The sequence below is a fragment of the Lutispora sp. QWL-02 genome, from assembly GCF_058315355.1.
The window spans coordinates 3,805,868-4,036,553 of sequence record NZ_CM177762.1 but is presented as its reverse complement, the minus strand read 5'-3'; the positions used below and the strand labels follow the sequence as shown (position 1 = coordinate 4,036,553).

The 230,686-nt window shown below is 40.6% G+C and carries 222 protein-coding genes, 3 pseudogenes and 6 riboswitches (2 of these 231 cut by a window edge); of the genes and pseudogenes, 184 read left to right on the top strand and 41 right to left on the bottom strand.

Going from position 1 to position 230,686, the window contains the following annotated elements; translation table 11 throughout:
• The 57 genes from AC4HCY_RS19250 to AC4HCY_RS18970 form a co-directional block, all read left to right on the top strand.
• A protein-coding gene (locus tag AC4HCY_RS19250; RefSeq protein WP_491094924.1) for a GAP1-N2 domain-containing protein crosses the window boundary here: on the top strand, positions 1-2,588 show its 3' portion. Its footprint begins 145 nt before the window's first position; only the last 2,588 of its 2,733 coding nucleotides appear in the window; its start codon lies beyond the left edge, outside the window; its stop codon occupies positions 2,586-2,588.
• A gap of 120 nt (positions 2,589-2,708) precedes the next feature.
• Positions 2,709-2,981: a type II toxin-antitoxin system Phd/YefM family antitoxin gene (locus AC4HCY_RS19245; RefSeq protein ID WP_491094923.1), complete on the top strand. Its 273-nt coding sequence runs from the start codon at positions 2,709-2,711 to the stop codon at positions 2,979-2,981.
• Positions 2,982-3,255: 274 nt separating this feature from the next.
• Positions 3,256-3,477: a DUF1659 domain-containing protein gene (locus AC4HCY_RS19240; protein WP_491094922.1), complete on the top strand. Its 222-nt coding sequence runs from the start codon at positions 3,256-3,258 to the stop codon at positions 3,475-3,477.
• 37 nt (positions 3,478-3,514) lie between these two features.
• Positions 3,515-3,733, top strand: a complete 219-nt coding sequence (locus AC4HCY_RS19235) for a DUF2922 domain-containing protein (RefSeq protein WP_323432850.1) — start codon at positions 3,515-3,517, stop codon at positions 3,731-3,733.
• Between the two features lie 17 nt (positions 3,734-3,750).
• Positions 3,751-3,897 (top strand): YvrJ family protein, encoded by a 147-nt coding sequence (locus tag AC4HCY_RS19230; protein WP_323432851.1) that lies wholly within the window; start codon positions 3,751-3,753, stop codon positions 3,895-3,897.
• A 163-nt stretch (positions 3,898-4,060) separates the two neighbouring features.
• Positions 4,061-4,549 carry a hypothetical protein gene (locus tag AC4HCY_RS19225; protein WP_323432852.1) on the top strand — a complete coding sequence of 163 codons (489 nt, stop codon included), beginning with the start codon at positions 4,061-4,063 and terminating at the stop codon, positions 4,547-4,549.
• Entirely contained in the window at positions 4,546-5,880 is a 1,335-nt protein-coding gene (locus tag AC4HCY_RS19220) for a TrkH family potassium uptake protein (RefSeq protein WP_323432853.1), read from the top strand. The genes AC4HCY_RS19225 and AC4HCY_RS19220 overlap by 4 nt, the downstream gene beginning before the upstream one ends.
• Before the next feature lie 7 nt (positions 5,881-5,887).
• On the top strand, positions 5,888-6,538 hold the full coding sequence (locus AC4HCY_RS19215) for a potassium channel family protein (RefSeq protein WP_323432854.1): 651 nt from the start codon (positions 5,888-5,890) through the stop codon (positions 6,536-6,538).
• A 65-nt stretch (positions 6,539-6,603) separates the two neighbouring features.
• Positions 6,604-8,058 carry a sensor histidine kinase gene (locus tag AC4HCY_RS19210; protein ID WP_491094921.1) on the top strand — a complete coding sequence of 485 codons (1,455 nt, stop codon included), beginning with the start codon at positions 6,604-6,606 and terminating at the stop codon, positions 8,056-8,058.
• The gene (locus AC4HCY_RS19205) at positions 8,048-8,743 is read left to right on the top strand and encodes a response regulator transcription factor (RefSeq protein ID WP_323432856.1); all 696 of its coding nucleotides are present in this window, start codon (positions 8,048-8,050) and stop codon (positions 8,741-8,743) included. The genes AC4HCY_RS19210 and AC4HCY_RS19205 overlap by 11 nt, the downstream gene beginning before the upstream one ends.
• Before the next feature lie 101 nt (positions 8,744-8,844).
• The gene (locus AC4HCY_RS19200; RefSeq protein WP_323432857.1) at positions 8,845-9,456 is read left to right on the top strand and encodes a hypothetical protein; all 612 of its coding nucleotides are present in this window, start codon (positions 8,845-8,847) and stop codon (positions 9,454-9,456) included.
• Positions 9,457-9,504: 48 nt separating this feature from the next.
• Complete coding sequence (gene recD2 / locus AC4HCY_RS19195) at positions 9,505-11,751, top strand: SF1B family DNA helicase RecD2 (protein ID WP_323432858.1); 2,247 nt, start codon at positions 9,505-9,507, stop codon at positions 11,749-11,751.
• On the top strand, positions 11,714-12,409 hold the full coding sequence (locus AC4HCY_RS19190; RefSeq protein WP_323432859.1) for a ComF family protein: 696 nt from the start codon (positions 11,714-11,716) through the stop codon (positions 12,407-12,409). Before recD2 ends, AC4HCY_RS19190 begins: the two co-directional genes overlap by 38 nt.
• 17 nt (positions 12,410-12,426) lie before the next feature.
• Positions 12,427-12,846, top strand: coding sequence for a TIGR03826 family flagellar region protein (locus AC4HCY_RS19185; protein WP_491094920.1), 420 nt, complete (start codon positions 12,427-12,429; stop codon positions 12,844-12,846).
• A 95-nt stretch (positions 12,847-12,941) separates the two neighbouring features.
• Positions 12,942-13,247, top strand: a complete 306-nt coding sequence (locus AC4HCY_RS19180; protein WP_323432861.1) for a flagellar biosynthesis anti-sigma factor FlgM — start codon at positions 12,942-12,944, stop codon at positions 13,245-13,247.
• A gap of 18 nt (positions 13,248-13,265) precedes the next feature.
• On the top strand, positions 13,266-13,763 hold the full coding sequence (locus AC4HCY_RS19175) for a flagellar protein FlgN (RefSeq protein ID WP_323432862.1): 498 nt from the start codon (positions 13,266-13,268) through the stop codon (positions 13,761-13,763).
• Between the two features lie 11 nt (positions 13,764-13,774).
• Entirely contained in the window at positions 13,775-15,220 is a 1,446-nt protein-coding gene (gene flgK / locus AC4HCY_RS19170) for a flagellar hook-associated protein FlgK (RefSeq protein WP_491094919.1), read from the top strand.
• Positions 15,221-15,231: 11 nt separating this feature from the next.
• Positions 15,232-16,707 (top strand): flagellar hook-associated protein FlgK, encoded by a 1,476-nt coding sequence (gene flgK / locus AC4HCY_RS19165; RefSeq protein ID WP_491094918.1) that lies wholly within the window; start codon positions 15,232-15,234, stop codon positions 16,705-16,707.
• Positions 16,708-16,777: 70 nt separating this feature from the next.
• On the top strand, positions 16,778-18,784 hold the full coding sequence (flgL, locus tag AC4HCY_RS19160; protein WP_491094917.1) for a flagellar hook-associated protein FlgL: 2,007 nt from the start codon (positions 16,778-16,780) through the stop codon (positions 18,782-18,784).
• Between the two features lie 220 nt (positions 18,785-19,004).
• Positions 19,005-19,433: a flagellar assembly protein FliW gene (fliW, locus tag AC4HCY_RS19155; RefSeq protein WP_491094916.1), complete on the top strand. Its 429-nt coding sequence runs from the start codon at positions 19,005-19,007 to the stop codon at positions 19,431-19,433.
• Positions 19,433-19,657, top strand: a complete 225-nt coding sequence (gene csrA, locus AC4HCY_RS19150) for a carbon storage regulator CsrA (RefSeq protein WP_255226114.1) — start codon at positions 19,433-19,435, stop codon at positions 19,655-19,657. The genes fliW and csrA overlap by 1 nt, the downstream gene beginning before the upstream one ends.
• Positions 19,658-20,080: 423 nt before the next feature.
• A complete protein-coding gene (hag, locus tag AC4HCY_RS19145; RefSeq protein WP_323432867.1) occupies positions 20,081-20,911 on the top strand; it encodes a flagellin Hag in 831 nt (276 codons plus the stop codon).
• A 165-nt stretch (positions 20,912-21,076) separates the two neighbouring features.
• Complete coding sequence (locus AC4HCY_RS19140) at positions 21,077-24,340, top strand: glycosyltransferase (RefSeq protein WP_491094915.1); 3,264 nt, start codon at positions 21,077-21,079, stop codon at positions 24,338-24,340.
• Positions 24,337-27,897, top strand: coding sequence for a glycosyltransferase (locus AC4HCY_RS19135; RefSeq protein ID WP_491094914.1), 3,561 nt, complete (start codon positions 24,337-24,339; stop codon positions 27,895-27,897). The genes AC4HCY_RS19140 and AC4HCY_RS19135 overlap by 4 nt, the downstream gene beginning before the upstream one ends.
• Before the next feature lie 120 nt (positions 27,898-28,017).
• Positions 28,018-29,802 carry a DUF6564 domain-containing protein gene (locus AC4HCY_RS19130; RefSeq protein WP_491094913.1) on the top strand — a complete coding sequence of 595 codons (1,785 nt, stop codon included), beginning with the start codon at positions 28,018-28,020 and terminating at the stop codon, positions 29,800-29,802.
• A 3-nt stretch (positions 29,803-29,805) separates the two neighbouring features.
• Positions 29,806-30,546: an NTP transferase domain-containing protein gene (locus AC4HCY_RS19125; protein ID WP_491094912.1), complete on the top strand. Its 741-nt coding sequence runs from the start codon at positions 29,806-29,808 to the stop codon at positions 30,544-30,546.
• Positions 30,543-31,412: an SDR family oxidoreductase gene (locus AC4HCY_RS19120; RefSeq protein WP_491094911.1), complete on the top strand. Its 870-nt coding sequence runs from the start codon at positions 30,543-30,545 to the stop codon at positions 31,410-31,412. The genes AC4HCY_RS19125 and AC4HCY_RS19120 overlap by 4 nt, the downstream gene beginning before the upstream one ends.
• Position 31,413: 1 nt before the next feature.
• Positions 31,414-31,764: a cupin domain-containing protein gene (locus tag AC4HCY_RS19115; RefSeq protein ID WP_491094910.1), complete on the top strand. Its 351-nt coding sequence runs from the start codon at positions 31,414-31,416 to the stop codon at positions 31,762-31,764.
• 2 nt (positions 31,765-31,766) lie between these two features.
• Positions 31,767-32,375, top strand: a complete 609-nt coding sequence (locus tag AC4HCY_RS19110; protein ID WP_491094909.1) for a P-loop nucleotide/nucleoside kinase family protein — start codon at positions 31,767-31,769, stop codon at positions 32,373-32,375.
• Positions 32,376-32,407: 32 nt separating this feature from the next.
• Entirely contained in the window at positions 32,408-32,995 is a 588-nt protein-coding gene (locus AC4HCY_RS19105) for a hypothetical protein (protein ID WP_491094908.1), read from the top strand.
• Positions 32,996-33,128: 133 nt separating this feature from the next.
• Positions 33,129-33,941, top strand: coding sequence for an N-acetyltransferase (locus tag AC4HCY_RS19100; RefSeq protein ID WP_491094907.1), 813 nt, complete (start codon positions 33,129-33,131; stop codon positions 33,939-33,941).
• A gap of 2 nt (positions 33,942-33,943) precedes the next feature.
• Complete coding sequence (locus AC4HCY_RS19095; RefSeq protein WP_491094906.1) at positions 33,944-34,351, top strand: sugar 3,4-ketoisomerase; 408 nt, start codon at positions 33,944-33,946, stop codon at positions 34,349-34,351.
• A 14-nt stretch (positions 34,352-34,365) separates the two neighbouring features.
• Positions 34,366-35,463, top strand: a complete 1,098-nt coding sequence (locus tag AC4HCY_RS19090; protein WP_491094905.1) for a DegT/DnrJ/EryC1/StrS family aminotransferase — start codon at positions 34,366-34,368, stop codon at positions 35,461-35,463.
• A gap of 18 nt (positions 35,464-35,481) precedes the next feature.
• On the top strand, positions 35,482-36,384 hold the full coding sequence (rfbD, locus tag AC4HCY_RS19085) for a dTDP-4-dehydrorhamnose reductase (protein ID WP_491094904.1): 903 nt from the start codon (positions 35,482-35,484) through the stop codon (positions 36,382-36,384).
• Positions 36,385-36,395: 11 nt separating this feature from the next.
• Positions 36,396-36,959, top strand: a complete 564-nt coding sequence (gene rfbC, locus AC4HCY_RS19080; protein WP_491094903.1) for a dTDP-4-dehydrorhamnose 3,5-epimerase — start codon at positions 36,396-36,398, stop codon at positions 36,957-36,959.
• A 22-nt stretch (positions 36,960-36,981) separates the two neighbouring features.
• The gene (rfbB, locus tag AC4HCY_RS19075) at positions 36,982-38,061 is read left to right on the top strand and encodes a dTDP-glucose 4,6-dehydratase (RefSeq protein WP_491094902.1); all 1,080 of its coding nucleotides are present in this window, start codon (positions 36,982-36,984) and stop codon (positions 38,059-38,061) included.
• Positions 38,062-38,066: 5 nt separating this feature from the next.
• Entirely contained in the window at positions 38,067-38,924 is an 858-nt protein-coding gene (gene rfbA, locus AC4HCY_RS19070; RefSeq protein ID WP_491094901.1) for a glucose-1-phosphate thymidylyltransferase RfbA, read from the top strand.
• Between the two features lie 38 nt (positions 38,925-38,962).
• Positions 38,963-39,331, top strand: a complete 369-nt coding sequence (locus tag AC4HCY_RS19065) for a DUF8042 domain-containing protein (protein WP_491094900.1) — start codon at positions 38,963-38,965, stop codon at positions 39,329-39,331.
• A gap of 71 nt (positions 39,332-39,402) precedes the next feature.
• Positions 39,403-39,600 carry a YjfB family protein gene (locus tag AC4HCY_RS19060; RefSeq protein ID WP_491094899.1) on the top strand — a complete coding sequence of 66 codons (198 nt, stop codon included), beginning with the start codon at positions 39,403-39,405 and terminating at the stop codon, positions 39,598-39,600.
• 50 nt (positions 39,601-39,650) lie between these two features.
• On the top strand, positions 39,651-40,052 hold the full coding sequence (locus AC4HCY_RS19055) for a CBS domain-containing protein (protein WP_323433316.1): 402 nt from the start codon (positions 39,651-39,653) through the stop codon (positions 40,050-40,052).
• A gap of 258 nt (positions 40,053-40,310) precedes the next feature.
• Positions 40,311-40,526: a hypothetical protein gene (locus tag AC4HCY_RS19050; RefSeq protein ID WP_323433317.1), complete on the top strand. Its 216-nt coding sequence runs from the start codon at positions 40,311-40,313 to the stop codon at positions 40,524-40,526.
• Positions 40,526-40,771 carry a type II toxin-antitoxin system RelE family toxin gene (locus AC4HCY_RS19045; protein ID WP_491094898.1) on the top strand — a complete coding sequence of 82 codons (246 nt, stop codon included), beginning with the start codon at positions 40,526-40,528 and terminating at the stop codon, positions 40,769-40,771. Before AC4HCY_RS19050 ends, AC4HCY_RS19045 begins: the two co-directional genes overlap by 1 nt.
• A 15-nt stretch (positions 40,772-40,786) precedes the next feature.
• Positions 40,787-42,190 carry an AmmeMemoRadiSam system protein A gene (gene amrA / locus AC4HCY_RS19040; protein ID WP_491094897.1) on the top strand — a complete coding sequence of 468 codons (1,404 nt, stop codon included), beginning with the start codon at positions 40,787-40,789 and terminating at the stop codon, positions 42,188-42,190.
• A 224-nt stretch (positions 42,191-42,414) separates the two neighbouring features.
• Complete coding sequence (locus tag AC4HCY_RS19035) at positions 42,415-44,979, top strand: sensor domain-containing protein (protein ID WP_491094896.1); 2,565 nt, start codon at positions 42,415-42,417, stop codon at positions 44,977-44,979.
• Between the two features lie 40 nt (positions 44,980-45,019).
• Positions 45,020-45,874 (top strand): AmmeMemoRadiSam system radical SAM enzyme, encoded by an 855-nt coding sequence (amrS, locus tag AC4HCY_RS19030; RefSeq protein WP_491094895.1) that lies wholly within the window; start codon positions 45,020-45,022, stop codon positions 45,872-45,874.
• A 79-nt stretch (positions 45,875-45,953) separates the two neighbouring features.
• On the top strand, positions 45,954-46,346 hold the full coding sequence (locus AC4HCY_RS19025; RefSeq protein ID WP_323433322.1) for a flagellar protein FlaG: 393 nt from the start codon (positions 45,954-45,956) through the stop codon (positions 46,344-46,346).
• Between the two features lie 5 nt (positions 46,347-46,351).
• Entirely contained in the window at positions 46,352-47,989 is a 1,638-nt protein-coding gene (gene fliD / locus AC4HCY_RS19020) for a flagellar filament capping protein FliD (protein ID WP_491094894.1), read from the top strand.
• Between the two features lie 32 nt (positions 47,990-48,021).
• A complete protein-coding gene (gene fliS, locus AC4HCY_RS19015; protein WP_255226421.1) occupies positions 48,022-48,414 on the top strand; it encodes a flagellar export chaperone FliS in 393 nt (130 codons plus the stop codon).
• Positions 48,415-48,453: 39 nt separating this feature from the next.
• Positions 48,454-48,939, top strand: coding sequence for a flagellar export chaperone FlgN (flgN, locus tag AC4HCY_RS19010; protein WP_491094893.1), 486 nt, complete (start codon positions 48,454-48,456; stop codon positions 48,937-48,939).
• 409 nt (positions 48,940-49,348) lie between these two features.
• Complete coding sequence (locus AC4HCY_RS19005; RefSeq protein WP_323433324.1) at positions 49,349-49,630, top strand: zinc-ribbon domain containing protein; 282 nt, start codon at positions 49,349-49,351, stop codon at positions 49,628-49,630.
• Positions 49,631-50,156: 526 nt separating this feature from the next.
• Positions 50,157-50,687: a ribosome hibernation-promoting factor, HPF/YfiA family gene (gene hpf, locus AC4HCY_RS19000; RefSeq protein ID WP_323433325.1), complete on the top strand. Its 531-nt coding sequence runs from the start codon at positions 50,157-50,159 to the stop codon at positions 50,685-50,687.
• Positions 50,688-50,889: 202 nt separating this feature from the next.
• Complete coding sequence (locus AC4HCY_RS18995) at positions 50,890-51,522, top strand: hypothetical protein (RefSeq protein ID WP_323433326.1); 633 nt, start codon at positions 50,890-50,892, stop codon at positions 51,520-51,522.
• 205 nt (positions 51,523-51,727) lie between these two features.
• Positions 51,728-52,993 carry an HD-GYP domain-containing protein gene (locus AC4HCY_RS18990; RefSeq protein WP_491094892.1) on the top strand — a complete coding sequence of 422 codons (1,266 nt, stop codon included), beginning with the start codon at positions 51,728-51,730 and terminating at the stop codon, positions 52,991-52,993.
• Entirely contained in the window at positions 52,983-53,552 is a 570-nt protein-coding gene (locus AC4HCY_RS18985) for a DUF5317 domain-containing protein (protein WP_323433328.1), read from the top strand. Before AC4HCY_RS18990 ends, AC4HCY_RS18985 begins: the two co-directional genes overlap by 11 nt.
• Before the next feature lie 459 nt (positions 53,553-54,011).
• Positions 54,012-56,603, top strand: a complete 2,592-nt coding sequence (gene secA / locus AC4HCY_RS18980; RefSeq protein WP_491094891.1) for a preprotein translocase subunit SecA — start codon at positions 54,012-54,014, stop codon at positions 56,601-56,603.
• A 13-nt stretch (positions 56,604-56,616) separates the two neighbouring features.
• A protein-coding gene (prfB, locus tag AC4HCY_RS18975; RefSeq protein WP_491094890.1) for a peptide chain release factor 2 occupies positions 56,617-57,724 on the top strand; the annotation gives its coding sequence in 2 pieces (ribosomal slippage) (positions 56,617-56,691 and positions 56,693-57,724; 1,107 coding nt in all).
• Positions 57,725-57,984: 260 nt separating this feature from the next.
• The gene (locus tag AC4HCY_RS18970; protein ID WP_491094889.1) at positions 57,985-59,964 is read left to right on the top strand and encodes a methyl-accepting chemotaxis protein; all 1,980 of its coding nucleotides are present in this window, start codon (positions 57,985-57,987) and stop codon (positions 59,962-59,964) included.
• A gap of 32 nt (positions 59,965-59,996) precedes the next feature.
• Here the strand turns inward: AC4HCY_RS18970 and thrB are convergent, their stop codons facing one another.
• Genes thrB through AC4HCY_RS18955 form a run of 3 tightly spaced genes read right to left on the bottom strand, consistent with a single transcriptional unit; the run spans position 59,997 to position 62,360 of the window.
• A complete protein-coding gene (gene thrB / locus AC4HCY_RS18965) occupies positions 59,997-60,851 on the bottom strand; it encodes a homoserine kinase (RefSeq protein WP_323433332.1) in 855 nt (284 codons plus the stop codon).
• 12 nt (positions 60,852-60,863) lie between these two features.
• Complete coding sequence (gene thrC / locus AC4HCY_RS18960; RefSeq protein WP_491094888.1) at positions 60,864-61,907, bottom strand: threonine synthase; 1,044 nt, start codon at positions 61,905-61,907, stop codon at positions 60,864-60,866.
• A 12-nt stretch (positions 61,908-61,919) separates the two neighbouring features.
• Entirely contained in the window at positions 61,920-62,360 is a 441-nt protein-coding gene (locus tag AC4HCY_RS18955; RefSeq protein WP_323433334.1) for an ACT domain-containing protein, read from the bottom strand.
• 334 nt (positions 62,361-62,694) lie between these two features.
• On the opposite strand from AC4HCY_RS18955, the gene AC4HCY_RS18950 reads away from it, so the two are divergent.
• The 17 genes from AC4HCY_RS18950 to tsaD all read left to right on the top strand — a co-directional run bounded on the left by AC4HCY_RS18950 (position 62,695) and on the right by tsaD (position 80,792).
• Positions 62,695-63,702, top strand: a complete 1,008-nt coding sequence (locus AC4HCY_RS18950; protein ID WP_491094887.1) for an asparaginase — start codon at positions 62,695-62,697, stop codon at positions 63,700-63,702.
• Positions 63,703-63,740: 38 nt separating this feature from the next.
• Positions 63,741-65,885 carry a Tex family protein gene (locus AC4HCY_RS18945; RefSeq protein ID WP_491094886.1) on the top strand — a complete coding sequence of 715 codons (2,145 nt, stop codon included), beginning with the start codon at positions 63,741-63,743 and terminating at the stop codon, positions 65,883-65,885.
• Positions 65,886-66,059: 174 nt separating this feature from the next.
• Positions 66,060-66,143, top strand: a riboswitch (cyclic di-GMP riboswitch).
• Positions 66,144-66,405: 262 nt separating this feature from the next.
• The gene (locus tag AC4HCY_RS18940; RefSeq protein ID WP_491094885.1) at positions 66,406-66,972 is read left to right on the top strand and encodes a signal peptidase I; all 567 of its coding nucleotides are present in this window, start codon (positions 66,406-66,408) and stop codon (positions 66,970-66,972) included.
• A 154-nt stretch (positions 66,973-67,126) separates the two neighbouring features.
• Positions 67,127-67,657, top strand: a complete 531-nt coding sequence (locus AC4HCY_RS18935) for a TasA family protein (RefSeq protein WP_323433338.1) — start codon at positions 67,127-67,129, stop codon at positions 67,655-67,657.
• 38 nt (positions 67,658-67,695) lie between these two features.
• A complete protein-coding gene (locus AC4HCY_RS18930; RefSeq protein WP_491094884.1) occupies positions 67,696-68,778 on the top strand; it encodes a TasA family protein in 1,083 nt (360 codons plus the stop codon).
• A gap of 95 nt (positions 68,779-68,873) precedes the next feature.
• Positions 68,874-69,944 (top strand): hypothetical protein, encoded by a 1,071-nt coding sequence (locus AC4HCY_RS18925; RefSeq protein ID WP_491094883.1) that lies wholly within the window; start codon positions 68,874-68,876, stop codon positions 69,942-69,944.
• A 22-nt stretch (positions 69,945-69,966) separates the two neighbouring features.
• Positions 69,967-71,172, top strand: coding sequence for an S-layer homology domain-containing protein (locus AC4HCY_RS18920; protein WP_491094882.1), 1,206 nt, complete (start codon positions 69,967-69,969; stop codon positions 71,170-71,172).
• Between the two features lie 18 nt (positions 71,173-71,190).
• Entirely contained in the window at positions 71,191-72,594 is a 1,404-nt protein-coding gene (locus tag AC4HCY_RS18915) for a hypothetical protein (RefSeq protein WP_491094881.1), read from the top strand.
• Positions 72,595-72,748: 154 nt separating this feature from the next.
• Positions 72,749-73,906, top strand: coding sequence for an amidohydrolase (locus AC4HCY_RS18910; RefSeq protein WP_491094880.1), 1,158 nt, complete (start codon positions 72,749-72,751; stop codon positions 73,904-73,906).
• Between the two features lie 147 nt (positions 73,907-74,053).
• Positions 74,054-74,167, top strand: a riboswitch (FMN riboswitch).
• A 431-nt stretch (positions 74,168-74,598) separates the two neighbouring features.
• Complete coding sequence (locus AC4HCY_RS18905) at positions 74,599-75,174, top strand: ECF transporter S component (RefSeq protein WP_323433344.1); 576 nt, start codon at positions 74,599-74,601, stop codon at positions 75,172-75,174.
• Between the two features lie 100 nt (positions 75,175-75,274).
• A complete protein-coding gene (gene tsaE, locus AC4HCY_RS18900; protein ID WP_323433345.1) occupies positions 75,275-75,754 on the top strand; it encodes a tRNA (adenosine(37)-N6)-threonylcarbamoyltransferase complex ATPase subunit type 1 TsaE in 480 nt (159 codons plus the stop codon).
• Positions 75,735-76,871, top strand: a complete 1,137-nt coding sequence (gene tsaB / locus AC4HCY_RS18895; protein ID WP_323433346.1) for a tRNA (adenosine(37)-N6)-threonylcarbamoyltransferase complex dimerization subunit type 1 TsaB — start codon at positions 75,735-75,737, stop codon at positions 76,869-76,871. Before tsaE ends, tsaB begins: the two co-directional genes overlap by 20 nt.
• A gap of 500 nt (positions 76,872-77,371) precedes the next feature.
• Positions 77,372-77,944: an RNA polymerase sigma factor gene (locus AC4HCY_RS18890; protein ID WP_491094879.1), complete on the top strand. Its 573-nt coding sequence runs from the start codon at positions 77,372-77,374 to the stop codon at positions 77,942-77,944.
• The gene (locus AC4HCY_RS18885; protein WP_323434100.1) at positions 77,926-78,471 is read left to right on the top strand and encodes an anti-sigma factor family protein; all 546 of its coding nucleotides are present in this window, start codon (positions 77,926-77,928) and stop codon (positions 78,469-78,471) included. Before AC4HCY_RS18890 ends, AC4HCY_RS18885 begins: the two co-directional genes overlap by 19 nt.
• A gap of 13 nt (positions 78,472-78,484) precedes the next feature.
• The gene (locus AC4HCY_RS18880; RefSeq protein WP_323434099.1) at positions 78,485-79,366 is read left to right on the top strand and encodes a polymer-forming cytoskeletal protein; all 882 of its coding nucleotides are present in this window, start codon (positions 78,485-78,487) and stop codon (positions 79,364-79,366) included.
• A 95-nt stretch (positions 79,367-79,461) separates the two neighbouring features.
• Positions 79,462-79,686, top strand: a complete 225-nt coding sequence (locus tag AC4HCY_RS18875) for a hypothetical protein (RefSeq protein WP_323434098.1) — start codon at positions 79,462-79,464, stop codon at positions 79,684-79,686.
• 92 nt (positions 79,687-79,778) lie between these two features.
• Positions 79,779-80,792 (top strand): tRNA (adenosine(37)-N6)-threonylcarbamoyltransferase complex transferase subunit TsaD, encoded by a 1,014-nt coding sequence (gene tsaD, locus AC4HCY_RS18870; protein WP_323434097.1) that lies wholly within the window; start codon positions 79,779-79,781, stop codon positions 80,790-80,792.
• A 159-nt stretch (positions 80,793-80,951) separates the two neighbouring features.
• Here tsaD and AC4HCY_RS18865 read toward each other — a convergent pair whose 3' ends face one another.
• Positions 80,952-81,014 carry a hypothetical protein gene (locus AC4HCY_RS18865; protein ID WP_491096155.1) on the bottom strand — a complete coding sequence of 21 codons (63 nt, stop codon included), beginning with the start codon at positions 81,012-81,014 and terminating at the stop codon, positions 80,952-80,954.
• Between the two features lie 365 nt (positions 81,015-81,379).
• Here AC4HCY_RS18865 and AC4HCY_RS18860 point away from each other — a divergent pair, with 365 nt between their 5' ends.
• Entirely contained in the window at positions 81,380-82,384 is a 1,005-nt protein-coding gene (locus tag AC4HCY_RS18860; RefSeq protein WP_323434096.1) for an isocitrate/isopropylmalate dehydrogenase family protein, read from the top strand.
• Positions 82,385-82,399: 15 nt separating this feature from the next.
• Entirely contained in the window at positions 82,400-83,032 is a 633-nt protein-coding gene (locus AC4HCY_RS18855) for a GntR family transcriptional regulator (RefSeq protein WP_323434095.1), read from the top strand.
• A 12-nt stretch (positions 83,033-83,044) separates the two neighbouring features.
• Here the strand turns inward: AC4HCY_RS18855 and abc-f are convergent, their stop codons facing one another.
• Positions 83,045-84,952 carry a ribosomal protection-like ABC-F family protein gene (gene abc-f / locus AC4HCY_RS18850; RefSeq protein ID WP_491094878.1) on the bottom strand — a complete coding sequence of 636 codons (1,908 nt, stop codon included), beginning with the start codon at positions 84,950-84,952 and terminating at the stop codon, positions 83,045-83,047.
• A gap of 253 nt (positions 84,953-85,205) precedes the next feature.
• Between abc-f and AC4HCY_RS18845 the strand changes: the two genes are divergently transcribed.
• The 6 genes from AC4HCY_RS18845 (at position 85,206) to AC4HCY_RS18820 (ending at position 90,003) form a co-directional block, all read left to right on the top strand.
• Positions 85,206-85,862: a redox-sensing transcriptional repressor Rex gene (locus AC4HCY_RS18845; RefSeq protein WP_323434093.1), complete on the top strand. Its 657-nt coding sequence runs from the start codon at positions 85,206-85,208 to the stop codon at positions 85,860-85,862.
• A gap of 333 nt (positions 85,863-86,195) precedes the next feature.
• Complete coding sequence (locus tag AC4HCY_RS18840; protein ID WP_323434092.1) at positions 86,196-87,296, top strand: sodium ion-translocating decarboxylase subunit beta; 1,101 nt, start codon at positions 86,196-86,198, stop codon at positions 87,294-87,296.
• Positions 87,297-87,308: 12 nt separating this feature from the next.
• The gene (locus tag AC4HCY_RS18835; RefSeq protein WP_323434091.1) at positions 87,309-87,437 is read left to right on the top strand and encodes an OadG-related small transporter subunit; all 129 of its coding nucleotides are present in this window, start codon (positions 87,309-87,311) and stop codon (positions 87,435-87,437) included.
• 125 nt (positions 87,438-87,562) lie between these two features.
• The gene (locus AC4HCY_RS18830; protein WP_323434090.1) at positions 87,563-88,399 is read left to right on the top strand and encodes an Asp23/Gls24 family envelope stress response protein; all 837 of its coding nucleotides are present in this window, start codon (positions 87,563-87,565) and stop codon (positions 88,397-88,399) included.
• 15 nt (positions 88,400-88,414) lie between these two features.
• Entirely contained in the window at positions 88,415-89,320 is a 906-nt protein-coding gene (locus tag AC4HCY_RS18825) for a DNA-3-methyladenine glycosylase family protein (RefSeq protein ID WP_491094877.1), read from the top strand.
• Positions 89,320-90,003, top strand: a complete 684-nt coding sequence (locus AC4HCY_RS18820) for a DUF554 domain-containing protein (protein ID WP_323434088.1) — start codon at positions 89,320-89,322, stop codon at positions 90,001-90,003. The genes AC4HCY_RS18825 and AC4HCY_RS18820 overlap by 1 nt, the downstream gene beginning before the upstream one ends.
• Positions 90,004-90,139: 136 nt before the next feature.
• On the opposite strand, the gene AC4HCY_RS18815 is transcribed toward AC4HCY_RS18820, so the two are convergent.
• A complete protein-coding gene (locus AC4HCY_RS18815) occupies positions 90,140-92,386 on the bottom strand; it encodes a M56 family metallopeptidase (protein WP_491094876.1) in 2,247 nt (748 codons plus the stop codon).
• 1 nt (position 92,387) lies between these two features.
• The gene (locus tag AC4HCY_RS18810; RefSeq protein WP_323434086.1) at positions 92,388-92,771 is read right to left on the bottom strand and encodes a BlaI/MecI/CopY family transcriptional regulator; all 384 of its coding nucleotides are present in this window, start codon (positions 92,769-92,771) and stop codon (positions 92,388-92,390) included.
• Positions 92,772-92,952: 181 nt separating this feature from the next.
• Between AC4HCY_RS18810 and AC4HCY_RS18805 the strand changes: the two genes are divergently transcribed.
• The 9 genes from AC4HCY_RS18805 to AC4HCY_RS18765 all read left to right on the top strand — a co-directional run bounded on the left by AC4HCY_RS18805 (position 92,953) and on the right by AC4HCY_RS18765 (position 99,213).
• Positions 92,953-93,291 carry a DUF134 domain-containing protein gene (locus tag AC4HCY_RS18805; RefSeq protein ID WP_323434085.1) on the top strand — a complete coding sequence of 113 codons (339 nt, stop codon included), beginning with the start codon at positions 92,953-92,955 and terminating at the stop codon, positions 93,289-93,291.
• Between the two features lie 42 nt (positions 93,292-93,333).
• A complete protein-coding gene (locus AC4HCY_RS18800) occupies positions 93,334-93,555 on the top strand; it encodes a DUF5320 domain-containing protein (RefSeq protein ID WP_323434084.1) in 222 nt (73 codons plus the stop codon).
• 169 nt (positions 93,556-93,724) lie between these two features.
• Positions 93,725-95,278: a glutamate synthase-related protein gene (locus tag AC4HCY_RS18795; RefSeq protein WP_491094875.1), complete on the top strand. Its 1,554-nt coding sequence runs from the start codon at positions 93,725-93,727 to the stop codon at positions 95,276-95,278.
• Between the two features lie 74 nt (positions 95,279-95,352).
• Positions 95,353-95,772: a MerR family transcriptional regulator gene (locus AC4HCY_RS18790; protein WP_323434082.1), complete on the top strand. Its 420-nt coding sequence runs from the start codon at positions 95,353-95,355 to the stop codon at positions 95,770-95,772.
• Between the two features lie 71 nt (positions 95,773-95,843).
• Positions 95,844-96,701: a P-loop NTPase gene (locus AC4HCY_RS18785; RefSeq protein ID WP_491094874.1), complete on the top strand. Its 858-nt coding sequence runs from the start codon at positions 95,844-95,846 to the stop codon at positions 96,699-96,701.
• A 35-nt stretch (positions 96,702-96,736) separates the two neighbouring features.
• Positions 96,737-97,105 (top strand): NifB/NifX family molybdenum-iron cluster-binding protein, encoded by a 369-nt coding sequence (locus AC4HCY_RS18780; protein ID WP_323434080.1) that lies wholly within the window; start codon positions 96,737-96,739, stop codon positions 97,103-97,105.
• A gap of 2 nt (positions 97,106-97,107) precedes the next feature.
• Positions 97,108-97,968, top strand: coding sequence for a nucleotide-binding protein (locus tag AC4HCY_RS18775; RefSeq protein ID WP_491094873.1), 861 nt, complete (start codon positions 97,108-97,110; stop codon positions 97,966-97,968).
• Positions 97,940-98,815 (top strand): ATP-binding protein, encoded by an 876-nt coding sequence (locus tag AC4HCY_RS18770; RefSeq protein ID WP_491094872.1) that lies wholly within the window; start codon positions 97,940-97,942, stop codon positions 98,813-98,815. Before AC4HCY_RS18775 ends, AC4HCY_RS18770 begins: the two co-directional genes overlap by 29 nt.
• A 38-nt stretch (positions 98,816-98,853) precedes the next feature.
• Complete coding sequence (locus tag AC4HCY_RS18765) at positions 98,854-99,213, top strand: NifB/NifX family molybdenum-iron cluster-binding protein (protein ID WP_323433434.1); 360 nt, start codon at positions 98,854-98,856, stop codon at positions 99,211-99,213.
• A 23-nt stretch (positions 99,214-99,236) separates the two neighbouring features.
• Here AC4HCY_RS18765 and AC4HCY_RS18760 read toward each other — a convergent pair whose 3' ends face one another.
• On the bottom strand, positions 99,237-99,605 hold the full coding sequence (locus AC4HCY_RS18760) for a hypothetical protein (protein WP_323433435.1): 369 nt from the start codon (positions 99,603-99,605) through the stop codon (positions 99,237-99,239).
• Between the two features lie 23 nt (positions 99,606-99,628).
• Entirely contained in the window at positions 99,629-100,033 is a 405-nt protein-coding gene (locus AC4HCY_RS18755) for a YtxH domain-containing protein (protein ID WP_323433436.1), read from the bottom strand.
• A 352-nt stretch (positions 100,034-100,385) separates the two neighbouring features.
• On the opposite strand from AC4HCY_RS18755, the gene groES reads away from it, so the two are divergent.
• The 25 genes and pseudogenes from groES to guaA all read left to right on the top strand — a co-directional run bounded on the left by groES (position 100,386) and on the right by guaA (position 127,729).
• Positions 100,386-100,670, top strand: coding sequence for a co-chaperone GroES (gene groES, locus AC4HCY_RS18750; RefSeq protein ID WP_255226201.1), 285 nt, complete (start codon positions 100,386-100,388; stop codon positions 100,668-100,670).
• Between the two features lie 18 nt (positions 100,671-100,688).
• Positions 100,689-102,320 carry a chaperonin GroEL gene (groL, locus tag AC4HCY_RS18745; protein ID WP_323433437.1) on the top strand — a complete coding sequence of 544 codons (1,632 nt, stop codon included), beginning with the start codon at positions 100,689-100,691 and terminating at the stop codon, positions 102,318-102,320.
• Positions 102,321-102,535: 215 nt separating this feature from the next.
• Positions 102,536-102,988: a cyclic pyranopterin monophosphate synthase MoaC gene (gene moaC / locus AC4HCY_RS18740; protein WP_491096153.1), complete on the top strand. Its 453-nt coding sequence runs from the start codon at positions 102,536-102,538 to the stop codon at positions 102,986-102,988.
• 344 nt (positions 102,989-103,332) lie between these two features.
• Positions 103,333-103,842 carry a MogA/MoaB family molybdenum cofactor biosynthesis protein gene (locus tag AC4HCY_RS18735; protein ID WP_491094871.1) on the top strand — a complete coding sequence of 170 codons (510 nt, stop codon included), beginning with the start codon at positions 103,333-103,335 and terminating at the stop codon, positions 103,840-103,842.
• A 93-nt stretch (positions 103,843-103,935) separates the two neighbouring features.
• Positions 103,936-104,055, top strand: a riboswitch (molybdenum cofactor riboswitch).
• Positions 104,056-104,163: 108 nt separating this feature from the next.
• The gene (locus AC4HCY_RS18730; protein ID WP_491094870.1) at positions 104,164-105,900 is read left to right on the top strand and encodes an NADH-dependent [FeFe] hydrogenase, group A6; all 1,737 of its coding nucleotides are present in this window, start codon (positions 104,164-104,166) and stop codon (positions 105,898-105,900) included.
• A gap of 3 nt (positions 105,901-105,903) precedes the next feature.
• Positions 105,904-106,392 carry an ECF transporter S component gene (locus AC4HCY_RS18725; protein ID WP_323433441.1) on the top strand — a complete coding sequence of 163 codons (489 nt, stop codon included), beginning with the start codon at positions 105,904-105,906 and terminating at the stop codon, positions 106,390-106,392.
• A gap of 176 nt (positions 106,393-106,568) precedes the next feature.
• Entirely contained in the window at positions 106,569-107,195 is a 627-nt protein-coding gene (locus tag AC4HCY_RS18720; protein WP_491094869.1) for a GntR family transcriptional regulator, read from the top strand.
• 153 nt (positions 107,196-107,348) lie between these two features.
• Entirely contained in the window at positions 107,349-108,347 is a 999-nt protein-coding gene (locus AC4HCY_RS18715; protein ID WP_491094868.1) for a glycine betaine ABC transporter substrate-binding protein, read from the top strand.
• Between the two features lie 25 nt (positions 108,348-108,372).
• Entirely contained in the window at positions 108,373-109,236 is an 864-nt protein-coding gene (locus AC4HCY_RS18710; RefSeq protein ID WP_491094867.1) for an ABC transporter permease, read from the top strand.
• Between the two features lie 20 nt (positions 109,237-109,256).
• A complete protein-coding gene (locus AC4HCY_RS18705) occupies positions 109,257-110,414 on the top strand; it encodes a quaternary amine ABC transporter ATP-binding protein (protein WP_491096152.1) in 1,158 nt (385 codons plus the stop codon).
• A 414-nt stretch (positions 110,415-110,828) separates the two neighbouring features.
• Positions 110,829-111,641, top strand: a complete 813-nt coding sequence (locus tag AC4HCY_RS18700; protein WP_491096150.1) for a formate/nitrite transporter family protein — start codon at positions 110,829-110,831, stop codon at positions 111,639-111,641.
• A gap of 37 nt (positions 111,642-111,678) precedes the next feature.
• Positions 111,679-111,798: riboswitch (molybdenum cofactor riboswitch) on the top strand.
• A gap of 114 nt (positions 111,799-111,912) precedes the next feature.
• Positions 111,913-112,608: an ABC transporter permease gene (locus AC4HCY_RS18695; protein ID WP_491094866.1), complete on the top strand. Its 696-nt coding sequence runs from the start codon at positions 111,913-111,915 to the stop codon at positions 112,606-112,608.
• Between the two features lies 1 nt (position 112,609).
• Positions 112,610-113,344, top strand: coding sequence for an ABC transporter ATP-binding protein (locus AC4HCY_RS18690; RefSeq protein ID WP_323433444.1), 735 nt, complete (start codon positions 112,610-112,612; stop codon positions 113,342-113,344).
• Between the two features lie 13 nt (positions 113,345-113,357).
• Positions 113,358-114,479, top strand: a complete 1,122-nt coding sequence (locus AC4HCY_RS18685) for a substrate-binding domain-containing protein (RefSeq protein WP_323433445.1) — start codon at positions 113,358-113,360, stop codon at positions 114,477-114,479.
• Between the two features lie 184 nt (positions 114,480-114,663).
• Positions 114,664-115,893, top strand: coding sequence for a molybdopterin molybdotransferase MoeA (locus tag AC4HCY_RS18680; protein WP_491094865.1), 1,230 nt, complete (start codon positions 114,664-114,666; stop codon positions 115,891-115,893).
• Positions 115,894-115,984: 91 nt separating this feature from the next.
• Positions 115,985-117,883: a molybdopterin biosynthesis protein gene (locus AC4HCY_RS18675; protein WP_491094864.1), complete on the top strand. Its 1,899-nt coding sequence runs from the start codon at positions 115,985-115,987 to the stop codon at positions 117,881-117,883.
• Positions 117,884-118,339: 456 nt separating this feature from the next.
• Positions 118,340-119,299 carry a GTP 3',8-cyclase MoaA gene (moaA, locus tag AC4HCY_RS18670; protein WP_323433153.1) on the top strand — a complete coding sequence of 320 codons (960 nt, stop codon included), beginning with the start codon at positions 118,340-118,342 and terminating at the stop codon, positions 119,297-119,299.
• Positions 119,300-119,365: 66 nt separating this feature from the next.
• Positions 119,366-119,803: an MOSC domain-containing protein gene (locus AC4HCY_RS18665; protein WP_491094863.1), complete on the top strand. Its 438-nt coding sequence runs from the start codon at positions 119,366-119,368 to the stop codon at positions 119,801-119,803.
• 289 nt (positions 119,804-120,092) lie between these two features.
• Positions 120,093-120,219, top strand: a riboswitch (cyclic di-AMP (ydaO/yuaA leader).
• 2 nt (positions 120,220-120,221) lie between these two features.
• Complete coding sequence (locus AC4HCY_RS18660) at positions 120,222-121,286, top strand: peptidoglycan-binding domain-containing protein (RefSeq protein WP_491094862.1); 1,065 nt, start codon at positions 120,222-120,224, stop codon at positions 121,284-121,286.
• A gap of 105 nt (positions 121,287-121,391) precedes the next feature.
• The gene (locus AC4HCY_RS18655; protein ID WP_323433150.1) at positions 121,392-121,514 is read left to right on the top strand and encodes a hypothetical protein; all 123 of its coding nucleotides are present in this window, start codon (positions 121,392-121,394) and stop codon (positions 121,512-121,514) included.
• Between the two features lie 123 nt (positions 121,515-121,637).
• Positions 121,638-122,447, top strand: coding sequence for an ATP-dependent sacrificial sulfur transferase LarE (larE, locus tag AC4HCY_RS18650; protein WP_323433149.1), 810 nt, complete (start codon positions 121,638-121,640; stop codon positions 122,445-122,447).
• Entirely contained in the window at positions 122,440-123,192 is a 753-nt protein-coding gene (larB, locus tag AC4HCY_RS18645) for a nickel pincer cofactor biosynthesis protein LarB (protein WP_323433148.1), read from the top strand. Before larE ends, larB begins: the two co-directional genes overlap by 8 nt.
• A 22-nt stretch (positions 123,193-123,214) precedes the next feature.
• Positions 123,215-124,467, top strand: a pseudogene (larC, locus tag AC4HCY_RS18640) (nickel pincer cofactor biosynthesis protein LarC).
• Positions 124,468-124,545: 78 nt separating this feature from the next.
• Positions 124,546-126,000, top strand: coding sequence for an IMP dehydrogenase (guaB, locus tag AC4HCY_RS18635; RefSeq protein WP_491096148.1), 1,455 nt, complete (start codon positions 124,546-124,548; stop codon positions 125,998-126,000).
• A 199-nt stretch (positions 126,001-126,199) separates the two neighbouring features.
• The gene (guaA, locus tag AC4HCY_RS18630; RefSeq protein ID WP_323433146.1) at positions 126,200-127,729 is read left to right on the top strand and encodes a glutamine-hydrolyzing GMP synthase; all 1,530 of its coding nucleotides are present in this window, start codon (positions 126,200-126,202) and stop codon (positions 127,727-127,729) included.
• A 94-nt stretch (positions 127,730-127,823) separates the two neighbouring features.
• On the opposite strand, the gene AC4HCY_RS18625 is transcribed toward guaA, so the two are convergent.
• Positions 127,824-128,573, bottom strand: a complete 750-nt coding sequence (locus AC4HCY_RS18625; RefSeq protein WP_491094861.1) for a Fic family protein — start codon at positions 128,571-128,573, stop codon at positions 127,824-127,826.
• A gap of 17 nt (positions 128,574-128,590) precedes the next feature.
• Complete coding sequence (locus AC4HCY_RS18620; protein WP_323433144.1) at positions 128,591-128,806, bottom strand: helix-turn-helix domain-containing protein; 216 nt, start codon at positions 128,804-128,806, stop codon at positions 128,591-128,593.
• Between the two features lie 365 nt (positions 128,807-129,171).
• Between AC4HCY_RS18620 and AC4HCY_RS18615 the strand changes: the two genes are divergently transcribed.
• Together AC4HCY_RS18615 and AC4HCY_RS18610 are read left to right on the top strand one after the other, a co-directional pair.
• The gene (locus AC4HCY_RS18615; protein WP_491094860.1) at positions 129,172-129,294 is read left to right on the top strand and encodes a hypothetical protein; all 123 of its coding nucleotides are present in this window, start codon (positions 129,172-129,174) and stop codon (positions 129,292-129,294) included.
• The gene (locus AC4HCY_RS18610; protein ID WP_491094859.1) at positions 129,291-129,614 is read left to right on the top strand and encodes a hypothetical protein; all 324 of its coding nucleotides are present in this window, start codon (positions 129,291-129,293) and stop codon (positions 129,612-129,614) included. The genes AC4HCY_RS18615 and AC4HCY_RS18610 overlap by 4 nt, the downstream gene beginning before the upstream one ends.
• Before the next feature lie 152 nt (positions 129,615-129,766).
• On the opposite strand, the gene AC4HCY_RS18605 is transcribed toward AC4HCY_RS18610, so the two are convergent.
• The 5 genes from AC4HCY_RS18605 to AC4HCY_RS18585 form a co-directional block, all read right to left on the bottom strand.
• Positions 129,767-131,215, bottom strand: coding sequence for an aminoacyl-histidine dipeptidase (locus AC4HCY_RS18605; RefSeq protein ID WP_491094858.1), 1,449 nt, complete (start codon positions 131,213-131,215; stop codon positions 129,767-129,769).
• A 19-nt stretch (positions 131,216-131,234) separates the two neighbouring features.
• On the bottom strand, positions 131,235-132,548 hold the full coding sequence (locus tag AC4HCY_RS18600) for a cytosine permease (RefSeq protein WP_491094857.1): 1,314 nt from the start codon (positions 132,546-132,548) through the stop codon (positions 131,235-131,237).
• Between the two features lie 153 nt (positions 132,549-132,701).
• Positions 132,702-133,811, bottom strand: a complete 1,110-nt coding sequence (locus AC4HCY_RS18595) for an S-methyl thiohydantoin desulfurase domain-containing protein (protein ID WP_323433140.1) — start codon at positions 133,809-133,811, stop codon at positions 132,702-132,704.
• Positions 133,812-133,993: 182 nt separating this feature from the next.
• Positions 133,994-135,595, bottom strand: coding sequence for a PucR family transcriptional regulator (locus AC4HCY_RS18590; RefSeq protein ID WP_323433139.1), 1,602 nt, complete (start codon positions 135,593-135,595; stop codon positions 133,994-133,996).
• A 202-nt stretch (positions 135,596-135,797) separates the two neighbouring features.
• A complete protein-coding gene (locus AC4HCY_RS18585; protein WP_491094856.1) occupies positions 135,798-136,949 on the bottom strand; it encodes an S-methyl thiohydantoin desulfurase domain-containing protein in 1,152 nt (383 codons plus the stop codon).
• Positions 136,950-137,736: 787 nt separating this feature from the next.
• Between AC4HCY_RS18585 and AC4HCY_RS18580 the strand changes: the two genes are divergently transcribed.
• From AC4HCY_RS18580 to AC4HCY_RS18560, 5 genes are all read left to right on the top strand, one after another.
• Positions 137,737-138,438 carry a DUF5058 family protein gene (locus tag AC4HCY_RS18580; RefSeq protein ID WP_491094855.1) on the top strand — a complete coding sequence of 234 codons (702 nt, stop codon included), beginning with the start codon at positions 137,737-137,739 and terminating at the stop codon, positions 138,436-138,438.
• Between the two features lie 17 nt (positions 138,439-138,455).
• The gene (locus AC4HCY_RS18575) at positions 138,456-139,151 is read left to right on the top strand and encodes a hypothetical protein (protein ID WP_491094854.1); all 696 of its coding nucleotides are present in this window, start codon (positions 138,456-138,458) and stop codon (positions 139,149-139,151) included.
• A 3-nt stretch (positions 139,152-139,154) separates the two neighbouring features.
• Complete coding sequence (locus AC4HCY_RS18570; protein WP_323432042.1) at positions 139,155-140,330, top strand: M20 family metallopeptidase; 1,176 nt, start codon at positions 139,155-139,157, stop codon at positions 140,328-140,330.
• 152 nt (positions 140,331-140,482) lie between these two features.
• Complete coding sequence (locus tag AC4HCY_RS18565) at positions 140,483-140,719, top strand: PucR family transcriptional regulator ligand-binding domain-containing protein (protein WP_491094853.1); 237 nt, start codon at positions 140,483-140,485, stop codon at positions 140,717-140,719.
• A complete protein-coding gene (locus AC4HCY_RS18560; RefSeq protein ID WP_491094852.1) occupies positions 140,716-141,195 on the top strand; it encodes a PucR family transcriptional regulator in 480 nt (159 codons plus the stop codon). Before AC4HCY_RS18565 ends, AC4HCY_RS18560 begins: the two co-directional genes overlap by 4 nt.
• A 43-nt stretch (positions 141,196-141,238) precedes the next feature.
• Here AC4HCY_RS18560 and AC4HCY_RS18555 read toward each other — a convergent pair whose 3' ends face one another.
• The 3 genes from AC4HCY_RS18555 to AC4HCY_RS18545 all read right to left on the bottom strand — a co-directional run bounded on the left by AC4HCY_RS18555 (position 141,239) and on the right by AC4HCY_RS18545 (position 142,739).
• The gene (locus AC4HCY_RS18555; RefSeq protein WP_323432040.1) at positions 141,239-141,502 is read right to left on the bottom strand and encodes a Txe/YoeB family addiction module toxin; all 264 of its coding nucleotides are present in this window, start codon (positions 141,500-141,502) and stop codon (positions 141,239-141,241) included.
• Positions 141,502-141,750 (bottom strand): type II toxin-antitoxin system Phd/YefM family antitoxin, encoded by a 249-nt coding sequence (locus tag AC4HCY_RS18550; RefSeq protein ID WP_255226239.1) that lies wholly within the window; start codon positions 141,748-141,750, stop codon positions 141,502-141,504. The genes AC4HCY_RS18555 and AC4HCY_RS18550 overlap by 1 nt, the downstream gene beginning before the upstream one ends.
• 104 nt (positions 141,751-141,854) lie before the next feature.
• Positions 141,855-142,739 (bottom strand): LysR family transcriptional regulator, encoded by an 885-nt coding sequence (locus AC4HCY_RS18545; RefSeq protein ID WP_323432039.1) that lies wholly within the window; start codon positions 142,737-142,739, stop codon positions 141,855-141,857.
• A gap of 185 nt (positions 142,740-142,924) precedes the next feature.
• Between AC4HCY_RS18545 and AC4HCY_RS18540 the strand changes: the two genes are divergently transcribed.
• The 16 genes from AC4HCY_RS18540 (at position 142,925) to AC4HCY_RS18465 (ending at position 164,389) form a co-directional block, all read left to right on the top strand.
• Positions 142,925-146,686: a phosphoribosylformylglycinamidine synthase gene (locus AC4HCY_RS18540; protein ID WP_491094851.1), complete on the top strand. Its 3,762-nt coding sequence runs from the start codon at positions 142,925-142,927 to the stop codon at positions 146,684-146,686.
• Positions 146,687-146,819: 133 nt separating this feature from the next.
• Positions 146,820-146,921: riboswitch (purine riboswitch) on the top strand.
• Positions 146,921-148,384 (top strand): NCS2 family permease, encoded by a 1,464-nt coding sequence (locus tag AC4HCY_RS18535; RefSeq protein WP_442916686.1) that lies wholly within the window; start codon positions 146,921-146,923, stop codon positions 148,382-148,384. (Overlaps the previous riboswitch by 1 nt.)
• Positions 148,385-148,468: 84 nt before the next feature.
• The gene (purE, locus tag AC4HCY_RS18530) at positions 148,469-148,969 is read left to right on the top strand and encodes a 5-(carboxyamino)imidazole ribonucleotide mutase (protein ID WP_491094850.1); all 501 of its coding nucleotides are present in this window, start codon (positions 148,469-148,471) and stop codon (positions 148,967-148,969) included.
• A 109-nt stretch (positions 148,970-149,078) separates the two neighbouring features.
• Positions 149,079-150,434 carry an amidophosphoribosyltransferase gene (gene purF, locus AC4HCY_RS18525; RefSeq protein WP_323432035.1) on the top strand — a complete coding sequence of 452 codons (1,356 nt, stop codon included), beginning with the start codon at positions 149,079-149,081 and terminating at the stop codon, positions 150,432-150,434.
• Between the two features lie 225 nt (positions 150,435-150,659).
• Positions 150,660-151,700, top strand: coding sequence for a phosphoribosylformylglycinamidine cyclo-ligase (purM, locus tag AC4HCY_RS18520; RefSeq protein WP_491094849.1), 1,041 nt, complete (start codon positions 150,660-150,662; stop codon positions 151,698-151,700).
• Positions 151,688-152,320, top strand: a complete 633-nt coding sequence (gene purN / locus AC4HCY_RS18515; RefSeq protein WP_323432033.1) for a phosphoribosylglycinamide formyltransferase — start codon at positions 151,688-151,690, stop codon at positions 152,318-152,320. The genes purM and purN overlap by 13 nt, the downstream gene beginning before the upstream one ends.
• Before the next feature lie 328 nt (positions 152,321-152,648).
• The gene (gene purH, locus AC4HCY_RS18510) at positions 152,649-154,190 is read left to right on the top strand and encodes a bifunctional phosphoribosylaminoimidazolecarboxamide formyltransferase/IMP cyclohydrolase (protein WP_491094848.1); all 1,542 of its coding nucleotides are present in this window, start codon (positions 152,649-152,651) and stop codon (positions 154,188-154,190) included.
• A 14-nt stretch (positions 154,191-154,204) separates the two neighbouring features.
• A complete protein-coding gene (purD, locus tag AC4HCY_RS18505; protein ID WP_323432031.1) occupies positions 154,205-155,458 on the top strand; it encodes a phosphoribosylamine--glycine ligase in 1,254 nt (417 codons plus the stop codon).
• A gap of 349 nt (positions 155,459-155,807) precedes the next feature.
• Entirely contained in the window at positions 155,808-156,686 is an 879-nt protein-coding gene (locus AC4HCY_RS18500) for a DMT family transporter (protein ID WP_323432030.1), read from the top strand.
• Positions 156,687-156,978: 292 nt separating this feature from the next.
• The gene (locus tag AC4HCY_RS18495) at positions 156,979-158,118 is read left to right on the top strand and encodes an acyl-CoA dehydrogenase (protein ID WP_491094847.1); all 1,140 of its coding nucleotides are present in this window, start codon (positions 156,979-156,981) and stop codon (positions 158,116-158,118) included.
• Between the two features lie 16 nt (positions 158,119-158,134).
• On the top strand, positions 158,135-158,923 hold the full coding sequence (locus AC4HCY_RS18490) for an electron transfer flavoprotein subunit beta/FixA family protein (RefSeq protein WP_255226257.1): 789 nt from the start codon (positions 158,135-158,137) through the stop codon (positions 158,921-158,923).
• 14 nt (positions 158,924-158,937) lie between these two features.
• Entirely contained in the window at positions 158,938-160,140 is a 1,203-nt protein-coding gene (locus AC4HCY_RS18485; RefSeq protein WP_323432028.1) for an electron transfer flavoprotein subunit alpha, read from the top strand.
• A gap of 13 nt (positions 160,141-160,153) precedes the next feature.
• Positions 160,154-160,930, top strand: a complete 777-nt coding sequence (locus tag AC4HCY_RS18480; RefSeq protein WP_491094846.1) for a short-chain-enoyl-CoA hydratase — start codon at positions 160,154-160,156, stop codon at positions 160,928-160,930.
• Positions 160,931-160,944: 14 nt separating this feature from the next.
• On the top strand, positions 160,945-161,781 hold the full coding sequence (locus AC4HCY_RS18475) for a 3-hydroxybutyryl-CoA dehydrogenase (RefSeq protein ID WP_323432027.1): 837 nt from the start codon (positions 160,945-160,947) through the stop codon (positions 161,779-161,781).
• A 247-nt stretch (positions 161,782-162,028) separates the two neighbouring features.
• Positions 162,029-163,324 carry a homoserine dehydrogenase gene (locus AC4HCY_RS18470; protein ID WP_323432026.1) on the top strand — a complete coding sequence of 432 codons (1,296 nt, stop codon included), beginning with the start codon at positions 162,029-162,031 and terminating at the stop codon, positions 163,322-163,324.
• 186 nt (positions 163,325-163,510) lie between these two features.
• Positions 163,511-164,389: a DMT family transporter gene (locus AC4HCY_RS18465; protein ID WP_323432025.1), complete on the top strand. Its 879-nt coding sequence runs from the start codon at positions 163,511-163,513 to the stop codon at positions 164,387-164,389.
• Positions 164,390-164,405: 16 nt separating this feature from the next.
• Here the strand turns inward: AC4HCY_RS18465 and AC4HCY_RS18460 are convergent, their stop codons facing one another.
• Entirely contained in the window at positions 164,406-164,630 is a 225-nt protein-coding gene (locus AC4HCY_RS18460) for a hypothetical protein (RefSeq protein WP_491094845.1), read from the bottom strand.
• Positions 164,631-164,906: 276 nt separating this feature from the next.
• Between AC4HCY_RS18460 and AC4HCY_RS18455 the strand changes: the two genes are divergently transcribed.
• On the top strand, positions 164,907-165,044 hold the full coding sequence (locus tag AC4HCY_RS18455) for a hypothetical protein (RefSeq protein WP_491094844.1): 138 nt from the start codon (positions 164,907-164,909) through the stop codon (positions 165,042-165,044).
• 195 nt (positions 165,045-165,239) lie between these two features.
• Here the strand turns inward: AC4HCY_RS18455 and AC4HCY_RS18450 are convergent.
• Positions 165,240-166,547 (bottom strand): annotated as a pseudogene (locus AC4HCY_RS18450) (transposase); the annotation flags it as partial.
• 135 nt (positions 166,548-166,682) lie between these two features.
• On the opposite strand from AC4HCY_RS18450, the gene AC4HCY_RS18445 reads away from it, so the two are divergent.
• Entirely contained in the window at positions 166,683-167,627 is a 945-nt protein-coding gene (locus AC4HCY_RS18445; RefSeq protein ID WP_491094843.1) for an IS982 family transposase, read from the top strand.
• 230 nt (positions 167,628-167,857) lie between these two features.
• Here the strand turns inward: AC4HCY_RS18445 and AC4HCY_RS18440 are convergent, their stop codons facing one another.
• Complete coding sequence (locus AC4HCY_RS18440; protein WP_491094842.1) at positions 167,858-168,121, bottom strand: hypothetical protein; 264 nt, start codon at positions 168,119-168,121, stop codon at positions 167,858-167,860.
• A 149-nt stretch (positions 168,122-168,270) separates the two neighbouring features.
• Between AC4HCY_RS18440 and AC4HCY_RS18435 the strand changes: the two genes are divergently transcribed.
• The 3 genes from AC4HCY_RS18435 (at position 168,271) to AC4HCY_RS18425 (ending at position 170,649) form a co-directional block, all read left to right on the top strand.
• The gene (locus AC4HCY_RS18435) at positions 168,271-168,534 is read left to right on the top strand and encodes a hypothetical protein (RefSeq protein ID WP_491094841.1); all 264 of its coding nucleotides are present in this window, start codon (positions 168,271-168,273) and stop codon (positions 168,532-168,534) included.
• A gap of 19 nt (positions 168,535-168,553) precedes the next feature.
• Positions 168,554-169,474 (top strand): hypothetical protein, encoded by a 921-nt coding sequence (locus AC4HCY_RS18430; protein WP_491094840.1) that lies wholly within the window; start codon positions 168,554-168,556, stop codon positions 169,472-169,474.
• A gap of 83 nt (positions 169,475-169,557) precedes the next feature.
• The gene (locus AC4HCY_RS18425) at positions 169,558-170,649 is read left to right on the top strand and encodes a hypothetical protein (RefSeq protein WP_491094839.1); all 1,092 of its coding nucleotides are present in this window, start codon (positions 169,558-169,560) and stop codon (positions 170,647-170,649) included.
• A gap of 186 nt (positions 170,650-170,835) precedes the next feature.
• On the opposite strand, the gene AC4HCY_RS18420 is transcribed toward AC4HCY_RS18425, so the two are convergent.
• On the bottom strand, positions 170,836-171,783 hold the full coding sequence (locus AC4HCY_RS18420; RefSeq protein ID WP_323433793.1) for an IS982 family transposase: 948 nt from the start codon (positions 171,781-171,783) through the stop codon (positions 170,836-170,838).
• Positions 171,784-171,833: 50 nt separating this feature from the next.
• Here AC4HCY_RS18420 and AC4HCY_RS18415 point away from each other — a divergent pair, with 50 nt between their 5' ends.
• The 14 genes and pseudogenes from AC4HCY_RS18415 (at position 171,834) to AC4HCY_RS18350 (ending at position 188,796) form a co-directional block, all read left to right on the top strand.
• The gene (locus AC4HCY_RS18415) at positions 171,834-172,052 is read left to right on the top strand and encodes a hypothetical protein (protein ID WP_491094838.1); all 219 of its coding nucleotides are present in this window, start codon (positions 171,834-171,836) and stop codon (positions 172,050-172,052) included.
• A 9-nt stretch (positions 172,053-172,061) separates the two neighbouring features.
• A complete protein-coding gene (locus AC4HCY_RS18410) occupies positions 172,062-172,367 on the top strand; it encodes a hypothetical protein (protein WP_491094837.1) in 306 nt (101 codons plus the stop codon).
• Positions 172,368-172,483: 116 nt separating this feature from the next.
• A pseudogene (locus AC4HCY_RS18405) lies at positions 172,484-172,977 on the top strand (BRO-N domain-containing protein); the annotation flags it as partial.
• 429 nt (positions 172,978-173,406) lie between these two features.
• Complete coding sequence (gene pcrA / locus AC4HCY_RS18400) at positions 173,407-175,335, top strand: DNA helicase PcrA (protein WP_491094836.1); 1,929 nt, start codon at positions 173,407-173,409, stop codon at positions 175,333-175,335.
• A 396-nt stretch (positions 175,336-175,731) separates the two neighbouring features.
• A complete protein-coding gene (gene ligA, locus AC4HCY_RS18395; protein ID WP_491094835.1) occupies positions 175,732-177,735 on the top strand; it encodes an NAD-dependent DNA ligase LigA in 2,004 nt (667 codons plus the stop codon).
• A gap of 1 nt (position 177,736) precedes the next feature.
• Positions 177,737-178,021 carry an Asp-tRNA(Asn)/Glu-tRNA(Gln) amidotransferase subunit GatC gene (gene gatC / locus AC4HCY_RS18390; protein ID WP_323432021.1) on the top strand — a complete coding sequence of 95 codons (285 nt, stop codon included), beginning with the start codon at positions 177,737-177,739 and terminating at the stop codon, positions 178,019-178,021.
• A 21-nt stretch (positions 178,022-178,042) separates the two neighbouring features.
• Positions 178,043-179,500 (top strand): Asp-tRNA(Asn)/Glu-tRNA(Gln) amidotransferase subunit GatA, encoded by a 1,458-nt coding sequence (gatA, locus tag AC4HCY_RS18385; RefSeq protein ID WP_323432046.1) that lies wholly within the window; start codon positions 178,043-178,045, stop codon positions 179,498-179,500.
• Positions 179,501-179,513: 13 nt separating this feature from the next.
• Positions 179,514-180,944, top strand: coding sequence for an Asp-tRNA(Asn)/Glu-tRNA(Gln) amidotransferase subunit GatB (gene gatB, locus AC4HCY_RS18380; RefSeq protein ID WP_323432020.1), 1,431 nt, complete (start codon positions 179,514-179,516; stop codon positions 180,942-180,944).
• Positions 180,945-181,336: 392 nt separating this feature from the next.
• Entirely contained in the window at positions 181,337-183,001 is a 1,665-nt protein-coding gene (locus AC4HCY_RS18375; protein ID WP_491094834.1) for a peptide ABC transporter substrate-binding protein, read from the top strand.
• A gap of 152 nt (positions 183,002-183,153) precedes the next feature.
• Positions 183,154-184,071 carry an ABC transporter permease gene (locus AC4HCY_RS18370; RefSeq protein ID WP_323432018.1) on the top strand — a complete coding sequence of 306 codons (918 nt, stop codon included), beginning with the start codon at positions 183,154-183,156 and terminating at the stop codon, positions 184,069-184,071.
• Positions 184,072-184,086: 15 nt separating this feature from the next.
• Positions 184,087-185,001 carry an ABC transporter permease gene (locus AC4HCY_RS18365; protein ID WP_323432017.1) on the top strand — a complete coding sequence of 305 codons (915 nt, stop codon included), beginning with the start codon at positions 184,087-184,089 and terminating at the stop codon, positions 184,999-185,001.
• Between the two features lie 12 nt (positions 185,002-185,013).
• A complete protein-coding gene (locus tag AC4HCY_RS18360; RefSeq protein ID WP_323432016.1) occupies positions 185,014-186,036 on the top strand; it encodes an ABC transporter ATP-binding protein in 1,023 nt (340 codons plus the stop codon).
• Positions 186,036-186,992: an ABC transporter ATP-binding protein gene (locus AC4HCY_RS18355; protein WP_323432015.1), complete on the top strand. Its 957-nt coding sequence runs from the start codon at positions 186,036-186,038 to the stop codon at positions 186,990-186,992. Before AC4HCY_RS18360 ends, AC4HCY_RS18355 begins: the two co-directional genes overlap by 1 nt.
• 172 nt (positions 186,993-187,164) lie before the next feature.
• Positions 187,165-188,796 (top strand): hypothetical protein, encoded by a 1,632-nt coding sequence (locus AC4HCY_RS18350; protein WP_323432014.1) that lies wholly within the window; start codon positions 187,165-187,167, stop codon positions 188,794-188,796.
• A 99-nt stretch (positions 188,797-188,895) separates the two neighbouring features.
• On the opposite strand, the gene AC4HCY_RS18345 is transcribed toward AC4HCY_RS18350, so the two are convergent.
• Complete coding sequence (locus AC4HCY_RS18345; RefSeq protein WP_323432013.1) at positions 188,896-189,465, bottom strand: DarT ssDNA thymidine ADP-ribosyltransferase family protein; 570 nt, start codon at positions 189,463-189,465, stop codon at positions 188,896-188,898.
• A gap of 198 nt (positions 189,466-189,663) precedes the next feature.
• Here AC4HCY_RS18345 and AC4HCY_RS18340 point away from each other — a divergent pair, with 198 nt between their 5' ends.
• The gene (locus tag AC4HCY_RS18340; RefSeq protein ID WP_323432012.1) at positions 189,664-189,849 is read left to right on the top strand and encodes a hypothetical protein; all 186 of its coding nucleotides are present in this window, start codon (positions 189,664-189,666) and stop codon (positions 189,847-189,849) included.
• Positions 189,850-189,861: 12 nt separating this feature from the next.
• Here the strand turns inward: AC4HCY_RS18340 and AC4HCY_RS18335 are convergent, their stop codons facing one another.
• Complete coding sequence (locus AC4HCY_RS18335) at positions 189,862-191,178, bottom strand: hypothetical protein (RefSeq protein WP_491094833.1); 1,317 nt, start codon at positions 191,176-191,178, stop codon at positions 189,862-189,864.
• A 331-nt stretch (positions 191,179-191,509) separates the two neighbouring features.
• Here AC4HCY_RS18335 and AC4HCY_RS18330 point away from each other — a divergent pair, with 331 nt between their 5' ends.
• On the top strand, positions 191,510-193,957 hold the full coding sequence (locus AC4HCY_RS18330) for an N-acetylmuramoyl-L-alanine amidase family protein (RefSeq protein WP_323432010.1): 2,448 nt from the start codon (positions 191,510-191,512) through the stop codon (positions 193,955-193,957).
• Between the two features lie 223 nt (positions 193,958-194,180).
• On the opposite strand, the gene AC4HCY_RS18325 is transcribed toward AC4HCY_RS18330, so the two are convergent.
• Positions 194,181-194,642, bottom strand: coding sequence for a DUF2935 domain-containing protein (locus AC4HCY_RS18325; protein ID WP_323432009.1), 462 nt, complete (start codon positions 194,640-194,642; stop codon positions 194,181-194,183).
• Positions 194,643-194,859: 217 nt separating this feature from the next.
• Here AC4HCY_RS18325 and AC4HCY_RS18320 point away from each other — a divergent pair, with 217 nt between their 5' ends.
• The 7 genes from AC4HCY_RS18320 (at position 194,860) to AC4HCY_RS18290 (ending at position 202,089) form a co-directional block, all read left to right on the top strand.
• Complete coding sequence (locus AC4HCY_RS18320) at positions 194,860-196,521, top strand: nucleoside kinase (RefSeq protein WP_323432008.1); 1,662 nt, start codon at positions 194,860-194,862, stop codon at positions 196,519-196,521.
• 113 nt (positions 196,522-196,634) lie between these two features.
• A complete protein-coding gene (locus tag AC4HCY_RS18315; RefSeq protein ID WP_323432007.1) occupies positions 196,635-196,889 on the top strand; it encodes a putative signal transducing protein in 255 nt (84 codons plus the stop codon).
• A 44-nt stretch (positions 196,890-196,933) separates the two neighbouring features.
• Complete coding sequence (gene tyrS, locus AC4HCY_RS18310; protein ID WP_323432006.1) at positions 196,934-198,190, top strand: tyrosine--tRNA ligase; 1,257 nt, start codon at positions 196,934-196,936, stop codon at positions 198,188-198,190.
• 100 nt (positions 198,191-198,290) lie between these two features.
• Entirely contained in the window at positions 198,291-198,782 is a 492-nt protein-coding gene (locus AC4HCY_RS18305; protein ID WP_323432005.1) for a YhcN/YlaJ family sporulation lipoprotein, read from the top strand.
• A 204-nt stretch (positions 198,783-198,986) separates the two neighbouring features.
• On the top strand, positions 198,987-199,529 hold the full coding sequence (locus tag AC4HCY_RS18300) for a MarR family winged helix-turn-helix transcriptional regulator (RefSeq protein WP_323432004.1): 543 nt from the start codon (positions 198,987-198,989) through the stop codon (positions 199,527-199,529).
• A gap of 2 nt (positions 199,530-199,531) precedes the next feature.
• On the top strand, positions 199,532-200,458 hold the full coding sequence (locus AC4HCY_RS18295) for a S66 peptidase family protein (protein ID WP_323432003.1): 927 nt from the start codon (positions 199,532-199,534) through the stop codon (positions 200,456-200,458).
• A gap of 89 nt (positions 200,459-200,547) precedes the next feature.
• Entirely contained in the window at positions 200,548-202,089 is a 1,542-nt protein-coding gene (locus AC4HCY_RS18290; RefSeq protein WP_491094832.1) for a diguanylate cyclase, read from the top strand.
• A gap of 9 nt (positions 202,090-202,098) precedes the next feature.
• Here AC4HCY_RS18290 and AC4HCY_RS18285 read toward each other — a convergent pair whose 3' ends face one another.
• The gene (locus AC4HCY_RS18285; protein WP_491094831.1) at positions 202,099-203,229 is read right to left on the bottom strand and encodes a rhomboid family intramembrane serine protease; all 1,131 of its coding nucleotides are present in this window, start codon (positions 203,227-203,229) and stop codon (positions 202,099-202,101) included.
• 493 nt (positions 203,230-203,722) lie between these two features.
• On the opposite strand from AC4HCY_RS18285, the gene tig reads away from it, so the two are divergent.
• The 7 genes from tig to AC4HCY_RS18250 all read left to right on the top strand — a co-directional run bounded on the left by tig (position 203,723) and on the right by AC4HCY_RS18250 (position 212,690).
• Positions 203,723-205,009 carry a trigger factor gene (gene tig / locus AC4HCY_RS18280; RefSeq protein ID WP_491094830.1) on the top strand — a complete coding sequence of 429 codons (1,287 nt, stop codon included), beginning with the start codon at positions 203,723-203,725 and terminating at the stop codon, positions 205,007-205,009.
• Positions 205,010-205,036: 27 nt separating this feature from the next.
• Positions 205,037-205,621: an ATP-dependent Clp endopeptidase proteolytic subunit ClpP gene (gene clpP, locus AC4HCY_RS18275; protein WP_491094829.1), complete on the top strand. Its 585-nt coding sequence runs from the start codon at positions 205,037-205,039 to the stop codon at positions 205,619-205,621.
• A 14-nt stretch (positions 205,622-205,635) separates the two neighbouring features.
• Positions 205,636-206,934: an ATP-dependent protease ATP-binding subunit ClpX gene (gene clpX, locus AC4HCY_RS18270; protein ID WP_323431998.1), complete on the top strand. Its 1,299-nt coding sequence runs from the start codon at positions 205,636-205,638 to the stop codon at positions 206,932-206,934.
• Positions 206,935-207,080: 146 nt separating this feature from the next.
• The gene (lonB, locus tag AC4HCY_RS18265) at positions 207,081-208,793 is read left to right on the top strand and encodes an ATP-dependent protease LonB (RefSeq protein ID WP_323431997.1); all 1,713 of its coding nucleotides are present in this window, start codon (positions 207,081-207,083) and stop codon (positions 208,791-208,793) included.
• A 205-nt stretch (positions 208,794-208,998) separates the two neighbouring features.
• Positions 208,999-211,332 (top strand): endopeptidase La, encoded by a 2,334-nt coding sequence (lon, locus tag AC4HCY_RS18260; RefSeq protein ID WP_491094828.1) that lies wholly within the window; start codon positions 208,999-209,001, stop codon positions 211,330-211,332.
• On the top strand, positions 211,322-211,903 hold the full coding sequence (gene yihA / locus AC4HCY_RS18255) for a ribosome biogenesis GTP-binding protein YihA/YsxC (RefSeq protein WP_323431995.1): 582 nt from the start codon (positions 211,322-211,324) through the stop codon (positions 211,901-211,903). The genes lon and yihA overlap by 11 nt, the downstream gene beginning before the upstream one ends.
• A gap of 25 nt (positions 211,904-211,928) precedes the next feature.
• Complete coding sequence (locus AC4HCY_RS18250) at positions 211,929-212,690, top strand: CPBP family intramembrane glutamic endopeptidase (protein ID WP_323431994.1); 762 nt, start codon at positions 211,929-211,931, stop codon at positions 212,688-212,690.
• A gap of 163 nt (positions 212,691-212,853) precedes the next feature.
• Here the strand turns inward: AC4HCY_RS18250 and AC4HCY_RS18245 are convergent, their stop codons facing one another.
• Positions 212,854-213,351: an MBL fold metallo-hydrolase gene (locus tag AC4HCY_RS18245; RefSeq protein WP_491094827.1), complete on the bottom strand. Its 498-nt coding sequence runs from the start codon at positions 213,349-213,351 to the stop codon at positions 212,854-212,856.
• Positions 213,352-213,712: 361 nt separating this feature from the next.
• Here AC4HCY_RS18245 and AC4HCY_RS18240 point away from each other — a divergent pair, with 361 nt between their 5' ends.
• The 7 genes from AC4HCY_RS18240 (at position 213,713) to AC4HCY_RS18210 (ending at position 217,839) form a co-directional block, all read left to right on the top strand.
• The gene (locus AC4HCY_RS18240; RefSeq protein ID WP_491094826.1) at positions 213,713-214,456 is read left to right on the top strand and encodes a GntR family transcriptional regulator; all 744 of its coding nucleotides are present in this window, start codon (positions 213,713-213,715) and stop codon (positions 214,454-214,456) included.
• Between the two features lie 128 nt (positions 214,457-214,584).
• Positions 214,585-215,208 (top strand): ABC transporter substrate-binding protein, encoded by a 624-nt coding sequence (locus tag AC4HCY_RS18235; protein ID WP_491094825.1) that lies wholly within the window; start codon positions 214,585-214,587, stop codon positions 215,206-215,208.
• A gap of 96 nt (positions 215,209-215,304) precedes the next feature.
• Complete coding sequence (locus AC4HCY_RS18230; RefSeq protein ID WP_491094824.1) at positions 215,305-216,270, top strand: ABC transporter ATP-binding protein; 966 nt, start codon at positions 215,305-215,307, stop codon at positions 216,268-216,270.
• A 10-nt stretch (positions 216,271-216,280) separates the two neighbouring features.
• Entirely contained in the window at positions 216,281-216,475 is a 195-nt protein-coding gene (locus AC4HCY_RS18225) for a hypothetical protein (protein WP_323431992.1), read from the top strand.
• 141 nt (positions 216,476-216,616) lie between these two features.
• Complete coding sequence (locus AC4HCY_RS18220; RefSeq protein ID WP_323431991.1) at positions 216,617-217,006, top strand: amidohydrolase family protein; 390 nt, start codon at positions 216,617-216,619, stop codon at positions 217,004-217,006.
• A gap of 183 nt (positions 217,007-217,189) precedes the next feature.
• Complete coding sequence (locus AC4HCY_RS18215) at positions 217,190-217,525, top strand: type II toxin-antitoxin system Phd/YefM family antitoxin (RefSeq protein WP_323431990.1); 336 nt, start codon at positions 217,190-217,192, stop codon at positions 217,523-217,525.
• Positions 217,522-217,839: a type II toxin-antitoxin system RelE family toxin gene (locus AC4HCY_RS18210; RefSeq protein WP_323431989.1), complete on the top strand. Its 318-nt coding sequence runs from the start codon at positions 217,522-217,524 to the stop codon at positions 217,837-217,839. The genes AC4HCY_RS18215 and AC4HCY_RS18210 overlap by 4 nt, the downstream gene beginning before the upstream one ends.
• A gap of 70 nt (positions 217,840-217,909) precedes the next feature.
• On the opposite strand, the gene AC4HCY_RS18205 is transcribed toward AC4HCY_RS18210, so the two are convergent.
• The 4 genes from AC4HCY_RS18205 to AC4HCY_RS18190 all read right to left on the bottom strand — a co-directional run bounded on the left by AC4HCY_RS18205 (position 217,910) and on the right by AC4HCY_RS18190 (position 220,717).
• Entirely contained in the window at positions 217,910-218,236 is a 327-nt protein-coding gene (locus tag AC4HCY_RS18205; protein WP_323431988.1) for a hypothetical protein, read from the bottom strand.
• A 103-nt stretch (positions 218,237-218,339) separates the two neighbouring features.
• Complete coding sequence (locus AC4HCY_RS18200; protein WP_323431987.1) at positions 218,340-219,032, bottom strand: hypothetical protein; 693 nt, start codon at positions 219,030-219,032, stop codon at positions 218,340-218,342.
• Between the two features lie 55 nt (positions 219,033-219,087).
• The gene (locus tag AC4HCY_RS18195) at positions 219,088-219,369 is read right to left on the bottom strand and encodes a hypothetical protein (RefSeq protein WP_323431986.1); all 282 of its coding nucleotides are present in this window, start codon (positions 219,367-219,369) and stop codon (positions 219,088-219,090) included.
• 352 nt (positions 219,370-219,721) lie between these two features.
• Entirely contained in the window at positions 219,722-220,717 is a 996-nt protein-coding gene (locus tag AC4HCY_RS18190) for a hypothetical protein (protein ID WP_491094823.1), read from the bottom strand.
• A gap of 121 nt (positions 220,718-220,838) precedes the next feature.
• On the opposite strand from AC4HCY_RS18190, the gene AC4HCY_RS18185 reads away from it, so the two are divergent.
• On the top strand, positions 220,839-221,156 hold the full coding sequence (locus AC4HCY_RS18185) for a DUF4351 domain-containing protein (RefSeq protein ID WP_491094822.1): 318 nt from the start codon (positions 220,839-220,841) through the stop codon (positions 221,154-221,156).
• 902 nt (positions 221,157-222,058) lie between these two features.
• On the opposite strand, the gene AC4HCY_RS18180 is transcribed toward AC4HCY_RS18185, so the two are convergent.
• The 9 genes from AC4HCY_RS18180 to AC4HCY_RS18140 all read right to left on the bottom strand — a co-directional run bounded on the left by AC4HCY_RS18180 (position 222,059) and on the right by AC4HCY_RS18140 (position 227,692).
• On the bottom strand, positions 222,059-222,550 hold the full coding sequence (locus tag AC4HCY_RS18180; protein WP_491094821.1) for a hypothetical protein: 492 nt from the start codon (positions 222,548-222,550) through the stop codon (positions 222,059-222,061).
• A gap of 9 nt (positions 222,551-222,559) precedes the next feature.
• The gene (locus AC4HCY_RS18175) at positions 222,560-223,216 is read right to left on the bottom strand and encodes a hypothetical protein (protein ID WP_323430699.1); all 657 of its coding nucleotides are present in this window, start codon (positions 223,214-223,216) and stop codon (positions 222,560-222,562) included.
• A gap of 56 nt (positions 223,217-223,272) precedes the next feature.
• Positions 223,273-224,388: a hypothetical protein gene (locus AC4HCY_RS18170; RefSeq protein ID WP_491094820.1), complete on the bottom strand. Its 1,116-nt coding sequence runs from the start codon at positions 224,386-224,388 to the stop codon at positions 223,273-223,275.
• A gap of 72 nt (positions 224,389-224,460) precedes the next feature.
• On the bottom strand, positions 224,461-224,781 hold the full coding sequence (locus tag AC4HCY_RS18165; protein WP_323430701.1) for a hypothetical protein: 321 nt from the start codon (positions 224,779-224,781) through the stop codon (positions 224,461-224,463).
• Between the two features lie 195 nt (positions 224,782-224,976).
• Entirely contained in the window at positions 224,977-225,174 is a 198-nt protein-coding gene (locus AC4HCY_RS18160; RefSeq protein WP_323430702.1) for a hypothetical protein, read from the bottom strand.
• Positions 225,175-225,194: 20 nt separating this feature from the next.
• Positions 225,195-225,836 carry a hypothetical protein gene (locus AC4HCY_RS18155; RefSeq protein WP_491094819.1) on the bottom strand — a complete coding sequence of 214 codons (642 nt, stop codon included), beginning with the start codon at positions 225,834-225,836 and terminating at the stop codon, positions 225,195-225,197.
• A gap of 99 nt (positions 225,837-225,935) precedes the next feature.
• On the bottom strand, positions 225,936-226,376 hold the full coding sequence (locus AC4HCY_RS18150) for a hypothetical protein (protein WP_491094818.1): 441 nt from the start codon (positions 226,374-226,376) through the stop codon (positions 225,936-225,938).
• Between the two features lie 88 nt (positions 226,377-226,464).
• A complete protein-coding gene (locus tag AC4HCY_RS18145; RefSeq protein WP_491094817.1) occupies positions 226,465-227,145 on the bottom strand; it encodes a DUF4367 domain-containing protein in 681 nt (226 codons plus the stop codon).
• Positions 227,138-227,692 (bottom strand): RNA polymerase sigma factor, encoded by a 555-nt coding sequence (locus tag AC4HCY_RS18140; protein ID WP_323430560.1) that lies wholly within the window; start codon positions 227,690-227,692, stop codon positions 227,138-227,140. Before AC4HCY_RS18140 ends, AC4HCY_RS18145 begins: the two co-directional genes overlap by 8 nt.
• A gap of 300 nt (positions 227,693-227,992) precedes the next feature.
• Between AC4HCY_RS18140 and AC4HCY_RS18135 the strand changes: the two genes are divergently transcribed.
• Together AC4HCY_RS18135 and pdxR are read left to right on the top strand one after the other, a co-directional pair.
• Positions 227,993-229,240, top strand: coding sequence for a glycosyltransferase family 2 protein (locus tag AC4HCY_RS18135; protein ID WP_323430561.1), 1,248 nt, complete (start codon positions 227,993-227,995; stop codon positions 229,238-229,240).
• A 142-nt stretch (positions 229,241-229,382) separates the two neighbouring features.
• Positions 229,383-230,686: the 5' portion of a MocR-like pyridoxine biosynthesis transcription factor PdxR gene (gene pdxR, locus AC4HCY_RS18130; protein ID WP_491094816.1), read on the top strand. 148 nt of this gene lie beyond the right edge of the window; the window shows 1,304 of its 1,452 coding nt (coding positions 1-1,304); the start codon lies at positions 229,383-229,385; its stop codon lies beyond the right edge, outside the window.

The following is a 230,686-nucleotide window of genomic DNA, read 5'->3' as shown; positions in this document are numbered from 1 at the left end:
AAAGCCTGGAAGAGATTGATGAAAGAGATATTAGCAAGTTTCCTCAATGCTTGACCTGCTTCCAGGTTGAAAGCGGCGAATTGATCATAGGGAATACTTCTTATGTGGGTGCCGACTTCACCGGACTGAGAAATACCTTTTTCACCCATAACTTTATAATACCGGCCAATGAGAAGGAAGGGTACCTGAAGGATTTCAACAGATTAATATTTGCTGAAGGCTTTGGTTCAAGTTATGACATAGAAAAAGGGAAGCTGATAGAACAGATCAGCCGTCTGCAGTATGATGATGCAGGAGACCTCAAGGCAGATAAGCGAGTGCTCATCGAAAAGCTTGGAATAACCAAAGAAATATTTAAGAAGATGCTGTATGCAGCATTTATGACTGCCGAGGGAAAGAAAAAACTGTATATATCCTTGAACGTGGATATAGGTGATATATCCCTGTATGCGAAAGTTTTATTGAAGCATATCTTTATGGGATTGCCCTATGACCTGAAGAGCAATATGGGATTCATGACCTACTCTAAAGAGGCAGAGGCGAGAAAATACATAAATATAACCTTTGTTGAAAAGGGCAGCATCAGGATGGGTGACAGCAGGTATGAAAGGGATTATGTATTCGATCTGTCCCAAAACAGAATTCCATATAATGATTTTAATATAGAGCATAATGATTATTTGGATTTTATATGGGAAAGCATAATGAGCGGTAAAAGCCCGGATGAGTTTTATAGATTCTGTCAGCCTATTTTAGCAGATATGAAGCAGGATAAACGTATTCAGTTGGAAACCTATGATGAACTGAGCAGGATTTTTCAGATCAGAAACGGAGATGAACAGCTGTTCGTCAATAATAGAGAAGAGATACTGGATAGCTTTTTTAAGTATTTAAACAAAACCAACAGGATTGATAAAGAAGAGCTGGACAGTGTTTTCCTTGAGCTGCTGGATAAGGAAAAGAAGGATTTGATGGAGGCAAGCCGGTATATACCGACAAATAATACCATTCTGTCCTATATGAGATATTACGGATTTGGCGACAGCAGCGTCAATGTAAAAATAGCTTTTATAATACTGCTGGCTATAAAAAATAGCAAGGCTTTCAAAGAAGCAAGCTATGCCTCCCAGGTATTTAAGACCATATCCAAGGACGGAGATCTCCTTAAAGAATTGATAGATATGACCTTCAAATATAATGCACTATTTATCATAGAGGATTATTTCAATGAAAGGCTGAATAGCATAACCGGCCTGAAGGAGCTTTTCAATGAGATCAAATTTTGGGCTGATACATCCTATAAGATTGTTTCAGAGGGATTTTTCATAAATGGAACCCTGGATAAGCTGCTGGGTTTTTTAGAAAAGTCAAGGGACAAGATCTATATGGGAAAGGAGATACATCAGTTTATCCCCGGGCTTTGCAATAACTCTGGGTCTCCCCAGGCCGGCAAAGCGTGCAAGGAGTATGGAGAATACATTCTGAAGAGAGTAAAGGAATATATATATAGAAACATAGAATTAGGCCAATTAGAGAGCAAAGACATAATAAATCTGGGTTATCTGAAGCTCGGCACAGATGAAGAGAAATATTTAATTCTGGAGGATATCAGGGATCTGATGGCGGAAGACGGCGAAAAAGCCAGGAGCAGCATCAGAGAAAGAATGCTTGATAAGAGATATGGCATATATGCAGATAATATGAAATCCCTGATAAAGAAAATCTATAAGGACAATATCAGCCCCTCAAGCTTAGAGAATATTTCAATGGCGTTTATCCAAGGGGGAACTGTGAGGGAGCCGAAGTATGATGCGGAGCAAATGCTGGGCTATATTTATTCAAATGGAGGGAAAGCTTCGGTTTACGATTATATAATATGGTCCTTTGAAAACAATGTTTTCACCAATACTCTCAATTATGAAAGCCATAAAGATGCAGTGAAGAATTATTTCATAAATGATGACAGAGAAGCCATTAAGGATAAAGCCATAAGGAAAAGACTATATGGCTGCAATAACAAACTGTTGGATATGATGATAAAGGATATAGACTATGAGGTTTCCAGCCCTTTTATGAAATTTATGGAGAAAAATAAGAATAAAATAATGGGGACTGCAGGAATAGCTTTAGCATCCATTTTATTGATATTTGCCTCTCTATTTTTCCTGGAATATGTACACAGGGGAGAAAATGAGCCCGGTGAAAATCCTGCAAGGATTCAAATAGCTGATATGAAGATCCGGATTAAATCGGAGATAGATAATATAGCAGGAGAGGATTTTAATTATAAAATTTTTGCAGGAATCGAAGACATAGGAGAAGCTGATATTGAAACCGGGATCACCTATAAAAATATCATGATTGACAATGATGGTAATTTCTCTGCAGAAGAAGAGGATGTAGAAGAGTTCGAAAGGAAAGGAAGAAGCAAGATAAAGGATGATATTATCCTGAAGTACTCCGTCCGTTTAAGCACACGAAAAGATTTGAAAGCTGAAAATGTTGACAGCCAAGAAAAACTAGAAAAAGCTTATAAAGCTATAGAAAAGATTTTGGTTGACAATTACCGCATATGGGAAGGGCTGTAAGACCTGCTTACTAAGCCTTTTAATTATATCTTGGCAAAAACAGGATTGATGTTCGGGAAGGATTATAATATAATAATAGCAGAATAATGGTAGAATAATTCCTTTGAGGAGGTGGACTTTTTGATTATCAAATCTTCAACCACTTTGCGAAATGACTACGGCAGCATCTCCGAGCTTGCCCATAAGGAGCAGGAGCCCATATATATCACGAAAAATGGCGAAGGCGACCTTGTAGTTATGAGCATAGAAGCTTTTGAAAAGCGGGAGGAGTTAATCCGGCTGCGGGCGAAACTGGAATTGGCAGAACAATCGCGCCTTGCCGGGGGACCGGCCTTTACACTGAATGAATCACGTCAGCGTTTGGACGAAATCTATGGATGCACAAAGGTATAAGCTCCATATACTTGCGCCCGCCCAGCGTGAACTGCAGGGATAAATTGCTGAAAATGCAGAATTATCGGATGCTCATATGCGGGCATTACCTTTGTATTTACAGGTTGCTTGGTGATACCGTATTTGTTTACCATATTGCGGATGGCCGGAGCAATTATCCCAAGACGATGAAAGACTTATGACCGCATTGCCGTCTCTTTTGGAGGCGGTTTATTTTTTTTTGGAAAATCACCTTCCTTAGAGTTACTTATATATCAGAAGGGAGGTGATATGAATGGCAGTAAACGCAATCGTAAAAAATGTGAAGCTCCAGATAAAATATCTGGGCGAGGTCAAAGACGGCAAGCAGGCATACATCTCAAAGACTTACAACAAGGTAAAGCCTGAAGCCGCAGACCAGGACATCTATGATGCCGCAGGGATCATAGCGGGGCTTCAGACCAAAGAAATATTCAGCATAGGCAAGGCTGAGGATTCTGAACTGGTAGAGGCTTAGCACAATAAGTGACAATGATTGAAGGGAGGTGTAAAGCATGGCAAAGAAGCTTGAAATGACATTTAAGGATGCTGCAGGAAAGACCATGAGGATAAGCGTGGACAATGCAGACGACAATCTTACTCCGGAAGCTGTAAAGACGGCAATGGAGGGCATAATAGCCAAAGATGTGTTTGCAACTGAGGCTGGAAGCCTGATTGCAATCCAGGGAGCAAGAATAGTTGATACCACTATTCAAGAGATGGATATGAAATAGAGCAGGAGGGAGATATCGTGGAAGAGATATTTAACGGAGTGGCAAATGTAGGTTTTCCTATAGCAGTATCCATCTATCTCCTGATAAGGATAGAGGGCAAAATGGAAAACCTCACCAGCTCCATAAACGAATTATCCAGAGTAATAGCATCAAAGCTGGATTAGAAGCAAATAAGGGGCCGGTATTTCTAAGGTAAAAGAAGTGCCGGCCCCGTTCAATTTGTTTCCTTATACTATCTTTATACTGCAAGTGCCAATCTTAATACAAAATTTATACCATGCGTGCTACACTTATTTCTATCGGATAGCTGCCTGGAAGGTGATGTTGATGGATGCGGCTCTTTGGATTATTTGTTTTTTATACATTGGGATATTGGGCTTTATTATGATGGGCAAGCTGGACTGCTTTATTGCTTCGGGGGGCTTTGCAAAAGAACCTACTGAAGCTTGCATGCAGCCGGCTGATGCTGATGCAGTAGTTTATATAGGCGGTGAGGCACATGCACCTGTCTGGTCCTATAAAAATGGTGAAAATTTGAATATAGTTTTTATTACCGAGGTGAGTGAAATCTTAGATGAAAGAAATTTTGCATATATTTTTGCTTTTTCTGAAAGCGATTTGGAAAACTTGATGGTTTCGTCAATGGCGAAGAAAAGGAATGAAAAAGTATATGCCGGAGCTGTTTGCAACGATCCGGGAAACAAAAAACTTTTTGATATGCTCAATATTGCTATATTGCAGCCGGAGCATTTCTCTCCGGAATGTATTGTCTCGATAATTAAATCAGATGTTGATAGAAGGGTTAATCTAATATGAAAAAATGGTATCTTTCATATATACAAATCATTGCTGTAGGATTTATGCTCATAATCTTGACGGGCGCTGTTCTCCTGAGTCTGCCTGCAGCTTCGCGGACAGGCAATTATACGCCGTTTATCGATTCGTTGTTTACGGCAGCATCGGCAACCTGTGTTACAGGGCTGGTCGTTTATGATACCTACACCCACTGGTCATTTTTTGGGCAGGCAGTCATACTTTTGCTGATCCAGACAGGCGGCCTGGGATTTATGAGCATGGCGACTCTCATATCCATGTTCCTGCGCAGAAAAATAGGCCTGAAGGAGCGTGAACTGATGAAGGAAGCAGTGAGCTCCATGTATCTCGGAGGAATCGTAAGGCTTACCCGGCATGTGCTCATCGGAACGCTTCTTTGTGAAAGCATCGGTGCTATACTCCTAGCCCTTCGATTCTGTCCTGAAATGGGGCTTTGGCAGGGTATATACTATGGAATTTTTCACTCGGTTTCAGCTTTTTGCAATGCCGGTTTTGATCTCATGGGGAGGTTCGGACAGTTTTCATCCTTGACCAGATACTCCGGAGATATTTTGGTCAATCTGGTCATCATGTCCCTTATCGTAATCGGCGGCATAGGATTTTTTGTTTGGGAAGATATCCATAAGCATAAATTGTCTTTCCACAGCTATCAGCTTCATACAAAGATCGTTCTTACCACCACTGCCGCTTTGATAATAGTTCCGTCCATATTGTTCTTCCTGATGGAGAGAGGTTATGCTCTCAAAGAGATGGATACTCTCCAGGCTGTCATAGCATCAGTCTTTCAATCCGTTACGCCCAGAACGGCAGGGTTTAATACTGTGGATATAGCTTCGCTCCGAAGCGGTACGCTGCTGTTGACCATAATCCTCATGATGATCGGAGGATCATCCGGCTCTACAGCCGGAGGTATCAAGACTACGACGCTTGCAGTGCTTATTATGTCGGCTATCTCAGTTATAAAGGGAAGGGATTTCTTACGGGCATATGAGCGGAAGCTGGAAGGAAACGCTCTAAGGCGGGCGTGTGCGGTATTTCTTACGTATCTTGCCGTAGCCATGTCAGCTACGCTAATACTAAGCATGCTGCAGGATTTTACCATGGAGCAGCTGCTCTTTGAGGTGTTTTCTGCAATGAGTACCGTAGGCCTGACTACGGGTATAACACCGGCTCTGAGTGCTGCATCAAAGCTGCAGATAGCTTTATTGATGTACTTCGGGCGCGTTGGAGTATTGTCTATTGCTTTGGCCTTTACGAAAACGCCTGAAAATATTCCGGTGGAGTATCCGTGTGAAAAAATAATGATAGGGTGAAGAAAAAATGAAATCTGTATTGGTAATAGGTATGGGTCGTTTTGGACAACATATAGCAATGAAATTTGAAGAGCTTGGCAACGAGGTCATGGCCGTCGATATTTCTGAAGAAAAGATCAACGAGATATTGCCCAAGGTAACCAGTGCCCAGATAGGGGATTGTACTAAAGAGCCGGTTTTACGTTCGATAGGTGTCGGCAACTTTGACATATGCATCGTTGCGGTAGGAAATAATTTTCAGTCATCCCTGGAAATCACGCTTTTGCTGAAGGAACTGGGCGCTCAGAAGATAATAGCGAAAGCCAGCCGGGATATACATGCAAAATTTCTCATGCGCAGCGGAGCCGATGAGGTCATATATCCGGAGAAAGAGATGGCTGAAAAGGCAGCGGTAAGGTATAACGCAAGAAATGTCTTCGATTATATCGAACTGACACCGGAGTATTCGGTATTTGAAATCACACCCATGGATTCATGGATAAACAAGACCATAGAACAGGTGGCCGTGAGAACCAAACATCACATATCCATCCTTGCGACAAAGATTGGAGATAACATCAGGCCCCTTCCTAAGCCGGATCATGTTTTTACACATGAAGAACATTTGATAGTTTTCGGCAGGAAGGAAGACGTATTTAAGTTCACAAAAAGGATATAGGGAAACTGTGATATAATGGTAATATGACGAGCTAATTCAACACTTTTCTAAAGGTGGATAAGTTTATGGGGAAAATAAGAGCAGTATCCTTTGTCAAACAAATGGCATATGTAGTCGTGATCACCGCCTTTGCTACGGGTGTATCCATATTGATCGGAAAATTGGGGATCAACAAGGAAAACGCATTAATGGTCTTTCTCGTTGGAGTCCTTGCAGTGACCGTTTTGACCAATGGATATATTTATAGTATGACAGCGGCATTTTTTAGTGTGCTGCTCTTCAACTTTTTCTTTACGCCGCCGCTAAAAACTCTGAGGATGAACAATTCCGGCGATGTGATACTCTTGTTCTTTTTTTTCAGCGTAGCGCTCATAGCGGGCTCATTGACTTCAAGATTTCAAAAACAAGCAGAGGCAGCGCGTAAAAGCGAGCGCATGACAAAGCTTTTATTTGAGGTCAACGAAGGCTTTCTGAATGTAACGGGAGAAAAAAATGCCATAGAGCTTGCTCTGTCATATGCTCACAAATACACGGGATGCCGCTGCTCTGTAATTATCAAAGGAAAGGAGCAGATTTTCAGCAGCTTGCAGCTTAACGAGCAGGAACAATCAGCTCCTCTTGCGGATTTTCAGGAGTTGCCCATAATAAGCTCCGGCAAGAATTTAGGCGTGATGAGAATATATGGAGACGGTTCACAGCTTACTACCGACGGCAGGCATATAGCTAAAAGCATAACCTCGCAACTTGCTCTCATACTTGACAGAGAATTTATATACAGGGAGCGGGAAAATATAAAAGTAGCAATGGAAAGAGAGCACATAAAGAGCAATCTGCTCCGCGCTATTTCCCATGATCTTCGAACACCATTAACCGCTATTGTGGGAGCAAGCGGCCTCCTTTCCGAAGACAGTGCGGACCTGGATTCCGAGTCGGTGAGAAAGCTGGCGGGAGATATAAATGAAGAGGCCCTTTGGCTTACGCAGCTTGTTGAAAACATTCTCAATATGACGCGCATTGACGAAGGAAAGCTTGCCATCAACAAAAGCATGGAAGTGGTAGATGATGTGATCAATGAAGCCCTCTCCCATATTCCCGGGCCGGCGTTTAGGGATAGGTTGACAGTATACCTGCCGGACAATTTGATTTCGCTCCCTATGGATGGAACGCTCATAGCACAGGTTCTTACAAATCTTCTTGACAATGCTGTAAAGCATACAGGCGATAAGACAAATATAACATTGAGGGTATATACTGAAAATGATAATACTGTGTTTGAAGTGCAGGACAATGGACCAGGTATTGACTACAGCATCAAAGACAGTTTGTTTGACGGTTTCGTTAAGGCTTCCTCAGGCAAATCAGCGGATTCAACCCGTGGAATAGGATTGGGCCTGGCCATCTGCAAAGCTATTGTTGATGCCCATGGGGGTAGGATATCGGCTGAGACTCCGGCTGATGGCGGGGCTCTGTTCCGATTTAGCCTTCCGATGAAAGCAGGTGATGATGAAAATGGAAAATAGCTTTAGCATACTTCTTATTGAGGATGATAAATATATAGTCAATTTCATATCCATGTCGCTTAAAGCCTATGGATATGCATTCGTTACAGCAGGCACAGGCAGAAGCGGAATTTCATTGTTTCATTCCAATAATCCGGATCTCATCTTGCTTGATCTTGGTCTTCCCGATATAGATGGTATAGATGTCATAAGGGAGATAAGGAAAGACTCGGATACACCTATTATGATAATTTCGGCCCGGGGTCAGGAGCATGAAAAGATAACAGCTCTTGATGCAGGGGCGGATGATTATATAACAAAGCCTTTTCATATGGGAGAGCTTTTAGCCAGGATACGCGTTGTTGAAAGAAAAGCTAAGAGGGAAATGATCCCTGTACAGTCTGAAGAATTTATCTGCGATTATCTCACTGTGAATTTTGAAAAAGGACGGGTATTTGCTGACGGTTCGGAGGTACATCTTACGCCTATAGAATTTAAGCTGCTTTCGCTGTTGATCGCAAACCGGGGCAAAGTTCTTACCCACAATTATATTTCAAAAGAAGTCTGGGGATATGGAGAGGCCGGAGATCCGCAATCTATCAGGGTTTTCATGGCAAGCCTCCGGAGAAAGATAGAGAAGGATTCGGCACAGCCCCGTTTTATCATTACTAAGGTAGGAGTAGGATATCGCTTTGCAGACGAATGAGGTCACTTTACTCAAGGGTACATTATACAGTTGACATCGAACATATGTTCGGTTATACTTTAAGAAAATAGTGGAATTTATCCGATGAGGAGGTGGCTTATGTGAATTTGGATTTTTTTCAACAATATGATATTTGTGCATTCACCCCGGAATATTTAAAGGATGTGGGAGAAGTGACCAAAGTCGTGGTGTCCGAAGGGGAGGACCATATGATATCCATGACCATGCGGGCATTCAGGTCTAATCTGTGCAAATTTTATTCGATAGACTACGGAAGCTTGAGGAAGAAGTACGGACAGATTATAGAGAGTGTGAATTGTATACCCTTGCCTATAAACGGCAATAAGATATTTTTGCAGCTGAAGGTTCGAACTCCTGAGTTCAGAAGCGATTGTGCTATGGGATATCTGGATCTTGGCTCGATCGCGGAGGTAAAGGAGCACAAGGATAGAAACAGGACGCAAATACGCCTTAGATGCGGGAGAAAGCTGGAGGCCCTATGCAGTATCGGTACGGTAAACAAGCATATAAAAAATGCAAAGCTGGTTCTGGAGCATTATAGAAATGAAAAAGGATGCGGCCCATATCCGGAGGTATTGGAGAAAATGTATTCCAACATGGATAAGCCGGCTACAAAGGCGGACATTCTAATTCTGGCCAGAGAGATACTCACCCTTAAAAATAGTTTGAAGGACTATGAAAATGGGGTATAATGAAAAATGAGGAATTAGGAATGAGAAATTAAGATCGAGGGTTTTAGCATGGATGAAGTTCAAGGCATGATAAATGAAGTAGTTTTCAGAAATGAAGTGAACGGATACTCAGTGATTGAGATTTGTGATGAGGGTGAAGAAACCACTGTAGTGGGGTACTTCCCCTATTTGAATATTGGGGAGACTATAAGGGTTGCAGGAGCATGGGTGGAGCATCCGGACTATGGAAAGCAGTTCAAGATGGAGGCCTATCATGTGGTGACCCCTGCTACCTTAAATGGGATAGAGAGATATTTGTGTTCGGGACTTATACCGGGTATAGGGCCGGCTACCGCTAAAAAGCTGGTGGAAAGGTTCGGCCTGGATACTCTGGATATAATCCAGTACAATCCGCAAAAGCTTACAGAGATAGAGGGCATAGGAGATAAAAAAGCACAGAAGATATATGATGCATTCATCGAGCAGAGGGAGCTCAAGGACATAATGCTTTTCCTAGAAGGCTACAAGATAAGCCCCGCTTATGCGGTGAGGATATATAAGACCTATGGGGCCGATACGATCAAGGTCATAAGGGAGAACCCGTATAACCTGGCCGAGGACGTATTCGGGATAGGCTTCAAAATGGCGGACAGGATAGCTCTCACAATGGGAATACCCCTTGATTCCGAATACAGGATAGCTTCCGGCACTAGGTATGTGTTGAATCAATTCCACAATAACGGTCATAGCTATGTTCCCCAGAAGCTGCTCATCAAGACTTCCGCCGAACTTCTCAATGTGAGGGAAGAAGTGATTGAAAATATATTGATCAGCCTTTTTATAGACAGAAAGATAGTAGTAGAAGATCTGGACGATGTAAAGGCTGTATACTCTATAGCTTTTCACAAGGCAGAGGTAGGAATAGTGAGGAGGCTCCTCACCTTGGCTCAATTTCCTATTTCTACAGTGCAATTTGATATAGATAATGAAATAAGAAAGCTGGAAGCAGAGGACGGCATTGCCCTGGCGGCAAATCAAAGAGAAGCGGTTCAGCAAGCTGCAACAAAAGGCTTGCTGGTGATCACCGGAGGCCCCGGAACGGGGAAAACCACAACCATAAAGACCATAATAAGACTTTTCGAGAGGATGGGTCTTGACGTCCTGCTTTGTGCGCCTACAGGAAGGGCAGCAAAGAGGATGCAGGAGGCTGCGGGCAGGGATTCCCGCACCATACATAGGCTTTTGGAATATGGCTTCGGCGACAAGGATGAGGATATGATTTTTCAGAAAAATGAAGACTCTCCCTTAGAGGCGGATGCCATCATAGTGGATGAGGTTTCCATGGTCGATATATTGCTGATGAACAGCCTGCTCAAGGCTATATGTGAAGGCACCAGGCTCATCTTGGTGGGTGATGTGGATCAATTGCCTTCGGTAGGCCCCGGCTGCGTGCTCAAGGATATCATAGACAGCAAGGCTGTTTCCGTGGTAAGACTGGATGAAATATTCAGACAAGCCCAGGAGAGCATGATCGTCGTCAATGCCCACAGGATAAACAAGGGAGAACCGCCTATTCTCAATATAAAGGATAAGGACTTTTTCTTCATCAGAGAGGAAAACCAGGCGGAAATCCTGGAAAAGATAAAGGCGCTTTGCAAGGAGAGGCTGCCCAAATATTCGGGGTATAACAGCCATGAAGGCATACAAATACTATCTCCTATGAAAAAAGGGATCTGCGGAGTGATAAATCTCAATACTGAGCTGCAGAAAGTGTTGAATCCACCGCATTTCAGCAAGACTGAAAGACAGTTCAGGGATGTGATCTTTCGTCAAGGGGATAAGGTAATGCAGATCCGCAATAACTACAAGATGAAATGGCAGAGCCTGTCAGACCCCGATTATGAGGGAGAAGGGGTCTTCAACGGAGATATGGGTATAATATCCAAGGTGGATAATGAGGAACAAACCATTGAGGTCATATATGACGGCGAGAGAGTAGTGAAGTATGAAGGCTCGGATCTGGATGAACTGGAGCTTTCCTATGCAGTGACAGTACATAAAAGCCAGGGATCGGAATTTCCTGTATTGGTTATGCCTGTCACATCAGGACCTCCGATGCTGCTGACCAGAAACCTTCTATATACTGCCTTGACAAGAGCAAAGCAGATGGTGGTTTTGGTAGGGCAGGAAAGGTGTATTTATTCCATGGTAAAAAACAATTATGTTACAAGGAGGTACTCAGGCCTGGAGTACAGGCTCCAAAGGCTTGGAAACTTGAATGAACATAATGAAGCTTCTATATCCTCCCAAGAATAGATGCATATTGTGCGGGGTCAAAACTCCGAAAGCACTCTGCAATATCTGCAGCGCTTCCATAGAGTTCATACATGAAAGAAAATGTTTAAAGTGCGGAAAGGGTTTAGCCGATAATTATAGTAAGAATATATGCCCGGACTGTATGGAAAGAAGTTACTCTTTTCATTCTGCCTATTCCTGCTTTTATTACAGAGGAACCGGCAGAGAGCTGATTCATGCATTTAAATATGAAGGCAGGCTGGATATAGCTAAAATATTGGCCAGGTATATGGCAGATGTGATATATGCTGAAAGCCTGGATGCCGATATGATCGTGCCGGTGCCTATTTTTCAAGCTAAGCTGCACAAGAGAGGCTTCAACCAGGCTGCAGTCATAGGAGAGCATCTTTCAAAGCTTTTGGGCATTCCCATGGGTGATTGCCTTATAAGAAATAGGGAAACAAAAGAGCAATATGGTCTGGACAAGCTGGAGAGAAGGTTAAATGTAAATGATGCATTTTCTCTAAATATGTTATATAATGTAAAGAACATGAAGATTTTGCTGATAGATGATATATATACCACGGGCAGCACTGTGCATGAATGCAGCAAAATACTTTTGTCCTCGGGGGCAAAGCAGATTTATGTTTTGACTGCAGCGGCTGGAACAAATACTTAGATTTGGAGGGTGGGTCAATGGCAGAATTAAGAAATTGTATAAGATGCGGCAAGATTTTTGCATATACCTATAGTCCCATATGCAAAAAATGCCTGGAAGAAGATGAAGATGAGTTTAAGCTTGTCAAGGAGTACCTCTACGACAACCCGGGCGCTATAATACCTGAGGTATCTGATGCTACGGGAGTATCGGTAGAAAAAATAATGAGATTTCTTAGAGACGAAAGACTGGAAATAAACTCGGATAACAGCAACTTGATTTTGGAATGTGAGTCCTGTGGCAGGCCTATCAGATCAGGAAGGTTCTGCGAGGAATGCAAAAACAATATTACCTATCAGATGAAGAAAGAGTTCGGCATAAGTCAAAAAAGGCATGATTATATCAAGACTTCAGGAAAAGAAAAAATGCATGTTATCAGAAGGAGAGAAGGCAGGTAGAAGAACTTAGCCTTCTTTTTTTTATTGCCCTATAAACTATATAGGTCTATATACCGATAGATAATATGAGTAGAAGATGTAGATGAGGTGATATTATGGGATTTAATATAGACAAAATTCCGGGTATAAACAAAATATACAAGAGCTTTTCTGTGGAAAGGAAAAATGAAACCCAAGAGGTATTTCCCTTAAACGGCAGGAAGGATGAATTGACCATTTCTCAGAAGGCAATAGACTATCAAATTGTTAATAAAGGCATGAAAGCCATAGATCAGATCCCGGATATACGGGAGGATAAGGTCAACGCCATAAAAGAGAAGATGGATAAGGGCCTGTACGACATAGACGGCAAGGATATTGCAGAAAAGATGATATCGGGCAAGTTTGATAAAAAGATATAATGTTGAGGTGCTATGGTCATGGATAATTTAGATAAGATAATACAGTGCCTGGAAAATCAAAGAAATATATATGAGAAGCTTTTATCCCTATCCATGGAAAAAAAAGATGCGATAATAGAGGGCAAAGTGAATGAACTTGACAACTTTATTAAGCTGGAAGGGAATCTCATACTTGAAATAGGAAAGTTGGAGAATGAAAGAGACAGTACCGCAGAGGCTTTGGCTAGGGAGCTGGGCTGCAGCCGGGAGAACTTGACCATAAGCTACATATGCAATGAGGTAAAGGACAAGCGCTGCACCAGTCTAAAGAAGGTCGCAGATTCAATAGGAAGCACGCTAAACAAGCTGAAGGAAATCAATGATTTAAACGGTGAGCTTATAGAGCAGTCTCTTGAATTTATAAATTTCTCCATAAACCTCATTTCAGACTCAATGGAGGGTCAAAACGTTATATACGAAGGGAAACCGGAAGAAAGCAAGGATAATAATGTAAGGCTCTTTGATGCCAAAATATAGGGGGTATTTTCATGAGTTCATTCGGCGGTTTGAGTATTGCAGTATCCGGTTTGTTTGCACAGCAGAGATCTCTGGATGTTACCGGTCATAATATAAGCAATGTCAATACGATAGGATATTCGAGGCAAAGCGTCATCCATGCATCCTCCAGTCCCCAGAATATAGGATGGACCAGAGCCGGGGTGAAGATGGGGAAAGGCACCGGAGTAGACGCAGTGCTCATAATGCAATACAGGGATGAATTTTTAGATAATAAAATAAGAAGGATCAATAAGGAGCTGGGTTATTGGACAGCCAAGCAAAGCGGCATAGAGGATATGGAAGGCATTTTCAATGATTTTTCCGATGAAGGCATACAATCTGCCATGAATAATTTTTGGAATGCATGGGATCAGCTGTCTAAGCCAACCGGCAGGCTTACTTCCAGAGCTCTGGTAAAAGAAAGCGCAATAGCTCTGGTAGAGTCTATCAAAAACACAGATCAGTTGCTTAAGGATTATAGAGCTGATAAAGATAGAGAAATCGTAGAGAATGTAGACAGGATAAATCAAATAACAAAGAGGGTAGCAGAGCTCAATGGGCTGGTGCAGAAGGTTGAAGCCAACGGGGCTATTGCCAATGATTTTCGGGATGAGAGAAACCTCCTCATTGATGAGCTTTCAACATTGGCCAATATACAAGTCAGCGGCAGCAAATCAGTTACCATATTGATAGAGGGCAGGGCTGTGGTGGACTACGGAATCACGGAGCAGCTTAAGGCAGTGCCGGATCCCTCGAAAGACGGTCTGGTCAAGCTTGTCTGGGAAGGGGACAATCAGGCTGCATCAATAGGAGGGGGCAAGATAAAGGCCCTCTTTGATACAAGGGATGAGCTGGTGGATAAATTCCGTACCAGATTGGATGAAATGATAAAAGGCCTGGCTGCAGAGATAAACAAGATTCACATTTCCGGTTATGGAGTGAGAGATGAGATTCAGAGAAAGTTTTTTATAAACGGAGGAGATCCTGACAGTGATGTCATAGATATGTCAAATATCGCCTTTAACCCGGAGCTAAATGAATATGACAATATCGCAGCGGCAATAACTCCGCCTCCATATAATGCGGAGGACAATAAGATAGCACTAAAAATTTTGGAACTGCGCAGCGGCAAGGTTTTCGGAGAAGAAGCTTATGATTCGGCAGGCGGCAAATATAATTTTGATGAATACTACAGGAATATTATATTGGATCTTGGCAAAGCCGGTATGGAAGCCGCCATCAATGCTGAGGCTCAAAGTTCTATGGTGAAAGAACTGGAAAATAAAAAAGGAGCCATGATGGGCGTCTCCATGGATGAGGAAATGGGCAATCTCATAAAGTTTGAACACTCCTATAACGCATCCGCCAGAATGGTCAATGTAATGGATGAGATGCTTGAAATCATAGTAAACAGACTTGGAATAGTCGGAAGGTAGGTATAAAGTGTATGAGAACTACATTCGGAAGCTTAAATATAGTGAATAGCGGTCTATTTGCCAGTCGCCGGGCTTTGGATGTGATAGGCCATAATATCGCCAATGTCAATACGGAAGGCTACTCAAGGCAGGTATTGATGCAGAAAGCCTCCATGCCTCTTTGGGGAGACCCTAAAGGTGTCATAGGCACCGGGGTAGATACCTACAATATATTAAGGATCAGAAATGAATATTTGGATAAGAAGTATTGGAACCAGAACAGAGCCGTAGGAGAATGGAAGATAAAGCAGCAGAATCTGGAGAATATGGAATCTATCTTTAACGAACCCACCGAGACAGGCATAAGAAAGGTTATTGATGAATTTTTTATAGCCTTGGATGAGCTTTCCAAAAAATCCGGCGATTCCACCAGGCGTGTAGCTGTTGTGGAAAATGCCAATATTTTGGCCAAATCCATAAACAGAAACGGAAATGAAATAATAAGCGCCATAAGAGAGACCAATGAAGAAGTGAAAACCAAAGTCGACGAGATAAACTCTCTGGCCTATCAAATATCGGTGTTGAACAATAATATATTCAACATGGAGCTGGGAGATTCTCAGGCCAATGACTTGAGAGATCAGAGAAATGTGCTGTTAGACAAGCTTTCCAAGATAATCGATATAGATGTAAGCACAAGGAAAGACAGCAACAAAAATGAATACATGAGCATAAAAATAGGCGGTATAACCTTAGTCGATCATACAAATTACGATGAACTAGCCTATGTCGAGGAAGATGTGGCAGGCATAACCGAGCTGGGTGCAGGCAAGATGGCTCAAGTGGTCTGGAAGGGCCTGGAGAGTCAGAAGGTGAGCATAAGAGGCGGTGAATTGAAGGGCCTGTTGGATATTAGGGATGGCAACGGGCAAGGCTTGAACTATAGAGGTTTGGTCTATTATCTCGATAAACTCAATGAGTTTGCCAGGGACTTTTCAAGCAAGATAAATGAGGTGCATCGCAAGGGTATTGACTTTAATGGTGAGGCCGGCGTTGATTTCTTTAATGTACCTGAGGGAGATTACAGCAAAATCAATTGCACTAATTTCGGAGTAACAGGAGCTTTGCTTGTGAATCCGGATTTGATAGCGGCTTCCTCTGACATAGGAGGAGAAAGCAATAATGATAATCTGAAGGAATTAATAAAGCTTAAGGACAAAGCGGATATGTTCAGCTCTACCACAGGTACCCCGGATGACTTTATCAAAGCCCTGCTTTCCTCACTGGCTGTGGATTCGCAGCAGGCAGGAAGAATGGCGATCAATTCGGAGATCCTCATCACCGATACGGATAACAGGAGAATATCCGCTTCCGGAGTCCTGATGGACGAAGAAATGGGAAACATGGTGAAATTCAGCCAAGCTTATAATGCGGCAGCAAGAGCCATAACCACTCTGGATGCCATTTTGGACACCACCATCAATAGGCTTGGGCTTGTAGGAAGATAGAACTCAGGATGAAGAACTCAGAGTGCATGTATTCCGTACTAACCCCATAGAAATACAAAGAGGTGATGAAATGCGAGTTACGAATAGTATGATGGTTAATAACCTGTTAAGGAATCTATATAAAAACTATACTAAAATGGACAAGTCTCAGCAGATGCTTTCTTCCCAAAAGAAATTTCTCAGGCCCTCTGATGACCCTATAGGTGTCACCAGAAGCCTTCGCTTGTCCACTGAAATACTAAATATGCAGCAATACAAGAGAAATGCTGAGGACAGCGACTCCTGGCTGCAGAGCAGTGAGCAGGCCGTCAATAACATAATATCTGTCATGCAGAGGATAAGGGAATTGACAGTCCAGGGCTCCAATACAGGCACCTATTCTCCTGATGATAGAAAAAAGATTGCAGACGAGATAAAAGAATTAAAGGAGCAATTGATAGGCATCGGCAATACTGCTTATGCCGGCAGCTATCTCTTCTCAGGCTTTAAAACCGACAAGCCCCTTCTCAATAAGGACGGCACCTATGATTTGGACGGAGGTATACTGAGAGCCGGGGAAACCATCGAAGTCAATGTAGGAATAAGCGATAGGATAGGTATGAATACTCTTGGCCAGAAAATCTTTGGCAGCATGGCCACCACCACCTATGATGAATATGTTTTGAAGGGCGTCGGTGAATTTAAAGGCGTAACTCTCGATGGAACCAATAATGATCTGGTTATCACATATGAGACTACACCGCCAGGGTCGGTTACAATATCTATGGATAATGGAACCTATAACTCTATAGACGGTCTAAGATTTGTAAAGGACTTAAATGAAAAAATTGATGCCACTCCGTTGAAGGGCCTGGTAAAAGCAGAACTGGAAGATGGAATCGTAGTATTCAAAGGAGCAAGAAATTTTAATATAGACACAACCGGTACTACCATGGATGTCAAGGATATCATGGGCATTGAAAAGGGCAAAAACGCTGATTTATCAAAGGTTGTAGTGTCGGATATTGACGATATTGACCGGGAAATATTTCATGGTTCTACAGAGTATTTGCTGAAAGCCGAAGGCGGCTTCAGCGGAACTGCAGCAGGCGACAGCTTCGTGATTTATTATGGAGACAATAAATATACGATCACTATGGATAGAGCTTACACTGCTGCAGAAGATAAAGAATTCATATATGATTTTAATAAGAAATTGGCGGAGACTTCCGGCTTGGCAGGACATGTGAAGTTGAGCATGAAAGATGGGCAATTTGCTATTTCAGCGGATAAGAATTTTAAATTAGATGCTGCAAATTTTAACAAACTGGGATTTGAAGATGCCACCAGCGGTTTAAAAGGGGCTAAAGCTGCCTATGCCATAGAAGGCGGCAAACTAGACTTGGTTTACGGCGATATCACAATACCTGCATCTCCAGATAATAAGCTTTATATAAAATATGGCGGTAATAATTATACAATAAACTTGACTTCAAAAACCTATGACAATACACCCGGCAATACATTTGATGATTTGATAAAAGATATTCAGCATCAAATTAATACTGACCCTGCTCTTAATGACCTTAAAGGATACGTGACCGTTACCGGCGTAGATGGAAGCATAAAATTCAACTCGGATTCTCCTTTTGATTTGGTATATGGGGGCACTCCTGTTACTAATGTTGCATTGATGGCTTCCCTAGGATTTACTACGGAAAAAGAAGGGCTCCTTATAGGAGACAGGGTAGAATCCGGAGGTGCCACCCAATTATTAGGGATGCTTGATAAACTGATTGAAGATTTGAATACAAACAATTCTGATGGAATCAGCAAAAATCTTGCAAGGCTGGACGCTCATATAGGAAACCTTAACTCTGTGAGAGCAGAGATGGGTGTAAAAGCCAATAGATTGGAGCTGACACTTAATAGGATAGAGGATGACAATGTAAACCTGAGGGGCCTGCTATCCAAAAATGAAGACATCGACATGGCAGAAACCATAATAAAGCTTCAAATGCAGGAAAATGTATATAATGCTGCTCTCTCGGTAGGCTCTAAGATAATAAGCCTTTCTCTGGTTGATTTTATCAGGTAAGGGAGACGCAAACCACTGAAAGTCTCGCTTTGTAGGGAACGCATTCTATGCGTTCCGCGACCCTAGAGGAATACATTCACCCTGAGCTCTGAATCCTGAGTTCTATCACCTATTTATAAAATTCCTATTGTAAAAATTGGTTGAAAAATGTAGAATTGAATTATAAAACTGGGTTCAAAAGGCACTCATTCGCCTATGGCCCTGATAGGAGGCCTCCAAATTGAAAGTCAAAACCAGATTTTTTGGCGAAGTAAATATAGACGAAGATCAAATAATCAGCTTTGTAGAGGGAATTCCAGGCTTCCCGGAACAAAAAAAATACATAATTCTTAATGACGATGATACAGACTTTACATTTTTGCAATCAACTGAGGAAGAAGGCCTATGCTTTATCACACTGCCTCCTGCTATGATAGTAGGAGACTATAGCTTTGACATCAGTGATGAGACTGTAGAAAAGCTGGAACTCAAAAGCCCGGAAGATGTCTTAACATTAGCCATACTGAATATTCCGGAGGACTTTAAAAAAATGACGGCCAATCTGAGAGCTCCTATAGTTATAAACACAAAGAACAAAATAGGGATTCAGGAGCTGTTGAATGACGACAATTACAGCATGAAGCATCAAGTCTTTAGGAGGGATGTCTAGTGCTGGTTTTGGCAAGAAAGAAAGATGAGGCCATAGTCATTGGTGACGATATTGAAATAATAATAACAGAGATATCCGAAGACAAAGTCAAGATAGGCATCAAAGCCCCAAAGCATATGAAAATCTTTAGAAAAGAGCTTCTGGCGCAAGTAAAAGAAGAAAATCTGGAATCTGCATCTGTCAAAGTAGACTTGGAAGCATTGGCAAAGGCTATGAAGAAATAGGACAGGAATCGCTAAAAGACACGTTTGTCATCCTGAGGGCTCTGCCCGAAGGATCTCAGATCCCAAAGGCCATAGGCAACCCTTACGGTTGTCCGCTGTAGGAAACGTTCATAATCGTTCCGCGACCCCAGAGGAATGCCATAGCATTCGTAACCCGTAACCAACCCAATAGGCATACCCTAATGCTAGAAGCCAGAAGCTAGCGGCCAGTGGCTAAAAAATTTCTACATAACAGTAAAATAAACTACAAATTTTTTATTTAAGGCCTAAAGTTTCATAAACCAATATCCGATATATAAATTAAGAAAGCAAAAGATAATATTTTCTATGAAGTAGGGCCCACGGATTAGGGGATGGAGTCTTTGCAAATAAATTCCGGAAAGGATTCCGGATAAAAAAACATAATTCAAGGAGGAAAAATGAATGAGAATTAACAACAATCTGATGGCAATGAACACTCACAGACAATTAGGCATCAATAATACAGCAGGTGCAAAATCCATAGAAAAATTATCATCTGGCTTCAGAATCAACAGAGCCGGTGACGATGCAGCAGGTTTGGCAATATCCGAGAAAATGAGATCACAGATCAGAGGTCTAAATATGGCTTCAAGAAATGCCCAGGACGGTATTTCCTTGATTCAGACAGCAGAAGGCGCATTGACAGAGACCCATGTAATGCTTCAGAGAATGAGAGAACTTGTTGTTCAGGCTGCTAACGATACAAACACTGATGAAGAAAGAGTTAGAATCAATGAAGAATTGGCTCAATTAGAAGAAGAAATAACTGCTATTACAGAAAAGACTGAATTCAATAAAAAGACATTGCTTGCCGGAAGCTTTGCTACTTCACAGATAAACCTTCAAGTTGGAGCAAACAGCGGACAATTTATTTCCTTTAATATAGGGAATATGGATGCATCTGCAATAGGAGTTAGCGGTATCGCTGCTGCAGTTTCAGGTGGAACTGCTACTACAATCACTGCCAAGATATCTGACGTTGATTCTGCAATAAAATTAGTTTCAGCTGAAAGATCCAAGCTAGGTGCTGTTCAGAACAGATTAGAGCATACTATCAAAAACGTGGATAATACTTCAGAAAACTTATCAGCTGCAGAAAGCAGAATAAGAGACGTAGACATGGCTAAGGAAATGATGGAATTCACTAAGCAGAACATATTGCAGCAGGCAGCAACAGCTATGCTGGCTCAGGCAAACCAGGCTCCTCAGACAGTATTACAATTATTGAGATAGTCATAATTAAAATAAAAACATTCGGAAGGATCCTTCCGAATGTTTTTATTTTAATTCAAGTATATTGAGGTATATGTCTTAAGCGAATCAAGAAAAATGTCGATATTAATAATATGGTGGTATATAATGAAATATATAGAATTGGAAGTATAAGGTGGGATATGCTTGAAAATAAGCCTTTGCATGATAGTAAAAAATGAAGAAAAAAATATATTAAATTGTTTGGATAGAGCCCTTGAGGTGGCGGATGAGGCAATAATTGTTGATACTGGCTCTACCGATAAAACAAAGGAGCTTTTAGGAGAAAAATATGCCCGGGATTCCAGGGTAAAGATAATAGAATATATCTGGGAAGATGACTTCAGCAAAGCAAGGAATAAATTCTTAGAATATGCTGACGGAGATTGGATACTGGTATTAGATGCGGATGAAAGACTTTTTTGTGATAGGAAAAGGTTAGAGGGATTTTTAAATAGCCGGGAGGATAAGGCATATATAATCCCTATTTATAATATCATGGACAGGGATAACATTACTATATCTTCTACAATGACAAGGCTTTACAGAAATGATAACCCAAGTTATAAGGGGGCTATTCATGAACAGATTCTTATAGATGGGAAGATTCTTGTTCCCGATATAGTGGACGGAGATATTTGTAAAATCTATCACTACGGTTATACAGGAGCTGTCTTTAAGGGAAAAGGGAAACAAGAAAGAAATATGGATATCATAAAGGCTCAGATAGAAGAAGAGCCGAATATACCTTTTCACTGGTACAACAAAGGCGTTATGGAAATGTGTCAGGAAAACTATGACACTGCAATCGATGATTTTATAAAATCCCATACACTGACTAATAAAACAAGGATGGCTTTCCACGATGATTTGGTAATCAGGCTTATACAATGTATGGTTATTGAAAAGCAAAATAAAATGGCAATTCAATTTATAAAGACCGTAGCTAATGACCCATATATAGGGAAAATACCTGATATATATTATTATTGTGGCATAGCTTATGCCAATATAAAGAAATATCCTTTAGCAATAAAGAATTTTAAAAAAGCTATAGAAACAGGAGAATATGAGAAAGGCACTTCAAAATACGGAGCAGGAAGCTTTTTGCCAAAACTTGAATGGGCTAAGGTATTGCTATTTCAGGAGATGAAAGAAGCAGCAATAGAAAAATATAAGGAAGCTGTTTTCGATAAGAATAATGTAAATAAACAGGGCTTGAATGAATTAAAGCATTTATTAAAAGAGGGAAATAGAATAGAGGAACTAAACCAGCTAGAAAAAAAAATATCTGACCATAAAACAAATCAATTAGATAATACGGATTTTGATAAATATAAAAGCGGAGTAAAAGAAAATATAAAAACCCTGGTTGAAAGCGGCATGTTAAAAGAAGCGAAAGAAGCTATTGAAGAGTATGAAAAGATAGTCAAGGATGATATAGATATCTATTCCATCAAAGGGGTCATAGCTACAATGGAAGGCGATATGGACGAAGCGGAAAAGGTGCTGAAAGAAGGACTTGATATAGATGGGACAAGCTTCGATTTATTATATAATCTTGCTTATTTACATCAATTGAATGGCCTCAATGAATTGGCAATATCATACTATAAGAAAGCGCTGCAAAATGCCAAAAAAGAGAGCGATGAAGATGAGATATATGAGATATTGCAAGAACTGGGGATTAAGGAGAGCAAGGAGGAGATATTAAAGTATGCGATACCTAAAACCAGCATTATCATATTGACTTATAATAATCTTCAATATAATAAGCTATGTATAGAAAGCATTAGAAAATACACGCCAAAAGATTCATATGAAATTATAGTAGTTGATAATAATTCTACTGATGGAACCGCAGAATGGGTTAAAGAGCAAAAAGACTTAAAATTAATTCTTAATGATGATAATCTGGGATTTCCCAAGGGCTGTAACCAAGGTATTAAAGCAGCAAAGAATAATAATGATATTTTGCTGCTTAACAATGATGTAGTAGTTACACCGAACTGGCTGACTAATTTAAAAAAATGCTTATATAGTAGTGATGATATAGGGGCAGCAGGATCAATTACAAATTCTTGTTCAAATTATCAGACTATATATGTTAACTATACTAATTTGGATGAGATGATTAACTTTGCAGAAATTAATAATATCAACAATGAGTCTCTATGGGAAGAAAGATTGAGGCTTGTTGGTTTTTGCATGTTGATCAAAAATGAAGTAGTTAAAAAAGTAGGTTTATTAGATGAAATATTTACACCGGGGAATTTTGAAGATGACGATTATTCATTTAGAATAAGACAAGCAGGGTATAGGCTGATGCTATGTAAAGATAGCTTTATTCACCATTTTGGAAGCGCATCCTTTGGAAAAGTATCTAAGGAATACAGCGAATTACTAATAAATAACAAAAGAAAATTCGCAGAGAAATGGGGGTTTGATCCTTATTATATTATAGAGATAAAAAAAGAAATAACAGAATTGATTATTAAAGAAAACAACAAACATGATATCAGCGTATTACATATTGGATGTGCCGGTGGCGGGACACTGCTTGATATAAAAAATGCAATTCCATCTGCCGAGCTATATGGAATAGAGGCTATAGAAGAAGTAATAGTAAATACAAATCATTTTGCCCATATTGAAGCAGGTAAACTGGAGGAAATAAAGACTTTCAAGAAGAGTGCTTTTGATTATATAATAATCACTGAACTTCAAGACAATGAAACAAGCATTTTAGAAATTTTAAGATACACAAAAAAGTACTTGAATGATGAGGGGAAAGTGTATATTTGCCTTTATAAAGATAAAGTAACGCTAAGCAATAAATTAATGGAGAAGTTATTAGATGAGATAGGGAACTATAAATTTGAATTAATTCAAGTCAATGGTCAGCAAATTTTTTGTATGAAAAAAGACTGTATAAAAGAACCTATAAAAAACATAAAACTAACTTTTTACAAGAAAGAAGATTTAGATAAAATTAATTATAGCTTAATAGATGGTAATGCTCACGACAACAAAACCATTGAAAAGCTTATCAGAAGATTAGATAACAATATAGATTTTGAGAACAATTTAGAAAAACTTAGAAATATGATTAGTGGCGGTAATATAGAAGCAGAAGATTTAAAATCGATTATTGTAAAGCATGGAATTGATAAAGCAAATCTGCTTAATATAGTTGGTATTGTATACTATCAATTTAATATTATTGACAAAAGCTTAATGTTTTTGGAAGAGGCATTTAAAATGAATAACAAAAATAGTGATACTATCTATAACATTGCTTATGTGCTTCATCAAATCAAAGAGAATAAACTTGCTTTAGAATTTTTAACTAATATTGATGGTGATTTTGAACTACAGCAGCTTAAACAGCAAATAGAGGAGGCAATATGATGAAGGAGAATAAGATTTGCTTTATAAGCTGTGTCAATGATCAACAGCTTTACAATGAAGCTCTTTATTACATTGATCAGCTAGAAGTGCCAAAAGGGTATGAAATAGAATGTATTTCAATAGAAAATGCTAATTCTATGACAGCAGGATATAACAAGGCGATGGGAGCTTCAGATGCAAAGTATAAGGTATATATGCATCAAGATGTTTATATACGAAATCGGTCCTTCATAAATATCATGCTAGATATCCTAACAAGCAATAGAAATATAGGAATAATAGGGCTAACAGGCACTAAGGTTATTCCTGCCAATGGGACCTGTAATGAATGCAGTCAAAAATATGGGCAGGCTTATAGTACCCAGACTGGAGTAATAAAGTTATTAGCATATAATGAAGTTGTAAGCGAATATGAAAAAGTTCAGGCAGTAGACGGATTCATTATGGTAACGCAGTATGACATTCCTTGGAGAGAAGATATTTTCGATGGATGGTCTTTTTATGATATATCGCAAAGTCTTGAGTTTATGAAAGCTGGTTATGAGGTAGTCATTCCAAAACAGGAAGAAACCTGGGTGATTCATGAGGCTAGTGGCTCTAATACCGGAGTTGAGTTCGAAGGTTATTGCAATATATTTATGGAAGAATATCCTAAAGATATTATTGAAACTTTTATATATGATATAGAAAAAGAAAATAATATTCTGAACGAAGCTGCTATAGTATGGAGAAATTATTATGTTACTAAAACTAATGATAAAGAATATGTAAAGCCTATTGATGATTATATAATTAATAAATTTAATCTTCATTCAGAAGAAACTAGCGATTTATTTGATTTTGATAAAATTTCAGCGTTGGAGATTGTAAACAATAATAAAAATGAATTTTTGAGGTATGTTAATAATGCAAAAAACAGTTTACATAATAGAAATTATGAGGAAGCATCAAAATGGTGTTTTGAAGGAGCAAGATATGCTTCAGAAAACCATCCGGGTTTTTATACATCACCAGAGCTGGAAAAAATATTGATAGAATGCGCAGGACATGTGCCACAAAGCAATTATAAGCTAGATATACCCCCAATTAATAGCAAGAGAAGAAAGGTCCTGCATGTCTTGAGTGAGGGGTATTCTACTGGCGGGCACACCAGATTAGTTAAGAATTGGATAGAAAAAGATTCTGATTCTATTCATTCTATCATAACTACCTGGCAAATTGATACAACTCCGATGTGGTTAACAAATGCAGCTAAAGAAAGTGGGGGATGGGCTTATTCATTACAGCAGCTTGCTAATTTTATAGACAGATCTTCCGTTTTAAGGGAAATAGCCTATGAATGGGCAGATATCGTTGTTCTTCATGTACATATGTTTGACCCTATTCCTATTATGGCGTTTGGCGTAGAAGGAGGACCACCGGTTTTATTTATGAATCATGGTGATCATGTTTTTTGGATAGGGACAAGCATAATTGACAACTTAGTAAACTTTAGAGAATCCGGAAGAGAATTATCAAAAATAAGAAGAAATATATGTAGAACTTCACTTCTACCTTTACCTCTTGAGTCGCCAGACATAAAACTTGAGTATAAAAATAGGATTAGGAATAAATTGGCTATTAAACAAAATGCCGTAGTTTTATTAACTATAGCGTCAGCTTATAAGTTTAAAACATTCGGCCAAATTCATTATATAGATATATTAAAAAGAGTTCTTGATAGACACAATGATGCTGTGGCTATTGTCATTGGGCCCGATAATATGGAATTATGGGGGAAAGCGAATAAAGAAACAAAAGGTAGAATTCTTCCTATAGGTATACAGCAAGATATAGAAAAATATTATGCCATAGCAGATATATATATAGACTCTTATATGTTTGGTTCCGTAACTTCGGCATTAGATGGCGGATTAAATGAATTGCCCGTTGCAGCATTACAGAACTATAACAATAGAACGCTTTCCTTTAATGACATATCATATAATATTGATGATATGGATTTTAATAATATGGAGGGTTTTGTTAATTATATAAGCAAGTTAATATCAAATAAAAACTACAGAGAAAAAAAAGGAAAAGAGTTATCCATACAAATTGAGAAGGATCACATTTACAAATGGTGTGACTATTTAAATGAAATATATAAAGGAGTAGAGAATAAAGTTCATAATATATATTTGAATCATAATGTTGAAAATTTATTAAGTAATGAAGATTTATCTCTTGCTTTATTTCAAAGAAAAGAAATTTGTAATGGAAATAAAGAACAGTTAATTTTTCCGGAAAGTGTTTCTCAATTGATAGTAGAGACCACATACGAAGATATAGAGATTGAAATACAACCACTACTCCATAAAGAAGCACTTGAAAGAGTGAGAAAGAAAGAAATTATTAAGGTAGCCTTTTTTGCAATTCATTCGTCAGTTTGGAAATATGATAAAATATATCAACTTATGGAGGAGGATCCAAGGTTTGATCCTGTTGTGGTAATATGCCCAGCAGTTAATTACGGTAAAGGAAATATGCTTGAAGAAATGGAAAAGTCATATAAACTCTTCAAAAATAAAGGATATAATGTGATTAAAACATATAGTGAAGAGGATGATACTTATCTAGATGTGAAGCATGAAATTGCTCCAGATATTATTTTTTATACTAATCCTTATGAAGGATTAATAATGGATAAGTATTATATTACAAATTTTAAAGATACACTAACTTGTTATACACAATATGGCTTTTATATAGGGAAAATACATGAAGTTATGTATAATCTTTTTTTTCATAATATTCTATGGAGGGCTTTTTATCAGACAAATATGCATAAAAAAATGGCAATAGAAACAGCAAAAAATAAGGGACGCAATGTAATTGTCATGGGATATCCGGGAGTCGATGATCTTGTATATGGGGCTAGAACATGTCATGATATTTGGAAAAACCCTGATGAAAACTTAAAACGAATCATATGGGCGCCGCATCATACAATTGATGATAGAGAAAATCTCAATCTTAATTTTTCAAATTTCATGAGGTATTATCAAACTATGATTGATATAGCGCAGAAATATAGCACTAAGATTCAGATTGCATTTAAACCTCATCCGCTTCTAAAGGTTAAACTATATAATCATAGTGATTGGGGCAAGGAACGCACGGACAACTATTACAAGCAATGGGAGCATTTAAATAATACTCAGATTGAGCTTGATCAGTATATTGATTTATTTAATTCATCTGACGCAATGATTTTAGATAGCGCTTCTTTTGTTGCTGAATATTTGTATTGTGGCAAACCTTCTTTGTATACGTTTGCAGACGATAACGTAAAAAATAGATTTAATGATTTTGGAAAACTTGCACTTGAGCAACATTACCATGCATATAATGAAACGCAAATAGTTGAATTTATTGAATTAGTATGTAATGGAGAGGATCCTAAAAAAGAAAGCAGACGAGAATTTTATAATAATTTTCTGATTCCCCCGAACAATAAATCGGCATCAGAGAATATTTATATTGAAATATGTAAAGAAATTTGGAATAGTCATTAGCCAGTAAAACTACTGGAATTGTAAATAGATTTTAAAGATACTCAAATAAATATTGTACATTAATTATAAAAAATAGGAGTGTAAACTTTACGCTACCTTTATTATACAAGGGGTGTATATATGAAAGCTATTATTTTAGCGGCTGATGGAAAAACATTTAATATAAAAGGAGAAGATGTGCCAAAATGTTTCCTCCCAATAAATAGAAATTTAACTATACTAGAAAGACAGATACGCATACTTAATTTTTATGGATTCTCTGATTCTGAAATTATAATAGTAATTGGCTCTAAGGGATCATGGAGCAAAGATAATATTTCAGAAAAAGTACATAACTTAAATACTAATATTTTAGTGAATGAAGAGAATTTAAAGCAAGGCAACAAATATAGCTTGTTAATAGCCCTTAATGCAATTGAGGATCAAGAAGTATTGATTATTGATGGTGACCTTGTGTTTGAAAGTATTATTATCGAAAAATTATTAAATAGTAGAAATGATAATATATTATTAACTCGTAATATGCTAAACCCCCAAGAAAGCGGGAGCAAAGTATTATGTCGAGATAATCGGGTAGTGGGGGTTGGAAAGGATATTGAAGGAGGTATGTTTCCTTGGGCAATATATTCCGGTATTGCCAAAATATCAAATAGGACTCTTGAAGATCTCAAATTAGCTTTATATAAAGAGACAAACTATGATATGGTTGATGGCATTAAGGATATTTTAAAAGATAATAATTTTATTGCTTTAGATTATTTGGATTTAGTTTACGGAAACGCAACCAAGGAACAGAATAATAAACTTGTTGGGGGTTCTTATGCAAACCTAAGATGTAAACTAATCGTGAAAAAAGAAGCAAGAAATGAGGGCAAGGAGAAGCTATCTAATGAGATAAAATGGTTATTAGATTTGCCTGCTGAGCTGAAAACATATTTCCCGGAAGTATTGAATTATAAGATATCTAATGAAGTAACGTGGTTTGAAATGCCATATTATAGCGGTAAAAATTTAAGGGAACTAATTATGCTGGGAGAGTTTGACGCTAAAAATACTGTTAATTTTTTGGAAAGATTACTGGATTGGATGTTTAAGAAAATATACTCAAGAAGAATGGGTAAAGCACCTAAAAATTGGGTTTACATAAAGCACATAGCTCGAGTTAACCAAAGGCTGATAGAGGCATGTCAAAAGTCCTCAACTATAGCTAGAATGATAAAATCTGATTATATTGTTTTGAATGGGACAAAGTATAGGAATATTCCGGAACTTTTCTTAAAAATAACAAAGAGACCTTCACTGATAGACGCTCTTACGCCAGAAGCTCTATCAATGGTTCATGGAGATTTGCATTTTCAAAACATACTTATAGAGCCGGGTAATAATCAAGAATTTTTATTAGCAGATCCAAGAGGAGAAATAGAAGGGTCAGATATTTATTATGATATGGGCAAATTATGGCACTCTTTTAATGGAAAGTACGATTTTTTGCATACAGATCAGTTTGTGGTTGATTTGAAATGGAGAGAAGATACAGATATCTTAGAGGCTAATTTAGAATTAACAAATAAGTCAGCAGTGTTGACGTATGATGAGATATCCAAAAGAATGGAAAAGCTTTTGACTAGATATGAGTATATCAAGAATGATCCATATTGGCATATGAAAACTCTATTTGCCGAAGTAAGTCATTTTAGCAGTGTTATGCCTTTTCATATAAAAGGAAATGGAGATGATAGGAGAGCGATTGCAATGTACTTAACTGCTGTAAAACTGATTAATCAATTTTATGACAATTTTCAAATAGAAAATTGGAAAGAAGAAATTACTTTTTATAATGTTAACTCTGTAGAAGACTATAATATGATGATGAATTCTATGGACATGGGAGGGGGGCTAGTTTAATATATGAATGCATTCATCTTGGCTGCAGGGCAAGGTAGTAGACTGAGAACAAGCATCCCTAAATGCTTACTGGAGGTTAATAATGAGCCTTTATTAGAAAGAAGTCTAAAATGCACAAAAGGTATTGATTCGATCATAAAAAGTGTTGTTATCATTGGAAATGGAGGAGTATGGACAAGAGATACTGAGGGACAAGCCTTAAAAATTGCCCATAAATACTCAGCGGAAATAATAGTTAATAAGAATTCAATGGAGACACATAGCACAGAGAGTTTGAAAATTGCTTTAGAAGAAATGAAACAATCAGATGATTTATTAATAATTGATGGAGATCTTGTCTATGACGAGCACATAGCTAAAGGGTTAGCACAACAAGAAGGAAGCGTACTTTTAGTTGGCGAGCAGCACAGTAGATCCGGAAGTAAAGTTAAATATGAAAAAAATAAATCTGGACAAATAATACTTCAAGAAATTTCTGAAAGCATTCAATCCGAATACGTATATTTAGGGATGATGAAATTAGGAAAAAACCATGTTCTTATTATTAAGGATTTAATAGAGGAGTCAAAGTATAAAAAGGATATTCTGGCTGTAATTTTAAATGATATATGCAAAGTGATTGAGTTAAGATGTCTTTTTCTTATAAACGATGTTGCTGAAAGAGTTCCGTACATTCAAGGAAACGTAATTAATATTAATACCAAGAATGATTTAGAAAATGCTGGGAGGATTTTTAATAAATGAAAATTCTTATAACCGGGGCAAATGGATTTTTAGGCAAAAATATTTATAATAAACTTTCTGAGAGATATGAAATTAAAGGTACATACAATCGTTACAAAATAAAAGATTTAGTTAAGTTAGACCTAAGCGATTCTAAAAGCATACTGGAACTTTTAAATAATTATAATCCTGATGTAATTGTTCATACTGCTGCTATAACAGACTTAAACCAATGCGAGAAACAACCATATATGGCGAAAATTGTAAATACTAATTCTACTAACACAATAGCAAAATGGTGTAGAGATAAAAATGCAAAGCTTATATATTTATCAACAGATTATGTGTTTGATGGAGAAAATGGACCTTATAGGGAAAAAAGTGAAACAGGACCTTTGCAAATATATGGTTATACTAAACTAATGAGTGAAATATTAATAGAAAACCAGGGAATTAATTATGCAATTGTTAGAATTGGAATATTGCACGGATTCAATGATAGATTCGATAAGAATACTGTTACTATGCAAGTAATCGATGGGCTAAAAAACGAGAAGGAAATAGTTTTAGATGACGGGCGTATCAAATATCCGACGTTAATTGATGATGTTTCAAGTGCGATAGAAAAAATTATTGAAGATGATTTAATAGGAACATTTCATGTATCAAGCCAAGAACCTGTCACAAGATATGAGTGGGGTTTAAGAATTTCAAGGATATTTGGCTTTAATGAATCCTTAATAATACCTGATAAAGAGTTAGATAAGATGAGTTTTCCGGCAAGACCTAAGGATATAAAGCTTTTGGACACAATGATAGGATTCAAAATAAGATGTTTGGATGATAGTTTGGAATATTTGAAATATCAATTACTAAGGAGGGATTAAGTTGAAAATTATTAGAAAAGATGTTGCGCATTGTTCAATACGTAAAGATGGCAGAAAAGTTACCAAATTACTGGAAATGAATATTGATTCATTTAGTTCCTCTATGGTTCTTTATCATTGTGATGTTCCAAAAGGAGAGTTTGCAGAGCACTATCATGCAAAGTCAACCGAGTTAATCTTTTTCCCAGAAGGAGGCAAAATCAAAGTCAATGGAAAGCTTTATGATATGAATCCTTGGGATGGAGTGCTATTGGAGCCTGGAGACAGACATGGCTATAATGAATCGGAGTGTAAAGATATTATCCATTTTGCAATTAGGATACCATCTGAGGATGATAAAGTCGAGGTGTAGGAATGTCCAAGCATATTATAATGATGAATGGTTTTACTGCAAGCGGAAAAAGTACAACAGCAATTAAAATCTTTAATAAGCTAGAAAATGTGCAAATATTGCATACGGCCTTTATACGTAAAGAATTAGGGCTTTATCCGAATCAGCAGGAATCTCTAAAGTACAAGTTTGAATTAGACGATGAAAGATTTATTGCAGTATCTAAAATAGTATATAACGAAGTTCTAAATAAAGCGGGTAAAATATTAGAAACCTTTGATAATGTGATTCTAGATGCGACATATAATTTTAAATGGCAAAGACAACAAGTTTATGAATTTGCAAAAAACGTGGATGCTCACATAACGATTATTAATTGTGTTTGCAATGATGAAGAAAAGATAATTAAACGGCTGCAAAAAAGGAAAATATCAAAAGATGATCTTTTATCGGAAGCAAGCGAGTATGAAACATATCTCAGCACAAAGAAGCTAGCAGAAAATGTTTTTTATGATAAGCTTTCTGATGGAGAAAGGCCACATATTTTAATATATGATAGTGGAAATGGGCAGATTAGGCAAAATGATATTATAAACTGTGAGTTCTGTAATAAAGTAAGAGATGTACTATGATATTATTATATATTATTTATAGGAGTAATTAAATGGATAGCATTAGTTCAACGATTGCACTAGACTTTGATGGTGTAATTACTAACCCTCATAATATGAAATCACAAGAGTTTACTAAAAGAGGTTATAATATCCCTGCACATCATACAGAAAGGGAATACTGTATAGAAAAATATGGAATACCTCTTGAAATATACAAAGAGGTATCTTTTGAAGTTAATTGCACTAGGCTTAAAGAAGTTCCGCTAGAAAAAGGAGTTATTAGGTCTTTAGATTATCTAATAAAGCATAATTTTAAAATAGTAATTGTTACATCCAGAATGAATAATGAAATTGAATATGTTAACAAGTATTTAAAAAGCCATAATATAAATATTTCACAGATTTTTAATACGAATCAAGAAACTAAAATGAATGTAATAGAGAATCTAAGACCAGTATTATTTGTAGATGATTCTTTTTACAAAGTTAGAGACATTTGCGGATCAAAAATAAAAACAAATATATTTCTATTTAGGAATATAGCAAACAGTCATTACATGGAAATAGTAAAGAATTATGAAATACATTATGGAAATTGGGATGATATAATTATTTTTATAGAAAGACTTTCAAAATAATATATGCAATATATGTTAGATTCTGAATAGCTAATAGAATTAATAATGGCTTTTTGCATTTTTAATATATAATTTCAAGATGTTACTATAAAGTGGAAAGCAAGTAAAGAATTAAGAGGGAGGATTTGAATAAATGATCCATCCAACAGCTCAAATAGGACAAGATGTAACTATAAAAGAAGGGGTTATAATTGGCGACAAAGTAATAATAGAAGATAATGTATATATAGACTATGGGTGTATAATAAGAGAAAATGTTCATATTAAAAAAGGCAGTTTTATAGGCGCAAGGTGTATACTTGGAGAATATTTAATGGATTTTTATAAGAACAAAGATAATAAAATTCACCCATTAGTTATAGGAGAAAATGCTTTAGTTAGGTCTGAAAATGTAATTTATGGAGATACTGTGATAGGTAATAATTTTCAAAGTGGACACAAAGTAACTATAAGAGAGAATTCTATCATTAGGAATGATGTTAGAATTGGAACATTATCAGATATACAACATCACTGTGATATAGGAAATTATGTTAATATACATAGTAATGTATTCATTGGAGAAATGAGTAGAATAAGTGATTTTGTATGGATATTTCCTCATGTCATTTTAACAAATGATCCGACTCCGCCTTCTAATACATTAAGAGGAGTTCAGATTGAGCCATATGCTGTAATTTCTGCTGGGAGCATTATATTACCAGGCAAAAATATTGGTAGAGATGTTTTAGTAGGAGCAGGCTCCATTGTCACTAAAGATGTACACAATGAAACTGTAGTTTTTGGAAATCCTGCAAATGAAATTTGTTCAATTAGAGAAATTAAAAATAAGACAACAGGAGAGCCAGTCTATCCTTGGAGATATACTTTTAAGAGGGGTATGCCATGGGAAGAATCTGATTATGAAACATGGTTTAATAATTTAAATTTACAAGAAGGTGATTAGCTATGTTAAACTGTGCATTAGTAAAATTTAAGGAAGTTAGAGATAAATATGGACATCTGACTCCAATTGAAGGAAAAGTAGATATACCTTTTGAAATAAAGAGAGTATATTATATCAGCAAAGTAGAGCAAGGAGTAACAAGAGGATTCCATTCTCATAGAAAACTTCATCAGGTTCTTATTTGTCTTAATGGGTCTGTAAAAATAAGACTTAAAAATCTTGATAGTGAGGAAGTAGTAGAATTAAATGAGCCATCTTTAGGATTATATATAGGCCCTTATATATGGCGTGAGATGTTTGATTTTACTGAAGGTAGCGTATTGTTGGTTCTTGCTTCAGAGTATTATGACGAGGATGACTATATTAGAAATTATGATTATTATTTAGAAGAAGCTAAAAAAAGATTTTAGGAGAAGTGAGTCATATGAACATTCCATTTGCAAGCTTTGAACCCATGCATAAAGAAATTGAAGATGAGCTATTAAATAAGTTTAAAGAAGTGTATAAAAAGAATTGGTTTATTCAAGGAGAAGAAGTAAAAAAATTTGAAGAAGAATTTGCAGCGTTTTGCGATTCAAAGTATTGTATAGGTTGCGGCAATGGGCTTGATGCGCTCTATCTGATTTTGCGGGGTTATGGTATAGGTGCTGGGGATGAAGTAGTAGTGCCATCTAATACATATATTGCTACTGCACTTGCAGTATCTTATACAGGAGCAAAACCTGTCTTTGTTGAGCCGAAGCCCCAAACATATAATATTGATCCGGATTTGATTGAAAATGCAATTACGGATAAAACAAGAGCAATAATAGCAGTTCACCTGTATGGACAAGCAGCCGATATGGATAAAATAAATAAGATTGCAAAGAAGTATAATTTAAAAGTTGTAGAGGATTCGGCCCAATCTCACGGAGCTTTGTATAAAAGTAGAAAAGCAGGGAGTTTAGGGGATGCGTCCGGTTTCAGCTTTTATCCGGGAAAAAATTTAGGGGCTTTAGGAGATGCAGGTGCAGTAGTCACAAATGATAAAGAATTAGCTGATAAGCTAAGAGCAATAGCAAACTATGGATCTGATAAAAAATACCATCATATATATAAAGGTATAAATTCAAGACTTGATGAAATTCAGGCAGCTTTTTTGAGAATAAAGTTGAAAAACCTGGACAGATGGAATGAGGATAGGGTAAGAATCGCGAGAAAATACATTGAAGGTATTAATAATCCCCAAATCATAAAACCGATAGAAGCTGTTTATGCAAAGCATGTATGGCATTTATTCGTTATAAGGACAAAGAAAAGAGACAATTTACAGGAATATTTGAAAAATAAAGGGATAGACACATTGATTCACTATCCGATACCAATGCATTTGCAGCAGGCTTATCAGGACTTAAATCTTAAGTTTGGCGACTTTCCGATTGCAGAAGAAATATCAAAAGAAGTTCTTAGCTTACCCATATGGTATGGAATGAAAGATAGTGAGATTGAATATGTTATTGACACGATTAATTCGTTTAAATAAATAGGATAATAGGTGGTAATGGTGAGAAAGCTCTTGATAGTAGGCTATAAGGGACAATTAGGTTCAGAGATCATAAAAAATTTAGAAGACAATATTGTTGACTTTGAATCTTTAGCCAAAGCTAATATTTTTTTGCTAAAAAGAAGTTCTAAAGAATTAAATATCTCAGATAGATCTTCTGTATTAAGCTTCATACAAGATATTAAGCCAAACATCATAATCAATTGTGCAGCTTATACCAATGTAGATAAAGCTGAAGAAGATTACGGAAAAGCTTTTCAGGTCAATGCGTTAGGCCCAAGAAATCTAGCGACCGCCGCTGAATCCGTCGGAGCCAAGCTTATTCATATTTCAACAGATTATGTGTTTGATGGAGAAGGGATTACTGCAAATGGTAAAAAAATGCCCTACAGAGAATACGATACACCAAATCCTATAAATGTATATGGCAAAACAAAGCTATTCGGTGAAAATTATGTACGAGATTTTTGCAGCAAATATTTCATAATAAGAACTTCTTGGCTTTATGGAGAAAATGGAAATAATTTTGTTAAAACAATTATAAGACTGGCAAGAGATAAAGGTAAATTGCAAGTCGTTAATGATCAGATTGGTAATCCAACCAATGCAGAAGATTTAGCAAGACACATACTAAAGTTAGTATTTACCGATGAATATGGCATTTATCATTGTACAGGGAATGGTATTACCAGCTGGTATGACTTTGCCTGCAAGATAATTGAGTATGCTGGAATTGATTGTATTGTTGAACCGGTTACTTCAGAGCAGTTTACAAGAAAAGCTAAACGACCTTCTTATTCCTGTTTAGACAATATGATGTTAAGAAGTACAATAGGAGACGGCATGAGGTATTGGGAAGAGGCCCTTTATGATTTTGTAAAAAACAAACTGCAGCTTTAGGAGATGAAGAAGTGAGCAATTTTTCATTTACAGGAACAAATATCAAAGGTCTTTATATTATAGAGCAAAAGATTTTTAACGATTCAAGAGGCTATTTTATGGAGACTTACAGTGAAAAAGCTTTTAAAGAAGCGGGATTAAACCTGAAATTTGTGCAAGATAATCAATCAAAATCAAAAAAAGGTGTGCTGCGGGGATTGCATTTTCAAAAGAGGCATCCCCAAGGAAAGTTAGTTCGAATCCTTAAAGGAGAAGTATTTGATGTTGCTGTTGATTTGAGAAAAAACTCCCCAACTTTTAAGCAGTGGTATGGGTGTATTATAAGTGAAGAAAATAGAAAGCAAATGTATATACCTGAAGGATTTGCCCATGGTTTTTTAGTGTTGTCGGATGAGGCTGAGTTTACATATAAATGTACGGACTTTTATCATCCGGAAGATGAAGGCGGTTATCCCTGGGATGATTCTTCTTTTAATATTGAATGGCCTCTGGATAGAGTTGAGAAATTACTGTTTTCGGAAAAGGACAAGAATTATCAATCGTTTAGAGAAACTGCCTTTGGCTATGATTTTTAGCAATATATAGGGGGTAATCAATTTGAAAACTTATCTGGTTACTGGGGGAGCAGGTTTTATTGGATCTAATTTCATTCACTATATGATTGAGAAATATGAAGATATCTTTATTATAAATCTGGACAAGCTTACATATGCAGGGAACCTAAATAATTTAGAAGATGTTGAAGAGAGTAAAAATTACATCTTTATTAAAGGTGATATTACAGATGCAGAATTAGTGCAGTTAATATTTAATAAATATTCCATTGACTATGTAATAAATTTTGCGGCAGAATCTCATGTGGATAGAAGCATAGAAAATCCTATGGAATTTATAAAGACAAATGTTGAGGGGACCTTCGTGTTATTGGAAGCAGCAAAAAGATCCTGGATGAAGGGAGACCAATGGGAAGAGGGTAAAAAATTTATCCAGGTTTCTACCGATGAGGTATATGGTTCTTTAGGAGAGACAGGATACTTCAGCGAAATAACTCCTCTTGATCCAAGGAGCCCTTATTCTGCTAGTAAAACTTCTGCAGATTTACTGGTAAAATCCTATCATGATACTTATAAAATGCCTGTGAATATAACGAGATGTTCAAATAATTACGGGCCATATCAGTTTCCCGAAAAATTGATTCCTTTGATAATTAATAATTGCCTAAATGGTAAGGATCTACCTATTTATGGAGATGGCAAAAATATCAGAGATTGGATATATGTAGACGATCATTGCTGCGCTATAGATCTAGTAGTAAATAGAGGAAGAGCTGGACAAGTCTATAACATAGGCGGAGAAAATGAAAAAACAAACATTGATATTGTAAAGACGATTATCAGGATACTAAAAAACTTACTAATAGATGATGCACGGAAAGAAGATATAAGCGAAAACCAGATTAAATATGTGAAGGATAGAAAGGGTCATGATAGAAGATACGCTATTGATCCGACTAAGACAAAGAATGAACTTGGATGGAGTGCCAAAACATCTTTTGATGAGGGAATCATAAAGACTGTAAAATGGTATTTAGATAATAGCAAATGGCTTGAAGAAATCACTTCCGGAGCTTATGAAGATTATTATAAAAAAATGTACATTGACAGAGAAAGAGGGTAGTAGTTTTGAAGGGAATTATATTAGCCGGAGGGAGCGGGACACGTTTGTACCCCATTACAAAATCTATTAGCAAACAGATTGTGCCAATATATGATAAACCCATGATCTACTATCCACTATCTGTATTGATGCTGGCCGGAATCAGAGAAGTGCTTATTATATCCACGCCCAGAGATTTGCCAATGTACAAAGAACTTTTAGGTGATGGAAATCAACTGGGCATGTGTTTTTCCTATGCGGTGCAGGCTAAACCCAATGGTATTGCAGAAGCCTTCATAATAGGGGAGAGATTTATTAACAATGAAGCGGTTGCTTTGATTTTGGGAGATAACGTTTTCTATGGATATGGTTTTTCTGCCATGCTGCATGAGGCTTCTAACTTAAAGGAAGGAGCATATATCTTTGGGTATTATGTAAATAATCCTGGAGCATATGGAGTAGTTGAGTTTGACGATCAATGGAATGTACTGTCTATAGAAGAAAAGCCTAAAATACCTAAATCAAACTATGCAGTTCCAGGACTATACTTTTATGATAAATATGTAGTGGAGATTGCCAAAAATCTAAAACCGTCAGCCAGAGGCGAACTAGAGATAACAGATTTAAACAGAGAATATCTGGATAATAAAAGCTTAAGGGTTAAACTTTTAGGTAGAGGGTTTGCATGGCTGGATACCGGTACCCATGATGCACTATTAGAAGCTAGCAATTTTGTTCAAACAGTCCAAAAAAGGCAAGGGCTTTATGTTGCATGTATTGAAGAAATTGCTTATCGCAATGGATTTATTTCAAAAGAACAATTGCAATCATTAGCAGAGCCTTTGGCAAAGACTGAATATGGCAAGTATTTAATGACAATATAAGATTTTTATAGTTAAAGATGAGTTCAAAGGAGGACAATATGGGAAAATACCATGAAGTAATAGAAAAGTCTTTACAACTGCTGGAAACAACAGAAGAAGGGCTTGTCTATATACAAAACCAATTGGAAGAGCTGCGCTATGAAGAAGCTTTCATCGTCTTAAAAGACGTAATGGAAGCCATAGCTAGTATTGAAGATGCCATATATCCCATGAAGGATGGACTGCCGGAAAATGATATAGACATTTTAGCAGCATCTTTGAGAGAAAGTATGAATAAGGCGGTAAGCAGTTATGAACAGGGCAAAGAGGTAGATTTGGAAAAGCAAATATCAGAAAATATTCTTACATCATTTAAGAATTGGAGAGAAGAAATCAAGAGAATATTTGCACCTTATGTCGTTTCATAATATATCTGCATGAGACAGGCCTTCAAATGGATAATAGAAGAGACTTTATTTAGTAAAAGGAGTGTGATCATATGGACATAGCTGCATTAGCGTCAGCAATGAATCATTCGGCCATAAAGCAGCAGGCCAGTATTTCAGTGCTGAAAATGACAATGGAGCAGGCCAAGGTGCAAGCTGCAGATTTAAATCAAATGCTGGAGCAGACTGTGAAAGCAATGGAATTGTCGGTGAATCCGCATTTAGGACAAAATGTAGATATAAGATTATGATATCTCTATAAGCTGCATAATAGGTTTATTGGAAAGGAGAAGTTATTTCAATGAAGATAAGAGAAATAATGAGAACACCTGTAATAGCTGTAAAGCCTAGTGATACTGTTGACAAGGTTTTAGAAATAATGAACAGGGAAAAAATCCATGGAACTCCTATTGTCAATGAAAATAATAATCTTCTGGGAATAATAGTAAAGGCGGATATCCATCGCTTCCTAATGGAGCCGGGGCATTATAAAAGCTGTCCTGTAGAATGGGTGATGACAAAAGAAGTGGTGAAGGCTCAGGCAGATGAAGAAATTATAGAGGTAGCCAAAAAATTAAGGAGCAAAGATGTTATCGCATTGCCTATAGTAGAGGGAAATGTTCTGGTGGGTCTTGTATCCATCGAGGATATTGTTGATTATTTTTTAGAATCCAATAAACAAAGATATCCTGCTGGATCGTAGCAGGATATCTTTGTCCCTTGTAAGGCATCAAAAGGATGATGCGGATTCTTACGCAAAAATACTACAATTATTAATATAATGATATAATAATAGCATAAATGTGTTTGTTTGATATAGTATAATATATGTAACTGGATAAAGCTTTTGATAAACTTGACAGAATAGAAACAGAAGTAACAAGGCATGAAGAGTTTATTTTGAAAAGGGTAAAATAGAAGCATTGGTACGATTCTTTGCTGAAATGAGAGGTGGTGGATTATGAGTATCCCGAAGAAAATGATTATGGATTTAGTTAAGGAGTTGCCAGAAGAAAAACTCGGCAAAGTTATCAGCTTTATTAAGTTTATAAAACAGGAAGAAGAGCCAATACTGGTTCTTGAGTCTGAAGATGAGGAAGAAATTGCTCAAATACTTGTAAACAACGAATGGTATTCTGACAGTGAAATAAGCAAAATGATAGAGGATATGGAATAATGAGCAATATAATATATTCTAAACAAGCGAAGAAGGCATTAGAAGTTTTCGATAAGAAAACAGCTATGAGAATAAAAAAAAGTATTGATAACATACCTGCAGGAGATATAAAACGACTTGAAGGCAACAATTTGCCGCCATTATTTAGATTGAGAGTGGGCAAATATAGAATAATTTATTTAATAGAAGATGAGAGACAAATAAAAATACTCAAGATAGATACGAAAGGCGACGTATATAAATAAAATCGAGGTGATCTTATGGGCAGCATATCTGCTTTTTACACTATGCCTCATCCACCCATCATAGTGCCTGAGGTAGGCAGAGGCGAGGAGAGAAAGATTAAGGCTACTTCCGATGCATTTGATAAAGCCGCAGCGGAGATAGCATCTATGAATGCAGATACAATAATTATAGTGACTCCTCATGGACCTGTGTTTAGTGATGCAGTGGCTTTGGCCTATGATAACAGCATAAAGGGAAACCTGGAGAAATTCGGTGCTCCTCAAGCAGCGTTTAAGGAAGAAATAGACATATCACTTACTGAGAAAATAATAGGGCTGGCTGAGGAAGAAGGCATTATGACGGCAGAGATAACCAAAAACTCTGCAAAGCGATACGGGATAGATTATGAGCTGGATCATGGCGCCATGGTGCCTCTATATTTTATTAACAAAAGGCTTTCCGCCTATAAGCTGGTGCATATAACCTATGGAATGCTCCCTAAGATGCAGCTGTATAAGTTTGGCATGTGCGTAAGAAAAGCTGTAGAGGAAAGCGATTCCAGGGCTGTATTTATCGCAAGCGGAGACTTGTCTCATAAGCTTAGTGCTGAAGGCCCATATGGCTATGCAGCGGAGGGCGAAGCCTTTGATAGGGAGATCATATCCCTGCTGGAGGAAGGGGATGTCCAGGGCGTATTCAATATGGACTGCAATATTGTAGAAAAAGCTGCTGAGTGCGGCCTTCGTTCCTATTATATAATGCTTGGTGCTATGAACGGCTATAATATCAAAGGTCATCTTTTATCCTATGAAGGCACCTTTGGAGTAGGCTATGGAGTCATGAGCTTTTCTCTTGAAGCCGGTACAGATATGTACAATGTCCTGCTTGAGTCGGGCAAAAAAAGGTTCAGCGAGAAAATAAACAATTCAGACCCATATGTAAGGCTTGCTCGTGAAAGCCTCACCAATTATTTGCTTTATGGCAAATATATTGATTATGAGCCTGCTTATGTGACAGAGGAGATGCTAAACACAAAAAGAGGGGTTTTTGTGTCTTTGAAAAAGGAGGGCCAGCTGAGAGGCTGTATAGGCACCATCTTTCCCGTGACAGAAAATATCGCTGAGGAAATCATAAGGAATGCTGTGGAGGCAGGAACCCAAGATCCGAGGTTCAGCCCTGTAGCGGAAGCCGAATTGGAGGAGATAGATTTTTCTGTGGATGTGCTCACTGAGGCCCGGAAGTCTTCAAAGGAAGAGCTGGATCCAGGAAAGTATGGCGTAATAGTCAGGTGGAGGGGAAAAACAGGGTTGCTGCTTCCTGATTTGGAAGGAGTAGATACTGTGGAGGAGCAGCTTGATATAGCCCTGCGCAAGGCAGGCATACCGAATGGAGCAGATTATTCTATCGAAAAATTCGAGGTTATAAGGCATAAGGAGTGATTTTTTCACTTCCTTATTTTTTTACCCCGATGACAGAGAATAAATAAAACCGGCGACAATTTTTTGAATTGATTTTAAATTACGATAATATAAACATTGTAGAAATTTAACGAATTTAGTAGAATAAATATAAGTCGAGTACAGGGTTAGCGATATTATAGCACATCGGCAAGTACTGATTTCATATTGATATATGGCATAAGAATAGGGAAGGGGAAGTCTTTATGAATATTGAGAAATTTTTTAAAAGAGTTATTGAGGTGCTGCCTGATCCTATTTTTGCTATAGATAAAGAGGGAAAGATAATATTATGGAATAGTGCGATGGAAAGTCTTACAAGGGTAAAGCGAGAAGGAGTATTGGGCAAAGGAGACTATGCACATTCAGAAATATTTTACGGATACAAAAGACCGACACTCATAGATCTGGTGCTAAAGCCGGATGAGGAAGCGGAGAAAAGGTATTATACAGGCTTCATGAGAAATGGAGAAGGTGCCGTAGAGGGTGAGACATTCAGTTCAAAATTGGATTACTATGACTGGGGAAAAGCGGTGCCTATTTTTAATGATGAGGGAGAAGTCGAAGCGGTAGTATCCATATCAAGAGATATAAGTGAGAATATAAAGTTTCAAAAACAGCAGGATATATTGCTTAAAAGATATGAGACTCTTTTTGTCAATAGCCCTGATGGGATTGCGTGTTTTGATAAGGACCATACCATATTTGATGTTAATGAAAGCTTTTTAAGGATTTTCGGATATACGAGAGAAGAGTGTATAGGAAGGAACCTTGATGACCTGGTGGTGCCGAGAAAGTTAAAAGAAAAAGCGGTGCAAATGACCGAAGAGCTGTTTGTGAAAGGCATAGTAGATTTTGAAGACGTAAGATATACAAAGATGGGGGTTCCTATAGTAGTAAATATCAGGGCTATTCTTATGAAGGTGGAAGATGAACTGCTGGGAGGCTATGGTATATATACGAATGTCACTGAAAGGGCAAGATATAAGGAAGATCTGGAGTCGACCAATGTGGAGTTGGAGGCCACCATAGAGCAGCTGGTATCCAACGAGGAAGAGCTGAGAGCTCAGTATGATGAGATACAGGAGTATTCGGAAAAGAATGAAGAGTTAAGGCAAAAATATGAAATAGCCATTGAAGCAACCGGCAGCTTCATATGGGAGATAAACACCAGGAAAAAAACAATAGAATTCTCAAAGAATTTTGTGGACTTAGTTGGTTATAAAGCTATTCAAAAGGAGAGCATCTATGAGATAATCAATGAAGTCGTTCATGAAGAGGATAAAAGCTTGCTGATCCATGAGATCGATAGATGTATTGATGGGACAGGAGAGGAGATCGATACACAGATTAGAATTATTGACAAAGATGATGAGATCCATTGGTATATGATAAGAGGCAAGGGGATCAAAGGCAAGAGAGATAGGATCAATGCCCTTCATGGAGTGATGATTGATATTACTGAGATGAAGCATAAGGAAGAGTATATCAAATTCTTGGCAGTTTATGATCCTTTAACGGGACTTTATAATAGAAGGAAGCTTACAGAAATATTGGTGAAGGAGCTGGGGAACGATAAAAAGGGAGCTCTGCTTTTGTTGGATATAGATGACTTCAAAAATATAAATGATGTTTTGGGGCATGTCTATGGAGATGAATTGCTGAAACGCTTTGCAGCATTGCTCAAGGATTGGGCCGCTGAAAACACAATTCCCTTTAGATTTGGGGGAGATGAATTCCTCATTCTTATTAAAGAAGAGGAGCCTCATAAGATAGCAGAGCATGCTCAAAATTTGAAAAATATTATTAGGAATAGAATCATTGTAGATAATATGGAAAACGGCATAACTGTGACTGCGGGCATAGTTCAATACCCCGGTGACGGAACCGGTATTGATGAGCTTCTGAGCAAAGCGGACATCGCAATGTATAGCGCTAAGAAATCCGGCAAGAACAGATACTTATTCTTTGATGAAAAGATGAAGGAGAAATTCAATGATAAGATCAATATAGAGAACACATTGCGAAAAGCTCTTAGGAATGAAAACTTTTTATTGCTTTACCAGCCTATAATAGAAACAAGGACAGGATATATTTCCTCTTTTGAAGCTCTTTTGAGAATAAGAGACAATAATATTCCTCCTGAGGAATTTATACCTATAGCGGAAGAAACAGGACTTATATTGCCCATAGGGAAATGGGTGATAGAAGAAGCGGTAAGACAGATAAGCATATGGGCTGGAAAAGGTTATAAGCCGGTGCCTGTATCTGTAAACTTATCTCCAAGACAGTTTTATGATGTCAGTCTGGTTGAATATATCAGCAAAATATTAGAGGATTATGGCGTAGACCCTTCGCTGCTGGAGATAGAAATAACGGAAAACATTTTTGCAGAGAAAAAACATGAAATAATAAATATTCTAAACAGGTTAAAAGCTTTGGGAGTAATAATTTCCCTGGATGATTTCGGGACAGGCTATTCTTCGTTGAATTATCTCACTTTTATGCCCATAGATAAAATAAAGCTGGATAAGAGCCTCAAGGATAAATTTATAGAATTGGAAAGCATAAAGATAATGGGCAGGTTGATAGCGCTCATACATGGCCTGAATATGAAGGTAGTGACTGAAGGCGTAGAGGAGATAGAGGAATTCAAAAGGATGAAAAGAGCCGGGAGCGATTACCTTCAGGGATACTTATTCAGCAAGCCTATAAAACAGGAAGAAGTGGAAAAGATTTTCAATAAGAACTATATGGATTTGCTGTCCTAGCTTCTCCTGTGAAATTTTAGATCATACGAGGAGTGGTTTTATGATAAAGGATGCGGAATTTTGGGAAAAGCATGATGATAAAATAAGATGCTTATTATGTCCTCACAGCTGCGTGATAGCACAGGGTAAATCCGGATTGTGCTCTGTTAGAACCAACATGAATGATGCTCTCAGTACTATGAACTATGGAGAGATAACAGCAATAGCCATGGACCCTATAGAAAAGAAGCCTTTGTATCGATTTGAGCCGGGAAGGAAAATATTATCTGTGGGCAGCTTCGGCTGCAACTTTTCTTGTGATTTTTGCCAAAATTATTCGATAGCTCATTACAGAGCCGAGAGCAGGTATATATCACCGGATGAGCTGGCAGAGCTTTGCAGATCTGCGGAGGACAATATAGGCCTTGCCTTTACCTACAATGAACCATCCATATGGTATGAATATGTGTATGATACCTCAAAGTTGCTGAAGGAAAGATATCCTGAGTTTAAGGCGGTTCTGGTTACCAATGGATATATCCAAAGGGAGCCTCTATTAAAGCTTCTCCCCTATGTGGATGCCATGAATATTGATTTAAAGGCCTTCCATAAGGATTATTACAGGAATGTATGCGGCGGAGATATAGAGCATGTGAAAAGAACCATAGAAGAGTCCTATGATAAATGTCATGTAGAAATAACTACGCTTTTGGTCAGCGGCCTCAATGATTCGCCAGAAGAAGTAGCAAGTATAGCTTCTTATTTAGCCAGTTTGGATAGGGATATTCCCCTTCATCTGTCCCGGTATTTCCCAACCTACAAGATGACCCTGCCCCCCACGGATATAGATGTGATGCTAAAAAGCAGGCATATTGCCCGGCAATATCTGAATCATGTATATTTGGGAAATATGTAAATAATGCTAAAGAAAATCCTTTATTATTACGATATATATTAATAAAGGATTTAATTTTTTTCCATGGAGGGAGATAATTGTGAGAATTGAGTCTGTAACGAATATTTCGCCTATGCAGAAAACTGCTAGTATCAGCAGCGAAGTGAGAAAAAATGCGAGCAATGTACAGCCAATAAGCAGCAATAGTCAGAAGGATAACTACAGCTATCAGGAGTTGTCTCAAAAAACAAAATATGAGCTTTCTATTGATGAATCCGTATGGATAAACATGATAGAGAGGGCTAACAAAGCCATTACCGGTGCCACCTGCAGCTTTGAGTATTCAATACATGAAAGCACAAAACAGATTATGGTGAAGGTTATCAATAGAGATACGAAAGAGATTATAAGGGAAATCCCACCGGAAAAGATACTTGATATGGTAGCCAAGATGTGGGAAATGGCAGGTATCTTGGTGGATGAAAGGAGGTAGATATTATGGTTAATAATATCTCAGGTATGTTAAATTCGAAGCTAAGATTTACCGGTATGGCTTCAGGACTTGATACCGACAGCATCATTCAGCAGATGATGCGCGTAGAGAGGATGAAGGTTGACAAGGTCAAACAGGACAAACAGCTGTTGGAGTGGAAAAGAGACGACTACAGATCCTTCAGCAGTATACTGAAAGGTTTTAAGGATGAGTTTTTTGATGCTATCAGGCCTGCCAGCAATATGAGGTCAGCAAACACCTATTATGCATATAAGAGCAAGTATTCGGTAGAGGGTGTTGTAACCGCATCGGCGAACTCCCAGGTTTCTATGATGGAGCACACGATTAAGGTCAATAAGATGGCTGATACGGCCAAAATTTCCGGAGCACAGAATATAGTGCCTGGTGATGATGAAAGTTTAAGCCTTAGCGATACAATAGAAACGGTAAGGGATAAATTAGGCGGAGATGCTAGTGGTATAACTTTTACAGCAGAAGGAAAGCTTAAGTTTGAAATAAATGATAAAACGATAGAAATTGATAAAGGTAAAAAACTTTCTGATCTTATGTCCGTCATAAACAATGGCGAAGCTGGTGTAAAGATTTCCTATAGCTCATTTTTAGATAAGTTTGAGATGGTCAGCAAGTCTACTGGGGCAAGTGCAAGGATTGAGATCAAGGATGACAGCGGCTTTTTCGATGCTATCGGCTTTAATAAAGACGGAGATGCTACGTATGTGGCCAAAGCTTATGGCGAAGATGCTGCGTTTGAGCTTGATGGCAAAGCTTCTACCAACGCTTCCAACATATTCACCATTGACGGAGTAACCTACACTCTGAATGGCCTAGGGGAAACCAAGGTAACCATTGCCCAGGATACGGATGCCATATTTGACAGGATAAAGACTTTTATAGACAAATACAATGAGATCGTAGACAAAATAACTGCTAAGACAAACGAATCAAGGCCCAAAAGCGGAGGGAGATACGGTTCATATTACCTGCCTCTCACAGATGACCAAAGGGATGCGATGAATGAAGATGAAATTAAAAAGTGGGAAGAAAACGCCAAAAAAGGTCTTGTCAGAAATGACGGTCTGTTGAGCAACGTATTATATAACTTGAGAAGAGCTATGGGAGACAATACGGGAGCAGGAACCCTTGCTTCCATAGGCATTTCTACAGGAGATTGGAGAGAAGGCGCCAGGCTCAATATTAATGATGAAAAGCTGAAAAAAGCTATTGCCGATAATCCGGACAAGGTAATGGAGATATTTGCGAAGCAGCCTGAGAAAAGATATGATCCAAATGCAACTGCAGCTGAAAGAAAAGAAAGATATGACGGAAGCGGCATAATAGAAAGGCTTTTTGATGTAATCGAGGATAATATAAGAACTACAAGGAATGCAGACGGCAAGAAGGGCTTGCTCTTAGAGAAAGCAGGAATAATCGGTGATTTGACAGAATTCGAAAGTACTATGGTCAAGCAGATTGGCGACAAGGAAAAGCTGATATATGATCTTACAGAGAAGCTTTACGATAAAGAGAATGCTCTTTATATGAAGTTTGCAGCATTAGAAACCGCCTTAAGCAGGATGAATTCTCAGTCTGCATGGTTGGCACAGAGCTTTGGAGGCAAGTAAGGATAAAGAATCGAAATGGGGGAGACAGATTTATGGTAACAGCAAATCCATATCAGCAATATCAGCAAAACGTGATCAATACATCCACGCCTCAAGAATTGACTCTGATGCTATATAACGGATTGGTGAAATTTCTGAAGCTTGGGATAGAAGCTATTGAGGAGAATAACCCTCAAAGCGCGCATAATAACATTATTAAAGCTCAAAATATAATAGAAGAATTTATGAGCACTTTGAATATGGATTATGATATTTCTAAAAATTTATACTCTATTTATGAATATATGAACTGGCAGCTGGTAAATGCAAATATTAAAAAGGATAAGGCTGCCATAGAAGAGGTAGTGGTTTTTGCAGAAGATTTGAGAAATACTTGGTCTCAGGCTATGAAATTGGCCAAAAACCGCCAGACAGTGAATAAATAAGGGCATGGTGATCATGCCCTGTTTTTTTGAGGTGATAATATGGATATGGATGTAATGGATATGATATCAAAGCTTCAGAGCTTGCTGGAGCAAAAGAAAACTTCTATGGAATCAATACATAAGCTGACTTTAGCTCAAAAAGCTGATATTGATAAAAACCAGGGAGAAAACTTGAGCAGATTTATAGATGAAAAGCAAAAAGAAATCGATATGATCGAAGGTATTGATCAAGCTTTTGCCGAAATCTATCAGCTTATGAAATCAAAGTTAAAGGTGGATACTTTGGATAGCATAGACGCTGAAAGCTATCCCCAGCTGAAAATTGTTAAAAAAATTACAGGTGAAATTCTGGATTTGGCTGGTGATATAATGAAGCTGGAGGAGGAAAACAAAGGCAGAGTTTCGGACTTGATCGATGGTATAAAAAGACAATTAAAGACAGTAAAGCTTGGGAAAAAATCATTAAAAGCATATGAAACACCTAATGTTAATGTAGGCGGAGTATATATTGATAGAAAAAAGTAGAATTCGTACAATTTGTACAAATATTTAATAAATACATACAAAAATCTTGTATATTCTAATAATAAAGTATATAATATAAAAGTAGTAAATTACCAGGTCTGTGGTTGAAAATCGATGCCAGTCGCAGGCAAAGCGATCCACGTAAACAAAGTAAATACTTTGCGAGCATGGTGCGGCTTAGGGGTAAGTCCGTCCAGGTTTTAACCTGAGAGGAGCTGTAGTGAGGGGCATAACTGCTTGAGCGAAACTTCCCGGCGGCGAGTGTGGGGGCAAAGACCAGGTCAGCTGGTAAATTTATATTATCGGGTATATGTGATTAGGTCAAGAACGTTTTTCTGGAAACTTAAATCCCAAAAAAAGTTCTGGAGACCGGCACTAGCCTAAAGTATTTAAGGAAAGAGGGATTTTCATGTTTCAGGACAAAACGTTAGTATGCAAGGATTGCGGTCAGGATTTCGTGTTCACCGTTGGAGAACAGGAATTCTACGCAGAAAAAGGTTTCCAGAACGAACCTGCAAGATGCAAAGATTGCAGGACTGCTAGAAAAGCAAGCAGCAATGGCGGTGCAAAAAGAGAAAGAGTAATGTATGATGCAGTATGCGCAGAATGCGGCAAAGAGACTCAGGTTCCTTTCAAACCAACAAATGATAGACCTGTATATTGCAAGGAATGCTTTGACGCTAGAAGATAAAAAGGTAAATAAAATAGCCACATTATGTGGCTTTTTTATTTATCTTTTTTAATGTATTTATATAAGCGAATAGCAAATTTTTATACATGCATGGTTTCTAGAGATTTCGACATTTTTTTCTTTCACAGGTAATCAACAATCTTTCAACAGTATTAACCTTGGAAACTCAAGTTATCAACAAAGTTATGCACATTATCCACAGGATGGGGTCAATTATATGTGGATAAGATTGTGATTTAGATAAATTCTCCTATTTTTTTACGAAAGCCTGAGCAAGGTTTGAGAATACACAGTTCTTTGTTCTATTATGTAACCTAATAAGTATTCATCACAAATTGACAATTTTTTATAGTTAACAGTAAGAATTGAATTACATAAATATTCCATAATATTATAGATATTTAGAAAATAATGAATGTGATAAATATAACTAAATAATGGATAAATAAATGAAGGATTATTTAACCTGATGTAGAATAAATTATATATAAACGGTAGCATAATAGTTGCGAAAGGAGATGTTTTTATGCGCATAAGAGTCAGTGGAAAGAATATTGAAGTAACAAATGCCTTGAAGGAGAGAGTAGAGAAGAAGCTATCTAAGTTTGAGAAGTATTTCAATCCTGATACTGAAGCAAACGCAACTTTGACAGTAGAAAAGAACAGACATATTATTGAGGTCACAATTCCCTTTAATGGTATTATTTTGAGGGGTGAAGAGGCTACCGAGGATATGTACTCATCCATTGACAACGTTGTGGAAAAGCTGGAAAGTCAGATTGCCAAATATAGAACAAAGCTTGAAAGAAAGATAAAAGACGGCAGTGTGAGATTCGAGAATTTCTCCTTTAATCAAGAGGATGACGACGATGAAGAGCCTAAAATAGTTAAGACTAAGAGATTTGCCATGAAACCGATGCCTGTAGAAGAAGCGGTTCTGCAAATGGAGCTTTTGGGGCACAGCTTCTTTATGTTTCATAATGCAGAGAGCGATGAAGTCAATGTGGTCTACAAGAGAAAAGACGGAGATTACGGTTTAATAGAACCGGAGTTTTAGCAAAAAGGCTTCTATATTTAGAAGCCTTTTTTTTACTCATTCGGCCTGCAAAGCCATTTGTCAGCCTTCTGTCTTATGGCAAATATAATAAACACCGGACGTTTATAGTCCGGCGTATTCATTTTTTTGCCAATAAAGAGGAGTTGACAAGTTTTGGTCGAATATAATAATAGATCGAGCATATCTATGGGGGGCGAATTTTGTGGATGATAATAAAATTGCGTTGGAGGAAGAGATAAAGTCTCTGGTTTGCAGGATTCCGGATGTCTTATCCTGTAAGGTCATACTGGGTGATAAGAATGAGGTTGAAGATATTCACGTTTTATGTTCTACCGGCAGGAATATCAAGCAATTGGTGCGGGACATACAATCAGCTGTCAGCGCAAGATTCAACATGGAGATCGATTATAAGGTGATCAGTGTTGCTCAAATAGAAGAAAATGAGTATAAGGATAACCGTTTGAAAATAGACAGCATATCCATGATGAATATGGATAACAGCCTCAAGGCTACTGTCGTTCTTGAGAATGAAGAAAAGACCTTTGAGGGTGTCAGCATTAAAGTAAAATCCACAACCAATAAATATAAGGCTGTAGCTGAGGCTACCATACTGGCCTTAGAGGCTTTTATCAATACCAACAGCATATTTTATCTCGAAGGCATCGAGAAGACAAAAATTGCCGGCAGGGATGCTTTTCTCTGTCTGGTTGGATATACATATAAAAATACTGAGAATCTCCTTATAGGCAGCAGTCTTATAAAGACTGATGAAAACGAAGCTGTAGTAAAATCCGCACTCAACGCTTTAAATAGAATGATAAGCAAAATAGTTTAAATTTTGACCGGCATTTTTTCTAGCGGAGTGAGTTTGCCTGTTCGATTAGCGGAAGGACAGAGCCTTAGAAAGAAGGAGGGCAAACCGTGAAAAAGATAGTTTCCATATTGATAACTATACTTTCTCTTATATTAGCTGGAGGAGCTTGGCAGAGCTGGTGGTAGGGCATTGAGAAATGCCGGTCAATTAATGAAGGAGTGTTTTTATGCCTAAAAACCTGAAGTTATATGTTACAGCAGTTATTTTACTAGGCGTTTCTTTTATAATATTTACTTTTGATAGAGCTAATTTTACTGATATATATGGATTAGTTTTTTTTACTTTACTTTCGGTGGCAGCAGAATCACTTGCAATTTCTACTCCGAATCAGAGAGGGATTTCTGTAGGCTTTGCTATAGGCCTTACTGCGTTGATCGTGTTTGGTATACCAGAAGCAAGCTGGATAGCAGGTATAGGTATTATGTTTAGGATATTGAATAAGGAAGGTAAATATGCACATATATTTAATACTCCTATATACAAGACTTTGTTCAACGGTGCCAATATAGTTCTCTCATCAGGCTTGGCAGGACTTTGTTATGAAGCCTTAGGGGGTATCACAGGCCAAATCGAATTTATCAACATATTACCTATAGTGACTAGTATAATGGTGAGCATCGTTGTTAATTCTATAATAATGTCGATATTAATGACTATATTGTCAGGTGATAATATATTTAAATTATTATATACAAATGTGTTTTGGGTAATAAAGGACTATTTGGCTCTTGCTCCTTTAGGCATAATTATGTCTTTAGCATATTTAAACTATGGCAAGCTGGGAGTCCTATTGTTTTTCGGGCCTTTGCTTCTGGCCAGATATTCTTTTAAGATGTATGTAGATATGAGAAATATGTATTTGGACACTGTAAAAGCATTATGCCAGGCTGTAGAAGCCAAGGACCCTTATACTCAAGGCCATTCCCAGAGGGTCAGCGAGCTGGCTTATAAGCTGGGACAGAGGATGAAACTTTCTCATAGAACCACAGAAAATCTTAAGCTGGCAGGAATGCTTCATGATATAGGCAAGATTGGTGTGGACGAGCATATTTTAAACAAGCCCGGCAGGCTCACCGATGACGAATACGGAAAGATAAAGCTTCATCCCGCCATAGGCTCCAAGATCATCCAGGAGATTGATTTTTTAAAAGCAACTGCAGATATTATCCTAAGCCACCATGAGCATTTCGATGGCTCGGGATATCCCAACGGTAAAAGGAAAAGCGAGATTTCCATAGAGTCATGTATTTTGTGTGTAGTAGATGTCTATGATGCCTTGACCTCCGACAGGCCCTATAGAAAGGCCATGACCGATGAGGAAGCTATAGAGATAATAAAGAGGGAGTCAGGGATTTTGTTCAATCCTATAGTAGCCCAGGAATTCATAGATATGATGGGATACAAAGGGGAGGTAGAGAAAGTTGCTGGTTGAAAGTCTGGGAGGAGGCCTGCTGGTAGGAAAGGCCAGGGGAGGGAAATTCTCAAATATATCCTCGGGAGAGATTAGAGGATGGTATTTTATAGGAGCTTCCTTCTTGGTGGAGTTTTCAGCAGTATATTTTGCTTCCAAAGGCGTGAAATTAGTGGTGGATGGAATACCATTCATCCATCTGTTGTCATATATATTATTATTCTTTGGATTATTTATGAATCTTGATAAATATCCGTTCTGGATCATCACTGCAGGAGTTTTGCTTAACTTTATAGTCATAATGGCAAACGGCGGACAAATGCCTATATCAAAGGAAGCCCTGATTTCTGTAGGATTGCTTGATAATGCCGCTGCCATAGAACAAGGCCGGATAATAACCCATACATTGATAAATGATGCTACAAAGCTTAGGTTTTTATCGGATATTTTGGCACTGCCCAAGTATTATCCGCGGCCCAAGGTATATAGCCTGGGAGATATATTCATGGCAGCAGGAGTATTTATATACGTACAGCATCTTATGCTGGGCAAAGGAGTTAATGGGCAAATAGGGAAATAGGGAAATAGAGGAACGGAGAACACGAATTTTCACGGAAGATAGTTTTTATATCTAACCGCGGATTTTCGTGCTTTTTTAATATTAACCGGTGTTTCTCTTTTGTCTGTTATATTAAATCGCAAACTATAATGATTTAGTGTGTAAAAATATTGGAATGCTTAAATTATGCAATAGTGTGGAATCATTAATATTATACTAAGTTGAATTTGATGAAGAATTATAGAGAATTTCCCAGTCTAAAAGGTATAGTTTAAGTATGGTTTGGCACACTGATGCTGTTCTTATAGATAAGGTAAAAAGGAAACAGTGTAATTCCGTAAAAAAATCTGTGTTAATCCATGTTCCCCGTTTTCCTAGACCTCAGAGGAATACCCTCCATTTTTATTGTTATAATAATTTTATTATGTTAAAATTAAATGAATGTTTATGGATATGGAGAATTAATAGGAGTGATGATATATGTCAATTTTGACAAAAATATTCGGCAGCCAGAATGATAGAGAAATAAAAAAGCTGGATAAGCTGGCAGATGAGATCGAAGCTCTTGAACCCAAAATGCAAGCTCTCAGCGATGAAGAGCTTAGAAGTAAGACTGATGAGTTCAAATCCAGGCTTGCCGGCGGTGAAACCTTGGATGATCTTTTGCCCGAAGCCTTTGCCGTAGTGAGGGAAGCCTCACGAAGAGTTTTGGGCATGAGGCATTTCAGAGTCCAGCTCATAGGCGGCCTGGTACTTCATCAGGGCAGGATTGCTGAGATGAAAACCGGTGAAGGTAAGACTTTAGTGGCTACTTTGCCGGTTTATCTCAATGCACTGGAAGGCAAGGGAGTCCATGTAGTGACGGTAAACGATTATCTGGCAACCCGTGACAGCCAATGGATGGGCAAGGTTTACAATTTCTTGGGATTATCCGTAGGCCTTATAGTCCATGGCCTGGATCACAGCGAAAGGCAGCAAGCCTACAATTCTGATATTACCTACGGCACCAATAATGAATTCGGCTTTGACTATCTGAGGGACAACATGGTTATATACAAAGAGCAGATGGTTCAAAGAGAGCTCAACTTTGCCATAGTGGATGAAGTGGACAGCATTTTGATAGACGAAGCCAGAACCCCTCTGATCATATCCGGTGTTGGGGAGAAATCCACCCACCTTTATTATGTGGCAGACAACTTTGTTAAGACATTAAAGAGAGGAGCCGATACCAAGGATGAGAGCAAGGCGGAGATGCTGAGCAAGTATTTTGAGGGTGAGGAAGAGGACGAAGAAACCATCAAGAATAAAGGGGATTATTCTGTCGATCCCAAGGCAAAGACGGTTATACTTACTGAAGCTGGAGTAGAAAAGGCAGAAAGATTCTTTGGCATAGAAAACTTAGCCGATCCGGAAAACATGGAGATACAGCATCATATCAATCAAGCCTTAAAAGCAAGGGCGCTGATGAACAATGATATCGATTATGTGGTTAAGGACGGAGAAGTAATAATAGTAGATGAATTCACCGGAAGGCTCATGTATGGAAGGCGGTACAGCGATGGCCTGCATCAGGCCATTGAGGCAAAGGAAGGGGTAAAGATAGAGAGAGAAAGCCAGACTTTGGCAACCATAACCTTCCAAAACTATTTCAGGATGTATCAAAAGCTTGCTGGCATGACGGGTACTGCAAAGACCGAGGAAGATGAATTCAGGGCCATATATAATCTGGATGTTGTAGAGATACCTACAAATAAGCCCATGATAAGAGAAGACTGCCCTGATGTTATATATAAAAATGAGAAAGGTAAATTCAATGCTGTGGTAAATGAGATCGGGGAGCTTCATGGCAAGGGCAGACCTATACTGGTCGGCACCATATCCATAGAAAAGTCGGAGCTTCTAAGCAGCATGCTTAAGAAAAGAGGAATACCTCACGAGGTGCTGAATGCCAAGTATCATGAGAAAGAAGCCGAAATAATAGCCAAAGCCGGACAAATGAATGCTCTCACAATTTCTACAAACATGGCCGGCCGAGGTACGGACATCGTGCTGGGCGAAGGAGTCAAGGAACTGGGAGGCCTTCATATAATAGGAACAGAGAGACACGAGTCCAGGCGTATAGACAATCAGCTGAGAGGGCGTTCAGGCAGGCAGGGAGATCCGGGCAGCAGCAGATTCTATATATCTTTGGAAGATGATCTTATGAAGCTTTTCGGCTCAGACAAGATAATGAACCTTATGGAGACAATCGGCATGGAGGAGGATATGCCTATAGAACATGGGCTCCTTACCAAAGCTATAGAAAATGCTCAGAAGAAGGTTGAATCGAGAAACTTTGATATAAGAAAGCATGTGCTCCAATATGACAATGTAATGAACAAGCAAAGAGAAGTCATATATGCTCAAAGGCGCCAGGTGCTGATGGGAGAAGATATTAAGGCTTCCATCATGGATATGCTGGAAGAAGTGGTTTCCGATGCGGTAAATAACTTTACGGTAGGAAGCCAATATCCCGAAGAGTGGGACATTGCAGGGCTTTTAGAATATCTCCAGTCGATCTTCCTACCTAAGAGAGCTTTGAAGGTTGAGGATATCAGCGGACTGACAAAGGAAGAACTGAATGATGCTCTAATGGATAGAGCCCTGAAGCTATATGAGGCCAAAGAGGCAGAGGTAGGTTCAGAGAACATGAGAGAGCTGGAGAGGGTTATACTGCTAAAGGTTGTGGACTCTAAGTGGATGGATCATCTGGATGCTATGGATCAGCTGAGAGACGGCATAAACCTCAGAGCCTTTGGGCAGCAAGACCCGGTTCAAGCTTATCAGATTGAAGGCTATGACATGTTCCTGGAGCTTATAAAGAATATAAGGCAGGAGACTATAAAATATATATATAGCGTGAATGTTAACAGAATACCGCAGAGAGAGCAGGTTGCGGAAGAAGTCAGCACGAATCAGGAACAAAGCGGCGGCTATAAGCCCGTTGTGAAGGAAGAAAAGATAGGCAGAAATGACCCATGCCCTTGCGGCAGCGGCAAGAAATATAAAAAATGCTGCGGGAAAGAGAATTAAGGAGGAAAAAGTTATGATTGAACTTGAACAATACAGATTTGAGCTGCCGGATTTGGAGGCGGCAATCAATGATATAGAGGTGTCACTTTGACCCGGGAAGACTGAAGGAGCAGCTCGAAGAAACACACAGCAAGATGGAGCAGCAGGACTTTTGGAATGACTCTGACAATGCTGCCAAAGTGCTGCAGGAATCAAAGAGGCTCAAGGAAAAATTAGAAAGAATAGAAGATTTAAAAAAAGCTTTCGAAGACTTGAAGGTTCTTATGGATCTTTGCGAGGAAGAGGAAGACTCCTCATTATTGGATGAAATACAGCATGAGCTTGAAGGATTGAAGAAGAATATAGAGCAGTTTACCATGGAAACACTTCTCACAGGAGAGTTTGACGGAAACAGCGCCATACTTACCATTCATGCCGGGGCAGGAGGCACAGAAGCCCAGGATTGGGCTGAAATGCTCCTCAGAATGTTTACCAGATGGGCAGAGGGCAAGGGATACAGCATTACGATTCTTGATATGCTGAAGGATACTGAAGCAGGTATCAAGAGTGCTGCTCTTTTGATAGAAGGAGAAAATGCTTACGGATACTTGAAATCAGAAAAGGGAGTACATCGCCTGGTGAGGATATCGCCCTTTGATACGGCAGGGAAGCGGCATACCTCTTTTGCATCTGTAGATATAATGCCTGAACTGGATGATAGTGTGAAAATTGATATAAATGCTGAGGATCTGAGGATTGACACCTACAGATCAGGGGGGGCCGGAGGCCAGCACGTGAACAAAACCGAATCGGCGGTGAGGATCACTCATATACCTACAGGAGTTGTTGTTCAATGCCAAAATGAGAGGTCTCAGCACAGCAACAGGGAAATGGCTATGAAGATGCTCTATGCCAAGCTCCTTGAAATAAAGGAGCAGGAGCAGAAGGACAAAATAGAAGACATTAAGGGAGAATATAGGGAAATAGCCTGGGGAAGCCAGATACGTTCCTACGTTTTTCACCCTTACAGCATGGTAAAGGATCATAGGACCGGCGAAGAGACAGGAAATGTGTACGCCGTGATGGACGGAGATATAGATAATTTTATTAATGCATATCTGAAATGGAGAAGACAGGCTTAGGCCTGTCTTTATGATATTTATGGCATCATATTCATAGGGATATAGGACAAAAGTCACAAAATGTACATGGGAGTGTTTTTGTGTTGAAAATGATGTCTTTTTGCAAAAAATTTGGTAAAATATAATCATTAAGCAATTATTGTTCTATTCTGTTAATTAACTCTAATTTTATCTGATGGTTAACCGCCGCTGATTTATATAAGCTGCGCTAAACCTTCGGACAGCATTCTTAATATTAAAAGGACAGGGGGAAGAAATCTTTGAAAATTTTTACTTTAAAATTCAGGATCTCTCTTGTGGTTATTATTTTTACCATCGCGCCCCTCTTCGTACAACTTTCTTTAAGCTTGAAATCATCTACAGAAAACATGACAGCAAGTATACAAGCTCTCAATGAATCGGTAAATAAGAGCTACTTGGAGAAGTTTGACAATTACATCACCCAGACGACAAAGATTATAGAAATCATACCTCAATCTGCGGATCTATTATCTCTTGACCCTATTGGAAAGGAACGGGCAATACGAAAGCTGGCTGCCTCCGATCAAAGCATAAAGCAAGCCACCTTAACTGATGAAAAGGGCAATATTCTCTTCTCCACAGACACATCCCTAAATGGAAGCGACGCAAGCCAAGAGGTTTGGTTTACAGAAGCTTTGGGAGGCAAACGCTACATTTCAAATTCGTTTTTCGACAAAAGGACAAAACTTCCGGTATTTATCATAGCTGTCCCTGTATTGGACCAGAGTCAAAAGCCTGCCGGAGTCATGAGCGCACATATCGGTTTTGACTACATACAAGGCATCTGTCAAAAGATACAAACAGGTGAGACAGGCTATACATATATAGTTGATAGAAATGGCGCAGTATTGGCCCACCCACAATACAAGGAAAAGGTCCTTAACGGCTATAATGCGGTAACCAACATGATACAAGGAGCCACGAAGGTCATAAAAGGAGAGCGCGGTACCGGGCAGTACGAGAACAGTGAAGGCGAGAAAGTAATGGGTACATATGATGTCATACCGTCAACGGGGTGGGGAGTGATCAGCGAGATAAAGCTTTGGGAAGTCTTACAGCCGGTGGAAAAGGAGAAAAACAGGTATGCAATTATCGCAATCATATCATTTATTATTGCTGCTGCAGCAAGCTACTGGTTGGCCTTGATGATAACAAAGCCGCTTTTGGCAATGACTAAAGTGGCCGAGGAATACCAAAATGGAATTCTTTCAAAGCGTATAACCGTCAAATCCAATGATGAAATCGGCAAGCTTCAAAGTTCTCTTAATTCTATGGCGGATTCCCTGGCGGGAATCCTGACAGAAGTAAATAAAGCGGTAGAAGAAGTAACTGCTTTTTCTCAGGGCTTGAGTGAAAATGCCAATATCAGCGCCGCTTCGATTCAGGAGATCTCCGCCATCGTTGATCATGTGGCAGACGGGGCATCTTCACAGATCGGCTCGCTGGGTGAGACCACAAACATTGCCAATGAAGTATCTTCTTCTGTTGAAAGGGTGTCCGGGGATTCCAAGGAAGTAGCTGATTATGCCAGAGAAGCAGCACAGAGAGCTCAGGAAGGAACCGATAATATTAAAGCGGTCAATGAGAGCATGGAGACAATAAAGACTAATGTAGAAAATTCAGCTGCTTTGGTGGAGAAGCTTGGAGTAAAATCCTCAGAGGTTACAGGCATAGTAAATATCATCAGGGATATTGCGGACAGAACCAATATGCTTGCCCTAAACGCCGCCATCGAAGCTGCCAGAGCAGGCGAAGCAGGGAGAGGCTTTGCTGTCGTGGCTGATGAAGTGAGGAACCTGGCGGATCAGACCAAGGGAGCCTCCATGGATATAGAGACGGTTATAAGTGAAATACAGAAGGAGACCCAGGATACTGTGGATGCCATGAATAAAGGATTGAATGATGTGGATCATAGTGCAGAAGCCATAAGAAAGGCTTATGGTGACTTTGATACCATAATTTCTATGATTCAATCCGTTTCGGAAAAAATTGTTGCCGTATCCGATTCTATCTATCATCTCAAGAATGATATGGACAGAATAATAGGATCATTGGATAATGTCAGCCAGATATCTGCTTCTACCTCTGAGGGGACTCAGAACATTTTGGCGGGCACCGAAGAACAAGCCTCTGCTTTGCAGCAGATAAATGAATCCGCATCCAAGCTGAGCGAGATGGCAGAGAGCCTTCAAAAGACTGTTGGAAGGTTTAAATTATAGGTTAAATTAAGGGAACGCATACAATGCGTTCCCTACACTATTTCCACTCCTATATTCGATGCACCGGCCGCCTTCAATGTCCAGCTGCCTGTCATGCCTTTCAAATACTCCTTCATGGCAGCCTCAAAGCCCATATCATCCGCCGGCAAAACCGCAATGATGGTGGGGCCGGCGCCGCTCAGGAATGCTGCCAGGGCACCCAGCGAATGAGCCCTGCCTGTTATTTCATCGAAGCCAGCTACTAAGCTCTTCCTATAGGGCTGATGAATGGCGTCCTTGCAGGCATATTTGAGCAGCTCTCCGTCACCTGTGATCATAGCAGCAGTTAAGAGGGATGATCTGCTGATATTGAATACTCCGTCACCGAAGGCTATTTCCTTCGGAAGCACCCCTCTGGACTGAGAGGTGGGAAGGGTAAATTCGGGATACATTACGGCATACTTAAAGCCCCCATAGGCCTCCTTGCGGAAATAAACTACCCTGTCTCCGTCTTGAGAAGACACAGTGAAGCCTCCTAAAAAGGCGGGAACAATGTTATCGGGATGGCCCTCTATTTCAGTGCCTATTTTTATCAGCTCATCTATGGACAAATTTGCAGCGGACAGGACATTGCCGGCTGTGCAGCCTGCGGCGATACAAGCGGCACTGCTTCCCAAACCCCTGCAAATGGGTATATTGATCTCCTGTTCTATATGTAAAAAAGGCATAGCTTTTCCTACATAATCAAATATTCTTTTGGCAGACATATATATCAGATTATTCTCATCTTGAAAATCCATATCCGCTTCAGCAAACCTTACCCTGTTCTCTATGTCCAAGGCCAGTCCCAGACAGTCAAAACCGGGCCCCAGATTAGCCGTTGTGGCTTTTACAGCAACTTCTATCATGCTCACACCGCCTCAGGACAGGATTTTCATCAAATCATCAATATTTGGGGATATCTTTTTAATATCGATTTCACAGTTCATGGCGGTATCAGGATCCTTGAGGCCATTCCCTGTCAGTATGCAAACAACGGTCTTGCCGGAGAGATCATGAGTTTTGACATACTTCATTAAACCTGCAAGACTTGCACAGGAAGCAGGCTCAGCGAATATGCCTTCACGGGAGGACAAAAGCCTGTATGCTTCCAGGATTTCCTCATCGGTTACTTTGTCTATGGCTCCTTGAGACTCTATGAGAGCAGCATTGGCTTTATCCCATGAAGCAGGGTTTCCTATCCTTATCGCCGTAGCGATGGTTTCAGGATTTTCAATCACTCTCCCTTCAACTATAGGCGCAGCTCCTGCGGCTTGCACGCCCATCATCTTGGGAAGATGGTCTATCACATTGTTTTCCCTATATTCCTTGTAGCCCTTCCAGTAGGCAGAGATGTTTCCTGCATTTCCTACAGGCATGAATTGATAGTCAGGGGCTTCGCTCAGATCATCACAGATTTCAAAAGCTCCGGTTTTTTGCCCTTCGAGTCTGTAGGGGTTTATCGAATTTACTATGGTCACGGGAAACCTCTCGGCAGCCTCCTTGACCAAAGTGAGAGCTTGATCGAAATTGCCCTTTATCTGAATTATATCCGCTCCGTATACTATAGCCTGCGCCAGCTTTCCTAAGGCTACCTTTCCCTCCGGTATAAGCACGATGCACTTTATTCCGGCTCTTGCCGCATAGGCAGCTGCCGAAGCTGAGGTGTTGCCGGTGGAGGCACATATAACGGTTTTGGAGCCTTCACTGACGGCTTTGGTGATCGCGGCGGTCATACCTCTGTCCTTGAAGGAACCCGTAGGATTGACCCCTTCATATTTGAAATAGAGATTGCAGTTTCCTACCGCATCATTCAAATTTCTTGAATGAATAAAGGGCGTATTTCCCTCATTAAGCGTAATTATATCCTCACAATAAATATCCTTTAAATAATCCTTGTATCTTTCTATTAAGCCCTTGTACAATCTGTATGCCTCCTATTCCATGGCGATTATTTCAATCTTATTGCAGCCTTTCTTATCAGAAAGCTTTTTTACCAATTGATCCGGAGTGACATCCATTGCTTTGGTGTCCACCGTAATTGTCAGCGATGCCACATCCATAACAGGTATGTTTTGATTTATAGTCAGTATATTTCCTTTTAGAGAAGCTATGACATTTATAATATCAGAAAGGACTCCCGGCTCATGCCTCAGAAGCATGAAAAGATTAACTATCCTGCCCCTCTCCTGAGTGGTGTAGTCAAATACCGTGTCCTTATATTTATAAAAAGTGCTGCGGCTCAGAGCTACCATCTCACAGGCCTGCTGTATGGTGACGGCATCTCCCCTTTTCAGCAGTCTTTTTGCATTTATTACCTTCTCAAAGACATCCGGCAGCACATTGGATTGAACTATAAGCATTCTATCCCCAGTCATTTTTACATCTCCCTTCTGTACGCTTCATAAATACACTTGTCTATCACATGAACATATATTAGCACAAATACGGTAAGTTGGCAAGAAAGAACTCAGGACTCAGAGCTCAGATCTCAGGAACTAGGGTATTCCTCATGGGCCTTTTTTAAGAACACGGATTTACACGGCAATTGATGTATTTATAACCACTGAAAGACGCTGGCTGTGTGCAGTCTGTCATTGTTCTCCGTTCCCCCATTTGCCTATTAGCCTATTTGCCCATTACCTGATATTGAAAAATCTTAAAAAGAAATGTATATTGGAAATGGATTATTTTTGTCGGGAGAGATGATATATGTCTGAAGTAGTGGTAAATGTCACCAGAGATCCTATAGTGGAGAATATCCACAGGGGTGATATCGTTGTTGTAAACGGGGAAGGCAGGACCGTCGCATATCTGGGAGATCCGGACAAATTTACCTGCATGCGCTCTGCTGCCAAGCCTTTTCAAGCCTGTGCAGTGCAAGAGAGCGGTGCCATTGACTATTTCGGTCTGACGGAGAGGGAACTGGCGGTAATGTGCGGTTCTCATTATGCAGAGGATTTCCATGTCATGGCGGTGCTTTCCATACTATTTAAAATTGGATTGGATGAGCGTTATCTGAAATGCGGCCTATCCTATTCTTTGAGTGAAAAGATTACTATGGAGTATGTTAAAAAAGGCATTGAAAAGAAAAGCGTATTTCATAGCTGCTCCGGCAAGCATGCCGGTATGCTTGCTATGGCAATGAAGGAGGGCTTTGATGCCAACACCTATTTGAGCCCTGACAATCCGGTGCAGCAGAGGATATTGGGGCTGATAGCCGATTTTGCCGATATAGACAAAGAAGAAATAGAAATAGCCATTGACGGCTGCGGCGCTCCTGTTCATGCGATGCCTATAAGCAATATGGCAAAGGCTTATATGAAGATGGCTAACCCTTCCCACCTTGAAGAAAAGCATGCTGCAGCCGCAAGAAAAATAGTTATGGCTATGACCGGCTATCCTGAAATGATTGCGGGCACAAGGGGCTTTGACAGCGAGCTTATGAGAATCACCCGAGGCAAGCTGGCAGCCAAGGTCGGATCGGATGGCGTATATTGTGTAGGTGCTGTTAGAAAGGATATCGGCATAGCCGTAAAAATAGAAGACGGCAATATGCAGATATTATCCTCAGTGGTCATGGAGACCTTAAAGCAGCTTGAATTGATAAGCGATGAAGAGTTGGCAGAGCTCAAGCATTTTCATATCAGAGATATAAAAAACAGTCAAGGAGATAAAATAGGAGAGATAAGGCCGATTTTTAGGTTGATAGGAAAATAGGGGGAGACGGAATACCCCATAGAGAGAGGAGCGATTTTATGAATATAGTAAACACCCTTAGCCTTGAATTAAATATCAAGCCATGGCAGATAGAGAATACCATAGAGCTTATAGATGCAGGCAATACCATACCTTTCATTGCAAGGTACAGGAAGGAGCAGACAGGAGAACTGTCGGATACGCAATTAAGAGAATTGGGTGAAAGGCTGGAATACCTTAGAAATCTGGAGAACAGAAAGGCTGAAGTCATAAGGCTCATAGACGAGCAGGGCAAGCTCACAGATGAGCTGAAAGCAAAGATAGAAGCGGTAAAGGTGCTTCAGGAGGTGGAGGATTTATACCGGCCCTATAGGCCCAAAAAGAGGACCAGGGCTTCCATTGCGAAGGAAAAGGGGCTGGAGCCTCTGGCTCAACTATTATGGGAGCAGAAAAAATCCAATGAGAGCCTGGAGGAAATCGCATCCCAATACATAAATCGGGAGCTTGGAGTAGAAACCTGGGAAGATGCTTTAAAAGGAGCTATGGATATAATTGCTGAGGATATCTCGGACAATGCGGATTACAGAAAATTTATCAGGGAATTGACCTTTAATCTCGGCACCATAAGCACCAAGGGCTTGACGGAGGAAAAGTCCGAATACCAGATGTATTATGATTTTGCAGAGCCTATAAAGAAAATACCGTCTCATAGAGTATTGGCCATAAACAGAGGAGAAAAGGAGAAGATGCTTTCAGTCAAGATCGACGCACCTAAAGACAGAATAATACCCAAGCTGGAGGCAAGCATAATAATAGAAAGATCCCCCTATGGAACGATACTCAGCGATACGGCGCTGGATTCCTATGACAGGCTCATTGCTCCTTCTATAGAAAGAGAAATAAGAAATGAGCTCACAGAAAAAGCTGAGGAGCAAGCAATAAAGGTATTTGGAACCAATTTAAAAAATTTACTGCTTCAGCCTCCCATAAAGGGAAAGAGTGTTATGGGCTTTGACCCTGCCTATAGGACCGGCTGCAAGATAGCCGTACTGGACGATACAGGCAAGCTTTTGGATACCACGACGGTTTATGCCACACCTCCGCAGAATAAAGTGGAGGAAGCCAAAGAGGAATTGAAAAAGCTTATCAAAAAGCATAATGTAGAGATAATTTCTCTGGGAAATGGTACGGCTTCAAGAGAATCTGAAAAAATATGCGCAGAGATCATAAAGGAAACGGATAAGCCACTGCACTATATTGTGGTCAATGAAGCAGGAGCTTCGGTGTACTCCGCATCTGAGCTGGCGGCAAAGGAATATCCGGATGTAAATGTTTCTTTAAGGGGTGCCATATCTATAGGAAGAAGGCTCCAGGATCCTCTGGCGGAGCTGGTCAAAATAGATCCGAAATCCATAGGAGTAGGCCAATATCAGCATGATGTGTCTCAGAAAAATTTATCGGGAGCCTTAAACGCTGTGGTGGAGGACTGCGTGAACTCTGTCGGGGTAGATCTGAATACTGCCACTCCGTCTCTTCTGCAATATGTATCCGGCATAAACTCTGCAGTGGCAAAAAATTTGGTGGCCTATAGGGAAGAAGTCGGCAAGTTCAAGAGCCGAAAGGAGCTTTTGAAGGTGAAAAAGCTTGGAGAAAAGGCCTTCGAACAGTGCGCGGGCTTCCTGAGGATACCCGAATCCCAAAACATACTGGATAATACGGCAGTGCATCCTGAATCCTATGAAGCAGCTACGATACTGCTTGAAAAGCTGGGATGTGATAAAAGCGAGCCCAAATTACTGGCAGAAGTCCTGCAGCAGGTCAACGGCCTTAATGTTGAAAAGCTTTCGGAGGAGATAGGTGTAGGAGTGCCTACATTGAGGGATATAATAAAGGAACTGCAGAAGCCGGGCAGAGACCCAAGAGATGAGATGCCTAAGCCCATTTTTCATACCGATGTGCTGGAAATGAAGGACCTGAAGCCGGGCATGATACTTACAGGGACCGTGAGGAATGTAATAGATTTTGGAGCCTTTGTGGATATTGGCGTCCATCAGGACGGTCTGGTCCATATATCGGAGCTGGCAGATAAATTTGTTAGGCGTCCCATGGAAGTTGTACAGGTTGGGGACATTGTAAAGGTCAAGGTGCTGGAGGTGGATCTGGAAAGAAGCCGGATAAGCCTGAGCATGAAGGGCTTGAACTGATCCGGTCCGCCGCCCTGAGCGGCAGCAAAGGAATGAAAAAAAAGGTATAATCGGAAGAAAAAGCAAAGAACCAATAAAACATTGTTTTAAAAAAAATATAAAACGACAACTGAATATAACAAAATTTGCCTTCCCACCTATAGTAATATAGTCCTGTAGAAAATAAGTCCTTTATACTATATGGGAGGCAATGAGATACACTTTCTAAATGGGCACCTGGAGTGTATTTAGCCAATGGTGCAACCGACCCATCTACTTACAAATGTAGGTGGGTTTTTCTATGTGTGCCAGGCATGGCTTTAAAATAATTATTTTTCTCCTTCGATGGCGCTTATCATTTATTTGGAGCAAATGCATAAAATATTTCCATAGAATAAAATTCTAAGGAATAAAAAAGATGGAAAAGTCAATACTATAGCTGCAAATATAGTAAAAAATTCCTATGTATATAGGAATAAAACCTTATTCATGTCCATATATTTAACTAAAAAAATCAGAGGGATACGGGGGGAAGGAACGATTGATAAAAAAGTATATCAAAATATTCTTTGATGTGGTCTGTGCAGCCTTGGTTTTGTGCCTTGCACTTTTTATTTTTTCCTCTTTCAAAGCGAAATCAGATCCAAAGCATGTTCCCGGTATCGGAAGCTTCAAATTTATGTATGTTCTGACGGGCAGCATGAGCCCTGCTATTAAGCCGGGAGATATGATAATAACAAAGGCTGTAAAGATGGAGGAACTGGATAAAGGGGATATCATAACCTTTAGAGCCTCCGGAAACACATTGGTGACTCACAGGATAACAGATAAAAATCCGGACGGAAGCTTTGTCACCAAAGGAGATGCTAATAACGTAGAGGATTTAGACCTTAAGGCCAATAGCGAAAACATCGTAGGCAAATACATTTTCAGGATACCCAAAGGGGGATATGTGACCAAATTCATCCAGACTCCCATCGGCATGGTGCTTTTTATATTGGTACCCGTAGGGGTGCTGGCTGGAGGAGAGATAAAGAATTTTCTAAAAGAGATGGATGAAGAAGAAAAGAGTAAGAAAGAAGAAAAAGCTGAGGATATAAGGGGCTAGCCCTTTATCAACATATATGCCCGTTAAGGATATGAAAAATACATGGGAAAGGAGTAATTTGGATAACAATGAATTTTTTCGTTAAAGATGGAGGATGACAGGGCTTAGGTTTCGGTATCAAAAAAAATAATTTAAAAATTGGGAGGAAGAAAAAATGAAAAAGAAAGCGATAATCAGTTTAGTATTGATAGCAATGCTGGCCTTTGGTATAGGTGCAGGATCCTTCGCGTGGTTCACAAGCCAGGCAACAAGTGCAGATAATGTGTTTACGGCAGGTACATTGGAGATTAAGGCTAATGAAACAGTTCAGTTTAGCAAAGATATTTCTAATATATATCCAGTTTGGTCCGATTCCAATACCATAAAAATTAGCAATACTGGCACATTGCCTTTGAAGTTTAGGGTAAGCATGACAACATCCAATGATACGGGGCTGTTCAGCGGCAATCATCCCCTTCAGATTAAAATAAATGACGGTGAGTGGGTCAATGTTGGAGCATTCCAGCCTGTAGAATTCAATACACCTTTAGCAGCCGCAGGAGAAACAGATTTAGTTATGAGTTACAGACTTCCTGAAGGAGCAGACAATAGCTATCAAGGTAAAGCAGGCACACTAAACTTTACTTTTGATGCAACCCAGACCGAAAATCCAGGATGGACTCAGCAATATACCCCAGCTAATTAATTGTGCAGCTTGCTAAAAAGTAAATAGGAGGAGATTGAATGAAAAAGAAATTTCTCGCTATGATGATAGCCGTAACTATACTCTTTAGCTTAGCTGGGGTCGGCACCATGGCATGGTTTACCAGCCAGGCAGCCAGCACAGCAGCGTTCCAAGCAGGCACATTGGAGATAGAAGCCGGTGGTGGAGAAGGCACTATAGCAAACTTTACAATACAGAATTTGCAGCCATCCTTTAATTACGAAGCTGAAAATGACAGAAACGAGCCGCCGCAATATGCCTATGATCCCGAAAAAGGATATTTTGACCTGATAAATAAAGGTTCATTGTCCTCAAAGGTTTATAGATTGACAGTAGAAAATGTAAGACAGAATAACCTGACGGGAGAGCCGGTTAGCGATGCGTTATTCAATGATTTCTTGAAAAAACTGTATGTAGCTGTAACCGCAAAGGCTTATGATGGCGTTGAAGATGATATCCTCTATGTAGGGAGCCTCTACAAAATGATATATGACAACGGAGGATATTTTGATCCCTTTATTTTTATGAATCAAGGAGATAATAGAAAGGTTGAATTTGCAGTAGCCCTTCATAAGAGTGCAGGCAACGAATTCCAGAAGCTAGGATTGAAGGCCGACTTCACTATACATGCAATGCAGGTAGAAGAGCCTCTGCCAGGTGAAGAGAATCCGACACAATATGCTGCATTATATAGCGGTCAGAACTTCTCGTTGAAAGCCAGAGAGGAATATCATACAGACGTTTATAATTCCCTGGATCCTGATGTAGGTTTTAATGGATACGGATATACCTTCCAGTTCAACGAAACCCAAAAGACATTTAAATCTATGGAATTAGAGCTCCGTCATGAGTCTGATAATAATCATGATGTGAAAGTAACAAGAGTCCTTCTGGTATTAGACAGATTGACTGAATTGGAAGGGTTGAATAGGAAGGATGTTGACTATAAAGAGGTATTGGGCTCCAACAATAAATATATATATATTAAGAAAGACGCTTTCTCATCTGATTGGAAATTGGTAAACGTAAGAGCCACATATACCAATGGTGATAATTCTGTTATAGATACAGAATGGGTGCCTTACTTTATAAATGCAGACTAAATAACTTCCCTATCCGCAGCCGGCATCATGGCCGGCTGCGGATAAATCCTAATAAGCGTTTAGCCCAAGGAGGTAGATAAAAGAGAGGTGTTTTCATGAAGAAAAGATTGATCTATATAATTCTTATACTATCCATAATGATGTACACATTAGGCCGCGGCTCCATATCATGGTTTATGAGCACTGCTTCCAGCGAAGCCAATGCCTTTACCGCAGGCACCCTCAATATGGCTATAGGAGAGGGGGAGAACGGTTCAGGGCAGATCGACCTTGGAGGACTGGCGCCTGATAGGGTATTGGAGCAAAGGACAAAGATAGTAAATAAGGGGACATTGCCCTGCGAATTATATGGTATAAGATTTTCCCGGGACAGTATTGCCGGACTGACCGATTTGTCGGATGCTTTGAATTTTCATATCTATTTTACCCATGGCAAAGATAAAGATATAACTGCTTTAGACATTCCTGTATTTTACAATTATGTAGATACTATAAAAGAAGACCTCATAATTTTTTATCCAATAACAGTTGAATCAGAAGATGAAATAACCATGGTATTCAGGGCTGAACTGGATCTGATGCAGATAGAAGAAAGACATCGCGATGCAGAAGATAGCCTGCTGGAATTTGAAATATTGGCATCTCAATTGGGTACTCCTCTTGGGGAGCTATCGGAGCGCTATGTGCTTTTAGAAGGAGATAAAGTTGTGCAGGAGGCGCTGAATGGCCTGGATGACTCAGATGTGCTTGTAGTAGAGGAAGGGGAATACCAATGCGACAGACTGATTTTAGATGATAAAGAGAATATATCAATAGTCGGTATTGGAGAGGGAGATATACCGGAATTCAAGCATATAGAGGATAGCAATAATAGCAAGAAGAGCAATCCGGATCAATATTTCTTAAGTATTGAAAATTGCAGCGGCGTCATCATGAGAAATATATTCCTGGGCTATTATAAGGATAACAAAGCATTATCAGGTGAGGCTTCAACAAATGGAGCAAAGCTTAAAAAGCCTCTTTATATTGATGGTGACTATAATCAGGTTAATACTTATTTTTGCGGAGAATTTGAAGGAAAGGTTAATCAGGGACATATAGAGGTTATAGGGCGCAATAACATAATATTTATTGACGATAACCGATACAATCCACCTCGATCATAGATGAGAGAGAAGGTGATCAATTTTGTGGCGTAAGAAGGCCTATTTATTCTTATCGGTATTTATACTCATATTTTGCTCATTGGGATTTGCTACTGTCTCGGCAGATGAAGGAAATATAATAAATATTGACCTGACATCCGGCGGAAGCAGATCGGGAGCCCTATTTGGCGGCGGCATGCTGCTGGCTCCCGGCGTATCTCAAAACGGCATCATGAGGATAAACAATCAAACGGGGCAGACTGTAATTGTGAGAAGCTTAGCCTTGTCACAAAACGAGATAAGGGGAAAAGACGGAGCCATCATTGAGGATAAAGAAAACGAATACTATAAGGCTTTTGTAAATAATATTGAGTTTGATATAAAGGTCAAATTTGGTGGATTGATACCTTATAGAAAAACCATTACATTGGGACAATGGATGGAGACGGCGTTAGAATTGGGCATGGGAAGTACAAAGATTAAAAACGGCCAATCAGTGGATATCGACTTTACGGTGAAGATGCTGGGCGGGGCGGGAAATACAGCCCAGGGGATATCAGCCAAAGCTGATATTACGGCAGTATTGGCGGGAGATAAGGATGATGAAGAACCCGTAAAGCCTCCAAAGGACAAAGATGACGACGATGACGGCAGTGTCAGAACGGCGGCGGCAGCAAAGGCGCCTGAAAAGCCAAAGCATATTCATATCTTTAGCGATATAGACGGTCACTGGGCTGAGGATTATATTCATAAATTAGGCTGTGACTTAGGGTATGTGAACGGCTATGGAGACGGAGCCTTCAGGCCGGATAGAAATATTGCAAGGGCTGAGGCGGCAAAGATCATTGTCAATGTGAAGAAGCTGAAGCCGGAGGAGGGCAAAGCCGGGTATAAGGATAGATTGTTCTTTGCTAATTGGGCAAAGCCTTATATCTATACGGCTACTAAACATGGCATAGCAAAGGGCTATCCTGACGGACAATTCAAACCCAAGAAGGAGATCACCAGAGACGAGGCTGTAGCTATGATAATAAGGGCTTTTTATGATGATAAAGAAGAAGCTGCAAGCATCCTCTCAGGAGTTTTTAACGATGAGAAAACCTTTCCGATGTGGAGCAAAGGATACCTGGCCAAGGCATACAAGGAAGGGATAATCAACGGTTATCCTGACGGAAGCTTTAAACCGCTCGGTAAAATAACGAGGGCTGAATTTGTATCCATTATCGTAAGATATTTAGATAAAGAGTAATACGGGGAGGGAGATTGTATGAAAGTAAGCAAAAAAGCTTTAAATATTCTTGGAGTTGCTTTGGTATATACTGTGACATCTTCCTTTGTAGCATTGATGCCCCAAGATTTGATAGCTACAAAATCATATTTCAATGTAAGCGGGCGTGTAAATGCTGCAATAAACACTTTAAAATCAGATAAAATTATTTATGTGGATGCAGAAAGCTTCGATGCAAAGAAATGGATACAAACCGGTGCTGCAAATATATATATCATTAATGCCAGGGATGATGGGAAGCCAATTGTAGTATATTTTGAAATAATAGGCAATCTCAGAAATTTGATAGGGGGAATAAGCCCTATAAAAGTATATCCCGGAGATAAGGGTGAAGAGCTTGTGATGCCCATAAGGGATATCAGCATGTTTGAGCTTAGGGATAATACTTTTTCCGGCACTATTAAGGTAAGAGCATTCAATGATTATATAAATGATTTTGAAATAGAGATTCCAGAGGTAGAGGGCAATGATATTCTATCTATGAGGAGAGACCAATGGCCGTACGGCGGCGGTGAAACCTCTCTTATGAGCATGCAGACAGATGGTGCGATGGCTATTGATATTTTAGGCAAGTATAACATCAATACCTATAAGGATATGGCTAAGTTCATTAATGACTTTGAGATATTGGAGGAAAAGTTTAATGATCTGCAAAAGTCATACGATGCTTTGCTTGCAGAGAAAGAAGAATTGATCAAGGAAAAGGAAGAGCTTATGAGAAACAATGAGGCTCTATCCAATGATAAGGAACAGCTTCTTGGAGAAATTGACAGGATCAAAAATGAAAAGGATCAGCTGGCCCGGGATTATGAGTCATTGAGTAAAGACGCTGAGAGGCTCAGGAACCATACTTGCCCGAGTCCGTCAACGGGAGGTTCACCGATACCGGCCCAGCCGCCGGCGCCTGCAGAACCAATACCGACGGACCCTGTACCAACGGACCCTGTACCAACGGACCCTGTACCAACGGACCCTGTACCGACGGACCCTGTACCAACGGATCCTGTACCCGGCGACCCGACACCTGAAGAGCCTACACCCACCGAGCCTGCTCCAAGTGACCCGGAACCGACAGAGCCGCCGGCACCTTCAGAACCGGCGCCTGCCGATCCAGCTCCCGGTGATCCGGCACCGGCTGAACCAGCACCGGCTGAGCCAGAGCCCGCAGATCCGGGCGGTGAAGATGGTGGCGGTGGTTCACAACCGGGCAATGCAGATATAATAGATAACGGAAGCAAGGATGATGATGATGCGGGCGAAGTGATGCCGGAGGATGCCGGAAATGACAATGTTCCGCCCGATGATGGCGGAGCGAAGCCAGATGGAGATAATGTATCAAGTGCAATAAAGGACATGGCGGATAAGCTGAAAAACTATATATGATAATTTTAAATATAATCACTCTCGGCGGAGTGATTATATTTATTTTTACCCTATAGGAAACCGCCATTAAATATCTTTTCATACACATTTCATTATTATATAATGAGGTATAGGGGCTGGGGCCTCAATACGAAATAAATGAGGTGATATTGCTATGATACTTATAAAAAACGGCAAAATACTTACAATGGCCGGCAAGGATTATGATATGGGAAGCGTGCTTATAGATAACGGCAAGATAATAGCTGTGGGCAAATCTGTAGAAGCACCGGAAGATGCCTTGGTAATGGATGCAGAGGGCAAAATAGTAATGCCCGGTATGATAGATGCTCACTGCCATCTGGGAATGTGGGAAGATTCCATAGGCTTTGAGGGGGCAGACGGCAATGAAATGACAGACCCTGTTACACCCCAGCTTAGAGCTATAGACTCTATAAATCCTATGGACAGAACCTTTGAAGAAGCGCGGGAAGGCGGCATAACTACGGTATGCACCGGCCCGGGCAGCGCCAATGTAATAGGCGGCACATTTGCGATCATTAAGACCTATGGTAAAAGAATCGATGATATGATAGTCAAAGAACCTGCAGCCATGAAGATTGCCTTTGGGGAAAATCCTAAAAGGGTTTATTCTGAAAGGAAGCAGTCCCCGTCAACCAGGATGGCTACCGCAGCCATATTGAGAGAACAGCTTATGAAAGCCAAAGCCTACAAGGAAAAGCTGGAAAAGGCCAAGGAGGATACGGATAAGAAGCCGGAGCTGGACATAAAGATGGAGGCATTGCAGAAGGTCATCAATAAGGAAATACCCTTGAAAGCCCATGCTCACAGAGCGGATGACATATTCACAGCCATAAGGATTGCAAAGGAGTTTGATGTGGATATCACATTAGATCATTGCACGGAAGGCCATCTCATAGCTGATGAACTGGCCAAGGAAGGGAAATATGTGATAAGCGGACCCCACCTGACGGAAAGATCAAAGCACGAATTAAAGAACAAAACCTTTGAATCTCCTGTGGCGCTTTGGAAGGCAGGAGTTAAGTTCTGCATAATGACGGATCATCCTGTTATACCGATCCAGCATTTGCCTATCTGCGCCGGTTTTGTTGCCAAAGAAGGCCTGGATGAAATGGAAGCTTTGAAAGCCATCACAATCTATCCTGCCGAGATACTTGGCATAGCTGACAGGGTGGGCAGCATCGAAGTTGGAAAGGATGCGGATATCGCTATATTTGATGGGCATCCCTTCAATACAACCGCCAAAACGGAAGCAGTGCTGATAGACGGACAAGTTGTTTATCGAAGGTGATATATAAGCTGTTAGGTCATCGCATGGTAGGAAGCCTGTTCATAGATTTCTTCAATGTCGGCATAATTACGACATTTATGAATTTTGTAAAAAAACATTGACGCAAAATTAACATTGTAATATAATATAAATGAAAATTGAATATTTTCTAATCTTCAGGGACGGGTGCAATTCCCTACCGGCGGTACAGCCCGCGAGCCGAATGGCAGATCCGGTTAGATTCCGGAGCCGACAGTAAAGTCTGGATGGAAGAAGGTTTATTTTTATTGGTATTGTATGAAATGAGTCCCTGATGTAATCGGGGACTTTTTTTGATGGGAACGGAGAGCATGGATTAATGCTGGAACATTTTCTGATCCTATATATAAACAGGAATTTTGTGAAGAAACTTAGAGTAAGCAAGTTTACCCCGTTCTACCGTACCTAAGCCTTCAGTTTTTATTAACTGCAGGCAAGGCACGCTACGAACCCGATTGACATTTCTAACATTCAGTCGGAGATAAACTCCACCTGAATGAAGAACTGCCTTACTTAGTCTTAGGTTCGTAGCTCTCATTCCTGTATGATATAGCATTAGAAAAATACCTTCCGTGTTTTTTAGTGAAATTCAGTGTCCCTCAGTGGTTCCAAAAAAGTCCCAAAAGGAATACATTCACCCTGAGCTCTGAGCTCTATTATAAGGAGGCAAAAAAATGAGAAACTCAAAACTTCAGTTGGTAACAAAAATAGGTATTCTATCCGCATTGGCATTCCTCTTGTACTTAATTGAATTTCCTCTTCCTTTATTTCCGCCGTTTTTAAAGATTGATTTAGGGGATTTGCCCGCTATTATTGGTGCTTTTGCTCTTGGACCATGGGTAGGAGTCATGATAGAGCTTATAAAGAATATACTTCATCTGGTTGTCCGTTCATCAACAGGCGGAATCGGAGAAGTAGGAAATTTCCTTACAGGCTCAGCTTATGTGTTGGTTGCGGCATCGATGTACTTTAGAAATAAAAGCAGGAAGACTGCTATATTAGGCTTGACCATAGGTACAATAATTATGGCGGCAGCCATGTGCTTTTTCAACTTCTTTATTTTGATACCGGCTTTCACCAACAGCCCGGTTTCTATGGATAATATACCTCTTATACTTACGGCTATACTGCCTTTTAATTTGATAAAAGGTGTAGTTTTATCCATAGTCACCTTGATGCTCTACAAGAGCTTATCCCCTATACTTCATGCTGATGTTTATAACGAAGTGGCAGATAAAAGAGCCAGATAAGGTATACTTTTAGCAAAAAATGAAATATAATAATTAAAATGAAAAAAATATCCGGAGCAAAGCATCTTGCTCCGGTATTTGCATTGTGCTGGAGGTTATTATGCTTAGTATTATTTCTAAAAATGCAGAAGATACATATAAATTAGGAGAAAGATTGGGCAGATTGCTTTTCCCCGGCAGCATAGTCTGCCTTACGGGGGACTTAGGAGCAGGCAAGACAGCTTTTGCTCAAGGCATAGGAAAAGGCCTGGGAGTATCGGAGCATGTTATAAGCCCAACCTATACAATCATTAATGAATACACTTCCGGAAGGATTCCCCTTTATCATTTTGATGTATATAGATTAGGAAGCTCCGACGAGATGTATGAATTGGGCTGCGATGAGTATCTATATGGGGACGGGGCGACGGTGCTGGAGTGGGCGGATAGTGTGGAGGATGTGATACCGGCCCAGCGGCTCTGGATAACCATTAGAAAGCTGGAAAATCAAGACCAGCGGGAAATAAGGATGGAAGCTTCAGGTTTGGCTTATGAAAACCTATTGAAGGAGATGGAGAAGGATGAGAATATTAGCTATTGATACATCTACGGCAGCGGCGTCTTCAGCCCTTATAGAGGATGGAAGGCTGCTGTGCGAGTTTATGATAAACGATGGCAAAAAGCATTCGGAGAAGCTGATCAATATCATGAATACTGCTTTGGAAAGCAGCGGCATAGAGGTCCGGGATATAGATGCCTTTGCTTGCTCAACAGGCCCGGGTTCATTTACGGGACTCAGGATAGGAGCAGCGGCTGTAAAGGCTTTGGGCCAGGCACTGGACAAACCGGTAATAGCCGTTCCTACTTTGGATGCATTGGCTTATAATGTCTTTCCGCGCAGAGGATTGATATGTCCGATGCTGGATGCCCAAAGAAATATGGTATATGCGGTTCTCTACAGATGCGATGGCAAGAAGCTGACCAAAGAGGAGGATTATAGGGCCATAGATATTGATAAGCTCATAGAAAGGCTTGAGGATTTTGGAGAGGATATAATCCTGCTTGGAGATGCCATGCCTATTTTTGGAGAAAAGCTGAAAAATGCTCTTCCAAACGCTGTTGAAGCTCATTCCGGTGCTTTATATCCGAGAGCTTCTTCAGTGGCAATATTGGCAGAAGAGCTGTATAAAGCAGGAGAAGCCTTGAACTATAATGATCTCGAGCTTTATTATATAAGAAAATCTCAGGCGGAAGTGGAATACGACAAGAAGCAGAAGATTGAGATAGCACCGATGACAGGAGAAGATATTCAGGCTGTATATGATGTTGAATGCTTGAGCTTTGCAGCTCCATGGTCTTTAGATTCCTTCACATCAGAGATTTACAGCAATAATATGGCAAAATATATGGTGGCCAGAGTAGGGGAAGAGATAGTAGGCTACGGAGGAATGTGGATCATATTGGATGAAGGACACATAACCAATATAGCCGTGCATCCGGAGCACAGGGGCAAAGGCATAGGAGATGCATTGGTGCAGGCTATCATAAAAATAGCCGTTGAAAACGGCGTAAAGAGGATGACACTGGAGGTAAGACCTTCAAATTGGGCTGCCCTAAATCTATATAAAAAATATGGTTTTAAAGAAGCCGGAGTAAGGAAGGGCTATTATGAAGACACCGGAGAGGATGCGGTTATAATGTGGCTGGAGTTATCTTAGAACTCAGGGCTCAGAGCTCAGAATTAAGCCGTTGGCCTCTAGCCGCTGGCTTCTGGCATTAGGGTATTCCTTTTAGGTCGAGGGGGGACGGAGAACACGGATTAACACAGTTTTCTATTTTAACTAATCCCATATCACACAGGAATGCAAGTTACAAACCTAAGACTAAGTAAACTTGCTTACTGCAGCTTCAAAACTCGCTTTGGCTCAAACAGTTGAAGCTGCGGGCGTTACGCTTCGTTAACTTACTCTAAGGTTCTTCATAAAATTCCTGCTTAGATATGAGATTAGTTAAACACCCTCCGTGAAAATCCGTGAAAGATTCAGTGAAAATCCGTGTTCCCCGCTCTCAATTGACCCTAGACTCGCGACCTTCATACCAGAAGCCAGAAGCTAGCGGCTAGAAGCTGGACCATAAAGGAATACATAAGCTCTTTTCTCAGACAATTGCAAGAGAAACCCGTATATATATCAGAACCGGCAAAAGAGGTGGGGTTAATTTGGATGGGGCAGATATAGATATAATAAACAAATGCCTGGAAGGTGATGATTTGGCTTTTGAAGAGCTGGTGACCAGATATAAAAGGCTGGTTTTCAATACATCCTATAGGATGATGGGCAGCTACGAGGAAGCGGAAGATGCCTCTCAGGAAGCTTTCATAAGAATGTATAAAGCCCTTAATAGATACGATCCCCAATTTAAATTTTCTACCTGGGCTATGAAAATCACAACAAATTATTGCCTTGACTTGTTGCGAAAGAGAAAGGGAGATACGGTTCCTATTGAAGAACAGTATGATTTGAAGGATGACGGCTTAACTCCCGAGGAAGAGTATATAAGGCATGAGAAGCAGCAAATGGTCAGGAAAGCCATAGAAAGCTTGCCGTCAAAATACAAAGAGCTCATAGTGCTTTTCCATAATAGGGGGCTATCCTATTCGGAAATAATGGAGGTAACCGGAGAATCTTTGACAATAGTAAAAAACAGGCTGTATAGGGCACGTCAGATGCTTAAAGATAGTTTGGAGAAGTTAGACAAGGAGGGTGAGAGCATATGGAATGCAGCAAAATAAGCGATTTCATTATGAAATATATAGACGGAGATATAAGCGAAGTTGAGCTGAAAATGTTGAATAGGCATATGCTTTATTGTGAAGACTGCCGCCGGGAATTTCAGATATTGACGGAAATGTCAAAGTGCATAAGCGAGCTGCCGGAGGTTGAGGCACCCGCAAGTCTTGAAGCAAAGGTTATGGCGAGAATAAAGCAGCAAAGGACCCAATCCAGCATGCTCAGTATGCTTATGGGTGCTGCGGGCCTATTCGTATTTGCATATTATATGGCTATCTTTGCAATCTTGCCTTTCTTCAGGGAGCTTGGAACTTTCCAAATGATGCTCAGCTATGGCAATTATTTTCTAAAGCTCATTGGAGGATACATTACAAAGATAATTGTATACTTACCCATTACTATAGAAAATTTGCTTATACTAAGAAATATTCTTATCAGGGATTATATGAATGTTATGTTGCTGATCGCAGGCGGGGTAATGCTGCTAAACCTGGAGCTTATCAAGTTCATTAATTTGCAGCAGGAATAAGGAGGGATGCGGGATGAAAAAGAAATATTCTCTGGCGGTCATAATCTTGCTGATATTGACGGTTTTTTTCACCGCTGCTTTTTCTGTAAGGGATGATAATTCATCCTTTACTATGGGTCAAGATTTAAAAATCAATAAGGACGAAAATATAAAAGGTGCCGTAGCAGTATTGTTCGGTGATGCTGTTGTAGACGGAACCATTGACGGAGAGCTTGCCGTCATATTCGGAGATGCAAGGATCAACGGCAGAGTAAACGGCAATGTGGCTTCAATATTCGGAGATATTATAGCGGGTGAAAATGCGGTTATAGGAGGCAGTGCTGCTGCGGTAATGGGAGAGGTGGATAAATCCCAGGGCTCTGTCATTGCAGGAGAGACTGCAAGCATAAAGGGACCTTTCGATACCAGCGGGATGAACTTCATACCTTTGCTGGGAGTCATATCTTTACTCGGGCTCATAGTCTTTTACGGGCTGTCATCCTTGCTGTTGGTCTTAATTCCCGATAGGATTGACTTCATGGCTGAAAGCGCCCCCGTAAAGATATGGAGAAGATTCGGCATAGGTATAGCAGCTTACCTGCTGTTTTTGCCTGCCATCATAGCATTGGCTATAACTATTGTCGGCCTTTTCTTGATACCGTTTTTTATTGCTGCCTTTTTCCTCACTGTTTTCTTAGGATTGGCGGCAGTAAAATTGGCCATAGGCAGAAGAATTACAGGAAAATTGGAGGGAAGAAGTGCTCCATATATTTACTTGCTGGTAGGATCAATCCTGATTTTTATTTTGCCATTCATACCCGTCCTCGGCTGGCTGGTGTATATATTTGCATCCTGTGCGGGCCTTGGAATAGTGCTGGATACCAGGTTTGGCAGACCGAGAGCAAAGGCAGTTTAATAAAATATTAATTATTTTGCTTTATATGTCCCAAGCTATGTGATATAATATGTAATTGTTATCATATTATATTCATGCATTTAGGGGGAATAGAATTGCTGCTCCGGGAATTTGAAATAGATGGCCATATTATACGCCTAAGCGAAGTAGATGATATATTTGTTGCTGAAGTTGCACAAAGCAGCGGCGAAAGGCTGTTCTATCATGAGTTTTCAAACTATGAAAGCATAAAAAACGGCTTCAACCAAATCATTGAGGAAAATGAAGCAAACAGTATAAATATAAAAAGGGTTTTAGATATTCTGGAAAATAGTAAATAGTATCAGACGGGGCAGGATAATATCCTGCCTTTTGTACATGATATAAAAAAAGCGAAGCATTATACCTCGCGGCCATAAATGGAGAGATGAAAATGGGAAAAGATGTGGTAATATTAGCCATAGAGAGCTCCTGCGACGAAACCTCGGCTTCTTTAGTCAGAAATGGGAGAGAGGTTTTGTCTAATATTATTTCAAGCCAGATAAGCGTACACAAAAAGTTTGGCGGTGTAGTGCCTGAAGTGGCTTCGAGGAAGCATATAGAGAACATAAGTCAGGTCATAGATTTGGCTTTGGGTGAGGCCGGCCTGAGGTTTGACGATATAGGCGGAATAGCTGTCACTCATGGCCCGGGTCTGGTAGGAGCTCTGCTCATTGGACTGACTACTGCCAAAGCATTGGCTTATGCCAGGAAGCTGCCTCTTATTGGTGTCAATCATATAGAGGGACATATATATGCAAATTTTATTCAGCATAAGGAGCTGGAACCTCCTTTTGTATGCCTTGTGGCTTCAGGAGGGCATAGCCATATAGTCAATGTCCGATCCTACGGCAGCTATGAGATAATGGGCATGACAAGAGATGATGCTGCAGGAGAAGCTTTTGACAAGATAGCAAGAGCTTTAGGTCTGGGTTATCCCGGCGGACCGCTGGTAGATAAGATAGCCAGGGAAGGAAATCCCCATGCTATAGATTTTCCCAGAGCCTACTTGGAAGAAGGCAGCTATGATTTCAGCTTCAGCGGATTAAAATCTGCCGTCTTAAATTTCTTGAACAGCTTATCTATGAAAGGCAGTTCGCCAAATATTCCGGATGTGGCAGCAAGCTTCCAGCAGGCTGTAGTGGATGTCTTGTCGGATAAACTCATTGCAGCCGCCGAAGAGAAGAAATCGCCTTATGCGGTGCTGGCAGGCGGTGTGGCCGCAAACAGCAAGCTGAGAGAAGAACTCAGCAATAAAGGGTTGGAAAAGGGAATAAAGGTATTATACCCGGACCCGATACTATGTACGGATAATGCGGCCATGATAGGCAGTGCCGGTTATTATAAGCTTATGCGGGGGGAAATATCAGAGATGAACCTCAATGCGGTGCCTAATTTGACGCTGTAGGAGAATGGAAAGCGATTTATTATTTATTACTTGTTGATTAATAATTTCAATTTGGTATAATAATATTAAAGAGACTGCCACAAATGTGGTTGCCTCATATGAGATTCAGTTTAACTAAACCCCCTGCAAGGCACTGCAGGGTGGTTTTATTTTGGTATCCTACTTCTTAAAGAATATCGACATTATCGAAATTATTAAAGATAGTAACGCTATTATAAACATCCCAAAGGTTAGCATTATTGTTATAGTGTCATTAGATGTTTTTTTCATAGCCTCACCTCCTTAGTGAAAGGAGGCAAACCACACCTGCAACAGTCTCCAATATATTTTACCATATTAGTGCATACAATCCAGTAGAAATAACATTAGTTTCCGTGTCTTTCAGTGAAAAATTAAGTGTTAATCCGTGTTCTCCGTCCCTCATCGACCTAAAAGGAATACCCTAATGCCAGAAACCAGCGGCTTAATCCTAGTTCCTGAGTTCTGAGTTCTGAGTTCTGAGTTCAAATAAATATTGACACTGTCTTCAAATAAAAGTATAATTGTATACAATAATACAAATATACGAATACGAAGGGGGTCTCTCTATGTACAAAGCTACTTTAATACCCGGTGACGGCATAGGTCCGGAAGTAATAAGTGCAGCAACTTCGGTGATCGAAGCTGCAGGAGTTGATATCAAATGGGATGAAAAGCAGGTAGGGCAGGCAGCTATGGCTAAGTACAATAATCCTTTGCCTGAGGACACCATTAATTCTATTGAGATCAACAGGATAGCCCTTAAGGGTCCAACTACCACGGAAATAGGCAAAGGCTTCAGAAGTGCCAACATAAGCTTGAGGCAGAGACTGAACCTGTATGCAAATATAAGGCCCATTAAGACTATTGAGGGTGCTAAAACAAAATATAAAGGCGTAGACCTTGTTATATTCAGAGAGAATACAGAGGATTTATACATGGGCATAGAACATATGATAGGAAAGGATGCGGCAGAATCCATCAAGATCATAACGAGAGAGGCATCGGAGAGGATCGCCTCCATGGCTTTCAGCTATGCGGTGAAAGAAAAACGAAAAAAAGTTACCTGTGCTCATAAGGCAAACATCATGAAGCTCAGCGACGGGCTTTTCTTATCCAGCGTCAGAAGCGTTGCCGGCAAATTCCCTGATATTCAATACGAAGAAGTGATTGCCGATGGTCTATTTATGAATATGGTAATGAATCCTCAAGACTATGATGTGCTGGTATTGCCGAATCTCTATGGAGATTTATTATCGGAAATGAGTGCCGGCTTAGTAGGCGGACTCGGAGTTGTACCGGGTGTAAATATAGGCGTAGAAGCTGCGGTATTTGAGCCTACCCATGGGACGGCTTTGGATATAGCAGGCCAGGGCATAGCCAACCCCACGGCTGCAATTTTATGCGGTGTAATGCTTCTGAGGCATTTAGGAGAGAAGGCTGCAGCAGAGAGGATTTATAACAGCGTATCCCGGGTCATAAAAGATGGCAAACATGTGACGAGAGACTTGGGCGGGACTGTTTCTACTCTCGATATGACGAAGGCTATAATTGATAATTTATCCGATAGATAAACGGCGGGTGATTTAATGGAGTATTTTACAAGGGCACAAATATATGAGAAGATCCGCCAGGACATCCTGGATGGAAGATATGAAAGAGGTGAAAGCCTCATAGAGCAGAAACTGGCACAGGAGTTTGGCGTAAGCCGAACGCCTGTAAGAGAAGTTTTGCGCCAGCTTGAGCTGGATGGCTTGGTCGGAAGCATACCGAACAGGGGAGTATTTGTTATAGGCATCACTCAAGAAGATATAGAGGATATCTATGAAATAAGGCGAAGGATCGAAGGTCTGGCTGCTTTATGGGCGGCGGATAAAATGACGGAAGAGGAATTCGCTGAACTGGAGAATATATATAACCTTATGGAATTCTATACCCCTAAGCATGATGTTTCTCAAGTAGCAAAGCTTAATACTCAGTTTCATGAAGTAATTTTCAAAGCATCCCACAGCAAATACCTAAAAAACATGCTGAGCAACTTTCAGGCCTATATTCAGTGGGCCAGGTATGCTTCCCTCAAGGTGCCCGGCCGCATGGAAGCTGCCCTTGTAGAGCATAAGGGCATCTTGGAGGCCTTCAGGCAAAAGGACAGGCTTTTAGCCGAAAAGCTCATAATGGAGCATGTTGCAAATTCCAGCAAAAATATCAAGACAGCACAATAGAAAGCGGGCCGGCTATTGGATGTCGGCCCACTCTTCCAGCAGTTCATCTATTTGAGCACATAAAATTTCTTTTTCTTCGCTAAGTTCGTTGCACTTGATATGATCTGAGTATATATCAGGCTGTTCCAAGAGCATATCGATTTCTTTTATTCTGGCTTCAGCGATTTCTATTTCCTTTTCAATAGTCTCCAGGCGTTTTTGCTGGCGCCTTTCCTTAGCTTTCTCCTCCTTCTGCTTCAGCCAATCATTTTTAACTTCCGAATTTTTTTCAGATTCGCTTGCGCCGCCATCATCAGTATCGAACAATTCTCTCTTTTTCAGATAATAGGAGTAGCCTCCGTCGTACAGCTTGCCTCCTTGGGAAGTAAGCTCCACTACCTTGGTAGCCACCTTATTGAGGAAGTATCTGTCATGGGATATAAAAAGCACAGTGCCGCTGTAGCCGGACAGAGCCGCTTCCAACACGCCTTTTGACTCCATATCAAGGTGGTTGGTAGGCTCATCCAGCAAAAGAAAATTAGCCTTTGAGAGCATGAGCTTCAGCAATGCTATCCTGCTCTTTTCTCCGCCGCTCAATACGGATATTTCCTTAAAAACATCCTCCCCTTGAAAAAGAAAAGCTGCCAATGCATTTCTTATGGTTGTCTGGTTGAGCTCCGGATAAGCATCCCATATCTCATCGATGACCATTTTGTCGGAACTAAGGCCTTTCTGCTCCTGGTCATAATATGCGGGAAATACTGACATGCCGAATCTCAAAGTTCCTTTATCAGGCTTCAGTATACCGGCAATTATTTTGAGCAAAGTAGTTTTTCCTATCCCGTTTGGTCCCAGCAGGGCTACTTTGTCGCCACGCTTGATTTCAAGGCTGAAGTTTTGAAATAAAGGCCTGCCGAAAGATTTAGAGACGTTTTCCAGCTTCAATACATCATTGCCGCTTCTCAGCTTGGGTTCAAATTTAAAATGAGCTTTCTTAGGCAGCGCCTCGGGCTTTTCAAGTCTTTCCATCTTTTCTAACATTTTTTCCCGGCTTTCAGCCTGCTTTATGCTTTTTTCCCGGTTATACTGCCGGTATCTGGCTATTATGGCTTCCTGACGGGCTATCTCTTTTTGCTGATTCTCATACTCTTTTTGCGCCTGCTCTCTGTTTTCATCCTTTTTTACAATATAATACGAGTAATTTCCTTCATACTCTAAAAGCCTGCCATTTTCTATTTCAAAGGTTCTGTTTGTCACATTGTCCAGCAGATATCTGTCGTGGGATATTATCATCAATGAGCCTTTATAGTCTTTGAGAAAGCTTTCAAGCCATTCTACAGCTTCGATGTCAAGATAATTGGTAGGCTCATCGAGGAGCAGGATATCTCTTTTCTCCAGCAGGACCTTGCCCAGGGCTACTCTGGTCTTTTGACCTCCGCTGAACAAAGCCACCCTATTATCATAGTCCTGGGGAGAAAAACCCAGCCCTTTGAGGACGCCCCTTATTTTGCTTTCATATGCGAAGCCATCGTTGTTTTCATATTCTTGCTGCAAGGAGGAGTAGGCCTTCATCAGTGATTCCATTTTGGCCTCATCGGCACCGGATTTCATGCTGCTTATTTCATGTTCCAGACCCTTTAGCTTATTTTCTATTTCTATTATATCGGAAAAAACCTTCAGCATTTCCTGCCACAGGGTCGTATCCCACTGGAAATCCAAAAACTGAGACATATAGCCTATGCTCATATTCTTGCCCAGATACAATTCACCGCTGTCTCTGTCTTCGATTCCGGCAATTATTTTAAATAAAGTGGACTTCCCGGCCCCATTCACACCTATTACCCCAACCTTGTCCTTTTCCTGCAAGGTGAAGGAAGCATCTTTTATGATCAAATCCATACCATAAGATTTTTGTATTTCTTTTGTCGATAAAATTATCATTGTGACCTCCTGAAAGGATATTTGCAATAATAATTCTACCAAAGATTCATAAATATATAAATATATAAGGAGCAATTGGAAAATATAATATCAGCCCTCCGGTTTAAAAACTTACTTTGATTACCAAATAAATTAGTTAATCAATTGACTTTTAAACTGACATATAATAAAATATTAACAATAAAATTGTTGTTAACTATAGCCATGATTTAGAATATTGCAATAATTTACCTTAGATATAGGAGTTGATATAATGGAAAGATTTAGCAGCATTTCTATGGCGGTTGTAAGGAGATTACCTAAATATCATAGATATCTCTCGGAATTAAAAAAGAATGATGTAAAGAGAGTTTCTTCTCAGGAGCTCAGCAGGATTACAGGCTTTACCGCATCTCAGATAAGGCAGGACCTAAATTGCTTTGGAGGCTTCGGCCAGCAAGGCTATGGGTATAATGTGGACGATTTGCATCAGCAGATCAGCAAGATTTTAGGCCTTGATAAGATTTATAAGACGGTTATAGTAGGTGCGGGCAATCTTGGGCAAGCTATAGTGAACTATACTTTTTTTGAAAAAAGCGGTTTTATTCCTCAGGCAATATTCGATGTTAACCCAAGGCTCATCGGACTTAAAATAAATGATATCAAGGTCCATGATGTGGAAAATCTTGAGAGCTTTGTAAAGGATAATGGTATTGATATAGGCATAATATGCACTCCTAAAAGTCAATGCCAAAAGGTAGCCGAGGCTCTGGCCAAAGGCGGAGTTCAAGCGATTTGGAATTTTGCGCCCTCAGATGTCAGCGTACATGACGATATTATCGTAGAAAACGTGCATCTAAGCGAAAGCCTTTTTACCATCTCGTATTTGCTTAAGGAGAGGGAAGAGGTTTCAAAGGCCAAAAAATATTGACACCAAAAAATTCAGGTGGTAAAATCTACTTATTAAAGGGGAGTAACTGCTCTTTGAGTTGATAGAGTCAACATCACAGCTTATAAGCCTGGCTCTATCGTGACTGTGTCAAGTGAGACCTTTAACGCAATATCATTTTGTGTTAAGGGTCTTATTATTTTTTAAAGGGGGCCAAATAAATTTCAAAATATCTTTTTGCTAAAGAATATGATAATATGATTTAAGAAAGATATCTTGCATAGTTAAAAAATAATGAAGGATATCATTCAAATTTTTTAATAAGGATTAAAAAATTTGTAAAACATAGCTTATATACTAAAGGAGATGTAGAAAATGCTGGACTTATTTAGCGGTTTTCAAGCACTGAGCCTTGGGAACATCATCATGTTTGTGATTTCTTTTGTACTTATTTATCTTGCAATTGTAAAGGAATATGAGCCGATGCTCTTATTGCCTATCGGATTTGGAGCCATACTGGCCAATATTCCGCTGTCCGGAGCTATTGGAGAGCACGGGCCGCTTACAATCCTATATAATATAGGAATACTTACTGAGTTATTCCCATTACTTATTTTTGTAGCCGTAGGTGCTATGATAGATTTCGGACCGCTCCTCAAGAATCCTAAGATGCTTCTTTTCGGGGGTGCTGCTCAGTTCGGCATTTTTTTTACCATGAGCTTGGCAGCTCTTATGGGATACAGCCTCAAAGAGGCTGCATCAATAGGGATAATCGGTGCGGCGGACGGACCTACCTCAATATTTGTGGCCACCAAGTTTGCTAAAAATCTTTTGGCGCCCATATCGGTAGCGGCCTATTCGTATATGTCTCTGGTTCCAATAATACAGCCCCCGGTCATCAGGGCTTTGACGACCGTAGAAGAAAGAAAGATAAGGATGCCCTATGAGGAAAACAGCATATCCAAGAGGGTTAAAATAATATTCCCCATTGCAGTCACAATTATTGCGGGCATAATAGCCCCCACCAGTGCTGCTTTGGTAGGCTTCTTGATGTTCGGAAATCTTCTCAGAGAGTGCGGCGTGACGGAAAGGCTTTCTAAATCGGCACAAAATGAGCTGGCCAATCTGGTAACTATTCTCTTGGGGATCACAATAGGTTCTACGATGACTGCAGAAGGCTTTTTAAATATCAGTACCGTAAAGATAATATTGATGGGTCTGGCGGCCTTTGTTTTCGATACGGCAGGCGGCGTAATGTTTGCAAAGTTCCTCAACCTTTTCAGCAAGAATAAGATCAACCCTATGGTAGGAGCAGCGGGCATATCGGCCTTCCCAATGTCTTCACGGGTTATTCAAAAAGAAGCGCAAAAGGCAGATCCGACAAACTTCATACTCATGCATGCAGTAAGTGCCAATGTTGCCGGACAGATAGGCTCTATAATTGCAGGCGGATTGATTTTGGCATTAGTGAAATAGGAGGGTAAAAAAATGAACATAGCAGTTTTTTATGAAAGCTTAAAGGTTATGGTAAATGGAATGGTAGGCATATTTGTGGTAATAATTATTTTCTACATGCTGATAACAATATTGACAAAAATATTTCCTGAAAACAGATAATAAATATGTTACAATGGTAAATATATTAATATCTTAGAATGCTGTTAATAAACGGGGACATACCCCAAGTAGAAGGGTCGTTTGGAGGGGGTGTGTCCCCGTACATCATAAAGGAGTAATATCTTATGGAAGTATATGCTCTCATAGGCCATAGCGGCACCGGCAAAAGCTATAAGGCATTCATGGTTGCCAAAGATAAAAATACTCAATATATTATCGATGACGGCCTTTTGATCGGGGGCACCAGGGTCATCACCGGAAGCTCCGCCAAAAAAGAGGGCACCAAGCTTGCAGCAGTTCGCAGAGCTCTGTTTAAAGACGAAAAGCACAAAGAAGCAGTGAAAGCTGCCTTAAAGGAGCTCGGGCCGGAAAGAATACTTGTGCTTGGGACCTCTAAAAGGATGGTGGAGCAGATAACAGAGGCTTTGGAGATACCTATGCCTTGTGAAATCATATATATAAACGACATATCCACTGATTCGGAGATCGATACTGCTGTAAAATCCCGGCGCTTTGAAGGCAAGCATGTAATACCTGTACCGACTGTGGAAGTTAAAAAGGACTTTTCGGGATATTTTATCGACTCCCTAAAGATATTCAGAAGGAAGGAAAAAGCCGGGGATATAGCTGAAAAGACCATAATAAGGCCTACCTTCAGCTATTTGGGCAAGTATGAAATATCTAAAAATGCTTTGGCTCAGCTTGTAGAGATGACTGCATTGAAAGCAGAAGGTACCATTAAGGTGAATAAAGTCAGGATAGACAACAAAGCCGAGGGTGTTATCATAGATCTGGAAGTATCCTTAAGCCTGCAAAAAAGACTTGATTTAATGATGAGGGATATACAGCAAATCGTGAGAGAAAAGCTGGAGTATACCACTGGTTTAAATGTTATCGCTGTAAATGTATGGACTGTAGGTTTGATGTTGCCGGACAGAAAAATATATATAGGCGAGATTTAATAGGATGTGAGAAATATGGAAATTAATGATATGAATATAAGAACTGTAGAAAATGGAGTAGTGCTGGAAAATATCCGTCATTTCAATGCGCAGCACATATTTGAATGCGGCCAATGCTTCCGGTGGAAGCCTTCGTCTGACGGCAGCTATACGGGTATTGCCTTCGGCAAGGTGATAAATATCAGATCAGATGAAGAAAACAACAGGGTGCAGATTTTGAATACAAATATGGAAGATTTCAAAAGTATATGGTTTGATTATTTTGATTTAGGCAGGGATTACGGAAAGATCAAGGAAATGCTTGCTGAAGATGAAATCTTAAGAACAGCCATAAAATATGGAGAAGGCATAAGGATATTAAAACAGGACCCGTGGGAGATGCTTATATCCTATATAATGTCCGCCAATAACAGGATACCCATGATAGCCAGGAGCATAGGGCTGCTTTCTCAAATGTATGGACAGCCTGTTTATTATGAAGGCGAAACCTATTATACCTTTCCGACTCCCGAAGAGCTGTCACAGGCTGAGCTTTCCGATATAGAAAAGTGCAGAGCAGGCTTTAGATGCAAATATATAGTCAAAGCCATACAAATGGTCATAGATGGTACAATTGATTTGAACCGCATTAAGGCTATGGATATCGATAGTGCAAGGCAGGAGCTTATGAAGGTGCCGGGAGTGGGTATCAAGGTAGCAGATTGCATAATGCTTTTTTCTATGCAGAAATATGCTTCATATCCTACGGATGTGTGGATAAAAAGAGTGACGGAGCATTTTTACCTTCATCAGGATGTGCCTATGAAAGCTATCCATGCTTTTGCACGGGAAAAGTTCGGAGACTTGGCAGGCTTTGCACAGGAATATTTATTTTATTATGCAAGAGAGATGAAGATAGGCAGCAATAAGGGGGAAAAGTAATGATATTATTAGGAGCAGTGACCAATGCTGCTGCAGTGTTTGTCGGCGGAATCACGGGCTTGCTTATGAAAAAAGGACTGCCGAAGAGATTTGGAGACTCGATAATGCATGCCCTTGCCCTCTTCACCTTTGGATTGGGCGTGGCATTTTTTATGAAATCACAGCAGATAATGATCGTGATAGCCAGCTTGCTGCTGGGAACACTTATCGGGGAAATTATTGATATAGAGAAGAGATTGGAAAGCTTGGGGAACTCCTTGCAGTCCAAAGTCAAAGGTGTCGGCGGAAGCTTTTCTGAAGGCTTTGTAACTGCAAGCCTTCTTTTTTGTGTCGGCTCCATGGCGATAATGGGTTCTTTGCAAAGCGGCCTTTCGGCAAATCATGAGGTTCTTTATGCAAAAGCCGTTATGGATTTGGTGGCTGCGCTTATATTTGCTGCTGCCATGGGACTTGGGGTGGCGATGTCCGCCGTACCTGTGTTGATCTACGAGGGGAGCCTGAGCCTTCTGGCATCTGTAGCATCTCCTTACCTTAGCAATGCAGTAGTGGATGAAATGACTGCCGTAGGCGGAGTATTGCTGATGGGACTGGCCCTTTCCATATTGGAAATCAAAAAGATCAGAGTAGGAAATATGATTCCCGGTATATTTTTGCCTATAATCATAATGTTGTTTATGAAATAGGGCTGTTGAATAACGCATTCAACCTGTCATTCCGAAGGAGCAAAGCGACTGAAGAATCTTTTTATTGCAATGTCTTAAAGATTCTTCGCTATGCTCAGAATGCCAAAATTGGAATTTTGCAACAGCCTTTATATTTTTATTGACCAGTATGAGAATCTATTATCCTTTCATTTACCAGGCTTTTTAATATTTCCTCTTGATTTTCTGCTTCAGGAGAGAAGGAAGCAGTGCAATAAAAGCCGTTTTCTTTCCAAATGTAATCAGTTTCGCAAATTTTGCCTTCATATGTAAGTTCATATCGCAGGACATCTTTGCCGGAAATCGATAATGATTGGGTTTTTATTTTATTTGATTCATCTGCTTTGCCAATGCTTAGCTCAAAGTATCCCTTTTCCCTTGCGTGATCATATATTTTAGAGCCTTCCCTTTGAACAAATGTGAGAGAGTCCTTGGGCAGATTGTAAATCATTACAAGCTCATAATTGATTTTGTTATTTTCTATATCTGAATCGGAGGATATACCTACACTTGCATAGGATGCCTTTATATCTTTTGGAATAACTAATGGAAACTTAATAGGAAATCCTAAAAGAGTTTTTGCTTTTTCCAGATCTTCCTTATCATATATTGATAATTGGCCGATTTCAGTGGAAATTTCGGGAGTTATAGGGGCATAATCCACATTTTTTATATGCGGCAGGTATTTTATAGATTCTGCGATCTTCATCACATCTTCCTGGGATAGGTCTATTCTTCTGTTGATATTTCCTTTAGATGTTTTTACATCCCAAGTATATTCTATACCATAGAATATGCCTTCATCCTGCCATAGGAAATATTTTTTTGTGCTTTCCCAACCGCTTCCATCAGCAACTATACTTGCAGTGATAGTAAAAATTGAGCCTTTTAGACTTCCATAGCCAAGCGGTTTCTCATCGCTCATGCATTCATTTTTTGCACTTTCTTTAAGAAATCCTTTTAGATCCTTTGTGGAAGCATGAAAAGTAAAGCTTGATCTTTTATCCAATTTTTTATCAAAGAAAATCTTTACCGCATCTGCTCCTTCATAAGCTTTTATCATATGAAAAGCACTCGGAATATAGCCTGAAGGAACAAAATCTGGCACTTTGAATTTAAATTCTGCAACTTTTGCCATTTTATTAATATCATTGTAGGATTTTAGCGGTGCATCAATGAGAAATTCGGCCTCGTCTGCCGGAGCCTTATCAATCAACATGCCCTGAGACTTTTCTGCGGTCATGGCGCCGCTGTCTGTTATGCTGCTGGAGCTCACAGCGTTTGTAAGGGTTATGCTTCCTATAAGTATGCAGCATATAACCGCAGCCGCAGAAATTTTATAGGAACCTTTTTTAAATGCTTTGATCATATGAATTCTCCTTTTAATTTGATTTTTTGTTTCAAAAAAGCTTATCAGACTTAACTGACTATGCTCATTAAAAAACATCCTGGAAAGATTGACCATGGTCATACCGTATGGCATTATTTCTTCTTCTCCAAGTATCTCAAGCACATAGGCATCGCTGGCAATTTCTCTGAGCAGCTTCATCCTTTTTGCAGCAAACCATACCACAGGGTTAAACCAATATATCATCACGGCTATTGTTCCCAATAGATTATAAACAGAGTCTTTTCTTTTGCAATGGACCAATTCATGCAAAAGGATATGCATAAGCTGTTTGCCGCTTATTTTGCTGCATATGCCTTCCGGCAAATAGATTCTGGGCCTTATAATTCCCGATATACAGGGACTTTTGAAACTTTCATCTGTGTAAATAGAAATACCGCTTTTTATTTCCAGTTTTTTTAAACAATCCTCCAGTAAAGAAACAATATCCGGTTTTGCAAGTCTTCTGAAATATATGGCTTTACCCTTAAATTTAAACATAGCTGTTAAAGCAGAAAGAGCCATAGAAAGGAATCCGGCAAACCAGGTCAGGGAAGCTATTCTTAAAGCGTATCCGGCCGAAGTTTCTTTTCCTTGATCATTTGAGTATTCCTCAAAGGAAAGCACATAGTCGTTTTCATAGTAATTCCTGCCATGATCTCTGTAGCTATTAACTTCACCGCTAATATCATGATCATACCCTTCTGCTGAAAAAGCGGAGGCATCCAAAACAGCAGTCTTTTTAGAGTCAATAAAATTTTGAATTTTTGCAGGTAAAAGATTTAATATGCTTAAAGGGCTTTCGGGAACTACCGGTGTAAGAAGCCTTATCAGAACTAAAAGCCATAATGCATGATGAAATCTTGGACCGATTCTATCATTGAAAATCAGTTTTATCAGTATTATGATCAATGATAAAATACCGGCGGCTATCGAAGAATATAGAACCCAGAGAAAAAGCTTGCTTATCATATCCATATTAAATCCTCTCCGCTTTCTTTTCTTCAAGAAGCTTTTGGAGCTTTTCAATCTCTTTGTCGGTTAAAGGTTCATCTTCCAAGAAGTTTGAAAAAAGCATGCTTACAGTACCGTCATATACTCTCTCAAGAAAAGACTTATTTTCAGCCTTTATACATTCCTTTTCGGATACTATGGGATGATATAAATAGTTGCGGCCGGATTTTTCAAAGCCTATTGCGCCTTTTTTAAGAAGCCTGTTTATGAATGTTTTTACGGTCTGACCGGACCAATTCATTTTATCTGATAGAGATGATATTATCTCATCTGAGGTTATAGGGCTGCTTTTCCATATAAGCTTCATTATCTCCCATTCGGCTTCCGAAATCCTCGGAATATCTCCCACAAGCAATACCTCCTATCTGCCATAACTTTGTTTACAATTGTAAACATTAATTTAAGTTTACAATTGTAAACAAAATATGTCAAGTAAAATATTTCTATTTTCTAAAAACATATTGACAGAAGTGAAAATCAGATGTATTATTAGTTATGAGCATATGCACATAACTAAACGAGGTGATAAAATGCCTAGGCCAAGGAAATGCAGAAGAATAGAATTTATGCCCGACAATCAATATTTTTATCCTAAATCCAAAGATTTCGAAGAGGTCATAATCAGTTTTGAAGAGGTAGAAGCTCTCAGACTCTCTGATCTTGAAGCTATGGAACAAGATTCTGCATCTGAAAAAATGAATGTTTCCAGAGGTACCTTTCAGAGAATTATTAATTCTGCCAGACATAAAATTGCAGATGCCATTATAAATGGAAAAGCAATTAGGATAGAAGGCGGAGATTATGAGCTTATGAGCGGCAATGGGAATGGTATGGGTCATTGCAGGAGATTCAGAGGAGGCAGAGACTAAAGGAGATAATCACATGCATCTCTATAAAGAGGAGGTGTAAGAATGAGAGGATGGAATATGAGAGAGCAGGGTCCTAACCCCTATCCCTTTTGCAGATGCAATCCTTCATTGCCCTCCAGAAGAGCAATGAGAGGCTATTATGCAGAAGATATGAGTATTTTTTCTGTGAATGAAGCTGAGTATTTAAAAGGCACCGCAGAATATCTCAAAGGCCAATTGGATGCTGTAAACAAAAGACTTAAAGATATCGATAAAGCAGAATAGTTTTTACCTTAAACTTCAATAAATTTATTGAAATATAATAAATAGAAAGTTATAATTTAATGAGATGCATGTGTATTTTTTATCTGGGAGATGTGACTCAATGTATACATAATTTTGTTGATAAGAATAGAGAAGTGCGTCCGTATTAAAATTTAAAGGAGGGTTTTTCATGTCTTTTAGTCCATCCTTAGGCAGTACAGTTACAAGCACCAAAATGCGAACGCCTGAAAAACTATCGCCTTTTTCAGGGATGTGTTCCGTTTGTACCGCGGATTGCATAGGAAGCTGTGAAATCGGTTATTCCGCTATCCGGGGGGAGGAGGCCCTTTATCCTGTCGGAGCCGACAAAAGCCAATTTGCATCGGAAAAGGATTATCCGGTAGATTTTTCGCATTTCAATATCAATGGACATGTATTTGGCGCATCAGGCATTGATGCGGATACATGCAAGGCCAGCTTCCCTAACGTGGATATCGGCACTGCGGTGGGGATTGAGAATCCAATCAAACTAAAAGCACCTTTTATTCTTCCGGCTATGGCCAAGCTGAATTGGCCCGACTACTATGCGGGTGCTGCTCTGTCAGGAATAATGGCAGTCATCGGTGAAGATGCAGTGGTCAAAGACGCAGAACTGCAAATGAGCAATAATAAGGTAGTAAAATCTCCTCTTTTGGAGAAAATGATTAATAGCTTTAATAGATATCATAATGGCTATGGTGATATTGTACTGCAGGCTAATGTGGATGATGAACATATAGGAGTTTTAGATTACGCAATAAAAGAATTGGGAGCAGCCACGGTAGAGCTTAAGTTCGGGCAGGCAGCCAAAGGCATACAAGGCATGGGTTTTGTATATAATCTGGAGGATGCTTTGGAATTTCAGAAAAAAGGATATTTAATAATTCCGGACCCTTCTGATCCGATAGTTCAGGAGAAGCATAAAAAAGGCATCGGCCCTCACTTTCAAAGAATAGGCAAGCTTCCCATGTGGAACGAAGAAATGCTGGAAAAAAGAATAGCTCAATTGAGAGAGCATGGAGTAAAGCGTATTCTCTTTAAAATGGCGGCTTTTGACCCGGCGGATATTATAAGGGTGCTGAAGGTTGCTTCGAACAATAAGATTGATCTGGTTACCTTTGACGGCGCCGGAGGAGGCAGCGGAAACAGCCCGTGCAAGATGATGAATGAATGGGGCTTGCCGCCTGTATATATGGAAAGCATATTATATGATATATTAAATGAGATGAAAGATAAAGGCTATACCTTGCCAAAAGTCGCTGCAGCCGGAGGCTTTGCAATGGAGGACCAGATTTTTAAGGGCCTTTCCTTAGGGGCACCTTATATTTCCATGATCGCCATAGGAAGAGCCGCAATGGCTGCAGCTATGGCAGGCAAAAGAGCAGGGGAATTGATAGCTAAAGGAGATATACCTAAAGATTTGCAGAAATATGGAAATAGCCTGTCGGATATTTATAGGGATGTGAGGCTGCTGAGAGATACCTATGGCTTTGATGCCGACAATATTTCTCCCGGAGCTATAGGGGTATTTTCTTATATCAACCGGGTTTCTACAGGACTTCGCCAGATGATGGCGCTGAACCGTAAATTTGCTTTGGACAAAATAGAGCGTAGTGACATAATAGCCCTTACTAAGGAAGCCGGTGAAGTGTCAGGTATTTCAACGATTATGGATTACAGGAATAGAATAAGAGAGATGATATAGCACTTCTTTTCCCTATTTGCAACGATTGATTAGTATGCTAATATTAAAAAAGAAATATTTAAATGGTGATTATTATGTTTGACGAATGTACAGGACTCTATACCATAGGCACGGTTGCTCGCCTTATAGGCGAGCATCCGGAAACCCTGAGGGTATGGGAGAAAAATGGCCTTATACAGCCTGACAGGCAGGGCTATCAAAGAAAATATTCCAATAATGATTTAAAAAGGCTGAAGTTTATTAAATTTTTGATGGATGAAAAGGGTCTTAATATTGCGGGAGTAAAGCATACTATTTCCATGTATTCTTGCTGGTTCAAAAAGGATTGCCGGGGAGGAGCCCGCAAAAATAGTCCGGTCCCGGTAAATGAGGCAAAGCATTGCTGGAAGATTGAAGGCACGTATTGCATGATAGCAAGCGATAAAGCAGAGATGTGCAATACCTGTGAAGTGTATAAGAATTGCACTAATTGCAATGGGTGCAGAAGCAGATAAATTTTATTTGTCCAAAACTTCAAAGAATTTATTTAATAAATATAAATAATAATATATAGGAGATGGGTTTTATGGATAAGAATGAATGTGAATGCGAAAACATGAGCTGCGAGGAAGGAGCTGGCTGCTCAGGAGGCTGTGGAGATGCACAGATAGAAAATGATTTCAGTATCAAGGCTCACAAGTTGAATTCAATAAAAAGAGTGATAGGAGTGGTCAGCGGAAAGGGCGGAGTAGGAAAGTCCCTGGTGACCTCCGCTCTTGCAGTCCTGGCAAGGAGAAAAGGCTATAAAGCGGGAGTTTTGGATGCGGATATTACAGGGCCTTCAATACCCAGGATGTTTGGTATAAACAGGAGGGCGATGTCCTCTGACTCAGGCATATTGCCGGAGAAAACCCATAATGGCATAAAAATAATGTCTGTAAATTTATTGCTGGACAGTGATGATTCTCCCGTGATATGGAGAGGGCCTCTTATATCCGGTGTGGTGAAACAGTTTTGGTCTGATGTCATCTGGGGAGAAATAGACTACTTATTCCTTGACATGCCTCCGGGAACAGGGGATGTGCCGCTGACAGTATTTCAATCCATACCTTTGGACGGCATCATAATAGTAACCTCTCCCCAGGATCTGGTTCATATGATAGTACGAAAAGCTTACAATATGGCAAAATCCATGAATATACCCGTATTAGGCATTGTAGAAAATATGAGCTATGTGAAATGTCCGGATTGCAGTAAAGAGATTAAAATTTTTGGAGACAGCCATATAGATGATATTGCAGGTGAGTTGGGGATTGAGGTTCTTGGCAGAATGCCAATAGATCCTTCTATAGCTGAGGCTTGTGATAAAGGTGGAATCGAAAAGCTGGACAATGATTATCTATCCGGAGCTTTGGACTTTATAGAAAAGAATCTCAAACCGTAAATTATTCCAAAATTATTATAGGGAGGTTGTTCATTGTGAAAATTGCAATACCTTCGGAGGGAAAAAGCCTTGAAAGCCCTGTTAATCAAAGCTTTGGAAGGACAGAAACCTTTATTTTAGTGGATGTCAAGGATATGAGCTATAAGATAATTGACAATGCTGCAGCCAGTGAACAAGGAGGGGCGGGAATAAAAGCGGCTCAGGCCATTGTAGATAGCGGAGCCGATGCAATTATCACCTTCCGCTGCGGACAGAATGCAGCGGATGTATTGCAAGCGGGAGGAATCAAAATTTATAAAGCTTCACCCGGAACTGTCAGCGATGCAGTGCAAATGTTTATTTCAGGAATACTTGAAGAACTGACAGATATACACGCCGGATATCATAACCATGGGGGAGCTTAAAAATGCAGATTGCTGTGCTCAGCGGAAAAGGAGGCACGGGGAAAACCTTCATTTCAGTTAATTTGGCCTTTGCAGCTCAAAACGCAACATACATTGATTGTGATGTAGAAGAGCCGAATGGCTGGCTGTTTCTTAAGCCTGAGATTACCGCCGAGGAAAAAGTAGAGGTCATGATACCTAAAGCTGATTTGGAGAAATGCAATGCCTGCAGAATATGTGTGGATTTTTGCCAGTATAATGCCTTGGCTTTGGCTAATAATAGATTGCTTGTTTTTAAAGAGCTTTGCCATGATTGCGGGGGCTGCATATTGCTATGCCCGGAAAAGGCTTTGACAGAGCAGGGAAGGGTCATAGGCAAAGTTGAATATGGAATATCAGGGAGAATTAAAACAAAAACAGGCATATTAAATACCGGCGAAGCTGTGGGCATACCCATTATAAAGAAATTGTCGGAGAATATCCAAGAAGATAACACTTATATTGTTGACAGCCCTCCGGGGAGCTCCTGTGCCGTTATGGAGAGCATAAAGAATTGCAGTTACTGTATTCTTGTTACAGAGCCTACTTTGTTTGGCATTCACAATTTGGCCATGGTGCATGAACTGGTGAAGCTGTTTGACAAACCCCACGGAGTGATAATAAACAAGTATATCGAAGGAGAAACTGTGGCGGATGATTACTGCTCCCAAAACAGGATACCTGTTCTTGCAAGGATTCCATATGATGATAATATTGGTTCCATGAATTCGCAAGGAAGGATTGCTGCTGCAGAGGATGATAAATACCTTGCTGTATTCAAGGAAATCCTTCAAAGAGTTCAAGAGGAGGTGCAGCATGAAGCAGTTGCTCATATTGAGCGGTAAGGGCGGTACAGGCAAGACCACCGCAGCAGGAGCCTTTATAAAGCTGGCTGAAAATAAAGCCTTCGCAGATTGCGATGTGGATGCACCAAATCTTCATATAATTTATTCTGATGGGGAGATAAAAGAAGAAAAACCCTATTATGGATTAAAAAAAGCCGTGAAAAATTATGATATATGTATCCAATGCGGAAAATGTGAAGAGCTATGCCGCTTCGGAGCCATAAGGAATGGCATTTTGAAGCCCATGGAATGCGAGGGCTGCGGTGTATGTGAGGCTTTTTGCCCTGTAAAAGATGACAAAGGTAAAAAAGCGATTCATTTGGAGAAAAATATATCAGGGATTACAACGGTATCAGCAATTAATGGAGAAATCTTTTCACAAGCACAGCTTAGAATGGGTAACGGAGCATCCGGAAAGCTGGTGACAGAGGTAAAGAAAAAGCTTAAAGATTTTACCGATGGAGAGGAATTAGCTATAATAGATGGCTCGCCAGGCATAGGATGCCCCGTAATAGCATCTATAAGCGGAGCAGATCTGGTTTTAATAGTAGCAGAGCCAACCCTTTCGGGAATCCATGATATGAAAAGAATTATTGATACTGTAAAGAGGTTTGGAGCCCCTTGTTTAGTTTGCATCAATAAATATGATGTAGATTTAGATAATGCTTCTGAGCTTGAAGGGTTTTGCAATAAAGAGTGTATACCTATAGTAGGTAAGATTCCCTATGATCCTCTGGTGGTTAAAGCAGTAAATCAGGGAAAGACTATTATTGATATGCTTGATAGTCCTGCAGCAGAGGCATTGAAAAATATATGGAGGGAAACATATAGAGTTTTGATAAATTAGAAACAACTATTTTGTATATATGAGAGGAGAGTTGATTTATGAAAATCGCAGTAGCAAGAGAAGGAAATAAGGTAGCGCAGCATTTTGGACATTGCGAGGGCTTTGAAATATTTACAGAGGAAGCAGGCAGGATAAGCGGAAAGCAATTTTTCCAAAATCCAGGGCATAAACCCGGTTTTTTGCCTAATTACCTAAATGACTTGGGTGTTAACGTAATAATTTCCGGTGGTATGGGCAGCGGAGCCATCGAAATATTTAATGAAAAGAACATTGAAGTCATAACAGGTGCTTCAGGTGACCCGTCACACAATGCGGAGAGCTATTTAAAGGGAGAGCTTAAATCTGCGGGCAGTGTCTGCCATGAGCATGAGCACCATGACTCATGCGAGGGACATTAAAAAATAATACCCCAATCGGGGTATTATTTTTTCCCAAAGGTGCTGATCAGCACTTTGACTATTTCGCTTATGATCTTCACATATTCTACAGCCTCTTGAGTGCCTGAGCTTACGGCAGCCACAGTCTCGGCTACCGTATCACCTATAGAATCTACCGTAGCTGCTGCCTTCTCCACACCCTGCTTTACATTTACTGCAGCCTCATCAATATTGCCGGCGATGGAAGGAAGCTTGTCCAAAGTTTTGTCAATATCAGATTCGTGTTTGTCCAATATTCCTCTCACCTTTTTCAATATGCAGGTGAGGTGGCTCAATGCAATAAACAGATATATGCCCAGCCCTGTTGCGATCAGAAAAAGTATGAGCAGTCCCAGATCCCTATACGATATCATACCCTACTCCTCTTTTCTTCTTATTAATCTTCACAGCAGCTGCCCATTTTTGGCTCCTCAGCCTCAGAGCATCCTCCGCAGCAGCTCTCATGATCGTCGCAGCATTTGTCTCCTCCTGCGGCAACTTCTTCATCGGCCTCTTTATCCTTCTTAAGATTAGCTATCTTCTCTTTTCCTTCTTCCACTATTTTGGATATCTTTTCTCCGACTTCTCCTGCGCCTTCCTTTACGCTTTGAGCAGCATTTTTAGCAGCATCTGCTATGTCCTTCCTGGTCTCTTCGCCGGCTTTAGGAGCCAGGAGCACACCTGCAGCCGCACCCACTGCCGCACCCACCCCCAGGCCTACTCCTACTTTCTTAGCTGTATCTATTGCCTGAGCTTTTTTCTTCTCTTTTTTAGATTTGTTTAAAACATCTCTTAATGACATTGATAACCCTCCTTATATCGAATACTTTGTATATTTATATAATTATACTGGAAAACCATGCTAATTTCAATAAACGAATATATTAACAATAATGGGTAAAAATAAGTTAGGTAAAATTTTCATATGGATAGCCTAGTTGCATATATAGGAAAAGAAAAACAATGTAATACGGAGTTAAATTGAAATATTAGGCGAATATAGCCAAAAAACCCACTAAAATAGGAAATTATGAATTTGCCAATAATAATTTCATTAATTATTATAATAATGTAATTAGCACTCAACGCTAACGAGTGCTAATAAAAAGAAAACATATAAATTTTAAATACAAAAACTTTAAGGAGGGGTATTAATGAATATCAAACCACTTGGAGACAGAGTAGTTATTAAAGTATTGGAAAGCGAAGAAACAACTAAAAGCGGTATAGTTCTACCGGGCACTGCAAAGGAAAAGCCAATGCAGGGCGAAATCCTGGCTGTCGGCTCAGGCGAGATTGTAGACGGCAAGAAGGTTCCTTTGGAATTAAAGGTTGGAGACAGGGTAATATACTCCAAATATGCAGGAACAGAAGTCAAGATGGACGGAGCAGAATATCTGATCCTCAGACAAAATGATGTATTGGCAATAGTAGAATAATAAAGGGAGGTTAAATAAATGGCAAAGCAGATTAAATTTAGCGAAGATGCAAGAAGATCTCTTGAAAGAGGAGTAAATCAACTGGCTGACACAGTTAAGATAACTCTCGGACCAAAGGGAAGAAATGTTGTTTTAGATAAGAAATTCGGTTCTCCCCTGATCACAAATGATGGTGTTACTATAGCGAAAGAAATAGAGCTGGAAGATGCTTTTGAAAATATGGGAGCTCAGCTGGTAAAAGAAGTCGCAACCAAAACAAATGATGTTGCAGGCGACGGAACAACTACAGCTACAATTCTGGCTCAGGCTATAATCAGAGAAGGCTTGAAAAACGTTGCAGCAGGTGCAAACCCGATGGTATTGAAGAGAGGTATAGCCAAGGCTGTCGAGGCTGCTGTAGAACAATTGAAGAACGTTTCCAAGCCCATAGAGAGCAAATCCGCCATAGCGCAGGTTGCTTCCATATCAGCAGGAGAAGAGGCAATAGGGGATATAATTTCAGAAGCTATGGAAAAGGTAGGCAAGGATGGCGTTATAACCGTTGAAGAATCAAATACCTTCGGTACAACTTTGGATGTTGTTGAAGGAATGCAGTTTGACAGAGGCTATGTTTCCATGTACATGATCACAGATACGGAAAAGATGGAAGCTGTATTGGATGATCCGTATATACTTATCACAGATAAAAAATTATCCAATATTCAAGATCTTCTTCCGGTATTAGAGCAGATCGTACAGCAGGGCAAAAAGCTTTTGATAATTGCAGAAGATATTGAAGGGGAAGCGCTTTCAACATTGGTTGTAAATAAACTAAGAGGAACCTTTACTTGTGTGGCTGTAAAAGCTCCCGGCTTCGGCGACAGAAGAAAGGCAATGCTTGAAGATATAGCTGTGCTCACAGGCGGTCAGGTGATATCCGAAGAACTTGGCTTAGACCTTAAGGAAACAAAGCTCAGTCAATTAGGAAGAGCAAGACAGGTCAAAGTCCAGAAGGAAAACACCATAATCGTTGACGGTGCAGGCGATGCTCAGGTTATAAAGGATAGAGTAAGACAGATAAAAGCTCAGATAGAAGAGACAACTTCTGATTTCGATAGAGAAAAGCTTCAGGAAAGGCTTGCAAAACTGGCAGGCGGCGTGGCAGTTATCAAAGTCGGCGCTGCAACAGAAACTGAGCTCAAAGAAAGAAAGCTTAGGATCGAAGATGCTCTTGCAGCTACAAGAGCAGCTGTAGAAGAAGGTATAGTACCTGGCGGCGGAGCTGCTCTGATAAGCGCAATAAAGGTTGTTGAAGGCTTATTGAAGGATGCTCATGGCGACGAAAAGACAGGTATTCAAATTGTAAGAAGGGCTTTGGAAGAACCTGTAAGACAGATTGCAGAAAATGCAGGCCTTGAAGGCTCAGTAATAGTAGAAAAGGTTATCAACAGCGAAGCCGGAGTGGGATATGATGTGACAAACGATAAGTATGTCAATATGATAGAAGCAGGTATAGTTGATCCTACAAAGGTTACAAGATCCGCATTGCAGAATGCTGCATCTATAGCATCAATGCTTCTTACAACTGAAAGCATAGTAGCAGACCTTCCTGAAAAGGAAAAACCCATGATGCCCGGAGGCGGAATGGGCGGAGATATGGGAATGTACTAAAATAGATAAAAAGCTGCGAATTATCGCAGCTTTTTGTGCTTTTTGGCTGGCGCCTGGATGATGCCTTCCAAAACTCTGATAGCGTTATCTTGCGTCCGAATAAAGAATACTGTTAATAATTGGCCTTAGGAAGTATAATAGTAGATAAGAAACTGGATTGGGAGGTAATCGCTTTGGAAAGATTGACTCACATAAATGAGAAAGGCTATGCAAAGATGGTGGATGTTACGGAAAAAGAGGAAAGCTTGAGAGAAGCGGTGGCTCGAGGTTCCATCTATATGAAAAAGGAAACCATAAGAGCTGTAAGCGAAGGCAAAATAAAAAAAGGAGATGTGCTGTCTGTAGCTCAGGTGGGCGGAATAATGGGAGCCAAGAGCACTTCTGTCATAATACCAATGTGCCATAATATCAATATTTACGGTGCGGATCTCGAATTTAATATTGATAAGGAAAACTGCAAAATAGATATCATTGCAACGGTAAAAACATACGGAGTTACGGGCGTCGAGATGGAGGCTTTGACGGCCGTATCGATTGCAGCCCTTACTATATATGATATGTGCAAAGCCATAGACAAAGAAATGGTCATATCCGATATACATCTTGTGAAAAAAACAGGCGGCAAATCAGGCGATTTTTATTTCAGGGACTTAGGTTCTAAATGTTAAAACGAATGGGTTTTAGAACTCAGGAGGGACTGGGGTATTCCTTGCGGGTCATAGGGGAACGAAGAACCACTAAAAGACACGAAGACAACACGAAAAAACACTAAATGATCAAATAATCTGACAGGTAGATGGGCGGTTTAAAGCGAAGCTTGTCGTCCTGAGCACCCATGATTTTCATAACAATGACATGGGTTATTGCTCTCTTCCGTGTAATTCAGTGCCCCATTCAGTGTCTTTCAGTGGTTTTCGTTCCCCAGGACCCCAAAGGAATACCATAATGCCAGAGGCTAGCGGCTAGTGGCTGACCTATAAGGAATACCCCATAGAAAAGAAGGAGGAAGCTTATGAGCAAAGATTTTACATTTACATTCGGTATAATCACAGTGAGCGATAAAGGCTCAAGAGGAGAACGGAAAGATGAATCGGGGCCGACAGCGGAAGAATTGCTGAAGCCTATGGGCGGGATTATGAAAAAATATATGATGGTGCCGGATGAAAGAGAAGATATAAAAAAAGCGATAAAAGAAATGGCTGACAGCTTGAACATCGATATGATTTTGACAAGCGGCGGAACAGGCTTTTCACCCAGGGATGTCACTCCGGAAGCCACTTTGGAGATGATTGAGAGGATTGTGCCGGGGATATCTGAAGCCATGAGGGCTGAAAGCCTTAAAGCGACGCCTAAGGCGATGCTTTCAAGAGCTGTGGCAGGTATCAGAGGCAGATCTCTTATAATAAATCTGCCCGGAAGCCCCAAAGGAGTGCGAGAATGTCTAAGCGTTGTAATTCCAGTGCTGAGGCATGGCATAGAGACTTTAAGGGGAGAAACTTCCGAATGCGCCGAAAGGAAATAGAATCAATTTTCCATAAATCTGATAGCTGATAAATAGAATTAATTGCTTCTAAACTAATTGACAAAGCATTAACAATATATTAGAATAAATATGATAAAAAAATAACTCCGAGTCGGTAGTCCAAAGAACTTTTTCTTATGGAGCACAGGCTAACGGGTTGAATGAAAATGTTCATGCTGCCCGTGTGTGGAAAGGAGCTAAATTTGAGAACCGTAGCCTTAATGGTATACGGATTTGTTTATGGTTGTTAATAAACTCCTTTTTTGGGGAGTTTATTTTTTAGTAACTTATCCAATTTACATGACAAGGGGGATAAACATTATGGAAATGGTAAACCTGACAATTGATGGTATCAAAACCCAAGTACCAAAAGGTACAACAGTTTTGGCAGCTGCTAGGTCATTAAACATTAATATTCCTACACTTTGCTTTTTAAAAGATATTAATGAGGTCGGAGCATGCAGAATGTGCGTTGTTGAGGTAAAGGGAGCCAGATCTTTGCAGGCGTCATGTGTGCTTCCCGTTGCAGAAGGCATGGAAGTAAAAACCAATTCAAAAGACGTGAGAGAAGCCAGATCTGTAATTCTCAAGCTTATATTGGCCAGACATGAAAGAGAATGTTTGACATGCTCCAGAAACCTTAACTGCGAGCTTCAAAAGCTTTGTGAAGAAATGGGCATAGATGGTTTGGACTTCCAAGGAGAAAAGATAACATATGCGGTAGACACAGCATCACCTTCAGTGGTCAGGGATCAGAATAAATGCATACTTTGCGGAAGGTGTATAAGCGTTTGCAGGAATGTACAGGGCACTGGGGTTATTAACTTTGCAAGAAGAGGAGTCAAGACGACTGTAACCACCTCCTATGATAAAGGCTTGTCTGAAGTAGCCTGCATAAATTGCGGCCAATGCATAAAGGTATGTCCTGTGGGCGCATTAAGGGAGAAAGATGACAGGGACAGAGTCTGGGAAGCATTGGATAACAGCGATATGTATGTTGTAGCACAGACAGCTCCAGCGGTTAGAGTTGCTTTGGGTGAAGAATTCGGTATGCCCGTAGGCACTAATGTAGAAGGAAAGATGGTATCTGCCTTAAAGAGATTAGGCTTTGATAAAGTTTTCGACACGGATTTTGCTGCAGACTTAACAATAATAGAAGAAGGCACTGAACTTTTAGGCAGGATTAAAAACGGCGGAAAGCTTCCGATGATCACTTCCTGTTCTCCGGGCTGGATAAAGTATTGTGAACATTATCACAACGATTTCCTTGATAATCTTTCAAGCTGCAAGTCACCGCACCAGATGCTGGGCGCATTGACAAAATCCTATTATGCAGAGAAGATGGGTATTGATCCCAAGAAAATTTTTGTTGTATCCATAATGCCTTGTACAGCCAAGAAGTTTGAATCCGGCAGAGAAGAATTGGAAGTTGACGGCTTGAGGGATGTAGATGCTGTCATAACTACCAGAGAACTGGCAAGGATGATCAAAGAAGCAAGAATGGATTTCGGGACCTTGGAAGATAGCAAATTCGATAAGGTTATGGGCGAATCAACAGGTGCTGCTGTAATATTCGGAGCAACCGGCGGTGTAATGGAAGCTGCTTTGAGGACTGTAGCAGATATTCTCACAGGACAGGATTTAAAGGACATAGATTATAACCCTGTAAGAGGACTTGAGGGAATTAAAGAAGCAGCAGTTAAGATAGGAGATCTTGAGGTAAAGGTTGCTGTGGCCCACGGTACAGCCAACGCAGGAAAGCTTCTTGATAAAGTTAGAAATGGGGAAGCCGACTATCACTTCATAGAAGTGATGGGTTGCCCCGGAGGATGCATAAATGGCGGAGGACAGCCGATTATAATAGATAAGGAAAAGACTGAAGAGGTATGCAGAAAAAGAGCTCAGGGGCTATATACCATGGACGCTGAAATGCCTTTGAGAAAATCTCATAAGAATCCTGAAATCAAAGCTTTATATGATGAGTATTTAGGAGAAGCCAACGGGCATAAAGCTCACCACCTGCTCCATACTCATTATGTTAAGAGAGAAAGGGTATAGATCATGATAGATAAAAGTACCAAGACCTTAACCAGAGCCGCTATACTCCTTGCGGTGGCTTTAGTCTTTCAATTTGTGAAGATGGGTCAGCTGGTAACGGGCTCTGGTATCAATGCAGTACTGATCGTTGCGGCTCAGATATGCGGTTTGCCTTGGGCGGCAGCAATCGGTGCTATAACCCCTTTTATGTCCGTAGTTTTGGGGGTTAATCCTCCAGCATTGATTCCCGTGGTTCCATTTATTGTAGCAGGCAACATTTTATATGTGGTCGTCTATTCTATATTAAAGACCAAAGGAAAAATAATAGGGGTTGGCCTTGCTGCCTTGTTGAAGTTTGGATTGTTGTATTCTGCAGTAAACTATTTTGTAGCCGTAAAACCGCCTATAAAGGTGGCCCTCAGCTTTCCGCAGCTATTTACCGCATTAATGGGAGGCGCTGTAGCTCTTATAATAATCAAAGTATTGGACAGAACGCAGAAAACTGAAGAATAGACAACTTTCAGAATCAACTGGTACAACATTCAGTTAGAAAAATAAATATATAGAAGACTAGCTTTGCATCAATCATTTATGCAGAGTTAGTCTTTCTTTTTTGTATATTATCAGGCAAATATGTTATAATTTAGATACAAAGCGATAGGTGTCTATCTCTGCAAGGAGTGAGAGTTTTGGATAAAAGTATCAGTATTACAGGCCCCAGGTATCAACATATTGCGTTGGACATAGCATCAAAAATTGCCAGCGGACACTATAAAGTAGGTGATAAAATATATACACGTTCGGTTCTGTCAAGCCAGTATAATGTTTCTTCGGAGACTGCCAGACGTGCAATAAGCATCCTATCTGATGTAGGAATTGTTGAGGTCTGGAGAGGCAGCGGCGTTTTAATAAAATCATGTGAAAAAGCAATCGATTTTGTGAAGGAATATACAGCCATACAGTCTGTGAATGACTTAAAAAATGAAATTCTAGATTGTCTTGAGCGTCAAGCCAAAGAAAATGATTTTCTTAAGGAAATGCTTGATAAGCTCATTGACAAAACCCACAGTCTAAAAGCTATAAATCCTTTTATTCCGTACGAAATAACGCTTGATGCAAATTGCAAACATTTAGGTGAGACTATCAGTGGCATTAATTTTTGGCATCATACCGCAGCAACTATTGTAGCAATAAGGCATGATGATGAGTTAATGATGTCTCCCGGTCCCTATGCGGTTATTACAAAAGGAGATGTACTATACTTTGTGGGAGATGATAATTCTCCTGAAAGAGTGAAAAATTATTTATATTTGTAATTGGCGATTTTGGAAAATATTTATTTAGCAGGCATAAAATCATACAAATACATGACTTTATGCCTGCTTTTTGATTTCCTCAATTTGACCAAAGTGACAACTTTGTGATATTATAAAGTTGTTTGTTAATTTTTGCGAAGGAGGAGTTAATGAATGAAAAGAAAAGCAGCATTTATTATAATGCTTATATTTAGCATCACTGCAGTATTTGGAGGCTGCAGCGGCAAGGAGGTTGAAAAGATAACCATAACAGCAACAAACAACGGTTGGGACAGTCAGATGCTGCATAATGAGATAGCAAAGCTGATTGTTGAAAACGCATATGACAACTACGATTTTGAGGTTTCCACAGGCTCGTCTACTATGAACTGGCAGGCAATGATCGCCGGTGATGTGGACCTGGACATCGAGAGTTGGACAGATAATGTGGCAACCTATCCAGATGATGTGGCAAAAGGCGATATTGTTGATGTGGGAGTATTGGTTCCTGATAGTGCTCAGGGCTTATATGTTCCACGTTATGTAATTGAAGGAGATGAAAAGCGCGGAATAAAAGCTGTTGCTCCGGATTTGAAAACAGTTGAAGATCTGAAAAAATATGCAAAGCTTTTTCCGGATGATGAGAATCCAAACAAAGGAAGGGTCTATGGTTCAATTCCTGGGTGGATGGCAGATGAAATACTATATAAAAAGTATGAAGCCTATGGTCTTGATGAGATGTACAACTATACACGACTTGGCAGTGAAGCAACTCTATTTGCATCGCTTGCATCTGCATATAATCTGGGAGAACCTTGGGTAGGTTATTGCTATGAGCCTACATGGATCAGCGGAAAGCTGGATTTAGTGCTTCTTGAGGACACACCCTATGATCCTGAGCTTTACTTGGGGGGTAAATGCAGCTTCCCCAAACAGGAGCTTAAGATCGTGAGCAGCAGTAAATTTGCAGAAAAGGCTCCTGATTTACTGGAATTTTTCCAGAAGTACAAAACAGGCAGTCAGCTTATAAGCAATGCTTTGGCACATTTGGATGAGACGGGGAAAACTCATGAGGAGACAGCTAAATGGTTTCTTAAGGAGTATGATTACCTGCTGGATGAATGGCTGCCCGCCGAGAGAGCTCAGAAAGTAAGGGATGCTTTGAATTCATAAAGACATTTAGAAGGGGGACAAGTATTTGAATGAATATCTAATAAAATTTCCCGAGAGATGGCAGTTTAATGTCGGCGATAGCATTGATATATGGATTAAATCCTTCAGCCGAGAGCATAGAGAGTTTTTTACCGCGATAAAATCCGCTGTAATAGGTTCGATTAAGGGGATAAATTGGTTACTCACCATCATGCCTTGGTGGATGCTGATTTTAATTATTATGATACTTGGCTGGAAAATAAGCGGGAAGAAGCGTATAGGTGTGCTTTACGGAGCGATGTTGTTTTTCGTAGGCGCTTGCGGATTTTGGGATCATATGCTGGAAACCCTCAGCATTGTTATAGCTTCTGTCATTCTTTCCTTAGTGCTGGGATTCCCTTTGGGCATCTTGATTGCAATGAACAAAAGGGCAGAAGGAATCATACGTCCCATTTTGGATTTAATGCAGACTATGCCGACTTTTGTTTATCTTGTGCCTGCTGTTATCTTGTTCAGTACAGGAAAGACTCCTGCGTTGATGGCAACCACCATCTATTCAATTGTACCTATGATTCGCATGACTAGCCATGGAATTACTCACGTAGATAAAGAAGTGGTCGAGGCAGCCCAGGCTTTTGGCTCAACTGCTATGCAGGTCTTGATTAAGGTACAGATACCTCAAGCAATGTCAACTATAATGACCGGTTTAAATCAAACAATTATGATGGCTATGTCAATGGTGGTGACCTGTGCATTAATCGGCGCAAACGGACTCGGTATGGAAATACTCTTAGCCACAAACCGTACAGAGATGGGTAAGGCTTTGATGCCTGGCATTTGTATTGTTGTTGTGGCTATTATACTTGACCGCCTCACTCAAGGACTTGTCAAGAACAAGGAGGTGCAATAGAAGTGGATAATCACATCATAATGAGGGTCCGAAACGTATCAAAGCTATATGGAATAAATAAAGCTGAAGCCATAAAGCTCATAAAGGAAGGTACAGACAAGGAAACGGTGCATAGAAAAACCGGAGTTACTGTTGCTCTTTGGGATGTATCCTTTGAGGTAAAAAAAGGAGAAGTTTTTGTCATAATAGGACTGTCAGGCTCAGGAAAGTCCACAATTGTACGCTGCTTGAACAGGCTGAACAAGCCCAGCTCAGGAAGAATATTTTACGAAGGCAGTGAAATTGATAAATTCAGCAAAAAGGAGCTTTTAGACTATCGGCGCAATAAGATTTCAATGGTATTCCAAAATTTTGGTCTTATGAGTCACAGAACAGTCCTTGAAAATGTGGCCTATGGTCTTGAAGTAAAGAATATACCAAAAGAGGATCGTAAGAAGAAAGCAATGGAGATGATTTCCATGGTTGGACTGGAAGGCTGGGAAAATCAACATATTAACAGTCTTTCTGGAGGGATGAAGCAGAGAGTGGGGCTTGCCAGAGCCCTTGCAAATGATCCCGAGGTGCTATTGATGGATGAGCCGTTCTCAGCGCTGGACCCATTGGTGAGACGGGATATGCAGTTCGAACTTCTTTCAATCCAAAGAAAGCTTCAGAAAACAGTAATATTTATTACCCATGATATAAATGAGGCTTTCAAATTAGGAGATACTGTTGCTATAATGCGTGACGGCAGAATTATTCAGATAGACACACCGCAGAATATGTCTGCTAAACCGGCAGATGATTATGTTTCTAAATTTATCGGCAGTGCAGATAAAGCAAAGGTGCTGAGCGTCAAGAATGTCATGGTTACACCCACATGCCTGGTGAGGCCCAAGGATGCTCCCATCCAAGCCATAAGAGAGATGAGAGCCAATAGTGTCTCTACGGCATATGTGGCAGACGATGAAATGAAATTCATAGGCGTCATAACTATCAATGATGCGGTTCGTGCAAATAAAGAGGGATTGGCTTTGTCCTCCATGATAACCAGCGATGTATATACTGTAAATGAAGAAAAGCTTATCGAAGATGTATTGCATTTGGCCGCCAAATCTAAATATCCCATAGCAGTGCTTGATGAGGGGAAAAAACTAAAGGGAATTATCAGCAAGGCAGCAGTATTGTCTTCGCTATAAAGCATTAAAAGGCTTTATATGAAGCAAACGCATATGTTAGCTAAATAGGAAAACAGGTTCAGAAGGATATTCTTTTGGGCCTGTCTTTTTATAATGCATAGGGAATTATAAATTTCCTTAGTCTGCACTTTTCGTTAAAAGCCTTTGTTCTATATAGTTGGAATTTAGCAAGTATGGATGAAGTCTCGTTTAATTTTATTGCATTGTAATAAGGATTTGCGTAATGTAAAATATGCTTAGAACAAAAATAATTTTGGGAAAAAGAGATATTAAGCAGGGAAGGAAATGTTAAAAAATATCATAGCCCATAAATCAATTATTAAAAATCTCTACCGCTCATAGACGCATTGTGAGGAAAATGTTAAAATTAACCTGAGGGAGATAATGTATATTATAATAGAAAGGAACATCTTGATGGAAAAGAGATTGCTTACTCCAAAAGAGATTGCTCAGGCTACTATTGATGCCGGTGCCGGCAAAGCGAAGCTTTCGGTGATTCATATGATTATTTTGGGTATTTTTGCAGGAGCCTTTATAGGCTTTGGCGCTCAAGGAGCAATTATTATCGGGCAGACTTATGCAAGTATTGATCTGGGCATGTCTAAATTTATTTTTGCCGCGGCCTTCCCGGTAGGATTGATGCTTGTTGTTATTTGCGGCGGAGAGCTTTTCACCGGGAATAATTTGATGGTATTGGGCTGCTTGAATTGCAATTATAAAGTCAGAGACCTTCTTAGAAATTGGGCAGTAGTTTATTTCTCAAATTTTGCGGGCTCCGTCATATTGGCCTTACTGGTGGCCAACAGCGATCTCATGACGGGAGCAGCAGCAGAAAAGGCGATAGCAATAGCAAATGCCAAGGTTGCCATACCCTTTGGAGCCGCTGTTATAAGAGGCATTTTGTGCAATATCCTTGTCGTACTGGCTGTCTGGATGGCCACAGGATCGAGAGATATTATAAGCAAAATATTTTCCTGCTGGTTTCCCATAATGCTTTTTGTGCTCTGCGGTTATGAACATAGTGTGGCAAATATGTATTTTGCGCCTTTGGGAATGTTCATAGGTGCACCAATCACCTGGGGCCAAATCTGGATGAAGAACTTGATCCCCGTGACCATCGGAAACATTATCGGCGGCGCTGTAATAGTTCCTTTATCCTATTACAACGTATATATAAGGACGGCAAAGGTTTCATCCGATGCTGAAGACGGCCCAGAAAAGGTATAAAAGCTTTGAAAAAGATATAAATATATGATATCTTAAATATAGTAAGATTTTCCGAGTTTAATTTTCTAAAGGACAAGCCCATGAAAATTAAACCGAAGGGCTCCGGCAGAAATGCTGAAGCCTCCCGTATTTGGAAAGGAAAAATCAGATTCTATTATATTAGAATTAGAAGAGCAATCCTTTCGGATTGCTCTTTTTGAGCTTGGTACCAAACATGGTTATATGCAATAATCTTTATTTTTTTTATTAAAACAGGCGAAAGGTGATTTTCATGACATATTTTGCAGAAGCGTTTACTAAAGCTCTCAGCCTTCTTTTCTCCTTCGATAAGGAACTCTACGGCATAATTCTTCTGACGCTCAAAATATCTGCAGTATCCCTGATAATAAGCAGCATAATGGGCATTCCCATTGCTGCAATACTGTATATGAAAAAGTTTCCCGGGCGAGGGATCATACTCAATATAATCAGCACCTTTATGGGCCTTCCCCCTGTGGTGGTAGGCTTATTTGTGTATATCATGCTTTCCAATCAGATGGGGCTGTTCGGCGATCTGAGATTGCTGTTTACACCGGCTGCAATGATAATAGCACAGACAATATTAGCATTGCCTATTGTGACGGGGCTTACCCATACCGCTCTTATGTCTTTGGATGACCTGCTAATAAAAACTTCAATTACAATGGGTGCATCTTCCTTTCAGCTTTTTGCTGTCATCCTGAGAGAAGCCAGATATGGCATCGGCACAGCGGTTATAACCGCTTTTGGAAGGCTCATGGCTGAGGTCGGTGCAGTTATGATGGTAGGAGGCAATGTGAGATATCAGACCAGAGTGATGACCACTGCTATAGCATTGCAAAAAGGCATGGGAGAATTCCAGACAGCTCTCGCATTGGGAATCATACTTCTGCTTCTTTCCTTTATCATAAATTTTTTCCTTCAGTTTCTGAAAGGAAGGAGGGTCTGATTTGGAAGACTATATATTTAAGGCAGAGAATCTAAAAAAAGAATATTTGGGCAGAACTGTATTAGATATTGAAGAGATGAAAATACAAAAGGAAAAGATTACTGCAGTCATAGGTCCAAGCGGAGCGGGCAAGAGCACTCTTTTACACCTGCTCAATGTAATAGAAGCACCTTCCTCAGGCAGTATATGGTTTGAAGGCACTAAACTGGGAGAAAAAGCTTTGACCTTAAGCATCAGGAGAAACATGGTCATGGTATTTCAGAAGCCTTTGGTGTTTACCACCACGGTATATGAGAACCTGGCTTATGGCTTAAAGCTTAGAAAAATGAAAAAAGAAGAAATCGGTCAGAAAGTCGAAGAAGTGCTGGGGATAATCGGGCTGAAGGACAAGAGGAATCAAAATGCCGCCACTTTATCAGGGGGAGAGGCTCAAAGAGTGGCAATCGGCAGAGCTATGGTAGTGAGACCTAAGGCGCTTCTTTTAGACGAGCCTACAGCCAATCTGGACCCTGCAAATATATCTATCATTGAGGATCTGATCAAGTTTGGCAAAGCTAATTATGGCCTTTCCGTCATTATAGTCACTCATAACATGTTTCAGGCGAAGAGGCTCTCAGACAATACTATTTTTATGCTCAACGGCAAGATCGTAGATTATGATACTACGGAGAATCTGTTTAATTGCCCCAAAAATGAGATCACAGGGGCTTTTATAAATGGTAAAATGATTTATTAAAGGAGAGGGAATAATGAGAAAGAACTCAAAAATTTTTGCAACCATTCTGGTTTTGGTATTTGCTTTCAGCGTAATGCTTGGGGCAGCAACTGCCGCGTATGCGGACAATGCTCCGCTCGCAGGACTGGCCAGGACTACAGTCAATGCATATTTCAGAAAAGGACCCGGGGTTGATCAGGATATTTTAGATGTAATTAAAAAAGGAACTGAAGTAGTTGTCTTAGGCAAGGTGGGCAATTGGTACAAAATTAGCCATCCTGACAAAAGGGTGGGCTATGTCACCGGCAAATATCTGGAGGGTTTTGATAAAGGAATAGATAAGTTAGTGGAAGAAAAAATAAAGCTGGAGGAACAGCTCAAATCGTTAGAGACCAAAATCGATCTTTCCAAGCTGGAGAAGAATATAGTATTGGCGACTACAACCAGTACTCAGGACACAGGACTTTTGGATACATTAGTCCCTGCCTTCAGTAAGAAGTATGGCGTCAATGTGAAGGTTATCGCAGTGGGCACCGGTGAAGCTATAGAGATGGGCAAAAGAGGAGATGCGGATGTAATCCTTGTTCATTCCAGAAAATCAGAAGATGCCTTCGTAGCAGAGGGCTTTGGAGTGAACAGAAGAGATGTAATGTATAACTTCTTCTTGTTGGTCGGCCCCAAGGATGATCCGGCTAAAGTATCGGAAGCAAAGGATGCAGTGTCAGCCATGAAAGCGATTGCTGACAATGGATCGACCTTTATATCCAGAGGTGATGAATCGGGAACCCATAAGAAGGAAAAGGATTTATGGAAGCTGGCGAATATTGACCCAAAAGCCCAGAAATGGTACATGGAGGTTGGGCAAGGGATGGGAGCCACTTTGACCATGGCAAATGAGCAGGGAGCTTATACATTGGTTGACAGCGGTACCTGGTATGCTTATCAGGATAAAGTGAATATGAAGATAGTGCTTCAAGGGGACAAAGCATTGTTCAACCCCTACGGAGTAATTGCAATAAATCCCGCTAAATATCCTAATATAGGCTATAACTCAGCGATGGCTTTTGTCGAGTTTATAACCTCCCAGGAAGGTCAGACCATCATTAAAGAATACAAAAAGAACGGTTATCAGCTCTTTGTACCCGATGCGAAATAGTGTGCCGGATCATATGCGAAGCATAAAAAATGCTTCGCATTTTCTATCACTGACTATGGAATTATATGCAGACATGTGCTATTTTAAACTAGGGATGTGAATACATAGGGAATATGACCCTATAGGAATACCCAAAATCCTGAGCTCTGAGCTCTGAAACTTGGACTCTATTTAAGGAGGCGAAATGATGAAGCTTTTGAATGTAGATACATCTGATAAGGTTAGAAAAAAGATTGATGAGTCATTTACTGATAACTATGATAAATCGGAACAAGTTCCCACTGAACAAAGCCTGGGGAGGATAGCATTCGAAGATGTGCTGTCTCCCATCGAACTGCCTCAGTTTTCCAGATCTGTAGTGGACGGCTATGCGGTGTTATCAAGAGACACCTATGGAGCAGGCGAGAGCATGCCGGTTTTTCTGGAGGTCTCGGGTCATGTGGAGATGGGTAAGGCTGCTGAAGGCAAGGTTTCAGCGGGCAAGGCCATATATGTGCCTACAGGAGCCATGATACCTGGAGGCGCCGATGCAGTTGTGATGATAGAATACGTGGAGAACCTGGATGAAAGCACCATAGCTGTTTATACGCCGGTGGCTCCGGGTCAGGGCATTATAAAAAAAGGCGATGATGTGAAATCGGGCAGCAAGATTTTATTAAAAGGGGAAAAAATAAGATCCAGGGATATCGGAGTTTTATCAGCCCTGGGCATTGGATATATAAAGGTATTTAAAAAGCTCAAGCTTTCGGTAATATCCACAGGAGATGAAATAGTAGACTCCTTCGGAGAGGTCCGGTACGGTCAGATAAGGGATATCAATACACATCTGATATCTGCTATGGCGGAGGAGTCGGGCGCGGAGATAAGCCTTAAGCTGCTGGTGCCCGATGATTTCAGCAAGCTCAGAGAAGCTATAGACCAGGCTTTGAAAATGTCGGATATAGTGGTGCTGTCGGGGGGCAGCTCCGTCGGTGCCAAGGATATGACTGCCAAGGCTATAGAATCTACAGAGGGCGGGGAGATCCTTGTACATGGAGTAGCAGTCAAGCCCGGCAAGCCCACTATAATCGGGAAGGCAGGAGGAAAGGCCCTGTTCGGCTTGCCGGGACATCCTTCCTCAGCAATGGTTATATATAAGGTTTTTGTAGACTATCTCATAAGAAAATATTACTCAATGAGTGAAGATATAGTATATGTCGAAGCCTCATGCGGAGAAAACATACATTCTGCACAGGGCAAAGAAACCTATCAGCCGGTGGAATTGCTTGAAAGGGATGGGCAATACGAAGCTGTTCCCATCTACGGCAAATCCGCCGCCATAACAACAGTAGCCAGATCCGTGGGCTATATCAGGATATCTGAGAATAAGGAAGGCGTCAAAAAGGGTGAAAGGGTGAGAGTAGCGCTGTTTTGAGACTGAATAGGAGACGGAAACCATTGAAAGACACGGAAACTTCACAAAAATTCAGTGACCTTCAGTGGTTAAAAAATAGGAGGTGGATAGAGTGGATAGAAATTTATACCTGGATAATATGGATGTAGATGAAGCGTTGAAGCTTTTTTTGAATAGAGCAGGACAAAAGCTGGAAGCTGAGAGGATAAAGGTTGTAGGGTCCTTGGGAAGGATAACTGCAGAGCCTGTTTTTGCCATTTATTCTTCTCCTAATTTCAATGCTTCTGCAATGGATGGCATAGCAGTCAAGGCCAGGGACACCTTTGAGGCTTCCGAAGTCAACCCGGTGATACTAGAAAAAGGCGGGCACTATGAATATGTGGATACCGGGGACCCTATAGCAGAGCCCTATGATGCGGTAATAATGATAGAGGATATAGTTGAAGCGGGGGAAGATAAAGTAAGGATAATAAGCCCTGCCTTTCCATGGCAGCATATAAGACCTATAGGAGAGGATATAGTAGCCAATGAGATGATAATTGCCTCAAATCATGTGATAAGGCCTGTAGATATTGGCGCTTTGCTATCCGGCGGTATTACGGATATAATGGTTTATAAAAAGCCCAAAGTGGGGATAATCCCCACAGGCACGGAAATAATTGAGCCGGGAGAGGAGCTAAGGCTCGGAAATATAATCGAATCCAACTCACGCATATTTGAAGGGCTTGTCATAGAATACGGAGGAGAGCCTAAAAGATATGCGCCTGTTCCTGATGATTATGACAAACTAAAGGCAGCCCTGAAAAAGGCAGCTGCGGAAAATGATATAGTTGTGATAAATGCAGGCTCCTCTGCAGGCTCGGAGGATTATACAGCCAGACTGGTGCGGGAACTGGGAGAACTGATCCTCCACGGCATAGCCGCAAAACCGGGCAAGCCTGCTATATTGGGCCTGATAGACGCTAAGCCGGTCATCGGAGTGCCCGGATATCCTGTATCCGCATGGGTCGTATTCGAAATATTTGGCAAAGCATTGATAAAAAAATGGGCAGGCAGACCTGAAAAAAAAGAGAGGGTGCTGGAAGCAGTGCTTTCTAAGAGATTGGTTTCTTCACTCAAGAACAAGGAATATGTGAGAATAAAGCTGGGCAAGGTAAACGGAAATCTGACTGCTACACCGTTGAACAGAGGCGCAGGCGTCACCATGTCCTTGGTAAGGGCTGACGGGATATTGGAAATTCCCCAGACCAGCGAAGGCTACGATGCAGGAGAAAAGGTGAGGATAAAGCTATTAAAGGACTTGGAAGACATTGAAAACACCATAGTATCCATCGGAAGCCATGATCTGATCATGGATATAGCCGCTAACATGATGCACAGGAGAAATTCAACCTACAATCTTTCTTCTGCCCACGTAGGAAGCATGGGAGGCATAATGGCAATACGCAGAGGAGAAGCCCATATGGCACCTATACATCTTTTGGACGAGAAAACAGGAATATATAATATTGAATATATAAAAAAATATCTGGGCAATCTGGATATAGCTTTGATAAAAGGTGTAAAAAGGGTTCAGGGCATAATGACCGGAAAGGGAAACCCAAAAGGCGTCATAGGCATTGAGGATTTAGTCAGAGACGACATACAATTCGTAAACCGTCAGAAAGGCGCAGGAACAAGGATACTGGCGGACTATCTTTTGAAAAAAGCCGGCATTGATGCAGAGAGGATCCATGGCTATGAGCGGGAAATGACCACTCATATGGCTGTAGCAGCAGCAATAGCTTCGGGTACCGCGGATATGGGAGTAGGAGTCTATTCGGCGGCAAAGGCCATGGACTTGGATTTCATTCCCATAGGCGAAGAAGACTATGATTTTGCAATTCCAAGAGCATTTTTGGAGCTGGATATGATAAAATTATTCATAGAAGTGATAACATCACAAGAGTTCAAAGACTGCCTCCGGGACATGGGAGGCTACGGAACGGAAAATACGGGGGAGATTATATAGAGCTCAGGGCTCTAGCCGCTAGCTTCTAGCTTCTAGCATTAGGGTATGCCGCTGGGGTCTTTGAAACGGGAAACCACTGAAAGACACGGAATTTTGCACGGGTTTTTTATAAAAAAACACGGAAATGTTTTTCTAATGCCATATCACACAGGAAAGCGAGTTGCGAACCTAAGACTAAGTAAACTTGCTTACTGCAGCTTCAAAACTCGCTTTGGCTCAAACAGTTGAAGCTGCGGGCGTTACGCTTCGTTAACTTACTCTAAGGTTCTTCACAAAATTCCTGCTTAGATATGGAATTAGTTAAAACAAGAGTCTTAATTAACTTGCCTTCCGTGTTAATCCGTGAAAAATCCGTGCTAATCTGTGTTCTCGGTCCTCTATGGCCCATAAGGAATACCCTGGCTCTTGTAACCCGTAACCCATCAGCCTAACATATACATTAAAAGGGAGAAAAATATGAAGGATAAATTTGGGAGAAGTATTGAATATCTCAGAGTTTCAGTTACTGATCGCTGCAATCTTCGCTGCAGATACTGCATGCCGGAGGAAGGCATCAAGGATAAAAAAACCCATAGCGACATAATGACCTTGGAAGAAATATATGAGGTGGTGAAAGCCTGCGCTGACCTGGGCGTCAACAAGGTAAGGATCACGGGAGGAGAACCCCTGACCCGCTACGGCATCACAAGCCTGATAGAGAAAATTTCCAGGCTTGAAGGGATAAAAGACATAGCAATGACCACCAATGCGGTGCTCCTTAAAAAGTATGCCAAGGGATTGAAGGAAGCAGGTCTCAAAAGGGTTAACATAAGCCTTGACACCATGAAAGCAGAAAAGTATAAGGAGATCACCCGCTTCGGGTCTATAGGAGAAGTATTTGCAGGCATGGAAGAGGCCAGAAAAGTCGGGCTTTTGCCTTTGAAAATAAACGTAGTATTGATAGGCGGTTTCAATGATGACGAAATAGGAGATTTTGTAGAGCTCACAAGGAATGAGGATATCCAGGTAAGGTTTATAGAGCTGATGCCCATAGGTCAGGCAGCCGATTGGGCTAGAGACAACTTTGTCCCCAACACTACCGTGCTGGAAAGATTTCCGGAGCTTCAGCCTGTAGAGGGAGGGGACAAGTCGAGCCCGGCAGAGTACTATAGGCTGCCCGGGGGAATGGGCAAAGTAGGACTCATAAACCCTATAAGCCATAAGTTTTGCAGCAGCTGCAACAGACTGAGGCTTACCGCCGACGGCAAGATAAAGCCCTGCTTGCATTCCAATCAGGAGATAGATGTTTTGCAAACCCTGAGAAAAGGACAAAATGTTAAGGAATTGATAGAAAGCGCCATATGGCAGAAACCCTCGGAGCACCATCTGGATGACGGTGAAGCCATAGACCGTGATATGATGCGTATAGGCGGATGAACCATCGGGGACGGTTCTTCCTGGCTCATTTATTCAACAGAACTATTAAAAGGAGTTGTAAAAAATATGGAAGGAAAAATTCTGGCTGTAAATATAAGTGAAAAAAAGGGAGTAATAAAGACACCCATCGACGAAGGCTATTTCAAAATAGATCACGGTTTGGTAGGAGATGCACATGCGGGAAACTGGCATCGGCAGGTAAGCCTTTTGGGCATCGAGAGCATAAATAAAATGAAAGCTCTCGGGATAGAAGGCCTTTGTACAGGCAAGTTTGCAGAAAACCTTACTACCGAGGGCATAGTATTATATGAGCTTCCCATAGGCACCAAGCTCCAAATAGGTGAAACCATCCAGGAGGTCACCCAAATAGGGAAGGAATGCCATGTGGGCTGCGCCATATTTCAGCAAATAGGCAGCTGCATAATGCCTTTGGAAGGAATTTTTACAAAGGTATTGGAGGAAGGCACCATAAAACCCGGAGACACCATCAGTGTTATAGAATAGATTTTGGAGGTAGGGCTTTGATAAGCTGGAGGAAATAGATGAGAATATCAGAGCGGTATAAACAGCTGCATCAACTGCAAGAATTGTAAGGGCAGCTGTACCCAGAAGCCTGCGATCACTGACAGACTAAAGCATATTGCACGTATGATGTCAAAGTTTGTTGCTTCAAAATAGCATAGGGACATAGCCTGAGGCCTGATGGGATGGTGGTAATTACCATTGCATCAGGCTTTATACTTATGTAAACTATAAGAAGCCGTACTGTTTTAGCTGAATCTCGTTAGAATCTGTTTAGTATATGCTAAACAGGTTCTCCGGAGAGCGGAGGATATTTCTGGGGTGAATTGGGACAAACCCATAGGGCACTCTCTGTCCGAACCCGTCAACTAACTTCGTAAGCATAAGAGAGGAGAGTAGTATGAGGAAGAAGAAACTATTACTATTTTTTATGGTACTGGCTTTGTTAATGGTGACTCCGGTTTTTGGAGACACATTGAAAACCGGAAGCACCGGGACGTTGGTGAAACAGCTTCAGACAAAGCTAAAAGCATTGGGTTACCTTAATTCCAGCATAACAGGCTATTATGGTAATCAGACGAAGAGTGCCGTATTAAAGTTTCAGGCAAAAAGTGGACTCAAACAGGATGGCATTGCAGGCACTGCAACACAGAAAGCTTTGCTCAATGCCGGGACAAGCAGCAATACCATAGCGAGCAGAAGCAGCACAGGATCCTACAGTATCAAGGATGTACAATCAGCCTTGAAAAGCTTGGGCTTATACAGCGGAAGCATTGATGGTATCGCAGGATCAAAGACCAAGGCTGCATTGAAAAAGTTCCAGAAGAACAAGGGCCTTGCAGCAGACGGCATCATGGATCTCAAAACGGCCGAGAAGCTTTTCGTAAAGAGTGGAACAGCAGCATTGGCAGATAGAGGCGGAGCGGATCGCAAAGAAGCTTCTAAGGATACTATAAAAGACGCAGAAGATACATACGATTCTTCGAAGGGTGACAAGTATGGAGAATTGCTGGATTGGTGGTCTGAGGTTGAGAGCATATTTTACAGGGGTGCGGAAGCCCAGCTCATAGATTTGTGGACGGGAAAGAGCTTTAACATAATGAGGACCTATGGCAGCAATCATGCCGATTGTGAACCTTTGACAGCAGAAGATACAAAGATCATGAAGGAAATATACAGCGGAAGCTGGAGCTGGAACAGAAGACCTGTTGTCATAGTAACAGGGGGCAGTAGGATCGCTGCTTCCATGGCAGGGATGCCCCATGCAGGGCTGGAAGCAAAACCTAAGAATGTTACAGTAAAGGGCCGCAGCGGCGGCTTTGGCACCGGAACCAACTTAGATACTATTAAAGGCAACAATATGGATGGGCATTTTGATGTTCATTTTCTCAATAGCAGAACTCACGGCACCAATAAAGTAGATTCGGCACACCAAAAAGCAGTAAAACAAGCAGCAGGAAAATAGCAAACATCGCAGTACGGTTTTTTAAAGCCCGGGCATATCCCGGGCTTTAAACTTTTTCTCAAAAACTGCGTATAATAGGATAAATTGATATAGGGGGAATCAGAGATGAGCGGAATATATTTGATCGTCAGCACTGCATTGATAATTGTGGGGTTATCGGTCACTTTCATATCCGGATTGCCCGGTACGGGCTTTCAAGCCATTGGCTGGGGAGCATTACAAAGGTAATAATAACTACCTTGATGGTAATCATATTCTATTTCAAGGTATTTTTTTAGATTTTACTACTTCATGACCCAACAATAAAGTATAATAATATACAAAGTATTATATTTGCCGCAGGAGGAAAGCATGAATAAATACGAAAGCCTAAAAAACTTGTTGAAGGAATATGGAAAATTGGCAATAGCGTATTCGGGCGGGGTGGACAGCAGCTTTTTGCTCAAAGCCGCAATAGAGGCTTTAGGAAAAGAAAATGTGCTGGCGGTTACGGTAAAATCCCAGGTCATACCGGAGGAGGAGCAAAAAGAAGCGGAGGAATTGGCTAAGCAGATGAAGGCCCGGCATCTGGTGCTCAAAATGGATGTGCTGTCTTTGCCTGAGTTTAAGATCAATCCGAAGGACCGCTGCTATTTTTGCAAAAAGCATATCTTTAAGGATATAATTAAAGCTGCATCGGAAAGAGGCTTCAATATAGTGGCTGACGGGACGAACTCTGATGATGAAGGGGATTACAGGCCGGGAATGAAAGCGCTGCAGGAGCTCAAGGTTGTAAGCCCTTTGAAGCAGTGCGGCCTTACTAAGGCTGAGATAAGAGAGCTTTCAAAGGAATTGGGGCTCAGCACTTATGACAAGCCAAGCCTTGCATGCCTGGCATCGCGGGTTCCCTATGGCGAAGAGATAACGGCAGAAAAGCTTCTGATGACAGGAGCTGCCGAGAAATACTTAAGATCTCTGGGGTTCAATCAGCTGAGGGTGAGATGCCACGGTCCTGTCGCAAGGATTGAGGTTCTGCCCCAGGATTTTGACAGGTTTTTTAAAGATGATTTAAATATAAAAGTTTATGAACATTTAAAAACCTTGGGCTTTAAATATGCTGCCCTGGATCTGGCAGGCTATAGGACAGGCAGCCTGAATGAGGAAGTGAAGATCGATGGATGAAAAACATATCAAGGAAATGCTCAAAGACTATAAGAGCGGGAGATTAAAGGAAGAAGAGGTCATAAGCAAGCTGAAAAAGCTTCCTTATGAGGATATAGACTATGCCAAAATAGATAACCACAGAAGCCTCAGAAAAGGCTATGGAGAGGTTGTATATTGCGCGGGAAAGACTCCTGAGCAGACAGCCAATATATTTGAAAGAATGCTGTGCGGCAGGGGAAGGGTCCTGGGTACCAGAGCGGATATAAAGACTTATGAAGCGGTAAAGGCAAAAGCCCATGATGCTGTGTACCACAAGGATGCAAGAGCCATAACAGTGATAAGGGAAGACATAGATAAAAATAAGGGACTGATATTGATAGCTACAGGAGGGACTTCGGATATACCCGTAGCTGAAGAAGCAGCCATCACGGCAGAGTTTATGGGAAATACTGTGGAGAGGTTGTACGATGTTGGTGTAGCCGGTATCCACAGGCTGTTGATGAATACCGACAAGCTTTACTCGGCTTCTGTGATCATCGCGGTGGCAGGTATGGAAGGGGCTTTGGCCAGCGTTATAGGAGGCTTGGCGGATTGCCCCGTCATAGCAGTGCCCACCAGCGTAGGCTACGGAGCCAATTTCGGAGGATTGTCGGCGCTTTTGACGATGCTGAACAGCTGCTCCAGCGGGATAGGTGTGGTCAATATAGACAACGGCTTCGGAGCCGGCTGCCTGGCGGCTATGATAAACAGGGACAGAAAATAACAGGATATACGGAGGATTAGAAATGAAGGTTTTATATTTTGATTGTTTTTCCGGCATAAGCGGCGATATGACTATAGCCTCTTTGCTGGATCTGGGAGTAGATCAGGGAAGATTGCTGGACGGGCTGTCAAAGCTTGGCCTGGACGGATGCAAGATCAGTATCGAAAAGAAATCCAAGATGGGCATAACCGGTACATATTTCAATGTGATTTTAGACGGCCCTCATGATGAGCATAGCCATGAGGATGAGCACGACCATGACCATGACCATCATCATGAGCGTGAGCACAGCCATGAACACGAGCACAATCACAGAAGCTTGAAGGATATAGAAAGCATAATCGATAGCAGTACCCTCAGTGAAAGAGTAAAGGACCTGAGCAAGAAGATTTTCCTTATTGTGGCGGAAGCAGAAGGCAAGATACATGGCACAGCTCCCGAGGAAGTGCATTTTCACGAGGTCGGAGCCGTTGATTCGATCATAGATATAGTAGCAGCGGCTATATGCATAGAAGAACTCAAACCGGATAAAATAGTGTTTTCAAAGCTGCCTTTATCGAGAGGCTTTGTGAAATGCCAGCATGGCCTATTCCCATTGCCGGCCCCTGCCACCCTTGAGATATTAAAGGGCATGCCTGTCTATTTTACCGATGCTCCTATAGAGCTTGTGACCCCTACAGGTGCCGCTATTGCAAAGGCTTTGGCAGATGAATTCGGAGATATGGATGAAATGGAAGTTGAAAAGGTAGGATATGGCTTAGGCAATATGGATTATCACATACCCAATATGTTGAGAACCATCCTATTTGACGTAAAAAAAAAGACCATAACAAGGTAGTCTTGTTGGAGACCAACATTGACGATATGACCGGAGAAGCCTTGGGCTATGCTATGGAAAAGCTCTTTGAAGCAGGAGCCCTGGATGTATACTTTACTCCCATAACGATGAAAAAGAACAGGCCGGGCATAATTTTATCCGCTTTATGCAAACTAGAGGATGCAGCCCGCCTAAAAAAGCTGATCTTTCTAAATACAAGCACCTTTGGCATACGGGAGACTACGATCAATAGGGATGTACTGGACAGAGACTTTATCGAGGTGGAGGTTTCAGACGAGACTATACGCTGCAAAGTGGGCATCTTTGAAGGAAAGATTGTGAAGGCCCTTCCCGAATATGAAGACTGCAGGGCCGCAGCAATAAAGACCGGTGCCGGCTTTTTGGACATATATCAACAAGCCATTGCAAAGTCAAGAGAATATTCTGTATTTTTTTAAAGGCTTTGACAAATAAATATACATTAAATATAATAGAAAGAATAAAAAAATCGGCAATATGTTGCAAAGAGGAGTGTAATTATGGAGAAGTTTTTAAAGGAAGGGTTGACCTTTGATGATGTACTGTTAATTCCTGCAAAATCGGAGATTCTTCCGAAAGAAACAGATGTATCCACTATGCTGACTAAAAAAATCAAACTCAATATTCCCATAATGTCCGCCGGCATGGATACGGTTACAGAAGCAAGGCTTGCAATAGCCATAGCAAGAGAGGGCGGTATAGGGATTATCCATAAGAATATGTCCATAGAAAGCCAGGCCATGGAGGTTGACAAGGTAAAAAGATCAGAGCATGGAGTCATAGTAGATCCATTTCATCTGTCGCCAGATCACATAATATCCGATGCTATGGAGCTTATGGAAAGATATAGGATCTCCGGAGTGCCCATTGTGGATGAAAGGGGCAAATTGGTAGGAATCCTTACCAATAGGGATCTGCGGTTTGAGACAGATATGTCAAGGCCCATACATGAAGTGATGACGAAGGAGAACCTTATAACGGCTCCTGTTGGAACTGATCTTATCCAGGCAGAAAATATTTTGAAAAGACATAAAATCGAAAAACTTCCCTTGGTGGATGATAACGGCTATCTGAAAGGACTAATCACGATAAAGGATATCGAGAAGGCGATCCAATTTCCCAGCTCTGCAAAGGATAAGGGAGGACGGCTTCTGGTAGGGGCAGCCGTAGGAGTCACCCCCGACATGATGGAAAGGGTCAAGGCCTTGGTTGAAGCCAAGGTTGATGTGATTGTAGTGGATACTGCCCACGGTCATTCAAAGGGTGTAGTTGAGGCAGTGAAGAAGATAAAGGTAAATTATCCTGATATTCAGGTCATAGCGGGAAATGTGGCTACGGCAGAGGCAACGAGAGAGCTTATCGAAGCCGGAGCAGATGCCATAAAAGTAGGAATAGGACCTGGCTCCATATGCACCACCAGAGTTGTTACAGGCATAGGCGTTCCTCAGATAACGGCAGTATATGATTGTGCCAAGGAAGCCGATAAATACGGAATACCGGTGATTGCAGACGGAGGCGTCAAATACAGCGGAGATATTACAAAGGCAGTAGCTGCAGGTGCGAGAGTCATAATGGTGGGCAGCTTGTTTGCAGGCACCGAAGAAAGCCCCGGAGAGAAGGAAATATACCAGGGAAGAAGCTTCAAGGTATACAGAGGCATGGGCTCTTTAGCGGCAATGGCATGCGGCAGCAAAGACAGGTATTTTCAGGAGGACGCCAAGAAATTGGTGCCTGAAGGAGTAGAAGGCAGAGTACCGTTCAAGGGAGCTTTGGCTGATACTATATATCAATTGGTGGGCGGGCTCCGCTCCGGCATGGGCTACTGCGGAACAGCCACGATAGAAGACCTGAGGAAAAACGGACAGTTTATTAGGGTAACCGCTGCAGGACTTAGAGAAAGCCATCCTCATGATGTCCAGATAACAAAAGAAGCACCGAATTATAGTCTATAATAGCAAGCTTGGGGTAGTGATTTTAGGTCAGTCACTAGTCTCTGGCCTCTGGCATCAGGGTATTCCTATAGGGTATTATTCAGTGCCTTTCAGTGGTTTCAAAAAAACCCCAGAGCCATACTCAAAGCTAGCGGCTAGTGGCTAGTGGCTGGCGACTGACCACCAAGGAATACCCCATAGAAAAAAAGGAGCGTGAAATATGGATAGAGAATTGGTTTTGATATTGGATTTCGGCGGGCAATATAATCAGCTTATAGCCAGAAGAGTAAGAGAAAACAATGTCTACTGCGAAGTAGTGCCCTATGATATATCCGTTGAAGAAATAAAAAGCAAAAATCCCAAAGGCATAATATTTACCGGAGGGCCTGCCAGCGTCTATGAAGAAGATTCACCTAAATGTGATCGGGAGATACTCAAAATGGGCATTCCCATATTGGGAATATGCTATGGAATGCAGCTCATGTCCCATCTTTTGGGAGGCAAAGTAGGCAGGGCTGGAAAAAGAGAGTACGGGAAAACCTCTGTAAAGCTTGATGAAAGCAAGCTCTTTAAGGGTATATCGGGAGAAAACATATGCTGGATGAGCCATACCTGCTTTGTAGATGCACCGCCTTCAGGCTTTAAGGTCATAGCCAATACAGGCACCTGCCCTGCGGCAGCTATGGTTGATGAAGACAGGAAGATGTACGGAGTGCAGTTTCATCCGGAGGTTGAGCATACAGAGCATGGCAAGGAAATGCTCAGGAATTTTCTTTTTGATATATGCGGACTTAAAGGCACGTGGACTACAGGAAGTTTCATAGAGGAAGCGGTTGCTCACATAAAAAAGACTGTGGGCGATAAAAAAGTGATTTGCGCTTTAAGCGGCGGAGTGGATTCCTCGGTAGCGGCAGTCCTGGTGCATAAAGCCATAGGAAATCAGCTTACCTGCATATTTGTTGATCACGGTCTTATGAGAAAAGATGAAGGTGATCAGGTTGAATCGGTTTTTAGAAAACAGTTTGATATGAACCTCATAAGGATCAATGCACAGGATAGATTCTTGGGCAAGCTGGCCGGAGTTACGGATCCCGAGAAAAAGAGAAAGATTATAGGCGAGGAATTTATAAGAGTCTTTGAGGAAGAAGCAAAAAAGCTTGGTAAGATCGACTTCCTTGTCCAGGGAACGATTTATCCGGATGTCATAGAGAGCGGCACCAAGACAGCAGCCGTCATCAAATCTCATCACAATGTAGGCGGGCTTCCCGAAGATATGGAGTTTAAGCTTATCGAACCATTGAGACAGCTTTTCAAGGATGAAGTGAGGCTTGTAGGTATAGGCTTAGGAATACCGGAGGATCTGGTATGGAGACAGCCCTTCCCCGGCCCCGGGCTTGGTATAAGGGTACTGGGAGAGATCACCGGCGAAAAGCTTCATATAGTGAGAGAATCCGATGCGATTCTGCGGGAAGAGATAAAGAATGCAAACCTTCACAGGAGCATATGGCAATATTTCACAATGCTTCCCAACATAAGAAGCGTAGGAGTCATGGGGGATGAAAGGACCTACAGCCACACTGTGGCGATAAGGGCCGTGACCAGCAATGATGCCATGACTGCCGATTGGGCAAGGATACCCTATGAAGTATTGGAGAAGATATCCTCCAGAATTGTAAACGAAGTTGAGCATGTAAACAGGGTGGTATATGACATAACAAGCAAGCCGCCGGCAACTATCGAGTGGGAATAGTCCATGAGATGAAGGAAAGCTCGGCGTATGCTCTCTTGTATTTCTGATATATAACAAAAGCGGAATCCCGGAGTGGGATTCCGCTTATTTCTATTTAAGGCAGCTTAGGGAACTGGATATGCAGCAAACGCATGATGTCCTTTTCCGACTCAAGAACACGTTCAGCAATAAAGTCAGTAAACGGCCGGTCGTCTTTGTGAGCTCGCTCCAGCAGGCTTATATACTCCTGCCGCAAAACCGGAGGAATGACAGCCAGCATGTAGCCATCCTGAATGAGAGACGTATTCATAAGCAGCCTGGAAATTCGGCCGTTGCCATCGATAAAAGGGTGAATGAATACAAAACGCTTATGCAGCTGGGCCGCAAATTCCACCGGATGATATTTGTCACGGTCAGAGGCCACCCACTGGAACAATTTATTCATTTCTGCTTCTATTAGGCCTACTTTACACACTGCATATTTTGAACCGGTGATTATTACCGGCTCGGTGCTATACTGGCCAGCTCTATCAGGGTCAATATCTTTATAGAACATCCGATGCATTGTAAGAACGTCAGTCTCGGTAATCCGGTGGCTGCCTAGCAGTGTAAACATGAAATCATAAGCCTGGGCATGGCCAAGTGCCTCGAAGGTGTCACGAAGCGGTTTCCCTCCAACGGTCAATCCGTCTTCTAGGAGCACCTTTGTTTCGCTTTCCGTAAGGGTATTCCCCTCTATGGCATTGCTCGACCAGGTGAGGCCAATACGGTAGTAACCCTTTATTTCATTCAGCAAATGGCCTTCAAAAGGACGTAACTCATCAATAGCTTTCTTATAGCGGTCGATTTTTTCAATTAACTTCATACAAGATCCTCCATCGATTAATATTCCACCTTTTCGCCATTTGGCAATTCAAAGGCACCTATATATTTGCAGCCTGAAGCTTCGGCAATTTTCTTTAATTCATCAACGGTGAAACTTTGCCGTTTCATTTTCTGACTGAAGGCCTGCGGACTTTTTCCGGATAGCCTGCCAAGTTCTGAGACACTTATACCAAGCTTGACGCATAGAATTTTCAACTGTTCAGACACTGACATATTGACCACCCCTTCCAATATCCTTATTATAAACGGGAATATTTAATAAATCAACGTTAATAGCTATCCTTTATTGAGAAACGTTAAAAAGCTCATTGACTGCATAAATTAGTCCGCTTTATTCGCAAGTACTTCTTGACTAATAGGTCTGACCTATTTCAAAGGAGGTGCTAATCTGAAAGTAGGGAAAAGAGGTCCCAAAACGGACGATCCCAAAACATACAAAATTACTGTTAAGCTGGACCAGGAATCTAAAGATATTATTGATAGTTACAGCAAACAAGAAGATGTTTTTGTTTCAGAATCAGTACGGCGTGGGATTAAGAAGTTGAAAGGTGGTCTAAAAAAATGAAAGGAAGGCGTTTATGAGTAGCGATAAAATTTTATTTGATTTTAGTTTAACTGCCGAGCATGAAACAGAAGGTATTTATCATCAGCGCTTAAAAGATTGTGTATGGCTGCTCAACGATTTGGAGGTGACGGTATGAGCTATACCTCCGAAATCTTTGATAGGACGAATATTCAACACATCCGAGAATTTCTGTTGTATGGAGTTGAATGTGCAGAAATCAGCGATAAGTCTTACAAGCAGAGGATTGATGAATCAAGTAAGACTGCTATTGAAATGATACAGGCAAAATTTCCTGATATGGCTGAATATGAAAAAATAACGGCTGAAGTTTATAACTATGCCAGTAGGGTTGAAGATGTCTATATGGAAATTGGCTTGCAATGTGGGATAACGTTAGCTATGCAATTATTTCGTCTCTTTAGGGGCGGCAAAGATGGCAATGGCGTATTAGCTTGAACGAAGTGAAAGCCAGCGTCTTTAGGCGCTGGCCGGTAACAGAGGCTTATAGCCTCAGAGCAAACTACCCGTTTTATGGGTAGTTATTGATTATAATAGATGAAAACACTCACGGCAAGAATGGAAAATAAGCCAGTTTATAAAAGAAATTATTACTTGCTCAAGGCTAGAACCATCTTCAGTAACTCATAGGTGCGCTCGGTAGAAGAAATACTCAAATGCTCACGAGGTGTGTGGACATCGCCCATATCAGGTCCAATGGAAACACAGTCCAGATTGGGAATACTGTCAGCGAACAGTCCGCACTCAATACCCGCATGGACGGCATCGACCTTTGCCTGTTTGCCAAACAGCTTCTCATAGGCTGCCAAGATGGTATCTTTGACGACGGAGTTGGGGTTATAAGCCCAGCCGGGATAATTGCCGTCAATCTCGGTCTTGCCGCCAGCCAGTTTGACGATGGCAGAAATCTTATCAACAATCCACTCCTTCTGAGGTGTGATAGAACTGCGGACCGTATTGGTAAAGGTGAGCTCTTCATCTGTCAGCTTCAGCAGGCCAAAATTGGTGGAGGTCTGCACGAGACCGGGTATATCCATGCACATAGTTTGCACACTATCAGGGATAGCAACCAACGCCATATGAACCAGCTCCGTGCTCTTAGCGGTCAGCGCAGAGACAGTCTGCACATCTCCGACAACAGCAGTCACGGTCATGTTAGGCTCAGCGGCGGCGTACTCCTTACCGTACTTGGCACCCAATTCCTTGACGGCCGCGCACAGGGCGTCAGCCTTGGCCGCATCAATAACGACCTTTGCGTTGGAAGCTGCTGCAATTGCGGTTTCGCGGGAGCCGCCTTCCATAGCTACGATACGGAAGTTCACTTTCTTGACCAGCTCGTGGAACAAACGTGCCAGCAGCACATTGGAATTGGCGCGTCCCTTGTCGATCTCAACCCCAGAGTGGCCACCGGACAGACCCTTAATCCAAATGTCCACGATCTTGCCGGTCACATTCTCACGGGCGACGGGCAGCTTACTGCGGGCATTGACACCGCCAGCGCAGCTACACATCAGAATACCCTCAAATTCGGAATCCAAATTGATCAGCTTGTGGCCGGTGAGCTGGCTGCAGTCAAAAGCAAATGCGCCCAGCATACCGATCTCTTCATCAGCGGTAATGAGAGCTTCAATAGGTGGATGAGGGAGAGTGTTGTCGTCCAGAATAGCCAAAATCATGGCGACAGCAATGCCGTTATCGCCGCCCAGCGTGGTGCCGTTGGTGCGGATCCAATCGCCATCCACCACGGGTGCGATGCCGTCCTTTTCAAAGTCAAATTCCAAACCGTCCACCTTCTCGCAGACCATGTCGTGATGGCCCTGCAGAATGAGGATATCTGCGTTTTCATAGCCGGAGCTGCCATTTTTGCGAATGATGACGTTATTGGCATTATCCCGATAGCTCTCCAGACCGCGGTCAGCAGCAAACTTCAGCAGATACTCAACGATACCATCAGTTTTGCCGGAGCCATGGGGAATGGAGCAGATGTTCTCGAAATACTTGAATACATCCTGGGGTTTATAATTCGCTAATACATCCATGATAAGTATCTCCTTTCCATTATTCCACTTTGCTATGCTGCTGGAGCTTCAAAGCATAGATCGGGTTGACCTTCTCATCTTTGATAATGGCAGCCAGGATGCAGTACAGCAGCAAAGCAGCAATAATGCCGTTAATGGTGGGGACAAAGAAGGTGGTAAAATAGGTAACCAGGCCGCCCACGACCCAGGAGATGACGCCCATCCAGTTGATGCCCTCCATGGGCTTCCACAGTTCAGGCTTGCCCTTACCCATGATCCAGTAGTCAGCAATGGCAACACCGGCAACAGGAGGCACCAGAACAGCAATGATATTCAGGAAGACGGAGAACACGTCGGCGATACCAAAGAGAGCCAGCGCAGTGCCGATAGCGCCACAAACCAACGTCATCGCGGAGCGCTTGTCGTCCTTCATCTTGAACATGTTGACCACAGCGATACCGGAGGAGTAAGCGTTGCCGGTGTTGGTGGTCCAAGTAGCCAGGATTAGAACCAGCATGCCAATGATGGGCAGGCCAAAGTTGGAGAACACAACGCTTAAGTCATAGCTGCCTGCAGACAGGGACAACACAGCACCAATGACCAGTGCGCCGATACCGGCGGGCAGGACACCCACTACGCAGCCGAGGATGGTGCCCTTGCGGTCCTTATTATAACGGGTATAGTCACCGCAGCAGATGGCACCGGAAGCAAAGCCAGCCACGGACAGGGTGATGCCGTAGGTCATACCCAGAAATGCAGGAGGCTCATAGGAGCTGACCACACCGGCTGCACCGTTCATGATGGCACTGATGATGCCCCAGATCAGCATGACGAACAGAGCCGGCACAGAGATTTTGTTCAGGATTTCGATCATCTTCACACCGTAGACAGAGGTGATAAACATCAGGCAGCCCCAAATCAGAGCGGACAGCCACAGCGGGAAGTTTACGTGCAGATAACCGCTCATGATATTACAGAAGGAAGTGGCGCACAGAGCGGTCTGGGAGCCAAACCAACCGGTCATCGTGATGGCAATAATCAGGGAGACCAAGAGCGAGGAGCCCCTGGAGCCATACGCGCGAGAGATAGCCACGGTGGTAGGCAGGCCTAAGTCGGAACTCATCATACCCAGCAGGCACATGTAAGCAACGACAATGCAGTAACCGATGATCATGGCGATCACTGATTGCCTGAAGTTTAGGCCTGAGGAAACTAGGCTCCCAACCATCAGGGCGGGGATACAGATGACGCTGCCGGCCCAGATGAAGGCGATATTGTACCAGGGTTTGCGCTCACTAGCAGGGACCGGAGTCAGTGTAGTGGTTTCCATTATGCTGTTTTTCTTTTCTTCCATAAAATAATCTCTCTCTTTCTGGCATTATTATATTATTATGCGGGCAGCTCATGCCGCCCATTTGGCACACATGAGGTCTGGCACTTTTGCCAAGATTGAAGAGGGGGGAGGGATATGGAGAGAAGATGCATCCCTCCCCTAATGGCATCGCAATTAATAGCGGACTTGCTTGCCCTTCATGCCGACACGCTCCAACTCAGGCAGCCAGCAAGTGTAAGCCTTGTGCTTCTCGTCCCACCAGTTGGGGTGAGCGGGAGCCATGGTGACCAACAGATGCATTCCTTCCTTGGTATCAGCATTGGTCAGCGGAGTCAGGGTGTCCAAATCCACCAGCCCAATACCCTCGGGAGCGGTTAGACAGGTCTTACCGTTCTCATCGCGCAGGATTAGGTTTTCATTCTTGAAGTCGATGAAGTACTTGTGACCATCTTCACCCTTGACGACGGTGGTACCGAAGTCAAAGCCGCCTTCGGCCTTGATGTCCAACTTCTCTATGGTACCGCGGCAGAACTCACGAACTTCCATGACCTTCTTCAGTTCGGTCATCAAATCAGCGCCCTTATTTTTGGCTGCTAAGAATGCCTTACCAATGTTCTGAGCCATGGTAACGCAGCCTACATCCAAGGCCTCAGCCATTTCCGCCTTGTTCATACCCCAGGTAGCGAAGCCGATGCGCATGTTGTACAGCATGCACAACTGACGTGCAATCTGCTCACCGGAGTGATCGGTAATGGGATACACAGCAATTTCATCGCCGTGCAGGCTGCCCAGGCCCATGGGCTTAGGGGGATGGCCATAGTAGACGTTCAGCGTGGTGTTCAGTTCAGGAACAGCACGGCCGTTGCTATCCACATCCAGGAATTTAATGCGCTTGGCGGGATCCTTATCGGACAGGATTGCCACCAGCATAGGGGTGAATGTGTTAAAGCCGCCCATCTCACCAGAATACAGGTACTTACATTCCTTGCCTTCAGCGATGAACGCCTTCTGGAATGCTCTGTAAGCATTGACGGCATCGGGCCCGAACATAGGCTGATTGGGATCAAGCATAGCCACGGGGGAGCCAAGGCCAGCGACCATTGCGGCATACTCGTTATCCTTAATTTCGTTCAGTTCCAAAAGATCCAGCTCGATCTTCTCTCCGGAATCCTCCAAGCCTTTCAGCATGCTCAGACCCTGAGACAGAGAGCCGCCACCGCCGGCGCCAAGCAGAGTAGCACCGTACAGAATCTCAATGATGTCCTGCTTATAAAGCTTTCTCATTATTATACCCTCCTAATAAATCGTGATATAAGGTTAACTCATCTACACCTTATAAAAAAGCATACCATTGCGTTTTGTTTTTTCAAAACGATTGGGGGACAAAAAACGACACAATTTTTTGTCCTGACGGCCAAAAAAGTGCGTCGTTTCATTAAAATTATATGATGGATAAAAGTAATGTGTCAAAATGACCGATTCAGCCGATTCAGTGCTGCCGCCAAATGTAAGTCATATGACTCTGGCATTCGGTTGAGCTTATATCCAAGGATATCTTCAATGCATTTGATACGATACTTGACGGTATTTTTGTGGACAAACAATAATTGAGAAGTCTTTGTCAGATCCATATCTGCATCCAGAAGGAACGTTTCTAACGTGTTCGTCAGATCCTTTTCCCGTTTCTCCGTATAGAACCGGGCGCACATCTCCTCATCTAGCAGCGGAATCTCTTGGCGTTGGTCGAACAGGCTCTTTGCCCGCTTGATGAAGAGCACTTCCCCGTTGGTGATAATCTCCTTTTGCCGGAAAATAATTGGGATATACTTTTTGTAGCTTTGATACAGCCAATAGGCCTCCTTTACGTTCTGCGTGGTAACAGCTCTGGCATTGGTAATCACACGGTACGGCAGGCCCTTGTCCGCCAATTCCTGCAGCAGGTTTGGCAGATCGCTGTCGATACGCTCACGGGTGCGGTTAGCAAATACCACCACTGTTTCATCAAAGATATCTACAAGGAAGTTATTTTTATAAGAAGGGAGAAAATCCCGGATGATCTGCTTGGCCGTTTGCAGATGACCGAAATTGTGGTCGTCGTCTCTGCTGTAAAAGAAATAGGCATAAGATAGTGACTCCACATCAAGGTGCAGGATCTCCGCAATACGGGCCATTTTCTCCGGTTCGTCATTGATGATGGCGCTAATCAACTGCTTAGTATTCATCTGACCATAGTCCTTCGTCCACAGATTGATGTAGGTTTTCAGAACATATTTAATCTGCTTGCAGCAGTCCACCGTCAGATCATCCTTTTCCTTAACGGTCACCATGATGAGCTTGGAGTCAGCGCTTTGTATTGTTTCGCGCTCCACATAATATATCTTGCCGGAGAGTGATATCTCCTCCACCGCACTGTCTTCAGTACTCCGAATATCTAGCTCTGCTACCAGATCACTTATGGGCAGACAACGTCCGTTGGGCCATTCGGCTGTGTTCAGGTTTCGTCCCAGTTCATCAAAAAGATAGATAGAGCACTGCACACGATCACGTATTATGGACAGAACACCATTGATGGAGCGATGTGATGCCTCAATGTGGGAGATGCGCTCAATGACCTCTGTGGCAAAATAGGTATTCTGTCGGCGATCCTCCAGAATTGCTTCCATGACCTCGCAGATGACATCACCGTATCTAAGCTCCAACCGCCGCTCCGGCATAATGATTAGCGGCATTTTCAGCTCGTTGGCCGTATCGATGAGACGCTGGTCTATATTCAATAGGATGCTCCCTACATAGAAAACAATGATACCGACCTCTCCTTCAAGGTGTAGCCGCCGGATGGCAGAGCACTGCATATCCACATTGTCCTTGGATAACATGAACGCCGTAATCATGATTTCCTGCCCAAAATGGCTGGAATAGCCGGGAAATTCTATGCCCATTCCCTCCTCATCGACGGACTCCATCACGCTGATGGAGGAGATGGTACGGTTGATGCCGGCCAGACCCGCTACCAACTTGGCACCCCGAAGAGAGGGCAATCTCATAATATCAGATATGGTTACACTCATTGCAGTTACTTCCTCCTTTCAGAACATCACACCTTTCGTATCCAATAAAGATAGCATTTTTCTACGAAAAGCACAAGATGGGGAATTCTGGCTTTTCTCGTAGTTGTGTCCCCGCCTAAGAGAAAGGCACGCTGAGCGCGTGCCTTTCTCTCACATCATATCACTTTTCAAGAAAATGATTCTTCTCGAAATTGTTTTTTACTTAATAGCGAACCTGAGGGCCGGTATAACCGACGCGCTTCAGGCAATCAAGCCAGCACTTGTTGGCATAGTGCGGCGCATCCCACCACTTATCATCGGAGGGCGCCAAAATCAGCTCAACCTTCATACCGACCTCAGTGGACGCGTTGTTTAAAGGATGTGCATAGTGGTTCTTGTCTAGACAAATCAGACTTATAATCTCAGGGACCGTAATGATGGCGGAGCCATCCCCACGACGCATGACCAGGTTTTCGTTCTGGAAATCGATGGTAAAGACACCCGTCTCTTCGCCATCAGTAATCTCAATGGTAGTCGTACCGCAGTCAAAGCCTGCGATAATCTGGGTGTCTTTCTTGAGGATCTTACCAACGCCGAATCTGCGGCAAGGTGTCACGCCATTCAAATATGTGAAGGGATCAGATGCCTTGTCAGCTGCAGCTTTTTCCAGTGCTTCGCCGACCTTCATGGCTCTTGTTACACAGCCCACGACGGAGTTTGCTTCAAATTCTGATTTGCACAGGGCCCAAGTGGAGAAGCCAATCTGGTTGTCAAAAACACCGCAGATGCCACGGGCGATTCTCTCAGACTCAGAGTCGCTGTCGCCATAAGCTACGATCTCATTGCAGGGGCCACCCGGCTTGCTGACGTTCAGCGTACCCATGCCGACCGGGTACGGAGCAAAGCCGCGGGCGGCATTCAGACTGGTGTTCAGCTCGGGCACAGCACGTCCATTGGCATCCACATCCAGGAATTTGATACGCTTAGCAGGATCGTCATTGGAATAGATTGCCACCAGCATGGGGGCAAAGGTATTAAATCCGCCCATCTCGCCAGAATAAAGGTATTTGACCTCTTTGCCCTCAGGGGCCAAGGCCTTCTTAAACGCTTCAAAGGAGGCAACACCATCGGGGCCAAAGGTACCCTTCTTCATAGCCTCAGGAGAACCCAGGCATGCGATCATTGCACCATAGGCGTTAACATCTACTGCGGCATCATCCAGAGAAAGCATGGTGACTTCAACATTTTTGTTTGCCGCTACCAGTTTCTCAAGGATCTCTACAGCAGTTTCCAATGGGCCGCCGCCGCCACCGCCAAGAAGTGTTGCGCCATACAGAATTTGCTTGATTTGTTTTTCTCCCAATACCGTAATCATTTTATAATCCTCCTTCAGTTTTAGTAATTTTCGCTATCATAAACACGGATTCGCCCTTATAGGCAGTAGATATGTTACCAGCATTTCTATATATATCGTATCAGCCGGGTTTTCATTTGTCGCTGTCCTTGAGGTTAAATAAAACCATAATTTTTTGTCAAAACAGATACCTCAAGCAATGTCAACGATAATGGCAGGAGTAAACCAAACAATTATGATGACCATGTCAGTGATTGTAAACTGCATATTTATAGGCGCAAACGGCCTTGTCATGTAAATACTTTTAGCTACAAACCGCACAGAGATGGATAAGGCTCTGATGCCAGGCATATCTATAGTGGTTGTGGCTATTATACTTGATCGCCTCACCCAAAGACTTGTCAAGAAAAGGAGGCGGGCAGCAATGAAAGATGAAAATATAATAAAAGTATAAAATGTATCATATCTGAATAATTTCGTCGTAATTTTTGTAAATATAGTTTGTAATACCATTATGAAGTGATGAAATTGCACCGTACTGCAATCGAACAGCTTCATAAACGGAAGCGGAAGAAAAATAGAAAGCAACTCTCATTATACGAGGAACTCGGGTCTCCGAATTTAGTCCTTTTTATTTTATTCTTTGTACATATATGCAAAAAAGCCTTAAAAGTTTTAAGTAAATCACAAGCATACAAATATATGCTTTAAGTTCTATCTATCATACAAAAGATAATGGGCTTGCCTATAGAATTATTCAATAGATGAGTGATGCATCATTGAAATTATTTATATCAGGAGGGAGACTATGAAGGAATATTTAAAAATCGCCAACGATCCGATCCTATGGCTGATGTGCTTACCTGTGGTTGTTTTAGTAGCAGTCCAAGCAGTTATATTTACTAAGAGGGCTTTCCAGACAGCCCATATTGTCAAGCTTACGAAAGAAGAATGCTGGCACGCATTCAGAGTAGGAGCCATATCTGCTATAGGCCCTGCTATTGCCGTTTTTATCGTTATGCTGGGTATGATGGCTGTGGTCGGTGCTCCCGTTACTTGGATGAGGCTTGCAATTATCGGTGCCGCACCCACGGAACTCACCGCTTCGGCAATGGGAGCCAAAGCTATGGGTGTTGAGTTTGGATCAGCGGATTATGGAGTGCTTCAATATGCCAATTCAGTTTGGGCAATGACACTAAACGGCAGCGGCTGGTTATTATTCTGCGGATTATTTACTCATAAGCTGGATTCATTAAGGGATAAGATTGCCGGCGGCAATACAAAGCTGATGGGTGAAATAGGCGGGGCTGCCATGCTTGGCACGATGGCTTATCTTACTACCGGACACATATTAGCGGGCGGTGGAAGGCTTATAGCTTCAGTTATAGCAGGTTTGGCAATGGCAGTATTGGTTAATATATCCAGGAAGGTCCCGGGTCTTACAGAATATAACTTAGGCATTGCCATGCTGATAGGAATGTTTACATCTGTATTGATAATAGGTTTTTAATAAAGGGGGCAACATAAATGGAAGATAAATTATTGAATGAAAGTTATGAGCAATCCTTTACCAAGCATATAATAGGTGCAGGAAGATGGACCCTTCTATTGTCCGTACCCTTATGCTTTTTACCGGCAATCTATCTATGGATACGCTATGGCGCTTTGCCGCCTCTTGGCTCCATATTGACGGGCTGGTTTTTAATAGCCTCTATATATGGCTCTTGGTATATAGTTGAACCGATATCCTATTTCCCTATATTAGGGCTTTCGGGAACCTATATGTCCTTTTTGAGCGGAAATATTGCCAACATGAGAGTACCTTGCGCCGCAGTGGCCCAGGAGGTATTAAAGGTTGAGCCGGGTTCCAAAAAAGCTGAATTGGTTGCCACGATAGGCATAGCAGGGTCTATAATAACAAACCTTCTTGTAGTCACTCTGGCGGCAGTAGCAGGCAACGAGCTATTCAAATATTTCCCTCCCATAGTGGTAAAAGCTCTTGATTTTGTTCTTCCTGCTATATTCGGTGCATTGTTTGTAATGTTCTCGATAAAGTATCCTAAATATGGAGTATTTGCTATAGGAATAGGAATGTTTCTGTTAGGTGTTGTAAAGGTTTTGCCTACTTGGGCTATCATACCTATATGCATATTTACAACTATAGGCTATGCGATAACTTCATTTAAAAGAAAAAATAAAGCTGATCAGAGCAGAGAGGTGTAAGCATTGAATAACAAAGATATATTAAAGTATATCGACAGAGACGAAACAGTAGCGCTTCTTCAGGAAATGGTGCAGTTCAAAACCGTTAATGAGCCTGGAGATGAGAAGCCTTTGGCAGAATTCATCAAGGCAAAGCTGGAGGCTTTTGGGATTGATGCTTACATAGATGATGTAAGCGACAATAGAGCCAATGTAATAGGAAGAATAAAAGGCAGCGGTGAAAGAGAAGCTCTTTTATTCAACGGGCATTTGGATACGGTGCCCCCGGGAGATATTGAGTGGAAGCATAGTCCGTACAGCGGAGCATTAGAGGATGGGAAAATATACGGGCGAGGCTCGGCGGACATGAAGGGTGGACTGGCTGCCATGCTAATGGCTCTTAAGGCTGTTAAAAAGGCAGGCTTGGAGCTCAAAGGAGATTTCATATACAGCGCTACTGCAGGCGAAGAGACGGACAGCATAGGGGCCGTTAAGTTTGTTAAAGACGGCGGCCTTGATGGAGTAGGCGCCATAATAATTGGAGAGCCGAGCTCCTGCGGCGTGAATGCAGCAGAAAAAGGAGCATTTTGGATAGAGATAACAACCTATGGGAAAACCGCTCACGGTGCCTTCCCCGAGAAAGGAATAAATGCAGTTGTAAACATGAATGCACTGCTTTCTGAGCTTATAAGCTATAAATTCAAGTATGAAGACAATGAAATATTAGGGCATCCAACCATGAATATCTCTACAATAAAAGGCGGGGTCAAGACCAATGTGGTGCCCGACAAATGCAGTGTGACCATTGATATGAGGACAGTGCCGGGAATGCATCACGGTGACATAATAAAAGATTTTGAAAAGATGATAAGCAAGCTGGCTTCCGACATCGATGATTTCAAGGCAGATATTAAAGTATTGAACGACAGGGCTGCAGTAGAAACAAAGGCATCCCATCCCTTTGTAAAGTTAGCAGTGGATACTGTAAGGGAAGAGTTTAATAAAGATATTAAAGCCGCAGGTGTTAATTTTTACACCGATGCCTCCGTATTCTTGCCGGCAAAAGAGCTGCCCTGCATATTCTATGGACCGGGGGATGCTAATATGGCCCATCAGCCTAACGAACATGTAACTGTAGACAGCCTTATGGAAGCGGTACATTTCTATTGCGCAATGATAGAGAGATATCTGGTTCTATGAATCTAAACTCGCTTCGAAAACCCTATGGAGATCAGTAGAACCGGTAAGCAAGAGCATGTGCGCTGAAGTACATGCTCTTAAACTATATACAACACCAGGATTTGTAATTTTCATGTGAACTATCAAGTGTTATAATATTTTGGGGTGGTAATATGGGAGTAACCGTTAGAGAAATTCTTCAGTCACAATATTTTTCAGGCTATAGAATATTAGCCGGGAAGGAAGCTTTAGATCTGAAAGCACAGGCCGTTGTTCTTTTTGATGCCCCCGATGGATACAAATGGTTTAAAGGCAAGGAATTCGTCATTACCTCAGGATATCTTTTCAAGGACAATACTGAGCTTTTCAAGGAAGTGATAATGCACCTTTTCAAGCATAAATCCGCTTGAAAAATATACTGAAAGAATTGGAAGCAAATATATCCAATTATTATTTTAAAATAGGCATAGGAGATCCGGAAAAGGATATATGCAATATGAAGAAAAGCTATATGGAGGCTCTAAAGGCAATCGAGATAGGCTCGCATATCTATCCCGATTCAAGTATTGTGGCCTTTGAAGACCTTGGGCCCTTTGGACTGATCAGAGTAGAGAACATGCAGAGAAAAAGCTTCGGAAGCAATTTTAAAAATATATATCCTTTATTGGACGAGGAAAATGCAGAGGAATTGCTTGAGACCCTCAAAGCATTTCTGGAAAGTGAATCAAATTATAATATTGCAGCAAAAAAGCTATATCTTCATAGCAATACCGTAAGATACAGGATTGGCAAGATACAGCAATTGTGCAATATTGACCTGGAGGATTCGACGGAGAGATTAAAGGCTGAAATCGCCTTGAAGTTTATAAATATGGTGAAAAAGTAAGACTGTGATTTATATATCAATATAAAGGTTGTTAGGCTTGTTGCTAGAATTCATAGTGAGACCACATGCTGATGATTTTTACCGTTTGCATGTCTTCAATGACTTCATAGACAAGCCGATGCTGGATATTGATTCTGCGAGAATATGCACCTTGTAAATCGCCTTGAAGCTTTTCATATGGCGGCGGCGATTGATAAGGATTTTTTCGTAATATATCAATGAGTGCTTTGGCTTTATTGTCAAGTTTGCCAGCTTTCAGCTTTGGTATATCTTTTAAAGTATTTTTATCATAAACGATGGAATACATTACCATTCGACCTCGTTTTCAGAAATACATTCATCAATTGGTGTTTTTAAGCCTTCCATGATGCGTTCGCGCATATTCGGAATGGAGCATAGATAAAGTGTTTCCATCAAGCCGTTATAATCATCTTCACTGATAATTACTGCATTTCCGTCTTTAGTGCTGATGTTGACAGGCTCATTATATTTTATTGTTTGTTCCAACATGTTAAACAGATTCTTTCTGAAATTAGTGATATTTGTATTAATCATGCCATATACCTCCAATCTATCTTGTATGTACATTATAATGTACGCAAATGATATTGTCAATGTTAATGTACATTATAATGTACACTTTTGTTTTAAATAAAAATTTATCTTAGTACATTGACAAACTCCTGGGCTGCTGCAGGGAGGGGGATGTCTTTGTGTATCAGCAGCCCCAGGCATCTGGGGCTTATATTTTCTTTGAGATTTATCTGAAAAAGGCTGCCTTCACCCATGGCAAGGGAGGCAGCTTCTTTTGTCACATAGGATATGCCAAGGCCTATCTTTGCCATATCTATCAACAGGTCCACACTGGACAACTCGATTTCGGGCTTTACATTTAAACCATGCTGCTGAAACAGCTTATCGAAAAAAACTCTTGTATTGGTGTTTTTTTCTAAAGCCAGCAAAGGGTATTGTGAAAGCTCTGCCAGAGATATAGTCTTTCCCTTCAGCTGTTCATACTTTTTTCCTGCTGTAAAAATATCATCGACCTGTTTCAGTATCCGGACTTCAAAGCTCTTATACTTATTTTCCTCATCTATATTCACAACTGCCAAATCGACTTCGCCCTTTTGCAAAAGGCTTGTGCACACCGGGGAGGTTCTGTTTATTATATGGATTTTGATATTGGGGTACAAATCGTTGTATTTTTCTATATAAGGCAGCAGGAAATGCCGGCATATGGTGTCGCTGGCGCCTATCCTGACCTCCCCTTCCTTGAGGTTCTGAATCTCGTCCAAAAGCCGCTCTCCTTTGGAAAAAAGGTTGACGGCTTGCTCCACATATGCAAAAAGCTTTTCTCCCTCCGCAGAAAGCCTTATATTTTTTGTATTTCTTATAAAAAGCCTGCTGCCCAGCTTTGCTTCAAGAGTTTTTATGGATTGGCTCACCGCCGATTGGGAAATATAAAGCTTGGAGGCAGCTTCTGAAAAGCTTTTGTACCTGCCTACATAGTAAAAAACCTTGTAAAGCTCGAAATTGACATCCATATATAAGCCCTCCTTATAAATAACATTAGAAACATTAATTATTATAATTAATAATACTATGCTAAACTTTAATTGTAAAGCACTGAAAACTCGAAGCTTTTGCAATCGTTATCAGCTAGCAAAACAAATGATTGCGGCAAAAACAAAATTTAAACGGGATAAATAAAAATGGGAGTGAAATATATATGAACAATGTAAGACGAATATTCGTGGAGAAAAAGCCTGATTTTGCAGTAGAAGCAAAATCTCTTCTGGCAGATTTGAAGGAGAATTTGGGAATAAAAGGACTTGAAGCTTTAAGGATAATAAGGAGATATGATGTAGAGGGCATAAGCGATGAGGTTTATGAAAAGGCCAGAAATACCATCTTTTCCGAACCGCCCATAGATTTCGTATATGATGAAGAATTGAAGAACGATGAAAAGGATGAAGTATTCGGAGTGGAGTATCTGCCCGGCCAATATGACCAGCGGGCTGATTCGGCTGCTCAATGTCTTCAGATAATAAGCATAAAAGACAAGCCGGTCGTCAGGACTGCCAATATTATAGTGCTGAAAGGGAGCATATCGGAGCAGGAGCTTTCAAAAATCAAATCCTATTATATAAATCCCGTTGAGATGAGGGAGGCAGCTCTCGGAAAATTCAGCAGCTTGGCATCTGAGGCTCAAATTCCTGAAAACGTTATGGTTTTAGAGGGCTTTATCCACGAAACAGCCGAAGGGCTTAAAGCCTTGCAAAGCAGGCTGGGTCTTGCTATGAGCCTTGAAGATCTGGCTTTTTGTCAGGATTATTTCAAAAAAACTGAGAAAAGGAACCCTACTATCACTGAGATAAGGGTTATTGATACCTATTGGTCCGATCACTGCAGACATACCACCTTTGACACAATAATCGATGAGGTTGCTATTGATGAGGGTAAATACAAAGATGTGATCCAAAAAGCCTTTGGGCTTTATTCGGAAGGAAGAAGCTTTGTATATCAAGAAAAGAAGAAAGAAATATGCCTTATGGATATGGCCCAGATGGCTATGAAAGAGATGAGAAAGAGAGGCCAACTGGAGGATCTGGAAATATCCGATGAAATAAACGCCGCCAGCATCGAAGTGGAAGCAGAGGTTGACGGCAAGACGGAAAAATGGCTGGTCATGTTCAAAAATGAGACACACAACCATCCCACCGAGATAGAGCCTTTCGGCGGAGCTGCCACATGCTTGGGCGGCGCCATAAGGGACCCTCTTTCGGGAAGGTCTTATGTTTATGGAGCTATGAGGATCAGCGGAAGCGGCGATCCCAGGACCCCTGTAGCTGATACCATAACCGGCAAGCTGCCCCAGAGAAAGATAACTACAGGTGCCGCAGCGGGCTACAGCTCCTATGGCAATCAGATAGGCCTTGCAGCAGGGCAAATAGCGGAGGTTTACCATGAAGGCTTTGTTGCCAAGAGGATGGAATTAGGAGCTGTGGTTGGAGCGGCTCCCAAGTCTAATGTGGTAAGGAAGGCTCCTTCTGCCGGCGATGTTGTAATCTTGCTGGGAGGAAGGACCGGAAGAGACGGCTGCGGCGGAGCTACAGGCTCTTCGAAGGAGCATGATGAGAAATCCCTTGAAACCAGCGGAGCAGAGGTGCAAAAAGGGAATGCGCCTACAGAGCGAAAAATCCAGAGGCTTTTCAGAGATCCAAAGGTCAGCACTATGATAAAGAAATGCAACGACTTCGGCGCAGGCGGAGTATCTGTGGCTATCGGAGAATTGGCGGACGGGCTCCATATAAATCTTGATGCGGTGCCGAAGAAGTATGAAGGCCTGGATGGGACTGAGCTGGCCATATCCGAATCCCAGGAGCGAATGGCGGTTGTCATAAGCCCCGAGAATGAAGAGGAGTTTATCCGGATGGCGGTTGAAGAAAATCTGGAAGCCGTTGCGGTGGCTCATGTGACCGATGGAAACAGGCTGACCATGATGTGGAGAAACAATCCCATAGTGGATATCAGCAGAGAGTTTTTAGATACCAACGGCATAAGGCAAAAGACCAATGTAAGAATAGCAATGCCTCAAGGAGAAGATATTTTCAGCGGCAGAAAAGCCGATGTTTCAGATATGAAAAAAGCCTGGCTGGAGAATTTGGAGGACTTGAACGTATGCAGCCAAAAAGGGCTCGTGGAGAAATTTGACTCTACTGTTGGTTCCAATACTGTTTTGATGCCCTTTGGAGGGAAGCATCAGGCGACGCCCAGCGAAGGGCTTTTGATGAAGCTTCCTGTACTGAGCGGAAATACAAGCACCGGGACGGTGATGACCTATGGCTACAATCCCTATATATCAAGCTGGAGCCCTTTCCATGGCGCCATATATGCTGTAGTCCATGCCGTATCAAAGGTCGTAGCAATGGGCGGAGATTATAAGAGGGTCAGATTGACCCTCCAGGAGTATTTTGAAAAGTTAGGCAGGGATGAGGAGAAATGGGGCAAGCCCTTCGCTGCTCTATTAGGAGCCTATATGGCTCAGAAGCATCTGGGCATACCCGCTATAGGAGGCAAGGACAGCATGTCCGGAACATTCCTGGATTTGAACGTGCCTCCTACTTTGGTGGCTTTCGCGCTGGCTCCCATGAATGTAGAGCATGCAGTGTCCCAGGAGTTCAAAGGCAACCGCAGCCAAATTGTGTTATTGCCTGTGAAAAGGGATGAAGAAGGCTTGCCGGATTTTGAAAGCTTAAAAGAAACCTATGATAGAGTACATGAATTGGTCAAAGCGGGCCATGTGCTTTCCGCTTCCACTGTAAAAGAAGGCGGTGCCGCTGCTGCGCTGACTAAAATGTGCTTTGGGAATAGAATAGGTATGAAAGTTTTTGGGAATTATGATTACGAAAAGCTTTTTATGCCTGATTTCGGCTCTTTTATATTGGAATTCGGAATGGAAGTTGATCTATCCGTGCTATTGCCGGGCATTTCACACATCCGCCTGGGTGAAACCTGGAATAAAGAGATAATAGATGTAAATGGCATAGTAATAGAACTGGCAGAAGCTCATGACCGCTGGAGCAGACCTTTGGAATCTATATTCCCGGCCAAGGCGGAAAAAGCAGATAGTGTATTTGAAGTGGAATACAAGGGGAGAAATACCCAAAAGCCGGTCATAAAGTCTCCGGCACCCAGAGTTCTGATACCTGTATTTCCGGGCACCAATTGCGAGTATGATACCGCAAGAGCTTTTGAAGATGCCAAAGCCAAAGCGGACATAATGGTGATAAAGAATATTACTCCAAAGGATATTGAGGAATCGGTAAAAGAATTGGCCAGGAGGATAAGGGCTTCTCAGATACTGGCATTCCCCGGAGGCTTCAGCGGAGGGGATGAGCCTGACGGCTCCGGTAAATTTATTGCGGCGGTATTCAGGAATGATTACGTGAAGGAGGCCGTCATGGAGCTTTTAAACAACCGGGACGGCTTGATAATAGGAATATGCAATGGTTTCCAGGCGCTTATAAAGCTGGGACTCCTGCCCTACGGCGAGATAAGGGATATTGACGAGAGCAGTCCGACTCTGACCTATAATAAAATAGGACGCCATGTATCTCAGCTGGTGAGCACAAAGGTGACCTCAACCTTATCGCCATGGTTTGCCTATTCTAACGTAGGAGATATTCATACGATACCTGTGTCCCATGGAGAAGGCAGATTTGTAGGGGACGAGGAGCTGATAAAGGAACTGGCAAGAAAAGGCCAGATAGCTGCTCAATATGTGGATGAAGAGGGACGCCCCTCAGCGGAATTCCCTCATAACCCCAACGGTTCTGCTAACGCAATAGAGGCCATAACCAGCCCGGACGGCAGAATCCTCGGCAAGATGGCTCATTCTGAGAGAGTGGCGAAATATGTATATAAAAATGTGCCGGGCAATAAAGAACAAAGCATATTCAGAGCCGGAGCAGATTACTTCTCCAAATAACACGAATGATAAATATGATAGTGATGAGCATAGTTCGTATTTAAATGTATTAAATAACAAATTAATGATAAATAGTTCGAAAAAAGCTTGACGGTTTGTCCTGTTATATGATAGTATTAATTTGTCGATAAAACTTATATCGCATTGAATTACTCATATAATATCGGGAATATGGCCCGAAAGTTTCTACCAAACAGCCGTAAATTGTTTGACTATGAGTGAAATGTACGATCCATGTTTTTGGATGGGTTTCACTGCCCATCCATTTTATTTTTGTCACACAATAACGGAAAGGGGAATAATATCTTGGAAAAGTACTTCAGACTCAAAGAAAACAACACTACAGTGAAAACAGAAATTATCGCAGGCATCACGACCTTTGTAACAATGGCCTACATAATTTTTGTAAACCCATCTATTCTTAAAATGGCAGGAATGAATTTAGAAGGCGCTTTAGGTGATGCGGCAATTCCCTTCAATGCATTCAACGACCCTGTTGTAGGCTCAGTAATGGCTGCTACATGTATTTCAGCAGCAATAGGAACGTTGATAATGGGGCTTTATGCCAACTATCCTTTTGCTCAGGCTCCGGGAATGGGACTCAATGCATTTTTCGCATTTTCAGTAGTTTTAGGCATGAGCTATACCTGGCAGCAAGCTTTAGCGGCAGTTTTCATCTCAGGTTTGGTATTTATACTTATTACTCTTACTAAGATCAGAGAAATGATAATTGACTCTATACCCATGTCTCTTAAGCATGCAGTAAGCGGCGGTATAGGATTGTTTATAGCACTTATAGGATTTAAAAACGCAGGGATCATAGTTGCCAATCCTGCAACATTAGTGGGCTTTGGGGACTTGACGGCTCCAAATACTCTTTTGGCTATATTCGGACTTTTTCTTACGGCAATACTCATGAGCAGAAATATAAAAGGCTCTATGCTCTTAGGAATTCTTGCTACGACTTTGGTCGGCATTTTTACCGGCGTGGTTGCCATTCCTGAAGGCTTCAGCCTGGTATCCGCTCCGCCCAGCATATCCCACACCTTTATGAAGATGGATTTTGCAGGCTTATTAAAGATCGGAGAAGGGGCCACTCTTGCAACGGCAATCACCAGCATTTTAACAGTTATACTTTCTTTTTCATTCGTAGATATGTTTGATACTATAGGAACTTTAGTAGGAACAGCTTCAAAAGCAAACATGATGGATAAGGACGGCAAGCTTCCAAGGGTCAATAAGGCCTTGTTGGCAGATGCTGTTGCAACTTCAGCAGGTGCTATGCTTGGGACATCTACAGTTACCACATATGTTGAAAGCGCCGCAGGAGTATTGGAGGGCGGCAGAACAGGGCTCACTTCTGTGGTTACCGCTGCATTGTTCATATTGGCTTTGTTCTTTGCTCCATTGGTAGGCCTGGTGCCTTCAGAGGCTACGGCTCCTGCTCTTATCATAGTAGGAGTTTTGATGATGAGTGCATTGAAAGAGATCGATTTCAATGATTTTTCAGATGCTTTTCCTGCATTCCTCACAATAGTTATGATGCCTTTCAGCTACAGCATTGCAAATGGAATAGCAGCAGGAATGATCGCATATCCCGTTATAAAGATTGTTACAGGCAAGCATAAGGATGTTCATCCTGTGGTTTATATCTTGGCATTATTGTTTATACTGAGATTTGCTACGATGGCTGGTTGATGTAAATTGCGAATCCGATTAGAGCTAGACTTTAATCGGATTCTTTCAACAAATGGGAAGAGTTTTTAACTAGGAGGGAGATACATGGATAAAAATCCAAAGGTTGCAATCATAATGGGAAGCGACTCAGATTTGCCCATAGTGGCAAAAGCCATAAAGGTTCTGAAGGAATTCAAGGTTGATTTTGAAGTAAGGGTAATATCTGCCCACAGAACACCGGATAGGGCTTCCGCCTTTGCAAAGGGGGCAGAAGCAGAGGGCTTCGACGCGATCATAGCGGCGGCCGGCAAAGCTGCTCATTTGCCCGGGGTGCTGGCAGCATATACTGTACTTCCGGTGATAGGGATACCTATCAAATCCTCTGCTCTGGACGGGATGGATGCTTTATTATCCATAGTTCAGATGCCTTCGGGCATACCGGTGGCCACAGTGGGGATCGACGGAGCAGAAAATGCAGGGCTTCTTGCTGTAGAGATGCTTTCGATAAAGTACGAATTTTTGAGAAAAGCCTTAAAGCTCCATAGGGAGAATATGGAGCAGGAAGTAATAAAAAAAGACGAAAGAGTAAGTGAAGAAGAATTTTAATTAGAACTCAGAACTCAGGGTTTTAGGGTAGGGCGCTGGAGCTAGAAGGAATACCCTAATGCCGGAGGCTAGCGGCTAGAAGCTAGAGACTAAAAAAGGAGATTATAAAATGTGTGGAATAGTTGGTATCTATGATAAGGGCAATATAAATGCAGCTAACGGAGCTTATTACGGCCTGGTGGCTTTGCAGCACAGAGGCCAGGAAAGTGCAGGCATTGCTATAAATAATGATGGCATAATAACCTGCTATAAGGATATGGGCTATGTAAATGAGGTATTTGACGATAAGATATTGAGCCTTTTGAAGGGAGACATGGCCATAGGACATGTGCGCTACTCGACTTCAGGCGCAAGCTTTGCAGCCAACGCCCAGCCTATTTTGATCAAATTTAAGAATGGAAACCTGGCTATGGCTCACAACGGCAACCTGGTAAATGCGGAAGCGTTGAGAGAGCAGCTGGAGGATCAAGGCATGATCTTCAGCACCACCACAGATAGTGAAGTGATAGCGGCACTGATAGCCAGAAACTATAAAGGCGATATCGTTAACGCAATTCAAGATACCATGGACATGGTAAAGGGCTCCTATGCTTTGGTTATAATGACAGTTGACAAGCTCATAGCCGTAAGAGACGGTTATGGTCTCCGCCCATTGGTCATCGGGAAGCTTGATGATGGCTACGCATTGGCTTCGGAAAGCTGCGCTCTTGATACTCTGGGCGCGGAGTTCATGAGGGATGTGAAGCCGGGTGAGATAATAGTCATAGATAAGGATGGAATGAAAAGTATACAAAGCAGCATCACGATACCAAAGAAGGGCTGCTTATTTGAATATATATATTTTGCAAGGCCTGACAGCATTATTGACGGTATCAGCATGTACAAGGCAAGAGAAAATGCAGGGAAAATACTTGCCTCAGAGCAGCCTGCCATAGCCGATACGGTTATTTCGGTGCCGGATTCAGGAACCCCGGCTGCCATAGGCTATGCAAATCAATCGGGAATTCCGTATTCCGTTGGCTTGATAAAGAATAGATATGTAGGCAGAACCTTTATTCAGCCGACCCAATCCATGAGGGAGCTTGGCGTTAAGCTTAAGCTCAATCCCTTGAAGGGCAATATTAAGGGAAAAAGAGTGGTAATGGTGGATGACAGCATAGTGAGAGGAACGACAAGCAGAAAGATCGTCAAGGCATTGAGGGATGCCGGAGCAACTGAAGTTCATGTGAGAGTCGCCTCACCGCCGGTGATACATTCCTGCCACTATGGCATAGACACTCCTACAACTGAGGAATTGGTCGGAGCAATAAACCCTTTGGAAAAGATAAGAAAGTATATCGGAGCAGACAGCTTGGGCTACTTGAGCCTGAAAGGACTGCTGGCTTCTGTGGACAGCGATGGCGAGGGCTATTGCACCGCATGCCTCAACGGAGAATATCCGATACCGTTAGACTGCCGAAGATAGGCGGATGGCTTTAGGGTATTCCTTATAGGCCAGGGCTCAGGATTCAGAGCTCAGAACTCAGGAAATTAGGGTTGAGCTCTGGCGGCAGGAGGTCACAGAGTATGTAAAAACTTAACGAATAATATAATTTCCATTCCGTGATTTTTGGTGTAAAGTTCAGTGCCTTTCAGTGGTTCAATAAACCCCAGAGGCATACCTGATTATTAATAGAAGAGGTGAATATAAATGGATGATAGATTGACTTATAAGAACGCCGGAGTAGACGTCGAAGCCGGATATGAAGCGGTCAAGCTTATGAAGGAGCATGTGAAAAAGACCAATATACCCGGCGTCATGGGCAACCTGGGAAGCTTCGGAGGCTTCTTTATGCCCAATTTATCAGGCATGAAAGAGCCGGTTTTGGTCTCCGGAACCGACGGAGTAGGAACAAAGCTTCAGATAGCCTTCATGATGGATAAGCATGACACCATAGGCATTGACTGTGTCGCTATGTGTGTAAATGATATAGCCTGCCACGGAGCAAAGCCCCTGTTTTTCCTTGACTACATAGGCACAGGCAGGCTTAACCCCAAAAAAGCAGAAGCCATTGTCAAAGGGATATGCGACGGCTGCATAGATGCGGGCTGCGCCTTGATAGGAGGAGAGACTGCGGAGATGCCCGGCTTTTATCAGGATGAGGAGTATGACCTCGCAGGCTTTGCCGTAGGTGCAGTAGATAAGCCTAAGGTCATCAACGGAGAAAAGATGGAGCAGGGTGATGTTATCATAGGGCTTCAATCCAGCGGTATACATAGCAATGGATACTCTTTGGTAAGGAAGCTTTTCTTTGGAGTCAATGATTATAAAGTAGATCATAAATTCCCGGAGCTTACGGGCTTACTTGGCGAAGAACTGCTAAAGCCTACAAGAATATATGTAAAAACCATCCTCAGCCTTATAGAAGGGCATGATATAAAGGGGATAGCGCATATAACCGGCGGCGGATTTATTGAGAACATTCCCAGAACCATCCCGCAGGGCTTAAAAGCAAAAATAGAGATGGGAAGCTGGGAGATACTCCCGATATTCAAGCTTATGAAGGATTTAGGCAAGATTGAAGATCAGGTATTATATAATACATTCAACATGGGGATAGGCCTTGTCATGATGGTGGACAAAGCTGAAGCAGACAGCGTAATGGCTTCCCTTAAGGCTATGGGAGAAAAGGCATACATTATTGGAGAGATCGCAGCGGGAGAAGGGGGTATGGAGCTTTGCAAAAAATAAGGATTGGTGTTTTGATTTCCGGCGGCGGCACTAATCTTCAAGCTTTGATTGATGACATCGAAAAGGGAAAGATAAAGGGCGCAATCTCTATAGTCATATCTGATAAAAAAGATGCCTATGGCTGTGATCGAGCCAAAAAACATGGAATAGAAGCCATAGTCATAGATAAAAAGAGCTTCTGTGATAATGATGAATTCATGGACTGCCTTATAGATGAATTGGAAAAACACAAAGTAGACTTAGTGGTATTGGCCGGATTCTTAAGTATCTTGTCCAAAGCATTTATAGAAAAATACAGGAATAGGATAATGAACGTACATCCTTCCCTCATACCTGCTTTTTGCGGCAAGGGCTATTATGGGCAAAAGGTTCATAAAGCGGTGCTGGAATACGGAGCCAAGATTTCCGGTGCTACTGTTCATTTCGTTGATGAAGGAGCAGATACAGGCCCCATAATTTTGCAGCAAGCTGTGGGGGTAGAGGATGATGATACACCGGAAGCCCTGGCAGCCAGGGTGCTGGAGGCTGAACATAAGCTGCTGCCCGAAGCAGTAAGGCTGTATTGTGACGGCAAGCTCGAGATAGAAGGCAGAAAAGTTAGAATTAACACGGGCAAATAGGCTGATAGGATTTGAGTATGCCGCTGGGGTCCTGGAAACGGGGAACACGGAATTACACTGAATCTTTCACGGATTTTCACGGAGGAAAGAGAACCGTTTAAAGACGCTGATATTATGGTAAATAGTTCGTTTATCATGATAATATTCTAGCGTACCAGCGATGAAGCAATAAGTTAGAATAAACACAGCTTTCGTGAAATTTAGTGAACCCTTTAGTGCCTTTTCGTGGTTAAATAAGACCCGTAAGGAATGCCCTAATGCTAGAGGCTAGCAGCCAGAAGCTAGTGGCTGACCTAAGAGGGTAAAATAAAAATGAAAGGTGATAGTTATGATAAAACGTGCACTGATAAGTGTTTCAGATAAAACCGGCATAATCGATTTTGCTAAAAAGCTGGACGAAAAGGGCATAGAGATAATATCAACGGGAGGTACTGCAAAGGCATTATCTGATGAAGGCATTAAGGTCATATCCATATCCGACGTTACGGGCTTTCCGGAATGTCTGGACGGAAGGGTAAAGACTCTTCACCCCAACATATTCGCCGGCTTGCTCGCCATGAGAGAAAAGCGGGATCATATGGAGACCTTAGAAAAGCTACACATCAACACCATTGATATGGTGGTGGTAAACCTCTATCCCTTCAAGAAAACTATAGAAAAGGATGGAGTGCTCCTTGAGGAAGCCATTGAAAACATTGATATAGGCGGTCCATCCATGCTTAGAGCAGCAGCCAAAAACTATAAGCATGTAGCTGTCATTACCGACCCATCGGATTATGATATGGTTTTGGATGAAATCATGAAAACAGGCCAAGTGACAGATAAAACAAGATTTAAGCTGGCAGCTAAGGTTTTCAATCATACCGCTCATTATGACGCTCTCATAGCTTCTTATCTATGGGAAAAAGCTGAGATGGAGAAGTATCCGCAGCTTCTGACCCTTACCTATGAGAAGGCACAGGACTTGAGATATGGTGAAAACCCTCATCAAAGCGCGGCCTATTATAAGGACGCATTGAAAACTACCGGCAGGCTCCATAATGCAGAGCAGTTAAACGGCAAGGAGCTTTCCTATAATAATATAAATGATGCAAATGCTGCTTTGGAGCTTTTAAAGGAGTTTAATGAGCCTGCCTGCATAGCCGTCAAGCATGCTAATCCTTGCGGCGCAGGTGTGGGAAAGAATATTTTCGAGGCATATGAGAAAGCCTATGAAGGAGATTCCATATCTATCTTTGGCGGCATCGTAGCTGTCAATGAAGAGATTGATGAAAAGACGGCTGAAGAATTGGCTAAGATATTCCTGGAGATAGTTATAGCACCTTCATATAGCGATAGGGCTTTGGAAATCTTGAGAGAAAAGAAAAATCTGAGAGTTTTGAAGCTGGAGGATATAAGGATCAGACCTGAAGAGGCTTATGAGCTGAAGAGGGTATCCGGCGGTCTGCTGATTCAGGATTCTGACTACAAGGATTTCTCCGCTGAAGACATAAGCTATGTGACTGAGAAGAAGCCTACAGAACAAGAGATGAAGGACTTGCTATTTGCTTGGAAGGTAGTAAAGCATGTAAAGTCCAACGCTATTGTAATAGCCAAGGATGGAAGGACATTAGGCGTAGGGCCCGGCCAGACGAACAGGATCTGGTCTGCAGAAATGAGTATAGACAGGGCTGGAGAACAGGTAAAAGGAGCAGTTATGGCATCCGATGCATTCTTCCCCTTTCCGGATGTCGCAGCTGCCGCAGCCAATGCCGGTATAAGAGCCATCATCCAGCCCGGTGGCTCTTTAAAGGACAAGGACTCTGTTGAGGTATGCAATAAAGAAGGCATAGCCATGATATTTACAGGAATGAGACATTTCAAACATTAAGAGAGGTGAAATGTATGAAGGTTTTGGTAGTTGGAAGCGGCGCCAGAGAGCATGCTATTATATGGAAACTGCTTCAAAGCCCAAAGGTAAGCTACATCTGCTGTGCTCCGGGCAATGGAGGCATAAGGCAGATGGCGGAATGTGTCAATATAAAAGCCGATAATGTGGAAGGTTTATGCCGGTTTGCTAAGAATAATAAAATAGATCTTACCGTAGTAGGGCCTGAGCTGCCCTTAAGCCTTGGAATAGTTGACTATTTCCAAAGCCGAGGCCTGAGGATATTCGGGCCTGCTCAAAATGCGGCTTTATTGGAAAGCAGCAAAGCCTTTGCAAAGGACTTGATGCAAAAATATGATATACCTACTGCAAGATACAAGACCTATGAGGATGCAGCTTTGGCCAGGATGGACGCGGAAAGCTTCGGACTTCCTGTGGTTATAAAGGCGGACGGCTTGGCAGCAGGCAAAGGGGTAATAATTGCCGGCACAAAAGAAGAAGCCGTAAAAGCCATAGATGATATAATGATGGATAAGCATTTTGGGGATGCAGGGAACAAGGTGGTTATAGAAGAGTTTTTACAAGGCAAGGAGGCCTCTATATTGGCCTTTGTAGACGGCAAAACTGCTTTGCCGATGGTGAGCGCACAGGATTATAAGAGAGTCTTTGATAACGATAAGGGGCTCAACACAGGAGGAATGGGCGCCATCTCTCCGGCACCTCATTATGATGACAAGACGGCGGCTATTGCTATGGAGAAGATCATAATCCCCACTGTAGAGGCTATGAATAAGGAAGGCAGACCCTATAGGGGTGTGCTATACTTTGGATTGATGATTACTGAGAACGGACCTAAGGTAATAGAGTACAACTGCCGCTTCGGAGATCCGGAGACAGAGGCAGTGCTCCTAAGATTGGAAAGCGATTTGGCGGAGATAATGGAAGCAGTTATAGAAGAAAGGCTTCATGAGATTGATGTAGAGTGGAATGATGATGCGGCCGTGTGCGTGGTAATGGCTTCGGGAGGTTACCCGGAGAATTATGAAAAAGGCCATGAGATAAAAGGGCTGACGGCTGCAGAAGAAGGAATCATATTCCATGCAGGGACAAAATATGCTGATGGCAAGGTTGTGACCGACGGAGGCAGAGTGTTGGTATTCTCGGCTCTCGGCTCTTCACTGGACGAAGCCAGGGAGGTTGCATACAGGGACATGGGCAAGGTCAGCTTTACCGGCTGCCATTACAGGAAGGATATCGGACTGCTGCGATAGGGATTTTAAAGAATACGGATTAACGCGGAAGAGTATTTATTTTATCGATACTATAGTAAGGAATAAGCATATGTGTAAGTGATCAATACCTTTGTGAACTGCACATATGCTTATTCTGTTTCGCTGCAGTGATATTTTTCTATACGATTGATATCTTTTGTGCCTTTTAGTGTAAATCCTCCGTGCCTTCCAGTAAAATTCAGTGCCCTTCTGTGGTTTCAGTCCGCTATCCTCCACGGCCTAAAAGGAATACCCATGACCAGAGGCTAGCAGCTATTTACCTATACTTCAAATATAATGCCGTGATATAATGATGATAAAGCCAATATAAGAGAATGGAGAGTTGTATATGCAAGAACATAGGCCAAAAGCCCCAAATCCATATATTATACTTATCCTTGCGGTATTATCAGTTTCTACCTCATCAATTTTTGTAAGGTATTCTGATGCACCGGCTATGATAATCTCAGCCTATAGGATGCTGTTTACATTATTGATGATAGGTCCTGTTGTATTTGTGAAGCATAGGGAGGAATTAGCGAAGATCAGTGGCAGAGATATGCTGTATGCAATCGCAAGCGGCTTTTTCCTCGCATTGCACTTTGCAACCTGGATCACCTCACTCAAGCTGACCACCGTATCGGCTTCTACGGTTCTGGTCCAGATGTCTCCCATATTTGTTGTGGCGGGCTCCTTTATATTCTTCAAGGAGGGCATAAGCAAGGCCTCTCTCATGGGTGTGCTTACAGCTGTCGTCGGCAGTGCATTTGTTGGCATAACGGACTTCAAAGTGGGAGGCACCGCGCTAATGGGTGATTTTCTGGCCCTGGCGGGAGCTTTCTTTATAGCCGGATATTTGCTCATAGGAAGAGAACTGAGAAAAAGGATAATGCTTTTGCCTTATACCTTCATTGTATATGGAAGCTGCACATTGTTTTTGCTGCTAGGATGCATTTTAATGGATATTCCTCTTTATCCATACTCTCCAAATAACTATGCAATATTTTTTGCATTGGCTTTCTTTTGCACCATATTGGGACATACTGTTTTCAATTGGGCATTGAAATATGTGCCGGCATATACCGTATCCATATGCAGCCTGCTTGAGCCGATAGGTGCCACATTTTTGGCGTTTCTGTTTTTGGGTGAAGTACCGGGTTTGATGCAAATTCTCGGTCAAATACTTGTTTTAACAGGACTATACATATTTATTTCAAAAAGCAAATAGGATTGTTATCAAAAATTCAACAAATTTTAGAAAATCATGAAAGGATTGATGCCGTAAATTCGGCGATAATCCTTTCTTGCTGTGAAAAAAATTATAGAAGAGCCGTAATTTTATCTAATTTTGTAAAAGAAATATTGATGAGAATTTTAATCAATGGCTGTAATGCATTGAATTCTCCGAGATTAGAGAAAATAAACTATATTTGGCATAATACTTGCTAAAAAATTAACAATGTAGCGCTCGTTTTTCAATAGCGCTGCAAAGTGCTTGCATATTGTGAGGAGGTAAAGATATGAATTTTAACCTGACGAAAGAACAGGAAATGGTCAGAAAGCTCATGCATGAGTTTGCAGAGAAAGAGGTTAAGCCTATCGCTGCGGAGATTGATGAAGAAGGAAGATTCCCAAGAGAGACGGTAGAGAAGATGGCCAGATATTCTATGATGGGCATACCGTTTCCAAAGGAGCTTGGCGGCGCCGGCGGAGATACTTTATCCTATATAATTGCAGTTGAAGAATTATCACGGGTTTGCGGAACCACAGGGGTTATATTATCGGCCCATACTTCCCTGGGTGCACATCCCATATACCAGTTTGGGACTGAGGAACAGAAAGAAAAATATTTGAAGCCCCTTGCAGAAGGCAGATACCTGGGAGCTTTCGGGCTTACAGAACCTAATGCAGGTACTGATGCGGCTTCTCAGCAGACCACGGCTGTTTTGGACGGCGACCATTATATACTGAACGGCAGCAAGGTTTTCATTACGAATGGCGGAGAATCAGATATATATATAATTTTTGCAATGACGGATAAATCAAAGGGAACAAGGGGCATCAGCGCTTTCATGGTAGAAAAGGATTTCCCGGGCTTCTCCATAGGCAAAATAGAAAACAAAATGGGCATAAGGGGTTCCAGCACTTCAGAGCTTATCTTTGAAGAATGCAGAGTCCCGAAAGAAAACCTTTTAGGCCAGGAGGGCAAAGGCTTTGGAATAGCTATGCAGACCCTGGACGGAGGCAGGATAGGTATAGCGGCCCAAGCCTTGGGCATAGCTCAGGGAGCCTTGGATGAATGTACAAAATATATGAAGGAAAGAAAACAGTTTGGCAAGCCTCTGGCAGCCTTCCAGGGACTTCAATGGATGTATGCGGATATGGCAACAAAGGTTCAGGCTTCAAGATTCCTGGTATATAACGCAGCGGTGAAAAAGGATAAGAAGCTGCCTTTCGCCACTGAGGCAGCTATGGCAAAGCTGTTCGCAGCGGAGACTGCTATGGAAGTGACCACCAATGCGGTGCAGATACACGGCGGTTATGGTTACATCAAGGATTATCCTATCGAGCGGATGATGAGAGATGCAAAGATAACTGAAATATATGAAGGTACTTCACAGGTGCAGAAGATGGTAATAGCTGCAAGCCTGCTTAAGTAGACGGAGGTGCGATGTGATGAAGATAGTTGTTTGCATAAAGCAAGTCCCGGATACCAATGAGGTAAAGATAGATCCAAAAACCGGCACCCTCATTAGAGAAGGAGTTCCAAGCATAATCAATCATGATGACAAAAATGCCCTGGAAGAAGCATTGAAGCTGAAGGATAAATATAAGGATGTCCATATAACGGTATTGACTATGGGCCCTCCTCAAGCCGATGTAGCATTAAGAGAAGCCCTGGCCATGGGCGCAGACAGGGCTATATTGATATCAGACAGAGCATTCGCAGGCTCTGATACCTGGGCAACTGCCAAGACCCTCACGGCAGCAGTCAAGAAGATTAAAGACTATGATATCATTTTCTGCGGAAGACAGGCTATAGATGGAGACACAGCTCAGGTAGGACCTCAATTGGCTGAGGATTTGGGTATACCTCAAATAACTTATGTAACCCATTTGGAGATAAACGGCAGCGTAGTAAAAGCTCACAGAGCTCTGGAGGATGGCTACGAAGTTCTTACAACAAAGATGCCCTGCTTGCTGACCGCTATTAAGGAACTGAACCAGCCCAGATATTCCAGTATAAGAGGAATATTTGAAGCATATAATGAAAAAAATGTCGAGGTATGGAATGCCAAGGATATTGATATAAGCTCCGATGAAACCGGGCTTAACAGCTCTCCTACAAATGTCAGACAAACCTTTACTCCCAGCCCCAAGGGACAGGGAATGGTACTGGAAGGAAGCGGACGGGATACGGTCTGTGAACTGCTTTTCAAACTCGGCGAAAAGCATTTAATATAGAGGAGGCGAAAAGGATGAGCGTTACAATATTAAAGGATAAATGCAGAGGATGCAGGCTTTGTCTTAAGGCATGCCCCTTTGATGCCATAAAAATGGAAGACGGCAAAGCTGTCATCAATTATGATAAATGCACCAATTGCGGTGCCTGCGAAGCTTCCTGCAGATTTGAGTCCATATTGGTGGAAAGAGAAGAAAAAAAGACAGGCATAGACTTGTCTGCATATAAGGGAGTCTGGGTTTTTGCGGAGCAGAGGCTGGGCAAGCTCATGTTTACTTCTCTTGAATTATTGGGGGAAGGCAGAAAGCTGGCAGATAAACTGGGTGTGGAATTATCCGCTGTGCTTCTGGGGTACGAGGTCGACGGCATATGCGAGGAGCTCATTCACTTTGGTGCAGATAGGGTAATATATGCGAATCATCGCCTATTGCAAAATTATACCACTGACGGTTATACTAAAGTTATAGCAGACCTCATCAATGAGAAAAGACCGGAAGCTATGATCGTAGGGGCTACCAATATAGGAAGAGACCTGGCGCCAAGGATTGCGGCAAGGCTGAACACAGGCTTGACTGCAGACTGCACAAAGCTTGATATCGATGAAGAGCAGAGAATCCTTCTTCAGACAAGGCCTGCTTTCGGAGGCAATATAATGGCTACTATTGTTACTCCAAAGCATAGGCCCCAGATGGCTACCGTAAGGCCCGGGGTCATGAAAAAGCTGGAGATGGATAAGAGCAGGAAAGGCATCGTTGAAAGCGTTAAGGTCAAGCTTAATGAAGATGATATCAGAGTCAATGTAGAAGAGGTAGTAAAATCAGCCAAGCAAATAGTCAATCTTATAGAAGCCCAGTATATTGTTTCGGGCGGAAGAGGCTTGGGAAACCCTGAGGGCTTCAAGCTCATGAAAGAGCTGGCAGATGCTTTGGGCGGAGTTGTAGGTTCCTCCCGTGCGGCTGTGGATGCCGGCTGGATATCTCATGATCATCAGGTGGGACAGACGGGGAAAACCGTCAGACCAAAGGTCTATATTGCCTGCGGAATATCCGGAGCCATACAGCATCTCGCCGGAATGCAAAGCAGTGATTGCATAATAGCCATCAATAAAAATCCTGATGCACCAATATTTTCTGTTGCCGACTATGGGATAGTAGGCGATCTTTACAAGGTGGTTCCCATGCTCATTGAAGAGGTTAAGAAGTTAAAGGAACAAAATTAAAGGAGGGCACCATATGGAATTTAAGAATCTGTCTTTGACTGAAGATGGAAGAGTGGGGATTATTGCCATAAACAGACCTAAAGCCTTAAATGCTCTCAATACCAAAGTGCTTCTGGAATTGGATGCGGTACTGGATGAACTGGAAAAAAATCCTGAAGTTTATGTAATAGTCTTGACCGGAGAAGGCAAAGCCTTTGTAGCCGGTGCAGACATTGAGGAAATGAAAGACATGACTCCGGATGAAGCAAGGAAATTTGCAGAATTAGGCTCCCGGGTTTTTAAAAAGCTCGAGATTATCAATAAACCTGTAATTGCAGCTGTAAACGGATACGCTCTCGGGGGCGGCTGTGAACTTGCTATGGCATGTGATATAATAATAGCAGGTGAACAGGCAAAATTTGGTCAGCCTGAAACGGGCTTGGGCATAACCCCTGGTTTCGGCGGCACGCAGCGATTGCCAAGGATAGTTGGTACGAAGAGAGCCAAGGAGATTATTTTTACCGGCGAAATCATAGGCGCTGAAGAAGCTTACAGAATTGGGCTCGTCAATAAAGTTGTCCCGCCTAATACATCTTTTCAGGCTGCAATTGAAATGGCTAAAAAAATAGCATCTAAAGGGCAGATCGCAGTAAGAAATGCAAAGGCTGCCATAAATCGCGGCATTGAAACAGATATTGACGGAGGAGTGGCCATAGAAAACCAACTTTTTGCCTTATGTTTTGCAAACACAGACCAGAAGGAAGGCATGACAGCTTTTATAGAAAAGCGCAAAGCAGATTTTAAAAATTAATGGAGGTGCATCATATGAAAGTATTTGTGTTAGGATCCGGCACTATGGGTACAGGCATAGTCCAAACCTTTGCTCAGGCTGGCATAGAAGTCGGCATGAGAGAGAGAACCCCGGGCAAGGGCATGAAGATCATTGTTAAGGGCTTGGATAAGCTTGTGCAAAAAGGCAAAATGACAGAAGAACAAAAGAACAATATTCTTTCCTTTATCAAACCCACTCAAAATCTTGATGACGCAAAAGATGCAGACCTGGTTATAGAAGCTGCTGTAGAGGAGCTTCATCTAAAGAAAGAGCTTTTTGCAGAATTAGATAAAATATGCAAACCTGAAGCTATTTTGGCCACAAATACTTCCTCCTTGTCTATAACTGAAATAGCCGGTGCTACAAGCAGACCCGACAAGATAATAGGAATGCACTTTTTTAATCCGGTGCCTTTGATGAAGCTTGTAGAGGTAATAAAGGGGATAGCCACATCGCAAGAAACCAGAGATAAGATATTCCAATTAGCCGAGCAGGTAGGTAAAAAGCCTGTTGAAGTTGAAGAAGCTCCTGGTTTTGTAGTAAACAGAATACTTATCCCTATGATAAACGAAGCAGTTGCCATATTGGCAGAGGGTGTAGCCAAAGCTGAAGATATAGATGAGGCTATGAAGCTTGGCGCCAACCATCCCATGGGACCCTTAGCTTTGGCAGACCTCATAGGCAATGATGTATGTCTTGCCATCATGGAAGTATTATACACCGAATTCGGTGATTCCAAATATAGACCCCACCCTCTCCTCAGAAAGATGGTAAGAGGAAATCTTCTGGGCAGAAAGACTGGCAAGGGCTTCTACGACTATAGCAGATAGAAGCATAAGCCGCTTTTATCTCGGCTCTGATAGATACGATAAATATTATAAGGGCTATAAGCTTAAACAAGCTTATAGCCCTTATAATATTGCAAATTGTGATAAAAGCTGGTACAATGTTTATTATATGTATACAGATGTACGCGAATAGAGAACATAACACTAAAAACATATGTACCCGGCAGTCAAGCACCGCTGATTTACATAAGCAGTGATAAGCTCCCGGATGATATTGGAGGAGATAAGCATGACAAAAGAAAAAATAAAGGTAGGGATAATGGGATTCGGAGTTGTTGGGACAGGCACCTACAGAGTATTGACAGAAAATTCGGAGATGGTAAAAAACCAGACAGGTGCGGAGATAGTTGTAGAGAAAGTCTTTGTGAGAGACAGGCATAAGAGAAGAGCGGTTGAAATACCGGAAAGCTTGCTCACTACCAATCCGGAGGACATAATCGATAATCCGGAAATAGATATAGCAGTGGAGCTTATGGGAGGGCAGGAGCCTGCATATTCCTATATGATGAGGGCTTTGGATAACGGCAAGCATGTGGTTACTGCAAATAAAGAGCTTATGGCCAAAAAGGGAAGGAGTATTCTGGAGAAGGCAGATAGCGCTGGCGTCGGCTTAGGCTTTGAGGCAAGCGTCTGCGGAGGCATACCCATAATAAGAGCCTTCAAAAGATCTCTATGCACCGATAAGGTGGAAAGGATAATGGGAATTGTAAACGGCACTACCAATTATATACTGACTAAGATGGCCCAGGAGTGCAGCAGCTATGAAGATGCATTGAAGGAAGCCCAGGCCAGAGGCTATGCAGAGGCTGATCCCACTGCAGATGTGGAGGGCTATGATGCAGCATACAAGATGGCTATACTTGCTTCTATAGGCTTCCATAGCAAGGTTGATATAAATATGGTGAGAAGAGAAGGGATATCTAAAGTAGGCAAAAGGGATATAGAGTGCGGAAAGGAACTTGGATGGACCATAAAGCTTCTTGGGATTGCAGAGGAGACAGGGGGCGGACTGGAGGTAAAAGTGAGCCCTGTCATGCTTCCCATGGGGCACCCGCTGGCTTCTGTAAATGGAGTTAATAATGCGGTATTTGTAAATTCGGAGGCTGTTGGGGAGCTCATGTTTTATGGACCGGGAGCAGGCCAGATGGCGACAGGAAACTCTGTCGCATCGGATATCATGGAAATAGCCAGGCAGATTGCATCTGAAAACAAAATGCTCCCAAACTGCAGCTGCCTTGCTGATAAGGTCTTTGCAAAAGAGTACAGCTCCAGTTTTTATATAAGATTGAATGCAATGAATAAGCCCGGGGTGCTGGGGAAGATTGCCGGTGTATTTGGCGCCTTTGGAGTCAGCCTGGAGTCTGTGCTTCAGAAAAAAACCGAAGGAGAATCTGCGGAGATCGTGTGGATCACCTCAAAGGTAAAGGAGAGCAGCTTTAATAAGGCTCTGGAATCGATAAGAGGCCTCGATGCCGTCAATGAGGTCTGCAGTATTATCAGAGTAGAAGCTAATGGCCATTGTTAATTTTATATCCCTTTGATATAATGAGGCTTAGATGTTTTAAGCTTAATAAAGATTGCAGATACTGATCATTTAAAACAGGCAGTGCATTATAATCACACGCCTCATTGCAGCGGTTTGAGGCAATTGTTAATACAATTGCTTCTGATGCTTAAATCAAATAGGAATAATTTTGCAGGAGATAAAAACATGGCGGAATTAGATTCAAAAGCATTGGAGATAAAAAAATACAGGGCCTATACAGAGCTGCTGGTTACGGCTTTTGGCTGGGCTTTGAGCACTATATTGATAAAGATGTATATAGGGACAGTCCCTCCCTACCATCTCCTCATGGGGAGATTTGTTATAGGTACTCTTTTTATTTTCGCTTTGCAGCCCAAAAATGTGATGAGGATAAAGAAGCAGGATTTAAAAATCGGTATACCCTTAGGTATTTTAGTTTTCGGAGCATATTCTTTCGGCGTGGTATGTCTGAAGTATACCAGTGCATCCAAATCCGGATTTTTGGTTTCACTATCGGTATTGTTCATACCTTTAGTGGATACTATGATCAAGAAGGCTGCTCCTTCCAGATGGACCATAATAAGCGTGGGGATGTCGATGGCAGGTATGAGTCTCATATCCGGGATAAACGGAGGAGGATTTAATTTTGGAGATTTGCTTGCTATTGGCTCGTCTGTAGTATATACGGTTTATATTCTGGCTTTAGACAAGTATGGCAAATATATTGAAGATACCCTGCTGACCTTGATTCAGCTAGCGGTTGTAGCGGTGTTCAGCACACTGGCAGTTGTGTTCTTCGAGGGCTTCAGCATGGCGTATATAAAAGAAGCATTGATTCCTATCCTCATAATAGGGGTTTTATGCACGGGCATGGCCACATTGTGCCAGACCAGGGCTCAGAAGATAGCCAGTCCCGAAAGCGTGGGAATATTGTTTCTGGGCGAACCTCTTTTTACATTGATAATGGCACACTTTGTATTGAATGAAACCATTGTTTTCAGCGGAGTGATCGGGGGACTGCTTATACTTGCAGCTTTGGTCATAGCAGTGTTAAAAAAGATTTAGGAGGGTTATGTCCCTCCTATTTTGTTTTTACATCCTTCCAAACCTTGACCCTGCACCGCTCTTTCACACAGCTGTCTATTGCCTCGCTTTGGGCTTCCATATTGTCCGGATTATAGTTCTCCGGGAAATAATATGCGTTGTACTCTCTTTCAACAATGGGATAATCAGCTCCGTTATAAGTCTCATCGATTATATTTTCATCGATCATATTTCTTTCAGGAGTATTCTTAGCCTTATCCATCGTTACACCTCGTTTCAATGAGTGTTGTAATTGATTTTATTTTTTGTATAAAACATAGGATTATGCTATAGAACTTTGGTATTTTTTCTTAGCTAATGCCAAGATTGAATATTAGTGATGTATAAATCTGACCTTAATAAATTTTTATTAAATGTTATACCCTCTTGTTCAAAATATTGAATAGTATAGATTAGAATAATATAATAGAACATGAGTTCGTTTAGATGACAAGTATAAGATGTGACCAAAAAGATGAATGTTATGGAGGGAAACGAGATGAATGGTAATAGCATACAGTTGCTTGTGGATAGAAGAATCCGCACGGCTTGGGATGAGGAAGAGCAGGAATGGTATTTTTCTGTTGTGGCTGTTTTAACCAATCAAGCAACACCGCGCAGTGCGAGTACATACTAGGCTGTTTTGAAAAAACGATTGATTGAAGAAGGTGCTGAAGGGAGTGTTGCAAAACTACTTTAAGCAGGGAGCTATGCTCTGTTTTCTATTCCTAAAAAGTAAAAAAATCAATGGAAATCTTTTTTGCATTCAGATTCTCACTGATTATTCATTTTCAGGCGCACTTTAATAAACCTATGTATGTTATTCCGATTTTTAGGCTGTTTTTATTTCATGAAGATGTTTGCCGTATCTTTCATTTTGTATTTTTGCATGTAATTTGTTCGCGTTGTAGCCAAAGCACGGGAGTATAAATTCAGTTTTTACGCTGCTTTTACCCCGTGTCAAAAAACGATTGAAATTGTAATCGTTTTTCAGAATTCCAAAAGCTCCTTCAAATTGTATGGAACGGTTGATTCTAAGAAGAATTCCTTCCTCGGTCATTATGCTCTCATAGGATCTTTCGAGTTTTTCTACAAAGGTTTTTGAGATCTGCATCCTCCGGTTCACCTACGCTTTTGTACATTTTGATTTATAGGGGCAGCCAATGCATTATTCATCTTCATATGTTGTAATTTCGCTTCGATAACCTGTAGCCGATTTGCGATGTATAATTCCAACTGGCTTGAGTTGCTTACCATTATGGCAGGTATATATTCGTCCTTTGCCGGGTCATAAAGCATATTCTCTCGTTTGCTGATATCTTTCTTAAAGATTTCTTTCTTCAATGTTTCATGGGCTTGAGATTTTATGTAGCATTTCTGTCTTGGGAGATTCCAACACCCACAACATACTCGCTTTCAACTCCGATCTGCACATTGTAGGCGGGTTTCAGCTGAGCGTTGCGCATATGGCCATCTTTCATATCATATGCATGAAGGTTGCATCCGAGTCGGTTTTTGAATAGTATTTCTTCCTTCGAATAGCTGGTTGCAAGGATCATACTTTTCTCGCCGGGCACTAAACTTCTTAAGGGCTTCTATTTGCTTCTGCAGCTTTGATTTAAGTTTCCCGATGCCATGAACGAAAGTGATATTCTCACTCTTACATTTTCCCTCCAGATAGGAAAGTACTTTTTGTAATTCCTCTAAAGGGCTTTCGTTCGTGACAGCAAACTCAGTCAGATACTCAAGATTGATTTCTTCAATACAGCTCTGAATTTTTTCCAACATCTTGGCTTCATTTTTGTTCACGACCTTCTTCCAAACAAAGGTATATCGGTTTACATTGGCCTCAATTTCTGTGCCATCTACAAAAAGATTCTCAAACGCAATCTTGCCTATTTAGTGTAGGTATTCTACCTGTTGATAGAATAAGTCTTCTACTGCATCAGAAAGGAAGTCTTTCCGAAACCTAGAAATAGTGGAGTGATCCGGAGCTGACCGTCCCTGAAGCAACCACATGATTTTCTACATGCGGCTTCTATTTTTCTATTGGAATAGAGGTTGTTCATGTAAGCATAGGTCAATACTTTGCAAAGGATTTTAGGCTCGACTGCAGGTTTTTTTCGGTAGAAGAGTATGCCTAGTGTAATTTTGTGTTTTGCATAACTTAACTCGTTGTGCTAGCTTTGATTTACCAAAAATCTACGAATGAAAAACTCCAACATATTATGTAACCTATCACTAATAGCGACAAAAATGATAGGGGGTCACATATATGCTGGAGCTTGATAGAACTTATTCTATCAAAGAAATTGGAGATTTAAAAGACTTTGTAACTGTCGCTTATGTCATAATTGACGACATTTACCAGGATGTTACTCCAACACATATTAAAAATCGTTGTAATATCAATACTTCTAAGATGAGTGATAGTGAAATAATTACCTTAAGTATTGTTGCTGAATTACTAACCATTGATTCCGAAAATGCCTGGTTTGGTTTCTGTAAGAAGAATATGAGAGACTTGTTTCCAAGGCTCTGCAGTAGGTCTAGGTTTAATAGAACAAGAAGAAACCTTCATGCAGTAATAGAAGAAATCAGAAAGAAGATTTCTGCTCTTACAGAACATATAAACCAGCCATACAGGATTATTGACAGCATTCCTATTCCAGTATGCAAGTTTGGAAGAGCGCATTTTCATAAGACATTTAAAGGATTTGGCGCTACTTATGGTAAATGTGCCTCCAAAAAGGAAACATATCTGGGATATAAACTACACATGCTTGCAACCATAGATGGTTTCATAACTGATGCTGTAATTACCTCTGCTAACATTGATGACAGAGCAGCTACCTGGGATTTAATCAGTGGCTATAGCAATATCACTATGTTTGGTGATAAAGGTTATATAGGTGATGATTTTGCTGCAGACCTAAAAGCTGAAAAAGATATTAATATCTTGCCTCTTAAAAGGAATAGCAGCAAAATCCAATTCCCTAAGGAACTGCGTCAAACCATCTTTAGATTAAGGCGAAGGATTGAAACATCAGCGTCCCAACTAGTTTGCCAACTCAATATTGAAAGAGTACTTGCGAAGTCTTTTTGGGGGCTGCAAACAAGGATTAAAACCAAGCTATTAGCGTATAACTTGTGTTATTACATCAATAAACTTATAGGCCGTGAGTCACATTCAAGAATCAAAGAGTTAGTATTTGGATAATTAATCCACATAGGTACTATCTATCAGGGATTTTATATCCTCATTCATTGGTATAATATTCCTTTAGTTGAAATCAAATTACCTAGCACAAGAGGTTAACTTAATTATACTGGATTTGCGGGTTCTTCTGAATTCGCATTTTCCATTTTCGATCATAAAAAGGGAGCTGCTACACAACTAACTATTTGTTAGTTGTGCAACAGCTCCTTAGAGTATGTATGGCGACATTTCTATGATGCTATAAGACTAGCAGATTTACTTTTTAATACGAGGGATCCACTTTCTAAACATAGGTTAAAAGATAGGGTTTTCCTTCCACATGTAAAGAAATCAATATCAAGTAAATATTCTTCTATTCTGTATTTCCTCATACTGAAATCATCAAACCTAACTTCTACTATAATACCTTCACCAAATATTCGATGTACAATTTGGTCGCCATCCTGGTAGCAGCATTTCTCTTTGATGAGGTCGTCAGAAATATTACTTATCATAGTGTTTATCCCCCTTTGCAATTTGTTAATAATATTATTGCACAGATCGAATGAAGTGTCAACAATAAAATATAATATAAAACAATGTTTACAAATTTAAAATAAAGTGGTATTATACAGATAAAGAATTAAATAAGGAGGCTGGCAGCATGAAAAATAAGTATTATAGAGTGATTGTAGCTTGCGGACATGTTGGGTCAGGCAGATCAATAGAAATTACGAGATATTTTGAAGCAGAAAGTGCAGTGAAATGCTATATTGATGCCTACTATATGCCTCGAGCGAAGAAGAATAATGACTGTGTGAAGCTTGTAGAGGAAATAGCTTATCTAGAATATAGTCGAAGTAGGAATGAAGAGAGTAGCAACTATTATCTGAGTACACATAAGAATTCAGTTAAGAGAGCATCGTAACAGAAGAAAGGAGATTAATATGAAAAATAATACATATTTACCAAATGAGTTCTTCAAGACAGATGACTTTAAGGGATATAGCGAAAGCGTTCGCTCAATTCTTGAAAAACTTATAAAGATTGTAATGAACGAAGAAATGAACATTGTAATCAAAATAGGGAGAGGAAAAAACCAGATAATTACACTGTCTCCCAGCAATAAAACTTCAGTAAACATATGCACCATATACATTCACAAGTCACATATACGAGTTAGACTGTCTGATTATAGCGAGGTAAAAATAGCAAGCCCTGAAGAAGTTCCGGGAGATTGGGATATAATATTTGATATGCTTGATAGATATTATGAAATTAATAGAGGCAGAACCCAATACTCTATATATATTTATTCTGATGTTATTGAAAGAATTGAAGCCATCGCAGACAGAGATAGAAAAACGATTAATGAAATTATTGAGCAGATTTTAAATGAAAATACAGCTGGCTTATTTAAAAGTCTTCGACATAAGAATGAATTCAAAAATCTGCTGATTCAGGCAGATATGTTTAAGGATGATCTGGATTATACAGACGCTAAGACATTGCGAAGGATTGCTCATATGTATTTGATATCAGCCTATCAAATGGATTATAAAAGAGATGCGGGTGAAAAGTTTAGAATTGAATTGAACAATGGTATTGTGGGGCCGGTGCATTTGTTAGACGAATGGGAACTGGGATATAAGGATTCCGAAACAATGCTAGGTTTTGCCTTGACCATATTAAATGGGCTCAAAAGCCTTAATGACCTACAAGACTTGTTGCAGGACATGAATGAGACTACATTCAGATATGCATTAAATGCAATGAAAATCTTAAAGTGGGATTATGTTGTAGATACTTCTAGCGAAGACATACTTGTTAGAAATGAGCCTACTATAAGTACTGGGGGGATATGGTAAAAACAGCAAATCGCTATAATTGTAAAACATTTGCTTTTACTAATAAATATATATAATAAAGTTATTATTAAGGAGGAATTGCTTTGAGTAGAATTATGTTAAGCAATGGCGAAGTGAAATCTATTGTACAAAATCTGGAGAAAAAAGATCTTAAACCTACATCTCATCTTTACAAAAGATTTCCGGAAAAGACAATTGGAGAAGCGTCAGAAGTTTTTTCGGTCGAGTACACTGACGAGGCTAGGAAAAGGCCAGGCCTGGTACTTCTTTCAGTTGTTATGGCAGCACACAGGAATTACACAAAGCAAGTAGAACCACAGATTGATAGAATAAGGAATATGAGTTTTTATTCCTTTGAGCATTTGAAAGAAAAAGCGAAAGATTTCGATACTTTTTCCATATTTAGTGGAATGAGAGATCTGGAGAAATATTCAATTGTTGTAGAACTCCTCAATGTTATAGATAAAATGAAGTCACACAGTGGCTTTAATGGCGACTATGAAGTTATGGAAAAGTGGGCATTAAAGGCTAATTACCTCAATATTAAAGAAGATATAATAGGCAGAATTAAGGGAATTGGCATAGCTACTTTTCAGCATCTTAGGATGAACTATGGAGCAAATACAGTTAAACCGGATCAGAGAGTTAAGGAAGTCCTGAATAGAGAATTCAAATTATATGCAGACAGTGATATGGAATATATATCTATAGTAGAACAAATTGCAAGAATCATTGGGAAAAGTGCTTTATATGTTGACCAGGTTTTTGTCAACTATGGTTCAGGGTATTATATTAATGGACATAACATTGATTATAAAAAAGATAAAGAACTTATGCATAACAAGCACAAGGACAAGCCTATTATAGTAGGAACAAAAACTCAAAAGGGGGAAAGCTCTATTGAGGAAATGGTTGGATACATAAAAGACTCTGTAAAAGATTTGGATGTTTTTATTGAAAAAAGGAATGACGGTGGATATATAATAGTAGCTAATGAGTTAAGACATAAAAAGTCAGGCAAGAATGTAGCTACATATTGGGTAAACGGCAATTCAGTAGCAGTAATAATAATGAGTGATATACCAAGAACAACTTTTTATAGATTAACTGATATGAAAGATATAGGACTTGCGCAAAAGATAAGAGCAAAATATAGTGCGATGCTAAGTTTTTAATCTTACAATATATAGCAAGCCTATATAACCCGATAAGAAAATAAAGGAAAATTTATATAAATGAAGAATATCTTAAATTTAATCTGTTGTGCTACTCTGACAAATACACCAATTTAGGAATATTATACCAACACAAAAATGTATAGTATCCCTGAAAGAATTAGTGGCTTAATTCTTTTGGATTACTTATCCAAATACTAAATGCTTGATCCTTGAAATATCAATATCTTGGCCTATAAGCCTGTTGATGTAATAACATAAATTGTAGGCCAGAAGCTTGGTTTTTATTCTTGTTTGTAACCCCCAAAAGGATTTCGCAAGTACCTGCTCTATGTTTAGCTGCTGAGTAAGTTGCGAGGCTGTTGTCTCTATACGCCTCCTTAGCTTGAAGATGAGCTGTCTTATCGCTTTGGGAAATTGCACTTTACTGTTGTTCCTTTGAACAGGCAAAAGTTCTATTCCCTTTTCAGATTTTAAATCTGCACTAAGATCAGCTTTAATATACCCTTTGTCTCCAAGCATTGTTATATTGTTGTATGAGTCTACTAAGTCCCACACAGCGGTTCTGTCATCAATATTAGCAGGCGTAATAACAAAATCAGTTACTAATCCATCAAGGGTTGTAAGCATGTGCAGTTTGTAGCCTAAGTAAGTTTCCTTCTTAGACGGGCATTTGCCATAGGTAGCTCCATAACCTTTAAAGGTTTTATGAAATCGGGCCCTACCGAACTTGCATACTGGTATAGGAATGCTATCTATTATTCGATAAGGCTTTTCTGCGAGCTCTGTTAGGGAAGAAAGTTCTTTTCTTATTTCCTCTATAACTGCATGAAGGTTTCTATGGGTTCGATTGAACCTGGATCTATCACAGAGTTTAGGGAAAAGATCTTTCATATTCTTCTTGCAGAAGTTAAACCAAGCGTTTTCAGAGTCGATAGTGAGAAGTTCTCCCACAATACTGATGGTAATTATTTCACTATCACTCAAGATTGAATCTTTGATATTACAGCGTTTTGCAATATGTGTTGGAGTGACTTTTTGGTAAATGTCATCAATTATGACATAGGTGACAGTAATAAAGTCTTTTAAATCTCCTATTTCTTTGATAGAATAAGTTCTATCAAGCTCCAGCATATATGTGACCCCCTATCATTTTTGTTGTTATTAATGATAGGTTACATAATATGTTGGAGTTTTTCATTCGTAGATTTTTGGTAAATCAAAAGCTAGCACAACGAGTTAAATTTAAGAATTTTTATTGTTATTTTAGTACAAATTTACAAGACAAATTAGAAAAGAAAGAAATCGCTGATAAGTTTAGTGAGTTACTTGTAAAATTTAATTCTGAAGATATAGAGCAATTTGTAGAAAGTACAGAAAAGCAAATAGATAAATCTGTTTAGGAGGCAATTATGTTTTTTAAACATCCTTTTAAGTATGTTTTAATACTATTAATATTATCATCGGTGTTAAGTTTTCCTTTTATGCAAATTCAAAAAATACGATATGGAGATAAATTCAGACTTCATATAATTACGAATGATTATGAACATATTTATGCATATGCAAAAATGATTGATTATAAAAACTATACATTAAATGGAGATGACTTAATTTTACTTGATAGGAAAATTAAAAGAGATGATATATATACTGTTACTGTTACTCGTAATCCATATGGAAATAAAAAGGTTAATAGTTTTAAATATTTTGAATAATTATAGTGCAATGTAACACCACTTTACAAGTTTTAATAAGCGAACGTTAAAAGCTGCATAAAATTAACACGGTCGGATGCCTGTAATCCTGCAAATACTAATCAGAGCAAAACTTCATACGCAGGAGGCATTCCTTTTTCCGATGGGAGTATTTTTTTGTTGTGGATATTGTGGCTGTTTTAACCGATCAAGCAACACCGCGCAGGGCGAGTGCATACTGGGCTATTTTGAAAAAACGCTTGATTGAAGAAGGTGCTGAACTGCTTACAAATTGTAAGCAGTTGAAAATGACTGCCGCAGATGGGAAAAAACGATTGACCGATGTTGCAAATACTGAACAACCTTTGCGTATTATATAATCAATTCCTTCCCCAAAAGCTGAGCCGTTTAAGTTGTGGCTGGCATCGGTCGAGAACGGATAGAAGAAACAATTGATCCTGAACTAACAATTGACCGCGCACTCGCTACATATCTGAAAAAGGTATACAGCCGTGAATGGATTAACCAGCGTTTGCAGGCAATCCAAGTGAGGAAAGAACTTACCGATGAGTGGGATAAACGTGGTGTAAAGCAAGGTGCCGAATATGCCACCCTTACAGATGAGATTACATAAGCTTGGTCTGGTATGACTACACGGCAGTACAAGCGTCTTACTTCTTTCGGATGTCATAGAAAATTCTGACAATGATTTAGAAAGCGATTAATTAATCTGCAAACTTCAAAATGTTGAAGAACAACACTAAGATACTTTTATCACGAGTGACACGCTGTTGATAAATCTGAAATCAAATCATGTTAGTTTTGAATCTACAGATGAATTAGAATGGTATTATCCTTTATCCCCTAATGTCGCTATAATTCTTGTCTCTATTTTTGCCCACATCCATAAATACATATAAGCCTATATTTCTATTAAATATCCAGATTTTATGCTATAGAACTTTGGTATTTTTTCTTAGCTAATGCCAAGATTGAATATTAGTGATGTATAATATAAAATATAAGAATAAAACATGCAGTAGAATAAATTTTGGAGGTCATGATGGAAAACCTTTTAGATAATTTGAACAAACAGCAAAGAGAGGCTGTAGAGCATACCGAGGGGCCTTTGCTGATACTGGCCGGTGCAGGGTCGGGAAAGACCAGGGTGCTCACTTGCAGAATCGCATATCTGATAAATGAAAAAAACGTGTATCCGTCAAACATTCTTGCCATTACCTTTACCAACAAAGCCGCCAAGGAGATGAAGGAGAGGGTGCAAAGCCTTCTTGAGGGTTCTTATGATATGTGGGTATCTACCTTCCACGCGGCCTGCGCCAGAATTTTGCGAACGCAGGTAGAAAAGCTAAATGGCTATAAGAAGAATTTTATCATATTTGATACGGACGACCAGGTAAAGGTCATCAAGGAATGTCTGAAAGAGCTGAACTATAATGAAAAGAATTTTCCGCCTAAGGAGATGCTGTCCTCCATATCCAAAGCCAAGGATCAGCTCATGACGCCCGGCAGGTTCATGGATAGATATGGAAGGGACTTCAGGCTTAAGAAGGTGGCTGATATATACTCGCTCTACCAGAAAAAGCTGATGGCAAATAATGCCCTGGATTTTGATGATATACTTTTTAAGACAGTGGAGCTTTTTCAAAATAATCCTGATGTGCTTCAGTATTATCAGAATAAGTTTAGATATATCATGGTGGATGAATACCAGGACACCAACTATTGTCAATATATGCTTGTGAACCTGCTGGCAAAGAGCCACAGGAATCTATGTGTCGTAGGCGATGACGACCAGTGCATCTATTCATGGAGGGGTGCCGATATAGGGAACATCTTAAATTTTGAGAAGGATTTCCCGGACACAAAGGTAATAAAACTGGAACAGAATTATCGCTCTACACAAACGATATTGGACGCTGCCAATAGTGTCATAGATAAAAACTTCGGAAGGAAGAGCAAGAGGCTTTGGACTGAGAATGGGGAGGGAAAGCCCATAGTCTATTATAAGGCTATGGATGAAAGGGACGAAGGCGACTTTATCATTGGGGAAATAGATAGGCTGGCTTTTCAGGAGCATAGGGATCTCAAAAATTTTGCCATACTATACAGGACTAACTCCCAGTCCCGTGTGATTGAGGAAATGTGTATGGCCAGAGGGATACCGTATAAGATTGTGGGAGGCCACCGCTTTTACGATAGAATGGAAGTCAAAGATGTGATTGCATATTTAAGGGCAGTACAGGACCCGGATGGGGACCTCAGCATAAAAAGGATAATCAATGTTCCGAAGAGGGGGATCGGCAAGGCTACCCTGGATTTGTTGGAAGCTTACGCCAGAGACACCGGAAGCTCTTTGTACGAGGCGCTTCTCTTTGCCGACAGCATTGATGGCATAGGCAAAAAAGCAAAGAACAGCATAAAGGACTTTGTAAGACTTATAGCTGAGCTTATGGATGTGGCAGAAAAAGAAAGCGCATCTGCAGTAATAGATGAGGTAATAATGAGAAGCGGATATCTGGAGGTATTGGAAAAGGGCGATGATGAAGATCAGGAAAGAGGGAAGAATATAAAGGAATTGATTTCCGCTGCATTGGAGTATGAGGAAAAAAATGAAGACAGTTCACTCCAGGGATTCCTGGAGAATATGGCTTTGATGTCGGATATCGATGGTCTGAAAGAAGAAAGGGAAGGCATCACTATGATGACTCTCCACAGTGCAAAAGGGCTGGAATTTCCCGTAGTTTTTATCTGCGGGCTGGAGGAAGGACTCTTCCCCACCCAAAGAGCCTTTTTCGACGAGCATCAGCTGGAGGAAGAGCGAAGGCTTATGTATGTTGGTGTCACAAGGGCAAGAGAGAAGCTTTATTTCAGCTCTGCCTTTGAAAGAACCATATATGGAAGCAGGTCCTACACAATGGAATCCAGATTTTTACGTGAGATTCCCAAGGATTTGATGATAACGATGTGATTTTAGGGCTCAGGATTCAGAGCTCAGAACTCAGGAGAAACGGGGGACGGGGAACACGGAAAAGCACTGAGTATTTTCTAATGCCATATCACACAGGAATGGGAGTTACGAACCTAAGACTAAGTAAGACTTGCTCACTGCAGCTTCAAAACTCGCTTTGGCTCAAACAGTTGAAGTTGCGGTCGTTACGCTTCGTTAACTTACTCTAAGGTTCTTCACAAAATTCCTGCTTAGATATGAGATTAGAAAAATAGAAAACCGTGCTAATCCGTGAAAAAATCCGTGTCTTTCAGTGTTCGCCGTAACCTTTGACCCCAGAGGAATACCCTAATGCCAGAGGCTATCAGCCAGAAGCTAGTGGCTGATCTCATAGGAATACCCGAAAGGAGTGAAAGTATGGATAAAGAAAAAGCCAGGATAGACGAACTCATTGAACTTATTAATCATCATAACTATAGATATTATGTGCTTGACGATCCGGAAATAGGAGATTATGAATACGATCTCCTTATGAGAGAGCTTATTGAACTGGAAAAAAGGCACCCGGAGCATCTGAGGCCGGATTCGCCTACCCAAAAAGTTGGGGGAGAAGTGCTGAAGGGCTTTACGGAGGTGTTCCACAGGACGCAGAAGCTCAGCCTCTCAAATGTGTTTGATGAAGGGGATATAAGGGATTTTGACAACCGGGTCAAACGCGGCCTTGGCATAGAAGAAGCCGAATACGTGGTAGAAATGAAGATAGACGGCCTTACGGTAGTGCTGAATTATGAAAAGGGGCTGTTTGTACGCGGAGCCACAAGAGGAGACGGCATCAGAGGCGAGGATATAACTGCAAACCTGAAGACAATAAAATCCATACCCCTAAAGCTTAAAGAGCCTGTAGATTTGGAAGTAAGGGGAGAGGTATTTATCTCCAAAAAGGATTTTGAGAAGCTGAATGCCCTGAGGGAGGAAACCGAAGAACCTTTATTCGCTAACCCGAGGAATGCTGCCGCAGGCTCTTTGAGACAGCTCGATACTTCAATAACTGCCAGGAGGCCCCTGGATATATTTGTATTCAACCTGGAAAGAATCGAGGGCAAGGAGTTTGCAACACATATAGAGGCCATGGAGTATCTTAAGGCTGTGGGATTCAAGATAAGCCCCTATTTGATCATCTGCAAAGGCTGGCAGGATATATATGGGAAATGCATCGAATGGGCGGATAGGAGAGGGAGCTTGAGCTTTGAGATAGACGGTCTGGTGATCAAGGTGAACAGCCTGGAATATAGGGATATTTTAGGCAGCACGACAAAGACACCGAGATGGGCTGCGGCTTATAAATTCCCGCCGGAGAAGAAAATGACCAGGCTGAAAAACATAATAGTTCAGGTGGGGCGCACGGGAGCCATCACCCCCACGGCTGAACTTGAGCCGGTCAGGATTGCCGGCTCTACTGTGAGCAGAGCTACCTTGCATAATGAAGACTTTATTAAAGAAAAAGGCATCATGATAGGCGATATGGTAATACTTCAAAAAGCAGGGGATGTGATACCTGAGATAGTGGAAGTGGTAAGCACTGAAAGGGACGGAAGCGAGAAGGCCTTTGAAATGCCGAAAAATTGCCCTGTATGCGGCTCCGAAGCATTGAGGATCGAGGGAGAAGCGGCCATAAGATGCACCAATGCATCCTGCCCGGCTCAGCTCAGGCGTTCGTTATTCCACTTCGTTTCAAGGGATGCAATGAATATAGACGGTTTGGGGCCTCAGATAATAACCATGCTTCTTGATAAAGGCTTTATCAAGGATGCGGGGGATCTATATCTCTTAAAGGATAGAAGAGATGAACTGATACAAGTGGATAGGATGGGTGAGAAATCCGTAGACAATCTGCTGAATGCTATTGAGAAATCAAAGGAGAACGGGCTGGAAAGACTGCTGTTTGCCCTTGGAATCAGGATGATAGGTCAAAGGGCGTCCAAGCTTTTGGCGGAGGCCTTCGGCAGCATTGACAGGATAAAAGCTGCGGGCTGCGAAGAGCTTACATCAGTGCAAGAAATCGGTGACAAAATGGCAGACAGCATAATGGCATTTTTCAGGCTGGATCAGAACCTGGCTTTGATAGATAAGCTGAAATGCTTAGGCGTAAATACAGAGGCCGAGAAAAAGGAGATCATAGAAAATCCTAATTTTCGAGGCAAGACCTTTGTCCTCACCGGAGCCTTGACGAGTTTTACCCGTGATAAAGCCAAAGAAATAATAGAAGGCTTTGGGGGCAAGGTTTCAGGAAGTGTGAGCAAAAAGACGGATTATGTGCTGGCAGGCGAAGATGCCGGCTCGAAGCTTCAAAAAGCCACCGAATTGGGCATAACTGTAATAGATGAAGAAATCTTCAAGGAATGGGTTGAAAGGCGGGAATGATATGATAGAAAAAAAGGATTTGGAATACGTTGCAGCTCTGGCTAAGCTAAAGCTCAGAGAAGAGGACCTGGAAAAGGTGAGAGAAAAATTCAGCATGGTCCTGGATTATGTCAGCATGCTGAACAAGCTGGATATTGAGGATATTGAGCCTCTTATAAATGTCAACGGCATGACCAATGTGATGAGGGAAGACGAAGTCGGAGAATCCATGGACAGGGAAACTTTGCTTGCCAACGCTCCGGAGAAGATGTACGGATGCATAAAGGTCAGCAAAATAATAGAATAGGAGACAGGAGGAGTGAAAATATTGGATTTATATAATCTAACCCTTCATGAGGTAAGGGATAAGATAAGAGCTAGGGAAATAAGTGCAAAGGAAGTCTTGGACAGCGTTTATAGCAGAATAGATGCCGTGGAGCAACGGATTGATGCCTATATATCCTTGACAAGAGATAAGGCCTATGAGGCTGCACAAGATGTAGACAAGAGGCTTGCCCAGGGAGAGAAATTGGGAGATTTAGCAGGCATTCCCATGGCTTTGAAGGACAATATTTCTACCTGTGGCATAAAAACCACTTGTGCGTCAAAAATGTTGGAAAACTATATTCCTCCCTATGATGCTCAAGTATATAAAAAGCTTAAGGAGGCAGGAGCAATTCTCATTGGAAAGACAAATCTTGACGAGTTTGCAATGGGAAGCTCCACTGAGAACTCCGCCTTTAAAACTACCAGGAATCCCTGGAATATTGAGAGGGTTGCCGGAGGTTCCAGCGGAGGTTCCGCAGCAGCTGTTGCAGCAGGAGAAGCTTTCTTTGCATTGGGTTCCGATACAGGAGGATCGATTAGGCAGCCCGCAGCATTATGCGGATTAGTTGGATTCAAGCCTACCTATGGGGCTGTATCCAGATATGGTGTGGTAGCTTATGGTTCTTCCTTTGATCAGATAGGTCCCTTTACCAAAGATGTAGAGGATTGTGCCATTGTTTTGAATCACTTATGCGGTCATGATGAAAAGGATTCCACATCTCTTGCAATAGAGCATGGAGATTTTAAGGAAGCTTTGAATAAAGATATAAAGGGCATGAAAATAGGTTTGCCCAAGGAGTATTTTGGTGAAGGAATTGACCCGGAAATTAGAAAGATTGTAATGGAAGCTGTTAAAAAGATGGAAGGTCTTGGAGCCTGCGTAGAGGAAACAAGCTTGCCTTATTCAGAATATGCTCTGCCTGTATACTATATAGTAGCATCAGCGGAAGCCTCCTCTAATCTTGCCAGATTTGATGGAGTAAGATATGGTCATAGAACATCTAATTATGAGGATTTAAATGACATATATGTCAACAGCAGAAGCGAAGGCTTTGGAGATGAGGTAAAGCTGAGGATAATGCTGGGCACCTATACATTAAGCTCCGGCTATTATGATGCCTATTATAATAAGGCTTTAAAAGTAAGAAGGCTGATTAAACAGGATTTTGAAAAAGCCTTTGAAAAGTATGATATTTTGATATCCCCCACATCCCCTACAACAGCTTTTAAAATAGGAGAGAGAACGGATGATCAGTTAGCAATGTATATGTCGGATATATGTACTGTTCCTGTAAATATAGCTGGCATACCTGCCATATCCATACCTTGCGGGTTCTCGGGAGGATTGCCTGTCGGCATGCAGATAATGGGCAAAGCTTTAGGAGAGGCTTCAATAATAAAAGCCGCTCATGGTTTTCAAAGAAATACAGATTTCCTCGGAAAAAGACCGACTCTATAAGGTGGTGTAAGATATGAATTATGAAACGATTATAGGTCTTGAAATACATGCAGAGCTAAGCACAAGGAGCAAGGCTTTTTGCAGCTGCAAAAATGAATTCGGCGCAGAAGTAAATACTAACTGCTGCCCGGTGTGCATGAGCTATCCCGGAGCCCTTCCGGTGATGAATAAAAAAGTTGTAGAATATGCTGTCAAGGCAGGTCTGGCCTTAGATTGCCAGATTTCATTGTATAGCAAAACAGACAGAAAAAATTATTTCTATCCTGATTTGCCTAAGGCCTATCAGATCTCTCAGTATGATATACCTTTGTGCAAGCATGGAAAGATACAAATTCAGGTTGATGGTGAGAATAAGCCTATCGGTATTACGCGAATCCACATAGAGGAAGATGCAGGAAAGCTCATACACGGTACGGAAACAGAGAATTATTCTCTAGTAGATTTTAACAGATCCGGAGTGCCTCTGATCGAGATAGTATCGGAGCCTGATATGAGAAGCCCTGTGGAAGCCAGATTATATCTTGAAAAGCTTAAAGGCATATTGGAATATCTAGAGATTTCCGACTGCAAGATGCAGGAAGGCTCCCTCAGATGTGATGCCAATATTTCCATAAGGCCTGCAGGACAAAAAGAGTTCGGGGTAAAAACGGAAATCAAAAATATGAACTCGATGAAAGCATTGCAGAAAGCATTGGAATATGAAGAGGAAAGGCATAAGAAGGTTCTCTCGGAAGGTGGTGCCATAGTTCAGGAAACCAGACGCTGGGATGAAGCCAAAGGCATCACCATATCCATGAGGACCAAAGAGCAGGCTCATGACTACAGGTATTTTCCGGAGCCCGATTTGGTTCCTATAGTATTGGAAGAAAAATGGATAGATGAGATACGAAAAGCTTTGCCGGAGCTCCCAGATGATAAGAGGAGAAGATTTGTGAAGGAATATGGAATCCCTGATTATGATGCTTCCGTTCTTACTCTCACAAAAGAACTGTCGGATTTCTTTGAAGCTTGTGCGAAAGGACATAAAAATCCGAAGGCGATAAGCAATTGGGTAATGGGAGAAATCCTTAGGATAATGAAGGAAAAGGAGCTGGATTTCAAAGATTTAAAAATAAAGCCGGAGGATCTGAGAAAGCTGGTGGACCTGATAGAGGCCGGAGTATTGAGCAGTACAGGAGCCAAGCAGGTATTTGAAGAAATGTTTAAGACGGGCTGTGAGCCGGAAGCTCTGGTGGATCAATTGGGCCTGAAGCAGATAAGCGACGAGGATGTAATAGTCGAATTAGTAAGAAAGGTCCTGAATGAAAATCAAAAATCCGTAGAAGATTATAAAAACGGTAAAAGCAATGCTTTGGGATTTCTGGTAGGCCAGTGCATGAAAGCATCCAAAGGAAAAGGAAATCCGCAGCTCATAAATAAAATACTTAAAGATTTGTTGGCTTAAAATGTACAAGAGCAGCATATTAATTTAACAAGCAGGGAACGGTCTTGAACGTTCCGCACTTGAATTTTATGTCCATCAAATATGGATTTTGTAAAAAAATGTTGAGGTAAATTTTATAATTTTTATGAGAATGAAGCATTGATTTTCCTTAGTTATATTATTCTGAATTTGCCAATTATTTTGATATATATATTTCATGGATATAAAATGTATTGAAAAAATCTCTCCATTCGTGTAATATAAATATAATAAAAATATAAATATAAAAGATATCATATAGCTTCATTTTTATTGTTTTGTTGTAGTACAGCCAGTGGCTGTTTCTGCATATATTTCATTAATTTTTAGGTGTAAATAAAATGCGCCTAAGTAAAAAAAAGGGGGATGAATTGATGAAAAGATCACTGACATTAGTGCTCGTAATGATGCTGGTATTAAGCTTAGCGCTTACAGCATGCGGACCCAAGGCTCCGGCAGAACCGGCAGAACCAGGTGAACCGGCAGCATCAGAACCAAAGCTATTGAGGTTTGCTATTGGTGCAGAACCTCCGGCTCTTGACCAACAGATAGCTACAGATACTTATGCTATTATGCTGGGCAACCATCTCTATGAAGGTTTAGTCAGAGTTGCAGACAATGGTAAAGTAACTCCAGGTATGGCTGAAAAATGGGAAATTTCCGAAGACGGACTTACCTACACTTTCCACTTGAGAGATGCTAAGTGGAGCGATGGAAAGGCTGTAACAGCAAACGATTTTGAATATGCTATAAAGAGGCTTTTAAATCCTGCTACAGCTTCCGAATATGCATTCCAGGGCTACTATATACAAAACGGTGAAGAATACAACACAGGAAAGATCACAGATCCTTCCCAGATCGGTATTAAAGCTGTTGATGAAAAGACTCTTGAAATCAAATTAAAGGTTCCAACCGGTTATTTCTTAGCTTTAACAAACTTCATATCCTTGTTCCCGGTTAGACAGGACTTTGTCGAGGCTCAAGGAACAGCTTATGCTTCCGAAGCCGACAAGATACTTTACAACGGACCATATGTTTTGAAAGAATGGAAGCATGAAGAAGGCCTTGTTCTTGAAAAGAACCCGGAATATTGGAATAAAGATGCTATAAAGATCGACAAGGTTGAAATAGCTATAGTTACAGACAGCAATACAGCAATGAGCATGTATGAAGCTGGAGATCTTGACTTTGTTGCTCTTCCAAAGGACAGAGTAGAAGAGTTCGACAAAGCAGGCAAAGCTAACTTCTACTATGACGGTGCTGAATTCTACTTCCAGTTCAACGTAAAAGGAAGAAACAAGGAAGTTGGAAAATTAACAGGCAATGCCAACTTCAGAAAAGCTTTCGGATATGCTATAGACAGACAGGGCTATGTTGATGCAGTTCTAAAGAACGGCTCAGACGCAGCTACAAGATATGTATTGCCATTGCTTGCAGGCGTTAATGACTTATTTGCAAAAGAATATCCATTGGATTTCTATCCAAAGAATGCTGACCCTGCAAAGGCAAAGGAATATTTGGATAAAGCTCTTGCAGAGCTAGGTATGACAATTGATAAGCTTCCTGCTATCGAATTCTTGACTGACGACTCAGACACTGCAAGAATATCTGCAGAAGCTATTCAAGACATGCTTGCTAAGAATGCTGGAATAAAGCTTGATATCAAACAGGTTCCATTCAAACAAAGACTTGAGCTTATGAACAAGAAGGATTATGACCTTGTATTCGCAGGCTGGGGCCCAGACTATGACGATCCGATGACTTACCTCGATTTGTGGGTAATCGGCGGCGGACATAACAATACAAACTGGGAAGACAAGACTTATACAGATCTGATCAACTTCTGCAAATCTGCTCCAGACGTGAAGGAAAGAGCAGACAAGATGTTCGAGGCGGAGAAATACTTGCTTGAAAATGGACCTATAGTTCCTGTTTACTTCAGAAGAAGAGCCTGGACTCATGTTGACGGCTTGACAGGAATAATCAGAAACTTCATAGGCTCTGACCCAGACTTCGTATTTGCTGATATTACAAAATAAAGAAATATAAAAAATTTATCAGTACGCAAGACAAAGGTATATGTTAACATATACCTTTGTCCCATATTTAAGGCTGATATTTCTTAGAATAATCACAATTGGTTCACAGAAAATTCACAAATTTTAATCTTAATGTGGGAGGTGCCTATATTTTGTTTAGATACATCTTAAAAAGATTCTTTGTATCTTTGATCACAGTTTGGATCCTGGCCACCTTGACATTCTTCTTGGTAAGAGTGCTGCCCGGTGACCCTTTTACAAGCGAAAAAATTACCCCGGAAATAAAAGCAAATATGATGAAATATTATGGCCTGGACAGGCCTTTACCGGAGCAATATATTAAGTATATGGGCAATCTGGTCAAAGGTGAAATGGGCTTTTCCTTAAAATACAAGAATAGAACGGTAAATCAAATAATCAGAGATGCCTTTCCCAACTCAGCAGATTTAGGACTTCGATCCTTGGCTTTTTCAGTTAGCGTTGGTTTGGTTCTTGGAATTATAGCTGCTATTAATCATAACAAAGGTTGGGACTATACAAGTATGATCATTGCCGTAATAGGCGTATCGGTGCCAAGCTTTGTAATAGGCGGGCTGGTGCAATACTTTTTCGGCATATATTTGAAGATACTGCCTGTTGCTCAGTGGAAGAGCTTTGCCCATACTATTTTGCCGACCTTCTCATTGGGCTTGTCAACTTTGGCTCTTATTGCAAGACTTATGCGCACAAGCATGCTTGAAGTCGTAGGACAGGATTATATAAAGACAGCAAAAGCAAAAGGATTGTCTCCCGTACAAGTAACCATAAAGCACCAGATAAGAAATGCAATACTTCCTGTTGTTACCGTATTAGGTCCACTGGTCGCCGCGCTGCTTACAGGTACCTTCGTTGTAGAACAGATATTCGCGATTCCCGGGCTTGGAAGACACTATGTAATTAGCATACAAAATCTAGACTATACTATGGTTTTGGGATTGACTATATTCTTCGGAGCGTTCTTGGTATTCATGAACTTCCTGGTCGATATAGCCTATGGTTTCGTAGATCCCAGAATCAGAGTAGGCAGATAAGGAGGAGCTGGAGAGATGGAAATAAGCAGGGAAAAGTTTAAGCATGTCGGCATAAACGAAGAAAAGAGCCAGGCAATCGTTCGTCCCAGCATGACCTATTGGCAGGATGCATGGAGAAGGCTTAAAAAGAACAAGATTGCTATGATAGGGCTTGTTATAATTGCTGTTTTTACAGTTATGTCAATCATTGGACCAATGATGGTTCCTTATGTCCACAGCGACAATGATTTGAGCAATACCAACCAGCTTCCTAATGCGCAGCATTGGTTCGGCACAGATGATTTAGGAAGAGACTTATGGGCTCGCGTATGGATGGGAGCACGTGTGTCGCTGTTCATAGGCTTGATGGCAGCTCTTCTCGATACTTTGATCGGAGTATTGGTCGGCGGAGTATCAGGCTTTTATGGCGGCAAGGTAGATATGATAATCATGAGGTTCATCGATGTAATGATAGCCATACCCAGCATGATATTCATAATTCTTATAATGGTTATCGTAGGAGCCGGTGTATTCCCCATAATTTTATCCTTTGCTATAACCGGATGGCTCAGTATGGCCAGATTGGTAAGAGGACAGATACTTCAGCTTAAGGAGCAGGAATTCGTATTAGCTGCCAGAACCCTGGGAGCGAGCTCCTCGAGGCTTATACTCAGGCACTTGATACCGAATACATTGGGTGTAATAATAGTAAGCTTGACGATGAGAATACCAAGTGCGATTTTTACTGAAGCATTCCTTAGCTTTATAGGTCTAGGTGTAAAGCCTCCCACATCCAGCTGGGGCCAGTTGGCATCATCCGGAGCTGCTGTTTTAAGGGTTTATCCTTATAGATTGTTTATACCTGCATTTTTTATCAGTTTGACGATGCTTTCATTGAATTTATTTGGTGACGGATTGAGAGACGCTCTGGATCCAAGACTAAGAAAGTAGGAGGTGTAAGAGATGGAGAAAGAAAAAATACTCGAAGTTAAAGATTTGCACGTTTCATTTGACACATATGCAGGTGAAGTCAAAGCCGTCAGAGGAGTATCCTTTCATCTGGACAAGGCTGAAGCTATAGCCATAGTTGGAGAATCAGGCTGCGGCAAGAGCGTTACTGCCCAATCCATTATGAAGCTTATACCTATGCCTCCGGGAAGGATCAAGAGCGGAAATATAATTTTTAACGGTGTTGATATTACAAAGTTTTCTGATAAGAAGATGGAAGCCATAAGGGGTTCGGAAATAGGTATGATATTCCAGGATCCTATGACATCCTTAAATCCGACAATGACTGTTGGAAAGCAAATAGCTGAAGGCTTGATAAAGCATCAGCATTTAAGCAGAAGAGACGCCATGGAAAAGGCGATAGATATGCTGAAATTGGTTGGTATTCCGAATCCGGACAAGAGGGCCAATCAATATCCCCATGAGTTCAGCGGCGGCATGAGGCAGAGAGCTATGATAGCTATAGCTTTGGCATGCAAACCCAAGCTTTTGATTGCAGACGAGCCTACAACCGCACTGGATGTTACCATACAGGCTCAGATATTGGATCTGATGAAAGAATTGAAATTAAAACTGGATACTTCAATAATATTGATCACACATGATCTTGGCGTGGTTGCCGACATGGCTGAAAGAATAATAGTCATGTATGCTGGAGAAGTTGTTGAAAGCGGTACTGTAGAAGATATATTCTACAATGCTCAGCACCCTTATACCTGGGGACTTCTAAAATCAGTGCCAAGGCTTGACGCAGAAAATAAGGAACAATTGATACCGATCATAGGCACACCCCCGGATCTTTTCGCCCCGCCGAAAGGATGCGCATTTGCGGCCAGATGCAAGTATTCTATGGAAATATGCTACGAGACAGCTCCGGCAAACATGGAATACAATAAAAATCATTATGCAGCTTGCTGGTTAGGACATCCGGATGCGCCAAAGGTTGAGAGACCTGTCACTGAAAGAGGGGTGAAATGATGGAAAACAAGAAATTGATAGAAGTAAAGGACCTTAAAAAATATTTTACTGTAGGCAACAATGCGGTGCTAAAGGCAGTAGACGGATTAAACTTCTTCATCAGGGAGGGTGAAACTCTCGGTCTTGTTGGTGAATCAGGCTGTGGAAAGTCAACAGCAGGCAGAACCATTATAAGGCTCTATGAGGCCACAGGGGGAGAAGTAATCTTTGACGGTATGAACGTTCATAAATTGGATAGAAAGCAAGCTAAAGATTTTACTAAAAAAGCACAGATGATATTCCAGGATCCATATGCTTCTCTGAACCCGAGAATGACTGTAGGAGACATTATTGGCGAAGGGATAGACATACACAATATATATTCCGGCAAGGAAAGAACGGAAAGGATATACGATCTTTTGCATACGGTAGGACTCAATCGAGAGCATGCAAACAGATTCCCTCATGAGTTCTCCGGAGGCCAGAGGCAAAGAATCGGTGTAGCTCGTGCATTAGCTATAGAACCCCAGTTCATAGTTTGCGATGAGCCTATATCAGCTCTCGACGTTTCCATTCAGGCTCAGGTTGTAAACTTGCTGATAAACCTCCAAAGGGATTATAAGCTTACCTATTTATTTATAGCTCACGACTTGAGCATGGTTAAGCATATATCAGACAGGGTTGGAGTTATGTATCTGGGAACCTTGGTTGAATTGGCTTCAAGTGCAGAACTGTATAAAAAGCCGATGCACCCCTATACTCAGGCTCTTTTGTCGGCTATCCCCATTGCAGATCCTGAGGTAGAGAGATCAAGAAAGAGAATACTCCTGGAAGGTGACGTACCGAGCCCGATAAATCCGCCTCCGGGATGCAGATTCAAATCCAGATGCAGATATGCTACGGATATATGCTCTCAGGAGATGCCTGAGTTCAGAGAGCTTGAAAAGGATCATTTCGTGGCATGCCATAATGTGTAATTAGGACTCAGGATTCAGAGCTTAGGACTCAGCAGCTAGGGTATTCCTTTGAGGTCCAAGGAACGGGGAACATGGAAGAACACGGATTTGCAAGGAGGAGCATAGTTAAAAAACCCTCCGTGTAAATCCGTGTTCACCATCTTCCCGTAATCCAAAAGAAAGGGGGGCCTGGATGAGAAAGAGAAATTACATACCTATACTATATACCATATTGATTTTTTTAGTCATATTTTCCTTTCACAGCTATCAGAACCTGAAGGCTATCGTTGCCCCTCCTTCTGAAAAATGGGGGAGAGAAGTCAAGATTGATAAAACTCCTTACAAGAAGGCAGCAAGTTTGAATATCAATGAGGAGAATATATGGATACTTACGGCGAAAGAAGACCGGTTCACCAAAACTATTCTTGAGAAAGAAAACGGAAATATAAAAGAAATACAGAATATAATCATACCGGGAGCAGCTTTGAATAAGCTGGTGAAGTATAAGGGCGTGGAACCTTATATCTTTTGGACGGAGAATTATGAGCTTTATATGTCAACAAAGCAAGAGAGCGGAGATTACACCCCTAAAAGCCTTATTGCTGCAGAAGTAAAGGATTTTAATATATTTTCACAGAATGGCCAGATTGTGCTTGCAGCTGCACATAACCAGGGACTCCGATATTATAAAATCAATGAACAGGGAGCGATTGCCTGGGGAAATGAGTATCCTTTTGATAAGGCTGTGCACATAACTGCCGCTTTGGATGATTCGGGCATATTTCATACCGTATCTATCAGAGATATATCGCCGATGGAAAAGGAAATCATATATTTGCTTTTTTCTCAGGGCAAGTGGACACTGAGGTCTCAGAAAACAGAATATGTACAGGTGTCCAACGAAAGCATAGGAAATTTAGAAATTGGTTTGGATAATGAACTGGCGTATATATTCTATGAGAACAACGTGTGGAACAGCTTCGGCCAAACTGCAAGGACGTGGTATGCAACAGTGCCCTTGTCTCAGGCAGGCAATTCGGATATGGAGTTCAGGCTGTTGACCAGTCACGATACCGAAAGCTCTGCGGATGTATATGTGAGTGAGGTAAATTGCCCATATTTAAAGCAGGATACATTGAACGCAGTTTTTATAGAAAAATATTGGGATGAAACCGGTGAAGGCTTTAAAATCCTCAACACAACTTTTAAAGATGGCAAAATATCCGGCAAAACGTATTCCACAAGAATACTGGGATGGATTAAAGGAATCGATATTGCCCAGTATGGAAAAGAGGAAGCCTTAGTATTTTTGCAGACTGCCGGAGAATTCAAGAATGATGTATGGTTTACACAGACCGGCGAAGGATATAAGGAGATAGTGAATAAGCCTGTTAAGCAGGATTATGCAGTCGCAATGGAAAACAGCATATCTCCATATATAAGCGGTTTAGTCATCGCTTTGATAAGAGCTTTTATGTTTTTCCCTGCCGTATTGTGGCTGCTTTTTGTAGAATTTTTTGAGGTTAGGAAATTTTCTTTTAACCCCAAGCTTAATTATTCAGTAGCCATAAGCATTTATATGATAATTAAGGTTTTAACTGCAAACTTTTATTACGGGGGACTTTCATATTATATGATGCCTGACTTTATGAAGCCTATGGCCATCAGGTATTTGATAATGCTTTCTATAGGTTTCATAGCATATTTCATGGCAAAGACATTCAAAAAGAACAGAACTGATATGCACATAATACCAGAATTCTTATTGTTCATGCTCTATGATCTGCTGATCACAGTATTCCTATATGGACCTTATATTACCTGATTCGGGGATATAACTCAGGGCGGCAAGCCATGTGTAGCTCAAGCATGAATACTATATTGAGCCATTCATGGCTTCTATTGCCTATAAAGCTTGCCATAACTACATCCATTTGCCGGGCGGCATGATATCATGATCGGATATTATGCAAATACACTGGATGTTTTTCGGAGGAATATCCTGAAAGATGAGTACCTCCGCATCATATCCCTTTTCTTTATCTTTTCTTACTTTCATGTTCTCATCCAGGCTCAAAGAATCCCTCCAGTATTCCGAAGCTATATGCGGTCCGTTTTTATTTATGAAATCCTTTGCTTTCTCAAAGCCTTTTATATGCTGTAAAATGAAGGGCTCAAACAAAGGGTTGGCCCTATTTTCATTGCATACCCAGCATTTCTTTATATCTGCTTGAATCTCGAGCAATGCAGTATGAGAGTGCCAATTATGGCTTTCATCAAAATACATACTTGCAAAAATAGCCTTTCTTCTTTTTACCCAGAACGGAATATTATCTGTTTTGTATTTATCAAAATAATTATGAAAATCATAATACTTATTGAGGTAAGTCAATTTGTCGTCATAGCATATGCCTTCCGCCAGTGTTTTCTTCAAATCCACGATGCTGACCACATGATAAAGAGCTCCTGTCAGGGAAAAATTCGCAAAAGCCAATATAATGCCTCCTTATAGTAGAAATTACCTTGATATTCATTACATTAGTTTTAGCCGATTGGAGAAAATTATTATGGGAGGTGTTTATCCTGATTTTTATAAATTGTACTGAAAATTGCATACATCAGAAGGATGGTATGTGTTCCTTAGAGCATGTCGGTAAAATTTCAAACACTACATCAACAGGTTGTGAATTTTATGTGGAAAAAAGCAGGAAGCCTTCTGACAAAGAAAGCGACAGACTGTAATGCTGTCGCTTTTTCGTATTTCCTGGGAAATATAAAAAAAGGAGACTGGGAGACGGAAACCACTGAAGGGGATGCGGAGAACACGCAATTTTTATATACTATACGTGGCTATACATGGATGCTATTGCTTATGTGATGATCTCATGCTTCACAGGAGCTGCCTGCATGCCCAGAGAGAGTGCCCTGCGTTGAAGCTTTCATCAATAAGCTTGAATTTATTGCTGGATTTTTTGTATTCAATCCTTTCCAGGAATACAGGAGGGGATTTTCGCGATGTATTTGTACTCTTGGGAAGGCTTATTTTTTCATCTTCCAAAATAGGGTAGCTTTGATTGACAAAGATTCCGCTCTTCAATATCATATTTTTAAAAGAATCGGATATCATTTTATCCAAATCATAGGCAGCAGCTCCGGCCGCATATTTTTTAAAGTTTTTCAGAGCTGACAGAATAGCTGCGATGTCTTTGATGGAATACTCGATCTTATTTTCTTCATTTTTTATGAATACGCCGTCTTCCAGGCTCATGCGGCTGCATAAGGCCTTAAACAGCACAATAGAGCAAGAAAGATAATTGTCAAATCCGCAAAGGTAGAAAAGCCTGCTCAAGCATGATAATGCGATAAACATAGTAAAGAAGGAGCTTATCTTTGAATCATCAGGCTTTCTCAAAATATCTCCCTTTGGAGAAACCCTTTCGCATAGCTCCTGGCCTAATATATTTATTGTCTTATAGATCAAAGCCCTGTCAATGCCGGTATATTCATAGATATTCATCAAGCTGCCGCATATCTGGCATAGAGTGCGTGATGAGGTATAGAGAGAATCCTTTGCAGCTATATGGCACAAATCCGGCAGCAGGATGGTCAGTGCATCTTTGGACCTTTGGCTCAGTTTTTTATCATGCCTGGTTTTGTACAGCAGATCCTGGGTCAAAGCGGCAGCTTCGGCAGCAAAATATTGAGGCAGTATTTCAAGACTATCTTCATCAATTTCCAGGCTGTCTTTTCCTAATGCATCCGTTTTGTGCTTCGAAACATATAAAAGGTTCTCCTTGAGCAGATTGTCATACATAAAGTTCAATTGCTCTGCTCCTGCACCAGAAAAGAAATAGGCAATATAATCTCCATTTCTTATGGTCAAAGAGCCGTCAAGTATCTTTCTGGCGCAAAGGTTCATAGATATGATAGAAAGAGCTTGGACCATGGGACTTATGGCCTTTTTCACCTTCTTGTCTTTCCATTGATATGTACTGAAATCATAAGGATTTTGAGGCTTGCCCATATATTGAGGCAAAGCTTTTCTGTATAAACCCACGTTGATGAAGACATTGATGAATTTAGACTTTTCATCTTTGTTATATTTTTTTATACCACAGCCTGAGAGAAGACAGTAGGATATGGTATTCAAATAGGCCATATGCTCCAGGTATTTCATAACTGCCTCATTATCGTAAAAACTGTCCATAATTCCACCACCTTGTTTGGTTATATTGAAATATATGCTAATGCATTGAGGTTTATGGCAATGAATTTTTTTTATTGCCCTTCCGTGAAAATTCCGTGTCTTTCCGTGTTCCCCGTACCCCATGGCCCATAAGGAATACCCCAGCTTCTGAGTTCTGAGCTCTGAACCCTGAGTTCTAAAATCAAGCAACATAATTGGCATATATTACGTCAAAATATGATTAGATGACAGTTTGCAACAAATTTGTTATCAAACTGAAATATAAAAAATAAAGGAAAAGAGCTGGAAAAGTCGAATTATTAATTGAAAGCACAGGAAAAGGAGGAGTTTGATGAAAAAAATAACAATATTTGTAACCGCATTGTGCCTTATTCTTGCACTTAATGCAGGCACTGCTTATGCAGCAGCACTTCAAAGCCAGAAGCAACCTTCCTTGTCCATGCAAGTTATGGGTAAGACTCTGAAAGATGTTGATCCGCCTATTTTGCAGGGAGGCAAGGTGTATGTTCCATTGAGGGCTGCCGGAGAAGCCCTTGGCTATAAAGTTACCTATAATGCAAGCACTAAAGTGATGGATTTAAAAAACGGCGGCAAAAGCATAAGGATTACCATTGGAAGCTTGAGCACCGTAGTAAATGATAAGAAGATTAAGATTGAAAAGGCGCCGTTTTTAAGTAATGGCAGAGCCTATGTTCCCATAGCCTATATCAAGACGGCATTTGGAGTAGAAGCCAAATATGAAAGCAGCAAAAATATAGTGACCATAGGAACGGTACAAGCTCCTGCACAGCCACCAGCCTCTGATAAGTCAAAGGGCATATACATATTAGGGAAAAAGATGGATCCAGAATTTGCTCCGATTATAAAGGACAACAAGGTTATGATTCCCTTGAGACCAATCGGAGAAGGTCTTGGCTATGATGTGGTGTGGAATATAAAAACCCAGACCATGTCCTTAAGGAAGGATGGACAAGCTATGGCCTTTGTGATAAACCAAGATAAGGCCGTGGTAAACAGCAAGGAAGTAGGCATGGATGCCAAAACAATAATGGTAAACGGCAGAGCTTATGTCCCGCTTACATTCATTGAAAAACAGATGGACTATGAAATTGCATATGATAAGGCTTCCAATAAGCTGGAGGTAAATGCGAAAAAAGCTCCGGCGGTTATTGCTAAAGTCCAGGATATAAAGTTTGATGAAAACGGAGGCTTCCCTCAGTTAGATATTATCGCAGATAATCCGGTAGAATATAAAACCTTTACAATGGAAAATCCCGACAGAATGGTTATAGACATTATGAATGCTATAGCGGATACGGAGTTTGAAACTAAGAGCATAGATAAGGAAGAGATCATCCGGGTAAGAATAGGACAGTTCAGCTCCAACCCATACATAACCAGAATAGTTGTAGATCTGAAGGATCAAAAGAAAGCCAAGATAGTGCAGACCTCTGACAAGAAAAGCGTATCCCTGGTGTATGCAAATATCATTCAGCCTGTAACAATAGCCAAAGAGGGATTCAGCGATGTAGTAACTATAAAAGGAAGCAAGGCCATAGACAGCCTTATAACAAAGCTGGAAGACCCGGAGAGAATCGTAATAGATGTTCAAGGAGCTGTATTGGAAGGAACAGAACAAAATCTTGAAGCCGGATCTTCCGTGGTTAAGACTGTCCGAACCGGCCAATATGAGGTTGGTACGGCAAGGATTGTGGTGGATGTAAACAAGAGCGCATTTTATGATGTAAAAAGCGAAGATAATGTAACAAAGATTTATATCTCTGATATGCCCTATTCCTTTATGGGGTATGATAAATATTACAATTCCTCTTTCGTATATCTGAACCCGGGAGAAGAGTCCCAATATAATGCCAGCTTTGATGAAGAAAGCAGGATACTTAAGGTAGAGATAAAGAAGGATATAGAATTTGATAAGGATGCATTTGAAATAAATGACAATCTTTTGGAATATATCAAGCTGAGCAAGGAAACTCGAGGAGGAAACATCTTTACTCAAGCCGAATTCAGGTTGAAGGATAAAGTAGAATACGAACTCATATCTCCGGAAACTACCAAACTGGTCAAGTTTAAGCTCAAATATGTGCCTAAAACAGCTCAGGATATATTGGTAGTCATCGATCCGGGCCATGGCGGAAAGGATCCGGGAGCTAAAGGCATAGATGGCGTTACCTATGAAAAGAATCTTAATTTGGAAGTAGCAAAGAGATTGGAAAAGAAGCTTAATGACCTGGGATTTAAAACTGTTATGACGAGAGTGGACGATACCTATACCACGCTGCAGCAAAGGACAGACCTGGCAAACCAGAGCTATGGGGATTTCTTCATGAGCATACATTTCAATGCTTTTGTCAGCAAGACACAAGGTATAGAAACATTGTACTATCCTAACTCAACTAACGAGGGATATGCAATAAACAATAAGGATATGGCAGGGATATTCCAGCAGGAATTGATCAAAACCTTAGGAAGGCCGTCCAGAGGAACTGTGCCAAGGCCCAATTTGTTTGTATTGAATAAGACTAAAATGCCTGCCATACTTGCAGAGCTTGGGTTTATAACAAATAAGGAAGAGCTTGCACAAATAAAGAAGGATGCGTATAAGGACAAGGCGGCAAATGCTCTTGCGGCTTCCATCGTGAGATATTATAAAGAAATTCAGAAGATAGATTTGGAGCTGGATATAGCTTCAATATATTCAGGAAATATTACAGCCCCCCAAAGTTCTGAGAGCAGCGAACAAAATACGGCGAAGAATTAAAGCTCCGGGCTCATGCCCGGAGCTTTTGTTTTATATGATTCATTCATATAAAACAGGCGATAAACAGAGCAGCACTTGCTTCTATAAGCAAGTGCTGCAAAATTTATGAATGAGGGGGAGGAATAAAGAGTATTAGCACTAATTTACCAATAATCCTTGTAATGTAATTATATACAATGTTCATGTATATTGGTATAGCATAACAGCATTTGTTACAACAAATTTACAACTTACATGGTTTTTCAACATCCGCCCCTTGAATTTGATCTAGCAGCATACGAAACAGCCTATACATATATTTTTGCTCATGAATTATATGCTCTACAAGGGTTTGCCATACTTTATCCTCCAAGCCTTCATTTTTTAACTCATCGTACAGCCTTAGCGCTTCCCTGTCAAGCCTCAAAAACTGCCAGCACAGTTCGATGGCTTTTCTTCTGGCGCCGGGGAATATATATTGTGCTGTGTTATAATTGGGCCTATAAAAATTCTTCACCCTTTTGTTCAGCTCTGCAAACTCATTATGAATATCATCTAGTCTTGATACCGTTTCCTCCATGAGATTCTTATTCGTAAGCTCTGCCACGGTCTTTAAAAATATGGGATGCTCACTTGATATTTCCGTCCACATATTCAGCTCATTGACCACACATCTTATGCCTGTGACCACTGCCAGACAATACATAATTTACCCTCCTTTAGAATATGGATTTCAATTGATGCTAATAATAAATATATGTGAGTGAAATCAACAGTATTCTTAGTCCCAATAGAGTATCAGCGGTGGTCAGACATGAGATAAAAATATTTCATAGGATGCATATAGAAATAAATAATCTGAAAATTATATATATATATGGTAGAATGATATATAGCAAAATATTTAAAAGGGGCTGAAGAATATGGGAGAAATGATTAAGGTCACATTGAATGGCCATCAAACCCGTCAATATCCCAAATCCATAAAATTATTGGAAATTGCAAAGGAAATCCAGCATAAGCTTGAATATAAGATTGTAGGGGCGATTGTTGACAATAACCTGAGAGAATTGGAATATACTCTGGAGGAAGACGCAAGTGTAGAGTTTGTGGACCTTGCTTCTTCTTATGGGAATAGATTTTATACCAGAAGCCTGGCTTTTTTGTTCATAATTGCTGCCAAAGAAGTTTTAAAGGGCTGCAAGGTTACCGTAGAGCACTCCCTCAGCAAGGGCTTATATTGTGAAATACATAATGCAGGCTCTTTAAACGGGAGCCTGGTTAAGAAAATAGAAGAAAAAATGAGAGAGATTGCACATAGGGATATACCTTTTATAAAGAAAAAGTATTCCAAAAAAGATGCAGAAAAGCTTTTTATGGAAAGAGAGCAATATGATAAATTGGAGCTTTTAGCGCACAGGAACAAAGATTCGATAAATATATACAGCTGCATGGGATATTATGATTATTTTTATGGCTATCTGGTGCCTTCTACAGGCTATCTGGACAAATTTGAGCTTTTATGCTATCCGCCGGGGATCGTGCTGCGCTTTCCCACCAGGGAGAACCCCAATGAAATACCTGAGTTTTTTGACCAGCCAAAGCTCTTCAATATTTACCGGGAATTTGAAGAGTGGGGAAAGATAATGGGAATAGGCAATATAAGCCAGCTTAATGATTATATCTTAAGAGGTGATATAAGAGAGCTTATTTGGATAGCAGAGGCTTTTCATGAAAAGAAACTGGCGGAGATTGCGGACAAAATATGCTCTTCCAAAGAAAAGAAAAAGCTGGTGCTCATATCGGGACCGTCCTCCTCAGGCAAGACCACCTTTACTCAGAGGCTGTCCATACAGCTCAGGGTAAATGGCCTCAAAACAGTAGCCATATCCATAGACGACTTTTTCAAGAACAGGGAGGATACTCCTAAGACTCCTGAAGGGGAATATGATTTTGAGACCATTGATGCCATAGATATCGACTTGTTCAATGAGCTGATCAACAGGCTTATAGCAGGTGAGGAGATTGAACTGCCTTATTTTAACTTCCATACGGGAAACAGGGAATGGAGAGGCAGGCGGCTTAAAATATCGGAAGAGCATATAATACTTGTGGAAGGCATACACGGCCTGAATCAAAAGCTTACCCGGGGTATTGATGCAAGCAAGAAGTATAAAATATATATCAGTCCTCTTACACATCTCAATGTGGATAATCACAACAGAGTGCCTACTTCCGACTTAAGGCTGATCCGAAGAATGGTGAGAGATTATCAATTCCGTTCAACAGATGCACTCACAACCATAAAAAGATGGGACTCTGTAAGAAACGGAGAGGATAAATACATTTACCCATACCAGGAGGCAGCCGATATAATGTTCAATTCATCTCTGGTGTACGAGCTCAGCGTATTAAAGAACATCGCAATGCCGCTTCTGGAGAGAATAGATAAGTCAATGGTAGAATATGTAGAAGCAAAGCGGCTGATGAAGTTTTTAGACTACTTGCTGCCTTCGGATTCCAAATGCATACCGAATAATTCCATACTTAGGGAATTTATAGGCAACAGCTGCTTTACAGTTTGAACGGAACTTAATTAAATGATATAGTTTAGCTTGCTGTACTGACTGATATAAGAGTGCAATCGTTATCAGTCAGCACAACAAATGAATCAAAAGTTAGCTTTGGAGGAGATTTTATGGATTTGGTTCATCTTGTACAGGTATATAATGACATAGAAGCGGACATAGTGGAGGGGCTTTTGAAGGACTACGGCATAGTATCAATAAAAAGGTATAAGGGCACTAAAGGATATATGAAGGTGATAATGGGCACGGCTTTGGGGGTGGATATATTTGTAAAGCCCGAAGACTACAAACAGGCTAAAGAAATATTAGAGAACATCGATATAAATGATGATGATTTAGATTATCCCGGCAATGAAGAAGAGTAAGGATGATGAGCTGATAGAATCCAGATTAAAACGGGGGGTAGAAAATGTTTGATGTGATGAGCTTTATTGCAGAGCTGGAAAAAGAATGTTCAGACTTTAAAAGAAATTTAAGCCAACTTGAAGCTGAAGAGCAAATGGAGATAATAAAATTGGCTTGTTCTCATGTATATCCTGAGGGAAGCATAGTTGAAAGATTGCCCCAACCAAAGCAAAACAAAAAGCCCTTGACCGTAAAATTCGGAATAGACCCTATGAATACCAATGTTATGATGGATCGTATGCCTCCTATTGTTCTTTTGAGCAAGCTTCAGAGGATGGGCTATAAAGTGATATTTTTAATAGGAGATTTTACAGCATTGATCGGAGATCCGTCAGACATAACAATCAATCAAAAGAAACCGAATCGAAAGAAGATCGAGGCAAATGTCAAGATGCTGAAAAAAGAACTGTCCCAATTTATTGAGCTTGGGAAAACAGATACCCTATTTAACAGTGCATGGCTTAATGAATTGAAGCTTCCGGAACTTGTGGAAATAGCAAAAGAAATAGATATAGCCCATACTTTGGATCGTGAAGACTTTAAAAATAAGCTGGATAAAAAGGAAAACATATCCTATGCTGAGATGATGTACCCTCTTATAATGGGTATAGACTCTTTGCAGGTGTCTCCCGATATGGAATTGGGAAGAGAGGACCAACTGGATAATTTGCATATGTGCAGGCGTATGATGGAAGCTAAAGGCATGGAGCCTGAAGCATTTATGACTACCTATGCCCTTCCTCAGGGTGATATCTTCTCTATAAACGAAGATCCTCTGATCATATATGAAAAGATTGCAAGGCTCGAAGAGCAGCATGTTCTCATGTGGTATAAATTATTGACGGAAATAACGCCGTCTGCTGCATCAACGCTGGAAAAAGGAATAAAGGATGGCCGGATAAATATTCAGACTGCAAAGGAGATCCTGGCAAAGATAATAGTGAACAAGCTTCATGGCAAAGAGAAAAGTGAGCTCGCTTATATAGAATATATCAAGAATTTTGTCAAAACTGCACCTACTAAAGAAATAAGGATGATATCGGGCAGTATCATGAGCATAGGGGAGTTCATAGCTGCATCGACAGAATTTACGCTTACAGAAGCCGAAAGCATAATAATGTCCGGCGGTGCAAGGGCTTTAAGCTGTGATGGCGGCTGTCTTACATATATTTTAGACAGCAATGCGGATATAAGCACCATATATTTTGATAAATTCTACATAATCATGGGGGACAAGCTTGTTCTGAGAATCAAAAAATAGATATATTAACATTTTATCAATATATTGCATTCATATATTTTACTCCCAAGCAAAAAATAAAGCTGAACAAAGCAGCTTGAAAATTTAAGGGGTGGAATATATGAAGACTTTTAAAGCCCAAGCTTTAACTGTATTTTTGATACTTTGCATTGCTGCAGCTTTCTCAGGATGTGCCATACGGAGGGTTCCGAATCCTGTCCCAGGCAATGATATCAGTCCCGGAAAAAGCTATAGCCCCGAATTAGGGACTCCGGCGACAGACGCAGACAATCTGGCAAAAGCAGTGCAAAGGATACCAGGAATAAGGAGTGCTGCTGCGGTTATCAGCGGAGATGCAGCTTATATAGGAATTAATATTGATATAAATAGCAGTATAGATAATACTTCCAAAATACAAAACATCAAAAAACAAGCAGCAGACACGGTAAGAAATACAGACCGGAACATAAAGACGGTTTATGTCAGTGCAGATGCTGATTTTATTCAAAGGGTCGGCAAAATATCCAATGACGTAAGGAATGGAAAACCAGTTGAAGGCTTTGAAGATGAGCTTAACGAAATTGTTAAAAGGATAACACCGGAAAAGCAGTAGCCTAAAAATGTAAAATTTGGGCTAAAAACGTATACAGCTAAGGTATAACAAGATGTGAAACCCTTGTTATACCTTAGCTGATCTTATACTTTTAACACCAAGAATATACAGAGTTTTTTAATTATATTGGGAAATTGCTTGATAAATAACAAACTAATGATGTATTATATAAGTGTACAAAATAATTATTAGGGGGGTGGGAGGATGAATAAAGAGGACGCTTTGATCAGCTTGCATAAGCTGAACTATGTTTATCTTGCTACGAATAAATGCGTCATAGATGATTGGGAAAAAATAGTCCAATTGGGGGGATTGACTTACCCTCAGACAAAGCTTCTCATTATTTTGAAAGAAGGCGGTCAGGCTACAATGTCTCAGATTGCCGAGAGGGGTCTATGGCATATGTCAACAGTCACCGAATTGGTCAACAGGATGGATAAGGAAGATTTGTTAAGAAAGCAGATCGACCAGATAGACAAGAGGGTGGTGAAGGTTGATATAACGGAAAAAGGTGTTGAAGTGCTGAACCATACAAAAAGGCTTTACTTCAAGAATTCTGATATATTTAAAGGATTATTGTCCATGGATAAAAAGGATTTGGATGCAGCCTTTGATGTTTTTGCAAGTATATGCAGGAACACAAAAGGAGTAGTAGGACCTTGCGGCCTTACAACTGCACTGGAGACGGCCGAGAATCCTAAATGCAACTGTCTTGAAATACTGAACAGCCTGGACTGGAGTGAATAATAATGAAGGCGAAGTCGTTAAAAAAGGGAGACACCATAGGCTTAATCGCCCCATCCAGTCCTGTCGGACGCAATAAGGCCCAAGCCTGCATAGATTGGGTCATAGCTATGGGATATAGGGTAAAATGGGGAGAATCCATATTCGGCGAAAGAGGATACCTTTCAGGCAGCGATGAGTTGAGAGCCTACGATATAAATTCTATGTTCGGCGATGAAGAAGTGAACGCTGTTTTTTGTATCAGGGGCGGTTACGGCTCCATGAGGCTTTTGGATAAGCTGGACTACGAATTGATAAGGAATAACCCTAAAATATTTATCGGCTTCAGCGACATAACTGCGCTGCATACCGCTTTTTATCAAAAAACAGATCTTATAACCTTTCACGGCCCCATGGCAGCCGGATATGCTAAAAAAAGCTTGGACAGCTTAAGCCGTGACTATATGGATAGAGCTCTGATGAAATCGGAACCATTGGGAGAGATAATAAATCCTCCGGATATCTCCATAAAAGCGTATAATGGAGGATGTGCTTCAGGTAAGTTGGTGGGAGGAAATCTATCCCTTCTTGCCGATACAATGGGTACTCCTTATGAGATAGATACAAAGGGCAAAATTCTTCTCATTGAAGAAGTGGAGGAAAGGCCCTATAAAATTGACAGAATGCTGCTGCAGCTTAAGCTGGGAGGAAAATTCAAGGATGCTGCAGGAATTGTAATCGGCGATTGGGCGGATTGCGTTCCTGAGGAGGGCAAGGAAAGCCTTGCTATAGATGAAATCATAGAAGATATCGTCGTGCCTTGCGGAAAGCCTATACTATCGGGTTACAAGATCGGTCACTGCACACCCAATATAACAGTACCTATAGGCGCCGAAGCCTGTATGGACTGCAGCGATATCTGCTTTGCCATAACCGAAGCCGCAGTATATTAATAAATAGGACTATATACCTATATGAGTGGTAATTATTGCTCATTGATGCTATAATATATTTAAAGGCTTTTAGGTTGTAGAGGTGTTCCATGGATAGCATCAGAAAAAAATTTTATATGTATATATTATTATTTATAATCATTATATGCTCCATCAGCATCTTCATCTTTGTTTATTCCATAAAAAATGTAGAAAGCATATATGAGAAAAATGTTCAGGAGAACATATACAGTTTAAAAAAAGGTTTCCTTAAGGATACGGTAAACAATGTTATCTCTCTCATTGAGCAAGTACGAGAGCAGAATATAAATCAATATGCTTTATTAGCAGATAATGCTTCAAAGGCTTTTCAAGAGTACTATAAGCTAGATCCGGAAAAATTTCCGGGTCTGGCTATTGATTATTTTAATCAAGATGATATGCGAGAGATTTTTGAAGTTATCATCATAGACAATTCACAAAATGAGATCATTTACGAACACTTGGCTTATTCTATGGACAGGTCGGTTTTGATCGAGGACAAGCTGGAGCGAATCAAATCGGAAAACCCTTTCTATTATGAGAAAACCTATGGAATATACACGGTTTTCTACGCTATACGCATGACTTTTATAGATGAACTCACGAAAAAGCATATTGCATATGTAATACATAATTCAAAATTTGAAAATGATTCTTATATATGGGTCAATGAGGTCATTGACTATAATGGCGGAGAGAACTATGCCATCAGAAGGATTCATCCCAATCTGAAGGATACCGAGGGAAGCTATTTATCTACAGAAACACGTGATATAAAAGGAAATAAGCCATATTTGACGGAACTGGAAGGTGTCAAAGAAAAGGGAGAAATTTTTTTTAAATACTATTTCAAGAGGATGAATTCCAAAGAGATATCGGAAAAGCTTACTTATTCCAAGCTATATAAAGAATATGACTGGATAATTGCCATGGGCATTCATGTTGATGATATAAAGGCTTATATAAATAAAGTGAGCAACCACAGCCAAAAAGTAATAACCGATATGTTTTTCTATATTCTGCTCATATTATTTTTAATGTTCATAAGCGGTTATCTGTGGCTCACGCGTTTGGAAAAATGGTATTATCAAAACTCCAATAAAGCCTTGAAAGAGGAGATAAACCTGGATCCTCTGATAAAGATATATAATCGGCGTGCGGCTCAGGCTAAGCTTAATGCCATATTTGACAGTTTTAAGCGCAATGGCAGCATCTACGCGATTATAATATATGATGTTGATAACTTTAAGAGCATAAATGATACCTATGGTCATGATGCAGGCGACGCAGTCCTCATCAATATTGCAAAAATAATAAACAGCAACATAAGGAGCACGGATAGCTTATACAGGTGGGGCGGAGAAGAATTTCTGCTGATCTGCGAAGGCATGAAGAAGGAACACGTCATGGACTTTGCTCAGAAGCTGCTGGAGAATATTGGGGAAGCAGAATACAGCCAAGGAGAAGAACGGTATGGCGTTACCGTTTCCATAGGCATTTCATTCTTTGAACCTTCCGATGTTGATTATAGTGCAGCAATAAAGCGCGCTGATACAGCGCTGTATAATGCAAAAAAATCAGGGAAAAACTGCGTCTGCTTATGCAAATAAGCAGGCTTTTTACAACTCCTTCAGTACCTTATCAACGGCTTCTGCCAAACCGGGCTCAAGCTTCTTTGCCTCCTCCAGCTCCTTCTTTGCTGCGCTGATATTTCCAGTATCCACATACAACAAGCCTTTCATATATCGCCCTCGCGGTGCATCCAGCTCTATTATCTGATCTGCATATTCAAAGGCTTCGGAATATTTGCTTTGGGAAGCTGATGATATTACCAATGCCCATAAGGTGCGAAGTCTGATATGATCGTCCTTAAAGTTTGCAGATAGTATTTCTTTGCCGATCTTATCAACTTCTTTATAAGATCCTTTTTGGAGCAGACCATCCAATTGTTCAACCTTTAATATGATCATATTTTGGACGTTGCTGAAGCCATAGGTTAAAGAAGCTCCGAGAACCAATAATGTCAGTATGATAAAGACGGGCCTTTTCAGCCATCTATGATGTGTCCCTCTCAGCTTGACTATCCCCGATGCAAGAAATCCTCCCAGCAGCCCTCCCAGATGAGCATAATTGTCTATGCCCTTATGGACAAAACCATATACGACATTGATAGCTATGGTGATTATTATGTTATGGCCAAAATAGCGTCTGAATAATTCCGGGTTTTCAATTCCGAAATAAAGCAGTGCGCCGAGGAGCCCGAATATGGAGCCGGATGCGCCCACGCCGGGGTTGGGGGAAAAGATGAAGCTTAATATGTTGCCGAATATTCCGGCGGCTAAATAAATAACCAGAAATTTAATATGGCCGTACAGCTTCTCTGTCACACTCCCCACCCAATACAGCGAATAGCTGTTCACCAGAAGATGGGTAAAGCTGGCATGAAGAAATATGGGAGTCAGAAAACGCCAATATTGACCCTGCATTATGCTGAGGTTTTCTTTCGCACCGAATATATAAAGCCCTTCATTGAAATCTATGCCCTTTAAAAATGAGTATGCCATGATTGCCGCCCATACTGCCCCATTTATTATTATCAAACATATGGTGAGGGTCGCCTTTGGCGGAGAATACTCAGGCATGTATCTATATTCATGCCCCCCATATTCTGACGGATTCATTTCATTGTCATTGTCCCCGTAAAAAATCATTGGATTTGTTTGTTCTCCATCGATATATTTTCCCTGCATATTTAACCTCCGGTACTATAGCTGTTTTTAATACCACTATAATAATATTATACCAATAAATGATTAATAAATTAACTCGTTGTGCTGGCTGATAAAAAAGTATTTCACTGAACTAACATTCAGTGGAGTTGAAACCCCTTATCAGCTAACACAACAGATTAAATTAATAGCAGAGCAAAAAGAATAATCAGCAAATAAAATCATATATTCATGGGACAAACTATGATATTTATAGTAAAATATACTTAGGGATAATAATTATGGATTAGAAATAAATATTGAGGAATTGTGCTATTTGCTCTGATTTTTAAAAAATTATATAAAGCAAAGTATAATGGAAGAAACAGAGTAGAAAAATAGCAAAAATGCTTGATATGCATTTACAGTATGTTATAATTAAGTGGTTAAAGTGGAATGCTGGACTTCATTCTCGCGCGGAAGCGGGAATACTGATAAAGCCGCTGAGATTACTTGATATATGAGGAGGATATTGATGAACTCTAAGTTAGAAAAATTAGAAAAAAATGTTGCTGCATTAGAAATTACTGTTTCGGCTGAAAAGCTGGAGGAAGGAATAGCAAAGGCATATATAAAAAATGTGAAGAAATTCAATTTGCCAGGTTTCAGAAAGGGAAAGGCCCCAAGAAAGCTTATTGAAAAACATTATGGCGAAGGAATATTTTACGAAGATGCCATAAATGAGGTTTGTCCGGAAGCCTATGAAGAGGCAGTAAAAGAGCATAATCTGGATCCGGTCGATAGGCCATCCATTGATATAGTTGATATCGAGAGCGGAAAAGGAATAGTATTTAAAGCAGAAGTAACGGTAAAGCCCGAAGTTCAACTGGGACAATACAAGGGAATAGAAGTAGAAAAAAAGGAGTATAATGTTACAGATGAAGATGTTTCTAAGGAATTGGAAGCTCTCAGAAACAAGAATGCAAGGATAATCGATATCACCGACAGGCCTGTGAAGATGGGAGACAATACAACAATAGACTTCAAAGGCTTTGTGGATGATAAGCAGTTTGATGGCGGCACAGCTGAAGATTACAAGCTGGAGATAGGCTCCGGCCAGTTCATACCCGGCTTTGAAGAGCAGCTTGTGGGCGCATCGATAGGCAATGAAGTTGATGTAAATGTAACCTTCCCGGAGGATTACAGGGCCGAGGAACTGGCAGGCAAGCCGGCCATTTTCAAGGTTACTGTGAAAGAAATAAAGGAAAAGGAATTACTGCCTTTAGATGACGAATTTGCTAAAGATGTAAGCGAGTTCGACACCTTGGATGAATTGAAGGAAGACATAAAGAAGAAAAAGACTGAAGAAGCAGAGCACAGGGCTTTGCATGAATTTGAAGACAATGTAATTAAAAAGGTTGTTGAAAATGCTGAAGTGGACATCCCGCAGGTAATGGTAGATAATCAAGTTGAATCAATGATAAGGGATTTTGATTACCAGCTCAGATATCAGGGATTGGATTTAGACTCATACATGAAGTATATGAACATCGGCCATGAAGAACTGCATCAATCCTATAAGGAAACAGCACTGGACAGAGTTAAGACTCAGCTTGTATTGGACGCGGTTGCAAAGGCAGAGAACATATCGGTTTCAGAGGCCGAGCTTGAAGCAGAAATTGTGAAGACAGCGGAGCAATATAAGCAGGAGCCTGAGAAGTTTAAGAAATCCTTGAGAGAAAGAGATATTGAATATATCAAAGACGGATTGGAAGTACAAAAAACCATCGACTTTTTGGTAGAAAATAGCGCAAGCAAATAATATTTAACAATAGTGAGGAGGATGTTTATGAGCTTAGTGCCTATAGTAGTAGAACAAACCAACAGAGGCGAACGATCATATGACATTTATTCGAGACTTTTGAAAGACAGGATAGTTTTCCTGGGTGATGAAGTCAATGATGTGACTGCATCCCTAATTGTTGCCCAGCTTTTATTTTTGGAAGCAGAAGATCCTGAAAAGGATATTAACCTTTATATCAACAGTCCCGGCGGGTCAATAACTGCAGGAATGGCTATTTATGATACCATGCAGTTTATCAAGCCTGATGTTTCAACCATATGCGTAGGCATGGCCGCAAGCATGGGTGCGTTTTTATTGGCTGCAGGAGCAAAGGGCAAGAGATTTGCACTGCCCAACAGCGAGATCATGATACATCAGCCCTTAGGCGGAGCCAGAGGGCAGGCTACCGATGTGATCATCCATGCTGAAAGATTGATCAGGACTAAAAAAACATTGAACAAGATATTGAGTGAGAAAACCGGTCAGCCCTTGGAGAAAGTTGAAAAAGATGTGGAGAGAGATTATTTCATGTCATCAGAGGAGGCTAAGGCTTACGGGATAATTGACGACATTCTATCAAAGAGAAAGTAAAAAGAGGTGTATGTATGGCCAAATTTGAGGATAAGAAACAGCTCAAATGCTCCTTTTGCGGTAAGAATCAGGACCAGGTAAGGCGCCTTATTGCAGGGCCGGGAGTTTATATCTGCGATGAATGCATAGAGCTTTGCCAGGAAATAATAGATGAAGAATTTGAGGACGAAGTTGATCTGGAGGTAAAGGATGTACCTAAGCCCAAGGATATAAAAGACTTTCTCGATAAATATGTCATAGGTCAGGATGATGCCAAAAAATCCATGGCTGTAGCAGTTTATAATCACTATAAGAGGATTAACTCTGATAATAAATATGATGATGTAGAGCTTCAAAAAAGCAATATAGTTCTGGTAGGGCCTACAGGCTCCGGCAAGACTCTGTTAGCTCAGACTCTGGCCAAAATGCTCAATGTACCCTTTGCCATAGCCGATGCCACATCGCTCACAGAGGCAGGCTATGTAGGCGAAGATGTAGAAAACATATTGCTCAAGCTTATTCAAAATGCAGACTATGATATTGAAAGAGCCGAAAAGGGCATAGTATATATTGATGAGATAGATAAAATTGCCAGAAAATCTGAGAATCCCTCAATCACAAGGGATGTATCCGGAGAAGGCGTGCAGCAGGCGCTTCTGAAGATATTGGAAGGAACTGTTGCCAGCGTACCGCCCCAGGGCGGAAGGAAGCACCCCCACCAGGAATTCATTCAGATAGACACAACAAATATACTATTCATATGCGGCGGAGCCTTTGACGGACTGGACAAAATAATAATGAACAGAACAGGCAAGAAATCTATGGGCTTTATTGCAGACATTCAAACCAAGGAAAACAAGGATGTGGGAGAGATACTCAAGAATGTCCTCCCGGAAGACATGTTGAAGTTTGGCTTGATACCTGAATTCGTCGGCAGGCTTCCCATTATAGTAACCTTGAGCTCTCTTGATAAGGACGCGCTGGTCAAGATATTGAAGGAGCCCAAGAATGCTCTGGTGAAACAATATGAAAAGCTGTTTGAAATGGATAATGTGGACTTGGAATTCCAGGATGAAGCTTTGGAGGAGGTTGCAAGGCTGGCATTGGAGAGGAAGACAGGAGCGCGCGGCCTTAGAGCCATACTCGAAGACATCATGCTGAATGTAATGTATGAAATACCCTCAAGGGAAGACATAGATAAATGCATAGTGTCCAAGGAGACCATATTGGAGCATAAACAGCCGGAACTGGTATATCTGGAGCCGGGTACCAAGAAATCACCTAAAAAGCCGAATAAAAGAAGCGGTAAACCGAAGAGGGAGACAGCTTCATAATATTATAAAAGAAATATAACCGATTGGGAAACCGATCGGTTTTTTGTTTTGAAATTTTTAGCAGTTTCAAATCTACAGGATAAAAAAAACCTCAGTATCCAATAATATTATTGACAGTTAATCAATTGTGATGGGAGGCAAAAACCATGTCTCAAGTTTTATTTTTTGTGCAGCTTTTCTTTCTTCTGGTGATGGGTTTATATTTTTTCAATATGCTGAAAGGGCAGCAAGGAAGCAAAGTTGTCGTTGAAAAAGAGTCAAAAAAAGAATTGGAAAAATTGCAGAAAATGAGGGAAATCAAGCTTACTAAACCTCTATCTGAATTGACCAGGCCCTCAACCTTCGAAGAAATAGTAGGACAGGGGAATGGGATCAAGTCTTTGAAGGCAGCACTGTGCAGCCCTAATCCACAGCATGTGATCATATATGGTCCTCCGGGTATCGGGAAAACGGCAGCCGCAAGGCTTGTTTTAGAGGAAGCAAAGAAAACCAAGGGCAGCCCCTTCAGACAGGACGCAAAATTTATGGAGATAGATGCTACAACCGTAAGATTTGATGAGAGGGGCATCGCCGATCCTCTTATAGGCTCTGTACATGATCCTATATATCAAGGGGCGGGAGCCATGGGTCAAGCAGGCATCCCTCAGCCCAAACCAGGAGCAGTCACGAAAGCTCATGGGGGAGTGCTCTTTATAGATGAAATAGGAGAACTCCATCCCATTCAGATGAATAAATTGCTTAAGGTTCTGGAGGACAGGAAGGTATTCTTAGAAAGCGCCTATTATAATTCAGAGGACCCTCATATACCATTTCATATACATGATATATTTCAAAACGGCCTTCCTGCAGACTTCAGGCTCATAGGGGCAACTACCAGAGGTCCCGAATCCATACCTCCGGCTCTCAGATCCAGATGCCTGGAGATATATTTTAAGGCATTGAGCCCTGATGAGATAAAGATAGTATGTGAGAATACCATCAGAAAAATATTTTTCGATATGGAAAAAGGCGTTACAGATGTCATTGCCAAGTATGCCACTAATGGCAGAGAAGCGGTTAACATTATTCAAACAGCGGTAGGCATAAACATAAACGAAGGAAGAAGCAAGGTCCTGATAAGGGACATAGAATGGGTGGTAAACAGCGGACAATACAGCCCGCGCCCCGAAAAGAAGATAAGCCAGGAGCCACAGGTGGGCTATGTGAACGGTCTGGCCGTATATGGCCCCAATATGGGAACCATACTGGAAATTGAAGCTTCATCCTCATATGCTGATAAAGGCAAAGGAAGGTTGACTATAACGGGCATAGTAGACGAGGAAGAGATAGGGTCCAATGACGGTAAAAAGGTAAAAAGGAAGAGCATGGCGAAATCCTCTGTAGAGAATGTCCTAACCGTGATAAAAAAATACCTGAATATAAATCCGGGAGATTATGATATACATCTGAACTTCCCCGGCGGCGTTCCCATAGACGGCCCTTCCGCAGGCATAGCCGTAGCGGTTGCGATTTACTCCTCCATTACAAACATGCCGGTGGATAATAATATAGCTATGACCGGTGAAATATCCATAAGGGGTAAGGTCATGCCGGTGGGCGGCGTAGTAGCCAAGGTAGAAGCTGCGAAATCCGCAGGCGGAAAAAAAGTTATCATACCGAAGGAAAACTATCAAGAGATATTGAATAATATAGGCATAGAAATAATACCTGTAGAAGATATAAAAGAGGTTATAGATATTGCATTAAACAAGACTCATCAGAGGTCAAAACATCTTACGGCACTGCCGGATACAGGCCTATTGGCTGCTAATGGTGTTGCACCTATGCAAAGCAGCTCCAATGTAACCTCGGCGCAGTAGGGAACGGAAACCACTGATTTCACTCTTCACTTTTTATTGCCGTGCTAATCAGTGGTTTCCGTCTCTTCTTTTTTCGTATAAGCTTCACATTCCGAATTTAATCATATTTAAAAAGTGGTTGCTTAATGAAGAGTATAAATATATAATATACTAGACATGGAGGAAGAAAATTATTACAATATAATCATTTACAGGAGTGATCGTTATGCCAAGCAACATGAAAAGGCTGCCTCTCCTTCCGTTAAGAGGCTTAAGCATATTTCCATATATGGTTCTTCATTTTGATGTAGGAAGAGAAAAGTCTGTAAAGGCTTTGGAAGAGGCCATGATAGATGATCAGCTCATATTCCTGGTTACCCAGATGGATGCCAATACTGATTTGCCTGAAGAAGAAGATTTCTATAAAGTAGGGACTATTTCCAAGGTAAAGCAGCTGTTAAAGCTTCCCGGGGATACTATCAGAGTATTGGTAGAAGGGATATCAAGGGCAGAAATACATTCTATCGTATCCGATGAACCGTTTTTCCTTGCCGATGTTATGGAATACAACAGTGACATAGAGGATGGAGAACCGGAAATTGAGGCATTGAAGAGAAGTGTCACAGATGCATTTGAAGAATATGTAAAGTTGAATTCAAAGATAGCGCCGGAAATACTGGTTACAATCTCTGCGGTAGATGATGCCGATCGGTTGGCGGATATAATTGCATCAAATATGACGATAAAAATAGAAGAAAAGCAGGAGATACTCGCTAAGTTTGAAGTCAAAAGCAGGCTTGAAAAGCTTTATTCCGTAATACTTAAGGAGCTGGACATCCTTGAACTGGAAAGAAAGATCAACAACAGGGTTAGAAAGCAAATAGATAAAACTCAGAAGGAATATTATTTAAGAGAGCAGTTAAAGGCTATACAAAAGGAATTGGGCGATAAGGACGGCTTTGAAGAAGAGATCGAAGAATACAGGAACAAATTAGAAAAGCTTAAGCTTCCTGAAGAGGTAATAAATAAGGTTGAAAAGGAAATAGACAGGCTTACAAAGATGGCGCCGGGTTCGCCGGAATCAGGAGTTATCAGGACTTATCTCGATTGGATATTTGACTTGCCGTGGAACAATGAGACAGATGATAATCTGGATATAAAGAATGCCAGAAATGTGCTGGATGAAGACCATTACGGCTTAAAAAAGGTGAAGGAAAGGGTATTGGAGTATCTGGCAATACGGAGGCTTTCGAACAATATGAAAGGTCCCATACTTTGCCTTGTAGGCCCTCCGGGAGTCGGAAAAACCTCCATTGCCAAATCAATAGCCCGGGCTATGGGAAGAAAATTTGTCAGAATGTCTCTCGGCGGAGTCAGAGATGAAGCAGAGATTCGGGGACATAGGAGAACCTATATTGGAGCAATACCCGGCAGGGTGATATACTATATGAAGCAAGCCGGTACCAGGAATCCCCTTTTCCTTTTGGATGAGATTGACAAGATGAGCAGTGACTTCAGAGGAGATCCATCTTCGGCACTGCTGGAGGTTCTGGATGCAGAGCAGAATAAGGATTTTAGAGACCATTATCTTGAATTGCCCTTTGACCTGTCAAAGGTGATGTTTTTGACTACTGCCAATACTACAGATACTATTCCGGAGCCTTTGCTTGACAGGATGGAAGTCATACACCTGTCCGGCTATACGGAGGAAGAGAAGCTGAACATAGCCAATAAATATCTGATACCGAAGCAGATCAAGGAGCATTCTCTGAAATTGCGAAATGTAGCCATATCTGAGGCTGCAGTCAGAGATATAATAAACAGGTACACCAGAGAATCCGGAGTAAGAAGCCTGGAAAGAGAACTGGCCAAAGTCATAAGAAAGGCTGCAACAGAAATAGTTGAAAAGAATAAGAAAACTGTGAGGGTAAATCCTGGAAATCTCAAGAAATTCCTGGGCATACCCAGATATAGATATGACGTCGCAAATATGAAAAATGAGGTAGGGGTGGTCACAGGCCTGGCTTGGACCTCCGTAGGCGGAGACACTTTATTTATCGAGGTTTCCACTATGCCCGGCACAGGCAAGCTGGAGCTTACTGGGCATCTGGGAGATGTGATGAAGGAATCTGCCAAGGCAGGGCTCAGCTACATCCGCTCCAGGGCGGACAAATTCGGGATAGATAAGGATTTCAGCAAAAATGTGGATATACATGTTCATGTGCCCGAAGGCGCAACTCCAAAGGATGGCCCGTCGGCAGGCATAACAATGACCACTGCGCTGCTCTCTGCGCTGACCGATATACCTGTCAGAAAAGACGTTGCCATGACAGGGGAGATCACCCTGAGGGGCAGGGTTCTGCCCATAGGCGGCTTGAAGGAAAAAACTCTGGCAGCCAATAGGGCCGGCATCAAAAAAATCATACTGCCCAAAGAAAATGAGAAAGATCTGGAGGAAATTCCTAATAACGTACGAAAAGCAATGGAATTCGTATTGGTTGACAGCATGGATGAAGTGCTGAAACATGCCCTATGCAGAGGTGAGGCAAATGATAATTAAGGACTGCCGATTTTTGATAAGCGCTGTTTCAAGCAGCCAATATCCTGAAGGACAACTGCCGGAGATAGCTTTCGCCGGCAGGTCCAATGTAGGAAAGTCCTCTCTTATAAACTCCCTTTTGAATAGAAAAAAGCTGGTTAAAGTAAGCTCAAATCCGGGAAAAACGAGAACCATCAATTTTTTTATGATAAACGAAGAATTGATATTTGTGGACCTTCCCGGCTACGGATATGCGGCAGTATCCAATGCAGAAAAGCTCAAATGGGGGACTATGATCGAAGAGTATCTGACCAAGAGGGATAATTTGAAATCTGTTGTGCTTTTGGTGGATATCCGCCATAAGCCTACGGCTGACGATAAGATGATGTACGACTTTATAAAGCACTATATGGAAAAGGTCATCATCGTAGCTACGAAGAGAGATAAAATCAGCAATAATGTTTTAGGGAAAAATTTAAGGACTATAAAAGAGACCTTGGGAACTGATGAAAAGGATATTTTAATATCCTATTCTTCCGAGAACCATAACGGAAGAGAAGAACTCTGGGAAGAGATAATGAGATCATTTTGAATCAGCTGAATCAGGAGGGAAGATATTGGATGCTATACGCTACATTGTATTTATATTTGTATTCCTAATAGTTAATACACCCATATACCTCCAGCTTTACAGAGTCTTTCTCATAAATAAAAAACCAATAACAATAATTTCATTGACGGCATTATATTGGTTTGGAGCTATCTTCACAGAAAATTTCATACCTTTCATAGTCGTTATCCTGCTGCTTTATCGGTATCATCTTAAGGTGAATTGCTCCGAAGGAGCAAGAGAAGATGCTCTGGGGCATAAGGCGGATGATGGGGAAAGCTATATGAGAGATATTAATGTGTGGCGCTTTGACAGGCACAGCGTATTAAATGTTACAATTGCTACATTGGTGGCCAAGGTGCTCGTCACAATAATAAATGCCATATATATAAACATGCTTAGCCTTATTGTGAAAACTGAGATACAGCCTCAGGAGGTCGTGACGGACTTTTATGAATCCGGCTTCTGGCCCAGGTTTGTCTTATTTTTCGTTATCGTAATATTCGCTCCCTTTGTAGAGGAATATGTATTCAGATACTTTTTGTATGATAAACTGTTTCTCCCAAGAATGCCAAGGGGCTTTGCAGCATTTTTGTCCGCTATCATATTTACTACGGCCCACTATAATTTGAGCGGCATACCCTCTTTTTTCGGCCTTGCCCTGTTTTGCACCTATATGTATGAGAAAAGGGGATATTTCGCAGCGGTGACAGCCCACATGGTATTCAATCTCAGCACCGTGATATTGCTTGTGTTCATTAAGATGTAAGCCAGTATCTTTGCCTAGTTGGTATAAATTAGAGCAAATTTTGACAAAGGATGATAAGCCTGAGCTTCTCATCCTTTATTTATATACTGCTTTTCTGCAGCTGATATCTTTGAAACATATCTAAGCTTTAGAGACATATGATTATATATAATTACGACTTATGTTAATAATCTACTACTGTTCCCGAACCAACTTCTTCAACGTTTGCTATATTTGATAACATTATTTTATATTTTAATTTTGTGCAATGACAGGGCCTTATGACATCAAGGCTTAGCTCTTTAATATAATCTATCGTTCCACGAATCTTTTCTTCGGATGGTTCCAGCAGATGAAGACCTCCTATAATGTCATAGATTTTATTCTCCTTACATATTCTTTTTGCTGTTTCAATAATATTGCATATTCCGGAGTGTGAGCAGCCGGTAATAATGACTAAGCCTTTTTCTGACTTATAAGCTAAGGCTGAATCATCAATCAGAAAATCAGAAACCAAATCGTCTCCAAAGGGAATATAGCCCATTGCCTTAGTTTCTTCAAAGGGAAAATTCCTTTCTATTTCACCTAGATATGTCAGGTTCTCTGTTATCCATATTGCTTCAGAAGATTTCTTCACATCAAAATAGCAAGTGATTGTTTCTTCCGATAGTGTATTGCCCACATTATTACCATCGAGAAACTTAGGAAAAAAAGCTGATGGATGAGCGATTAAAATAGGCCTTTTCTTTGGCTTTCAATAAAAAAAGATAAAGCTTGCTCTGCATATAAGTAATTACCTATCATAGTGCAATTATCAACTAATATGGTAACTTTCATTTTCATCACCTCTTCTCCAATATTAGCAAATATTAAATAATATGAAAATAGAATTTTATTGGCTATGCTAATGAATATTTGATTTGTAGTAAAAAGCTTTTATGAGTTAAAAGATATACGTTGACACAGAAAATTCAATATGCTATTATTTTTATAACGATATATAACAACATATAACATTATATATTGTTATACTTAGATATGGGGTGATTAAAGTAGTTGATAAAAACTCTCCAATTCCTATGTATGAGCAAATAGTTGAAATTCTTAAAAAAGAAATTCTCCAGAGAAAATATGGCGAATCAGGTTGTATAGGAACACATACCGAACTTGCTCAACGCTTTGATGTAAGCTTGATTACCATAAAAGCGGCAATTAAGATATTGGCTGATGAAGATTTGGTTATAATTAAACAGGGCAAGGGCACATTCGTTAAGGATGTAGTGCTCCATGATAAACTTGACAGGTTGACCGGCGTCTCCAATATTATGTCGGAGACAAATATAACACCTACCGTTTTAGTCAAAACTATGCGAAAAATCGAAACACCGTCATATTTTGATAAGCAGACCAAGGGGGCTTTGGGAAAGGAATGTTACTATATCGAAAGAGCTCATATGCTTGATGACGTTGTTGTTGGGTATGCAAAACTTTATCTGCCTTTAGAATATGGGAATAGTCTTTCAAAAGAAGAAATTGAAGCAAATACAATCTATCAGCTATACCAAAACAAATTTGGAGTCACTCTGGGAAAAGGTATTCAGCAAATAAGAGCGTGGAAGGCAGATAAAGCTCTGGCAACAGCTCTCAATGTTAAGATGGAAAGCCCATTGCTTTTCATCCAGAGAGAATCATACAGCGCAGATAAAAAGCTGATTGAGGTTATGGAACTTTACTTCGAATATACTCAATATGCATTCAAAGTTGAATTGGATTTAAGCACATTCTAATCTACTGAGAAAACATTTATTAAATAGTAATAAGAAATTTATTCGGAACGCAGTTGCTATTGATGCACAAATTATGAACTTATAATTTCCATAATCACATATTATAAAATTTTGAGGAGTGAGGATTTATGAAAAGAACACTAAGTCTTCTTCTGGCAATTGCTATGATGGCAGCACTTTTAACTGCTTGCGCGCCTAAAGAAGAAACGAAACCGACAGGACCGGCAGACTCAGATGAATCAAAGACTCAAGATACGGTTATCGTCGCGAATAGACGTGAGCCAAAGCCATTGAACCCCCATGCTTCAAATGATACAGGTACTGCATTTATCACACAGCTTATGTATGATACTCTGATAACCTTTGACAAAGACATGCAGCTCCAGCCAAACCTTGCAACAAAGTGGGAAAAGGTAAATGATACTTTGTATCGTTTTGAGCTCAGAAAAGACGTAGTTTTTCATAACGGTGACAAGTTCACAGCCCAAGATGTCATTAACACATTTGAATTAGCAGGGGAAGTTCCTGCAAGCGCTTCAACCCTTGGAGTGATTGATATAGGGGCATCAAAAGTTGTAGATGATTATACAGTTGAACTTGCTTTAAAAAAACCATATGCACCATTTTTAAATGTAATGGCCCTTTCTATTTCAGGAATCGTTAATAAAAAGGCAATTGAAGAAGCCGGAGATAAATATAATGAAAATCCAGTAGGGACAGGTCCTTTTATGTATAAAAGTTGGAAAGACTGAGACATGATGGAACTTACAACTTTTGATAAATATTGGGGGCAAAAGCCAAACTTCAATAATCTTGTTATAAGGCTTATTCCTGAAGCGGTGGACTAGATGGGCACAATGGTAGAGGTAAGAAGAGACCTTAAAAAGTATTTTAAGACACCCAAGGGATTGCTTCATGCGGTAGATGGTATAAATTTTGAGATAGAAAAAGGTAAAACTTTAGGTATAGTAGGAGAATCAGGATGTGGAAAATCTACACTGGGAAGAGTCATATTGCGGCTCCTTGAGCCAACGGACGGAGAAATATTTTTTGAGGGAAATGATATTACGGACATAGATAGTTCTACTCTCAAGAAGGTGAGAAAGGATATGCAGATGATATTTCAAGATCCTTTTTCATCCCTTAATCCCCGCATAACCGTATCTGAAATTATTTCAGAGCCTATACATATTTATAGAACCTGCAAAGATAGCAAAGAATTAGGTAAAAAGGTGACTGAACTTATGGATACGGTAGGCTTGGCTCGACGCCTGCAGAATACATATCCACATGAGCTTGATGGAGGAAGAAGGCAGCGCATAGGAATTGCCAGAGCTCTTGCGCTGAATCCAAAATTTATTGTGTGTGATGAGCCTGTATCTTCTCTTGGCGTGTCAATTCAAGCACAAATTTTAAATTTAATGATGGATTTGCAGGATGAAAAAAAGCTGACATATATGTTCATAACCCATAATTTATCTGTCGTTAAACATATTTCAGATGATATTGGTGTCATGTATCTTGGCAACATGGTTGAGAAGTGTCCGTCGGATATGTTGTTTGAAAGGAATTATCATCCATACACCAAAGCTCTTTTATCAGCTATTCCAAAAGTAAATATTGATGCTCCCAGAAATCGTATTTTACTCAAGGGTGAGATTTCATCACCGATCAATCCAAAACCGGGCTGCCGCTTTGCCCCGCGTTGTATATATGCTAAACCGGAATGCTTTAATAATCAGCCGGAGCTTTTAGAAATAGAGCAAGAGCATTTTGTTGCATGCCATTTGGTTGGTGAAATTAATAATATTTAGGGGTGGCTATATGATTTTTGATGCACATGCACATTATGGTGATAAGGACTTGATGGAAATAGTGACAGCTAATAGTCTTCTGCGTGATATATTTCCTTATTATAAAACCATTCAATTTAAGCATATGAGGGACTATGACGGCTATATGCAGGAGCAGGGGCAGAGCAAAATTGCCTATATTCCCTTTGTTTATAGAGAACTGTAAAAGATTGGGGAAAATAAAAAAATACTGGAATATGCAAAAGATAGAGATTTTGTTTATCCTTATGTTTTGATGGATGAGGAAAACGTTAATTTCGTAAAAGATCATCACAAGGATATTGTAGGAGTTAAAGAGCATTTAGTCATGCATGAAACAGCTCTTAACGACAAACGTGTGGCTATTTTTGAGGATATTAATAAATATGATCTGAATATTCTTTTGCACACAAGGGCAAATGTACGGGTGGATTATGTGAAAAGCATTCTTAAGCTTTTTCCCTATATAAAAATTCATGTTGCTCATCTTGGAAGAGCTACTGCAGACAATCTGCAGTTCATATATGATATTCTGGAGAGCTTTAAGCCATATGGGAACATATTCTTCGATACTTCAACGATTAGACAGCCGGAGGCATTGGAGTATGCGGTCAGAATAGTTGGGAGAAACCGTCATTCAATTATGCTAAAGCCCCCGCTGAGCTTAAGTCTTGAGCAGGCAAAAAGCTTTATCAACGCATTATATGAAATTTCTTAGCTAAGGGGGCGATTTCCATCTTTTCTTTTTGCGTTTCGAAATTCGAGCTGCTATAGAATTGATATCAACATATTGGTCGATAAAAATATCGACCAATATGTTGATATTTTTAACATTTTCTCATATAATAATATTAAAGAATTTAGATAAATTATGAATGATAGAAAAGGTGATGTATAAGCTATGAGGAAAGAATCTGTATCGATGAAAAGTATCATGGATATGATCGTGCCGATTACCCGGTTTAATCGTGGCGAAGCCAGTAAAATTTTTGATGAAGTAGACGAAAAGGGCTTTAAATTAGTGCTGAAAAACAATGTTCTTGCTTGTGTATTGGTTCAGCCCGAGCGTTATGAAGCTATGGTTGAAGCATTGGAAGATTACGCTTTGTACTTTGAAGCTGAAAGACGGACGAAAAGCGCAGAAAGCGAAGGATTTATCAGTTCTGAAAAGGTATATGCAGATCTCGGAATCAATGAATCTGATTTGGATGATATTGAAGTGGAGATTGAGCAATGAAATGGACGGTAGAATATACAAAGGAAGCAGAAAATGACTTGAGATCTCTTGACGGAGCGCAGCGTCTACAGGTATTGAAAGCTATTAAAAAAGTATCGGTGAATCCGCTTCCTAATTCAGAGGGCGGTTATGGAAAGCCTTTAGGAAATCATTTGTCAAGCAAATTGACAGGTTATATGAAAATAAAGCTCTTAAAGTTTGGATTGCGGGTTGTATATGCCATAGAGAATCAAGGAAATATTATGAGAATTATCATTATATCCGTACGGGATGATGAAACAATTTATAAAATGGCCCAGGAAAGAATTAAATAATGGCTAATATAGGACAGGTTGTATAAAAGCAGAAACGCCTACCTAATAAAGGGGGATTTTGGGACACTGGCTATGTAATTCTTTTTTTGATGCTTTCGGAACGAGCGATAAGGTAAAGCACCATAGAAAAGATAGCATATATGACTACATTAAACATGCTTAATTCCTTTGAAACAATTTTATATGCGATTGAGAATGATATTGTAGTAATAATTATAAGGGCAATATTGCAAATCTTATTATTCAATCTGTATAAATAATCTGTTATAAAAATAGCAGCGGTGAATATCAGGCTTACAGTCAATGCTGTCGCTAAATCAGTTACTCTTGAATATAAAAATGTTATTACTACAATAAATAATAGAGCCCCTATACATTTATAAGCGTATTTTTTCATATAATCACACCACCTCTATTAGCTTAAAATTGACAACTGAAATATACTTTACGAGGCCATAAGATTTCTTTCCATGCTCGAATCTAAATCTCCAACGGTTATATCATCTCAAATAATCCAACATGGCCTTGACTTGGTCTGTACCGGATTTCATGCTCTTATTTCCATTTTCAATCATATTTTTTAGCTCTTTATCCATTACAGCATCTTTTGCATATAGTACACCATCATCAATCAAAAAGCATCCTTGCTCACCGCCCTTGATAAAGTAAGTATTTTCTCCACTTTTTGACTGGTCTCCGAGCAATAGGATGTACTCCTTGCCCTCTTTTAGTATATAGTCTTCATCACTTAGAGAGCCTGACTTAAGTACATATATTTCGTCAACAGCCTTTCCTTTTATTGTATTTGTGACCATGATAGTATTTTTAATGCCTATTTCGCTATACTCGGATTGTCCGATAACCTTTCCTATTACTATCAAATCAGCATTATTTTTTACACCTTCCAATGACTCCTCATAGTCTAAATAAAACGCCTCTGTATTATTGGCCCTAGTGGTATCTAGGCTATTGCTCTCTTCAATGGCTTGATAAACTTTAGCAGGATTAAAAATTTCTTCAGTTATTATCTCATTAATTTCAACAGACATAAGCTGGCCCTTTTCGTTAATTTTATAGGTTTTTTTATCAAGAATATTATTCGATATGGCATAGTTTATACTATAGGAGCCGATTATTACACCAAGAATAATTGCAAATACCATTGTTATATTCATTTTTTTATATTTAACCATATATTTTATACCTCCCTGTAGTCTATATTTGGACTTCCATAGGTTGTACGCTGCCTTAATTTTTAGCTGTTATACAATTGCCGCCAATAACATAGAAAAAAGCTGCAGCAACAATGATTAAGAAACTTCTTATATTCAATAAATATTCAAAGCTTGTGATCTTGAGCAATATACCGCTTATGACAAATGTTGCCATACCTAAAATAAATCTATCTCTTTTTTTGAGATTATCAATCTGCTTGTTTATCCAGTTTATAAGTCCGGTGATTTTAAGTATATAGTATATAATAAGGCCTGATATGATCACTAGTACCATATATTTAATTATCCATAACATTAATATTACAAGCCCTCCCTCATTTGTCCTCTACCTATATAACGAAATGAAGAGGGTATTTGTGACACTTGTTCTAAAAATTATTTTTATAAAACTATTTTATTAAAGAAAAGAGACAGACTGCACATGTAATTATACTAGATATGCTTAACTCCTTTGGTGGCATATTGCTATAATATGCAAAGATGAGACTGAGACAAAGCAGCAGTGCAGCAAACATTAAGTTTTTTTCTTCACATGCTCCCCCTCCTACTGGAGAATTTTTATGTCGGGCAACTTTTATCCCCTGTTATATATATCGGTTATATAATGATAAACTTATACTTCTGCAGAGTTCATTATATCCGGTATCTTATTGATAATGTGGATTTATTATTTCAATTTCTATGCCTTCTTCAATATCCTTTATCTTGCTTTCCCAATATTCTCTATATCTTTTATTGATATCCGGGCTCATAATAATTTTATTTTCAGTTTTTTGAACTTCGGGCAATATCCCTAATTCTATACCTTCTTTAATAAAGCTATTCTTTAAATTTTCAATAGCATAGTATAGCTGAATCTGATCAGGGCGAAAATCCGACCAGTATTGCTCTTCTGTCAAGCCTAATGCTTTGATATAATCTTTCATGAAAGTTTTTCCTTCTTCTTCGAGTTCTTGATCATAAATTTCTTTTTCTTTCAAAGACAGCGCTTTAGCTTCCTCAATAGAAATGTCTAATCCATTATCTTTAGCCATTTCGTATAATACTTTTATTTTGGCTCTCCTTCCAATGACATCCACATAACTATCTGAATCTTTAATTGTTCCGTCCATATTATAAAGCTTTTTATACATTTCAACTTCATCTTTGTAAATTTCTATGCCATTTGCTTTGGCAACAACCTCTTTATTATCCAAGCTCATATGTTCTTTGATAATCTGCCCTAATTCTAAGACCTCCGATTTACCCAGAGGCATTATTTCATAATTGCTGACTGCGTTAGCTATTGAAATAGCAGTAAAAATCAGAATGCCTGATATATTTTGATCTACGCCACCAGCAATATACCAATACACATCTGAAGGCCAAATATAACTGCCATGATAGCTATCCAATGAATAATAAGTTGTTTTTTCACCGGAGCATGTAACAACTAACGTTGACATATAGTATTCTCCGTTACCGATTTCTGGCGATAAAGGACTTCTATTATACGCATGTACATCTGTCCATTCTAAGGTTCCGCTACTAACCCTGGTATTCAAAAAAGATTTTATAAACCAAAACTTAACACCAAAGTCACTATTCCAGCCAGAAAAAGTTTTATCATTACTAACATTACCTGCATTGACGATTGTAGTCAATGAGAATATTATCAGGAATACAAGTAATAAACTAACATACTGTCTATTAGGACTTACACCTTTTGGAATTATTGATATAATATAATTAACAAACGAAAGGGGGGAGGAGCTGAGTATAGCTATGGAAATGCTGAAAAAAATAAGTGCAGATGAAGAATTGAGAGAAAAATATGCAGCCCGTGAGAAAGCCAGACTTGACGCCATATCAAGCATTAAATTTGCTGAAATGAAGGGGAAAGCGGAAGGCATAGAAAAAGGTATGGAAAAGGGCAAAGCCGAATTATTGATAAGACTTCTCAGCAAAAAAATTGGTGTATTACCTGCATCTTTAGAAGAAAAGATACGAAATGCTGATCTTCCTGTTTTGGATTTACTGGCAGAGAGCATATTTGAGCTCAATTCTATAGAAGAGGTTGTAGAATTGATGGATAAAAAATAGTAAGGTAGTTTTCGAAGAAAATATTAAACCGTTTCAATAAAGAAAAGGGACAGGTAGGGTTAACGCAATAATACCTCTCCCTAATGCTTTATATATAAGTCTGTTTTCTTATTTTTTCAGAACGAGCAACAAGGCAAAATATTACAGAAGAGACTGCAGATATAATTATGCCAGATATGCTTAGCTCTTTCGAAACAATCTTATAAGAAATCGAAAGTATTGTTGTATTAATTGCTTATTTCGCCATAGTTATCTCTATTAACGTAATCTATATCTATTGACTTATATTAAGACTTTTTTCTTCACATGCTCCTCCTCCTACGGGAGTATTTTTATATCAGGCAGCCTTTATCCTCTGTTATATATATCGGTTATATATGGTAATTATGGTCACTTCTTCTTAGTAGAATCTAAATATAGAATATAACTCTCCAAAGCTTATTTGCTTAGACTTTACATAGCTGTCATCACTTAGCTTAATCACATCATTATAGTCTATTTTAAACCTAGTTATACCTTTCTCCCCATAAAAAGAAACTGATATATATTCCGGCACCATAGCTGTGTCTGACTTTTCAAATTCTGCAGCATAATTCCTGTTAATACATAAGCATTTGCAGAGCATTTCAATAAAGTAAGGGCTTCTCTGGCTAGATTTTTGTGTCGATATATTGTAAAGAGTGTTTCGCGTCCTAAAGGCGCGCTAAACAAAACCAATATAATCCCGGAAATAAAATAGATCAATTGCTTTTTCAACCTTTACCACCTCCAAACTTATTCACCTTTTACCTATATAACGAAATGAAGAGGGATTTTGTGACACTCGTTCTAAAAATTTTCGATTTAAACGAGTGCTTTATATTAAAACACTCGCTTTTTGCCGTCTATGCTCGGATAACTTGCTACGCATTTGCAGTATCTAATAAAAGTAATAAATAGACATCTTCCTCATGTATGCTTATTTGACTTCTATTTTTACTAATTATTTTATATTTTTCGATTAATCCTTCTAACTTATCGGAGTTTTTCCAAGCATAAAAAGTTAGAGTTTTATCTTCTACATCATATTTACCATGAATCATCATAGGAGAAGGCTCACCACCAATTTTCCATGAGCAAGTCTTGTTTTCTACAATAAATTTCGTTTTATTTTCTACTGAGCATATTGTCGCTATAAAAATAGCTTCATTAGGACTATCATAAAAAACAAACACTTCTCTGCTATCACTAACAGAAATTACTTTTAAAACAGATACTTTATTTCGCAATAAGCTGCTTATTGCAGACTCTTTTGTAGTATAATGAGTTTCAGGTGAGCTTGGAGATAATATGAATAATAAAGTTAAAATAATAGTTAAAATAGAAAATATAATATAGGTCGTTCTATTTTCCAAATTTATACCTCACTTTATATTGTGTTTATATCTGATGGCTCTTAATGGTTTATCATTTACGTCATATGAAGTGATACGGCTGATAGCATCTGTATATACATAAAAGCGGCTCTTTTCTTTTAAAATCTTATCTTGATCATATATCAATAAAAAATAACCATCTTCATTTATTAAAGGTTGCTTCACTTCCCCATTTATGAATTGGATTTCAATCTTTTTAATCCTTTTATCAAAAATACGCCCGCCTATAACACTGCGGTCTGTATTGCTATCATAAAAGCCAACCTGAGTGAAAGCATTCTTTGCTCTAATAACATATTCTTCATCATCTTTATTTTCATATGTCGTAAAAGCATTATTTCCTATGCTTTGAACTTTGTTATTAGTTACAATACTACAGATTCCGGTATTATACTGATTCAAGACGGGATTTAACGGCCTGCTATCTTTAAAGCTATAAACCGTATAAATGGAGTTTTTAAACGCTTTCTGCTTGCCAATTGATATGCGCTTAATGTTTTTATAATTCTGGGAAATTAAGGTGCTGATATAATATTCATTTTGAAAGGCGCTATTAGCAATCTGAGTCATTATATTATATATGGGAAAGGTAATAGATGAAATAACAATAAAAGATAACAATGCAATAATGCATTTCTTTTTCATATATTAGATCCCCTTTTTTATTTTGATGCTTTAAGGCATCAAAATAAGTTCAGCATCTATATACTATTGCTGAACCTTGGAAATGCTATAAAATCAATGCCGAATTCCTTATATAATTTCTTATTTTTATTATCAATTATGCTGGTTACCTTCTTTTCGGAATCAATTACATTCCAAACCCCATCCTCCATTATATGAATTGCACCCTTAAATTCCCCATCCCGGATTGCGCAAATCAAGCTCTCAGGCTGTTTGTCCCCATATACTTCAATATCCAGTATTGCTATATCCTTATATCCTCCGACAATCTGCACTCGGTTTTTAAGATAATCCGGGACAAACTTCCCTTCTTTAACCGTACTTTTACATGTTTGGATTGACCTTTCATTTATCTTTGATTCTCCGGTATCTATATCGACTTCTGTCAAAGCTTGGGCTGTTCCTATATAGTATCTTGAGCCGATTAAAACGGTATTATTTGGAGTAACAGAGTATCCTCCGCCTGTTTGTTTTGCGTCCGGCAGCACAATTTTTTTCCACTGTATATCATTTATATCGTTAATGTTGCATTTGCCGACATAAAGTAAACAGCATTCTTTCCAATTGCTGAACATCAATGTTATTTCGCCGGTGCTCTTATTAAAGTCAATATAGCAGAGTCCATCATTTTCAAACATAATGTCTTCCTTTTCCCCATCAATGGTTTGATATTGAGCCTTAACTTTCTTTTCAACTACACCGTCTGAACAATTCAAAAAAAGATCATAATCAGATACTTCCCCATCCACAGTTCGATTTCTTACTGCCATAATGTCTCTTCCATAAATCGAATCCATTGGATATTTTTCTATAACTTCTGATTCCGATTTATATAAACCTTTTGGTGTTGCTATCTTATGCAATATTAGCTTCTTGTTCCCATCCCATATAATTGGCTCTACATGATAATTATCATGATTTTTTATTGAATACACCAAATCATCTGAAAAAGTAATAGTCCCTTGGTCTATATCCCACATACTAAGCTTTGCATCTATTTTTCCATCCTGCTCTTGATAATAAGTAAGAAATGGTACTTGAGTGTCAGTATCATTGTTTAGCTGACTATTTGTGTTGGTACATCCAATGATGAGTATCAATACAACTACAACCATAATAAATATTTTTTTCATAGTAGCTTTTCTCCTTATTACTATAGAAGTATATATTCATATGGAAGGATTTTTATAAGCATTAGAGACAAATTAATTGCGCGTTATATTCATTATGCTGAATAAAAGCACAGTAAATATTGGACAAATTAAAAGCCATATAAGCATATTAAGTGAAAATAATTTTTTTATCGGTAATAATCCAGGCAATGCCCAATGCAGCGCTAATATATTCATGCAGTATAAATAAGCAATAATTATAATCCCTGCTATTATTGCTTTTATAATCAACAATATATAGCGATTATTTATTATACCGATTTTGAAGGATAACTTATTAATAATATTAGAAATTATTACCCCAATGAGTATGACATTTGCAACAATAAAAAAACCCATAAAGCTTCCAGTCATTATTTTTTACTCCTCTTCAATTATCATAGAATTTGATAGGCTGATAACATTTACAAGCTGAACTAACCCGCCTTAAATTTATGCATCTATAAGTGACGAGCACCAAAGGGCAGATAAGTCCGATAATCTACTTTGCTGCTTTAACAAGAAAAGGGACAAGGCAAATTTGAACAGCGCCCTGCCCCATGTATTTTATTATTTTGCTTCAGTGCTTTTATATTCTTTTAACGATTTTGCAATAATCAATATCGCTGAAGAATAAGCAATAAATCGTATAACGTAATCAGCGAACATAAGAATGTCTGCACGGCGCAGAGAGAAAGGGCCTATGATCATATAAGGCATTAAAGCGATAGCAACGGCACTGATGATATCTACAATCAATTTTTTCATATATTAGATCCCCTTTTTTATTACCATGTAAATCGTTTGGCGACATCTGCTACAGCATACCAGTTGCTTGCATTACTAATCCCAAAGTTTACAGTTGCTGATTCCCCGATACCAATACTAACGCCACCGCTAACAGTTGTAGTTCCCCGCTCATAGAAATCGCCATCAATTGAATAATAAATTGTACCTGCATCTTCAAGATTTGTATAAACGCTTCCACCAAAAGCATAGCTACGGCCATTATAACTTCTGCTCATATCCACATTCAATATTTCTACAATCCCATGAAACGAACCACTTTCGCTTGTTTGACAATAAAATCTCATCGAAGGTTTATAACTTGAAGTTACTGTAAATTGATTTGTAATAGTTCTATAACTATTCAGTATTATTTCTACTGGAGAGCCATCTTTTGCTTTGATGGTTGTCACAGGACTTCCTATGATTTTTTTAGCTTCATCAATAGAAATATTTTTATCATCTGCTAGTTGTTTTACAATTTCATCGTATGTCATTACGTCACTAATTACTGTATCAGGAGAGAGCTTGCTAATACTTATTGTCTGAGTATTTGAAGCTCTATCAGAAGCATAAGCTGGAGCCATATTGAACAAAAAAGCAAAAGCGGTTATAAGAGTAATTACGAAAATAAACTTTTTCATTTTTTCATCCTCCTAAAAGTTATCGTTTTCTCAGTTTCTTTCTTACCAGTAATAAACCAATGGAATCACCCCTTCCCATAAAAGCAGCCTTCTGCAGTTTTAATAATCTATTTCGCTGCTTATTACGGTTTGGGTTTCCGAGTCGCTGCCATTATAGGCAGTAACATCTGCGACTACTTGGTATGAATATCCCTTTGGGACTGCCATTGATTTGGAGAGTGTAAGCCTATAGCTGCTGCTCGATTGATACCAGCTGTTTATGGTGACCCAATCTCCATCTTTATACTGCTGCAATTCTGCTTCGATTGATACTTTGGTGACTGTACCGCTGTATCCTTCTACATAGCATTTAACCTGAGCCTGTCCTGTTGAAGCAATACTTAAATTGCTGTTTGCCTTGTTAATGTAAATCATCTGAGGCGTTATTATGATATTGTCTTCAGAATGATCATTGCTGCCTGTATCTGCATAGGTAATGATGGAAGAGCATAAGAGCAAAGCTCCACACAGGATGACCATTATTAATCTTTTAAAGTACATATAAAACATCTCCTTCATTTGTCTTTTACCTATATAACGAAATGAAGGGGCGTTTTGGGACACTTGTTTAAAAAAATTTTAAAAAATTTTATTTTACGCTTTCCGCCATTTTTATTATCTCATCTTTTTCTATGGCAGCAGATGCGAGGTCGAAGAGATATTCGGCCTCAAACCACATCAATCTGTTTGTTCCCTTATTTGATATATAATAAGCTTCACAGCCTCTTACCCACAGCTTTTCCATGGTGGTTCCCTCTGTATCTATGATAATCTTCTCGTTTGTAATATATGTCTGATCAAATATTATCTCTTCTCCATCATCGTTTGCATAAATAATAAAGATAGTAGTAAAGTAATCCTCAGTGCTTGCCTTCTTAAAGCCTTCGGGTATATACTCTGGTTCTGCCGGTTCCACCGTTATATCCCCCGGCTGTTCATCATGCTGGAATGAGAAGGAGGTTAGCTCTTGATATATTTCTATGATCACCTTGAAGAACTTTGTTCTCAATGCTTCGACGCTCACTATGGTTGTAAAGGTTACAAGGGATATAAGGAATATTACGATTGCTATGCGCCTTGTTTTATTGATAAGCCCTCTTACAAGGAAATTGCTCTTCTCCATTGCTATAAGAAGCTTCATCCTGTGGTCAAAGCTTTTGGCGAAGGTATGTCCAAGCTCTTGCTCAGGGGGTATCTGCTCAAGCAGAAGCTCTTCGGCTTTTGGTACGAATTCAAATAGCATGGCATCTGTTATTACTGCATCAGTCATAAATATTTATCTCCATTTCCTCCAGGATTTTTGCAAGCCTTTTCTTACCCCTGGCTATGCGCTTTCGGACATTTCCTTCGGATATGGACAGGATCTTTGCTATTTCCTTGTCCGTATATCCGTGGCTGTACTTAAGCTTTATTGGGGAAGAATAGTTTATGGGAAGCCTTGCTATAGCAGCTGCAATTGAACTATTGCCAACCTCTTCAAAGCTTCTGTCCCCTTCGGCAGCCATCTCCTCCGCGCCGAATATGACTTCATCAAAGGGGATGGCATATTGCCTTCTCCGCTTCCTGTATATATCTATAGCCGCCCTTTCAACTATTATAACGATGAAGCCTTTGGTTTTGGGACACTTGATTTCATTTATTTTATTTAAATTTTCAATAATTTTTATAAATGCCTGGTGGACGGCATCTTCTGCCAAATGCTCATCCTTTAATATGCTGTTTGCTACATAAAACATCGTTTGTCTGTAATTAATATATATTTGCTCGAATTTAGATTTATCATCAGGGCTTTCGATCATCGCCAAATAGATTAACAATTGAACACCTTCTATGCCTATGATTTTCCATATTATGCAAGGATATATAATTGTCAATATAATTTTACCATATTTTGCTGATAAATTGCTTTTATTTGGCTATTAAAAATCCAAAAAAGTGGAATAATAAGCATAGCTACAAAAATAACAGCATGATTACAAAAAAAGAAGAAAAACAGTCCATAAAAACGTCTAATAAAGCGGATATCTATAATAGCGTTTTTCTGAGCCATTTTACAATTTTAAGGAAAGTGTTATTATATAACTTGGTTTTGAAAGACTGAATACAGGGGGCATAATATGTTAAAGGATACATTGCATTTTGTATTTGTTGTGCTGCAGGTTCTTGCCGTAGTATACGGATTATATTATTTTTCAACTTCAATATATGGTATAGTAGAGAAATTTAATAGAAAGCCTACCAGGAATTATCTGCCATTGAAGAGATTTGCCGTATTCATACCTGCTCACAATGAAGAGAGAGTAATAGGAAATATAGTGGAAAACCTGAAGCAGTTGAATTATCCGGCGGATGGCTATGATGTGTTTGTCATTGCCGATAATTGCACTGATGACACGGCACATATTGCCGCAGCCGGGGGAGCCAATGTGCTGGTCAGGACAAATAATGAAAAAAGGGGCAAAGGCTTTGCTCTGCAGTGGGCATTCAAAGAGATATTGTATAGAAAAGATTCGGATTATGATGCAACGGTGATATTCGATGCGGATAATCTGGTATCAAAAAATTTCTTGAAGGAAATGAACAATAAGCTTTGTGAAGGGCATAAGGTCCTTCAGGGCTATATCGACAGCAAGAACCCCGAGGATTCCTGGATTACTTGCAGCTATTCCATGGCTTTCTGGTCTGCCAACAGGCTCTTTCAATGTGCCAGGGAATACCTGGGCTTGAGCTGCCAGATAGGCGGCACCGGATTTTGTGTTGATGTAGATGTATTGAAGAAGATAGGCTGGGAGGCAACCTGCCTGGTAGAAGATCTGGAATTCACCATGAAGCTCATGCTCAACGGAATAAGGGTGGGCTGGGCTCATGACGCCGTAGTATATGATGAGAAACCTCTTACGATGGCTCAGTCATGGAAGCAAAGGAGAAGATGGATGCAGGGCTTTGCGGATGTATGCTCCAGATACTTCATGAAGCTTTTGGTAAAGTCCGTGAAGGATAGAAGCTTCGCTTTGCTCGATTGTGCCCTTTATACCCTTCAGCCGTATATGATAATAATGGGCGGATTGATGCTTTTGGTCCCATTTGTGAATGCTTATGTTTTTGATAACGAGATGTTCATATTTACTGCCAGCGTCTTTCCAAACTTCTTTAAAGCTTTTGGGATGATACAGTTTCTGCTGATACCTGCAGGCCTCCTTATAGACAAGAAGTTCAGCTACAAATTGTTTTTATACTATCCGACTTATGTGCTGTACTGCCTGACATGGATTCCTATATCCATCCAAGGCGTGATCATGAAGAACAATAAGGAGTGGAGCCATACTCTCCATACGAGAACCTTGTCTATACATGAGTTGGAATAGAAGCAGAAGCAATGATATAAAGAAGAGCAGCATTAGCGAATAATGCTGCTTTTTGTTGTATCATTATTGCTAAACAGAGTTTGAAATAATTCAATCTTATGATAAAATTGTATCGATACGATTTTGAAAAGAAGGTAATAGCATGTCATTGGATTTGCGAATAGATAAAAACAAGGATGAAGCTGCATATTTTCAGATTTATGAGCAGATAAGGGCGCTTATAATAAGGGACGCCCTGGAGGGCAACAGCAAGCTGCCTTCAATAAGGGCGCTGTCCAAGGCTCTGGGAGTAAACCCCATTACGGTTATAAATGCTTATAATATGCTGGAAAAGGAACGGCTGGTCTATAAGAAGGAGGGAAGCGGCACCTTTGTGATACCAAAAGGGGAGGATTTGCTGCTAAACGCCGAGCCGCCCATGTATTTTGAGCCCGGTGAGCTTGATATGGAGTTTGAATATGATGAGGAATACATAGATTTTTCCATATCGTCTCCGGACCCCAAATTGTTTTCCATAAAGAGTTTCCGCCAGGTTATGAATGAGGTACTGGAAGAGGATGGAGCCAAAGCATTCATGTATCAAAAGAGCATGGGATATACGCCTTTGAGGAATGCTCTCGCGGGTTATGCCAAAGGATACGGCATCAATTGCAGCCCCGATGATGTTTATGTGGTATCCGGGGCCCAGCAAGGTATAGATATCATTTCCAAAGCATTGGTCAGAAGCGGAGATTGTGTCTTTGTAGAGTCGCCGACCTACAGCGGGGCTCTGGCGGCTTTTAAATCGAGGGGAGCAAAGCTGGTGGAAGTGCCCATCAGCGAGGACGGGCCCGGCATAAAGGAGCTGGAAAGGCTGGTCAAGCTGTTTAAGCCTGTGTTGTTCTACACCATGCCTAATTTCCACAATCCGACGGGCAGTATATATTCGGAGAGGAAGAAGAGGTATATGCTGCTTTTGGCCCGGAAGCATGACTTCAGAATACTGGAGGATGATTACTCCGGAGATCTGAACTATACGGATTCCAGGCTTTTGCCCGTAAAAGCCTATGACAGCAATGAGCGGGTAATTTATCTGAAGAGCTTCTCTAAAATTTTCATGCCCGGTTTCCGCCTGGCCTACATGATAGTGCCTGAGGACATCAGAAAGAAGGCCGCCGATGCCAAAATAGCCTCTGATATTTCTACTTCGGGCCTGATGCAGAGGATATTATGCAAATATATCGAAAATGGCATATTGGATAAACATATTTCATATTTAAGAAAAGAATTCAGCGTAAGGTATCTGGAAATGGTAAGAGCAATAAAAAAGTGCATGAGAGGGGTCAGCTTTTTTGAACCCAAGGGGGGCTTGAACCTATGGATAAAGCTCCCCGAAGCGGTCAATTCACAAGAGCTTTACGAAAGATGCAAAGAAAAAAAGGTGATTTTTTCTCCCGGTACATTTTA

Coding starts and splice junctions, on each gene's coding strand:
- AC4HCY_RS19240 (WP_491094922.1), top strand. CDS start 3,256: ATGGCAGTAAACGCAATCGTAAAAAATGTGAAGCTCCAGATAAAATAT.
- AC4HCY_RS19235 (WP_323432850.1), top strand. CDS start 3,515: ATGGCAAAGAAGCTTGAAATGACATTTAAGGATGCTGCAGGAAAGACC.
- AC4HCY_RS19225 (WP_323432852.1), top strand. CDS start 4,061: ATGGATGCGGCTCTTTGGATTATTTGTTTTTTATACATTGGGATATTG.
- AC4HCY_RS19220 (WP_323432853.1), top strand. CDS start 4,546: ATGAAAAAATGGTATCTTTCATATATACAAATCATTGCTGTAGGATTT.
- AC4HCY_RS19215 (WP_323432854.1), top strand. CDS start 5,888: ATGAAATCTGTATTGGTAATAGGTATGGGTCGTTTTGGACAACATATA.
- AC4HCY_RS19210 (WP_491094921.1), top strand. CDS start 6,604: ATGGGGAAAATAAGAGCAGTATCCTTTGTCAAACAAATGGCATATGTA.
- AC4HCY_RS19205 (WP_323432856.1), top strand. CDS start 8,048: ATGGAAAATAGCTTTAGCATACTTCTTATTGAGGATGATAAATATATA.
- recD2 (WP_323432858.1), top strand. CDS start 9,505: ATGGATGAAGTTCAAGGCATGATAAATGAAGTAGTTTTCAGAAATGAA.
- AC4HCY_RS19190 (WP_323432859.1), top strand. CDS start 11,714: ATGAACATAATGAAGCTTCTATATCCTCCCAAGAATAGATGCATATTG.
- AC4HCY_RS19185 (WP_491094920.1), top strand. CDS start 12,427: ATGGCAGAATTAAGAAATTGTATAAGATGCGGCAAGATTTTTGCATAT.
- AC4HCY_RS19180 (WP_323432861.1), top strand. CDS start 12,942: ATGGGATTTAATATAGACAAAATTCCGGGTATAAACAAAATATACAAG.
- AC4HCY_RS19175 (WP_323432862.1), top strand. CDS start 13,266: ATGGATAATTTAGATAAGATAATACAGTGCCTGGAAAATCAAAGAAAT.
- flgK (WP_491094919.1), top strand. CDS start 13,775: ATGAGTTCATTCGGCGGTTTGAGTATTGCAGTATCCGGTTTGTTTGCA.
- flgK (WP_491094918.1), top strand. CDS start 15,232: ATGAGAACTACATTCGGAAGCTTAAATATAGTGAATAGCGGTCTATTT.
- flgL (WP_491094917.1), top strand. CDS start 16,778: ATGCGAGTTACGAATAGTATGATGGTTAATAACCTGTTAAGGAATCTA.
- hag (WP_323432867.1), top strand. CDS start 20,081: ATGAGAATTAACAACAATCTGATGGCAATGAACACTCACAGACAATTA.
- AC4HCY_RS19135 (WP_491094914.1), top strand. CDS start 24,337: ATGATGAAGGAGAATAAGATTTGCTTTATAAGCTGTGTCAATGATCAA.
- AC4HCY_RS19130 (WP_491094913.1), top strand. CDS start 28,018: ATGAAAGCTATTATTTTAGCGGCTGATGGAAAAACATTTAATATAAAA.
- AC4HCY_RS19125 (WP_491094912.1), top strand. CDS start 29,806: ATGAATGCATTCATCTTGGCTGCAGGGCAAGGTAGTAGACTGAGAACA.
- AC4HCY_RS19120 (WP_491094911.1), top strand. CDS start 30,543: ATGAAAATTCTTATAACCGGGGCAAATGGATTTTTAGGCAAAAATATT.
- AC4HCY_RS19110 (WP_491094909.1), top strand. CDS start 31,767: ATGTCCAAGCATATTATAATGATGAATGGTTTTACTGCAAGCGGAAAA.
- AC4HCY_RS19105 (WP_491094908.1), top strand. CDS start 32,408: ATGGATAGCATTAGTTCAACGATTGCACTAGACTTTGATGGTGTAATT.
- AC4HCY_RS19100 (WP_491094907.1), top strand. CDS start 33,129: ATGATCCATCCAACAGCTCAAATAGGACAAGATGTAACTATAAAAGAA.
- AC4HCY_RS19095 (WP_491094906.1), top strand. CDS start 33,944: ATGTTAAACTGTGCATTAGTAAAATTTAAGGAAGTTAGAGATAAATAT.
- AC4HCY_RS19090 (WP_491094905.1), top strand. CDS start 34,366: ATGAACATTCCATTTGCAAGCTTTGAACCCATGCATAAAGAAATTGAA.
- rfbD (WP_491094904.1), top strand. CDS start 35,482: ATGGTGAGAAAGCTCTTGATAGTAGGCTATAAGGGACAATTAGGTTCA.
- AC4HCY_RS19065 (WP_491094900.1), top strand. CDS start 38,963: ATGGGAAAATACCATGAAGTAATAGAAAAGTCTTTACAACTGCTGGAA.
- AC4HCY_RS19060 (WP_491094899.1), top strand. CDS start 39,403: ATGGACATAGCTGCATTAGCGTCAGCAATGAATCATTCGGCCATAAAG.
- AC4HCY_RS19055 (WP_323433316.1), top strand. CDS start 39,651: ATGAAGATAAGAGAAATAATGAGAACACCTGTAATAGCTGTAAAGCCT.
- AC4HCY_RS19050 (WP_323433317.1), top strand. CDS start 40,311: ATGAGTATCCCGAAGAAAATGATTATGGATTTAGTTAAGGAGTTGCCA.
- AC4HCY_RS19045 (WP_491094898.1), top strand. CDS start 40,526: ATGAGCAATATAATATATTCTAAACAAGCGAAGAAGGCATTAGAAGTT.
- amrA (WP_491094897.1), top strand. CDS start 40,787: ATGGGCAGCATATCTGCTTTTTACACTATGCCTCATCCACCCATCATA.
- AC4HCY_RS19035 (WP_491094896.1), top strand. CDS start 42,415: ATGAATATTGAGAAATTTTTTAAAAGAGTTATTGAGGTGCTGCCTGAT.
- amrS (WP_491094895.1), top strand. CDS start 45,020: ATGATAAAGGATGCGGAATTTTGGGAAAAGCATGATGATAAAATAAGA.
- fliD (WP_491094894.1), top strand. CDS start 46,352: ATGGTTAATAATATCTCAGGTATGTTAAATTCGAAGCTAAGATTTACC.
- fliS (WP_255226421.1), top strand. CDS start 48,022: ATGGTAACAGCAAATCCATATCAGCAATATCAGCAAAACGTGATCAAT.
- flgN (WP_491094893.1), top strand. CDS start 48,454: ATGGATATGGATGTAATGGATATGATATCAAAGCTTCAGAGCTTGCTG.
- AC4HCY_RS19005 (WP_323433324.1), top strand. CDS start 49,349: ATGTTTCAGGACAAAACGTTAGTATGCAAGGATTGCGGTCAGGATTTC.
- hpf (WP_323433325.1), top strand. CDS start 50,157: ATGCGCATAAGAGTCAGTGGAAAGAATATTGAAGTAACAAATGCCTTG.
- AC4HCY_RS18990 (WP_491094892.1), top strand. CDS start 51,728: ATGCCTAAAAACCTGAAGTTATATGTTACAGCAGTTATTTTACTAGGC.
- secA (WP_491094891.1), top strand. CDS start 54,012: ATGTCAATTTTGACAAAAATATTCGGCAGCCAGAATGATAGAGAAATA.
- thrB (WP_323433332.1), bottom strand. CDS start 60,851: ATGATAGAAGTTGCTGTAAAAGCCACAACGGCTAATCTGGGGCCCGGT.
- AC4HCY_RS18955 (WP_323433334.1), bottom strand. CDS start 62,360: ATGACTGGGGATAGAATGCTTATAGTTCAATCCAATGTGCTGCCGGAT.
- AC4HCY_RS18950 (WP_491094887.1), top strand. CDS start 62,695: ATGTCTGAAGTAGTGGTAAATGTCACCAGAGATCCTATAGTGGAGAAT.
- AC4HCY_RS18945 (WP_491094886.1), top strand. CDS start 63,741: ATGAATATAGTAAACACCCTTAGCCTTGAATTAAATATCAAGCCATGG.
- AC4HCY_RS18935 (WP_323433338.1), top strand. CDS start 67,127: ATGAAAAAGAAAGCGATAATCAGTTTAGTATTGATAGCAATGCTGGCC.
- AC4HCY_RS18930 (WP_491094884.1), top strand. CDS start 67,696: ATGAAAAAGAAATTTCTCGCTATGATGATAGCCGTAACTATACTCTTT.
- AC4HCY_RS18925 (WP_491094883.1), top strand. CDS start 68,874: ATGAAGAAAAGATTGATCTATATAATTCTTATACTATCCATAATGATG.
- AC4HCY_RS18915 (WP_491094881.1), top strand. CDS start 71,191: ATGAAAGTAAGCAAAAAAGCTTTAAATATTCTTGGAGTTGCTTTGGTA.
- AC4HCY_RS18910 (WP_491094880.1), top strand. CDS start 72,749: ATGATACTTATAAAAAACGGCAAAATACTTACAATGGCCGGCAAGGAT.
- AC4HCY_RS18905 (WP_323433344.1), top strand. CDS start 74,599: ATGAGAAACTCAAAACTTCAGTTGGTAACAAAAATAGGTATTCTATCC.
- tsaE (WP_323433345.1), top strand. CDS start 75,275: ATGCTTAGTATTATTTCTAAAAATGCAGAAGATACATATAAATTAGGA.
- tsaB (WP_323433346.1), top strand. CDS start 75,735: ATGAGAATATTAGCTATTGATACATCTACGGCAGCGGCGTCTTCAGCC.
- AC4HCY_RS18885 (WP_323434100.1), top strand. CDS start 77,926: ATGGAATGCAGCAAAATAAGCGATTTCATTATGAAATATATAGACGGA.
- AC4HCY_RS18880 (WP_323434099.1), top strand. CDS start 78,485: ATGAAAAAGAAATATTCTCTGGCGGTCATAATCTTGCTGATATTGACG.
- tsaD (WP_323434097.1), top strand. CDS start 79,779: ATGGGAAAAGATGTGGTAATATTAGCCATAGAGAGCTCCTGCGACGAA.
- AC4HCY_RS18860 (WP_323434096.1), top strand. CDS start 81,380: ATGTACAAAGCTACTTTAATACCCGGTGACGGCATAGGTCCGGAAGTA.
- AC4HCY_RS18855 (WP_323434095.1), top strand. CDS start 82,400: ATGGAGTATTTTACAAGGGCACAAATATATGAGAAGATCCGCCAGGAC.
- abc-f (WP_491094878.1), bottom strand. CDS start 84,952: ATGATAATTTTATCGACAAAAGAAATACAAAAATCTTATGGTATGGAT.
- AC4HCY_RS18845 (WP_323434093.1), top strand. CDS start 85,206: ATGGAAAGATTTAGCAGCATTTCTATGGCGGTTGTAAGGAGATTACCT.
- AC4HCY_RS18840 (WP_323434092.1), top strand. CDS start 86,196: ATGCTGGACTTATTTAGCGGTTTTCAAGCACTGAGCCTTGGGAACATC.
- AC4HCY_RS18835 (WP_323434091.1), top strand. CDS start 87,309: ATGAACATAGCAGTTTTTTATGAAAGCTTAAAGGTTATGGTAAATGGA.
- AC4HCY_RS18830 (WP_323434090.1), top strand. CDS start 87,563: ATGGAAGTATATGCTCTCATAGGCCATAGCGGCACCGGCAAAAGCTAT.
- AC4HCY_RS18825 (WP_491094877.1), top strand. CDS start 88,415: ATGGAAATTAATGATATGAATATAAGAACTGTAGAAAATGGAGTAGTG.
- AC4HCY_RS18820 (WP_323434088.1), top strand. CDS start 89,320: ATGATATTATTAGGAGCAGTGACCAATGCTGCTGCAGTGTTTGTCGGC.
- AC4HCY_RS18815 (WP_491094876.1), bottom strand. CDS start 92,386: ATGGATATGATAAGCAAGCTTTTTCTCTGGGTTCTATATTCTTCGATA.
- AC4HCY_RS18805 (WP_323434085.1), top strand. CDS start 92,953: ATGCCTAGGCCAAGGAAATGCAGAAGAATAGAATTTATGCCCGACAAT.
- AC4HCY_RS18800 (WP_323434084.1), top strand. CDS start 93,334: ATGAGAGGATGGAATATGAGAGAGCAGGGTCCTAACCCCTATCCCTTT.
- AC4HCY_RS18795 (WP_491094875.1), top strand. CDS start 93,725: ATGTCTTTTAGTCCATCCTTAGGCAGTACAGTTACAAGCACCAAAATG.
- AC4HCY_RS18790 (WP_323434082.1), top strand. CDS start 95,353: ATGTTTGACGAATGTACAGGACTCTATACCATAGGCACGGTTGCTCGC.
- AC4HCY_RS18785 (WP_491094874.1), top strand. CDS start 95,844: ATGGATAAGAATGAATGTGAATGCGAAAACATGAGCTGCGAGGAAGGA.
- AC4HCY_RS18775 (WP_491094873.1), top strand. CDS start 97,108: ATGCAGATTGCTGTGCTCAGCGGAAAAGGAGGCACGGGGAAAACCTTC.
- AC4HCY_RS18770 (WP_491094872.1), top strand. CDS start 97,940: ATGAAGCAGTTGCTCATATTGAGCGGTAAGGGCGGTACAGGCAAGACC.
- AC4HCY_RS18765 (WP_323433434.1), top strand. CDS start 98,854: ATGAAAATCGCAGTAGCAAGAGAAGGAAATAAGGTAGCGCAGCATTTT.
- AC4HCY_RS18760 (WP_323433435.1), bottom strand. CDS start 99,605: ATGATATCGTATAGGGATCTGGGACTGCTCATACTTTTTCTGATCGCA.
- AC4HCY_RS18755 (WP_323433436.1), bottom strand. CDS start 100,033: ATGTCATTAAGAGATGTTTTAAACAAATCTAAAAAAGAGAAGAAAAAA.
- groES (WP_255226201.1), top strand. CDS start 100,386: ATGAATATCAAACCACTTGGAGACAGAGTAGTTATTAAAGTATTGGAA.
- groL (WP_323433437.1), top strand. CDS start 100,689: ATGGCAAAGCAGATTAAATTTAGCGAAGATGCAAGAAGATCTCTTGAA.
- moaC (WP_491096153.1), top strand. CDS start 102,536: ATGGTGGATGTTACGGAAAAAGAGGAAAGCTTGAGAGAAGCGGTGGCT.
- AC4HCY_RS18735 (WP_491094871.1), top strand. CDS start 103,333: ATGAGCAAAGATTTTACATTTACATTCGGTATAATCACAGTGAGCGAT.
- AC4HCY_RS18730 (WP_491094870.1), top strand. CDS start 104,164: ATGGAAATGGTAAACCTGACAATTGATGGTATCAAAACCCAAGTACCA.
- AC4HCY_RS18725 (WP_323433441.1), top strand. CDS start 105,904: ATGATAGATAAAAGTACCAAGACCTTAACCAGAGCCGCTATACTCCTT.
- AC4HCY_RS18715 (WP_491094868.1), top strand. CDS start 107,349: ATGAAAAGAAAAGCAGCATTTATTATAATGCTTATATTTAGCATCACT.
- AC4HCY_RS18705 (WP_491096152.1), top strand. CDS start 109,257: ATGAGGGTCCGAAACGTATCAAAGCTATATGGAATAAATAAAGCTGAA.
- AC4HCY_RS18700 (WP_491096150.1), top strand. CDS start 110,829: ATGGAAAAGAGATTGCTTACTCCAAAAGAGATTGCTCAGGCTACTATT.
- AC4HCY_RS18695 (WP_491094866.1), top strand. CDS start 111,913: ATGACATATTTTGCAGAAGCGTTTACTAAAGCTCTCAGCCTTCTTTTC.
- AC4HCY_RS18685 (WP_323433445.1), top strand. CDS start 113,358: ATGAGAAAGAACTCAAAAATTTTTGCAACCATTCTGGTTTTGGTATTT.
- AC4HCY_RS18680 (WP_491094865.1), top strand. CDS start 114,664: ATGATGAAGCTTTTGAATGTAGATACATCTGATAAGGTTAGAAAAAAG.
- moaA (WP_323433153.1), top strand. CDS start 118,340: ATGAAGGATAAATTTGGGAGAAGTATTGAATATCTCAGAGTTTCAGTT.
- AC4HCY_RS18665 (WP_491094863.1), top strand. CDS start 119,366: ATGGAAGGAAAAATTCTGGCTGTAAATATAAGTGAAAAAAAGGGAGTA.
- AC4HCY_RS18660 (WP_491094862.1), top strand. CDS start 120,222: ATGAGGAAGAAGAAACTATTACTATTTTTTATGGTACTGGCTTTGTTA.
- AC4HCY_RS18655 (WP_323433150.1), top strand. CDS start 121,392: ATGAGCGGAATATATTTGATCGTCAGCACTGCATTGATAATTGTGGGG.
- larE (WP_323433149.1), top strand. CDS start 121,638: ATGAATAAATACGAAAGCCTAAAAAACTTGTTGAAGGAATATGGAAAA.
- larB (WP_323433148.1), top strand. CDS start 122,440: ATGGATGAAAAACATATCAAGGAAATGCTCAAAGACTATAAGAGCGGG.
- guaA (WP_323433146.1), top strand. CDS start 126,200: ATGGATAGAGAATTGGTTTTGATATTGGATTTCGGCGGGCAATATAAT.
- AC4HCY_RS18625 (WP_491094861.1), bottom strand. CDS start 128,573: ATGAAGTTAATTGAAAAAATCGACCGCTATAAGAAAGCTATTGATGAG.
- AC4HCY_RS18620 (WP_323433144.1), bottom strand. CDS start 128,806: ATGTCAGTGTCTGAACAGTTGAAAATTCTATGCGTCAAGCTTGGTATA.
- AC4HCY_RS18615 (WP_491094860.1), top strand. CDS start 129,172: ATGAGTAGCGATAAAATTTTATTTGATTTTAGTTTAACTGCCGAGCAT.
- AC4HCY_RS18610 (WP_491094859.1), top strand. CDS start 129,291: ATGAGCTATACCTCCGAAATCTTTGATAGGACGAATATTCAACACATC.
- AC4HCY_RS18605 (WP_491094858.1), bottom strand. CDS start 131,215: ATGGATGTATTAGCGAATTATAAACCCCAGGATGTATTCAAGTATTTC.
- AC4HCY_RS18600 (WP_491094857.1), bottom strand. CDS start 132,548: ATGGAAGAAAAGAAAAACAGCATAATGGAAACCACTACACTGACTCCG.
- AC4HCY_RS18595 (WP_323433140.1), bottom strand. CDS start 133,811: ATGAGAAAGCTTTATAAGCAGGACATCATTGAGATTCTGTACGGTGCT.
- AC4HCY_RS18590 (WP_323433139.1), bottom strand. CDS start 135,595: ATGAGTGTAACCATATCTGATATTATGAGATTGCCCTCTCTTCGGGGT.
- AC4HCY_RS18585 (WP_491094856.1), bottom strand. CDS start 136,949: ATGATTACGGTATTGGGAGAAAAACAAATCAAGCAAATTCTGTATGGC.
- AC4HCY_RS18580 (WP_491094855.1), top strand. CDS start 137,737: ATGAAGGAATATTTAAAAATCGCCAACGATCCGATCCTATGGCTGATG.
- AC4HCY_RS18575 (WP_491094854.1), top strand. CDS start 138,456: ATGGAAGATAAATTATTGAATGAAAGTTATGAGCAATCCTTTACCAAG.
- AC4HCY_RS18565 (WP_491094853.1), top strand. CDS start 140,483: ATGGGAGTAACCGTTAGAGAAATTCTTCAGTCACAATATTTTTCAGGC.
- AC4HCY_RS18555 (WP_323432040.1), bottom strand. CDS start 141,502: ATGTATTCCATCGTTTATGATAAAAATACTTTAAAAGATATACCAAAG.
- AC4HCY_RS18550 (WP_255226239.1), bottom strand. CDS start 141,750: ATGATTAATACAAATATCACTAATTTCAGAAAGAATCTGTTTAACATG.
- AC4HCY_RS18545 (WP_323432039.1), bottom strand. CDS start 142,739: ATGGATGTCAATTTCGAGCTTTACAAGGTTTTTTACTATGTAGGCAGG.
- AC4HCY_RS18540 (WP_491094851.1), top strand. CDS start 142,925: ATGAACAATGTAAGACGAATATTCGTGGAGAAAAAGCCTGATTTTGCA.
- AC4HCY_RS18535 (WP_442916686.1), top strand. CDS start 146,921: ATGTTTTTGGATGGGTTTCACTGCCCATCCATTTTATTTTTGTCACAC.
- purE (WP_491094850.1), top strand. CDS start 148,469: ATGGATAAAAATCCAAAGGTTGCAATCATAATGGGAAGCGACTCAGAT.
- purF (WP_323432035.1), top strand. CDS start 149,079: ATGTGTGGAATAGTTGGTATCTATGATAAGGGCAATATAAATGCAGCT.
- purM (WP_491094849.1), top strand. CDS start 150,660: ATGGATGATAGATTGACTTATAAGAACGCCGGAGTAGACGTCGAAGCC.
- purH (WP_491094848.1), top strand. CDS start 152,649: ATGATAAAACGTGCACTGATAAGTGTTTCAGATAAAACCGGCATAATC.
- purD (WP_323432031.1), top strand. CDS start 154,205: ATGAAGGTTTTGGTAGTTGGAAGCGGCGCCAGAGAGCATGCTATTATA.
- AC4HCY_RS18500 (WP_323432030.1), top strand. CDS start 155,808: ATGCAAGAACATAGGCCAAAAGCCCCAAATCCATATATTATACTTATC.
- AC4HCY_RS18495 (WP_491094847.1), top strand. CDS start 156,979: ATGAATTTTAACCTGACGAAAGAACAGGAAATGGTCAGAAAGCTCATG.
- AC4HCY_RS18490 (WP_255226257.1), top strand. CDS start 158,135: ATGAAGATAGTTGTTTGCATAAAGCAAGTCCCGGATACCAATGAGGTA.
- AC4HCY_RS18485 (WP_323432028.1), top strand. CDS start 158,938: ATGAGCGTTACAATATTAAAGGATAAATGCAGAGGATGCAGGCTTTGT.
- AC4HCY_RS18480 (WP_491094846.1), top strand. CDS start 160,154: ATGGAATTTAAGAATCTGTCTTTGACTGAAGATGGAAGAGTGGGGATT.
- AC4HCY_RS18475 (WP_323432027.1), top strand. CDS start 160,945: ATGAAAGTATTTGTGTTAGGATCCGGCACTATGGGTACAGGCATAGTC.
- AC4HCY_RS18470 (WP_323432026.1), top strand. CDS start 162,029: ATGACAAAAGAAAAAATAAAGGTAGGGATAATGGGATTCGGAGTTGTT.
- AC4HCY_RS18465 (WP_323432025.1), top strand. CDS start 163,511: ATGGCGGAATTAGATTCAAAAGCATTGGAGATAAAAAAATACAGGGCC.
- AC4HCY_RS18460 (WP_491094845.1), bottom strand. CDS start 164,630: ATGGATAAGGCTAAGAATACTCCTGAAAGAAATATGATCGATGAAAAT.
- AC4HCY_RS18455 (WP_491094844.1), top strand. CDS start 164,907: ATGAATGGTAATAGCATACAGTTGCTTGTGGATAGAAGAATCCGCACG.
- AC4HCY_RS18445 (WP_491094843.1), top strand. CDS start 166,683: ATGCTGGAGCTTGATAGAACTTATTCTATCAAAGAAATTGGAGATTTA.
- AC4HCY_RS18440 (WP_491094842.1), bottom strand. CDS start 168,121: ATGATAAGTAATATTTCTGACGACCTCATCAAAGAGAAATGCTGCTAC.
- AC4HCY_RS18435 (WP_491094841.1), top strand. CDS start 168,271: ATGAAAAATAAGTATTATAGAGTGATTGTAGCTTGCGGACATGTTGGG.
- AC4HCY_RS18430 (WP_491094840.1), top strand. CDS start 168,554: ATGAAAAATAATACATATTTACCAAATGAGTTCTTCAAGACAGATGAC.
- AC4HCY_RS18420 (WP_323433793.1), bottom strand. CDS start 171,783: ATGCTGGAGCTTGATAGAACTTATTCTATCAAAGAAATAGGAGATTTA.
- AC4HCY_RS18415 (WP_491094838.1), top strand. CDS start 171,834: ATGTTGGAGTTTTTCATTCGTAGATTTTTGGTAAATCAAAAGCTAGCA.
- AC4HCY_RS18410 (WP_491094837.1), top strand. CDS start 172,062: ATGTTTTTTAAACATCCTTTTAAGTATGTTTTAATACTATTAATATTA.
- pcrA (WP_491094836.1), top strand. CDS start 173,407: ATGATGGAAAACCTTTTAGATAATTTGAACAAACAGCAAAGAGAGGCT.
- ligA (WP_491094835.1), top strand. CDS start 175,732: ATGGATAAAGAAAAAGCCAGGATAGACGAACTCATTGAACTTATTAAT.
- gatC (WP_323432021.1), top strand. CDS start 177,737: ATGATAGAAAAAAAGGATTTGGAATACGTTGCAGCTCTGGCTAAGCTA.
- gatB (WP_323432020.1), top strand. CDS start 179,514: ATGAATTATGAAACGATTATAGGTCTTGAAATACATGCAGAGCTAAGC.
- AC4HCY_RS18375 (WP_491094834.1), top strand. CDS start 181,337: ATGAAAAGATCACTGACATTAGTGCTCGTAATGATGCTGGTATTAAGC.
- AC4HCY_RS18365 (WP_323432017.1), top strand. CDS start 184,087: ATGGAAATAAGCAGGGAAAAGTTTAAGCATGTCGGCATAAACGAAGAA.
- AC4HCY_RS18360 (WP_323432016.1), top strand. CDS start 185,014: ATGGAGAAAGAAAAAATACTCGAAGTTAAAGATTTGCACGTTTCATTT.
- AC4HCY_RS18355 (WP_323432015.1), top strand. CDS start 186,036: ATGGAAAACAAGAAATTGATAGAAGTAAAGGACCTTAAAAAATATTTT.
- AC4HCY_RS18350 (WP_323432014.1), top strand. CDS start 187,165: ATGAGAAAGAGAAATTACATACCTATACTATATACCATATTGATTTTT.
- AC4HCY_RS18340 (WP_323432012.1), top strand. CDS start 189,664: ATGTGGAAAAAAGCAGGAAGCCTTCTGACAAAGAAAGCGACAGACTGT.
- AC4HCY_RS18335 (WP_491094833.1), bottom strand. CDS start 191,178: ATGGACAGTTTTTACGATAATGAGGCAGTTATGAAATACCTGGAGCAT.
- AC4HCY_RS18330 (WP_323432010.1), top strand. CDS start 191,510: ATGAAAAAAATAACAATATTTGTAACCGCATTGTGCCTTATTCTTGCA.
- AC4HCY_RS18325 (WP_323432009.1), bottom strand. CDS start 194,642: ATGTATTGTCTGGCAGTGGTCACAGGCATAAGATGTGTGGTCAATGAG.
- AC4HCY_RS18320 (WP_323432008.1), top strand. CDS start 194,860: ATGGGAGAAATGATTAAGGTCACATTGAATGGCCATCAAACCCGTCAA.
- AC4HCY_RS18315 (WP_323432007.1), top strand. CDS start 196,635: ATGGATTTGGTTCATCTTGTACAGGTATATAATGACATAGAAGCGGAC.
- tyrS (WP_323432006.1), top strand. CDS start 196,934: ATGTTTGATGTGATGAGCTTTATTGCAGAGCTGGAAAAAGAATGTTCA.
- AC4HCY_RS18305 (WP_323432005.1), top strand. CDS start 198,291: ATGAAGACTTTTAAAGCCCAAGCTTTAACTGTATTTTTGATACTTTGC.
- AC4HCY_RS18300 (WP_323432004.1), top strand. CDS start 198,987: ATGAATAAAGAGGACGCTTTGATCAGCTTGCATAAGCTGAACTATGTT.
- AC4HCY_RS18295 (WP_323432003.1), top strand. CDS start 199,532: ATGAAGGCGAAGTCGTTAAAAAAGGGAGACACCATAGGCTTAATCGCC.
- AC4HCY_RS18290 (WP_491094832.1), top strand. CDS start 200,548: ATGGATAGCATCAGAAAAAAATTTTATATGTATATATTATTATTTATA.
- AC4HCY_RS18285 (WP_491094831.1), bottom strand. CDS start 203,229: ATGCAGGGAAAATATATCGATGGAGAACAAACAAATCCAATGATTTTT.
- tig (WP_491094830.1), top strand. CDS start 203,723: ATGAACTCTAAGTTAGAAAAATTAGAAAAAAATGTTGCTGCATTAGAA.
- clpP (WP_491094829.1), top strand. CDS start 205,037: ATGAGCTTAGTGCCTATAGTAGTAGAACAAACCAACAGAGGCGAACGA.
- clpX (WP_323431998.1), top strand. CDS start 205,636: ATGGCCAAATTTGAGGATAAGAAACAGCTCAAATGCTCCTTTTGCGGT.
- lonB (WP_323431997.1), top strand. CDS start 207,081: ATGTCTCAAGTTTTATTTTTTGTGCAGCTTTTCTTTCTTCTGGTGATG.
- lon (WP_491094828.1), top strand. CDS start 208,999: ATGCCAAGCAACATGAAAAGGCTGCCTCTCCTTCCGTTAAGAGGCTTA.
- yihA (WP_323431995.1), top strand. CDS start 211,322: ATGATAATTAAGGACTGCCGATTTTTGATAAGCGCTGTTTCAAGCAGC.
- AC4HCY_RS18235 (WP_491094825.1), top strand. CDS start 214,585: ATGAAAAGAACACTAAGTCTTCTTCTGGCAATTGCTATGATGGCAGCA.
- AC4HCY_RS18230 (WP_491094824.1), top strand. CDS start 215,305: ATGGGCACAATGGTAGAGGTAAGAAGAGACCTTAAAAAGTATTTTAAG.
- AC4HCY_RS18225 (WP_323431992.1), top strand. CDS start 216,281: ATGATTTTTGATGCACATGCACATTATGGTGATAAGGACTTGATGGAA.
- AC4HCY_RS18220 (WP_323431991.1), top strand. CDS start 216,617: ATGCATGAAACAGCTCTTAACGACAAACGTGTGGCTATTTTTGAGGAT.
- AC4HCY_RS18215 (WP_323431990.1), top strand. CDS start 217,190: ATGAGGAAAGAATCTGTATCGATGAAAAGTATCATGGATATGATCGTG.
- AC4HCY_RS18210 (WP_323431989.1), top strand. CDS start 217,522: ATGAAATGGACGGTAGAATATACAAAGGAAGCAGAAAATGACTTGAGA.
- AC4HCY_RS18205 (WP_323431988.1), bottom strand. CDS start 218,236: ATGAAAAAATACGCTTATAAATGTATAGGGGCTCTATTATTTATTGTA.
- AC4HCY_RS18200 (WP_323431987.1), bottom strand. CDS start 219,032: ATGGTTAAATATAAAAAAATGAATATAACAATGGTATTTGCAATTATT.
- AC4HCY_RS18195 (WP_323431986.1), bottom strand. CDS start 219,369: ATGTTATGGATAATTAAATATATGGTACTAGTGATCATATCAGGCCTT.
- AC4HCY_RS18185 (WP_491094822.1), top strand. CDS start 220,839: ATGGAAATGCTGAAAAAAATAAGTGCAGATGAAGAATTGAGAGAAAAA.
- AC4HCY_RS18175 (WP_323430699.1), bottom strand. CDS start 223,216: ATGAAAAAGAAATGCATTATTGCATTGTTATCTTTTATTGTTATTTCA.
- AC4HCY_RS18170 (WP_491094820.1), bottom strand. CDS start 224,388: ATGAAAAAAATATTTATTATGGTTGTAGTTGTATTGATACTCATCATT.
- AC4HCY_RS18165 (WP_323430701.1), bottom strand. CDS start 224,781: ATGACTGGAAGCTTTATGGGTTTTTTTATTGTTGCAAATGTCATACTC.
- AC4HCY_RS18160 (WP_323430702.1), bottom strand. CDS start 225,174: ATGAAAAAATTGATTGTAGATATCATCAGTGCCGTTGCTATCGCTTTA.
- AC4HCY_RS18155 (WP_491094819.1), bottom strand. CDS start 225,836: ATGAAAAAGTTTATTTTCGTAATTACTCTTATAACCGCTTTTGCTTTT.
- AC4HCY_RS18150 (WP_491094818.1), bottom strand. CDS start 226,376: ATGTACTTTAAAAGATTAATAATGGTCATCCTGTGTGGAGCTTTGCTC.
- AC4HCY_RS18145 (WP_491094817.1), bottom strand. CDS start 227,145: ATGACTGATGCAGTAATAACAGATGCCATGCTATTTGAATTCGTACCA.
- AC4HCY_RS18135 (WP_323430561.1), top strand. CDS start 227,993: ATGTTAAAGGATACATTGCATTTTGTATTTGTTGTGCTGCAGGTTCTT.